This is a genomic window from Nakamurella deserti, assembly GCF_003260015.1.
Lineage (GTDB): Bacteria > Actinomycetota > Actinomycetes > Mycobacteriales > Nakamurellaceae > Nakamurella > Nakamurella deserti.
Window position 1 is genome coordinate 1,667,557 of record NZ_QCXS01000002.1, and the last position, 229,289, is coordinate 1,896,845.

General features: G+C 72.7%; 208 protein-coding genes, 3 tRNA genes and 3 pseudogenes (2 of these 214 only partly in view). 88 read left to right on the forward strand and 126 right to left on the reverse strand.

The features are described from left to right. Positions 1-168, reverse strand: partial view of a hypothetical protein gene (locus DB033_RS07605; protein WP_111766152.1) — the 5' portion only. 330 nt of this gene lie to the left of the window's left edge; the window shows 168 of its 498 coding nt (coding positions 1-168); it begins with the start codon at positions 166-168; the stop codon falls past the left edge of the window. Positions 169-298: 130 nt separating this feature from the next. Continuing rightward, complete coding sequence (locus tag DB033_RS21655) at positions 299-430, reverse strand: hypothetical protein (RefSeq protein WP_276309197.1); 132 nt, start codon at positions 428-430, stop codon at positions 299-301. A gap of 207 nt (positions 431-637) precedes the next feature. Here DB033_RS21655 and DB033_RS07610 point away from each other — a divergent pair, with 207 nt between their 5' ends. Together DB033_RS07610 and DB033_RS07615 are read left to right on the forward strand one after the other, a co-directional pair. After that, positions 638-1,555, forward strand: a complete 918-nt coding sequence (locus DB033_RS07610; protein WP_205843708.1) for a hypothetical protein — start codon at positions 638-640, stop codon at positions 1,553-1,555. Then, on the forward strand, positions 1,552-1,917 hold the full coding sequence (locus tag DB033_RS07615; RefSeq protein ID WP_111766153.1) for a hypothetical protein: 366 nt from the start codon (positions 1,552-1,554) through the stop codon (positions 1,915-1,917). The genes DB033_RS07610 and DB033_RS07615 overlap by 4 nt, the downstream gene beginning before the upstream one ends. Positions 1,918-2,271: 354 nt before the next feature. On the opposite strand, the gene mctP is transcribed toward DB033_RS07615, so the two are convergent. Both mctP and DB033_RS07625 read right to left on the reverse strand, forming a co-directional pair. After that, complete coding sequence (gene mctP, locus DB033_RS07620) at positions 2,272-3,915, reverse strand: monocarboxylate uptake permease MctP (RefSeq protein WP_111766154.1); 1,644 nt, start codon at positions 3,913-3,915, stop codon at positions 2,272-2,274. After that, entirely contained in the window at positions 3,912-4,247 is a 336-nt protein-coding gene (locus DB033_RS07625) for a DUF3311 domain-containing protein (RefSeq protein WP_111766155.1), read from the reverse strand. Before DB033_RS07625 ends, mctP begins: the two co-directional genes overlap by 4 nt. Before the next feature lie 249 nt (positions 4,248-4,496). Between DB033_RS07625 and DB033_RS07630 the strand changes: the two genes are divergently transcribed. The 6 genes from DB033_RS07630 (at position 4,497) to DB033_RS07655 (ending at position 11,507) form a co-directional block, all read left to right on the forward strand. Beyond that, positions 4,497-5,936, forward strand: a complete 1,440-nt coding sequence (locus tag DB033_RS07630) for an MFS transporter (RefSeq protein ID WP_157970567.1) — start codon at positions 4,497-4,499, stop codon at positions 5,934-5,936. Positions 5,937-6,008: 72 nt separating this feature from the next. After that, entirely contained in the window at positions 6,009-8,399 is a 2,391-nt protein-coding gene (locus DB033_RS07635; protein WP_111766157.1) for an FdhF/YdeP family oxidoreductase, read from the forward strand. 72 nt (positions 8,400-8,471) lie between these two features. Beyond that, complete coding sequence (trhA, locus tag DB033_RS07640; RefSeq protein WP_111766158.1) at positions 8,472-9,143, forward strand: PAQR family membrane homeostasis protein TrhA; 672 nt, start codon at positions 8,472-8,474, stop codon at positions 9,141-9,143. Positions 9,144-9,291: 148 nt separating this feature from the next. Next, positions 9,292-9,807, forward strand: a complete 516-nt coding sequence (locus tag DB033_RS07645; protein ID WP_111766159.1) for a hypothetical protein — start codon at positions 9,292-9,294, stop codon at positions 9,805-9,807. Between the two features lie 3 nt (positions 9,808-9,810). Continuing rightward, the gene (locus DB033_RS07650) at positions 9,811-10,161 is read left to right on the forward strand and encodes an ANTAR domain-containing protein (RefSeq protein WP_111766160.1); all 351 of its coding nucleotides are present in this window, start codon (positions 9,811-9,813) and stop codon (positions 10,159-10,161) included. Positions 10,162-10,451: 290 nt separating this feature from the next. After that, positions 10,452-11,507, forward strand: coding sequence for a GGDEF domain-containing protein (locus DB033_RS07655; protein ID WP_111766161.1), 1,056 nt, complete (start codon positions 10,452-10,454; stop codon positions 11,505-11,507). Positions 11,508-11,516: 9 nt separating this feature from the next. Here the strand turns inward: DB033_RS07655 and DB033_RS07660 are convergent, their stop codons facing one another. Then, on the reverse strand, positions 11,517-12,164 hold the full coding sequence (locus DB033_RS07660) for an ANTAR domain-containing protein (RefSeq protein ID WP_170315491.1): 648 nt from the start codon (positions 12,162-12,164) through the stop codon (positions 11,517-11,519). A gap of 425 nt (positions 12,165-12,589) precedes the next feature. Between DB033_RS07660 and DB033_RS07665 the strand changes: the two genes are divergently transcribed. From DB033_RS07665 to DB033_RS07680, 4 genes are all read left to right on the forward strand, one after another. After that, a complete protein-coding gene (locus tag DB033_RS07665) occupies positions 12,590-13,546 on the forward strand; it encodes a GAF and ANTAR domain-containing protein (RefSeq protein WP_111766163.1) in 957 nt (318 codons plus the stop codon). 195 nt (positions 13,547-13,741) lie between these two features. After that, positions 13,742-14,302, forward strand: a complete 561-nt coding sequence (locus tag DB033_RS07670; protein WP_157970568.1) for a hypothetical protein — start codon at positions 13,742-13,744, stop codon at positions 14,300-14,302. 778 nt (positions 14,303-15,080) lie between these two features. Next, on the forward strand, positions 15,081-16,184 hold the full coding sequence (locus DB033_RS07675) for a fatty acid desaturase family protein (protein WP_205843709.1): 1,104 nt from the start codon (positions 15,081-15,083) through the stop codon (positions 16,182-16,184). An 82-nt stretch (positions 16,185-16,266) separates the two neighbouring features. Further along, positions 16,267-17,208, forward strand: a complete 942-nt coding sequence (locus tag DB033_RS07680; protein ID WP_111766165.1) for an extracellular catalytic domain type 1 short-chain-length polyhydroxyalkanoate depolymerase — start codon at positions 16,267-16,269, stop codon at positions 17,206-17,208. A 103-nt stretch (positions 17,209-17,311) separates the two neighbouring features. Here the strand turns inward: DB033_RS07680 and DB033_RS07685 are convergent, their stop codons facing one another. Continuing rightward, a complete protein-coding gene (locus tag DB033_RS07685; protein ID WP_205843710.1) occupies positions 17,312-17,944 on the reverse strand; it encodes a TetR/AcrR family transcriptional regulator C-terminal domain-containing protein in 633 nt (210 codons plus the stop codon). A gap of 310 nt (positions 17,945-18,254) precedes the next feature. On the opposite strand from DB033_RS07685, the gene DB033_RS07690 reads away from it, so the two are divergent. Further along, positions 18,255-18,542, forward strand: coding sequence for a hypothetical protein (locus DB033_RS07690; RefSeq protein WP_111766167.1), 288 nt, complete (start codon positions 18,255-18,257; stop codon positions 18,540-18,542). A gap of 204 nt (positions 18,543-18,746) precedes the next feature. On the opposite strand, the gene DB033_RS07695 is transcribed toward DB033_RS07690, so the two are convergent. Further along, positions 18,747-19,517: a hypothetical protein gene (locus DB033_RS07695; RefSeq protein ID WP_111766168.1), complete on the reverse strand. Its 771-nt coding sequence runs from the start codon at positions 19,515-19,517 to the stop codon at positions 18,747-18,749. A 292-nt stretch (positions 19,518-19,809) separates the two neighbouring features. Beyond that, positions 19,810-20,703: an NAD(P)-dependent oxidoreductase gene (locus tag DB033_RS07700; RefSeq protein WP_111766169.1), complete on the reverse strand. Its 894-nt coding sequence runs from the start codon at positions 20,701-20,703 to the stop codon at positions 19,810-19,812. 394 nt (positions 20,704-21,097) lie between these two features. Between DB033_RS07700 and DB033_RS07705 the strand changes: the two genes are divergently transcribed. Both DB033_RS07705 and DB033_RS07710 read left to right on the forward strand, forming a co-directional pair. Then, positions 21,098-21,415 carry a hypothetical protein gene (locus DB033_RS07705; protein WP_111766170.1) on the forward strand — a complete coding sequence of 106 codons (318 nt, stop codon included), beginning with the start codon at positions 21,098-21,100 and terminating at the stop codon, positions 21,413-21,415. A 113-nt stretch (positions 21,416-21,528) separates the two neighbouring features. Beyond that, complete coding sequence (locus DB033_RS07710) at positions 21,529-22,245, forward strand: ANTAR domain-containing protein (protein WP_111766171.1); 717 nt, start codon at positions 21,529-21,531, stop codon at positions 22,243-22,245. Positions 22,246-22,368: 123 nt separating this feature from the next. On the opposite strand, the gene DB033_RS07715 is transcribed toward DB033_RS07710, so the two are convergent. The 4 genes from DB033_RS07715 to DB033_RS07730 form a co-directional block, all read right to left on the reverse strand. Further along, positions 22,369-22,935, reverse strand: coding sequence for a TIGR03086 family metal-binding protein (locus tag DB033_RS07715; RefSeq protein WP_111766172.1), 567 nt, complete (start codon positions 22,933-22,935; stop codon positions 22,369-22,371). Further along, complete coding sequence (locus tag DB033_RS07720) at positions 22,932-23,438, reverse strand: SRPBCC family protein (RefSeq protein ID WP_111766173.1); 507 nt, start codon at positions 23,436-23,438, stop codon at positions 22,932-22,934. The genes DB033_RS07715 and DB033_RS07720 overlap by 4 nt, the downstream gene beginning before the upstream one ends. Beyond that, positions 23,435-23,791 (reverse strand): ArsR/SmtB family transcription factor, encoded by a 357-nt coding sequence (locus DB033_RS07725; RefSeq protein WP_111766174.1) that lies wholly within the window; start codon positions 23,789-23,791, stop codon positions 23,435-23,437. The genes DB033_RS07720 and DB033_RS07725 overlap by 4 nt, the downstream gene beginning before the upstream one ends. Positions 23,792-23,926: 135 nt before the next feature. Further along, complete coding sequence (locus DB033_RS07730; protein WP_205843711.1) at positions 23,927-24,325, reverse strand: MerR family transcriptional regulator; 399 nt, start codon at positions 24,323-24,325, stop codon at positions 23,927-23,929. A gap of 290 nt (positions 24,326-24,615) precedes the next feature. Here DB033_RS07730 and DB033_RS07735 point away from each other — a divergent pair, with 290 nt between their 5' ends. From DB033_RS07735 to DB033_RS07745, 3 genes are all read left to right on the forward strand, one after another. Next, on the forward strand, positions 24,616-26,244 hold the full coding sequence (locus tag DB033_RS07735) for a peptide chain release factor 3 (RefSeq protein WP_111766176.1): 1,629 nt from the start codon (positions 24,616-24,618) through the stop codon (positions 26,242-26,244). 147 nt (positions 26,245-26,391) lie between these two features. Further along, positions 26,392-27,903 (forward strand): SulP family inorganic anion transporter, encoded by a 1,512-nt coding sequence (locus DB033_RS07740; protein WP_170315492.1) that lies wholly within the window; start codon positions 26,392-26,394, stop codon positions 27,901-27,903. A gap of 276 nt (positions 27,904-28,179) precedes the next feature. Beyond that, a complete protein-coding gene (locus tag DB033_RS07745) occupies positions 28,180-29,028 on the forward strand; it encodes an ANTAR domain-containing protein (RefSeq protein WP_111766178.1) in 849 nt (282 codons plus the stop codon). 119 nt (positions 29,029-29,147) lie between these two features. On the opposite strand, the gene DB033_RS07750 is transcribed toward DB033_RS07745, so the two are convergent. Further along, positions 29,148-29,900, reverse strand: coding sequence for a TetR/AcrR family transcriptional regulator (locus tag DB033_RS07750; protein WP_111766179.1), 753 nt, complete (start codon positions 29,898-29,900; stop codon positions 29,148-29,150). A 317-nt stretch (positions 29,901-30,217) separates the two neighbouring features. On the opposite strand from DB033_RS07750, the gene DB033_RS07755 reads away from it, so the two are divergent. The 6 genes from DB033_RS07755 (at position 30,218) to DB033_RS07780 (ending at position 34,263) form a co-directional block, all read left to right on the forward strand. Continuing rightward, on the forward strand, positions 30,218-30,991 hold the full coding sequence (locus DB033_RS07755) for a mechanosensitive ion channel family protein (protein WP_205843712.1): 774 nt from the start codon (positions 30,218-30,220) through the stop codon (positions 30,989-30,991). 118 nt (positions 30,992-31,109) lie between these two features. Then, positions 31,110-31,979: a DUF2382 domain-containing protein gene (locus DB033_RS07760; protein WP_111766181.1), complete on the forward strand. Its 870-nt coding sequence runs from the start codon at positions 31,110-31,112 to the stop codon at positions 31,977-31,979. Between the two features lie 183 nt (positions 31,980-32,162). Then, positions 32,163-32,864, forward strand: coding sequence for a hypothetical protein (locus DB033_RS07765; protein WP_111766182.1), 702 nt, complete (start codon positions 32,163-32,165; stop codon positions 32,862-32,864). Positions 32,865-33,011: 147 nt separating this feature from the next. Then, positions 33,012-33,572, forward strand: a complete 561-nt coding sequence (locus DB033_RS07770) for a hypothetical protein (protein WP_111766183.1) — start codon at positions 33,012-33,014, stop codon at positions 33,570-33,572. Further along, positions 33,569-34,039 (forward strand): DUF2382 domain-containing protein, encoded by a 471-nt coding sequence (locus DB033_RS07775; RefSeq protein WP_111766184.1) that lies wholly within the window; start codon positions 33,569-33,571, stop codon positions 34,037-34,039. The genes DB033_RS07770 and DB033_RS07775 overlap by 4 nt, the downstream gene beginning before the upstream one ends. Further along, positions 34,036-34,263: a hypothetical protein gene (locus tag DB033_RS07780; RefSeq protein ID WP_111766185.1), complete on the forward strand. Its 228-nt coding sequence runs from the start codon at positions 34,036-34,038 to the stop codon at positions 34,261-34,263. The genes DB033_RS07775 and DB033_RS07780 overlap by 4 nt, the downstream gene beginning before the upstream one ends. Before the next feature lie 154 nt (positions 34,264-34,417). Here the strand turns inward: DB033_RS07780 and DB033_RS07785 are convergent, their stop codons facing one another. The 11 genes from DB033_RS07785 to DB033_RS07835 all read right to left on the reverse strand — a co-directional run bounded on the left by DB033_RS07785 (position 34,418) and on the right by DB033_RS07835 (position 52,103). Further along, positions 34,418-35,353, reverse strand: coding sequence for a phosphatase PAP2 family protein (locus tag DB033_RS07785; protein WP_111766186.1), 936 nt, complete (start codon positions 35,351-35,353; stop codon positions 34,418-34,420). Between the two features lie 229 nt (positions 35,354-35,582). Then, a complete protein-coding gene (locus DB033_RS07790; RefSeq protein ID WP_111766187.1) occupies positions 35,583-37,247 on the reverse strand; it encodes a catalase in 1,665 nt (554 codons plus the stop codon). A gap of 62 nt (positions 37,248-37,309) precedes the next feature. After that, the gene (locus tag DB033_RS07795) at positions 37,310-37,807 is read right to left on the reverse strand and encodes a Fur family transcriptional regulator (protein ID WP_111766188.1); all 498 of its coding nucleotides are present in this window, start codon (positions 37,805-37,807) and stop codon (positions 37,310-37,312) included. A gap of 74 nt (positions 37,808-37,881) precedes the next feature. Next, the gene (locus tag DB033_RS07800; protein WP_111767320.1) at positions 37,882-43,467 is read right to left on the reverse strand and encodes an ATP-binding protein; all 5,586 of its coding nucleotides are present in this window, start codon (positions 43,465-43,467) and stop codon (positions 37,882-37,884) included. Between the two features lie 485 nt (positions 43,468-43,952). Then, positions 43,953-44,174, reverse strand: a complete 222-nt coding sequence (locus DB033_RS07805; RefSeq protein ID WP_111766189.1) for a hypothetical protein — start codon at positions 44,172-44,174, stop codon at positions 43,953-43,955. 283 nt (positions 44,175-44,457) lie between these two features. Next, positions 44,458-44,931 carry a ribonuclease E activity regulator RraA gene (rraA, locus tag DB033_RS07810; RefSeq protein ID WP_111766190.1) on the reverse strand — a complete coding sequence of 158 codons (474 nt, stop codon included), beginning with the start codon at positions 44,929-44,931 and terminating at the stop codon, positions 44,458-44,460. 42 nt (positions 44,932-44,973) lie between these two features. Then, positions 44,974-47,448 carry a Tex family protein gene (locus tag DB033_RS07815; protein ID WP_111767321.1) on the reverse strand — a complete coding sequence of 825 codons (2,475 nt, stop codon included), beginning with the start codon at positions 47,446-47,448 and terminating at the stop codon, positions 44,974-44,976. Between the two features lie 52 nt (positions 47,449-47,500). Continuing rightward, a complete protein-coding gene (locus DB033_RS07820) occupies positions 47,501-48,841 on the reverse strand; it encodes a class I SAM-dependent methyltransferase (protein WP_111766191.1) in 1,341 nt (446 codons plus the stop codon). Then, positions 48,838-50,232 (reverse strand): FAD-binding oxidoreductase, encoded by a 1,395-nt coding sequence (locus tag DB033_RS07825; protein WP_111766192.1) that lies wholly within the window; start codon positions 50,230-50,232, stop codon positions 48,838-48,840. The genes DB033_RS07820 and DB033_RS07825 overlap by 4 nt, the downstream gene beginning before the upstream one ends. A gap of 163 nt (positions 50,233-50,395) precedes the next feature. Continuing rightward, positions 50,396-50,875 (reverse strand): SsgA family sporulation/cell division regulator, encoded by a 480-nt coding sequence (locus tag DB033_RS07830; RefSeq protein WP_157970569.1) that lies wholly within the window; start codon positions 50,873-50,875, stop codon positions 50,396-50,398. A 268-nt stretch (positions 50,876-51,143) separates the two neighbouring features. Beyond that, positions 51,144-52,103 carry an acyl-ACP desaturase gene (locus DB033_RS07835; RefSeq protein WP_111766194.1) on the reverse strand — a complete coding sequence of 320 codons (960 nt, stop codon included), beginning with the start codon at positions 52,101-52,103 and terminating at the stop codon, positions 51,144-51,146. Positions 52,104-52,307: 204 nt separating this feature from the next. Between DB033_RS07835 and DB033_RS07840 the strand changes: the two genes are divergently transcribed. Then, positions 52,308-52,865 (forward strand): phosphate-starvation-inducible PsiE family protein, encoded by a 558-nt coding sequence (locus tag DB033_RS07840; protein ID WP_240615784.1) that lies wholly within the window; start codon positions 52,308-52,310, stop codon positions 52,863-52,865. Continuing rightward, positions 52,862-53,281 (forward strand): SRPBCC family protein, encoded by a 420-nt coding sequence (locus DB033_RS07845; protein ID WP_111766195.1) that lies wholly within the window; start codon positions 52,862-52,864, stop codon positions 53,279-53,281. The genes DB033_RS07840 and DB033_RS07845 overlap by 4 nt, the downstream gene beginning before the upstream one ends. On the opposite strand, the gene DB033_RS07850 is transcribed toward DB033_RS07845, so the two are convergent. After that, positions 53,262-54,245: a helix-turn-helix transcriptional regulator gene (locus DB033_RS07850; protein ID WP_111766196.1), complete on the reverse strand. Its 984-nt coding sequence runs from the start codon at positions 54,243-54,245 to the stop codon at positions 53,262-53,264. The genes DB033_RS07845 and DB033_RS07850 overlap by 20 nt on opposite strands. Before the next feature lie 101 nt (positions 54,246-54,346). On the opposite strand from DB033_RS07850, the gene DB033_RS07855 reads away from it, so the two are divergent. Together DB033_RS07855 and DB033_RS07860 are read left to right on the forward strand one after the other, a co-directional pair. Next, a complete protein-coding gene (locus tag DB033_RS07855) occupies positions 54,347-55,096 on the forward strand; it encodes a histidine phosphatase family protein (RefSeq protein ID WP_111766197.1) in 750 nt (249 codons plus the stop codon). Continuing rightward, positions 55,093-55,968, forward strand: a complete 876-nt coding sequence (locus DB033_RS07860; protein WP_111766198.1) for an NAD(P)H-hydrate dehydratase — start codon at positions 55,093-55,095, stop codon at positions 55,966-55,968. Before DB033_RS07855 ends, DB033_RS07860 begins: the two co-directional genes overlap by 4 nt. Positions 55,969-56,566: 598 nt before the next feature. On the opposite strand, the gene DB033_RS20910 is transcribed toward DB033_RS07860, so the two are convergent. The 3 genes from DB033_RS20910 to DB033_RS07870 form a co-directional block, all read right to left on the reverse strand. Beyond that, positions 56,567-56,731: a hypothetical protein gene (locus DB033_RS20910; RefSeq protein WP_170315493.1), complete on the reverse strand. Its 165-nt coding sequence runs from the start codon at positions 56,729-56,731 to the stop codon at positions 56,567-56,569. A 67-nt stretch (positions 56,732-56,798) separates the two neighbouring features. Then, positions 56,799-57,503, reverse strand: a complete 705-nt coding sequence (locus DB033_RS07865; RefSeq protein ID WP_111766199.1) for a class I SAM-dependent methyltransferase — start codon at positions 57,501-57,503, stop codon at positions 56,799-56,801. A 42-nt stretch (positions 57,504-57,545) separates the two neighbouring features. Next, a complete protein-coding gene (locus DB033_RS07870) occupies positions 57,546-58,583 on the reverse strand; it encodes an isopenicillin N synthase family dioxygenase (protein ID WP_111766200.1) in 1,038 nt (345 codons plus the stop codon). A gap of 190 nt (positions 58,584-58,773) precedes the next feature. Here DB033_RS07870 and DB033_RS07875 point away from each other — a divergent pair, with 190 nt between their 5' ends. Next, the gene (locus DB033_RS07875) at positions 58,774-59,202 is read left to right on the forward strand and encodes a hypothetical protein (protein WP_111766201.1); all 429 of its coding nucleotides are present in this window, start codon (positions 58,774-58,776) and stop codon (positions 59,200-59,202) included. An 11-nt stretch (positions 59,203-59,213) separates the two neighbouring features. Here the strand turns inward: DB033_RS07875 and DB033_RS07880 are convergent, their stop codons facing one another. After that, positions 59,214-59,489 (reverse strand): hypothetical protein, encoded by a 276-nt coding sequence (locus DB033_RS07880; RefSeq protein ID WP_157970570.1) that lies wholly within the window; start codon positions 59,487-59,489, stop codon positions 59,214-59,216. A 231-nt stretch (positions 59,490-59,720) separates the two neighbouring features. On the opposite strand from DB033_RS07880, the gene DB033_RS07885 reads away from it, so the two are divergent. The 6 genes from DB033_RS07885 (at position 59,721) to DB033_RS07910 (ending at position 64,769) form a co-directional block, all read left to right on the forward strand. After that, on the forward strand, positions 59,721-60,986 hold the full coding sequence (locus DB033_RS07885) for a sensor domain-containing phosphodiesterase (RefSeq protein ID WP_157970571.1): 1,266 nt from the start codon (positions 59,721-59,723) through the stop codon (positions 60,984-60,986). 709 nt (positions 60,987-61,695) lie between these two features. Then, positions 61,696-62,553, forward strand: a complete 858-nt coding sequence (locus DB033_RS07890) for a type II secretion system F family protein (protein WP_240615785.1) — start codon at positions 61,696-61,698, stop codon at positions 62,551-62,553. Beyond that, on the forward strand, positions 62,550-63,488 hold the full coding sequence (locus DB033_RS07895; RefSeq protein WP_111766204.1) for a type II secretion system F family protein: 939 nt from the start codon (positions 62,550-62,552) through the stop codon (positions 63,486-63,488). Before DB033_RS07890 ends, DB033_RS07895 begins: the two co-directional genes overlap by 4 nt. A 36-nt stretch (positions 63,489-63,524) precedes the next feature. Continuing rightward, positions 63,525-63,767, forward strand: coding sequence for a hypothetical protein (locus DB033_RS07900; RefSeq protein ID WP_111766205.1), 243 nt, complete (start codon positions 63,525-63,527; stop codon positions 63,765-63,767). A gap of 13 nt (positions 63,768-63,780) precedes the next feature. Continuing rightward, positions 63,781-64,188, forward strand: coding sequence for a TadE family protein (locus tag DB033_RS07905; RefSeq protein WP_111766206.1), 408 nt, complete (start codon positions 63,781-63,783; stop codon positions 64,186-64,188). Between the two features lie 176 nt (positions 64,189-64,364). Then, positions 64,365-64,769 carry a hypothetical protein gene (locus DB033_RS07910; RefSeq protein WP_111766207.1) on the forward strand — a complete coding sequence of 135 codons (405 nt, stop codon included), beginning with the start codon at positions 64,365-64,367 and terminating at the stop codon, positions 64,767-64,769. 151 nt (positions 64,770-64,920) lie between these two features. Here the strand turns inward: DB033_RS07910 and DB033_RS07915 are convergent, their stop codons facing one another. Further along, positions 64,921-65,313 carry a PGPGW domain-containing protein gene (locus DB033_RS07915; protein WP_111766208.1) on the reverse strand — a complete coding sequence of 131 codons (393 nt, stop codon included), beginning with the start codon at positions 65,311-65,313 and terminating at the stop codon, positions 64,921-64,923. 166 nt (positions 65,314-65,479) lie between these two features. On the opposite strand from DB033_RS07915, the gene prfB reads away from it, so the two are divergent. Both prfB and DB033_RS07925 read left to right on the forward strand, forming a co-directional pair. Further along, positions 65,480-66,589, forward strand: coding sequence for a peptide chain release factor 2 (gene prfB / locus DB033_RS07920; protein WP_205843713.1), 1,110 nt, complete (start codon positions 65,480-65,482; stop codon positions 66,587-66,589). A 126-nt stretch (positions 66,590-66,715) separates the two neighbouring features. Continuing rightward, the gene (locus DB033_RS07925; protein ID WP_157970572.1) at positions 66,716-67,108 is read left to right on the forward strand and encodes a hypothetical protein; all 393 of its coding nucleotides are present in this window, start codon (positions 66,716-66,718) and stop codon (positions 67,106-67,108) included. 60 nt (positions 67,109-67,168) lie between these two features. Here the strand turns inward: DB033_RS07925 and DB033_RS07930 are convergent, their stop codons facing one another. Further along, on the reverse strand, positions 67,169-68,038 hold the full coding sequence (locus DB033_RS07930) for an NmrA family NAD(P)-binding protein (RefSeq protein ID WP_111766211.1): 870 nt from the start codon (positions 68,036-68,038) through the stop codon (positions 67,169-67,171). Positions 68,039-68,122: 84 nt separating this feature from the next. Here DB033_RS07930 and DB033_RS07935 point away from each other — a divergent pair, with 84 nt between their 5' ends. Next, positions 68,123-68,812 carry a TetR/AcrR family transcriptional regulator gene (locus DB033_RS07935; protein ID WP_111766212.1) on the forward strand — a complete coding sequence of 230 codons (690 nt, stop codon included), beginning with the start codon at positions 68,123-68,125 and terminating at the stop codon, positions 68,810-68,812. Between the two features lie 6 nt (positions 68,813-68,818). On the opposite strand, the pseudogene DB033_RS07940 reads toward DB033_RS07935, so the two are convergent. The 4 genes and pseudogenes from DB033_RS07940 to DB033_RS07955 all read right to left on the reverse strand — a co-directional run bounded on the left by DB033_RS07940 (position 68,819) and on the right by DB033_RS07955 (position 73,747). After that, positions 68,819-70,047, reverse strand: a pseudogene (locus tag DB033_RS07940) (MFS transporter). A 39-nt stretch (positions 70,048-70,086) separates the two neighbouring features. After that, positions 70,087-72,165 carry a xanthine dehydrogenase family protein molybdopterin-binding subunit gene (locus tag DB033_RS07945; protein ID WP_111766213.1) on the reverse strand — a complete coding sequence of 693 codons (2,079 nt, stop codon included), beginning with the start codon at positions 72,163-72,165 and terminating at the stop codon, positions 70,087-70,089. Beyond that, positions 72,162-73,157 carry an FAD binding domain-containing protein gene (locus tag DB033_RS07950; protein ID WP_111766214.1) on the reverse strand — a complete coding sequence of 332 codons (996 nt, stop codon included), beginning with the start codon at positions 73,155-73,157 and terminating at the stop codon, positions 72,162-72,164. Before DB033_RS07950 ends, DB033_RS07945 begins: the two co-directional genes overlap by 4 nt. Continuing rightward, the gene (locus DB033_RS07955; protein WP_111766215.1) at positions 73,154-73,747 is read right to left on the reverse strand and encodes a 2Fe-2S iron-sulfur cluster-binding protein; all 594 of its coding nucleotides are present in this window, start codon (positions 73,745-73,747) and stop codon (positions 73,154-73,156) included. The genes DB033_RS07950 and DB033_RS07955 overlap by 4 nt, the downstream gene beginning before the upstream one ends. Before the next feature lie 356 nt (positions 73,748-74,103). Here DB033_RS07955 and DB033_RS07960 point away from each other — a divergent pair. The 12 genes and pseudogenes from DB033_RS07960 (at position 74,104) to DB033_RS08015 (ending at position 85,466) form a co-directional block, all read left to right on the forward strand. Next, a pseudogene (locus tag DB033_RS07960) lies at positions 74,104-74,570 on the forward strand (RpiB/LacA/LacB family sugar-phosphate isomerase). 279 nt (positions 74,571-74,849) lie between these two features. Further along, positions 74,850-77,708, forward strand: a complete 2,859-nt coding sequence (locus tag DB033_RS07965) for a Na+/H+ antiporter subunit A (RefSeq protein WP_111766216.1) — start codon at positions 74,850-74,852, stop codon at positions 77,706-77,708. Then, the gene (locus DB033_RS07970; RefSeq protein ID WP_111766217.1) at positions 77,705-78,076 is read left to right on the forward strand and encodes an NADH-quinone oxidoreductase subunit K; all 372 of its coding nucleotides are present in this window, start codon (positions 77,705-77,707) and stop codon (positions 78,074-78,076) included. Before DB033_RS07965 ends, DB033_RS07970 begins: the two co-directional genes overlap by 4 nt. Continuing rightward, complete coding sequence (locus tag DB033_RS07975; protein WP_111766218.1) at positions 78,076-79,680, forward strand: Na+/H+ antiporter subunit D; 1,605 nt, start codon at positions 78,076-78,078, stop codon at positions 79,678-79,680. Before DB033_RS07970 ends, DB033_RS07975 begins: the two co-directional genes overlap by 1 nt. After that, positions 79,677-80,219 (forward strand): Na+/H+ antiporter subunit E, encoded by a 543-nt coding sequence (locus DB033_RS07980; RefSeq protein WP_111766219.1) that lies wholly within the window; start codon positions 79,677-79,679, stop codon positions 80,217-80,219. The genes DB033_RS07975 and DB033_RS07980 overlap by 4 nt, the downstream gene beginning before the upstream one ends. Continuing rightward, positions 80,216-80,476, forward strand: coding sequence for an MrpF/PhaF family protein (locus DB033_RS07985; protein WP_111766220.1), 261 nt, complete (start codon positions 80,216-80,218; stop codon positions 80,474-80,476). Before DB033_RS07980 ends, DB033_RS07985 begins: the two co-directional genes overlap by 4 nt. Continuing rightward, entirely contained in the window at positions 80,473-80,808 is a 336-nt protein-coding gene (gene mnhG, locus DB033_RS07990) for a monovalent cation/H(+) antiporter subunit G (protein WP_111766221.1), read from the forward strand. The genes DB033_RS07985 and mnhG overlap by 4 nt, the downstream gene beginning before the upstream one ends. Positions 80,809-80,821: 13 nt before the next feature. After that, positions 80,822-81,277, forward strand: a complete 456-nt coding sequence (locus DB033_RS07995) for a hypothetical protein (protein WP_111766222.1) — start codon at positions 80,822-80,824, stop codon at positions 81,275-81,277. Between the two features lie 69 nt (positions 81,278-81,346). Then, entirely contained in the window at positions 81,347-82,408 is a 1,062-nt protein-coding gene (locus DB033_RS08000; RefSeq protein ID WP_240615786.1) for a FecCD family ABC transporter permease, read from the forward strand. Then, positions 82,405-83,463, forward strand: coding sequence for a FecCD family ABC transporter permease (locus DB033_RS08005; protein WP_111766223.1), 1,059 nt, complete (start codon positions 82,405-82,407; stop codon positions 83,461-83,463). The genes DB033_RS08000 and DB033_RS08005 overlap by 4 nt, the downstream gene beginning before the upstream one ends. Then, complete coding sequence (locus DB033_RS08010) at positions 83,460-84,302, forward strand: ABC transporter ATP-binding protein (RefSeq protein ID WP_111766224.1); 843 nt, start codon at positions 83,460-83,462, stop codon at positions 84,300-84,302. Before DB033_RS08005 ends, DB033_RS08010 begins: the two co-directional genes overlap by 4 nt. A 93-nt stretch (positions 84,303-84,395) precedes the next feature. Further along, complete coding sequence (locus tag DB033_RS08015; protein ID WP_205843716.1) at positions 84,396-85,466, forward strand: iron-siderophore ABC transporter substrate-binding protein; 1,071 nt, start codon at positions 84,396-84,398, stop codon at positions 85,464-85,466. Positions 85,467-85,519: 53 nt separating this feature from the next. On the opposite strand, the gene DB033_RS08020 is transcribed toward DB033_RS08015, so the two are convergent. After that, a complete protein-coding gene (locus DB033_RS08020) occupies positions 85,520-86,584 on the reverse strand; it encodes an ATP-dependent DNA ligase (RefSeq protein ID WP_111766225.1) in 1,065 nt (354 codons plus the stop codon). 50 nt (positions 86,585-86,634) lie between these two features. Further along, positions 86,635-86,901, reverse strand: coding sequence for a hypothetical protein (locus DB033_RS08025; protein WP_205843717.1), 267 nt, complete (start codon positions 86,899-86,901; stop codon positions 86,635-86,637). 112 nt (positions 86,902-87,013) lie between these two features. Here DB033_RS08025 and ligD point away from each other — a divergent pair, with 112 nt between their 5' ends. After that, positions 87,014-88,069 carry a non-homologous end-joining DNA ligase gene (gene ligD, locus DB033_RS08030; RefSeq protein WP_170315494.1) on the forward strand — a complete coding sequence of 352 codons (1,056 nt, stop codon included), beginning with the start codon at positions 87,014-87,016 and terminating at the stop codon, positions 88,067-88,069. Positions 88,070-88,128: 59 nt separating this feature from the next. Here ligD and DB033_RS08035 read toward each other — a convergent pair whose 3' ends face one another. The 3 genes from DB033_RS08035 to DB033_RS08045 form a co-directional block, all read right to left on the reverse strand. Beyond that, positions 88,129-88,767, reverse strand: coding sequence for a hypothetical protein (locus DB033_RS08035; protein ID WP_111766226.1), 639 nt, complete (start codon positions 88,765-88,767; stop codon positions 88,129-88,131). Between the two features lie 147 nt (positions 88,768-88,914). Further along, positions 88,915-89,271: a UBP-type zinc finger domain-containing protein gene (locus DB033_RS08040; protein ID WP_111766227.1), complete on the reverse strand. Its 357-nt coding sequence runs from the start codon at positions 89,269-89,271 to the stop codon at positions 88,915-88,917. A gap of 1 nt (position 89,272) precedes the next feature. Next, positions 89,273-90,805, reverse strand: coding sequence for an ATP-binding protein (locus DB033_RS08045; RefSeq protein WP_111766228.1), 1,533 nt, complete (start codon positions 90,803-90,805; stop codon positions 89,273-89,275). Positions 90,806-91,156: 351 nt separating this feature from the next. Between DB033_RS08045 and DB033_RS08050 the strand changes: the two genes are divergently transcribed. Both DB033_RS08050 and DB033_RS08055 read left to right on the forward strand, forming a co-directional pair. Beyond that, the gene (locus DB033_RS08050; RefSeq protein WP_111766229.1) at positions 91,157-91,522 is read left to right on the forward strand and encodes a DUF485 domain-containing protein; all 366 of its coding nucleotides are present in this window, start codon (positions 91,157-91,159) and stop codon (positions 91,520-91,522) included. Then, positions 91,519-93,207, forward strand: coding sequence for a solute symporter family protein (locus DB033_RS08055; RefSeq protein WP_111766230.1), 1,689 nt, complete (start codon positions 91,519-91,521; stop codon positions 93,205-93,207). Before DB033_RS08050 ends, DB033_RS08055 begins: the two co-directional genes overlap by 4 nt. A gap of 46 nt (positions 93,208-93,253) precedes the next feature. Here the strand turns inward: DB033_RS08055 and DB033_RS08060 are convergent, their stop codons facing one another. Both DB033_RS08060 and DB033_RS08065 read right to left on the reverse strand, forming a co-directional pair. Then, the gene (locus DB033_RS08060) at positions 93,254-94,939 is read right to left on the reverse strand and encodes an NAD(P)/FAD-dependent oxidoreductase (protein WP_111766231.1); all 1,686 of its coding nucleotides are present in this window, start codon (positions 94,937-94,939) and stop codon (positions 93,254-93,256) included. Between the two features lie 102 nt (positions 94,940-95,041). Beyond that, the gene (locus tag DB033_RS08065; RefSeq protein ID WP_111766232.1) at positions 95,042-96,442 is read right to left on the reverse strand and encodes an MFS transporter; all 1,401 of its coding nucleotides are present in this window, start codon (positions 96,440-96,442) and stop codon (positions 95,042-95,044) included. A gap of 170 nt (positions 96,443-96,612) precedes the next feature. Between DB033_RS08065 and DB033_RS08070 the strand changes: the two genes are divergently transcribed. The 3 genes from DB033_RS08070 to DB033_RS08080 all read left to right on the forward strand — a co-directional run bounded on the left by DB033_RS08070 (position 96,613) and on the right by DB033_RS08080 (position 100,315). After that, positions 96,613-98,022, forward strand: coding sequence for a dihydrolipoyl dehydrogenase family protein (locus DB033_RS08070; protein WP_111766233.1), 1,410 nt, complete (start codon positions 96,613-96,615; stop codon positions 98,020-98,022). Positions 98,023-98,045: 23 nt separating this feature from the next. Continuing rightward, positions 98,046-98,999, forward strand: coding sequence for an NAD(P)/FAD-dependent oxidoreductase (locus DB033_RS08075; RefSeq protein ID WP_111766234.1), 954 nt, complete (start codon positions 98,046-98,048; stop codon positions 98,997-98,999). 83 nt (positions 99,000-99,082) lie between these two features. Further along, on the forward strand, positions 99,083-100,315 hold the full coding sequence (locus DB033_RS08080; protein WP_111766235.1) for an NAD(P)/FAD-dependent oxidoreductase: 1,233 nt from the start codon (positions 99,083-99,085) through the stop codon (positions 100,313-100,315). Between the two features lie 189 nt (positions 100,316-100,504). On the opposite strand, the gene DB033_RS08085 is transcribed toward DB033_RS08080, so the two are convergent. Both DB033_RS08085 and DB033_RS08090 read right to left on the reverse strand, forming a co-directional pair. Further along, a tRNA-Met gene (locus tag DB033_RS08085) sits at positions 100,505-100,581 on the reverse strand. 149 nt (positions 100,582-100,730) lie between these two features. Further along, positions 100,731-103,724, reverse strand: a complete 2,994-nt coding sequence (locus DB033_RS08090; protein WP_276309198.1) for a UPF0182 family membrane protein — start codon at positions 103,722-103,724, stop codon at positions 100,731-100,733. Positions 103,725-103,960: 236 nt separating this feature from the next. Here DB033_RS08090 and DB033_RS08095 point away from each other — a divergent pair, with 236 nt between their 5' ends. After that, the gene (locus tag DB033_RS08095) at positions 103,961-104,503 is read left to right on the forward strand and encodes a PPA1309 family protein (protein ID WP_170315495.1); all 543 of its coding nucleotides are present in this window, start codon (positions 103,961-103,963) and stop codon (positions 104,501-104,503) included. Positions 104,504-104,512: 9 nt separating this feature from the next. Here the strand turns inward: DB033_RS08095 and DB033_RS08100 are convergent, their stop codons facing one another. After that, on the reverse strand, positions 104,513-105,595 hold the full coding sequence (locus DB033_RS08100; protein ID WP_111767329.1) for a YlbL family protein: 1,083 nt from the start codon (positions 105,593-105,595) through the stop codon (positions 104,513-104,515). A gap of 183 nt (positions 105,596-105,778) precedes the next feature. On the opposite strand from DB033_RS08100, the gene DB033_RS08105 reads away from it, so the two are divergent. Then, entirely contained in the window at positions 105,779-107,050 is a 1,272-nt protein-coding gene (locus tag DB033_RS08105; RefSeq protein ID WP_240615879.1) for a zinc-dependent metalloprotease, read from the forward strand. A gap of 69 nt (positions 107,051-107,119) precedes the next feature. Here the strand turns inward: DB033_RS08105 and mgrA are convergent, their stop codons facing one another. Further along, positions 107,120-108,145 carry an L-glyceraldehyde 3-phosphate reductase gene (mgrA, locus tag DB033_RS08110; RefSeq protein ID WP_111767330.1) on the reverse strand — a complete coding sequence of 342 codons (1,026 nt, stop codon included), beginning with the start codon at positions 108,143-108,145 and terminating at the stop codon, positions 107,120-107,122. A gap of 184 nt (positions 108,146-108,329) precedes the next feature. Between mgrA and DB033_RS20915 the strand changes: the two genes are divergently transcribed. The 3 genes from DB033_RS20915 (at position 108,330) to DB033_RS08120 (ending at position 111,072) form a co-directional block, all read left to right on the forward strand. After that, positions 108,330-108,479, forward strand: a complete 150-nt coding sequence (locus DB033_RS20915; RefSeq protein ID WP_170315496.1) for a DUF5679 domain-containing protein — start codon at positions 108,330-108,332, stop codon at positions 108,477-108,479. Positions 108,480-108,575: 96 nt separating this feature from the next. Next, positions 108,576-109,718, forward strand: coding sequence for a hypothetical protein (locus DB033_RS08115; protein ID WP_157970573.1), 1,143 nt, complete (start codon positions 108,576-108,578; stop codon positions 109,716-109,718). A gap of 40 nt (positions 109,719-109,758) precedes the next feature. Beyond that, positions 109,759-111,072 carry an ABC1 kinase family protein gene (locus tag DB033_RS08120; RefSeq protein WP_111766239.1) on the forward strand — a complete coding sequence of 438 codons (1,314 nt, stop codon included), beginning with the start codon at positions 109,759-109,761 and terminating at the stop codon, positions 111,070-111,072. 923 nt (positions 111,073-111,995) lie between these two features. Here DB033_RS08120 and DB033_RS08125 read toward each other — a convergent pair. The 17 genes from DB033_RS08125 to hrcA all read right to left on the reverse strand — a co-directional run bounded on the left by DB033_RS08125 (position 111,996) and on the right by hrcA (position 129,759). Beyond that, positions 111,996-112,184, reverse strand: a complete 189-nt coding sequence (locus tag DB033_RS08125; RefSeq protein WP_111766240.1) for a hypothetical protein — start codon at positions 112,182-112,184, stop codon at positions 111,996-111,998. A 92-nt stretch (positions 112,185-112,276) separates the two neighbouring features. Then, positions 112,277-112,429, reverse strand: a complete 153-nt coding sequence (locus tag DB033_RS20615; RefSeq protein ID WP_157970574.1) for a hypothetical protein — start codon at positions 112,427-112,429, stop codon at positions 112,277-112,279. Positions 112,430-112,597: 168 nt separating this feature from the next. Next, the gene (locus tag DB033_RS08130) at positions 112,598-112,882 is read right to left on the reverse strand and encodes a WhiB family transcriptional regulator (RefSeq protein ID WP_111766241.1); all 285 of its coding nucleotides are present in this window, start codon (positions 112,880-112,882) and stop codon (positions 112,598-112,600) included. Between the two features lie 420 nt (positions 112,883-113,302). Further along, positions 113,303-115,417 carry an ATP-dependent DNA helicase UvrD2 gene (locus tag DB033_RS08135; RefSeq protein WP_111766242.1) on the reverse strand — a complete coding sequence of 705 codons (2,115 nt, stop codon included), beginning with the start codon at positions 115,415-115,417 and terminating at the stop codon, positions 113,303-113,305. A gap of 79 nt (positions 115,418-115,496) precedes the next feature. Then, the gene (gene nudC, locus DB033_RS08140; RefSeq protein WP_205843719.1) at positions 115,497-116,510 is read right to left on the reverse strand and encodes an NAD(+) diphosphatase; all 1,014 of its coding nucleotides are present in this window, start codon (positions 116,508-116,510) and stop codon (positions 115,497-115,499) included. Further along, the gene (locus tag DB033_RS08145) at positions 116,507-117,946 is read right to left on the reverse strand and encodes a M16 family metallopeptidase (protein ID WP_111766243.1); all 1,440 of its coding nucleotides are present in this window, start codon (positions 117,944-117,946) and stop codon (positions 116,507-116,509) included. Before DB033_RS08145 ends, nudC begins: the two co-directional genes overlap by 4 nt. Next, entirely contained in the window at positions 117,946-119,235 is a 1,290-nt protein-coding gene (locus tag DB033_RS08150) for a M16 family metallopeptidase (RefSeq protein WP_111767332.1), read from the reverse strand. Before DB033_RS08150 ends, DB033_RS08145 begins: the two co-directional genes overlap by 1 nt. Positions 119,236-119,375: 140 nt before the next feature. Next, the gene (locus tag DB033_RS08155) at positions 119,376-120,815 is read right to left on the reverse strand and encodes a M20/M25/M40 family metallo-hydrolase (protein ID WP_111766244.1); all 1,440 of its coding nucleotides are present in this window, start codon (positions 120,813-120,815) and stop codon (positions 119,376-119,378) included. Between the two features lie 57 nt (positions 120,816-120,872). Continuing rightward, positions 120,873-121,790: a GTPase Era gene (gene era / locus DB033_RS08160; protein WP_111766245.1), complete on the reverse strand. Its 918-nt coding sequence runs from the start codon at positions 121,788-121,790 to the stop codon at positions 120,873-120,875. Further along, the gene (locus DB033_RS08165) at positions 121,787-123,202 is read right to left on the reverse strand and encodes a hemolysin family protein (protein ID WP_240615789.1); all 1,416 of its coding nucleotides are present in this window, start codon (positions 123,200-123,202) and stop codon (positions 121,787-121,789) included. Before DB033_RS08165 ends, era begins: the two co-directional genes overlap by 4 nt. Then, entirely contained in the window at positions 123,199-123,765 is a 567-nt protein-coding gene (gene ybeY, locus DB033_RS08170) for an rRNA maturation RNase YbeY (RefSeq protein WP_111766246.1), read from the reverse strand. Before ybeY ends, DB033_RS08165 begins: the two co-directional genes overlap by 4 nt. Beyond that, a complete protein-coding gene (locus tag DB033_RS08175; protein ID WP_111767333.1) occupies positions 123,765-124,832 on the reverse strand; it encodes a PhoH family protein in 1,068 nt (355 codons plus the stop codon). The genes ybeY and DB033_RS08175 overlap by 1 nt, the downstream gene beginning before the upstream one ends. Positions 124,833-125,172: 340 nt before the next feature. Continuing rightward, on the reverse strand, positions 125,173-125,511 hold the full coding sequence (locus tag DB033_RS08180) for an HIT domain-containing protein (protein ID WP_111766247.1): 339 nt from the start codon (positions 125,509-125,511) through the stop codon (positions 125,173-125,175). A 31-nt stretch (positions 125,512-125,542) separates the two neighbouring features. Then, positions 125,543-126,628, reverse strand: coding sequence for a 5'-3' exonuclease (locus tag DB033_RS08185; protein ID WP_170315497.1), 1,086 nt, complete (start codon positions 126,626-126,628; stop codon positions 125,543-125,545). A gap of 125 nt (positions 126,629-126,753) precedes the next feature. Continuing rightward, positions 126,754-127,509, reverse strand: a complete 756-nt coding sequence (locus DB033_RS08190; protein WP_240615791.1) for a 16S rRNA (uracil(1498)-N(3))-methyltransferase — start codon at positions 127,507-127,509, stop codon at positions 126,754-126,756. Positions 127,510-127,512: 3 nt separating this feature from the next. After that, positions 127,513-128,655, reverse strand: a complete 1,143-nt coding sequence (dnaJ, locus tag DB033_RS08195; RefSeq protein WP_111766249.1) for a molecular chaperone DnaJ — start codon at positions 128,653-128,655, stop codon at positions 127,513-127,515. Positions 128,656-128,739: 84 nt separating this feature from the next. Then, the gene (gene hrcA / locus DB033_RS08200; protein ID WP_111766250.1) at positions 128,740-129,759 is read right to left on the reverse strand and encodes a heat-inducible transcriptional repressor HrcA; all 1,020 of its coding nucleotides are present in this window, start codon (positions 129,757-129,759) and stop codon (positions 128,740-128,742) included. Between the two features lie 172 nt (positions 129,760-129,931). Between hrcA and DB033_RS08205 the strand changes: the two genes are divergently transcribed. After that, the gene (locus DB033_RS08205; protein WP_111766251.1) at positions 129,932-130,246 is read left to right on the forward strand and encodes a type II toxin-antitoxin system VapB family antitoxin; all 315 of its coding nucleotides are present in this window, start codon (positions 129,932-129,934) and stop codon (positions 130,244-130,246) included. Between the two features lie 6 nt (positions 130,247-130,252). Here the strand turns inward: DB033_RS08205 and DB033_RS08210 are convergent, their stop codons facing one another. Together DB033_RS08210 and hemW are read right to left on the reverse strand one after the other, a co-directional pair. After that, positions 130,253-132,226 carry an ABC1 kinase family protein gene (locus tag DB033_RS08210; protein WP_111766252.1) on the reverse strand — a complete coding sequence of 658 codons (1,974 nt, stop codon included), beginning with the start codon at positions 132,224-132,226 and terminating at the stop codon, positions 130,253-130,255. Between the two features lie 267 nt (positions 132,227-132,493). After that, entirely contained in the window at positions 132,494-133,717 is a 1,224-nt protein-coding gene (gene hemW / locus DB033_RS08215; protein ID WP_111766253.1) for a radical SAM family heme chaperone HemW, read from the reverse strand. A 77-nt stretch (positions 133,718-133,794) separates the two neighbouring features. Here hemW and DB033_RS08220 point away from each other — a divergent pair, with 77 nt between their 5' ends. Next, complete coding sequence (locus DB033_RS08220) at positions 133,795-134,805, forward strand: alpha/beta hydrolase (RefSeq protein WP_111766254.1); 1,011 nt, start codon at positions 133,795-133,797, stop codon at positions 134,803-134,805. Between the two features lie 104 nt (positions 134,806-134,909). Here DB033_RS08220 and DB033_RS08225 read toward each other — a convergent pair whose 3' ends face one another. Genes DB033_RS08225 through DB033_RS08235 form a run of 3 tightly spaced genes read right to left on the reverse strand, consistent with a single transcriptional unit; the run spans position 134,910 to position 137,455 of the window. After that, complete coding sequence (locus DB033_RS08225; protein ID WP_157970576.1) at positions 134,910-135,089, reverse strand: hypothetical protein; 180 nt, start codon at positions 135,087-135,089, stop codon at positions 134,910-134,912. A gap of 10 nt (positions 135,090-135,099) precedes the next feature. After that, entirely contained in the window at positions 135,100-137,052 is a 1,953-nt protein-coding gene (lepA, locus tag DB033_RS08230) for a translation elongation factor 4 (RefSeq protein WP_111766256.1), read from the reverse strand. 43 nt (positions 137,053-137,095) lie between these two features. Continuing rightward, positions 137,096-137,455 (reverse strand): DoxX family protein, encoded by a 360-nt coding sequence (locus DB033_RS08235; protein WP_205843721.1) that lies wholly within the window; start codon positions 137,453-137,455, stop codon positions 137,096-137,098. A 346-nt stretch (positions 137,456-137,801) separates the two neighbouring features. Here DB033_RS08235 and DB033_RS08240 point away from each other — a divergent pair, with 346 nt between their 5' ends. Then, positions 137,802-138,596, forward strand: coding sequence for an esterase/lipase family protein (locus DB033_RS08240; protein ID WP_157970577.1), 795 nt, complete (start codon positions 137,802-137,804; stop codon positions 138,594-138,596). A gap of 332 nt (positions 138,597-138,928) precedes the next feature. Beyond that, complete coding sequence (gene rpsT / locus DB033_RS08245; RefSeq protein WP_111766258.1) at positions 138,929-139,189, forward strand: 30S ribosomal protein S20; 261 nt, start codon at positions 138,929-138,931, stop codon at positions 139,187-139,189. A gap of 194 nt (positions 139,190-139,383) precedes the next feature. Here rpsT and holA read toward each other — a convergent pair whose 3' ends face one another. Both holA and DB033_RS08255 read right to left on the reverse strand, forming a co-directional pair. Further along, complete coding sequence (gene holA / locus DB033_RS08250; RefSeq protein ID WP_111766259.1) at positions 139,384-140,346, reverse strand: DNA polymerase III subunit delta; 963 nt, start codon at positions 140,344-140,346, stop codon at positions 139,384-139,386. Positions 140,347-140,389: 43 nt separating this feature from the next. Next, on the reverse strand, positions 140,390-141,670 hold the full coding sequence (locus DB033_RS08255; protein WP_240615880.1) for a glutamyl-tRNA reductase: 1,281 nt from the start codon (positions 141,668-141,670) through the stop codon (positions 140,390-140,392). A gap of 204 nt (positions 141,671-141,874) precedes the next feature. Here DB033_RS08255 and hemE point away from each other — a divergent pair, with 204 nt between their 5' ends. The 9 genes from hemE (at position 141,875) to DB033_RS08300 (ending at position 152,092) form a co-directional block, all read left to right on the forward strand. Continuing rightward, positions 141,875-142,945, forward strand: coding sequence for a uroporphyrinogen decarboxylase (hemE, locus tag DB033_RS08260; protein ID WP_205843722.1), 1,071 nt, complete (start codon positions 141,875-141,877; stop codon positions 142,943-142,945). Next, positions 142,942-144,312, forward strand: coding sequence for a protoporphyrinogen/coproporphyrinogen oxidase (locus tag DB033_RS08265; protein WP_205843723.1), 1,371 nt, complete (start codon positions 142,942-142,944; stop codon positions 144,310-144,312). Before hemE ends, DB033_RS08265 begins: the two co-directional genes overlap by 4 nt. Positions 144,313-144,326: 14 nt before the next feature. Beyond that, positions 144,327-145,082, forward strand: coding sequence for a hydrogen peroxide-dependent heme synthase (gene hemQ, locus DB033_RS08270; protein WP_111766262.1), 756 nt, complete (start codon positions 144,327-144,329; stop codon positions 145,080-145,082). Next, complete coding sequence (locus DB033_RS08275; RefSeq protein WP_111766263.1) at positions 145,079-146,263, forward strand: ferrochelatase; 1,185 nt, start codon at positions 145,079-145,081, stop codon at positions 146,261-146,263. The genes hemQ and DB033_RS08275 overlap by 4 nt, the downstream gene beginning before the upstream one ends. After that, entirely contained in the window at positions 146,260-147,174 is a 915-nt protein-coding gene (gene hemC, locus DB033_RS08280; protein WP_111766264.1) for a hydroxymethylbilane synthase, read from the forward strand. Before DB033_RS08275 ends, hemC begins: the two co-directional genes overlap by 4 nt. After that, positions 147,171-147,941 (forward strand): uroporphyrinogen-III synthase, encoded by a 771-nt coding sequence (locus DB033_RS08285; RefSeq protein WP_111766265.1) that lies wholly within the window; start codon positions 147,171-147,173, stop codon positions 147,939-147,941. The genes hemC and DB033_RS08285 overlap by 4 nt, the downstream gene beginning before the upstream one ends. A gap of 59 nt (positions 147,942-148,000) precedes the next feature. Further along, positions 148,001-148,996, forward strand: a complete 996-nt coding sequence (gene hemB, locus DB033_RS08290; RefSeq protein ID WP_111766266.1) for a porphobilinogen synthase — start codon at positions 148,001-148,003, stop codon at positions 148,994-148,996. 48 nt (positions 148,997-149,044) lie between these two features. Then, positions 149,045-150,370, forward strand: coding sequence for a glutamate-1-semialdehyde 2,1-aminomutase (hemL, locus tag DB033_RS08295; protein ID WP_111766267.1), 1,326 nt, complete (start codon positions 149,045-149,047; stop codon positions 150,368-150,370). 468 nt (positions 150,371-150,838) lie between these two features. Next, complete coding sequence (locus tag DB033_RS08300; RefSeq protein WP_111766268.1) at positions 150,839-152,092, forward strand: aminotransferase class V-fold PLP-dependent enzyme; 1,254 nt, start codon at positions 150,839-150,841, stop codon at positions 152,090-152,092. A 1,241-nt stretch (positions 152,093-153,333) separates the two neighbouring features. On the opposite strand, the gene DB033_RS08310 is transcribed toward DB033_RS08300, so the two are convergent. The 12 genes from DB033_RS08310 to DB033_RS08360 all read right to left on the reverse strand — a co-directional run bounded on the left by DB033_RS08310 (position 153,334) and on the right by DB033_RS08360 (position 168,492). Continuing rightward, positions 153,334-155,985: a ComEC/Rec2 family competence protein gene (locus tag DB033_RS08310; RefSeq protein ID WP_111766270.1), complete on the reverse strand. Its 2,652-nt coding sequence runs from the start codon at positions 155,983-155,985 to the stop codon at positions 153,334-153,336. Beyond that, a complete protein-coding gene (locus DB033_RS08315) occupies positions 155,982-157,367 on the reverse strand; it encodes a ComEA family DNA-binding protein (protein WP_111766271.1) in 1,386 nt (461 codons plus the stop codon). The genes DB033_RS08310 and DB033_RS08315 overlap by 4 nt, the downstream gene beginning before the upstream one ends. Positions 157,368-157,633: 266 nt before the next feature. Then, the gene (locus DB033_RS20620) at positions 157,634-157,804 is read right to left on the reverse strand and encodes a hypothetical protein (protein WP_157970578.1); all 171 of its coding nucleotides are present in this window, start codon (positions 157,802-157,804) and stop codon (positions 157,634-157,636) included. A gap of 21 nt (positions 157,805-157,825) precedes the next feature. Further along, positions 157,826-158,473 carry a histidine phosphatase family protein gene (locus tag DB033_RS08320; RefSeq protein ID WP_111766272.1) on the reverse strand — a complete coding sequence of 216 codons (648 nt, stop codon included), beginning with the start codon at positions 158,471-158,473 and terminating at the stop codon, positions 157,826-157,828. Then, positions 158,470-158,964: a ribosome silencing factor gene (gene rsfS / locus DB033_RS08325; protein ID WP_111766273.1), complete on the reverse strand. Its 495-nt coding sequence runs from the start codon at positions 158,962-158,964 to the stop codon at positions 158,470-158,472. The genes DB033_RS08320 and rsfS overlap by 4 nt, the downstream gene beginning before the upstream one ends. After that, positions 158,961-159,677 carry a nicotinate-nucleotide adenylyltransferase gene (gene nadD, locus DB033_RS08330; RefSeq protein WP_240615793.1) on the reverse strand — a complete coding sequence of 239 codons (717 nt, stop codon included), beginning with the start codon at positions 159,675-159,677 and terminating at the stop codon, positions 158,961-158,963. Before nadD ends, rsfS begins: the two co-directional genes overlap by 4 nt. Next, positions 159,674-160,975, reverse strand: coding sequence for a glutamate-5-semialdehyde dehydrogenase (locus DB033_RS08335; RefSeq protein WP_420814052.1), 1,302 nt, complete (start codon positions 160,973-160,975; stop codon positions 159,674-159,676). Before DB033_RS08335 ends, nadD begins: the two co-directional genes overlap by 4 nt. A 53-nt stretch (positions 160,976-161,028) precedes the next feature. Beyond that, a complete protein-coding gene (gene proB, locus DB033_RS08340; protein WP_111767338.1) occupies positions 161,029-162,147 on the reverse strand; it encodes a glutamate 5-kinase in 1,119 nt (372 codons plus the stop codon). A 61-nt stretch (positions 162,148-162,208) separates the two neighbouring features. Continuing rightward, a complete protein-coding gene (gene obgE, locus DB033_RS08345) occupies positions 162,209-163,705 on the reverse strand; it encodes a GTPase ObgE (RefSeq protein WP_111766275.1) in 1,497 nt (498 codons plus the stop codon). Positions 163,706-163,827: 122 nt separating this feature from the next. Beyond that, positions 163,828-164,118, reverse strand: a complete 291-nt coding sequence (gene rpmA, locus DB033_RS08350) for a 50S ribosomal protein L27 (RefSeq protein ID WP_111766276.1) — start codon at positions 164,116-164,118, stop codon at positions 163,828-163,830. 15 nt (positions 164,119-164,133) lie between these two features. Then, the gene (rplU, locus tag DB033_RS08355) at positions 164,134-164,445 is read right to left on the reverse strand and encodes a 50S ribosomal protein L21 (RefSeq protein ID WP_111766277.1); all 312 of its coding nucleotides are present in this window, start codon (positions 164,443-164,445) and stop codon (positions 164,134-164,136) included. Positions 164,446-164,643: 198 nt separating this feature from the next. Further along, positions 164,644-168,492 carry a translation initiation factor IF-2 N-terminal domain-containing protein gene (locus DB033_RS08360; protein WP_240615796.1) on the reverse strand — a complete coding sequence of 1,283 codons (3,849 nt, stop codon included), beginning with the start codon at positions 168,490-168,492 and terminating at the stop codon, positions 164,644-164,646. Positions 168,493-168,925: 433 nt separating this feature from the next. On the opposite strand from DB033_RS08360, the gene DB033_RS08365 reads away from it, so the two are divergent. Next, a complete protein-coding gene (locus DB033_RS08365; RefSeq protein WP_111766278.1) occupies positions 168,926-169,441 on the forward strand; it encodes a hypothetical protein in 516 nt (171 codons plus the stop codon). Here the strand turns inward: DB033_RS08365 and DB033_RS08370 are convergent. From DB033_RS08370 to DB033_RS08405, 8 genes are all read right to left on the reverse strand, one after another. Further along, entirely contained in the window at positions 169,417-170,052 is a 636-nt protein-coding gene (locus DB033_RS08370) for a GNAT family N-acetyltransferase (RefSeq protein WP_157970579.1), read from the reverse strand. The genes DB033_RS08365 and DB033_RS08370 overlap by 25 nt on opposite strands. Further along, a complete protein-coding gene (gene ndk / locus DB033_RS08375; protein WP_111767340.1) occupies positions 170,049-170,456 on the reverse strand; it encodes a nucleoside-diphosphate kinase in 408 nt (135 codons plus the stop codon). The genes DB033_RS08370 and ndk overlap by 4 nt, the downstream gene beginning before the upstream one ends. Positions 170,457-170,605: 149 nt before the next feature. After that, on the reverse strand, positions 170,606-171,031 hold the full coding sequence (locus DB033_RS08380; RefSeq protein WP_111766280.1) for a DUF4233 domain-containing protein: 426 nt from the start codon (positions 171,029-171,031) through the stop codon (positions 170,606-170,608). Beyond that, positions 171,028-172,632 (reverse strand): bifunctional folylpolyglutamate synthase/dihydrofolate synthase, encoded by a 1,605-nt coding sequence (locus DB033_RS08385; protein ID WP_276309199.1) that lies wholly within the window; start codon positions 172,630-172,632, stop codon positions 171,028-171,030. Before DB033_RS08385 ends, DB033_RS08380 begins: the two co-directional genes overlap by 4 nt. Next, positions 172,629-175,295, reverse strand: coding sequence for a valine--tRNA ligase (locus tag DB033_RS08390; RefSeq protein ID WP_111766281.1), 2,667 nt, complete (start codon positions 175,293-175,295; stop codon positions 172,629-172,631). Before DB033_RS08390 ends, DB033_RS08385 begins: the two co-directional genes overlap by 4 nt. A 94-nt stretch (positions 175,296-175,389) precedes the next feature. Further along, positions 175,390-176,229 carry an LLM class flavin-dependent oxidoreductase gene (locus DB033_RS08395; protein WP_111766282.1) on the reverse strand — a complete coding sequence of 280 codons (840 nt, stop codon included), beginning with the start codon at positions 176,227-176,229 and terminating at the stop codon, positions 175,390-175,392. Between the two features lie 117 nt (positions 176,230-176,346). After that, a complete protein-coding gene (locus DB033_RS08400) occupies positions 176,347-176,988 on the reverse strand; it encodes a maleylpyruvate isomerase N-terminal domain-containing protein (RefSeq protein WP_111766283.1) in 642 nt (213 codons plus the stop codon). A 45-nt stretch (positions 176,989-177,033) separates the two neighbouring features. After that, a complete protein-coding gene (locus DB033_RS08405) occupies positions 177,034-178,194 on the reverse strand; it encodes an acyl-CoA dehydrogenase family protein (protein ID WP_111767342.1) in 1,161 nt (386 codons plus the stop codon). A gap of 207 nt (positions 178,195-178,401) precedes the next feature. Here DB033_RS08405 and DB033_RS08410 point away from each other — a divergent pair, with 207 nt between their 5' ends. Then, on the forward strand, positions 178,402-179,448 hold the full coding sequence (locus DB033_RS08410) for a nicotinate-nucleotide--dimethylbenzimidazole phosphoribosyltransferase (protein WP_111766284.1): 1,047 nt from the start codon (positions 178,402-178,404) through the stop codon (positions 179,446-179,448). A gap of 28 nt (positions 179,449-179,476) precedes the next feature. Here the strand turns inward: DB033_RS08410 and DB033_RS08415 are convergent, their stop codons facing one another. Together DB033_RS08415 and DB033_RS21100 are read right to left on the reverse strand one after the other, a co-directional pair. Next, positions 179,477-180,154 (reverse strand): uracil-DNA glycosylase, encoded by a 678-nt coding sequence (locus DB033_RS08415; protein WP_205843724.1) that lies wholly within the window; start codon positions 180,152-180,154, stop codon positions 179,477-179,479. Further along, the gene (locus DB033_RS21100; RefSeq protein ID WP_111766285.1) at positions 180,151-181,290 is read right to left on the reverse strand and encodes a thiamine-phosphate kinase; all 1,140 of its coding nucleotides are present in this window, start codon (positions 181,288-181,290) and stop codon (positions 180,151-180,153) included. The genes DB033_RS08415 and DB033_RS21100 overlap by 4 nt, the downstream gene beginning before the upstream one ends. An 89-nt stretch (positions 181,291-181,379) precedes the next feature. Here DB033_RS21100 and DB033_RS08425 point away from each other — a divergent pair, with 89 nt between their 5' ends. Both DB033_RS08425 and DB033_RS08430 read left to right on the forward strand, forming a co-directional pair. Then, positions 181,380-181,613 carry an Lrp/AsnC family transcriptional regulator gene (locus DB033_RS08425; protein WP_111767344.1) on the forward strand — a complete coding sequence of 78 codons (234 nt, stop codon included), beginning with the start codon at positions 181,380-181,382 and terminating at the stop codon, positions 181,611-181,613. Between the two features lie 149 nt (positions 181,614-181,762). After that, positions 181,763-182,404: a DUF3515 domain-containing protein gene (locus DB033_RS08430; RefSeq protein WP_157970580.1), complete on the forward strand. Its 642-nt coding sequence runs from the start codon at positions 181,763-181,765 to the stop codon at positions 182,402-182,404. Between the two features lie 12 nt (positions 182,405-182,416). Here DB033_RS08430 and DB033_RS08435 read toward each other — a convergent pair whose 3' ends face one another. The 12 genes from DB033_RS08435 to DB033_RS08480 all read right to left on the reverse strand — a co-directional run bounded on the left by DB033_RS08435 (position 182,417) and on the right by DB033_RS08480 (position 192,467). Beyond that, entirely contained in the window at positions 182,417-183,511 is a 1,095-nt protein-coding gene (locus DB033_RS08435; protein WP_111766286.1) for a D-alanine--D-alanine ligase family protein, read from the reverse strand. 42 nt (positions 183,512-183,553) lie between these two features. Beyond that, positions 183,554-184,558 (reverse strand): NAD(P)H-dependent glycerol-3-phosphate dehydrogenase, encoded by a 1,005-nt coding sequence (locus DB033_RS08440; protein WP_111766287.1) that lies wholly within the window; start codon positions 184,556-184,558, stop codon positions 183,554-183,556. Beyond that, complete coding sequence (locus DB033_RS08445; RefSeq protein ID WP_205843725.1) at positions 184,558-185,424, reverse strand: lysophospholipid acyltransferase family protein; 867 nt, start codon at positions 185,422-185,424, stop codon at positions 184,558-184,560. Before DB033_RS08445 ends, DB033_RS08440 begins: the two co-directional genes overlap by 1 nt. A 118-nt stretch (positions 185,425-185,542) precedes the next feature. Then, entirely contained in the window at positions 185,543-185,713 is a 171-nt protein-coding gene (locus DB033_RS20625; RefSeq protein ID WP_157970581.1) for a glycine zipper 2TM domain-containing protein, read from the reverse strand. Between the two features lie 55 nt (positions 185,714-185,768). Further along, positions 185,769-187,820: an ABC transporter ATP-binding protein gene (locus DB033_RS08450; protein WP_111766288.1), complete on the reverse strand. Its 2,052-nt coding sequence runs from the start codon at positions 187,818-187,820 to the stop codon at positions 185,769-185,771. 37 nt (positions 187,821-187,857) lie between these two features. Then, positions 187,858-188,328 carry a thiol-disulfide oxidoreductase DCC family protein gene (locus tag DB033_RS08455; protein WP_111766289.1) on the reverse strand — a complete coding sequence of 157 codons (471 nt, stop codon included), beginning with the start codon at positions 188,326-188,328 and terminating at the stop codon, positions 187,858-187,860. Between the two features lie 65 nt (positions 188,329-188,393). Further along, positions 188,394-188,576: a hypothetical protein gene (locus DB033_RS08460; protein ID WP_111766290.1), complete on the reverse strand. Its 183-nt coding sequence runs from the start codon at positions 188,574-188,576 to the stop codon at positions 188,394-188,396. Positions 188,577-188,665: 89 nt separating this feature from the next. Beyond that, positions 188,666-188,857 carry a hypothetical protein gene (locus DB033_RS08465; RefSeq protein ID WP_111766291.1) on the reverse strand — a complete coding sequence of 64 codons (192 nt, stop codon included), beginning with the start codon at positions 188,855-188,857 and terminating at the stop codon, positions 188,666-188,668. Positions 188,858-188,970: 113 nt separating this feature from the next. After that, positions 188,971-189,156 (reverse strand): hypothetical protein, encoded by a 186-nt coding sequence (locus tag DB033_RS08470; protein WP_111766292.1) that lies wholly within the window; start codon positions 189,154-189,156, stop codon positions 188,971-188,973. 100 nt (positions 189,157-189,256) lie between these two features. Next, on the reverse strand, positions 189,257-190,066 hold the full coding sequence (locus DB033_RS20630; RefSeq protein ID WP_157970582.1) for a class I SAM-dependent methyltransferase: 810 nt from the start codon (positions 190,064-190,066) through the stop codon (positions 189,257-189,259). Then, positions 190,060-190,626 (reverse strand): hypothetical protein, encoded by a 567-nt coding sequence (locus tag DB033_RS20635; RefSeq protein ID WP_157970583.1) that lies wholly within the window; start codon positions 190,624-190,626, stop codon positions 190,060-190,062. The genes DB033_RS20630 and DB033_RS20635 overlap by 7 nt, the downstream gene beginning before the upstream one ends. Next, a complete protein-coding gene (locus DB033_RS08480) occupies positions 190,623-192,467 on the reverse strand; it encodes an alpha/beta fold hydrolase (RefSeq protein WP_111766294.1) in 1,845 nt (614 codons plus the stop codon). The genes DB033_RS20635 and DB033_RS08480 overlap by 4 nt, the downstream gene beginning before the upstream one ends. 2,216 nt (positions 192,468-194,683) lie before the next feature. Here DB033_RS08480 and DB033_RS21795 point away from each other — a divergent pair. Further along, the gene (locus tag DB033_RS21795) at positions 194,684-196,774 is read left to right on the forward strand and encodes an RNA degradosome polyphosphate kinase (RefSeq protein WP_111767347.1); all 2,091 of its coding nucleotides are present in this window, start codon (positions 194,684-194,686) and stop codon (positions 196,772-196,774) included. Next, a complete protein-coding gene (locus DB033_RS08490) occupies positions 196,764-197,660 on the forward strand; it encodes an NUDIX hydrolase (RefSeq protein ID WP_240615798.1) in 897 nt (298 codons plus the stop codon). The genes DB033_RS21795 and DB033_RS08490 overlap by 11 nt, the downstream gene beginning before the upstream one ends. A 76-nt stretch (positions 197,661-197,736) precedes the next feature. Here DB033_RS08490 and DB033_RS08495 read toward each other — a convergent pair whose 3' ends face one another. The 3 genes from DB033_RS08495 to leuC all read right to left on the reverse strand — a co-directional run bounded on the left by DB033_RS08495 (position 197,737) and on the right by leuC (position 200,855). Then, positions 197,737-198,489: an HU family DNA-binding protein gene (locus DB033_RS08495; protein WP_111766296.1), complete on the reverse strand. Its 753-nt coding sequence runs from the start codon at positions 198,487-198,489 to the stop codon at positions 197,737-197,739. A 271-nt stretch (positions 198,490-198,760) separates the two neighbouring features. Then, positions 198,761-199,348 carry a 3-isopropylmalate dehydratase small subunit gene (gene leuD, locus DB033_RS08500; protein WP_111766297.1) on the reverse strand — a complete coding sequence of 196 codons (588 nt, stop codon included), beginning with the start codon at positions 199,346-199,348 and terminating at the stop codon, positions 198,761-198,763. Between the two features lie 88 nt (positions 199,349-199,436). Beyond that, positions 199,437-200,855, reverse strand: coding sequence for a 3-isopropylmalate dehydratase large subunit (leuC, locus tag DB033_RS08505; RefSeq protein WP_111766298.1), 1,419 nt, complete (start codon positions 200,853-200,855; stop codon positions 199,437-199,439). 154 nt (positions 200,856-201,009) lie between these two features. Here leuC and DB033_RS08510 point away from each other — a divergent pair, with 154 nt between their 5' ends. Then, complete coding sequence (locus DB033_RS08510; protein ID WP_111766299.1) at positions 201,010-201,702, forward strand: IclR family transcriptional regulator; 693 nt, start codon at positions 201,010-201,012, stop codon at positions 201,700-201,702. A gap of 350 nt (positions 201,703-202,052) precedes the next feature. Here the strand turns inward: DB033_RS08510 and DB033_RS08515 are convergent. The 8 genes from DB033_RS08515 to serA all read right to left on the reverse strand — a co-directional run bounded on the left by DB033_RS08515 (position 202,053) and on the right by serA (position 210,038). Continuing rightward, positions 202,053-202,125, reverse strand: a tRNA-Glu gene (locus DB033_RS08515). A gap of 73 nt (positions 202,126-202,198) precedes the next feature. Further along, positions 202,199-202,270: transfer RNA gene (locus DB033_RS08520), tRNA-Gln, on the reverse strand. Between the two features lie 143 nt (positions 202,271-202,413). Continuing rightward, positions 202,414-203,160, reverse strand: coding sequence for an HAD family hydrolase (locus DB033_RS20640; RefSeq protein ID WP_157970584.1), 747 nt, complete (start codon positions 203,158-203,160; stop codon positions 202,414-202,416). After that, entirely contained in the window at positions 203,157-204,692 is a 1,536-nt protein-coding gene (gene gltX, locus DB033_RS08525) for a glutamate--tRNA ligase (protein WP_157970585.1), read from the reverse strand. The genes DB033_RS20640 and gltX overlap by 4 nt, the downstream gene beginning before the upstream one ends. 50 nt (positions 204,693-204,742) lie before the next feature. Then, positions 204,743-205,513, reverse strand: coding sequence for a fumarylacetoacetate hydrolase family protein (locus DB033_RS08530; RefSeq protein WP_111766300.1), 771 nt, complete (start codon positions 205,511-205,513; stop codon positions 204,743-204,745). A gap of 60 nt (positions 205,514-205,573) precedes the next feature. Then, a complete protein-coding gene (gene cimA, locus DB033_RS08535; RefSeq protein ID WP_240615799.1) occupies positions 205,574-207,253 on the reverse strand; it encodes a citramalate synthase in 1,680 nt (559 codons plus the stop codon). A gap of 105 nt (positions 207,254-207,358) precedes the next feature. Next, complete coding sequence (locus tag DB033_RS08540; protein ID WP_111766302.1) at positions 207,359-208,381, reverse strand: 3-isopropylmalate dehydrogenase; 1,023 nt, start codon at positions 208,379-208,381, stop codon at positions 207,359-207,361. 73 nt (positions 208,382-208,454) lie between these two features. Beyond that, the gene (gene serA, locus DB033_RS08545) at positions 208,455-210,038 is read right to left on the reverse strand and encodes a phosphoglycerate dehydrogenase (protein WP_111767349.1); all 1,584 of its coding nucleotides are present in this window, start codon (positions 210,036-210,038) and stop codon (positions 208,455-208,457) included. A 508-nt stretch (positions 210,039-210,546) separates the two neighbouring features. On the opposite strand from serA, the gene DB033_RS08550 reads away from it, so the two are divergent. Beyond that, positions 210,547-211,134, forward strand: a complete 588-nt coding sequence (locus tag DB033_RS08550) for a hypothetical protein (RefSeq protein ID WP_111766303.1) — start codon at positions 210,547-210,549, stop codon at positions 211,132-211,134. A gap of 184 nt (positions 211,135-211,318) precedes the next feature. Here DB033_RS08550 and ilvC read toward each other — a convergent pair whose 3' ends face one another. The 3 genes from ilvC to DB033_RS08565 all read right to left on the reverse strand — a co-directional run bounded on the left by ilvC (position 211,319) and on the right by DB033_RS08565 (position 214,975). Then, the gene (gene ilvC / locus DB033_RS08555; protein ID WP_111766304.1) at positions 211,319-212,344 is read right to left on the reverse strand and encodes a ketol-acid reductoisomerase; all 1,026 of its coding nucleotides are present in this window, start codon (positions 212,342-212,344) and stop codon (positions 211,319-211,321) included. Positions 212,345-212,443: 99 nt separating this feature from the next. Then, entirely contained in the window at positions 212,444-212,959 is a 516-nt protein-coding gene (gene ilvN / locus DB033_RS08560; RefSeq protein WP_111766305.1) for an acetolactate synthase small subunit, read from the reverse strand. Between the two features lie 171 nt (positions 212,960-213,130). Beyond that, the gene (locus tag DB033_RS08565; protein WP_111766306.1) at positions 213,131-214,975 is read right to left on the reverse strand and encodes an acetolactate synthase large subunit; all 1,845 of its coding nucleotides are present in this window, start codon (positions 214,973-214,975) and stop codon (positions 213,131-213,133) included. A gap of 339 nt (positions 214,976-215,314) precedes the next feature. On the opposite strand from DB033_RS08565, the gene DB033_RS08570 reads away from it, so the two are divergent. From DB033_RS08570 to DB033_RS08580, 3 genes are all read left to right on the forward strand, one after another. After that, positions 215,315-215,998: a PH domain-containing protein gene (locus DB033_RS08570; protein ID WP_111766307.1), complete on the forward strand. Its 684-nt coding sequence runs from the start codon at positions 215,315-215,317 to the stop codon at positions 215,996-215,998. 146 nt (positions 215,999-216,144) lie between these two features. Further along, positions 216,145-218,019, forward strand: coding sequence for a dihydroxy-acid dehydratase (gene ilvD / locus DB033_RS08575; protein ID WP_111766308.1), 1,875 nt, complete (start codon positions 216,145-216,147; stop codon positions 218,017-218,019). Between the two features lie 133 nt (positions 218,020-218,152). Then, on the forward strand, positions 218,153-219,235 hold the full coding sequence (locus DB033_RS08580) for a class I SAM-dependent methyltransferase (RefSeq protein WP_205843727.1): 1,083 nt from the start codon (positions 218,153-218,155) through the stop codon (positions 219,233-219,235). Positions 219,236-219,506: 271 nt separating this feature from the next. On the opposite strand, the gene DB033_RS08585 is transcribed toward DB033_RS08580, so the two are convergent. Then, positions 219,507-219,794, reverse strand: coding sequence for a GlsB/YeaQ/YmgE family stress response membrane protein (locus DB033_RS08585; RefSeq protein ID WP_111766309.1), 288 nt, complete (start codon positions 219,792-219,794; stop codon positions 219,507-219,509). Between the two features lie 421 nt (positions 219,795-220,215). Here DB033_RS08585 and DB033_RS21800 point away from each other — a divergent pair. Next, positions 220,216-220,591: pseudogene (locus DB033_RS21800) on the forward strand (VOC family protein). Here the strand turns inward: DB033_RS21800 and DB033_RS08595 are convergent. After that, the gene (locus tag DB033_RS08595; RefSeq protein WP_157970586.1) at positions 220,572-221,237 is read right to left on the reverse strand and encodes an alpha/beta hydrolase; all 666 of its coding nucleotides are present in this window, start codon (positions 221,235-221,237) and stop codon (positions 220,572-220,574) included. The pseudogene DB033_RS21800 and the gene DB033_RS08595 overlap by 20 nt on opposite strands. Before the next feature lie 24 nt (positions 221,238-221,261). Then, positions 221,262-222,176: a 2-hydroxyacid dehydrogenase gene (locus DB033_RS08600; RefSeq protein WP_205843728.1), complete on the reverse strand. Its 915-nt coding sequence runs from the start codon at positions 222,174-222,176 to the stop codon at positions 221,262-221,264. Between the two features lie 76 nt (positions 222,177-222,252). Between DB033_RS08600 and DB033_RS08605 the strand changes: the two genes are divergently transcribed. Beyond that, positions 222,253-223,539 carry a PQQ-dependent sugar dehydrogenase gene (locus tag DB033_RS08605; RefSeq protein ID WP_157970587.1) on the forward strand — a complete coding sequence of 429 codons (1,287 nt, stop codon included), beginning with the start codon at positions 222,253-222,255 and terminating at the stop codon, positions 223,537-223,539. Positions 223,540-223,715: 176 nt separating this feature from the next. On the opposite strand, the gene gatB is transcribed toward DB033_RS08605, so the two are convergent. The 3 genes from gatB to gatC all read right to left on the reverse strand — a co-directional run bounded on the left by gatB (position 223,716) and on the right by gatC (position 227,210). Next, a complete protein-coding gene (gene gatB, locus DB033_RS08610) occupies positions 223,716-225,209 on the reverse strand; it encodes an Asp-tRNA(Asn)/Glu-tRNA(Gln) amidotransferase subunit GatB (protein WP_111767352.1) in 1,494 nt (497 codons plus the stop codon). A 14-nt stretch (positions 225,210-225,223) separates the two neighbouring features. Further along, entirely contained in the window at positions 225,224-226,744 is a 1,521-nt protein-coding gene (gene gatA / locus DB033_RS08615; RefSeq protein WP_111766312.1) for an Asp-tRNA(Asn)/Glu-tRNA(Gln) amidotransferase subunit GatA, read from the reverse strand. A gap of 169 nt (positions 226,745-226,913) precedes the next feature. Next, a complete protein-coding gene (gene gatC / locus DB033_RS08620) occupies positions 226,914-227,210 on the reverse strand; it encodes an Asp-tRNA(Asn)/Glu-tRNA(Gln) amidotransferase subunit GatC (protein WP_111766313.1) in 297 nt (98 codons plus the stop codon). A gap of 329 nt (positions 227,211-227,539) precedes the next feature. On the opposite strand from gatC, the gene DB033_RS08625 reads away from it, so the two are divergent. After that, positions 227,540-228,199, forward strand: coding sequence for an ACT domain-containing protein (locus DB033_RS08625; protein WP_111766314.1), 660 nt, complete (start codon positions 227,540-227,542; stop codon positions 228,197-228,199). Here DB033_RS08625 and cobA read toward each other — a convergent pair. Both cobA and DB033_RS08635 read right to left on the reverse strand, forming a co-directional pair. Beyond that, a complete protein-coding gene (gene cobA, locus DB033_RS08630; RefSeq protein WP_111766315.1) occupies positions 228,196-229,287 on the reverse strand; it encodes a uroporphyrinogen-III C-methyltransferase in 1,092 nt (363 codons plus the stop codon). The genes DB033_RS08625 and cobA overlap by 4 nt on opposite strands. Beyond that, positions 229,284-229,289, reverse strand: the 3' portion of a protein-coding gene (locus DB033_RS08635; protein ID WP_111766316.1) for a cytochrome P450. Its footprint extends 1,260 nt past the window's final position; only the last 6 of its 1,266 coding nucleotides appear in the window; its start codon lies off the right edge, out of view — the gene reads right to left on this strand; the stop codon is at positions 229,284-229,286. The genes cobA and DB033_RS08635 overlap by 4 nt, the downstream gene beginning before the upstream one ends.

Here is a 229,289-nt window from a genome sequence, read left to right on the forward strand (position 1 = left end):
ACCCAGGAGGGTCAGCAGCGCCCGCGCCGGGACGTAGGAATCCGGCCGGTGGGTCACGGCCTGCTCGACCTTCTCCCCCGCCGTCATCGCGGCGACGCCGGCCAACCCGGCCAGGGCGCCGATCCCGGCGGCTCGGGCCAGTGCTGTCGGTCGTGTGCTCGGGGTCATCGGTTCTCCTCCTGGGTCACGACGCACCGCTGTCCGATGGGTCGCGTCCGTGTGGTCCTGGAACCTGTACCCGTTCGCGGGACCTCTGCGAGGACCGCCGGCGGGCCGACCGCGGCGGAAACGACCGGCGTCAGGCCCCGTCCGGGCCGCGCTCGTCCGCGTCACGTCTCAGGGCGGCGAAGCCGCTCTGCAGGGCGTCGCGCCACATGTCGGCCCACAGCACGTCGTCGCCGTTCCCCGCAGAGGGCGGGTCCGCATCCACCGCGTCGTCCTCCGTCGGCCGAGCGACGGCAGCATCCGGGTGATCCGGTTGAGCGGAGGAACCGGGGTCCGACCCCGGCGGCACACTCGTGGACACTCCCGAACTGTATCCGGATCCGCCCGCCACCCGGCGCGGGACCGACCGCAACGAGTGGTTCGGCTCCCCGAACGTACGAGTCGTCGCCCTCCCGATCAGCACGGATGCCGCTTGACCGAGCTCTACGATCAGGGCGTGGGCGACTTCTTCCAGCGCAACATCATCGAGCCCGGCAAACTGCCGCCGCTGCTCGCCCTGTTCGCGTTCATCGTCACCTTCCTCGTCACCCGCCTGATCACCCGCTCGATCCGGGCCGGCCGGGGCCCGTTCCGCGACAACGTCTCGGCCGACGGCACCCACGTGCACCACGCGGTGCCCGGCATCATCCTGCTCGTCACCGGGGCGTTCACCGCGATCAGCGCCCAGACCGAGCCGTGGGTGGCGGTCGCCGCCCTGGCGATCGGGATGGGCACCTCGCTGGTGCTGGACGAGTTCGCGCTGATCCTGCACCTCAAGGACGTCTACTGGAGCACCGAGGGCCGGGTCTCGGTCGAGCTCGTCGGCCTGGCCGCGGCCTGCCTGGCCTTCGTGACCATCGGCTTCGTGCCGCTGGGGGTCGAGCAGGTCAACATCGAGGAGTTCGGGCTGCGCATCACGCTCATCACGAACTACACCCTCAACGGCATCATGGTCTTCGTCTGCGTGCTGAAGGGGAAGTACCGGGCGGCGCTCATCGGTCTGTTCTTCCCGTTCTCGGCCTGGGTCTGCGCCCTGCGACTGGCCCGGCCCACGTCGTTCTGGGCCCGGCGCTGGTACCGCACGAAGCGCCTGGAGAAGGCCCGGCGGCGCGACGCCGCGTGGTCCCGACGCTGGGATCCGCGCTGGTACCGGCTGTCCAACTTCGTCGCGGGCCGGCCCACGGTCGCGACGGGTGTGATCGCCGGTCCGCCGGTGGTCGCGACGCCGGTACCGGTCACCGGGCCGCCCCTGCTCGCGACGCCGGTCCCGGTCACCGGGCCACCCACCGCCACGGCCACGGTGGACACACACGCCGAGTCGACGGCCGCCGGCGAGACGGGATCACGATGACCACTCCGACACCCGACGCGAACGCCGACGACGGCACCAGGCCGCCGAACCCGGCCGAGCTGATGCAGCAGCTGACGGCGATGGCCGCGCGCCTGTGGGGCGTGCCGACGGTCGGGGCGCCGCCGGTGCTGCCCGTCCTTCCCCAGGTCGGTGCGATGTCGGCGCAGCAGGTCGGTGCGATGGTGAGCACGGTCCGGGCCCAGCGCCAGAGCATCGCCGCGTTGCAGTCCCAGCTGCAGGCCTTCGACGAGCACCTGGCGTCGCTGGAGCAGCTGTTGGAGCCGCTCCGGGCGTGGACGGCGTCATGGGCCGCGGTCGAGCGGGGACTCGGCGGTCCGGCCCGACCCACCGATCAGACCTGACGTCCGCGGTCGTCCGGCGACCCACCGGACCCGGGACGGCAGTCGTCGTGGGGCGCGAGCCGTTCGGCGTCCCCCGCTGCGGGTGAGACTCCGACGACCGACCTCATCGGCCAGGGCGAGAAGTCGGGACGGGCCGCCACGCCGGCACGGACTCCGACAGCTGGAGCGGACCGTCGGCGGCGGGCCCCGGTCCGGGCCGTCGCGTCCACCGCGTCGGGGCGTGGGGCGGGTGGGTCACGAAAGGCTGCACCGACACCACGCCCCGGCCGTGGACAACGGCCGGGGTGTGGTGTCCGGATCGGGCGGGGCGTCCGGTGTCCGGGACGCCCCGCCGTCGTCGGTAGCGGGTTTTCCTCAGTGCGTGGCGATGGCCCGGAGATCGGTGTCGCCCTCGTCCGCGTGGTAGTCGCGACCCCGGGTCTCGTCGCGGCCGTCGGCCACCTTCGCCGCGCGCAGGATCAGCGTCACCACGACCGCAACGACCAGGTTGGCCACCAGCGCCACGATCCCGACGTAGATCTGCAGCGTCGACCCGGCGAACGGGTGCCAGCCGAACAGCGACAGCTTGTCCAGGGTGAGGGCCGACCCACCGAAGTGCGCCTTGCCGTTGGCCGGGTTGGGGATCGTGTACAGCAGGTACAGGCCCCAGCCCATCCCGACGAACCAGCCCGCGATGACCGCCTTGGAGTGCAGCCACCGGGTGTACAGCGCGATCGCCACCGCCGGCAGGGTCTGCAGGATCATCACTCCGCCGATCAGCTGCAGGTCGATGGAGAACTGCGGATCGATGAACAGGATGAAGGCCACCGCCCCGAACTTGACCACCAGCGAGGCCCACTTCGCCTGCGTCGCCTCCTGCTTCGGGGTGGCGTTCCTGGCGATGTACTCCTTGTAGATGTTGCGGGTCCACAGGTTGGCCGCGGCGATGCTCATGATCGCGGCCGGCACCAGCGCACCGATACCGATCGCGGCGTAGGCGACACCGGCGAACCAGCCCGAGAACTGCTGGTCGAACAGCAGCGGGATGAGCGTGTTGCTGTCCGGACGGCCGGTGGCGTTGTTGGTCAGCGGCGTGACGCCGGCGGCGATCGCGGCGAAGCCCAGCAGCGCCAGCAGACCCAGCAGGAACGAGTACGCCGGCAGCGCGATCATGTTCTTCTTGATCACGTCACGGCCCCGGGAGGCCAGGATGCCGGTCGCCGAGTGCGGATACAGGAACAGTGCCAGCGCCGAACCCAGCGCCAGGGTGGCGTACTGCAGCTGGTTGTTGCCGTTGAGCAGCACGCCGTCCCCGGGTGCTGGGGTGGCGTCGAACTTCGCCTCCGCCGCGTCGAAGATGGTGCCCCAGCCGCCGAGCTTCGCCGGCAGGTAGATCACCGCCACGATGATGACGATGTAGATCAGCGAGTCCTTGACGAACGCGATCAGCGCCGGCGCCCGCAGGCCGGACTTGTAGGTGTAGAGCGCCAGCACCAGGAACGCCAGGAACAGCGGCAGGTGACCGATGAACCCGGAACCGTTGATGCCCATCGTCCGCAGCACCGCCTCCAGGCCGACCAGCTGCAGCGCGATGTAGGGCATGGTGGCGACGATGCCGGTCAGCGCGATGAGCAGCGCCAGCGTCGACGATCCGGAGCGGCCGCGGACGAAGTCCGCCGGCGTCACGTAACCGTGGGTCCGCGACACCGACCAGAGCCGCAGCACCGGCAGGAAGACCAGCGGGTACAGCACCACCGTGTAGGGCAGCGCGAAGAACCCGATCGCACCGGCGCCGAACACCAGGGCGGGCACCGCGACGAAGGTGTAGGCGGTGTAGATGTCGCCGCCCACCAGGAACCAGGTGATCCAGCCGCCGAACTTGCGGCCACCGAGGCCCCACTCGTCGAGGTGGTCCATTGTGTCGCCGGACTTCCAGCGCGCGGCCATGAAGCCCATCACCGCGACGCCGAGGAACAGGATCAGGAAGACGATCAGCTCGGTGGTCTTGATGCCGCTCATGCGTCGTCACCGGTCCGTTCGGTGTTGCCCGGGCGACGGTTCCTGGTCGCGGCGAACACGATCGCGACGGTGGCGACACCGACGAAGACGAAGGCGAACTGGAACCAGTAGAACAGCGGCAGGCCGAGGAACCGCGGTTCGGTCTTGTTGAACACCGGCGTGACGAGCATCAGCAGCGGCAACGCCAGCAGCAAGTTCCACCAGCTCCACTGGATGGCGTTGCCGGCGTCACGACCGGTGCCCTCCTCGCGGTCGACGGCCCGGCCGCTCTGCCACCCGGTCGGATCACGACCCTTGTCCGGACTCGATCCGCTACCGCCGCCAGCTGCCATGATGACCGTCTCCCTACCCTGCTGTTCGTCGTCGAACCGTGCCGTGCCCGGCCGTGCAGGCAACACAGTAGGACCCTCCCGGTCCGATCGCGCGACCGCGATCCCCGACACGCCACGCGGTGCCGCGCCCGGATGCGCCCGGCGGGAGCAGACCGCCGCACGACCGGGCGGTCCTGTTGTCGTATCCTTCGCAGCGCGGTCGCGCCGGTGGTGCATCGCCCCACCTCGCCCCGCGCCGGAGGACCTCCCATGCCCAGCACCCGCCCGAGCCCCTGGGCCCGGCTGGTCGCGACCGCCGGCGGCCGGACGCAGCTGCGCGTCATCGCCCTGCTGGCCGGTGCGCTCGCGCTGGCGGCGGGTGACCAGACCATCGTCGGCGCGGTCGCGCCGGACATGAAGGTCGCGCTGGACATCGACAACACCGCGGTCGGCCTGCTGATCACCGCGGCCAGCCTGGTGGGTGCGGCGACCACGCTCCCCTTCGGCATCCTCGCCGACCGGACCCGCCGGGTGCGGCTGCTGGCGTGGTGCGTGCTGAGCTGGTCGGTGTCGGTCACGGTGGCCGGTTTCTCGCCGAACTACCTGACCATGCTGGCGGCGCAGGTCGCGCTGGGTGCCGGCATCGGGGCCGCGACCCCGATCGTCGCGTCGCTGACCGGCGACCTCTTCCCGTCCGCGAGCCGCGGCCGGGTCTACGCGTTGATCCTCGCCGGCGAGTTCACCGGGGCGGCGGCCGCGCTGCTGCTGGCCGGTGAGATGGCGGCGTGGTGGTCGTGGCGCGGCGCCTTCTGGGTGCTCGCGGTACCGGGTCCGCTGCTGGCCTACGCCCTGATCCGGACGCTGCCGGAGCCGGCGCGCGGCGGCCAGCAGGAGCTGCTCGACCACGACGCCACCGCGGAACGGTCGGGCAGTCTCACCACGCTGGTGCGCTCCAGAGGCGTCCAGCCGGACCCGCGGGCCGTGCTCACCACCGACCCCACCGGCCACTCGATGTGGTGGGCCGTGAAGTACGTGCTGACCATCCGCTCCAACGTCTACATCATCGTGGCGTCGGCGTTGGTGTACTTCTACGTCGCCGGCCTGCAGGCGTTCATCGTGGTGTTCCTGCGCGGCCGCTACGACTTCGACCAGAACACCGCCACCCTGCTGCTCGTCACCGTCGGCATCGCCACCGTCACCGGCACCCTGATCGCCGGCCCGCTCTCGGACCGCTGGATCGGCCGCGGCCGGATCGCCGCCCGTCCGGTCCTGGCCGGGATCGCCTGCCTGGTCGCCTTCGTGCTGGCGGTCCCCGGTGTGGCCATCCCGACGTTCCTGATCGGCTGGCCGCTGCTGCTCATCGCCTCGGCGCTGATCGGCGCGGCGAACCCGCCGCTGGACGCCGCCCGGCTCGACGTCGTCCACTCCCGGCTGTGGGGCCGGGCGGAGAGCGTGCGCACGTTCGTCCAGACGCTGCTGAAATCATCCGCGCCGCTGCTGTTCGGCTGGCTGTCCACCGTGCTCAGCCCGGCCGGGGTGGACCCCAACGAGGTGCAGGGCGACGGTGCCGTCGGTCTCACCCGGGCCTTCCTGCTGCTCCTGGGGGTGCTGGTCGTCGCCGGCGGGCTGCTGGTGGTCGCCGCGCGCCGCAGCTACCCCCGTGACGTCGCCACCGCGATCGCCTCCGAGGACGCCACCGCACGGCGCTGACGGACGACCCCCGGTTTGCCCTGCCGTCGGGAGCGGGCATCCTGGGCGAGAGGACAGAAACGGGGTCATGGCATGGTGCTCGACAGCAGCGACGACAAGGACTACGACGAGGCCGACCTGAAGGTCGAACACCGGAAGGACCACGCGGCCGGCCCGACCGCCGTCGCGGTGTCGATGAAGCGGGCGCTGGGGCACATGGGCGTCAAGCGGACGGCGCAGACGCTGCTCAAGCTCAACCAGCTCGAGGGCTTCGACTGCATGAGCTGCGCCTGGCCCGATCCCGATCCGGGGCATCGGCACACCGCCGAGTTCTGCGAGAACGGCGCCAAGGCCGTCGCCGAGGAGGCGACCACCGCCCGGGCCACCCCGGACTTCTTCGCCGCGCACAGCATCGCCGAGCTCGACAGCCACACCGAGCTCTGGCTCGGTCAGCAGGGTCGCATCACCCACCCGATGGTGAAGCGCCCCGGTGCCACCCACTACACCGAGATCGCCTGGGACGAGGCCTTCAGCCTCATCGGCGACCACCTGAAGTCGCTGGACCCCGACCAGGCGATCTTCTACACGTCGGGACGCGCCTCCAACGAGGCCGCGTTCGCCTACCAGCTCTTCGTCCGGGCCTACGGCACCAACAACCTCCCCGACTGCTCCAACATGTGCCACGAGTCGACCAGCATCGCGCTGCAGGAGTCCATCGGCATCGGCAAGGCCAGCGTCAGCATCGACGACGTGCACCACGCGAAGCTGCTGATCCTGGCCGGCCAGAACCCGGGCACCAACCACCCGCGGATGCTGTCGGCCCTGGAGATCGCCAAGGCCAACGGCGCGAAGATCATCTCGATCAACCCGCTCCGCGAGGCCGGGCTGGTCCGGTTCAAGAACCCGCAGACGCCGAAGGGCGTCGTGGGCCGCGGCACCGAGCTGTCCGACCTGCACCTGCCCATCCGGATCAACGGCGACCTCGCGCTGTTCCAGGCCGTCGGCGCGCTGCTGACCGGATGGGACGCCGTCGACCACGACTTCATCGAGCGCTACACCACCGGCTTCGACGCCTGGAAGACCCACGTCGGCGCCATCGACTGGGACTTCGTCACCACCACCACCGGCCTGTCCCGCGACCAGATCACCGAGATGGCCACGATGATCCGGGACTCCGACGCCACCGTCTGGTGCTGGGCGATGGGACTCACGCAGCACCACAATGCGGTCGCCACCATCAAGGAGGTCGTCAACCTGGCGCTGATCCGCGGCGACATCGGCAAGCCCGGCGCCGGGGTCTTCCCGGTGCGGGGCCACTCCAACGTCCAGGGCGACCGGACGATGGGCATCTGGGAGCGGCCGCCGGCGTCGTTCCTGGACTCGCTGCAGAAGGAGTTCGGCTTCGACCCGCCGCGGGAGAACGGCCTGGACACCGTGGACAGCATCCGGGCGCTGCGGGACGGCAAGGCGCACTTCTTCCTCGGACTGGGCGGCAACTTCGTGCAGGCCGTCCCGGACACCGACGTCATCGTCGAGGCGTTCCGGCACACCGCGATGACCGTGCACATCTCGACCAAGCTCAACCGTTCGCACCTCACCCCCGGGCACACCGCGCTGATCCTGCCGACCAAGGGCCGCACCGAGAAGGACGTCCAGGCGTCGGGTCCGCAGTGGATCTCGGTGGAGGACTCGACGTGCGTGGTGCACGCGTCGCGCGGACCGCTCAAGCCGGCGAGCGAGCACCTGAAGTCGGAGGTGGAGATCATCAGCCGGATCGCCGAGGCCACGATCGGCGACCGGTACGGCCTGCAGTGGAAGGCCATGCGGGACAACTACTCCGTCATCCGGACGCACATCTCCCGGGTGGTCCCCGGGTGCGAGGCGTACGAGGTCAACGTGCACACCCCCGGCGGCTACGTGATGCCGCACCCGCCGCGCGACTCCCGGACGTTCCCGACGGCGTCGGGCAAGGGCGAGATCGTCGTCTCCCCCGTCGACGTGTTGCAGGTGCCGCCGAAGCACCTGATCCTGCAGACCCTGCGCAGCCACGACCAGTTCAACACCACCATCTACGGACTGTCCGACCGGTACCGGGGTATCGAGGGCGGGCGGCGCGTGGTGTTCCTGCACCGCGACGACATCACCGACCTCGGCTTCCACGACGGCGACTACGTCGATCTCCAGACGCGTTGGGACGGCGACGACCACGAGCGGGTCGCCGAGCGGTTCCGCATCGTCGAGTACGACACGCCCCGCGGGAGTGCGGCGGCCTACTACCCGGAGACCAATCCGCTGGTGCCGCTGGACTCCACCGCCGTGGGCAGCAACTGTCCGACGTCGAAATCGATCGTCATCGAGCTGTTGCGTTCCGGGGCCCAGGACCCGTACGACAGCCGGTCGGGAGAGGGCCGGACCGACGGTCAGGACGCCGTGGGCTCGGACTGGACGCACAAGTCCGATCCGCAGCCGCTGCACCTGTCCTGAGGTCCGCGCTCGGGCGGTGCGGCTGGGATGTCGGCACGACGGGCGGCCGGTTGACACATGGGCCCCGGAAGGATGCGCTCCACCGTGATGGGTACGACGACGACACCGCGACCGCGGGCGAAGGGCTGGATCCACTTCTACTCCGCGCCGGTGGCGGCGGTCGTCGGGATCACGCTGACGACCGTGGCGGCGACCACCCTGGGGACCCGGGCGGCCCTGGCCTGCGCCGTCTACACGGTGACGATCATCGGGTTGTTCACCGTCAGCGCCACGTACCACCGGCGGATCTGGGCGACCGAACGCGCCCGCGTCCGGATGAAGCGGCTCGACCACGCGATGATCTTCCTGTTCATCGCCGGCACCTACACGCCGTTGACCGTGCTGGCCCTGCCGCCCGGCTCGGCCGGCTGGGTGCTGCCGGTGGTCTGGGCGGGAGCGCTCGGCGGAGCCACGCTGAAACTGAGCTGGAGCCGCTTCCCCCGCTGGCTCGGCGTGCCCATCTACCTGGCGCTGGGTTGGGTGGCCGTGTTCCTCGTGCCGGAGCTGCACAGCGCGGCCGGCGACGCCCCCGTCCTGCTGGTGTGCGCGGGCGGGCTGCTGTACACCGTCGGCACCGCCATCTTCGCCACCCGCCGCCCCGATCCGTGGCCGGCCGTCTTCGGCTTCCACGAGATGTTCCACGCCTGCGTCTCGCTCGCCGCGGCCTGTCACTGTGTGGCGATCTGGCTGGTCCTGTTCGACTGAGACCGCGCGGGCAGCGGCACCCGGGGGACGCCACCGCGGTTGTCGCACCCGCCGGGCACGCGGGCGGCGCGGTTACCATCGGGTGGACCGCGACGCCGTGAACCTCGGAGAGTCGCGGGGACGGTGAGAACATCGAGGAGTCTGGCTGGTGCGCGAGTCCGACGTCAGAGCGGCCCGGGCCGCCGACGCCCACGGCGGGGACGAGGCCTCGGTCGCCCGTGACGAGCTGCGGACCATGGACGGGTATCCGCACCACTGGTCCGGAGCGTTCCCCACGCCGGCGACCGAGTCCGGACCGGCGGCCCCGGTTCCGGCCGGCCCGTTCGCGGCCGCCCTGGCCGAGCTGGCCCTCACCGTCCGCCGGTACACCGCCGCCGAGGGCAGCGACGACGACGATGCGCTGACGGTCATCACCGAGAGCGCCGTGGCGCTGATCGAGGGCACCGAACACGCCGCGGTCGTCGTCCCGCGAGGTGACGGCACCCTGCAGGCCCTCGCCGCCCACGGCGGACTCCCGCCGCTGATCATGGCCGCACAGAACGAACTGGGGGTCGGGCCGTGCCTGGACGCCGTCGCCGGGACCGAGCAGCTGCTCGTCTGCGACCTGGGCACCGACACGCGGTGGAGCGCGTTCGGCGCCCGCACCCGCCGGTGGAACCTGTAGAGCATGCTGTGCACGCCGCTGGCGCTGCCCGGTGAAGTGCTCGGCTCGCTGACACTGGCGTCGACGCGCCGCAACGCCTTCGACCCGGAGGCCGTCGAACTGGCGTCCGTGTTCGCCGCCCACGCCACCCTCGCGGTCAGCAACCGGCGCATCGCGCGGAACCTCACCGCCATGGCGGGCAGCCGCGACGTGATCGGGCAGGCCAAGGGGATCCTGATGGAGCGCCACCGGATGACCGCGGCTCAGGCGTTCACCACGCTCGCCCGGGTGTCGCAGAACCACAACATCAAGCTGCGGGTGCTGTGCGAGCACCTCGCCGCCACCGGGGAGCTCCCCGGCGCACCTCTGCCGTAGGCCGTCGGCCACCGTCCTCTCGGTCTGTCGACGCCGCTGCACGGCCTGACCTCCGTCGGAGCGGGCCGGGACGACCCGGCACGACTCTCCTGGTGGTGCGGTCACGGCGGCGGGCGCCTGCCTTCCGGGCGTTCGCTCCCCCGAAGCGGAGCGCCCGCAGGCGGACGTCCGTGCGGCCGCTCTTCTCAGGCGGCGTCGGGCCGCGTACCATCCGTCCGAGTTGGTGTTGTCGGTAGTGCGCCCGGAACCGGCGTGATCCATCCAGGAACCGTCGCGCCCGAGGTGGGACCATGCCGCACAGAGAGGCCGCCCGGACCAGCCGACTCGTCGACGTGCTGGTCGAGTTCGCACTGCTGATGACGCAGGATCCTCCGCTGACCACCGTGCTGCAGTTCCTCGTCGACAACGCGACCGGCGTCCTGCCGGCCACCGCGGCGAGCGTGGTCATGTACCCACCCGAGGGCACACGGCCGATCGTGGCGGCGTCGGATTTCTGGGCGCTGGAACAGGAACGACGGCACGCCGCACGGGAGGACTCCAGCGACGGGAACGGCTCCGCGGACGACGTCGCCGGCCGGGCGGGAGTCCCGATCAGGGACGGCCGCTCGGCGGTCCCCTCGTGGATCGGGTTGGGCGACGGCCTGCTGACCACGTCGACCGTCCCGCTGCGGCACGCGGAGACGCGCCTGGGCGCACTGCATCTGTACCGGACCGAGTCCGGGGTGCCGGGTGCGTTCCCGGTGGCCGCCGCCCAGCAGCTGGCCGATGTCGGCGCGGCCTACCTGATGAGCACCTACCGGCGGCTCGAGCTGCAGCGGGTCTCCGAGCTCAGCCGCCAGGAAGCCCTGCACGACCCGTTGACCGGTCTGCCCAACCGCACCCTGATGGTGGAGCGGCTGCGCCACGCCTGCGAGCGCAGCCGCCGCAGCGGTCTCGCCGCCGCCGTCCTGTACATCGATCTCGACGGCTTCAAGGCGGTCAACGACACCCTCGGGCACACGGCGGGCGATCAGTTGCTGGTCGCCGTCTCGACCCGGCTCAGGAGCCTGCTGCGGCCGCCGGACACCCTGGCCCGGCTGCACGGTGACGAGTTCGTGCTGATGTGCGAGGACCTGGCGGAACCGGCACACGCGGCCGACATCGCCCGCCGCCTGCAGGCCGTGCTCGACGAGCCGCTGGCCGTCGGGGGGACCGACGTCGTCCTGCGGGCCAGCGTCGGGGTGGTGCTGACCGACGCCGGGACCGTGGACGCCCACCAGGTCCTGGTCGACGCCGACCGCGCCATGTACGAGGCGAAACGTCGTGGCGGGGCGCAGTTCTGGTTCGACGACCGACGGCGCGGCTGAGAGCCGGCGTCAGCCGGCCAGCGGCGCGCCGGTCGAGCCGGTCGCGAGATCGACCGCGCTGCAGGGAAACTGGCCGGTGCCGACCAGATGTGCGGCCAGCGCGCTCACTTTGCGGTTCTCCCGCTGCGACCGGTCCCTCAGGATGGTGAACGCTTCCTCGGCGCCGATCCGGTGGCGGTCCATCAGGATGCCCTGCGCCTGGCCGATCACCGTCCGGCCCTGCAGGGCCCGTTGCAGGTGCTCCTGCCGCACGGCGGATCCGAGCAGCTGCCCGGTGGCGTCGGCGAGACGCGTGGCGCGCTCGATCTCCTCGGCGCCGTAGGTTCGCGGGGCCGACGACCAGAAGTTCAGCGCACCGGCGGCGTCCCGCGACGCCAACGGCACCGAGACGACAGCGGCCACCCCGGCTCTCGCGGCATCGGTGGTCCATCGCGGCCATCGGCGCTCCCGGGCGACGTCCTCCATCACCGTGGCCGTGCCGTCCAGCGCGGCGCTGTGGCCGGGGCCCTGGGCATACCGGCACTGCAGGGCGTCGGCAGCGCCGCCGGCCGTCCGGGCGGCGCCATCGGCGCACACCAGGACCCCGCCGGCCACCAGGGTGACGGTCACGTCGTCAGCCAGGCCCAGCGCGGCGGACAGGCCGAGGATCCCGCTCACCGAAGCCGGTATCGGACGGACGAGGACCGGTGGCACGGCGGGCTCCGCGTGGCCGACGGGCGGAGCCTCCTCGGCGGTGTCGGAACGGAGGCAGCGTCGGAGGGAGTGCGGCATGTGCTGATCCTCGGGGGAACGGGGCGTCGACCCCGGACACGCGGCGGCGGTCGCGGGTGGGGTGACAGGAGCGGTGTCAGAGCCTGGCGGTGAGCTCGTGCTCACGGCTCCACGGCCGCAGGCGCGGGCGGTGGAACCGCCCCAGGGCGGCTGCTCGATCAGCAGGTCTAAGCTACCTCACGACTGACGTGCCCGGCAGGGGCGGGTCCGATCGCGGTGCTCCCCAGGGGTCTCACCACGGACGGATCTCGCCACGGGGCCACCGCATCCGCTCGACCCGTGATGTGAAACAAGCGCAGCGAGGGGATCTCATGGACGGCAACGCGCACATCGAAGGACCGGGACGAGACCCGGACGAGACGACACCGGACCTGGTCGGCGACCGCGCCGGCGACGGACCCGACGCTGTCGACCCTGCGGGTGACCGGTCCGACAGCGTCGACCCTGCAGGTGACCGGGCCGACAGCATCGACCCTGCGGGCGACGACGACGGCGTCGATTCCGCGGATGACGGAGCGGACGATGTCGACCCCGTGGGGGACGACGACGACCTCAATCTCGACGCGAGTCTGGCCGCGCTGTCCCGGTTGTCGACCGGCCGGCTCACGCTGGAGGACCTGCTGGTCCAGGTGGCCGAGTTCGCCGTGCGGGCGATCCCCGGGGCCGACGGGGCCGGCCTGACGCTGTTGGAGCCCAACCGCGAGGACATCATCGTCAAGTCCACCGAGTTCGTCCGGCAGATCGACGACATCCAATACCGGTTGGGTGAGGGCCCGTGCATCAGTGCGGCGGCGGAGGGGCTCACGATGCGCTCCGGGTCGTTGGGCGGCGACCCACGATGGCCACGCTTCGGTCCGCGGGCCGGCCGGCTGGGGGTGCACAGCGTGCTGTCGCTGCCCTTGCTGACACCGTCCGGCGTGGTCGGGGCCATGAACGTCTACGCCCATGCGCGCAACGCCTTCGACGTCCGCGCGGAACAACTGGGGCAGTTGTTCGCCGCGCCCGCCGCGATCACCGTGCACAACGCCCAGATCCTGGCTCAGACGGCACGGCTGGCCGAACAGCTGCAGGCGGCGTTGACGACCCGGCCGATGATCGACCAGGCGATCGGGATCCTGCGCGCCCGCGGCGGTATCGAGTCCCCGGAGGCGTTCGCCCGGTTGCGGCATCTGAGTCAGACCGAGCACGTCAAGCTCTCGGTCGTGGCGGAGCGGATCGTCGAGGAAGCGGTCCGGCGCGCCCGCGCACGCGCCACCCCGCCGCGCTGAGAAGGGCCGGATCTCACGTTCACCCGTCGGTACCGGAGTCCGGGGGCGGCGGCACGGTAGGGTCAGGGGGTTCGGCGGCGGTGTCCGGGTCCCGACCCGGCGTGTCCTGTCGCCTGCCATCGAGTCCCGCAACCGCGGTGATCTCGACACGGGCTTTGCAACCAGCGAGTCGGCGACTCCTGGAGTCACTCCCGCATGACGCACTCACGACAAGCCGAGCAGCTCGACCGTCTCAGCGCCGCATTGACCGACGGTTCCGACCTCACGGCCATTCTGGACGTCCTGGTGGACGATCTCACCGTCGCGGTGCCGTCGTTCGTGGGCCTGCGCATGACGCTCCCGGTGCCCGGCGGGCCCGCGGTGCTGTCCACGATGGATCACCCGGTCGTTCCCGTGGTCCGGGCGTCACTGCTGCTGCGGCTGGACGGCATCGGGGTGGCGGCGGCCGGAGCGACCGTCGTCTACTACGCGGCGGTCGCGCACGCGTTCGACGACTTCGCCGGTACGGTGCGAGATCACTTCCGACTCCCCGGAATCGTCGTGGTGGACGGGCATCTCGCGCCCGACGCCGGGACCGGTGTCGCGCTGGCGGATCTGTCACTCGTCGATCAGGCCGTCGGCATGCTGATCGAGTCGGGGCACACCCGGGAATCGGCCCGGGACGCCATCGCCGGTCGCGCGGCGGCGACCGGACGGACGCTCGCGGCCGCGGCGGCCGAGGTGACCGACGGGCACTTTCCCGGGGCTGCGCACTGACCGGTGGCGACGGGGCCGGGCACCGTTCTCCCGCGCGGCCCGAACGGTCCCGGAGCGCGGCCCCCGGCCGGTCGTCGCGTCGAGCCGCCCGGTGCGCGGGTCGAGACCTCCTGCGGCACCACGGATGTCGCGACGACGCCGCCACCGGAGCAGTGCAGTGTGTGACCCGGTGACAGGACCGGCCGCGAGCCGGTCCCGTCACTGGGGGTACGAGGGGGCGCCGTGACGGCGCCCCGTGCGTCAGCCGACGGCAGCTCCGGGCTGCGCGACCCGATGACGGCTCACGGCGCGGGGATCGGTCATCGCGGAGTCCGGCCTGACGGTCACTTCGGAGGTGGGCACTGGACAGCGGCGACGACGCGCGCGACGGATCCCACCCCCTGGGGGGCCGGTGATCTCGATCCCAGACCGGCTGTGAGCTCAGCGGACTGAACGTACCGCACCCACACCGGGCCGTCAGCAGCCGAACGGGTGCCTGCCGGCTTCGGTCCGCGCTGACGGCACCTGAGTGTTGCGGCGGCGCAGCGGTCCACCGGAGTCCGTATGCTGACAGTGCTGAGTTCACAGCCGGCCTGGATCCGAGCTCACCTGCCCTGCGGGGTTGGTGGTCCGCCGAGCGACGTTCGTCGCCACCGCCAGAACCTCCCGGGTACCGCTGTGCTGTCTGGACCACCGTGATCCCCCTTTCCCGTTCCCGCTGGGCCGCCCTCCCCGACCGGGTTCACCTCCCCCGCCCGAACGCTTTCCTTCGCGCCGCCCGGCCGTGGCCGTGGACGCCGTGACCGCGCCGGCGCGGACGGGCGATCCGGCGCGCAGGCCGGCGTCGTCGCGGACGGGCGGTCCGGCGTCCTCGCGACCGGCGAGCGACTACTCGGTGCTGCTGGACTCCATCCGGTCGATGGGATTGCTGGAACGCCGCTACGCCTATTACGCGACCCGCAGCCTGCTGCTGCTGTCGGCGTTGGGCACCGTCGCCGCCGGCTTCGTGCTCATCGGTGACAGCTGGCTGCAGATCGCGGTGGCCGCGGTCCTCGCCGTGGTGCTCACACAGGTCATCTTCCTGGGACACGACGCCGCCCACCGGCAGGTCTTCGTGTCCGCGCGCGCCAACGAGATCATGGCGATGATCCTGGCCAGCGGCCTCTCCGGGCTCAGCCTGGCCTGGTGGAACACCAAGCACGCCCGGCACCACCAGGCGCCCAACCAGGTCGGCAAGGACCCGGACATCGAACCGGGCGTCGTGCACTTCTATCCCGCCGAGAAGCCACCGACGGGCACCCTCGGGCGGTTCCTGCACGCTCATCAGGGGTGGTGGTTCTTCCCGCTGCTCGCCGTGGAGGCCATCAACCTCCACGTGCAGAGTGTGGCCGCGGTACTGGCCCGCCGGGACATGAAACACCGGCGCACCGAGATCACCCTCATCACCGGCCGTCTGGTGCTGTACCCGGCGGTGCTGTTCGTGGTGCTCTCCCCCGCCAGGGCCGTCACGTTCCTGCTCGTGCAGATGGTCGTCACCGGCGTCTACCTCGGCAGTGTGTTCGCGCCGGCGCACGTCGGCATGCCGATCCTGGGCGCCGACGCCAAGATGGACTTCTTCCGGCGTCAGGTCCTGATCTCGCGGAACATCACCGGCAACCGCTTCACCACCTGGTTCATGGGCGGGCTGAACCTCCAGGTGGAACACCACCTCTTCCCGAACATGCCGCGCCCCAACCTGCGCCGGGCGCAGGTCGTCGTGCAGGAGTTCTGTGTCGGCCGGCGGGTGACCTACACCGAGAAAACCCTGGGCCAGGCCTGGGTTCTCATCATCGGCCACATGAACCGGGTCGGTGCCGCCGGCCGGGATCCCTACGCGTGCCCGGTCGTGCGACAACTCCGTTGACCCCGGCGGCGCCCGGTTCCGGTGATGTCCGGACGCCCCCCTTCGCCCGCGCCCCTGCCACCCACCCCCGGAGGTCGACTCGATGCCCAGCCACCGCACGCCCACCGCCGTGTCCGTCCTCGCCGCCCGCGGTCCGGCCGTCGGCCCGGGTCGGTTGCTCACCATGACGCACACCGGACCGGCGGGCAGCCGGGACTACGACCTGTACATCCCGACGGGGTACCGGCCGGACGCCCGCCCGGTCCCGCTGGTCGTGATGCTGCACGGCAGCACCCAGTCCGCCGCGGATTTCGCCGTCGGCACGACCATGAACGACCAGGCGGAACGACACACCCTGCTGGTGGCCTATCCGGGACAGCCACGGCTGGCGAACCCCAGCCGATCGTGGAACTGGTTCGACCGGCACAACCAGCACGCCGGCGCCGGGGAACCGGCGATCATCGCCGGCATCACCGAGGACATCGTCCGCGCTCACGGCGTGGACCGCGACCGCGTGTACGTGGCCGGGTTGTCGGCGGGCGGTGCGATGGCCGCCGTGATGGCGGCGAGCTACCCGCAGGTGTACGCGGCTGTGGGAGTGCACTCCGGGCTGGCCCACCTCGCCGCCACCGGGATGATGTCGGCGCTGACCGCCATGCACCGCGGCGGCCCCGCGACCGGCGACCCACGGGGCACCGTGCCGCTGATCGTCTTCCACGGCGACGACGACACCACCGTCTCGCCGGTCAACGCCGTCCGGCTCGTCACCGGCCGGATCGGCACCGCCGCTCCCGACAGCACCCGCACGCATCCCGCGGTCGAGGACAGCGACCGTCCCGACCGGCACGGGTACACGATCACGACCTATCTCGACCCTGACCACTCGGTGGCCGCCGAGTCCTGGGACGTGCACGGGGCCGGCCACGCCTGGGCCGGTGGCGACGCGGCCGGGTCCTACACCGATCCGCAGGGACCCGACGCGTCCGCCGAGATGGTCCGGTTCTTCCTCGAACACCCCCGGCCGGCCGCGGGGACCCGCACCTGACGCCGTCGGACATCGCCGGGCCGCAACGGTTCTCCGTCCCGCCGAGGCGAGCTCCGTTCTCACGGAACCACGGCATCCGGCCGGCGGCTGTCGGCCTCGGCGCTCAGACGGGCCGTGCGGGCAGTCGCCCGGCGAGGCCGGCCAGCAGGTAGTCCAGTCCCAGCTGCAGTTCCGCGGCGCCGTCGTAGCGACCGAGCTCGCCGGCCAGGCTGCGCACGTGCGGGAACTCTCTCGGCGGCAACCGGTGCAGCCCGAGTCGCAGCAGATCGTCGGACTCCTCGGGGTCGACGACGTACTCCTGGAGTTCATTGAGCACGTGTCCGTACAGCAGCCCGAAGTACGCGCGGTAGGCGTGCAGGGCGGCGGCCGGCGGGAACCCGGCGTCCACGAGGATCGCGAGCACCCGTTCCAGCGGACGCAGCGTCCCGAGCGGGCGCAGCCCGAGCGGTGTGGACAACGGCCGGGTGGCCAGCAACGGCACCACGTGGGGATGGGCCAGGGCGAGGGCACGGAAGCCGACCGCGGCCGCGCGCAGTTGCTGCTGCCACCCACGGCCGTCGTCGTCCGGGATGACGAGGGCACCGAGCACCAGCTCCGCCACCCCGTCCAGGAGGTCGTCTCGGCCCGCGGTGTGGCGGTACAGCGTCATCGGGTCCCGGCCCACCCGTTGCCCCAGCCGACGCATCGTCAACGCTCCCAGTCCCTCCGCGTCGACCAGCTCGAGCGCGGCGTTCATCACCGCCGCCCTCGACAACGCCCGCCGGTCACCGTTTCTCGCCTGTCCCGGGGCGGGGGTCGACCGCCGCCGATCCGGTGGTCCGGCCTCGTCCGACGTTCCGGTCATGCTGTCCTCCCGCGGGTCGTGTCCCCGGTGTCGGCGGGCCCGCCGTTTGCTTTCACCGGTGTCGTCCGACTACGGTCTACATCGTAGGCCTACAGGTGAACAGACCCCCGTGGCCCATGTACGACAGCGGCGCTGCCATCAGAGGCGCCCGACGGCGCGGCCGCATCCGGCCCCAGCCACATCCGATTACTTGGAGTTCCGCATGTCGACCACCGCACACACCCGTTCCGACAGCATCGATGTCGCACCGGCGCACCACCACATGAGCACCGAGACCAAGGCGTCGAGCAAGACCAGCGAGCTGTACGTGTACGTGGCGCTCGTCGTCGCGATCATCGTCACCGCCATGGTCGTCGGCGACGAGAACAGCAACGGCGTCGACCCTTTCGGCGCGCTGGACGCGATCCGCTACATCACCTACGCGACGATCGGCTACCTGGTCGCACGCGGGCTGGCCAAGTCCGGGAGCCGCGACAACCACCACGGCTGAGCTGTCCGCGGGACGCCGTCGCGGCGTCCCGGCGGACGGCCGCGACGGTGATCGCCGCACATCCGACGCCGGCCCGGGGATTCCCCCGGGCCGGCGTTCGGCGTCTGCGCACCCCGGTCGCCGCGACACCGCGACGCCCCGCGGATCCGGCCCGCTGTGCGGCTCTGCCCGGCCGCCCCGCCCGATCCGTGGACCGGTGACCGGCTACCGGCAGCTGACGTCGTGCGTGACCTCACGGGAAGCGTGCTCGTCGGCCGCTGCCGGACGGCCGGCCCCGGCGAGGGTGAGGTCGTCCAGGCTCACCCGCCCGCTGACGACCGCGTCGGCGAAGGCGTCGACGGTGATCCGGGCCGCGGCCGCCCGGGTCTGGAGTCGACGCAGCGCGTCCTCCGTGGACGATTTCGTGGCGGCGGCGAGCATGCGCACGGCCGTCGCCGTGACGCTGCGGGACGCGCTCACCGGGTTGTCGGTCCAGCGGTCGCGGTACTCCATGGCGTCGGCGAGCCGCTCACCGATGATCGACACGACGGCGAGCGCGTCCGACAGCGGAAGCCGGCGCAGATCGTCGGCGGAGGTGAAGTACAGGTCCACCGCCGCGAACACGTCGGCACCGGCGATGACCGGGAAGGCGGCGACCGCCCGGAACGGCGTCTCGACGAAGAGCCTCTCGTGGAACAGGGGCCAGCAACTGGACACCACGGTCTCGTCGGCCAGGATGCCGTCCCCGTCGGCGCGCAGATCCAGCGCAGGTCCTTCACCGGTGGTGAACTGCAGCCGTTCGGCGTAGGCCGCGCGAGCGGAGCTGGCCCCGACGGGGAAGCGGAAGCCGTCCGTGCTGAAGACGCTGATCGACGCGGCGGCGACCGGAAGCACCTCGAAACAGCTGGTGGCCAGCAGGGAGGGCAACCGGTCCGGGGACGGCACCGCCCCTTCCAGGTAGGACAGCTGCGCGAGGAAGCTCTGTCGGATCTCCACGGGTCACGTCCTTCTCGTACCGGATGCCGGGTCGCCGACGGGGCGACAGGTGGTGTGACGCCCCGGGGCGTCGCGGTCCGCCCCCGGTGCAGGGCAGCGGGGTCGTCGTGTCCCGAGCGGTGAACGCGGTTCGTGATCCCCGGCGGAGACGGGGGATCGTTCTCGGGCGGCTGTGGTACCCAGCCCTGACTTCCTATCATGCGCGCTCTCGCATCGGCACGCGGTGTGGCCGATCCGCACGGCCGGCCGGTATCGCGACGGCCTCAGGTCGCCGGTGTCCGGCGGGGCGGCGTCAGAGTCGGCGACCTGCCAGCGCCTCGAGGTGCGCGACGATGGCGAGCTCACCGTCCACGGGCCCGAGGTCCCGCAGTGCGTGCCGGTAGGCCTCGGCCACCGCGTCGATCACCCGGGACGGCGACCCAGGCCCGCCGGCCTCCGCGGCGACGGACTCCAGCTCCTCGACGATGCGGGCCAGCCCGAACGTCGGCAGCAGGTCGCCGGTCAGCACCCGTGGGAAATCGCGCTGCAGGAACCGGGACGCGGCGGGCCCGGCGTCCAGCAACCGCAGCAGGTGCCCGGGCGCGATACCGGCGGCGGCCGCCAGCAGAGCCGCCTCCGCCGACAGCGCCGCCTGTCCGAACCACAGCAGGTTCACCAGATGTTTGACCAGGCAACCGGTCCCGGACGGGCCCACGTGGTGAACGGTGGACGCGACGCTCGCCAGGACCGGGTGCCACCGCTGCAGCACGGCGGCATCGCCTCCGACGTACAGGGTCAGGTCGCCGGTGGCCGCGTCGGCCGGGCCGCCGCCCATGGGCGCATCGAGCGTCGCCGTCCCTCGTCGGGTCGCCGCGGCGGCGAGCGTCCGCGCCGCCGAGGGTGCGGTACTGGTGAGGTCGATCCACGTGCTGCCCGGCCGCATCGCGGTCATCGCGTCGCCGTCCGGCGTCATCGCCTCCACCAGCTCGCGTGATCCGGGCAGCACGGTCAGGATCAGCCTCGACGCCGAGACCGCTTCGGCGACGGTGGCCGCGGCCCGCACGCCGGGCCGGACCGCGGCGTCACACCGCTGCGGGTCGACGTCGAAGACGATCACCCGGTGACCCGCGTCGGCCAGTCGTCCGCTGACCGGAAGACCCATCCGACCGACCCCGAGGACGGCGATGGATTCGGTCCCGGCGTCCATCAGCGCAGCGTACGGCGCCGGCGACGGCCCGGATCCGGCGCCGTCCGCCCGGGGCCCTCCCGGTCGCCGCCGGCACGGACCGGGCGACGCACCGTCGCCGGCGTCGGCGGCATGGTGATGAGCCCGTTCGGCCGCTGGTGGCGGGCCCGGCGGGCCGTTTATGCTGTACGCGCTGGGTTCACAGCCGGTCCGGGTCCGTGTCCACCCGCCCTCCGGGGTGGTGGCTCGCCGTGCGATGCGTCGCCGCCGCCCGGGATCACTCCCGCTGTCCGGCCGTCAGGACCGTCGTCATGACCCCTCGTCCCCGTGCATCCGTGTCGTCCCCTCGGGACCTTCGCGGGCGCAGCACCTTCCGCCCGCAGGTTCGTCGGATCCGGTCGGGCGGTGGTGGGTGATGCCCACCGGTCAGGCGGTCTGGCCCGCCGATCTGATCGAGCGTCGGCGTCGGGTACTGCAGCTGGAACGGCAGCTCCGCTGCGCCGTCGCCGCCCGATCGGTGACCGAACGCGCCGGGGTCGACGCACTCCGCGCAGCCCTGGCCCAGTGTCCGTGTGCGCACTGGGATGTCGAGATCACCGACGACCGGGACGGCTCCTGGTCCTGCGTCGTGTGTCTCGCGGTCATCACCCCGATGTGGGTGGCGACCAGCGAGCAGGAGCAGTCGCTGCGGCACGCCGCCCGTCAGTGCTCGGCGCGCCACCAGGACATCTGATCCGGGCAGGCACCCCGGCCGGACGACACCCGCGCCGCCGCCGCTCCACGGCGCCCGGTACGCCCGGCCCCGGTGCCGCCCGGACCCCACCACGACCTCCGGAAAGGCCTCCGATGACCGCGATCCCGCGTTTCCTGTCGTCCCTGCAACACCTGCGGTCGGTGGTCGACGACGGGCCGTGGTCGATGACGACCCGGGCGGCGATCGCCGTCGTCGAGGCCTTCGCCGGCGTGGACGGTGCGGTGATCTGCCTCGCCGACGACCTCGGGATGCGGACACCGGTCGGGGTCAGCGACGGTGAGGCTCTCCTGGCGGAACAACTGGAGTACACCGTGGGGGCCGGTCCGGGCCTGGATGCGTGCCGCCGCCGGCGGCAGGTGGTCGCCGGAGCGGACCTGGCCCGCCGCTGGCCGGTGTTCCACGACGCGTTGCGGTGCGGGACCGGGTACCGCGCGGTCCGGGCGCTGCCGCTGGGCGGCGGGATCGGCACGCCGCCCCGGGGGGTGCTGTTGCTGTGGTACCGGACCGCCGCCGCTGCCGACCGGGGTGCCCGGTCCCCGCACCAGGACCTGACCCGGCTCGCGTCGTTGATCGGGGAACTGCTGACGGTGACCGCTGCGCTCCCCCGCATCCCGGCCCGCGGAGCCGGTCCCGCCGAGCGGCGGTCCGCGGTGGCCCAGGCGGTGGGCATGGTGATGGCCGCCCACCACCTGGCGATGCCCGACGCACTGGCCGTCCTCCGCGGATACGCCTACGCCCGTTCCGCTCTCGTCGACGACACCGCCGTCGACGTGGTCCACCGGCGGGTGCCGCTGCAGCTGCTGGCCTGAACGGCCGTTGCGCCTGCCGCGCACCTCCACGCGCCGATCGGCGGTCGCCTCCGGGTGCGGTGACCGCGCCCGGCCGGCGGCCCCGCGGCCGCGGCCCGCCGGAACGGCGTCCGGCGGCGGGCGTCACCGCCCCGACAACGGATCCCTGCCGATGAAGGCCAGCAGCCGGGTCTGCACGTCGGCCGTGTCCGGCACCGGGACCCGCGGTCCGTACTGTCCCGATGACCGCAGCAACTCCTCGATCGGGGTCATGCCGGCGAGCAGCACGGCGCAGGTGTCCTCGTCGAGGCGCTCGTCCTGCCCGGTGGCCCGGGCCAGGTCCCAGGTGTGCAGGAAGACGTCGGTGGTGTAGAACCGGTCGACCGCCTCGGGAAGCGGCATCTCCCCCACCATCGGATGACGGAAGACCACCGCGGCCGCGTCGGTGTCGAGGATCCGCTGCACCGCGTCGGCGTGGACCTGCCAGGCCCGGACCGGATCCTGCGCCACCGACGGACCCCGGTCCAGTTCGAGGCCGGTCCCGGTGGACAGGAAGCCCGGGAACCAGCCCACCAGATGGCCGACGACGTCCCGGGCCCGCCATCCGGGCACCGGGGCCGGGGTGTCCCAGTCGACGGCTCCCCGCACGCGGTCGGTGAAACCGGCGGCGACCACCCGATGGCGCTCGGCCGGCTCGGCAGGGAGGCTCATGCCCCGACTCCCGCGGTGCCGGAAGCGGTCCCGTCGCCGGCGAGCAGCCGGTCGAGCGAGGCGTAACCCTGCTCGACGCCGGTCTCCATGCCGCTGCGGAGCCATCCGTCGCGCGCCTCGAAGCTGTCGCAGACTGACTGCACGTGCAGCCGCGTGCGGCCGTCGCCCAGGTCCTCGAAGGTCAACGTCTCCAGGGACACACCGTCGGGGTCGCCCTCCCAGGTGAAGGTCTGCACGATGCGGTCCGGTCGCACCTCGTGGAAGCAGCCGTGGAACCCGAACTCCCGGCCGTCCCGGACCGAGACGTAGCGCCAGCTGCCGCCGGTACGGGCGTCCCAGTGGTCCACGGTGGTGTCCATCCCGTCCGGTCCGATCCAGCGTGCGAAGAGCTCCGCGTCGGTGTGCGCGCGGAACAGCTGATCGGGTCGGGCCGCGAAGACCCGGGTGATACGGATCAGCGGAACCTGCGGATCGGCCTGGATCTGGGTGGTCGTCGTGCTCATGCTGTCTCCTCCCGGACCGGGCCGCGCCCGGTCTGTTCGTGGTCCATCTCGGCGAGGACGGTGTCCAGCCGGCGGAAGCGGCTCTCGGCCCGCCGGCGGTAGCGCTCGATCCAGGCGGTCATCAGGTCGAGGACCTCCGCCTCCAGATGCACCGGACTGCGGTGCCCGTCGGCCCGGCTGACCAGACCGGCCTGTGACAACACCTTCAGGTGTTTGGAGATGGCCTGGACGCTGATCCGGTGCGGTGCCGCCAGCTCTCCCACGGTGGCGTCACCGTCGGTCAACCGGGCCAGCAGCTCCCGCCGGGTCGGGTCGGCCAGCGCCGCGAACACCTGGGACAGCTCGTCCGTCACGACACCCTCTTTCTCAACCTTGTGGTTGACGAAGGTAGACCCCGGCGCATCGCTTTGTCAACGCATCGGTTGACATTGCGGCGCGGCGCTCCGGCCGGCGGGGCACGGTCGGGGCGGTCGTCCGAGTGCTGGCGCTCAGGTGATGGCGTGCCGCCGTCGCCGCAGGTCGCCGATGAACTCCTCGGCCGCGGCGAGCTGGGACACCAGCTTGTCGCGGCGCTGCTCGGCGGCTTCCTGGAACCGCGCCAGATCGGCGGTGAGCGCGTCGATCTCGGCCGCGGAGAGCGCGTCCCGACGGCCGAGCCGGTCGGTGACCTCCAACAGCTCGCGCATCTCCTCCAACGTGAAGCCCAGTGGCTTCATCCGGCGGATCGCCAGCAGCCGGTCGACGTCGGCACCGGTGTAGAGGCGGAACCCGCCCTGGCTCCGCGCGGACGGCACCACCAGACCCGTCTGGTCGTAGTGCCGCAGCGTGTTCAGCGACAGCTGGGTCCGCTCGGCGACCTCACCGATCTGCATCTGGGCCTCCGTCACGTCCCCGCCTTCCCCGACACGCCTGCAGACCGGCTGGGAGCACCGGACCGGCGGTCGACCCGCCGGCATCGGACGCCTGCCGGAGCGCTGTCCGACGGGCAACTCTACCCTCACCCCAGGGTAGGGTGTTCGGTGATGGTCACGAGCGAAGAAGTGCGCGGTACCGCGCTGCAGATCGACGGGGTGCCGCCGCTGCCGGTTCCCCGCGTCCCGGGGATCGACTCGGCACGGTCGGTCCCACCGGCGGGAACCGGTACCCGTCCCGCCGGGTTGCGGCACGGGGCGGGGCGATGACGGGCACCGACTCCGGGAGCGGCCCGACAGAGGTGCGGACCGAGGCCGCCCGCCGGCGGACGTTCGCGGTGATCTCGCATCCCGACGCCGGCAAGTCCACCCTCACGGAGGCGCTCGCACTGCACGCCAACGTCATCGGCGAAGCCGGCGCCGTTCACGGCAAGGCGGGACGCCGGGGCGTCGTGTCGGACTGGATGGAGATGGAACGGGCGCGCGGCATCTCCATCACCTCCGCCGCCCTGCAGTTCAGCTACCGGGACCGCGTGGTCAACCTGCTCGACACTCCCGGTCACGCCGACTTCTCCGAGGACACCTACCGCGTGCTCGCCGCGGTGGACAGTGCCGTGATGCTGGTCGACGCGGCGAAGGGGCTGGAACCGCAGACCCGCAAGCTCGCCGAGGTCTGCCGACTCCGCGGCGTGCCCACCATCACCCTGATCAACAAGTGGGACCGGCCGGGGCGGGAGCCGCTCGACCTGATCGACGAGCTGACCTCCGAACTGGGGCTGCACCCGATGCCGCTGAACTGGCCCGTCGGGGTGGCCGGCGATTTCCGCGGACTGCTGGACCGCTCGACCGGAGCGTTCGTCAAACTGACCCGTACCCCCGGCGGCGCCTCGGTGGCCGAACAGCGGACGCTGGACGGCGCGGCGGCCGCCGCCGACGCGGGCGACGCCTGGTCGGTGGCCACCGACGAACACGACCTGCTGACGGCCAGTGGCATGGACTTCGACGCCGCCGCCTACCGTGCCGGCACCGCCAGTCCGGTGCTCTTCGGGGCGGCGGTGATCAACTTCGGCGTCCGGCAGCTGCTGGACACCCTGATCGATCTCGCCCCGGCTCCGGCGCCCCGCCCGGACGCCGCCGGCACCGCCCGTGCGGTCACCGAGCCGTTCTCCGGTTTCGTGTTCAAGATCCAGGCCGGCATGGACGCCCACCATCGCGACCGCGTCGCGTTCGTGCGGGTGTGCTCGGGGCGCTTCGAGCGCGGCATGGTCGTGGTCAACTCCGCCACCGGACGCCCGTTCGCCACCAAGTACGCCCAGACCATGTTCGGCCGGGAGCGCACCACCGTGGACACCGCGTACCCGGGCGACGTCGTGGGGTTGGTCAACGCCACCGCGCTGGGTGTGGGTGACACCCTGTACGCCGACCACAAGGTCACGTTCCCGGCCATGCCGCTCTTCGCGCCCGAGCACTTCGCCGTCGCCCGGGCCACCGACAGCAGCCGTTCCAAGCAGTTCCGCCGCGGCATCGACCAGCTCGCGCAGGAAGGCGCCGTGCAGGTCCTGCGCTCCGACCTCCGGGGCGATCAGGCGCCGGTCCTGGCGGCCGTGGGGCCGATGCAGTTCGACGTCGCGGCGCACCGGATGGCCCACGAGTTCAGCTCCCCCGTCACGCTGGACCACCTGCCGTACACCGTGGTGCGGGGGATCGAGCGCAGCAGCGAGGGTTTCGTCACCAGCGCCCACGGGGCCGAGGTGCTGGAACGCTCCGACGGCGCACGGCTCGCCCTGTTCACCGACCGGTTCCGGATGAACGCCATCAGACAGAAGCACCCCCAGCTCGAGCTGCACCCGCTCCCGGGGGACCATCCGGACGCCACCCGGCCGCCGGGTCGCTGACCGACGCGCGGTCGCCCCGCGGTCGCGCTCCGCAGGGCGGCGTCGCGGCTACCCCCGGTAGGCCGCCGCATCTGCGCCGCCTCCGCATTCCCTTCCCTCGTCGGCCGTCCGCCGCGCCCGCGGGGTCATCATCAGAACGGATCCGCCGTGTCCCGTCCCGCTACCGTATCCACCGCCTCCACCCGGTCGGTGCGGCGCCCGACCCGGCCGTCCTGGCTGACGCCACGGGTGCTGCGGACCGAGGTGCTCGCCGGCCTCGTCGTGGCGTTGGCCCTGATCCCCGAGGCGATCTCGTTCTCGATCATCGCCGGCGTGGACCCCCGGGTGGGACTGTTCGCGTCGTTCACGATGGCCGTCTCGATCTCCGTCCTGGGTGGCCGGCCGGCCATGATCTCGGCGGCGACCGGGGCCGTCGCACTGGTCGTGGCACCGCTGGTCCACCAGTACGGACTCCCGTACCTCATCGCCGCGGTCATCCTCGCGGGCGTCCTGCAGATCGTGCTGGGGCTGCTCGGGGTGGCGCGGCTGATGCGGTTCATCCCGCGCAGCGTGATGGTGGGTTTCGTCAACGCGCTGGCCATCCTGATCTTCCTCGCCCAGCTCCCGCAGCTCACGCACGTCCCGTGGCCGGTGTACCCGATGGTCGCCGGCGGCCTGGCGATGATCTACGGTCTCCCCCGCATCGTGAAAGCCGTTCCGGCGCCGCTGATCTCGATCGTCGTGCTGACCGTGCTGGCCGTCACCGTCCGGATCGACGTGCCCACCGTCGCCGACCAGGGCGAGCTGCCCGACAGCCTGCCGTCGTTCCTGCTCCCCGACGTGCCGTTCACCCTCGAGACGCTGCGGATCATCGCCCCGTTCGCCGTCGGGGTGGCCCTCGTCGGGCTGCTCGAGTCACTCATGACGGCCAAGCTCGTCGACGACCTCACCGACACCCGCTCGGACAAGACCCGCGAGTCGTGGGGTCAGGGCGCGGCCAACATCATCACCGGGCTCTTCGGCGGGATGGGTGGCTGCGCGATGATCGGACAGACCATGATCAACGTGAGATCCGGGGCCCGCACCCGGCTCTCCACGTTCCTGGCCGGGTTCCTGCTGCTCATCCTCGTCGTCGTGCTCGGTGACACCGTCGGGAGGATCCCGATGGCCGCCCTGGTCGCCGTGATGATCATGGTGTCGATCTCCACCTTTGACTGGCACTCGGTGGCGCCCACGACGTTGCGCCGCATGCCCCGGAGCGAGACCGCGGTGATGATCGTGACCGTCGTCGTCACCGTGTCCACCGACAACCTGTCGTACGGCGTCATCGCCGGCGTGCTGGTCGCGCTCGCGCTGTTCGCCCGTCGCGTCGCCCACCTGGTCGACCTGTCCAGCGAGCTCAGCGCCGACGGCGGCACCCGCACCTACACGGTGACCGGCGAGCTGTTCTTCGCCTCCTCCAACGACCTGTACTCCCGGTTCGACTACGACGACCCGGCGCCCCGGGTCGTCATCGACCTCACGCGCGCGCACCTGTGGGACGCCTCCACCACCGCGACGCTCGACGCCGTCACCACCAAGTTCGGCCGCCACGGCCGGACCGTCGAGATCGTCGGCATGGACGCCCACAGCGCCACCCGGCACGAGCGGCTCTCCGGGCACCTCGGCGGCGGCCACTGAGCCGATGAACGGACCGTCCGGCCGCGTCCGCCGTCACCCGTGCACCCACGAACGGCGGTCCGGTCCCGCTGCGATCACCGGACCCGGTTCGAACCGGTCGTCCGGCCGATGAGTCGCATCCGGTGAACGTGGGCATTCACCAGTGCGGGTGAACACGATGCGCCGCAGTGACCGGTGGACCGTGTGATGTGGACGCCGTGACCTCGTAGCCGGGGTGGCCCCGCCGCTCCCGTGAGTGCGGACCTGCCGCCTCCCACGATCCGAGAGACGGCCCTGATGCCCCCTTCCGAAGCGACCTGGTTCGCGCCGTTCACCAGCGCGGTCGTCGAGGCCGATGACCACCACGACTCCGCTGCCGACGTGCTGCGGGCGGCGGTGGCCGCACTTCCCGGCGTGGACGGCGCCGCGCTGTGCACCGTCCGCGCCGGCAAGCCCGTCACGCTCGCGGTGTACGGGGACAACGCCGACAACTTCACCTCCGTGCAACGGCGCAGCGGCCAGGGCCCGACCGTGTCGGCCCTGCGGGAGCGGGTCGCCGTCGGGTCGACCGACCTCGCCACCGACGTCCGGTGGCCGAAGCTGCATCAGGTGACGGCGCTGCTCCACATCCGCTCGGTGCTCTGCCGACCACTGGGCCACGCCCATCCCCGGGCGACGACCCTCAGTCTCTTCGCCGCCGCGCCCGGCGCGCTCGACGATCTCGACGCCGACCTCCTAGGCGTGGTGGTGGCCACCACCGACCTCACCCTGGCGGGGTTGGCCCAGCATGCACGGGTGCGACACCTGGAACGGGCGCTGGAGTCCAACGAGCGGATCGGCGTCGCCGTGGGCATCCTGATGAAGCTCAACGGCTACACCGAGTCGGATGCCATGAGTGCTCTGTCCGCGGCCAGCCAGGCCGAGAACCGCAAGCTCAAGGACATCGCCGCCGATGTCGTCCTGACCGGAGCGGCTCCGCGCCCACCGTCGGCGCCCGCGCACCGCCCCGACGTCCCCGGCACCGGCGCCTTCGCGGCATCCCACCGCAGCGGCGGCGGACCGCGACTCCCGGCATCAGGACATGAGGCACACGCGATGCCCGCAGCGCACCATCTGTCGTCCGCACCGGGTGCGTCGGCCCGCTGAGCCGGCAACGCCTCGCCCTGATGCAGCGGCGTCGATCGCGACACGGGGTGTCCGCCCGACCCGATCCGGGGTTCGCCCGCCGTGTCCATCGCCGCACCGCCCGCTGACGACGGCCCGCGTCAGTTCTTCCCCAGCCGCTCCAGGTGGTCGGTCAGCACCTCGAGCGATTCGGCGAAGATGTCCGCCGACCGGTCGATCGACAGCAGCGGCTGGAGATGGTTCAGCCGCGGGTACTCCTCGACCGCCGCGGGCGACGTCGGCTGGTCGAGATCGGTGTCCTCGGTCGGGCTGATGTCGACCCCCTTGTTGGACACCTCCAGAAGGAGGTTGCCCAGCAGGAAGCTGGAGAAGATCTGGTACGCGGCGACGGAGGCGGTGTCGGAGAAGCCGCACCGGTGCAGCGTCTGCAGGAACGACTCCATCCAGCGCAGGCTCCGCAACGGCGGCCGCACCCACGGCGCGGCCGGCGGCCGGGTGCAGACCAGCGGGAAGACCTCCGGGTGGGCCAGCGCGATCCGACGCACCCCGTGGGCGAGGCGGTACAGGTACTCCTGCCACTCGGTGGCGTTCATGTGCACCTCGGGATCGGCGTACAGCTCGTCGATCACCGCCTCGACCACCGCGTCCAGCAGCGCTTCGCGGCCCGCGATGTGGTGGTAGATCGCCATCGCCTCGACGCCCAGGTAGTCGCCCAGCCGTCGCATGGTCAGCGCCTTGAGGCCCTCCTCGTCGATGAGGGACACGGCACCCCCGACGATCCGGCGGCGGTCCAGGCTCTGCCGACCGGTACCCGGCCCCGCGGTGGGTATCGACGGTGTGGCAGCGGGGTGCGGTGTCGACGGTGTCGACCGGCTCGACGATCCGGCGTCCATGTGCCCACCTTCCGCGCTGGTCGATGCCCGCTCCCGCAGCCGGTGGCGCAGGTGTCCTGCCACCGTGTCTACCACCTGACCGGGACGTGCCCCCGCCCGACCACCGGTTGCCGGTCACCGCGACGGCACGGTGGGCACCGTGCCCGGCGGCTCCACACGCCGGGCCGGGTGCACCGGACACCGGCCCCGGTGGCGCCCGCTGCCGCACGTCCGCCTTAGCGCGTAAAGCCGATGTTTACGGCGGCGACTTACGAGGTAAAGCCAGAGGTGCTCGTGTCCGTCGCCCCACATTTCCCGGATCTCGGAGAATTATCATCGTGAAAGATTCACTCCTGGCCGGTCTGACCGCCGTGGTCACCTTCGTCCCGAAACTGCTCGCCTTCCTCGCGATCCTGGTCGTCGGCCTGCTGATCGTGAAGGCGATCGCCAAGGGTGTCGAAAAGGTGCTCGAGCGCGTGGGTTTCGATCGCGCCGTCGAGCGCGGTGGTATCAAGAAGGCCCTGGAGAGCAGTAAGTTCGACGCCAGCGACATCGTCGCCAAGATCGTCTACTACGCTCTCGCCCTGTTCGTGCTGCAGCTGGCCTTCGGAGTTTTCGGACCGAATCCGATCAGCGATCTGATCACCCGGATCATCGCCTTCCTGCCCGCCCTCGTGGTGGCCATCATCATCGTCGTCGTGGCCGCCGCGATCGCCGCCGCCGTGAAGACCCTCATCCAGGGCACCCTCGGGGGCCTGTCCTACGGGAAGACCCTGGCCAACGTGGCCAGCGTCTTCATCCTCTTCCTCGGCGTCGTGGCCGCGCTGAACCAGATCGGCGTGGCCACCACCGTCACCACCCCGGTGCTCATCGCCATCCTGGCCACCGTCGCCGGTGTCATCGTCGTCGGTGCCGGCGGCGGACTCATCAAGCCGATGCAGGCCCGGTGGGAGTCCTACCTGTCCACGGCCGAGCAGGAGGCTCCCAAGATCCGCAAGCACGCGGCGTCCGCGCCGAGCGCCAAGGACATCGCCGCGCGTGCCGCCGCCACGGCGCGGACCCAGGTCCGCACCCCCTCGGCGGCCGCCGACGGTTCCCACCCGTCGCGCTGACAGCGGGCCGGTCGGGTGCCTCCGGGCGTCCGACCTCCCGCCTGCACCACCACCGACCATCTGGCTCCACCAGAGCGGGCCGCCCGGCCCGCCGCACCATCACCGGAAGGAACGCACCATGATCCCCGCAGACCAGGCAGCCACCATCATGTCGCAGGGCGAGGTCGCCAGCACCAGCGGCGACACCATCGGAAAGGTCGGTCAGGTCTACGTCGACAACGCCGACGGCCACCTCACCTGGGTCACCGTCAAGACCGGCTGGTTCGGCGCCAACGAGTCCTTCGTGCCGCTGGACAACGCCACCCTGAACGGCTCCACCGTCACCGTGCCCTACGACAAGGACAAGGTGAAGAACGCTCCCCACCACGCGGTCGACGCCGAACTCTCCGTCGACGAGGAGAACGAGCTCTACTCCTACTACGGCATCGGTACCGCCGGTCAGACCGCCACCACCACCACGACGGACACCACCGATCGCACGGCGGCCGACGTCACGCCGGAGCCGCGGACGACCCGCGACGACGACGGCTACATCACCCGCTCCGAGGAGCAGCTGCACGTCGGCACCCGCCGCGTCGAGGCCGGCCGCGCCCGCCTGAAGAAGTACGTCGTCACCGAGCAGCAGACCGTCACCGTCCCGGTGTCCCACGAAGAGGTCACCCTGGTGCGCGAGCCCGTCGCGGCCGGCGACATCCGGGACGCCGTCATCGGTGAGGACGCCATCGAGGTCACCCTCACCGAGGACCGGGTCGTCGTCGACAAGGAGGCCGTCGCGGTCGAGCGCGTCTCCCTGGGCACCGAGGTCGTCACCGAGCAGCAGCAGGTCACCGAGACCGTCCGCAAGGAGCAGGTGGAGCTCGACACCACCGGCGTCGACACCACCACCGGTCACATCACCACCGGCGCCAACGGCCGTAACGACGACGACGCGAGCCTCGGCGACAAGGCCAAGGGCCTCGTCGACAAGGCCAAGGACGCCCTGAAGTAGCGGCACCCGGGTGGGTGTCCGACCGCGATCACCGCGTCCGGTCGGACACCCGCCCCGCGGCCCGACGTGCGCCGGACGATTCCGGCGCACCACCCGGGGCCGCACACCTGCCGGTCCCCACCGCAGGCGCGCCATCCCCGAGACGCCGGCACCCCGCCGGCACCGACACCACGAAGGATCACCATGACCTCCCCCCACGACGCCGGGTCCACCCCGGCCGGTTCCGCCTCCGCTCCCGGCTCGCTCTCCGGTGACGCCGACCACGACTCCACCGGCGCGCGCCCCTATCAGCAGGTGGCCGCCGACCTGGGCGTGGACCGCCACACCGTGCAGGCGCGGGAGGAGGAGCGCTTCGGCGGGATGAAGTTCGGATCGGCGTTCTTCGGCTGGCTGGCCGCCGCCGGCGTCGCCGCGATCCTGATGTCCCTGCTCGCCGCCACCGGTGTGGCACTCAGCCTGGCCAGCGACACCACCACCGACGACATCACCCAGCAGGCCTCGCAGGCCACCGGCGCCGCCCGCACGGTCGGCCTCGTCGGCGGTATCGCGCTGCTCGTCGTGCTCTTCATCGCCTACTTCTGCGGCGGCTACGTCGCCGGCCGGATGGCCCGCTTCAACGGCACCAAGCAGGGGCTGGCCGTCTGGATCTGGGGCATCATCGTCGCCGTCGTCGTCGCCATCCTGGTCGCGGTGTTCGGGTCGCAGTACAACGTGTTGTCCACCCTGAACCTCCCCCGCATCCCCCTCGACGAGGGCAGCATCACCACCGCCGGCATCATCGCCATCGTCGCCATCATCGTCGTCACCCTGGTCGCGGCGCTGCTCGGCGGCAAGGCGGGCATGCGGTTCCACCGCAAGGTCGACAAGGCCGGCCTGGGCGACTGACCACGGGATCCCCGAGCCGACCGGTCACCGGATCCGGTGGGCAAAAGGGAACCGTGGGCCGCAGGTGCAGCCCTCCACCCGGAGGGCTGCACCGTTCCGGTTCCGCCACCGTCCGACCGCCGTCGTCCGATTTCCCGGAGGCTTCCCATGTCCGACCGCAACACCCTCATCCGCAGTCTGCACGACATCGGCCTGGCCGCCTGGTTCGGTGGTTCGCTGATGGGCGCCGTCGGCCTCAACGGCGCCACCGACACCATCAGGGACCCGGAGCGCCGTAACGCGCTCGGCGCCACCGGGTGGGCCCGTTGGGCACCCGTGAGCGCCGCGGCCATCGGCGTCCACGCCATCGGCGGCGTCGGACTGACCCTGGCCAACAAGGGACGCCTGGTCGGGCAACGCGGCGTGGCCACCACGGCGATCGTCAAGACGGCGCTGACCGGCGTCGCCGCCGCCAGCACCGCCTACAGCGCCTGGCAGGGCCGGGTGCAGGCCGAGGCCGGCCTCAACCCCACGGACGGCGCCGTCAACTCCGGACCCGACACCCCCGCCGCGGGCGCCACCGCCCGTCAGCATCTCCGGATCGCCCAGTGGATCACCCCGATCACCACCGCCGCACTGATCGTGCTCGCCGCGCAGCAGGGCGAGCAGCAGCGCGCCGGCCAGGTCGTCAGTGGGATCCTGGGCCGCGCCCGGACGGCGCTGTCATGACCGCCCCCCGGCCCCGCGAGGCCGACGCCGCACCGACGGCCCCGTCCAGAGCGATGACCCTGTCGGAGGAGCGACTCGCGATCTCCACCGTGCGGGTGCCGTCCCGGCGGGTCCGCCTGGAGAAGTACGTGGTCACCGAGACCAGGACGATCACCGTCCAGGTCTCCCGGGAGGAGGTCCGCCTCGTCGACGTGGACCTGCCCGACGCCGGCCCGGTGGACGAACACGCCCCGGCAGGATCGTCCGGCGACGCCGACCGCTGGCTCACGCTGAGCGAGGAACGCGTCGTGGTCACCACCGAGACGGTGCCGGTCGAACGCGTCCGGCTCGAGGTGTCGACCGTCGTCGAGGACCGTGTGGTCACCGACGAGATCCGGCGCGAGCAGATCGCTCTCGAACGCGGAACCGAATTCGCCCGTGGCACCGGTCCCGGTGCCATCCCCACCACCACGGAGGACACCGAATGAACATCGACAAGAACACCATCCTGGACATGCTGCGCGGGAACGGCCAGCACGACGACGCTGACCGGGCCGCCACCGAGCTTCCCGACCAGGTCGACACCGATGCCGACTCCGGGCTGCTCGGCAAGTTCGGCATCAACCCCGCCGATCTGATCGCGAAGTTCACCGGCGGCGGCGGCGCGGGTGGGCAGGGCGGTATCGGCGGGCTCCTCGGCAAGATCCTCTGAATTACCGGGTGAGGCCGGGCGGACCCTTCGGGGAACGCCCGGCCTTTCGCGCGTTCCGGCCCGGGGGCATGACGTTCGTCCGGGCGAACAGCGGCGACACCGTAGCGACCACGGGACCCGGAGGCACCGTCGACACAGTGGCCGTTCGAGCCGGTCAGGGTGCGAACGGAGCGCGTCCCGTGGCGGTGGCCGGAAGTCGTCGTCGTCGCGCATCGGTGGAGCGACCCGCCCGCCACCGGACCCAGAGCCGGCAGGCGAGGACCCCGAGTGCGGCGGCCACCCAGCCGGCGACGACGTCCACCACGTAGTGCTCACCGGTGTAGACGAGCACGAAGCCCATCGCCAGCGCGTAGCCCACCAGCAACGCCCGCCGCCAGACTCCCACGAGCGGCCAGAAGAACAGCAACACCAGGGCGGCTCCGGCCGCGTGCAGCGACGGCATCGCCGCCACCGGATTCGACGCCCCCTGGCTCTGCGTCAGCAACTCCCCGACCGGAGCGAGATGCAGCTGGTCCCAGCCGATGTCGGAGATCCGGGCGACGCCGTCGACGATCCCGAGCTCGTCGGCCATCCACGGCGGCGCCATCGGGTAGACCACGTAGGTCACCGTTCCGGCGACCGTCATCACCAGCACCGCGGTGATCCACGGGCGGAACCGGTCGCGAACCCGGAACCACAGGAGAGCCGTCACCAGGGGGATCACCACGAAATGACTGACGTACACCACGGCGAGAATCGCGTCGTACCAGTGCGAACCGCCGGCGGCGTAGAGGTGCTGCTGCAACCACGCGGTCGGTAGCACCCCGAAGACGGCACGGTCGAGGGTGGCCGGCTCGGCCACGTGCAGTCCGAAGCCCAGCGCGTTGTGCCGGCCGGGGACCAGGTCGTCGCCGATCGGCAGGTTGATCAGCTGCGCCGCGGCGTAGGCGAGCAGCAGGAACCCCAGCGGCAGCCAGGCCACCAGCAACTGCGCCACCTGGGTCCGGGCCCGGCCACGGCGTGAGACGCCTGCCGCCGCAACGGTCCCGGCGTCGAACTCCGTACCGGCCACCGTCGAGGGAGCTTCCGGCGCCCGCCGGGTCGCCGTCACCGGTGGTCCCGGTCGGACACGCCGAGATCATCGACGTGACAGCTCATCCGGGTCTCGCTTCCGTCGGCGGGGTTCGCACCGCAGGGAAAGGCCGGCGCCGCCGGGGGTTCTCTCCCCCGGACGGCATCCGGCCTCGGCGGGCACGCTGTTCGACCCGCGGCGACGGCCCGGGAGGGTCGTCGCGATCACTCCCGGACTGCCCGGCCCGCAGGCGCGGTAAACCTGCCCGCTACCGCTGGACCACCACGTGCTCGTTGGGCACCACGTGGGTCATCGTCAGACCGCTGACGTCCCGCGGTCCGTTCTTGCCCAGGTTCGACAGCCGCGCCAGCTCGTCGTCGGACAGCGTCTGGCTCTGCAACGGCTCGAGGTGCCGGACGTCGTCGGGCGACAGGCCCAGTCCCTCACCGACCCGCAGCCCGAGCTCGTCGTCGACCATCAGGAAGTGCCACACCATCCGCTCCTGAACGGCGCGGTCGGCCTGCCCGATGAGGGTCACGAAGTTGGCGACCAGGTCGTCCTTCTCCCACTGCTCCATCAGCTGGTAGCGCTGACCGGCCTGGGTGTAGTCGTTCGTCCGGGGGATCCGCTTGCGCGTCAGCCGGCCGGTGATCTCCGGACCCTGCTCGTCGTGCGTCGGGTACTGCGCCTCCCGCAGGCCGCCGGTGATCGACGGTTCGTAGTTGACGTGCGGGTTCTGCCCCTCGCCGAGATCCACGCCGTAGGACATCTGCCCGCCGCGCTGGTTCGTCGCCACCCGGGCGTTCTTCGGGCTGTTGACCGGCAGCTGTAGGTAGTTCGGGCCCACCCGGTAGCGCTGGGTGTCGGAGTAGGAGAACGTCCGGCCGACCAGCATCTTGTCGTCGGAGAAGTCCAGACCGTCGACGAGGACGCCGGTTCCGAACGAGAGCTGCTCGTTCTCGTTGTGGTGGTCGCTGACGTTGCGGTTCAGCGTCATGGTGCCGACGAGCTTGGGCTCGAACTCGTTCTCCGGCCACACCTTGGTGTCGTCCAGCGGATCGAAGTCCAGCTCCGGGTGCTCGTCGTCGCTCATCAGCTGCACGTAGAGATCCCACTGCGGGAACTCCCCACGGTCGATCGACTCGTACAGATCCTGCGAGGCGTGCCCGAGGTTCGTCGCCTGGATGTTGGCCGCGTCGGCCTCGGTCAGGCTCTTCACCCCGGCCCGCGGCTGGAAGTGGTACTTCACCAGGTGCGACTCACCGTCGGCGTTGACCCACTTGTAGGTGTTGACGCCGAAGCCCTGCATCGTCCGGTAGTTCGCCGGGATGCCGCGGGGGCTGAACAGGTTGACCAGCATGTGCATCGACTCCGGCGTCTGCGACATGAAGTCGAAGATGCGGGCCGGCTCCTGGCGGAAGGTGATGGGGTCGGGCTTGAGCGAGTGGATCACGTCGGGGAACTTGATGGCGTCGCGGATGAAGAACACGGCGAGGTTGTTGCCGACGAGATCCCAGTTGCCGTCCTCGGTGTAGAACTTCACCGCGAAACCGCGCGGGTCGCGGGCCGCCTCCGACGAATCGCGCCCGCCGATCACGGTGGAGAACCGGATGGCCACGTCGGTCTGCTTGCCGGCCTCGGCGAACAGCTTCGCCCGGGTGTAGCGCGCGATCGGCTCGTCGCCCCACTGCCCGGTCGCCTCGAAGGTGCCGAAGGCCACCGCACCGCGGGCGTGCACCACCCGCTCCGGGATGCGCTCCCGGTCGAAGTGGCTGATCTTCTCCAGGAACTGGTAGTTCTCCAGGGTGGCCGGACCGCGGGCCCCGACGGTGCGCTGGTTCTGGTTGTCGTAGACCGGATGGCCCTGGCGGTTGGTGAGGACCGGGCGGTCCTCCTCGCCGGCGGCGGGGCCCTGACTGGCGACGTCGGTCATGGGTGGATTCCTCTCGTGCGGGGACGGTGGTGCGGTGGGCGCGGGTGCGCCCGGGACAGGGATCAGGAGCCGGCGGCCCGGCATGCGGGACAACGGCCCCAGAACAGGACTTCGGCCTCGTCGACGGAGAAGCCCGCCGGGTCGGCGGGTGCCAGGCAGCCGCGGGAGCCGACGGCACACGCGACGTCGACCGTGAGTCCGCAGGAGCGGCACACGAGGTGGTGGTGGTTGTCGCCGGTCTCGGTCTCGTAGCGGGCGGGTGATCCGGCCGGCTCGATCCGGCGGAGCAGGCCCTCCGTGGTGAGCGCGGCGAGGACGTTGTACACCGATGCGCGTGAGACGTCGGCACCGGCGGCCCGGACGGCCGCGGCGATGTGCTCGGCGTCGGAGTGGGGCGCGGCGGCGACCGCGGTCAGCACCGCGACGCGCGGGGTGGTCACCCGCAGGCCGTGGTCGCGCAGGAGGCGGGCGGGACCGGTCGGGGGTGTCGAGGAACGCACGTGGGACTCCGGGACGCGCGCACGCAGGGTCAGCGACGGCGTCGATCTGGACCTGTCCATGATAACGACCCCCCGCTGACGACCGCGCCCGCCCCACTCGACAGCAGCGGGACGGGCGCGGTGGACGGCGGCGGTCAGGCCTGCGGTGCCGCGACGGTCCTGGCCATCCCCCGCTCCAGAGCGCTCACCAGGTACGGCCGCAGCTCCTCGGCCGGGATGATGGTGTGCACCGATCCGACCTCCTTGGCGCGGTCGATGTTGTGGATGGCCTCGAACTCGGCGGCCACCTCACCCAGCTTCTCGGCGCGGACGGCCGACCGCACGTCGGCCAGCCGGACCCGCAACTCGGCCTTCTCGACGTCGTCGCCGGACGCGGCCAGCGCCGACTCGAGCTCCTTGACGCGCTGGTCGGCGGCGGTGCGGTTGTTGACGTCCCGGGTGAACACCACGGCCGCGGCGGGGGCCCCACCGATGACCGAGGCGAACGACCCGGCGACCGCCACGACCTCCATGTTGTCGTTGAGCGCCCCGGAGAACACCACGAAGGCCCCGCCGTGGTAGCGCGACACCAGGCAGAACACGATCGGCCCGTCGAAGTTGACGATGGCCCGCCCGATCTCGGCGCCGTACTCCAGCTGGATCTTGCGCAGCGACTCCGGTGACCCGTCGAACCCGGACAGGTTCGCCAGCACCACCAGCGGCCGGTTGCCGCTGGCCGCGTTGATCGCCCGGGCGGTCTTCTTCGACGAACTCGGGAACAACGTGCCCGCGGTGAACTGGTCGGGCCCGTCGGCGGGCAGGTAGCCGCGCCGTGGGATCGGCCGCGACTCGATGCCGATCACCGTGGCCGGGTAGCCGCCCAGGTGGGCGTCGACCACGACGGAGGTGTCGGCGTCGGCCATCGCCGCCCACCGCTCCAGCACCGCGTGGTCGGCGTCGACCACCGCGTGGATGACCGCGCGGATGTCGAACGGCTTCTTGCGGTCGCGGTTGGTCTCCTCGGAGAAGATCTCGCCGACGGTGGTGAACGGGCTGTCGGGGTGCGTGTGCGGGGAGGTCCGCACGTCGCGCTCGACCGGGTCGACGGTGGTCGCCCGCCGCGGGAAGCGCTCACCCGGGGCGACGTAGGCGTGGTCGTAGTGGGCGAACAGCACGTCCACCGCGCCGGCGAGATTCGGCGCCCAGTACTGCGCCTCGCCGTTCGGGCCCATCACCCGGTCGTAGCCGCCGATGCCGAAGTTGTCCTCCGCCGACACCCCGCCCGAGTAGTCCAGGGAGTGCTTCCCGGTCAGCACCATGGCGCTGTCCGGGGTCATGATCAGCACACCCTTGGTGTGCTGCAGCATGGTCGCCTCGGCGTTCCAGTACGGCTGCGCGCCGACGTTGATGCCGGCCACCACGACGTTGACCTCACCGCCGGACTGGGTGAACGTGACGATCCGGCGCAGCGCGCGGGCCACACCGTCCATGTTCTCGGTGCCCGAGTCCATCGAGATCTTCGCGCCCGACGACAGCGCGAACCACTCGACCGGGATCCCCCGCTGCTCGGCGAGGTCGATCGCGGCCACCACCAGGGCGCACTCCGCCACCGCCACCGTGCCCAGTGCCTTCGTCGGGTCGCCGAAGATCGCCACCCGCTCCATGCCCTCCGGGTACCGCGTCGTCGGTGTCGACACCAGGCCCACGATGACGCCGGCCTTGTTCCGGCCCTTGGGCCGGTCCACCGGCCCGAACGCGACCTCGCCGGACGCGGACGGGGCGAAGTCGTACTCCGCCCAACTGCCCTCGGTACCGGTCAGCAGCGGCACGATCTCGTACGGGTACACCAGGCCGCGGGCCGCGGAGCGCTGCACCTTCTGCGTGTAGTCGTCCAGCGGGACGATCGGGTCGGTCGGCGGTGCGGTCACCTTGACCGTCATCCCGGTGCCGGCCGCGTCGGTGAAGCGCAACGCGATGGCCCGCGCGCGCTGACCGGGCTCCTGCAGCGTCGCCAGGACGGTGATCTCCTCCAGGCCGGCGCCGATCGACAGCGGCGCGTAGTTCCGCGCGAACTGGGTCAGGTCCCGCAGCGGCAGCTCGATCGGCGGCCAGACGTGCAGGAAGATCTGGTTCTTGTCCAGCCGGGCCCTGTTCCCGCGGGAGGCCTGCACCCGCCGGATGCTGTCCAGGCAGGCGCCCAGCACGCGCTCGGCCGCCGGGAAGCCGGTGACCACGCCGCTGGCGTCGCGGGCCGGCTGGGCGTCCCGGATCTCGGCCATCGCGACCAACCGCTCGTCGGCCGGGTTGTCCGGCGCGACGAGGTGCATCAGGTAGGTGTCCTCGGCCGACGGCAGGCGGGTGCCGACGAAGTTCTTCAGCCGCCACAGGTCCAGCCGCTGGCCCGTCAGCGGGTGCATGCCGCGGATGACCCGCTCCTCGACCGGTCCGCTACCGCTGGGGCGGAAGGTGAACTGCTCCACGGTGCGGGTGTCGATGCGCGCCGCGTCGGCGCAGACGACGACCGTCACCCGGCGCCCGGCGAACAGGCCGGGGAATCCGGCGAGGGTGGCCTGCAGCCGGCCGGCCACCTCGTCGGAGCCCGGCCGGTCGGGCCAGGACAGGTAGACGTCGGTGACGACGTTCCACGGCTGTGCGGCCGCCGCCGCCCGGCCCTCGGCCAGACGCAGCGCGGTGCTCAGGTCCGCCTCGCCGTCGGCGACGGTGGCGAACAGGTGCATCGACTGCCCGCCCAGGTCGAAACTGCCGGTGACGAACGGCCGGTCGTCGGTGCGGCCGGTGCGGACGTCGGTCAGTGTGCGCACCTTGTAGTACCGGCGGGTCATCGCCTCGAGCATCGGCTCCAGGTACGGGCCCCGGCCGACGAGCTGCTCGGCCAGCAGCCGGATCAGCGGCTGCGGACCGTTGACCAGTTCGGCCATCCGGTCGGCGTAGTCGGGTGCGTCCGCGTTCTCGCCGAGATACCGCAGCGTCTCCCGGCTGCCGGTGAACACGGTGGCCCGGGCGGCCTCGATGACCGGCCGGTCGAACGCCTGGAAGCGGACGTTGCGGGCGAGGTCACCGATCACCGGGTAGCGCAGCTGGGTGGCGACGATCAGCCGGGACAGCACGTCGCCGAGGTCCTCCTCGGTGGCTCCCGCCGGAACCCCGCCGTTCACCAGCCAGCGCTCCAGGAGCGCGGCGATCACCGGGGTCTGCGTGCCGGCCCGCTCCAGGGCGAGGAAGACCCGGAAGACGGCGTCCTCCAGCTCCGGGCACGGCTCGAGGTCGGTGACCCCGTAGTGCCGCAGCGCCCGGGTGAGCCGCTGCCGGAACGACACCGGCAGGCCCTCCCGCTCGGCGTCCAGCGAGTGCAGATAGGCGTGGAAGTACTCGCGCGGGCTGTGCACCCGTTCGTCGGCGGCCTGCTCGGAACCGGCGGGCCGGTTGCGCGACAGCTCGCACAGATCCGCGAAGGTGCTCAGCAGTTGGAACTCCGCCCGGCGCAGTTCGCCGTCCTCCGGGAGGTCGGCCAGCGCGTTGTCGTAGGTCGACAGGGCCTGCCGCGCCTGCGCGGCGGTGACGTCGAACCCGGTGATCATGGCGCGCAGCAGGCCCAGGCTCTGCTCGGCGACGGCCCGGTGGTCGCGCGTCGCGGCGGCTCCCCGCGCGGCGAAGCGGACCCGCGGCGAGGTGTCGGCCGCGGCGGCGGCGTCGTCGGTCTCGATGCGGTCCAGGCGCAGCAGTGCGCCGCCGGCGTCGATCTGGGAGCTGACCGTGGCCAGCACCTCCCGCACCCGGCCCGCGTAGGGCGCCCGGACGTGGGTCTCCATCTTCATGCTCTCGAGCACGATGAGGGTCTGACCGGCCTCGACCTCGTCGCCGGCGGCGGCGGGGATCGCCACCACCACGGCGGGCGCGGGCGAGCGGACCATGCCGCCCTCGTCGCGGGTGACCCGGTGGCTGACGCTGTCGACCTCGACGCGGTGGTCGGACGGGCCCTCGATGGTCACCACCCGGTGCCGGCCCGAACCGACGGTCACCCGGCTCTCGAACTCCGAGAGCCGTTCCACGGCGACGTCGACGGTGACGGGTCCGGTGACGGGCGAGCCGTCCGGGGCGCCGGCGGCGCCGGCGGCCGGGGCGTTGTCGACCGTGACGCGGTAGCGGTGCGGACTGATCTGCGCGACCTGCAGGCTGTACGACTGGCCCTGGTAGCCCAGCTCCACCGTGCGCCCGAGGACGTCGCGCGCCCGGGGCCGGCCACCCCGCGCCGAGCGCAGGAAGGCGTCCCGGTCCAGCCGTTCCTCGGCCTCGTAGACGTCCACCGCCACCGACAGCAGCGCCACGTCGGCGTGCGCCGGCAGACCCTCGGCCAGCGGCAGCCCGACCCGGTCCAGCCATCCGGTGTCGGCGGTGCCGTCGATCAGCTCCGGGCGGTCCAGCAGCTCCAGCAGGAACGACTTGGTGGTGGTGCCGCCGCGGAGCACGACGGTGGTCTCCCGCAGCGCGCAGCGCAGCCGGGCCAGCGCCTCGGAGCGGTCCCGTCCCCAGGCGATGATCTTGGCGACCATCGAGTCGTAGTCGGGCGGGATGACGTCACCGGTGGCGATGCCGGTGTCGACCCGGATCCCCGGGCCGCTGGGCAGCGTGAGCAGCTCGACCACCCCGGGCGCGGGGGTGAAACCGGCCTCGGCGTCCTCAGCGTTGAGCCGCGCCTCGATCGCGTGCCCGAACGCGGTCGGCGGCTCCCCCGTGAGCGGCTCGCCCGCGGCCACCAGGATCTGCAGCTTGACCAGGTCGATCCCGGTGGTGGCCTCGGTGATCGGATGCTCCACCTGCAGCCGGGTGTTGACCTCCAGGAACGCGAAGGTCTTCTTCTGCGGCTGGTAGAGGAATTCCACGGTGCCCGCGCCCCGGTACCCCGCCGCCTTCACCAGCGCGATCGCGCCCTGCCGGAGGTCGGAGTCCTGCTGGTCGGTCAGCGCCGGCGACCGGCTCTCCTCGATCAGCTTCTGGTTCTTGCGCTGGATGGAGCAGTCCCGCACGCCGGGCGCCCAGACGGTGCCGTGGTTGTCGGCGATGACCTGGACCTCGATGTGCCGGGCCCCCTCGACCAGGTGCTCCATGAAGATGACCGGATCACCGAAGCTGCGCAGTGCCTCGCCCTGGGTCCGTTCGATCGCCTCGTCGAGCTCCGACGGGTCGCGCACGATGCGGATGCCGCGACCGCCGCCGCCGCTGCGGGCCTTGAGGATCATCGGGTAGCCGATCACCTCGGCGTGCTTCCTGGCGTCCTCGGAGTTCTCCACCGGGCCGCCCGACCACGGGGCGACCGGGACGTTCGAGGCCTCCGCCATCAGCTTGGCCTCGACCTTGTCCCCGAGGCGGCGCATCGCGTCCGGTGACGGGCCGATGAACGTGATGCCCAGCCGGGCGCACAGCTCCGCGAAGGCGGCGTCCTCGGCGACGAAACCCCAGCCGACCCACACCGCGTCCGCACCGCTGACCCGCAACGCCCGCTCGAGTTCGGCGTGGTCGAGGTAGGGGATGCCGGCGGTGCCGACGTCCCGCAGCAGCACGCCCTCGTCGGCGGCCCGGACGAACAACGCCCCGCGCTCGGACTCGGTGTGCAGGGCGACGACCTTGATGTCGGTGCCGCGCTCGGCGTTGAGTTCACGCACCGCCTTGATCAGCCGGACCGCCGGCTCCCCCCGGTTCACCACCGCGATACGGCTGAACAGCTGCGGCCGCTCCGCCGTCTCGCTCGGTCGTTCGTCCAGGGTGGTCGTCGTCATCGTCGGGTTCTCCATCGCTCACTCATGGCACAGGGAAAGGGGATGCGGGCCGGCTCGGTCACGTCACGAGGCGCTTCAGGTCACTGCTCGACACTCCTCGAGGGGTCCGGGGCCGACGCGGGATCGGCGCCCGCCGGCCGCTGGATGTGGAGACATGGCGATCGCAATGTGACCTAGAGCATAGAGCAGGGCCTATTCACCTGCTGACCCCATCACGGCGTGCGCGGAGGGTGCGGCAGCACCGCGGGGCGCGTCTCGAGCGTCACCCGGTCGGCCCAGGGCGACCCGGAAGAAGCGCTGGTCGGACGCGGAGTGTGAGAGAGCCGACAGCACGGTCGGCGCGTCGCCCGGGCGCGGCGCGCGGCAACGCGCCCGGTGCGAGGGATTCGATGCGCGGCGACGACGGGGACGGGGTCGCCGCGAAGGGGGCGTCAGTGCCGGGTGGCGTGGACCGGGGTGCGCTCCAGCGTGGCCTTGATCTCGCGTCGCAGTGAGACGATGCGGTTGATCAGGCTCTGCTGTGCGGCGAGATCCACGGCCTGGCTGTGCAACTCGTCCAACCGGACCATCGCCATGCACTGCCGGCGACGGTTGTCGGTGTCGGCGAACGCTCGGATCCGGTGCAGCTCCGCTTCCACATCAGCGGTGTTCATGGCAGTCATTTCGGTGCCTCCCGCGCGTCAGCCTACGCCTGTCCGCGCCTCCGGAAGGGCGTCGTCGGTCACTCCCGAGACCGGTTCGCAACCGGTCCGCGGCCCGATCGACACCGCGACCGCAGCACCTGCGCCGATCCGTGCCGGCGGCGATCGGGCGACCGGGCGCCGACGCGAACGGGCGGTTCCGTCCGCCGCCGGGGTGGTGCGCCGGTGCGTCCGTCCGCGCCGGGCCGGCCCTGCCGACGGCCACCGCCGACGCCCGCCACCACCCGCCGCAGGGTCAGCTCCGGGGCAGCGTGACGACGCCGTCGGCGTCGCACCAGACGTGGTCGCCGGGACGGAACACCGCGCCGCCGAACTCCACGACGACGTCGCGTTCGCCCGCACCGGTCTTGCCGCTCTTGCGCGGGTTGGTGCCCAGGGCCTTGACCCCCAGCGGCATCCCGGCCAGGACGGCGGCGTCCCGCACGGCACCGTGGATGACCACGCCGGCCCAGCCGTTGTCCACGCCCAGCCGGGCGATGACGTCGCCCAGCAACGCGGTGTGCAGGCTGCCGGCGCCGTCGACCACCAGCACACCCCCGGCCCCGGGTCCCGACAGCACCGACCGGACCAGCGCGTTGTCCTGGAAACACCGGACCGTCGTCGCGGGACCGTCGAAGGCGACGCGTCCGCCGAGATCCCGGAACTGGACGTCGCAGGACTGCAGGCGGTCGCCGTACCGGTCGACGAGGTCGGCGGTGGCCGTGGTCATGGTGCCTCCGGGAGTCGGGCGGGTGCCGATCCTCGCACGGCGTCAGCGGCCCCGTGGCCGGCGCTCCGGCGGGCCACTGCCGAATCCGGCCCGTTTCAGGGCGTCGGCGAGCGACCCGGCGGGTGGGGGCGTCGCGGCCGGGCGGGGCGTCGCGGCCGGGCGGGGCGTCGCGGTCGGGCGGGGCGTTGCGGTCGGCGCGGCGGACCGCCCCCCGCTCCCCCGGTGCTGCGGCCGGGCGGCACCGCCGGTGCGTCCGCCGCCCGTGCCGGACCGGGGCGCGCCCGGTTCGTCGGTGAGCCGCAGCGACAGGCCGATCCGCTTGCGGGCCGGGTCGACCTCCAGGACCTTGACCCGCACCACCTGACCGGACCGGACGACCTCGCGTGGGTCCCTGACGAACGTGTCGGCCAGCGCGGAGACGTGCACGAGTCCGTCCTGGTGCACCCCGATGTCGACGAAGGCGCCGAAGGCCGCGACGTTGGTGACCACGCCCTCGAGGACCATCCCGGGCCGCAGGTCGCCGATCTTCTCCACGCCGTCGGCGAAGGTGGCGGTGGCGAACGCCGGGCGCGGGTCCCGCCCCGGTTTCTCCAGCTCGGCGATGATGTCGGTGACGGTGGGTACGCCGAAGGTGTCGTCGACGTACTGTTGCGGCCGCAGCCGGGACAGCAGCGCGACGTTGCCGATGACCCCCGCGAGCTCGGTGCCGGTGTCGGCCAGGATGCGCCGCACCACCGGGTAGGCCTCCGGATGCACCGCGGAGGCGTCCAGCGGATCGTCGCCGCCGGGGATGCGCAGGAAGCCCGCGCACTGCTCGTAGGCCTTGGGCCCGAGCCGGGGCACGTTCTTCAGGGCCCGCCGGGAGGTGAAGCGGCCGTTGCCGTCCCGGTGCGCGACGATGTTCTCGGCGAGGGTGGTGGTGATCCCCGAGACCCGGGCCAGCAGCGGGACCGACGCGGTGTTGACGTCGACCCCGACGCCGTTGACGCAGTCCTCCACCACGTGGTCCAGCGAGCGGGCCAGCAGGCCCTCGGCGATGTCGTGCTGGTACTGGCCGACACCGATCGACCGGGGGTCGATCTTCACCAGCTCGGCCAGCGGGTCCTGCAGCCGGCGGGCGATCGACACCGCGCCCCGCAGGGACACGTCCATTCCCGGCAGCTCGGCCGCGGCGTAGGCCGACGCCGAGTAGACCGACGCCCCCGCCTCGGAGACGACGACCTTGGTCACCCCGGGGTGGGCGGCCACCAGTTCCGCGGCCAGCCGGTCGGTCTCGCGGGACGCGGTGCCGTTGCCGATGGCGATCAGCCGGACGCCGTGCCGGGTGATCAACGCACCCAGGGTCGCCAGCGTCGGAGCCCACCGGTTGTGCGGCTGGTGCGGGTACACGGTGTCGGTGGCCACCACCTTGCCGGTGCCGTCGACGACGGCGACCTTGGTGCCGGTCCGCAGGCCCGGGTCCAGACCCATCGTGACCCGGTCGCCGGCCGGGGCGGCGAGGAGCAGGTCGCGAAGGTTGTCGGCGAACACCCGCACCGCGGTCTGCTCGGCCGCCTGCCGCAACCGGCCCCGGACGTCGGCGGTCAGCGACGGCAGCAGCTTGGTCCGCCAGGCCAGCCGCACCGTGTCACGCAGCCAGCCGTCGCCGGGCCGGCCACGGTCGCCGATGCCGAAGCGCGCGGCGATGCGGATCTCGGCGTCGGAGGGACTCGTGTCCAGTGGGTCCCGGTCGTCCGCCTCGGGCTGCACGGTGACGGTGAGCACGTCCTCCTTCTCGCCGCGGAACACCGCCAGCGCCCGGTGCGAGGGCACCCGCGCGAGCGGCTCGGCGAAGGCGAAGTAGTCGGCGAACCGCCCGGCGGTCTCCCCGGCGTGCTCGGCCCCGCCCTTGACCGTGCTGACCAGCCGGCCGCGCCGCCACAGCAGCTCGCGCAGCTCCCCCACGAGATCGGCGTCCTCGCCGAAGGTCTCGATGAGGATGAAGCGGGCGCCGGTGAGGGCCGCCGCCGGGTCGTCGATGCCGCGGTCGGGGGCCACGAACGGCGCGGCCTGGGCGGCCGGGTCGCGGTCCGGGTGGGCGAGCAGCGCTTCGGCGAGCGGCCCGAGACCGGCCTCGCGGGCGATCTGGGCTCGGGTGCGCCGCCTGGGCCGGTACGGCAGGTAGATGTCCTCCAGCCGGGACTTGGTCGTGGCGGCCGCGACCGCCGCGGCCAGCGCGTCGGTGAGGACGCCCTGCTGGGTCAGCGACTCGAGCACGGCGCGCCGCCGGTCGGCCAGTTCCCGGAGGTAGTCCAGCCGTTCCTCGAGAGTGCGCAGCTGGGTGTCGTCCAGGCTACCGGTGACCTCCTTGCGGTACCGGGCGATGAACGGCACGGTGGCGCCGCCGTCGAGCAGCTCGACGGCGGCGCGGACCTGCCACGGTTCGACGCCGAGCTCCTCGGCGATGAGCCGGACGATCCCGGCCGCGGAGTCGTGTGCCGGGGCGGCGGGGCTGGTGGCTGCGCTGTGCTGGGTCATGGCGCCGACCACTCTGACACAGCGCGGCGCCCGGCGGGTCCGGCCCGGCCGGTCACCACCACGGGCGCAGGGGCACCCCCGCCGACCCGTCCGGATGCGGCCGCACCGCGAGCACCTGGTGCAGCTGGATGTGGTTGCGCTCGAAGCCCAGGCGGGACGCGGCCATGTACAGGCCCCAGGCCCTTGCGGTGCCCTCGCCGACCTCGGCGACGCAGGCGTCCCAGTCCCGTTCGAGGTTGGCGCACCAGTCGCGCAACGTCAGACCGTAGTGCTCGCGCAGGTTCTCGCTGCCACGAACCTCGAAGCCGATGTCCTGCATCGCGGAGATGATCCGGCCCGAGCCGGTCAGCTCGCCGTCGGGGAACACGTACCGGTCGATGAAGGCCTCGGTCCGGTAGGCCGAGGTGTTCTCCGGTCGGGTGATGCAGTGGTTGAGCAGCCGCCCGCCGGGGCGCAGCCGCGTGTACAGCGAGCGGAAGTACGCCGGGTAGTGGGCCACCCCGATGTGCTCGGTCAGCCCGATCGAGCTGACGGCGTCGAAATCGGTGTCCGGCACGTCGCGGTAGTCGCTGAAGCGCACCTCGGCCAGCTCCTGCAGGCCCTCGTCGCGGATGGCCCGCTGTGCCCATTCGGCCTGTTCGGCCGACAGCGTCACGCCGACGGCGCGGACCCCGCGGCGGGCCGCGTGACGCACCATGGAGCCCCAGCCGCAGCCGACGTCGAGCAGTCGCTGTCCCGGCCGCAGACCGAGCTTGTCGAACACGAGCTGGAACTTCGCGGCCTGCGCATCCACCAGTGAGGTCTCCGGCGTGGCGTAGACGGCGCAGGTGTAGGCCATCGACGGGCCGAGTGTGTGCTCGTAGAACGCGTTGGAGATGTCGTAGTGCCGGCTGATCGAGTCGGCGTCGCGCTCGCGGGAGTGCCGGCGCACCGGGCGCAGCCCGTCCACGGCGCGGCGCCAGCGCGGCGGCGCCTCCTGCGGCGGCGGCGGTACCGGGCGCAGGGTCCGCCAGCCGACGGCCTGCAGCAGCGCCCGCAGCTCCCCGACGGCGGGCCGGGTGAGGTGCATGCCGTCGGCCATCGCGCGCAGCATCGGGTACGGGTCGCCGGGGGTGACGCCGCCGAACGTCAGGTCGCCGGCGACGTAGGCACGGGCCAACCCGAGATCGCCCGGTGCGGTGAGGACGTAGGTCAGTGCCCGTGGGGTCGCGACGTGCAGACCCAGCGGGGCGTCGGCCGGGCCGGCGCTGCTGCCGTCGTAGGCGGTGAACCGGAACGGCAGCGGCGGCGCCACCACCGCGGTCACCAGGTCCGCGACCGTCGCCGGCGTGCGGTCCCCGGTGCGGGGGCGGGTCCGGCCGCGGACCCCGGGGGAGGCTCGGAACGTGGTCATCGGCGTTGCACCGCCTTCGCGTAGAGGTCCAGCAGCCGGTGCTGCGGGTCGTACCGCCGTTTCAGCACGGCGTACCGGTCGCCGCCGTAGCGGGCGTCGAATTCCGCCCTCGGGTAGTAGCTGTCGGAGTACAGCGACTTGTGGCCGCCGAGCCGGCTCACCTCGTCCTCGATGCGGCGGTTGGTCGCGCCCGGCGACGCCGGGTCGCCGCTCACCACCGACCAGAAGCCGACGTTGACGTAGGTGCGGTCCGCCTCCAGCGGATACAACGGGTACCGCGGGCCTGCCGTCGCCGGCCCGGGTCGCTCCCGCAGCGGGCACCACCACAGCGGTTCGATGGGCACCGTGCCGAGGAACCAGTCGACGAAGTCCGCCGACCGCTCGAGCGGGATCTCCACGTCCTGCACCACGCGTTCCAGCGCGGGCCGCCGGTGCAGTCGCTCGATGCGGTCGGCGATCGCCCACCGGCGGTCCAGCGCGACCAGCTTCGCGTAGACCGAGCTGCGCCGGTACCGCCGCGGCCACAGCCGCCGGATCAGCGGCTGCTGCGCCCCGAAGGCCCGGGAACACCAGAACCAGTCGGTGTCCCAGCGCCACAGGTAGTCCGCGGTGGTGAGCCGGTCGGAGGTGCGGCGCCGGATCGAGCGGTAGTAGATCTGCTGCCCGGTGTAGTCGCTGACCGGACCCGCCTCGTCGGTCCGGGTACCGACGGTCAGGTAGCTCTCGTCCGGCCCGAACACCACGCCGTCGAGGTAGTCCACCGGCCGCCCGTCGAGCCGGCCCGCCGCCACGAGTGAACCGGTCAACTCCTGCAGCTCCCCGACCGACCGGCAGCGCAGGTGCCGCAGCGCCACGAACGCGGTCGCCGGTTCCAGCTCCAGGCGGACCCGCGTCGCGTATCCGAGGGTGCCGAACGAGTTCGGGAAACCGTGGAACAGGTCGGCGTGCGCGTTGGTCGGCGTCGCGGTGACGAGTTCGCCCGAGCCGCAGAGGATGTCGAGCTCCCGCACCGACTCGTGCACCAGCCCGGCCCGGAACGACGACGACTCGATCCCCAGCCCGGTGACCGCACCCCCGACCGTGATGGTCCTCAACTGCGGCACCACCGTCGGGACCAGCCCGTACGGCAGGGTCGCGGCGACCACCGTCTCGTAGGTGCACATGGCGCCGACGTCGACGGTGCCCGCATCCACGTCCACCGCGAGCACCCCGTCGAGCCCGCGGACGTCCAGTCCCGGCCGCACCGGCCGGCTGCGGGCGCGGAACAGGTTGGACGAGGTCTTGGCCAGCCGTACGGGTGCGCCGGGCGGGATCGCGCGGTAACCGGCCACCAACCGCTCGACCGAGGCCGCGTGGGCGGCACGGGGATCGGCGGCGGTCGCCGCGGTCATCGGGCCGCTCGGCGGTGCCAGGGGCGGCGACGGATGGTCACCATCGGCCGAAGACTAGACCGCCCGCGGACGCCGGCGGCGCGGGGGTCCGACGCGATCCGCCGGGGTGGGACGACGCCGCGACGGCGTCCGGGCGGCGGGTGCCCCGGCCGGCCCGGGCCGGTCAGGCGGAGTCGGTGTGGTGCCGGTCGGGATCGGCGCTGAGCTGCAGCAGCAGATCCAGCTCGGCGTCGAGGGAGTAGAAGCGGTCCTCGGTGTCCTCCGGGACCAGCGCGTACATCTGCCGGACGAAGTCCTGCGCCGGGTGCAGCTCGCCGTACAGGAACGCGCGACCCTGGTGGGACCGGAGCTCGACGAGCAGGCCGTCGTCGCCGGGGAAGAAGCGGATGTCCCCGATGCCGGATGCCATCACGACGCCCTCCCGGAGCAACTCGCGCGACAGCACCCAGTCGACGGTCCGGCCGCCGGTGAGCCGGAAGTTGGCCCGCACCAGGAACGGCTCGCTCGCGCTGTAGCGCAGTGTCGCGGTCACCGGCTCCTCCGCCGCGCCCGTCACCGAGACCATCGGGAACGCGACGGTGACGGGGGAGGTGAGTGCGACGCCGTGGCCGTCGTGGTCGCCGTCGATCCGCGGGAGGCTCATCGCGCACGTCCTTCTGAGAAAATGTGGCCGACGCGGTGCGGGTCGGTCTTCACTCAGAGTAATTGCATTATTGCGCTGCGTGTATATGGCGCGCATCACATCCGGTCGCCCGACGGGCCCGCGCGGACCGTGAGACCGGCCCGTCGAGGGCCACCCGATGGGACCCGCCGGCCCACCGGACGGCCCTGCGGGAACCGTCGCCGTCGCGCTGCGTGACCAGATGCCGGCCGGGGCCCGTCGTCCGCGGGCGGCTCGGGCCCGGGGGGCGTCAGCCGCCGTCGGCCGCCGCGCGGGCGCGGGCGCGGTCCCGCCGCTCGACGAACCGGGAGGCCTGCTGGTCGAGCTCGGCGAGGAACACCGAGAGCTCCTCGCGCGCCCGTTCACCCACCGGACCGAAGTCCGTCCGGTCGAACACCTTCCAGTACTTCAGCACCGGCATGATCACCGCGTCGTGGTGCAGCCGGAGGTCGTAGATGCCGGCCTTGGCCATGATCACCGAGTTGCGCATGAAGTCCGGCATGCCCTGCCCCGGCATCGCGAAGTCCACCACCTCGTCGCGGATGGCGACCATGGTGTCGTCCGGCGCATGGTCGAACGCGGCCTGCACCAGGTTCCGGTAGAAGATCATGTGCAGGTTCTCGTCGGCGGCGATCCGGGCGAGCAGCTGCTCGGCGACCGGGCAGCCGGCGGAACTGCCGGTGTTGCGGTGCGAGACCCGGGTGGCGAGCTCCTGGAACGACACGTACACCACGGTGTGCAGCATGCTCTGCTGCTCCCGGTCGTAGCCGGCCGTCATGTGGGCCATCCGCAGGTCCTCCAGCTGCACCGGATCGACCCCGCGGGTGACCACCAGGTAGTCGCGCAACGCGATCCCGTGCCGGCCCTCCTCCGCGGTCCAGCGGCCGACCCAGTTGCCCCAGGCGCCGTCCTGGCCGAACTGCTGGTGGATGATCCGGTGGTAAGACGGCAGGTTGTCCTCGGTCAGCAGGTTGACGATCATCGCCGTCTTCGCCACCGGGTCCAGCGCCGAGTCCTCCGGACGCCAGTCCTCGCCGCCGAGGAAGGCGAAGTCCTTCCCCTGGCTCCACGGGATGTAGTCGTGCGGCATCCAGTCCTTGGTCACCTTGAGGTGCCGGTTCAGGTTCTCCTCCACCACCGGCTCGAGGTCGAGCAGCAGACGGACCTGGACACCCTCGTCACCGGAGGGGAGCGGGCGGCTGAGGGTCATCGGGCACCGCCGGCCGAGGCGCGGAGACGGTCGACGCGGGGATGTTCCATGCGCTTCAGTGTGCCAGTCCACGGGGTCCCTCGCGCCGGGTGACCGCTGCGTGAGCAGCGGATACGGACGCCCCCGCACGGACGCCGGACCGCCGGAGCGGACGGACGACCCAACCCCGGGCGCCGCATGTCCCGGTACGGCACAATCCCTCGGATGGCCCACTCCGCCGGCGGACAGCGCCGCGACACGTCCGACGATCCGCGTCCGCACCCCCCGCTGATCGTCCGGATCGGCAACCGCACCCTGGAGATCGCCGAGATGGTGGTCTACGTCGGGATCGCGGTCTTCCTGGTCGTCACCGCCCTGTCGCTGCTGGTGCAGGCGGCCCGGCAGGTCCTGCCGCTGTTCGGTCCAGAAGGGGTCAGCGGGCAGCTGGCCATCGACATCCTGGACATCCTGCTGCTGGTCTTCATCGTCGTGGAACTGCTGTTCGCGGTCCGGATCACCATCACCCGACGCGAACTCATCGCCGAGCCCTTCCTGCTGGTGGGCATCATCGCCTCGATCAAGGAGATCGTCGTGCTGTCGGTGAAGGCCGCCGACGAGATCGGCAAGGGCCCGACCTTCTCCGATTCGATGTGGGAGATCGGGGTGCTCGGGGTACTGGTGGTCGTGCTCGGGACCACGGCGTTGCTGCTGCGCCGCAAGGAACGCGAACCGGTCGAGGGCAACGAGGACACCGAGGACGACCCCTACGAGGAGGGCCTGTGAAGCTGACGCTGCGCGCTCGCGGCACCGCGGCCCCCGATGAGGTCTGGGACCGCTACCTGCACCCGTCCCGCTGGTCGGAGTGGTCGCCGCAGATCCTCGGGGTGGACACCGACGGCGACGTGCTGGTGCCCGGGCTGGCCGGGACCGTCCGGGGCCCGCTCGGCGTCGCGGTGCCGTTCCGGATCGCTGACGTGGACCCTTCGGCGGCGGTCCGCAGCTGGTCCTGGCGGGTCTGGCTCGGTCCGGTGTCGTTGTGGCTCGAGCACACCGTGATCCCGCTGGACGCGCCCACCGGTCCCGTCGGCCCCGACACCCGGCGCACCGCCACCACCCTCGACCTCCAGGGGCCGGCCCCGATCGTGCTGGGCTACGCGCCGGCGGCGCAGCTGGCGCTGGTCAGGCTGGTGCGGCGCTGACGGCCGGGGCGCCGTGCCGCTGCAGGCGGGCGCCGATCGTGGCCGCGAGGGCCACCAGTTCGTCGTTGCCGTGGATCTCGTAGCCGACGTCGACCGGGATCCACACCAGGTACATCAGCAGGGACTCCAGCGCCTCGCCGTCGATGGGGAGGCGCGTGCGCCCGCCGTCGACCGCCACCGCGCCGCGGGCCCAACTGCCGAAGCGCTCGTGGACGGCGGCCACCGGGAGGTCGATGACCAGTTCCGCGGTGACCCTGCGGAACAGGTTGCGCAGCGACTGCTGGACGAAGACGACCGGATCGCCGGCCGGCGCGTCCCGCTGCCGGAAGCGCAGTCCGGTGCCCTGCAGCCGCGCGATGCGGTCGATGCGGAAGGTGCGCCAGTCCCGCCGGTCGACGTCCCAGCACACCAGGTACCACGCCCGGCCGGCCGCGACCACGGACAACGGCTCCGCCTGCCGGTCGGTCTCGGCGCCGTCGGCGGCGAGGTAGCGGAACCGGACCCGCTCGGTGTCCCGGCACGCCAGCGCCAGCTGACCCAGCAGCTCGGGTGACACGCCACCGCCCCGGGGGTGCGCCGGCCGCACGTGCTCGCCGAGCGCGTTCACCCGGCGCCGCAACGCCTTCGGCAGCAGCTGCTCGAACTTCGCCAGCGCCGACAGCGTCGTCTGCTCGCCGTCGACCAGGCCCTGGGTGGCCGCCAGCCGCAGCCCGACGGCGACCGCGACCGCCTCGTCGTCGTTGAGCAGCAGGGGCGGCAGCTGGGCACCGGCGGCGAGCCGGTACCCGCCGGCCAGGCCGCGGGTCGCGTCCACCCGGTAGCCCAGCTCGCGCAGCCGCTCCACGTCCCGGCGCAGGGTCCGCTCGGTCACACCGAGCCGTCGCGACAGCTCGGGTCCCGACCACTGCCGGTGGGTCTGCAGCAGGCCGAGCAGGTCGAGGACGCGACTGGTGGCTCCGGACATACCGCTGATCCTGCCGCCTGCAGCGGACGGGAACTGTCCTGAATGCGGGGTGACCGCCCGGGTGCGGCGGGTGATTCCCCCGATTGGGTAGGGCCCTGATCATGGGAGCCACCGAACTCGTCCTGGTCCGTCACGGCGAGAGCATGGGTAACGTCGCGGCCGCCGCGGCACACGCCGCCGGCGCCGAGGTCATCCAGGTCGGGGCCCGGGACGCCGACGTCCCGTTGTCGCCCACCGGGGTCACCCAGGCCGAGGCGTTCGGCCGCTGGCTGGCCGCGGTCCCGGCCGACGAGACGCCGCAGTCCGTGTGGTGTTCGCCGTACGTCCGCGCGGTGCAGACCGCACAGACCGCGCTGGCCACCGCCGGTCTCGAGCTGCCCTTCCGCATCGACGAACGCCTGCGTGACCGCGAACTGGGGGTGCTGGACCTGCTGACCACCCTCGGCGTCGAGCGGCGCTTCCCCGAGGAGGCGGTACGGCGGCGGTGGCTCGGCAAGTTCTACCACCGGCCCCCGGGTGGCGAGTCGTGGGCGGACATGGCCCTGCGCCTGCGGTCGCTGCTGCGCGACCTCGACGACGACGAGGACGGCCGGCGGGTGCTCGTGGTCGCCCACGACGCCCTCATCCTCACGGTGCGCTACGTCTGCGAGCGGATGGGCGAGGCCGACGTGCTGGGGATCGCGGCGACCACGTCGGTGGCCAACGCGTCGGTCACCCGGCTCGCCCGTCCGTCCGGAACCGGCGCCTGGACGTTGATGTCGTTCAACGAGGCCGACCATGTCCGCGCCTCCGGCGCCCCGGTGACCTCCCACCCGGGCGACAGCGACGTGCTGCCGGTGCACCCGGCATGAGCGCGCCCACGATCGTCACCCCGCACGTCCTGCGGGACTGGCCGCTCCCCTCGCCGGGCAGTTCCAAGGGTTCCCGCGGCCGGGTCCTGGTCGTCGGCGGGGCCCGCCGGACCCCGGGCGCGGCGCTGCTCGCGGGACGGGCCGCGCTCCGCGTCGGGGCGGGCGTGCTCACGTTCGCGGTCGCCTCGTCGGTCGCCGTCCAGGTGGCCGTGGCCGTGCCCGAGGCCGGCACCGTCGGCCTCGCGGAGAACGCCGCCGGCTCGGTCACCGGGGACGACCTGGCGCTGCTGGACAGCGACCTGTCCGGCGCGGACGCCGTCCTCGTCGGTCCGGGCCTGGACGACGCGGACCTGGCCGAGGTGTTGCTGCGGGGACTGCTGCCGCGGATCCCGGACGGTGTCCCGGTCGTGCTCGACGCCTTCGCGCTCGGGGTGCTGGACCGGCTCGGGGACGCCGCAGGCGCGGTGGCCGGCCGGCTCATCCTGACCCCCAACCAGGCCGAGGCGCACCGGCTGCTCGGCCAGGACCCGGAATCCGACGTCGAGCCCGATCTGGCCGAGGTCGCCCGACGCTACGGCGCGGTCGTGTACTGCCAGCAGTCGATGGTCAACCCCGCCGGTGAACGCTGGGAGGGCTCGTCGGGGCACGGCGGGCTCGGGACGTCGGGCAGCGGAGACGTCCTCGCCGGGGCGGTCTGCGGGCTGCTCGCGCGCGGTGCGTCCCTGGAGCAGGCGGCGTGCTGGGCGGGTCATCTGCACGCGACGGCTGGCGACCGGCTGGCCATCGAGGTCGGGCCGCTGGGTTTCCTGGCCGGCGAACTGGCCGACCGGCTCCCCCTGGTGATGGCGGAGCTGGCCGGCTCCCGCTCCTGAGCCATCGGCGGTCCGTGTCCGCTCGCGGTGGGGGTTCGTCGGGGACGGGCCGCGGGTCGGGTCCGGCTGGACGACGACGGATCACGGGTCGGCGCCCTGGGTCGCCTTCTGGTCGATGACGTCCTGGACGTGACGCGGGATCGGACCGCAGCCGCTCCCGGTGGGGGCCTGACGCGGGCCGCGGGCCGGGTAGACGGAGACCGGTCCGGCGTCGGCGCCCCCGGGGTCGCCGTTCGGTCGATGACGTCCGGACGTCACGCGGGATCGAACGGCAGCCGCTCCCGGTGGGGGCCTGACCCGGGCCCCGGACCGGGTCCGGGTGGACGACGACCGATCAGGCGTCGGCGCCCCCCGGGGTCGCCGTCCGGGCGATGACGTCCTGGACGTCACGCGGGATCGGACGGCAGCCGCTCCCGTCGGGGGCCTGACCCGGGCCGCGGCCGAGGTCCGGGTAGACGGCGACCGATCAAGCGTCGGCGTCCCCGGGGTCGCCTTCCAGGCGGTGACGTCGCGGACGTGACGCGGGATCGGACCACAACCGCGCCCGGTAAGAGCCCTGAACCGGGCCGCGGCCCAGGTCCGGGTAGACGGCGACCGATCAGGCGTCGGCGCCCTGGGTCGCCTTCTGGTCGATGACGTCCTGGACGTCACGCGGGATCGGACGGCAACCGCACTTGTCGGTGTGCTGCAGGTGCCAGCGCACCCGCTCCTCCATGGACGCCTTGGCGCCGAGGACGTGTTCGTCGTGCCAGTCGGTGTTCATGACTCCATTGAACGCCGCGGCTGTGACACCCGCCACCGGTGCGACGCGACGACCTCGGTGTACCGGTTCAGCTCGTCGGCACCCGGGCGATCACGACGAACTCGTTGTAGACGAACAGCTTTCCGGTCCACCGCGGGAACGGGAACGAGTACCGGCGCGCGACCTGGAGGCCGAGATCGGCACACAGCGCCGTCAGCTCGTCGAACCCGCTGAACACGACGTGCGTGGGGTCCGAGGCGTATCCACGCTCCTGCGGGGTGAACAGCACCAGCCTGCCCCCCGGCCGCAACGCCGGCAGGTAGCTGCCGAGCACGGTGCGGGCCTCTGCCGGGGTGAGGTGCTCGACGAGGTGGGCGGCCAGCAACGCGTCGAACCCGCCCGGCGCCGACATCGCGGGGTCGGCGAAGAACTCGACGTCGGTGTGGGCGTCGCCGCCCGCAGCGCGCGCGACGGCCACCGAATGCGGGTTGTGGTCCACCCCGACGCTGCCCGCGGGCAGGTTGCCCAGATTGCGTCCGGTACCGCAACCGACGTCGAGCGTGCGCCCCAGACGCAGCGCCCGCAGGTGCAGCTGCCAGGGCAGTTGCACGCGCAGCAGCTTCTTCCACCACTTGCCCTGCAGCCGCTCCAGCCGCTCGGCGTAGTCCCGGTCGGCGGTGGCGGGTGCGCCGGCGGGGGCGTCCGTCGCCGGTCCCGGCCCGGTGACGGGGGACGGCGGCGTCACCGCGGGACCCCGGGACCCGGTCGTCGTTGGATCCCGCGTGTCAGCCATGCCCTTGATGGTGCCAGCTGTCGGACCCTGTCCCGAACACGCTCACAGAAGGTCGGGGTGGTGCCGGGCCGCGACGTCCGGGTGCGCCCGCAACCGTGACTTCAACGCGTTCTCGCCGTAGGTGGAGAAGATGGGGTTGTCGGGGTCGGCGGTGACGCCGGTGGCGGCACCCGTCAGCGCCGGGTCCAGGGGCAGCACGGGGATGGTCGCGTCCAGCGCGGGGTTGAAGAAGAACGGGATCGAGATGCGGGTGCTCCCGGCCGGTGGCGAGATCACCCGATGCACGGTCGCTTTGAGGTAACCGTCGGTCGCGACCTCCAGCAGCTCACCGATGTTCACCACGAACGCCCCGGGAACCGGTGGGGCGTCGATCCATTCGCCGTCCTTCTCCACCTGTAGCCCGCCCTTGCCCGGTTCGACGAGCAGCAGGGTCAGCACACCGGCGTCCTTGTGCGCTCCGACTCCCTGCCTGGCCTGGTCGTCGTCCCGTCCGGGGTAGCGGACGATCTTGATCAACACCGACGGCTTCCCGGCGAACGCCGCGTCGAAGACGTCCGCCGGGGCGCCGAGGGACTCCGCCCACGCCCGCAGCAGTCGCATGCCGATGGCCGACAGCGTCTCGTCCCAGCGGGTGACCACCCGCTGGAGGGCGGGCAACGACGCCGGCCACTGGTTGGGGCCCTCCAGGCGCAGGTAGTCGGGCACACCGGGGCCGCGGGGGACGGCGGGTCGCTCGGCTCCGATGTCGATCTGTTCCCGCCAGTCGACCTCGCCCCTGGTCAGCTCACCGCCGACCCGGGTCCAGCCCCGGAAGTGCGGCGAGTTGACGTTCTCGATCGCCCGCTTGTCGGCCTCCGGAAGGGCGAAGAACGCCTCGGCGGTCGCGAGCAGCTCGGCGGTGAGCGCGGGATCGACGCCGTGGCCCACCAGGTAGAAGAAGCCGTACTCGTGGGTGGCGTCCCGCAACGCGGCCCGGAAGGCCGCGGCCTCGTCCTCGCCGGCGTCGAGTCGCGAGAGATCCAGCACCGGCAGGCTGGCGGCGGTCCCGGACGTCGGTGCGGTGGGTGTGGACGCCGTCATGGTTGCTCCCTCGTGCCTGTGGCCGGCCCCGATGTTACTGACCCGTGATCGGGTGCGGTGCCGGTCCGGGTGGGCGGGTGAATGGGTGCGGTGCCGGTCCGGGTGGGCGGGTGATCGGGTGCGGTGCCGGTCCGGGTGGGCGGGTGATCGGGTGCGGTGCCGGTCCGGGTGGGCGGGTACAACAGCCGGCATGGCTGCAACCACGTCCGCCGTCACGGCCGCCTCCCTGGGCGCCTGGGTGTTGACCTGCAACCCCCGGCTGACGGACCCGGCGCGGCTCCGCGACGAGGGCGTGGAGCGCTGGTGTGTGGCGTCGAACTACCGCAGCGACCTCTTCGCCCCCGGTCAGCCGGTGCTGCTCTGGCTGACCGGAACGGACCGGCGGTGGCCGCGTGGGCTGCGCGGCCGGGGCGTGGTGGCGGGACCGGCCACTCCGCCGGGACCGGACGGCCGGTACGTCCCGCTGCGGCTGGACGTCTGGGACACGTCGGTCGACGTCGTCACGCTCGCCGCGGCCGGACTGGGCGATCTGGAGGTGCTGCGGCAGCCCCGGATCGCCAACCCGTCCTTCGTCACCGTCGGGCAGTGGGCCCGGCTGGAGCCGCTGCTCCCCCGTTGACCGGGCCTGGATCAGGTACGGACACCGGGCAGGCCACCGGCTTCGCCGACGCCGTCAGGGACGTCGCCGGCGCCGCTGTTGATGTCGCTGAGCAGCTGCTTGGGGTCCACACCCAGCTCGGTGACGAGGGCGGGCGGGTTCTCGATGTCGAACGACTCCGGCAGCTCGGTGCGGGCGCGGGCCGCGTCCTCGGTGCGACCGGCCTGCTCGAGGTGTCCGACGATTTCGTCGCGGGTGATCTCCATGGTGTCCTCCGAAGTGCGCCGGCGGGCGTGGGCTGTCTCCATCGGCGTCCCGTCGCGCATCCGCCGGTCTACCCAGGGGCAAGGTCGGCCACACCTACGGCCGTTGCGCGGGTGACCGTGACGTCACCCCCGGGGTGACAACCCACTGCATGGTCACCCTCACGGGTCACGGACGAGCGTCTGCCGCCCAGATCACCGCGCTCCGAGGTCTTCGACACCGACGGATTGCCACTTTCGACCGAACAGCGCGTCCGGATGCCTCATGCTGTGCGCATGACCGAGACCTCCCGCCGGCAGACCCGGTCTGCCCGCCACTACCTCGACGCCAGCGCGCACGCGTCGAGCCTGGAGACCACGGTGATGATCGCCGCGCGCACCCTCCGGTTCCCCGTCGCGATGGTGACGATCGTCGACGAGCACGAACTGCACGTGATCAGCGCCGTCGGCGTTCCGGCGGGGAGCGTGCTGCCGCGCGCACAGACGATCTGCGACGCCATTGTCCGCAGCGGCGGACCGGTGGTCACCGCGGACGCCGTGCACGACGACCGCTTCGCCCACGTGCCGCACGTGGACAGCGGGGACGTGGGCACCTACATCGGGGTACCCCTCACCGGTCGGGAATCGATGATCATCGGCTCGCTGTGCGTGCTGGACCCGCGGTCGCACCCCGTCGCCCCCGACGACGTCAACCGGCTCGCGGACTTCGGCCGCATCGTCGAGGACCAGCTCGACCTCATGCGCCGGCTGCACGAGCAACGGCTGCAGCCCGGAGTGGTCGGCGCCGAGATCGCGGACGCCATCCGGGGCGGAGCCATCGTGCCCTGGTACCAGCCGGTCATCGAGCTGGGCAACGGGCGGCTGATCGGGTTCGAGGCGCTGGCGCGCTGGGACCATCCGACGCTTGGCTGGCTGGACCCGAACACCTTCGTGCCGTTCGCCGAGGACAGCGACCTCATCGTCGAGCTGGACCACAGCATCATGCGGCAGGCGCTGACCGACCTGGCGCGCTGGACCGGGCGGGTCCCGGACCTGCGGATGGGCGTCAACATGTCCAGCCGCCAGTTCGACCGCCCGGACTGGCGGGACACCGTCCGGGCCACCCTGGCCGGGACGGGCGCATCGGCGTCGTCGGTGGACCTGGAGCTCACCGAGACCGTCCGGCTGGCCGCCCACCACTCCGACGGCGCGTTCGTCCGGGAGCTGCAGGCGCTCGGGTTCACCGTGTGGATGGACGACTTCGGCACCGGGTGGTCGTCGCTGGAGTACCTGCTGCGACTGCCGGTCGACGGCATCAAGATCGATCGCGTGATGGCGGTGGCGCTGGGCACGCCGGTGGGCAACGCGGTGACCCGGGCGGTGACCGGGATGGCCGCCGACCTCGGCCTGGCCGTCACCATCGAAGGCGTGGCCACCGTCGAGCAGGCGGCGCTGGCCGAGCAGCTCGGCTGCCGCTCGGCCCAGGGCTACCTCTGGTCTCGGCCGGTGCCCGCGAGCGAGGTCGAGACCTCCTGGCTCGACCGGGGGCGCACCGGCGGCTGACCCGGTCACTGGCGGCGGACCCGGCACACGGTGCTGACCTGGCGCACCGGTGGCCGGCCCTGGCGACCTGTGGTCGACCCGGCGCGCAGGGTCGGCTGGATGGGCGCGCCGGCGGTCGACCCGGCGTACCGGCTGACCCGGCGCTCCAGGTGGCCCGGCGCACCGGCAGTTGAACTGGTGCGCTGCGCCCGGCGCGGCGGCTGACCCGGCTTCCAGGTGGTCGGTCCGGCGCACAGGTGGCCGGCCCGGCGCACCGGTAGTCCAACTGGCGCGCCTGCCCCGGCCCGGCGCTCGACCCGGCGCACCGGCGGTCCACCCGGCGCAGAGGTGGCCGGCCCGGCGAACCGGCAGTCGAGTTGGTGCGCCTGCGCCCGGCTCGGCGCTCGACCGGGAGCACCGTCGACGGGTCCTTACGCACGGTGACTGTCTGGCGCCGGCGGCCGACCCGGCGCACCGACGGTCGACCCGGCGTACCGGTGAGGGCGGATGCCCCGGGCAGACGGTGACCGACCATCGATTGCCGTCACGAAGCGTGACCTCCAGCGGGCCGCTCGACGTTGCTTCACCCGTTCGGCCTGCTCAGGTTGTCCACACCTTTCGGATTCCCCGTTCGGCTCGGGCCGAATGAGTGATACTGAGCTGCGGTGACCGGCGACGCCGATCCCGCCACAGCGCCGGCCGGCGCTGCGACGAAAGCGACCCGGGGGGCATGGTGGGAGCCGTCATCGGGCTGGTGGCCGGGCTGGGCCTGCTGCTGATCTGGAGTGCGTTCAGCCGCCCCCGCGCCACCGCATCGGCACCCCGCCGCGGTCACCGCACCCGCGAGAAACTGGCCCAGGCCGGCCTGACCGGAGTCAACCCCACCCAGCTCGTCCTGCTGCAGGTGCTCGGCGGCGTCGTCGGGCTGGCCGTGGTCTTCGTGGTCACCACGTCGCTGGCCGTGTCCACCGTGTTCGCCGTGTTCGGCGCGATGGTGCCGCGGCTGATGGTGTCGCGGTTGCGCAACCGGCGCCAGTCCGAGCTGCGGGAGGTCTGGCCGGAGGTCGTGGACAACCTGACCTCCGGCGTGCGGGCCGGGCTCTCGCTGCCGGAGGCCCTGGCGTCGGTCGGCACCCGCGGACCGGAGGCCATCCGGGAACCGTTCCGGCAGTTCGGGTCCGACTACCGCGCCACCGGTCGGTTCAACGACTCGATCGACCGGCTCAAGGCCGCCCTGTCCGACCCGACCGGCGACCGGGTCTGCGAGTCGCTGCGGGTCGCCCGGGAGGTCGGCGGCACCGACCTGGGGCGGCTGCTCAGCACCCTGTCCGGTTTCCTCCGCGACGACGCCCGTACCCGCAGCGAACTGATGGCCCGGCAGTCCTGGTCGGTGAACGCGGCCCGGGTCGCGGTCAGCGCACCATGGCTGATCCTGCTGCTGCTGGCGACCCAGCAGCAGACCCTCACCGCCTACGACTCCCCCACCGGCATCGTCATCCTGGCCGCGGGCGCCGCCGTCTCGGTGTTCGCCTACCGCCTCATGATGCGCATCGGCCGGCTCCCGGAAGAGCGGCGGGTGCTCCGGTGAACCTCGTCGTCACCGGCGCCGTCCTCGGTGGCCTGGCCGGTCTGGGCCTGCTGCTCGCGGTCGCCTCGTCGCCGCCGATGCGCCGGCTCACACTGTCCGACCGCATCGCCCCGTACCTGGCCGACGCCCCGCCACCGTCACGGCTGCTGGCCGCGCCCGTACCGACCGGGCCGGCGTCGGTGCTGCAACGGCTCTCGGTGCCGCTGCTGAAGGACCTGGTCAACCGACTGGACCGCATCGTCGGCGGTCAGGTGTCGGTCCGCCGCCGACTGGCCGCGCTGAACTCGCCACTGACCGTCGAGGACTTCCGCGCCGAGCAGGTGGTGTGGGGGGCGATCGGACTGCTCGGCGGGCTCGGTCTCGGCGTCCTGGCCCTGGTGGCCGGTGAGGCCAATCCGGTCGGCGTCGGTGTCCTGGTGCTGCTGTGCGCCGTCGTCGGGGTCCTCGCCCGCGACCAGTGGCTCACCCGCCAGGTCCGCACCCGCGACGCCGAGATCCTCGCCGAGTTCCCGGTGGTCGCCGAGATGCTCGCCCTCGCCGTCACCGCCGGTGAGGGACCCAGCGGCGCCATCGAACGCATCACCCACCTCGCGCACGGCCCACTGGTCGGGCAACTCGCGGGCATCCTGGCCGACACCCGCTCCGGCACACCGTTCCTCGAGGCCGTCACCACCGTCCGCGACCGCACCCGGCTCGAACCGTTCGCCCGCTTCCTGGACGGGATGGCCGTCGCCATCGAACGCGGCACCCCGCTCGCCGACGTGCTCCGCGCCCAGGCCGCCGACGTCCGCGCCCTCTCCAAGCGGCAGCTGATGGAGGCCGGCGGCCGCAAGGAGATCGGGATGATGGTGCCCGTCGTCTTCCTGGTGCTGCCCATCACGATCGTCTTCGCCCTCTACCCCGGCCTCGTCGCCATCACCACGGTGGCGGGCTGACCCGTCATGCACCCGCACCCACCCGGAAGGACCCCCATGTCGCACCGCGCCCAGATCGCCGTCACCCGCGTCACGCTCACCCTGCTCGCCGGCCTCACCGCTCTCGGCACCCGCACCGCCGACGACCGTGACGACCGCGACCGCGACGGCGACCGCGGCGACGTGCCGGGCTGGGTGATGATCACGTTGATGACCGCGATCGTCGTGGTCGGCCTGCTGGCGGTCTTCCGGGGTCAGGTCACCGACGCGGTGAAGACCGCGTTCGACTCGATCAAGTGAGCCGTCGCCGCCGATGAACGTCCGCCCCGACCGGGCCGCGGACCGGGCCGACCGGGGATCGGCGGTGGCCGAGTTCGCCATGGTCGGTGTCGTGCTGATCCTGCTGTTCTTCGCCGTCGTACAGGGTTGCCTGTGGATCTACACCCGGCACATCCTCGGGTCCGCCGCCGCCGAGGCCGCGAGATATGCCGGGCTGTCAGAGGTCTCGTCGTTCGACGTGACCCGACGGGTGGCGGACCACCTGGGTGACGGGGTCATCGGCGGGGTCCGCGGCTCGCTGGTGTGCACCCGGTCCGGCACCGCGGTGATGACCGAGGTCCGGTGCACCGTGCCCGCCCCCGGACTCGTCGGGCTGCTCGACGGTGTGCTGCCCGCGGTCACCGCGGTCGGACACTCGGCGCGCGAGGGGATCGTCGGGTGACCGGACGCCACCGGGTCGGACAGCGGCCGCCCGGACGATGCCGGGCCGGGCAGCGGCCACCCGGACAACATCGGGTCGGACAGCGGCCGTCCGGACGATGCGGGGACGGACTGCAGCCGTCCGGACGCCACCGCGCCGCGCCGGCCGACGGGGGTCGCGCGGTCCTGGAGTTCCTCGTGCTCGGCGTGCTGGTGATGATCCCGGTGCTCTACATCGCCATGTCCGCGCTCACCGTGCAGGCCACCACCTTCGCCGCCGCCCAGGCCGCCCGTGACGCCGCCCGGCTGCTCGACAACGCCCCCAGCGCCACCACGGGTGAGGCTCGTGCGCTCGCTGCCGCCCGGCAGACCCTGGCCGATCAGAACCTGGCGACCGGCGGGGTCCGGCTGCACTACGTCGCCACCGGCGCCGACTGCGCCACGGCCCCGGCCCGCCGACCCGACCTCAGTCCCGGTGCCGTCTACGACGTCTGCATCACCGTGCCGCTCGTGCTGCCCCTGCTGCCGGCCGACCTCACCGCGGCGAACACCATCACCGGCGTGTTCACCCTGCACGTCGGGGAGTTCCGGGAAACGCGCTGAGCGGCGCAGCATTCGTCCGCGAAGCGCGCTGAGCGGCGCAGCGTTCGTCCGAAAGCGCGCTGAGCGGCGCGGCGTTCGTCCGAGAGGGCGCCGATCAGCGAGCGGTCCGTCCGTACGGGCTCAGATCAGCGAGCGGTCCGTCCGTGAGGGCTCAGATCAGCGAGCGCGGAGCCTGGTTGCGCTGCATCCGCGCGTAGATCACGGTGCCGACCAGGAACAGACCACTCAGGATCAGCACGATCGCCGACAGCGTGTTGAGGAACGGCAGCTTCACGCCTGCCACGCCCAGGATGCCCAGCACCACCAGCGCGAGAGCGCAGGCCAACGCCAGGCCCGCCTTGACCTTGGAGTCCTTGACCTCGTCGATGCCCTGCTGCGCCTTGTCCTTGGCGTAGTCCAGCGGCTTCTTCGCCCAGTCGAAGCGGGTGGCCAGCAGCGCGAGCCCGGCGGCGATCAGCACGAACCCCGGGCCGGGCAGGACCAGCAGTGCTATACCGGCGACCAGCAGCAGTGCGCCCAACGTGACCGAGACGGCCGTCTTCATGGTGCTCCTCGACTCGAGCGGAAAGGTTCCTGCCGATCGGATACCCACCGCGGGTCGCGACCAGCGAGAGTCCACCGTGCCGGGTGAAAGGTCGACGGCGACCACCCGGCGGTGGCCGCGCTCGTCCGACCCGGGCCGCACAGCCGGACGCGTAGACTTCCTCGACGTGCATCCCGACGATTCCGCAGACCTCAAGGCCCTCGACACCACGCTGACCAGCATCGAGAACGCGCTGGACGTCGAGGCGATGAACGCGAAGATCGCCGAGCTGTCGGAGCAGGCCAGCGCCCCCGACCTGTGGAACGACGTGGACAGCGCCCAGAAGGTGACCTCCGCGCTGTCGCACACCCAGGCCGAGCTCAAGCGCATCCAGGACCTGCGCTCACGGCTGGACGACCTCGAAGTGATGTACGAGCTCGGCGACGAGGACCCCGACACGCTCGAGGAGGCCCGCACCGAGGCGAGGACGCTGCACGGCGACATCGAGGCCCTCGAGGTCCGCACCCTGCTGTCCGGTGAGTACGACGTCCGCGACGCGCTGGTCACCATCCGGTCCGAGGCCGGCGGGGTGGACGCCGCCGACTTCGCCGAGATGCTGCAGCGGATGTACCTGCGCTGGGCCGAGCGTCACCACTACGCCACCGAGATCTACGAGACCTCCTACGCCGAGGAGGCCGGCATCAAGTCGACCACGTTCGAGGTCAAGGCCCCCTACGCCTACGGCACCCTCTCCGTCGAGCAGGGCACCCACCGGCTGGTCCGCATCTCCCCCTTCGACAACCAGGGCCGCCGTCAGACGTCGTTCGCCGGCGTCGAGGTGCTGCCCGTCGTGGCCTCCACCGACGTGGTGGACATCGACGAGAAGGAGCTTCGGGTCGACGTCTACCGCTCGTCGGGCCCCGGAGGCCAGGGCGTCAACACCACCGACTCCGCGGTCCGGATCACCCACCTGCCCACCGGCATCGTGGTGAGCTGCCAGAACGAGCGGTCGCAGATCCAGAACCGCGCGTCGGCGATGACGGTGCTGCAGTCCAAGCTGCTCGAGCGCCGCCGCCAGGAGGAGAAGGCGACCATGGACGCCCTCAAGGACGGCGGCAGCTCCTGGGGAAACCAGATGCGCTCCTACGTGCTGCACCCGTACCAGATGGTCAAGGACCTCCGGACGAACTTCGAGGTCGGCAACCCGGGTGCGGTGTTCGACGGCGACATCGACGGATTCGTCGAGGCGGGCATCCGGTGGCGCCGCAGCAACGAGCAGGAGCAGCAGCAGAACTGACCGGCGCGGTCCCCTGACCGGTGGACCGCACGATCCCCCGGACGCTCCGCCGGTGACCGGACACCCGGCCACCGCCTCGCGGACGAGAGTCGAGCCCACCAGCCCGAACCTGTCCGAGGAGCCATGATGGAACACCGCATCCGCCGCATCGCCGGCGTCGTCGTCATCGGGATGGCGACCGTCGGGCTCGCCGTCCTCGGCACCGGCACCGCGTCGGCCACCGACCTGCCGCACTCCCCCGCCACTACCCTGCAGATCGACGCCGGCACCGGCGGCGTCACGGCCGACCGCGTCGCCGTCCGCGCCGGTCAGCTCGTCACCGTGACCACCGACGCCGACGGCACCCTCGCCCTGTCGGTCGCCGCATGCGCCCCCGGTCCGACCGGTACCGCCCGCGTGGCCGACCGCACCGATCGACCGATGCGGGTCACCGTGACGACCCGCCGGCCCGGCCTGCCGCCGCGCATCCTCGCCCACGACACCGTGCCGCCCGGATCGGTGCTGACCGTCCGCGTTTGAACCGGCGGCCCCGTCCTCCGAGGCGGCAGCGCCGCTGGGCTCGGATTCCGCACCCCGCGGTCAGGTCCGGACGTCCGCGGGCAGCTCCTCCGCGAGCAGCGCCCCGACCGTGGTCGTGGGGCGGCCGATCAACGCCGCCATCGCCGGGTCCACGATCCCGAGGTGGCGCTGCCGGGACGCGCGGAAGATGCCCAGCATCATGGTGACGCCCAGCTCGGGCACGCCGGCCGCGGTCAGCTCCGCGCGGTAGTCCTCGTCGTCGAGCACCACATGGCGGATCGGCCGATCCAGCACCGCCGCGGCGACGTCGGCGAGGCCTGCACAGTCCGTCGCCTCGCCCGCCGTCAGGTTCACGGTGGCGGTGTCGACGGCTGGGTCGGCGAGCAGCATGGCGATCGCCGGCGCGAGGTCGCGGTGCGCCGTCCACGAGATCGGAGCGTCCACCGGCACTCTCAGCTCGCCGGTCTGCACCGCCGTCCGCAGCAGCCGTAGCGGGGTGTCGGCGTAGAAGCCGTTGCGCAGTGCGGTGAACGGCACCCCGCTCTCGCGCAACAGCACCTCGGTGGTCGCGTGGGTCACGGCCGGCGGGAACGGCGACAGTGCGTCCGCGCCGACGTGGCTGGTGTAGAAGACGCGTCCCACACCGGCGTCCCGGGCCGCGTCGAGAGCCGCCCGGTGCGCGTCGATCGCGGCGGCGCCGTGCCGCGGGGCGGACACGATCAGCAGCCGGTCGGCGCCCGCGAAGGCCTCCCGCAGCGACGCCGGATCGTCGTAGCTGCCGTGCCGCACCCGGACACCACGCCCGCTCAGCGTGGCGAGCTCGTCCGGTCGCGTCGTACTGACACCGATGCTGTCGGCGGGCAGCCGTTCGAGCAGTGCGGTCACGACCGCTCCCCCGAGTCGGCCGACGGCTCCGGTCACCACGATCATCGTCAACCTCCTGATAGCGCTGCTACCCAATTGTCGGTAGCGCTGTAGTAGCTACGCTATCACCGATTTGGTAGCATCGGTGGCGTGACTGATCCCGACGTGCCCGCCCGCGAGCGGATCCTGCGCGCCGTGCTGGACCTGCTGCGGGAGGGCGGCGCCGACGCGGTGTCGACCCGGGCCGTGACCGCCCGGGCGGGTGTGCAGGCCCCGGCGATCTACCGGCAGTTCGGTGACAAGGACGGGCTGCTGGACGCCGCCGCCGAGCGCGCGTTGACCGACTGGGTGGCACACAAGAGCACCGGCGCCGCGCCCTCGGACCCGGTGGAGGCGCTCCGCAGCGGCTGGGACGACGCGGTGCAGTTCGGTCTCGACCAGCCCGACGCCTACCGCATCGCCTACGCCCGGACCGACCGCGGGCCGGCCGTGCGCTGGGGTCACGATCTGCTGCGGGAGAAGATCCTGGCGGTGGCCCGGGCCGGGCGGCTGGCGGTGCCCGCCGGGCGGGCCCAGTCGTTGATGCAGGCGACCAACCGCGGTGTCGTTCTCACGCTCCTGGACACCCCGGTCGCCGACCGCGATCCCGGGTTGAGCGCGCTGGCGCGCGAGTCGACACTCACCGCGATCACCACCGACGCGCCGTCCCGGGACGCCTCACCGGCCGCCGCCGCGACCGCGTTGCAGGCGCTGCTGCCCGAGAGCACCGCCCTGGTCCCCGCCGAGCGGCAGCTGCTGCACGTCTGGCTCGAGCGCATCGCCACCGACGCCGCACCCTGACGCTGGTCAGCCCGCTGCGACGATGCGCTCGGTGGGTGGCGGCCGGCGCGGCAGGACACCGGCCAGCAGCACCACGAGCAGGCCGGACAGCGGCACGATGAGCAGCCCCCAGCGCAGGCTGGTGGCGTCGGCGACCACCCCGACCAGTGGCGGCGACACCAGGAACCCGAGGCGCATCATCCAGTTCAGCAGGCCGATGGCGGTGCCCGGCCGGAACCCGGGCAGCTCGTCGGCGGTGTGGAGGCCGCCGGGATGAGGGTGGCGATCCCGAAGCCGGCCAGGCCGAACCCGACGATCGACCCGGGCACGCTCGGGAACATCAGCGCCGTCCCCATTCCGGTGCCGGTGATCAGCCCGCCGGCCCGCGCCATCGTCCGGCGGCCGAAGCGGTCGACCATCCGGTCACCGACGAGCCGGCCGACGAACTGCGCACCCGCCAGCGAGACGAAGCCGAATGCGGCGACCGCGGGCACCGCGCCCAGCGAATCGGACAGGTACACCGCCGCCCACGTGTTGCCGGCGTCCTCGACGATGGAGGCCGCGATGGCGATCACACCCAGCGCGAGCAGCGCCCGCCAGACGGCCGGCCGGACCGCGGCGCGGCGCGCCGACCCCGGTTCCGCCGGGTCGGCGCGCGGCGTCACCGGCTCCGGCCCGGGCAGCAGGAAGCGGAGACAGACGACGTTCACCCCGGCCAGCAGCACGCCGGAGATCGCCAGGTGCAGTGTCAGCGGCAGATCCAGCGCGGCGGCGGCGCCGCCCATCAGCCCACCGGTCAGCGCGCCGACGCTCCACACCGCGTGGAACGAGTTCAGGATCGACCGCCCGTACAGCCGCTGCACCCGCAGTCCGTGGGAGTTCTGGCCGACGTCCACCACCGCGTCCAGCGCACCGGCCGCGAACATGGCCACCGCCAGCACCCACCAGACCGGTGCCGCACCCGCGAGGACGACGAACGCGGCGGAGGCGATCATCCCGGCCACGGCCACCCGGGACGACCGGAAGCGACGGATCAGCACGCCGGCCAACAGCGCCGACACCAGGGCGCCGATCGGGCCGGCGGCGATCGCCACCCCGTAGGCGGCGTTGCTCAGGCCGAGCTCGGACTTCACCGCGGGCAACCGCGGGATGAGGTTCCCGGGGATGGCACCGTTGGTGAAGAACAGCAGCGACACCGCGATGCGGGCGCGGCGCAGCCGGGCGGGGCCGAGGCCGGCGGGATCGGCGGACGTCACCGGGGCACGGTAACCGACCGCCACCGCCGTCCGCCCGCGTCAGGTCAGCAGCTTGTCCAGCTTGACGGGCAGGTCGCGGACCCGCACCCCCGTCGCGTTGAACACCGCATTGGCCACCGCGGCCGCGGTGCCGACGATGCCGATCTCCCCGATGCCTTTGACGCCGGGGCCGTTGACGTCGGGATCGACCTCGTCGAGCCAGGAGACGTCGATCTCGCCGATGTCGGCGTTGGCGGCGACGTGGTAGGTCGCGAGGTCGTGGTTGGCGTGGTCACCGAACTGCGGATCCATCACCCCGTGTTCGTGCAGCGCCATCGAGACCCCCATCGTCATCCCGCCGAGGAACTGGGAGCGGGCGGTGACCGGGTTGACGATCCGCCCGGCGGCGAACACCCCGACCATCCGCGGCACCCGGACCTCACCGGTGTCGGAGTGCACCCGCACCTCGACGAACTGCGCGCCGAAGGCGTGCCGGGACTGCTTGGGCAACCGGACGACGTCGAGCGCGGTGTTGCCCTTCGCCGACAGCCCACCCTCGGGGATTCCGGTCCGGGCGATCTTCGCCCGCAGCTTGCGACAGGCCTTGCTGACCGCCCACCCCCACGACGCGGTGCCCATCGAGCCGCCGGCGATGGTGGCCATCGGCAGCCGGGTGTCACCGATCATCACGACGATGCGGTCGGCGGGGACGTCGAGCTCCTCGGCGGCGATGGTGCGCAGTGCGGTCCGGGCGCCGGTGCCGATGTCGGTGGCGTTGATCGCCACCACGTACCGCCCGGAGGTGTCGACCATCACCTTCGCCACCGACGGCACCGCCAGCACCGGGTAGGTGGACGCGGCCATGCCGTGGCCGATCACCCAGGCGCCGTCGCGGTGCGCCCCGACTTCCGGCACCCGCCGGTCCCAGCCGAACCGCTGCGCTCCGGAATCCATGCAGGCCAGCAGGTTCCGCGACGAGAACGGGATGTCCTTCTCCGGGTCGCGGGTGGGTTCGTTGATCCGCCGCAGCTCCACCGGGTCCATCCCGAGCTCCACCGCCAGCTCGTCCATCGCCGACTCGAGCGCGAACATCCCCGGCGCGTGACCGGGGGCGCGCAGCCACGACGGCATCGGCACGTCGAGCTCGACCACCTGGTGCGTGGTGCGGCGGTGGGGGGCGGCGTACATCACCCGGGTGCCGGCGGCCGACTGCTCCACGAACTCGGCACGGGTGCTGCACTGGGAGAGCGCCTCGTGGGTGATCGCCCGCAGGCGACCGTCGGTACCGGCACCGAGCCGCACCCGCTGCCGGGTGGGGGTGCGGTAGCCGACGAGGTCGAACAGCTGCTGCCGGGTCAGCACCACCCGGACCGGCCGCCCGAGTTCACGGGACGCCATCGCCGCGAGCACGGTGCCGGGGCGCGGCGTGCCCTTGGACCCGAACCCGCCGCCGACGTGGTGGTTGAGCACCCGGATCTTCCCGGGCTTGACGAGGAAGATCTTGGCCAGGAACGCCTGGACGGCGACCCCGCCCTGGTTGGAGTCGTGCACGGTGAGCCCGCCGTCGGACCACTGCGCGACGGTCGCGTGCGGTTCCATCGGATTGTTGTGCTCGGCCGGGGTCGTGTAGTGGGCGTCGATCACGACCGGCGCCGCAGCGAGCTCCGCCTCCGGTTCGCCGACGACGCTGTCACCGTCCTCGAAACCGTTGACCCGCTTCGGGGTGTACAGCCCGGGATGTCCGTCGGTGAGGACGACGTCGTGGGCCTCCGTGGCGTACTCGACGTGCAGGGTCGTCGCCACCTCGCGGGCGACCTCCGGGGTCTCGGCGACGACCAGGGCGACCACCTGACCGCGGAAGGCCACCTCGGCGGACTGGAGGACATCGGTCATCGCGTCGAAGGACTTCGACAGCCGTGGGGCGTTGCCGTGCCAGAACACCGCCAGCACACCGGGTGTGGCCATCGCGGCGTCGACATCGACGCCCAGCACGCGGCCCCGGGCGATCCGCGCCCCGTGGATCCAGCCGTGGCAGAGCCCGTCGACGTGGTGTTCGGCGGCGTACCGGGCCGCGCCGGTGACCTTGTCCGGACCTTCCACCCGCGGCGTGCCGAGTGCGCGTCCGACGGTCGCGGTCATCGGGTGCCGCCGATGAGTCCGAGCAGCGCCGAGACCGCGAGCCGGCGGCTGAGCGGGACCTTGAACGCGTTGTCGGGCAGCGGTGCGGCGTGGTCGAGCTCGCGGTCGAGTGCGGCCCCCAGAGCGGCCGCGTCGGTCGGTCCGCCGATGAGGGCGGCCTCGGCGAGGCGCGCCCGCCAGGGCCGGTGGGCGATGGCACCGAAGGAGATCCGGGCGTCGGTGACGGTGCCGCCGTCGACGGTGACCGCCGCGGCGACGGCACCGGCGGCGAAGGCGTAGGAGGCGCGGTCACGGGCCTTGCGGTAGGTCGACCGGCGGGTCAGCTCCGACGGCGGCGGCAGCTCGACACCGGTGATCAGCTCACCGTGCCGCAGCGTGGTGTCCCACTTCGGGGCGTCACCCGGGAGCCGGTAGAAGTCGTCCAGCCCCAGCACCCGCGGTCCCCCGACGCCCAGTACGTGGACGCGGGCGTCCAGCGCACTCAGCGCCACGGCCATGTCGGACGGATGGGTGGCGATGCACGCGTCGCTGTGGCCGATGACGGCGAGGTCGCGGTGCACCCCGGTCCGGGCCGGGCAGCCGGTGCCGGGCTCGCGCTTGTTGCACGGCTTGGTGATGTCGTTGAAGTAACCGCACCGGGTGCGCTGCAACAGGTTCCCGCCGACCGTGGCCATCGTGCGGATCTGACCGGACGCGCCGGCCAGCAGCGCCTGCGACAGCACGGGGTACGCACGGCGCAGGTCCGGGTCGGCGGCCAGCACGCTGTTGCGCACCGCCGCGCCGATGAGCGTCCCGCCGTCGGAGAGGGTGTCGACGGCGTCCAGCGGCAGACCGGAGACGTCGATGACCGCGGCGGGGCGGGCGACCCCGAGGCGCATCAGGTCGACGAGGTTGGTCCCGCCGCCGAGGAACACGGTGTCGGGACCGGCGGCGGTCACGGCGGCGACCGCGGCGCTCGGCGACGTGGCCCGGTCGTAGGCGAAGGGCCTCATGCGAGGTCGTCCCCGGTGACGCGACCGGCGGCCGCCTGCTGGACCGCGGCGACGATGTTGACGTAGGCCCCGCAGCGACACAGGTTGCCCGACATGCGTTCCCGGATCTCGTCGGCCGACAGCGCCGCGGCGGACGCCGGTCCCGGGTCGTCCGGCGGGGTGACGTGGCTGGGCCAGCCGCGGTCGGCCTCGGCGAGGGCGCCCACCGCCGAACAGATCTGGCCCGGTGTGCAGTAGCCGCACTGGTAGCCGTCGTGGTCCAGGAACGCCTGCTGCACCGGGTGCAGGGCATCGTCGCCGGCCAGCCCCTCGATGGTCGTCACCTCGCGGTCGCCGACGGCCACCGCGAGCTGCAGGCAGGAGTTGATGCGGTCACCGTCGAGCAGCACGGTGCAGGCGCCGCACTGGCCGTGGTCGCAGCCCTTCTTGGTCCCGGTCAACGCCAGGCCGTCGCGGAGCGCGTCGAGCAGCGAGGTGCGGTGGTCGACGGCGAGTTCGTGGTCGGCGCCGTTGACCCGGAGGCCGATCAGGCTCTCGGTGGGCGCGGGCTCCGCCGCGCGGGGATCGGACACCGGACTCAGGACGGTCATTGACGGCCTCGCTTTCGGCGGGAGGGGACGGCACGGCGGTGCGGGGCGAGCAGCGGTGCGGGGCGAGCGACGGTGCGGGGCGAGCGACGGTGCAGTACAGAGCGGCGGTGCGGCGGAGCGGCGGTTGGCGGCGGAGCGGCGGAGCGGCGGTTGGCGGCGGAGCGGCGGTTGGCGGCGGAGCGGCGGTTGGCGGCGGAGCGGCGGTTGGCGGCGGGGCGGCGCGGTGCGGTGGGGCGGAGCGTGCGGCGGCGTTGCGGTGCGAGCGGCGGTGCAGGGCGAGCGGCTGAGCTGCCCCCACGGTACGACCGGTGCCGCGCCCGGGTGCCGGTACCGTCCCGTCGGTCCATAGTGGGTCCATGCGCATCGCACTCGCCGGTGACCACGCCGGGTATCCGCTGAAGCGGGAGATCGCCGGGGTGCTGCACGCCTTCGGCCACGAGACGACCGACTTCGGGCCACCCGACGAGCAGGCCTGCGACCTGCCCGACTTCGTGTACCCGGCGGCACTGGCCGTCGGCCGCGGGGAGTTCGACCGCGGGATCTTCGTCGACGGGTCGGGTACGGCAGCGCGATGATCGCCAACAAGGTGCGCGGCGTGTACGCCGCGGTCTGCCAGGACCCGTTCTGCGCGACGCTGGCCCGTTCACACTCCAACACCAACGTGCTGTGCCTCGGCGGCAAGATCATCGGCTCGGCGCTGGCTCTGGAGATCGTCCGCGCCTGGATCACCACCGAGTGGCTGACCGACGAGAAGTACCGGCGGCGGGTGGCCAAGGTCGTGGAGATCGACGAGCGGCAGCTGTTGCCGCTCGACCCGGGCTGACCCCCCGCCACCCGGGGGCGACCTCCCCCGCGACGTGATCCCGGTTGCACGGGCGGTACCGCACAACCCGACGGGGCACTGACGGAACGGGGCACCGGTTCGTCCGGACACCCTCTCTTTCGGTAAAGTCGTCTTTACCGGTAACCGCGTCCGTCCCGGCTGTCCTGGACGGGCTCGTTGCGGCGTGTCCGGATCACTCCGGCCCGCGCGCACCGCCCCGACCCGCCCGCACGCCCCCACGCCGGAACTGTCACACGACACGGAATGAACGGGAGACCGATGACCCAGCCTGCGGCAACAGGCTTCTCGCTGCTGCTGTGGCTCGTCGTCGGGTTCCCCGTCGCCGCCGTCGCGGCCGTCCCGCTGGTCCGCCGCTTCGACCGGGCGGCGTTGCCGGCCCTGGCGCTGCTGCCCGCCGCGACGTGCGCCGCGGCGCTGACGCAGCTGCCCGCGGCCCTCGACGGCGGGTGGGCGTACCGGCTGGACTGGGTGCCCGCCCTGTCGCTGGCGCTGGACGTCCGCTGGGATGCGCTGTCGGCGATCATGACCGTCGTGGTGACCGCGATCGGCGCGGGCGTGCTCGTCTACTCCTCGCGGTACTTCCCCGCCGACGACGACGGTCTCCCCCGTTACACCGGTCTGCTGCTGGCCTTCGCCGGCGCGATGCTCGGTGTGGTGCTGGCCGACAACCTCGTCCTGCTGGTCATCGCCTGGGAGCTCACCGGCCTGCTGTCCTACCTGCTCATCGGGCTGCGCTACCGCACGCTGTCGACCCGCCGCTCGGCCGCGCAGGCCTTCGTCGTCACGTCCGCCGGCGGGCTGGTCATGCTCGTCGGGGCCATCCTGCTCGGGGTGCACGCCGGCACCTTCCGGCTCAGCGAGATCATCGCCGCCCCACCGGTGGGCACGGTCGTCGACGTCGCCGTCGCGCTGTTGCTGATCGGTGGCCTCAGCAAGTCGGCCATCATCCCGTTCTCGTTCTGGCTGCCGGGTGCCATGGCCGCACCCACCCCGGCGAGCGCCTACCTGCACGCCGCGACGATGGTCAAGGCGGGCGTGTACCTGTTCGCCCGGCTGGCCCCGGCCTTCGCGCTGAGCCCGGTGTGGGCGCCGGTGCTGGTCACCCTCGGTGTCGGGACGATGGTCTACGGCGCCGTGGTCGCGTTGCGGCAACGCGACCTCAAGCTGCTGCTGGCCTACGGCACCGTGTCCCAGCTCGGCCTGATCACCCTGCTGATCGGGGCCGGCACCGCCGATCTGCTGCTCGCCGCCCTGGCGATGCTCATCGCCCACGCCGCGTTCAAGGCGTCACTGTTCTTCGTCGTCGGACTCATCGACACCGGCGCCGGGACCCGCAAGCTCACCGAGCTCAGCGGCCTCGGCCGGGCGCACCCCGTGCTGTGCACGGTGGCCGTGGTGGCCGGTCTCTCGATGGCCGGACTGCCGCCGCTGGTGGGCTTCGTCGCCAAGGAGGCCGGCATCACCGGGCTGCTCGAGGCCGGCGGCTGGGGCGTCGTCGGGCTCGGCGGGATGATCCTGGGCTCGGTGCTCACCGTCGCCTACACGGCCCGCTTCATCTGGGGCGCGTTCGGCACGAAGCGCTGGCTGCCGACCACCGACCGGATGACGCTGCCGGCGTCGATGACGGTCCCGACCGGCGTGCTGGCCGCGGTCGGTCTGCTCTTCGGTGTGGTGCCCTCCCTGGTCGAACCGCTGGTCGCCACGTACGCGCAGACCGCCGGCGAGGTCCACGACGACGCGCTCGCACTGTGGCACGGCATCACCCCCGCCCTGTTGATCTCGATCGTGGTGTGGCTCCTCGGCGGCGCGGTGTTCGCGCTGCAGCGCCGCCGCGAGGGTACCGAGCTCGCGACCCCCGGTGGTGAGCCGGGCGCCGGTTACCGGGTGCTGACCGGCGGTGTCCTGCGCTTCGCCCGGCGGCTGACGTCGGCCACCCAGCGCGGGTCGCTGCCCGTCTCGCTCGGCGCGATCCTCGTCGTGCTGCTGGTCTTCCCGGGCTCGCTGCTCATCCGTTCGGGGGTCGGGCCCGGTCCGGTCCGCGGACCGCTCGAGTCCCCCGTCGAGCTGGCCCTGTGCGGGGCGATCGCGTTGCTCGCGGTCGTGGTGTTGCGCTGCCGCCGGGGGCTGACCGCCGTGCTGTTCGTCGGCGGCATCGGCTACCTGGTGGCCGTGGTGTTCGTCACCCGCGGCGCCCCCGACCTCGCCCTCACCCAGCTGCTGGTGGAGACGGTCACCCTGGTCGCTGCGGTGCTGCTGCTGCGGCGGCTGCCCGACACCGCCCTGCACCAGAACCGGCGGGGCAACGGTGTCCGGCTCGCGTTGGCGATCGCCGTCGGTGTGCTGATGACCGCCTTCGCGCTCATCCTGCCCGGCGTTCGGACCCAGGCCCCGGTGTCGGACCTGATGGCCGGACCCGCCCAGGACTTCGGCGGCGGCACGAACCTGGTCAACGTCGTCCTGGTCGACATCCGCGGCTGGGACACCTTCGGCGAGTTGCTGGTGCTGGTCGCCGCGGCCACCGGTGTCGCCTCCCTGGTGTTCGTGTCCCGCCGCACGGGCCGGGTGCCCCGTGCCCCGAAATCGACCGGGAAGAGCGGCGTCGACCGGCCGTCGCCGTGGCTGGTCACGAACTGGAGCCAGCGGCCCTCGCTGCTGCTGGAGGTCATCGGCCGGCTGCTGTTCCACACGCTCATCGTCTTCTCGGTGTACCTGCTCTTCGCCGGCCACGACGCCCCCGGCGGCGGTTTCGCCGGCGGCCTCGTCGCCGGGCTCGCCCTCACCCTGCGCTACATCGCCGGTGGCGCCTACGAACTCGGCGAAGCGGCCCCCTGGGACGTCGGCCGGGTCCTCGGGCTGGGGGTGCTCGTCTCGGTGGTCACCGCCGCGTTCGGCGTCGTCAGCGGCGGCGCCGCACTGCAGAGCGAGATCTGGAAGGCGAGCGTCCCCGTGCTCGGCGACCTCAAGCTGGTCACCTCCACCTTCTTCGACATCGGCGTCTACCTGGTGGTCATCGGCGTGGTCCTGGACCTGCTGCGCTCGCTCGGTGCGGGCCTCGACCAGCAACCCACCGTCGACCGCACCGGGTCGACCATCATCTCGAGCGGAGCCCGGCGATGAACGTCCTGACGTCCAACGCGGTCGTCGCCGTGACCATCGGCGTGCTGTTCGCGTGCGGTCTCTACCTGATGATGTCGCGCAACCTGATCCGGGTGCTGCTCGGCTTCCTGCTGGTCGGGCACGGCACGAACCTGCTGCTGCTGTCCAGCGGCCGAGCGGGGTCGGCGCCGATCGTCGGCGAGCCGGGCGGCGACAGCGCCGATCCGCTGCCGCAGGCGCTGATCCTCACGTCGATCGTGATCAGCCTGGCGGTGGCCACCTTCCTGATGGCGATGGCCTACCGCAACTACCAGCTGACCACCGCGGCCGACCTCACCGAGGGTCCCGAGGACGTCGAGGCCCTGCGCAACGCGGCGGAGGCCGACTGATGACCGCCCTGCTCCCCGTCTCGGTGATGCTGCCGATGTTCGGCGCCGCTCTGGCGCTGCTCTTCGGCCGGCAACCCCAGGCCCAGCGACTGATCAGCGTCGGTGCGCTCGTCGCACAGCTCGTCGTCGAGATCGTGATGCTGCTGCAGGTCGACGCGAACGGCACGCTGGTGATGCACATCGGCGGCTGGGGCGCACCGATCGGCATCACCCTGGTCGCCGACCGGCTGGCCGCGTCGATGCTCGTAGTGTCCACGCTGGTGACGCTGGCCGTGCTGGTCTACGCGATCGCGGCCGGCCAGTCCGACCGGGACGCCACCGAGACCCCGGTCAGCATCTTCTTCCCGGCGTTCCTGCTCCTGGCCACCGGCGTCTCCAACGCCTTCCTGGCCGGCGATCTGTTCAACCTGTTCGTGTCGTTCGAGATCCTGCTGACCGCCAGCTACGTGCTGCTGACCCTGGGCGGGACGAAGGAGCGGCTGCAGGCCGGCGGGCCGTACATCGTCGTCTCGCTGCTGTCGTCGATCATCTTCCTGAGCGCGATCGCGCTGGTCTACACGGTCGTCGGGACCATCAACCTGGCCGACCTCGCGGTCAAGCTCGGCGGCGTCCCCGACGGCATCGTGCTCGTCCTGCAGTCGATGCTGCTCGTCGCCTTCGGGGTGAAGGCAGCCATCTGGCCGATGTCGAGCTGGCTGCCCGACTCCTACCCGAACGCGCCGGCGCCGGTGACGGCCGTCTTCGCCGGCCTGCTCACCAAGGTCGGCATCTACGCGATCCTGCGGGTGCAGACCCTACTGTTCCCGGGCGACAGCCTGCAGCCGGTGCTGCTCAGCATCGCGGTGGTGACGATGCTCGTCGGCATCCTCGGTGCGCTCGCCCAGCCCGGTATCAAGCGGCTGCTGTCGTTCACGCTGGTCTCGCACATCGGCTACCTGCTGTACGGGGTCGGCCTGGCGTCCGCGGCCGGAGTGAGCGCGTCGGTGTTCTACGTGGCGCACCACATCCTCGTGCAGACCGCGCTGTTCCTGGCCGCGGGACTGATCGAACGCGTCTCCGGCACCACGATGCTGGCGCGCCTGGGTGGGCTCGCCGCGGTGTCGCCGCTGCTGGCCGTGCTGTTCTTCCTGCCGGCCATGAACCTCGCCGGGGTGCCGCCGTTCTCCGGCTTCCTGGGCAAGGTCGGCCTGTTCGAGGCCGGCGTGGAGAACGGGTCGACGCCGGCGATCGTCGGCGTGGTCGGTGGGGTGCTGACCAGCCTGCTCACCCTCTACACCATCGTCCGGGTGTGGGGGCAGGCGTTCTGGCGCGAGGCGGCGGACGCCCCCGACCGGGTCGACGCCGGTGGCGGCGGCCGCTCCAGCCGGGCCTCGGGCGAGTCCGGCCGGCGGCTCGCCGCGGCCCGATCGCTGCCCGCCGGGATGCTCGGCGCGACCGCGGCGACCGTCACGGTGGGGTTGCTGCTGACCGTGTTCGCCGGGCCGCTGTTCGGGCTCGCGAGCCGCGCCGGGGACGACCTGATGCACCCGGACCGCTACATCACGGCGGTGCTGAGCAACACCGACGTCGGGGTCGACCCGCTGGCGGGCGGGGGCACACCGTGACCGGGCGGGCCCTGAGCGCCCTGCGGTCTCGGCTGTTCGCGCTGGTCTGGCTGCTGCTGGTGTGGTTCGCGCTGTGGGGGTCGTTCAGCCCGGCGCTGCTGCTGGTCGGCGTCGGGGTGGCCGCGCTCACCCTGTGGGTGTTCCCGTTGCCGCCGGTCGAGCTCGTCGTCGGGGTGCACCCGCTGCGCCTACTGGCGCTGGTCGGCCGTTTCCTCGGCGACGTCACGGTGGGCAGCGCGCAGGTGGCCTGGCTGTCGGTGCGGCCGGGTCATCCCCGCAGCGCCATCACCGAGGTGCAGTTGACCACCCGCTCCGACCTGGTGCAGACCATCACCGCGATGATGGTGTCGCTGGTGCCGGGGAGCATCATCGTGCACGCCGACCCGGAGGCCCGGACACTGACCATCCACGTGCTCGACACCCGCACCCACGACGTCGACGACGTGCACCGGACGGTGCTCGACCAGGAACGACGCATCCTGCGGGCCATCGAACCGCGCGGCGGGCTGAAGGTGCCGTCGCAAAAGGAGAAGCGATGACCGCCGCGTTCATCGTCGCGGGCGTGCTGTTCGCCCTCGGCGCGCTGGGGGCCGGCTACCGGCTCCTCCGTGGACCGGGTGCCCTCGATCGCGCCATCGCCCTCGACGTGTTGCTGACCATCGTCGTCGGTGTCACCGTGCTGCTCGCCGCGGTCAACCGCTCGGCCACCACCCTCGTCATCGGCGTGGTCGTGGCGGTGCTCGGGTTCCTCGGGTCCGCCGCCGTCGCCAAACTGCTGCCCTCGGACCGCCTGTGAACGCCTACGACGTCATCGCCGCCGTGCTGCTGGTGCTGGGAGCGGCGATGTCGCTCTTCGCCGGTGTCGCCCTCCTGCGGTTCCCCGACCTGATGAGCCGGGCCCACGCGGCGGCCAAACCGCAGGTGCTGGGAACCCTGCTGCTGATGGCCGGTGCCGGCTTCGCCATCCGCACCCCCGGGGTGATCGGACTGCTGCTGCTGATCGCGGTGCTCCAGCTGGCGACGGCCCCGATCGCGGCGCACCTCGTGGTCCGCGCCGGTCACCGACGGGACGCCGCCGCCGAGCGTCCTGAGCTCGCGCACGACGGCAACCCCACCACCGGCGACTGAGGACGCGAACCCCATGACCCCCGGGCGGCGGGACGGACGGCCCGTTCTGCCGCTGGGTCTGTTCGCGCCACAGCTGGTCGGGGTCGTGGCCGCCGCAGGCCTGTGGTTCACCGCCGGGACCACCCACGAGCGGATCACGCTCGGGGTGCTGGTCGTCCTGGCGGTCGCGGTCACGGCGCCGCTCGCGTTCGTCGCGGCGATTCGCCGGGTGCCCGGCGTGTGGGCGAACACCCCGGTCGAGCGGACGGGTCCGGGCGTCGTCCGTGCCGTCCGGACCTCGATCGGCGCCACCGTGTGCGTCCTCGGTGGCCGGTACCTGGTCACCGGGTCCGACGACACAGGTGGGTGGCTACCGGGTCTCGGCGGCATGCTCGCCGGGACCAGCCTGTTCCTCGCCGCCTGCGCCTGGTGGTTCGTGCGGCCCGCTCGGGACGACCCCGGCACCGCCGACCGATCACACCGGCGCTGAGGTTAGCCAACCCTCAGTTACGCTCGGAGCTGACCGTCGGCGACCGCCGGCCCGAGCTCCGGAGGGTACGTGGCCACCGTCGTCGAAGCCGTGCCCGCGGTCGCCGGGGACGAGCTGGCCGTCCGCCCCCGGACCACCCGGCGCCGGGTCGTCGGGATCGCCGCCCTGCTCCTGGTCCTGCTCGCGGTCACCGCCGCCAGCCTGCTGCTCGGCGCCCGCAGCCTGTCCCCGGGGGTCGTCTGGGCGGCGCTGGTCGACCCGGTCACCGGCAACGCCGACCACGACGTCGTCCGCACGCTCCGCATCCCGCGCACCCTGGTCGGTCTCGTCGGCGGCATCGCCCTCGGGCTGGCCGGCGCGCTGATGCAGGGTGTGACACGTAATCCGATCGCCGATCCCGGGCTGCTCGGCGTCAACTCCGGCGCGTCGCTGTTCGTGGTCACCGCCATCAGCGTCTTCGGGGTGAGCACCGTCGAGGGGTACCTCTGGTTCGCCTTCGCCGGTGCGGGCATCGCGTCCCTGCTGGTGTACGGGGTGAGCTCCCTCGGCTGGGACGGGGTCACCCCGGTCAAGCTGGCGCTCGTCGGCGCCGCGTTCACCGCCGTCGCGACCTCGCTGATCACCCTGGTCCTGCTCACCGACCAGCACACCCTGGACGAGTACCGGTTCTGGCAGGTCGGCTCGCTGGTCAACCGGCCGCTGTCGGTGCTCACCTGGACCGCCCCCGCGGTCGCGGTCGGGGCGGTGCTCGCGCTGGCCTCGTCCCGCACCCTCAACGTGATGGCGCTCGGCGACGACGTCGCCCGCGGGCTCGGGCAGGACCTCCGTCGCGGACGGCTGGTGATCATCGGCTCGGTCATCCTGCTGTGCGGCGCGGCCACCTCGATGGTGGGGCCGATCGCCTTCGTCGGGCTGATGGTGCCGCACGTCGCCCGCTTCGTCGCCGGGCCCGACCACCGCTGGATCCTGCCGCTCTCGGGACTGCTCGGCCCGGTGCTGCTGCTCACCGCCGACATCATCGGCCGGCTCATCGCGCTGCCCGGCGAGATGGAGGCGGGCCTGGTCGTCGCGTTCATCGGCGCGCCCGTGCTGATCGTGCTGGTCCGGCGGAGCCGGAACGTCGCCGCATGAGCCTGGACGAGGCGGTCCGGCAGGCCGACACCGCACTGCTGCGCAGCCGGTCCGACCGGCGGCGCCGGCACTGGATCGTCGCGGTCGCGCTGACCGTCACGCTGGTGGCGGCCGGGCTGCTCGCGTTGATGCTGGGCTCGGTGAGTCTGTCGCCGGGGCAGGTGCTGGGTGCGCTGGTGGGGGACGGTGACCGCCGGTCGACGCTGGTCGTGCAGGGCCTGCGGCTGCCCCGCCTGATCCTGGCGCTGCTCGCCGGGGCGGCGTTCGGCCTGGCCGGGGCGCTGTTCCAGTCGGTGCTGCGCAACCCGCTGGCCAGCCCCGACATCATCGGTATCACGCAGGGGGCCAGCGTCGGCGCGGTGCTGGCGATCCTGGGCCTGGGACTCACCGGCCCCTGGGTCTTCGGGATGGCCCTGGCCGGTGGCTTCCTCGTCGGCGGCCTGCTGTGGGTGGTCGCCGCCCGCGGTGGCCTGGCCGGCTTCCGGTTCGTGTTGGCCGGCATCGGCGTCGCCTATCTGGCCGGCAGCGTCCTGGGCTACCTGCTCACCCGCACCCAGGTGCAGCAGGCCCAGACGGCGCTGCAGTGGCTGGCCGGCAGCGTCGCGCAGGCCGACCCCGCGATGAACCGGTTGCTGGCCGTGCTGCTCGCCGTGCTGCTGGTGGCGACCATCCCCTGCGCGCGGGCCCTGCAGGCGCTGCGGCTCGGTGACGACACCGCCACCGCGCTCGGGGTGCGGCCGGCCCGGTCCCGGCTGCTGGTCATCGCGGTCGGGGTGGGGCTCGCGTCGCTGGCCACCGCCGCGGCCGGCCCCATCGCCTTCGTCGCCTTCACCGCGGCTCCCATCGCCCGCCGGTTGCTCCGCGACGGCTCGCTGGCCCTGCTGCCGGCGACGCTGGTCGGGGCGCTGATGGTGGTCGCCGCCGATCTCGTCGCCCAGCACCTGCTGCCCGCCGACATGGCGGTGCCGGCCGGGGTAATCACCGGCGTGGTCGGTGGGCCCTACCTGATTTGGCTGCTCGCCACCGCCCGCCGTACCCGGGAGACCCCACGATGACCAGCGCGACATCGGCGACCGCCGAGGCCACGACCGGCACCCCGCCGGGGCTCTCGGCCCGCGGCCTGAGCCTGGCCTACGACGGGCGCACGGTGGTGCACGACGTCGACCTCGACATCCCGACCGGACGGGTGACGGTCGTCGTCGGGGCCAACGGCTGCGGCAAGTCCACCCTGCTGCGCGGGCTCGGCCGGCTGTTGCCGGCGACGACCGGCGAGGTGCGTCTGGGCGGCCGCAGTATCACCGCGATGCCCACCCGGGAGGTCGCCGAGGTGCTCGGGCTGCTCCCCCAGCAGCCGATCGCCCCCGAGGGCATCACCGTGGGCGACCTGGTGGCGCGGGGACGGCATCCGCACCAGCGGGTGTTCCGGCGGTGGTCGGCCGCCGACCAGAGGGTGGTCGCGGCGGCACTGACCGCCACCGAGACCGCCGACCTCATCGGCCGCCGGGTCGAGGAACTGTCCGGCGGGCAGCGGCAGCGGGTCTGGATCGCCATGCTGCTGGCGCAGGACCCGCGGGTGATGCTGCTCGACGAACCGACCACGTTCCTCGACATCGCGCACCAGATCGACGTCCTGGAACTGCTCAGCGAGCTGAACCGGGACAGTGGCACCACGGTGGTGATGGTGCTGCACGACCTCAACCTGGCCGCCCGATACGCCGACCACCTGGTCGTGATGAGCGCCGGCCGAATCGTCGACGAGGGCGCGCCGGCGGCGGTGCTGACGGCCGACTCCGTGCGGTCCGCGTTCGGGCTGGACTGCCGAATCATCAGCGACCCGGTGACCGGCACTCCGATGGTGGTCCCGGAGGGACGGCGCGGCCACGGTCGGACGTGACCTGATCGACGCATCCGGGTACCGGGAGCACCGCAGAACTTAGGTTAGGCTCGCCTGGCTCAATCGTCCTGTCTGTCATCCCGAGGAGTCGCTGTGTCCTTCATCCGGAGTCACCGATCGGTCATCGCGGCCGGCCTGGCCGTCGTCCTGCTCGCGGCCGCCGGCTGCGGCAGCGACAGCGGATCGGCTGCGTCGACCACGACCACCCCGGCGCCCGCCGCCTCGTCGGACGCGCCGTCCGCCGGCACGTCCGGCAGCACCGCCGCCACCTTCCCGGTGACCATCGAGCACGCCTTCGGCTCCACCGAGATCCCCGCCGCCCCCGAGCGTGTGGTGGCGTTGGGCTGGGGCTCCGCCGACGCGGCGCTGGCGCTCGGCGTGGTCCCGGTGGGGGTGGACAAGCAGTCCTACGGCGCCGACGCCGACGGGTTCATGCCGTGGTTCGCCGAGGCGCTGACCGCGGCCGGCGGCGACAAGCCCGCTGCCCTGACCACCGGTGACTCCCCGGCGTTCGAGGAGATCATCGCGACCGACCCCGACCTCATCCTGGCGACGTACTCCGGTATCACCGAGGCCGACTACGCCAAGTTGTCGGCGATCGCACCGACGGTGGCCTACCCGGAGACCGCCTGGAGCACGCCGTGGCGGGACGTCATCACCACCGCCGGGACCGCCCTCGGCAAGTCCGCCGAGGCCGAGACGCTGCTGTCCGACATCGACGGCCGGATCGCCGACGCGGCGGCCGCGCACCCCGAGTTCGCCGGCAAGACCATCGCCGCCGTCGCCGTCGACCCGGCCGCCTTCTACGTCTACACCCCGGCCGATCCGCGGGTGGAGTACCTGGAGGACCTCGGCTTCACAGTGGCCCCGAGCGTCACCGAGCTCGACACCAAGGAGTCGACCTTCTTCTACACGTTGAGCCTGGAGAACGTGGACAAGCTCACCTCGGACGTGCTGCTCAGCTACGCCGCGACCGAGGAGCGCACCGCGGAGATCCTGGCCGACCCGACGCTGGCCACGATGTCGCAGATCAAGGCGGGCACCGTCGCCACCATCAGCGGTGAATCGCTGGTGTCCTCGGTGTCGCCGCCCACCGCACTGTCGCTGCCGTGGGGACTGGACGATTTCGTCTCCGCGCTGAGCGCGGCGGCCGCCAAGGCCTGAGCACGGACGGACGAACGGCGGTCGACGGGTCCCGTCGGCCGCCGTTCGTCGTCTCAGGTCGACAGCACGTCGGCCAGGTTGAACCGGACCACCTGCTCGAGCTGGGCGTAGGTGCACGACTCCGGGTCGCGGTCGGGACGCCAACGGACGAACTGGCCGGTGTGCCGGAACCGCTCACCCTCCATGTAGTCGTACCGCACCTCGACCACCCGCTCCGGACGCAGCGGCGTGAACGACAGGTCCTTGCCGGAGTTCCAGCGACTGCCGGCGTTCTTCTGCGGGGTCCGCTCCCCCTCCTGCAGCGCGGCCCAGTTCCACGGGTGGCCGTCGAAGGTGGTGACCAGCGGTTGGAGTTCGGCGAAGAGCTTCCGGCGGGTGGCCATCGGGAACGCGCCGATCACCCCGACCGAGGCGAGCACCCCACGGTCGTCGTACAGGCCCAGCAGCACCGAGCCGATGGCCTCGTCGTCGGTCTTGTGGGTGCGGTATCCCGCAACCACACAGTCGGCGGTGCGTTCGTGCTTGATCTTGGTCATCACCCGCTTGTCGGGCTGGTACCGCAGGTCCAGCCGCTTGGCGATCAGCCCGTCCAGCCCCGCTCCCTCGAACTCGTCGAACCAGCGCTGCGCCTCGGCGCCGTCGGTGGTGGCGGGCGTGATGTGGACGGGCGGCCGGGCGTCGGCCAGTGCGGCGACCAACCGCTCGCGGCGGACGGCGAAGGGCTCGTCCATCAGGTTCTCGTCACCGACGGCCAGCAGGTCGAACGCGACGAAGCTGGCCGGGGTGGCCTTGCTGAGCATGGTCACCCGGCTGGCCGCCGGATGCACCCGTTGCTGCAGGGCTTCGAAGTCCAGGGTGTTGCCATCCAGGTCGGCCACGATGATCTCGCCGTCGATGACGGCCCGCTCCGGGAAGTTGGCCAGCACCGCCTCGACGACCTCCGGGAAGTACCGGGTCATGGGCTTCTCGTTGCGGCTGCCGATCTCGACCTCGTTCCCGTCGCGGAAGATGATCGAGCGGAAGCCGTCCCATTTCGGCTCGTAGAGCTGACCGGCCGGGATGGCGGCGGCGGGCTTGGCGAGCATCGGGGAGACCGGGGGCATCACGGGTAGGCGCACCGGGCCAGTCTCCCTGGTACGTGCCCCCGGTGCGCGAGGGACCCTCCCGGTCAGCGCTCGCGTTCGACCGTCTGCCCGACGCGGGTCGGCGGCGTGTCCCCGTCGTCGGTGGTGATGGTCTGGGTGTGGCCGTGGCGGCCGAACGCCGACCACAGGTTGAACGCGATGATGGCGACACCGAACGCCGCCCACAGCCAGACGAAACCACCGGCGTCGCTCCCCGCCATCTGCACCAGGCCCACGATGACGATCACGGCGCCGAACACGGCGCCGAAGACGGCCATCTGCTTGCTCGGACGGACACGGTAGGTGGGCATGGCGGCACTCCTCGGCGGTGGTTCACGGGTGGTGCCGCGGAGATTACCCGAACGGAGCAATTCCGGACGCGGCCGTTCGGGCAGCATCGGTGGTGCGGTCTAGGGTCGGCGGATGGTCGACGCCGAAGTCCTCGAGATCGCCGCACCCGACGGATCGGTCCGTCCGGTGCGGATCAGCAGCCCCGGCCGGGTGCTGTGGCCGGAGGTCGGCGTGACCAAGCTCGAGCTCGCGCGGTACCTGGTGTCGGTGGGCGACGCGTTCGTCCGCAACGCGGGCGACCGGCCGGTGAGCCTGGAGCGGTTCCCCGGCGGCGTCGACGGAGAACGGTTCTTCTCCAAGAACCCGCCGAAGGGCGCACCGGCGTGGTCCCGGTCGGTGATGTGCACCTATCCGTCCGGTCGCCGGCATCCCCAGCTGGTGATCGACGAGATCGCCACCGCGGTGTGGGCGGCCCAGATGAACACGGTGACCTTTCACCCGTGGCCGTCGCGGGCGGCCGACATCGACCTGCCCGACGAGATGCGGATCGACCTCGACCCCCAGCCGGGCGTGGGGGTGGCCGAGGCGGTCGAGGCGGCGCACGCACTGCGGGAGCTGCTGGCCGGCATCGGGCTGACGGCGTGGCCGAAGACGTCGGGCAACCGCGGGATCCACGTCTTCGTGCCGATCGTGCCGGAGCTGGAGTTCCTCGACGTGCGGCATGCGGTCATCGGGGTCGCCCGGGAGCTCGAGCGGCGGCTGCCCGACCTGGTGACCACGGCGTGGTGGAAGGAGGAACGTGGGCGGCGCATCTTCGTCGACTTCAACCAGGCCAACCGGGATCGCACCATCGCCGCGGCGTACAGCCCGAGACCCCTCCCGGCGGCGACGGTCTCGATGCCGCTGCGGTGGGATCAGCTCGACGGGGTGGACCCGGCGGCGTTCACGGTGCGCTCCGTGCCCGGGATCGTCGACTCCGACGGTGACGCCTGGGAGACCATGCACGACTCCCCCGGCGACGTCCGGGCCGCCCTGGCCCTGTGGGACGCCGACGTGACCGAACGCGGTCTGGGCGAGCTCCCGTTCCCACCCGACTTCCCGAAAATGCCCGGCGAGCCGCCCCGCGTGCAGCCGAGCAAGAAGAACGCCGCCAACTGGGACGACCAGGGCAGGCCGGTCACGTCCTGAGCGGGTCGGGCCGCCGGCCGCCGCCCGGGATCCGGACGGCGACCGGCGCAGGGATCAGCTCAGGAGGCGGCCGGGGTCGGCGTCGGCACGGCGCCGACCCACTGGGCGCGGGCGGGCGCCTTGTAGGTGGCGGCGGGCAGCCCGTCGACGTAGAAGTCCAGCTCCAGTTCGATCTTCTTGGCCACGATCTTGTAGGTCGTCGCGGTGGTACCGGCCGGGCAGTTTCCGGGCTGCCGGTCGTCGAAGAAGGCGTAGGTGGTCGCGGTCAGCGTGTCACCGGTGCGAGGCACCGTGAAACCGGTGCCGCGGCGGGTGTTGAGTCCCACGGTCTCGGTGACCGTCGTGTCGTAGCGGTGCAACCGCTTTCCGGTCTCGGCGGCGCAGCCGTAGGTCCGGCGGATCTCGGCGGACCCGGAGAGGCCTCCTTCCGGCGGCCCGACCTCTCCGGCCGGCCGCGGGAACCGGTCCAGGCCGGAGAAGGTCGCCTCGACCGTCAGGTAGCCGCACTGGAGGAAGTTGTAGTCGCACAGCTCCGCAGGGGCCTCCGGCGCGGCAACCGAGGCGGTGTACGACGCGAGCGTCAGCTTCGCCGGCGCCGGCGCCGGCGCCGGCGCCGGCGCGGCTTCGGCTGCGGCCGGGGCCACGACACCCAACAGCAGGGCGGCGATCGACGCGGCCAGAACACTTCGCTTCGACATGGGGCTCCTTCGGGGTGATCGTCAAGACCACCCAACCGTAACGAGAGCCCTCCTCCGTGTCTGGCGTTCCGCACAATAGATTCGCGAATCGAGGACTACATCACCTGAGCGTGACGGAATCGCCGTCATCGGCGCTCAGCGTGACGATCAGCGGTGCAGGTGCTCCTGCCAGTCCCGCGGCACGGCACCGCGGGGTCCGGGCGCGGGCTGGTCGGCCGGGTGCGACTGCGGATCGGCCAACCGCGGTCCGTCGTAGAAGTTCTCGTCGGCGTAGTTCCAGAACCAGTCCTCGCCCGGCTCGAAGCTGGTGACGAACGGATGCCCGCTGGTCGTGGCGTGCTCCGTGGCGTGCTGGGCGGGCGAGGAGTCGCAGCAGCCGATGTGCCCGCACCGGGCGCAGCGGCGCAGGTGGAACCACCAGCCGCCGGCGGCCAAGCACTCCACGCATCCGCTGCCGCTGGGCGGCACGGCGACGTCGATGCCGTCGATGGTCGGGTCGCTCATGTCAGCTCTCCTCGGGTTGCGGGATGGCGCCGTCCAGCGACGGCAGGTCGTGTCCGGCCGGGTGCAACGGCAGCCGGATGAGGAACCGGGTGTCCCCCGGGGACGAGGTGACCGACAGGTCCCCGTGGTGGCGCTTGACGATGATCCGCCACGAGATGTCCAGTCCCAGACCCGTTCCCTCGCCGACGGGCTTGGTGGTGAAGAACGGTTCGAAGATGCGCCCGCGCACCTCGGCCGGGATCCCCGGTCCGGTGTCGCCGATCTCGATGTGGACGTGGTCGCCGACCAGCGCGGTGCGCAGCGTCAGCGTGCCCGTCCCGCCCATCGCCGACACCGCGTTGTCGATGATGTTGGTCCACACCTGATTGAGTTCCGCGGCGTACGCGGGCACCTTCGGCAGCCCTGGCGCGAGGTCCTTGACCACGGTGATGCCGCCACCGAACTTGCCGTACAGCATCACCAGGGTGCTCTTGAGCAGCTCGTTGACGTCGGCCGGCTGGAACGGCGCGCGATCCATCTGGGAGTACTGCTTGGCCGCACCGACCAACGTCGAGATCCGGGTGGTGGAGTCGAAGATCTCCGACATCAGCAGCTCGGTCTCCAACGTGTACATCAGCCACCGGGTGGCCCCCTCGAGCACGTCGGGCGGCAGCTGGCCGGCCATCTGGTCGAGCCAGTCGGTGTCCAGCCCGGCCTGGACGAACGTCGGGGCCAGCTCCCAGGCGTCGGCGATGCCGTGGCCGTCGAGCCAGTCGCCGAGCTCGTCCTCGGCGTCGTTGACCTGCAGCGGCGTCAGGTCGGGGGCGAAGCGCACCCGGTCGGTGGCGTCCTCCTGGAGCTTGATGAGCACGACCAGCACCTCGCGGTCGTAGGTGCCCTCGGCGATCATCCGCAGCTTGTGCCGCATGTGACCGACCCGGTCGCGCAGGGCCGAGGTGGCCCGGACCGCCGCCGCCGCCGGGTTGTTCAGCTCGTGGGTCAGCCCGGCCGACAGCGAGCCGAGGGCCAGCAGGCGCTCCCGCTGCTCGGTGGCCTCGTTCATGTTGCGGATGCCGAAGAACAGCCCCTCCAGCAGGTGCAGGGCCATCGGGAACCACTGCCGCATGAACTCCGCGAACAGGGCGGCGTCGAGGACGAAGAACCGCGACGGCTCCGTCGCGGTGAGACTGCTGGTGTAGACCTGCGGCACCTGGTTCTCCAGGTAGGCCTGCATGGCGCCGGAGTAGACCCCGCGGTGGGTCGTGCGGTTCACCTCGATGTCGTCGGCACCGACCCGGCGGGACAGCGCGACGCCGCCGTCGAGCAGCACGTAGAAGCACGTCGCCTCGTCGCCCTCGACGTACACCGGGCCGGCCGGGAACGCCGCCACGTGTCCGCGCTCCTGCAGCCAGCCGAGCTGTTCGTCGGACAGCTCGCGGAACAGGAACAGCGACCGCAGCTCGTCCCGGTCGATGCGTTCCACCGCTTCACCGCCGGCAGGTGCCGGGCCGGCGGTCGGTGCGCTGGCCGAGGTGGTGCTGGTGTCGGCGGTCATCGGGGCTCCTGGATCGGGTCCCTCCAGCTTGCCACCCGGTCCGCGGCGTGCCGCAGGGTGTCCGCAGCCGGCTGAATCGGCCGCGCGGGCCGGGTGCGTCACCGACCGGCAGGGCACGGGCCGAGCGCGGCATCACCGGCAGGGCGACGCCGGCTCAATCGCCCGCGCGGGCCGGGCGCGGCACCGACCGGCACGGCGCCGTCACCGTCCTCCCGGCTCGTCGGGGATCGCGTGCCGTCCGGTGCGGCGTTCCTCCACTCCTCCGCGTGAATGGTGAGGTTCACTGTGCACACCCGGGTCTCACCACGACGGCAACGACGCCGCCCGGACCCGGACCCACGAGGAGGTCGGATGGCTGACACATCGACGCCGGCGGGGAGTTCGCCCACGGGCGGCTCCGGCACCGGCGAACCGGACTGGGTGGCCTTCCAGGCCAGCCCGGAGTTCGATCGGCTGCGACGGGCGGTGCGCCGCTTCGTCTTCCCGACCACGGTGGCGTTCCTGGCCTGGTACGTGCTCTACGTGCTGCTCGTCGCCTACGCGCGCCCGTTCATGAACACGCAGGTGTTCGGCAACATCAACATCGGGCTGATCTTCGGCCTGCTGCAGTTCGTCTCGACGTTCGCGATCGCCATCGTCTACGCCCGCTACGCGGACCGGAAGATGGACCCGCTGGCCGCGGAGCTCCGACCGGAGATCGAGGGATCGCTGCGATGAACGCCCCCGTCCTGCTGTCCGCCGCCGCGGCGGAGGCCGACACCTCACACCGCACCCTGACCATCTTGCTGTTCGCGGTGTTCGTCGCCATCACCCTCGGCATCACCATCCGGGCCAGCCGGCAGACCCGGACGGCCGCCGACTTCTACGCCGGTGGCCGCTCGTTCACCGGGTTCCAGAACGGCCTGGCCATCGGTGGCGACTACATGTCGGCGGCGTCGTTCCTCGGCATCGCCGGCATCATTGCGCTCTACGGCTACGACGGCTTCCTGTACTCGATCGGCTTCCTGGTGGCCTGGCTGGTGGCGTTGCTGCTGGTCGCGGAGCTGATGCGCAACACCGGCAAGTACACGATGGCCGACGTCCTGTCGTTCCGGATGCGGCAGCGGCCGGTCCGCACGGCTGCGTCGATCTCCACCGTGGTGGTGTCGATCTTCTACCTGCTGGCGCAGATGGTCGGCGCCGGGACGCTGGTCTCGCTGCTGCTGGGCATCACCTCACCGGCGGCGAAGAACCTGACCATCGCCGGTGTCGGCGTCCTGATGATCATCTACGTCGTCTTCGGCGGGATGAAGGGCACCACCTGGGTGCAGATCGTCAAGGCGGTGCTGCTGATCACGGGTGCGGCGATCATGACGTTCTGGGTCCTCGGCAAGTACGGCTTCAACGTGTCGTCGCTGCTCGGGGCGGCCGCCGAGAACTCCGGGAAGTCCGGCTTCCTGGAGCCCGGTCTGTACTACGGCAAGGAGACCGCGGACGCCGCGGCGACGCTGTTCTCCAAGCTGGACTTCATCTCCCTGGGCATCGCCCTGGTGCTCGGCACCGCCGGCCTGCCGCACATCCTGATCCGCTTCTACACGGTGCCGGACTCCAAGACCGCGCGGAAGTCGGTCAACTGGGCGATCGGCATCATCGGGGTGTTCTACCTGATGACGCTGATCATCGGCTTCGGGGCGGCGGCGCTGCTCGGTCAGAAGGAGATCACCGACCGCAATCCCGCCGGCAACACCGCGGCACCGCAACTCGCCGAGGCGCTCGGCGGGCAGGGCACCACGCTCGGCGCGGTGATGCTGTCGGTCATCGCCGCGGTCGCGTTCGCCACGATTCTCGCGGTCGTCGCGGGCCTCACGCTGGCATCCTCGTCGTCGCTGGCGCACGACCTGTACGCCAACGTCATCCGCAAGGGCGAGGCCACCGGCGACGAGGAGGTCAAGGTCGGCCGGATCGCCGCGGTGGTGATCGGTGCGGTCGCGATCGCGCTGGCCATCCCGGCGCAGGGCCTCAACGTCGCCTTCCTGGTGGCGATCGCCTTCGCCATCGCCGCGTCGGCGAACCTGCCGTCGATCCTGCTGTCGCTGTTCTGGAAGCGGTTCAACACCCGCGGCGCGACCTGGGGCATCTACGGCGGGCTCGGGTCGGCGTTGCTGCTGCTGATCTTCTCCCCGAACGTCAGCGGCAAGCCCGCGAACCCGACCACGGGCAAGTCCCCCAGCCTGATCAGCAACCCGGACATCGACTTCTCCTGGTTCCCGCTGGACAACCCGGGTCTGGTGTCGATCCCGCTGGGCTTCCTGTTCGCCGTGCTGGGCACCGTCACCAGCAAGGAGTGGAACAAGGCGAAGTGGGCCGAGATGGAGGTGCGCTCGCTCACCGGGGCGCACGCCGAGAAGGCCGCCGAGCACTGACCCCGTCGCGGTGCGGACGGTGGCTCCCACCGTCCGCACCGCCCGGTCAGAGCTTGGCCAGGTAGCGGTGCACCAGCGTGACGGCCATCGCGCCCTCGCCCACGGCCGACGCCACCCGTTTCACCGATTCGCTGCGGACGTCGCCGGCGACGAACACCCCCGGGACGCTCGTCTCCAGGTGGTACGGCGGCCGGTCCAGCGGCCAGGCGGGCGGTCGGCCCCCCTCCACCGCGAGATCCGGTCCGGTCAGGATGAAGCCGTGCGCGTCCCGCAGGATCGCGGTGTCGAGCCAGTCGGTGCGCGGCTGGGCGCCGATGAAGACGAAGAGCCACTGCGCCGGGACGGTGTCGACCCCGCCGGTGGCGTTGTTGCGCAGCGTCAGCGTCTCGAGATGGTCGTCCCCGCTGCCGTCGACGACCTCGGTGCAGGTCCGCACCTCGATGTTCGGGATGTTCTCGATCTGCTGGATCAGGTAGTACGACATCGACGCCTCCAGCGACGCGCCGCGCACCAGCATCACCACCCGGCGGGCGTGCCGGGCGAAGTAGACCGCGGCCTGGCCGGCGGAGTTGGCGCCGCCGACGATGAACACCTCCTGGCCGGCGCAGTTGCTCGCCTCGGTGAGCGCGGAGCCGTAGTACACCCCGCGACCGGTGAGGGCGTCCAGCTGCGCCGAGGCGAGCTGCCGGTAGGACACCCCGGTCGCGAGGATGACGCTGTGGGCGTTGATCTCGACGCCGTCGGAGAAGGTGACGGTCCGCGCGGAACCGTTGACGGTGACGCCCACCGCATCCCGGGTGGTCAGCAGCTCCGAGCCGAACTTCAGCGCCTGCCGCCGGGCCCGCTCGGTGAGCTGGGCCCCCGAGACCCCGTCCGGGAAACCGAGGTAGTTCTCGATCCGGGAGCTCTGACCGGCCTGACCACCGGTGGCGATGCGTTCGACCAGCACGGTCCGCAGCCCTTCCGACGCCGCGTACACCGCCGCCCCGAGTCCGGCCGGCCCCCCGCCGACGACCACCACGTCGTAGAAGTCCGACGCCGCCGACGTCGACAGACCCACCTGGGCGGCCAGTTCCGCGTCGGTCGGCTCGATCAGCACCTCACCGCCGGTGGCGATGACCACCGGCAGCCGGTCGGCGGCCGCGCCGGCGGCGGTGAGCAGCCGCTCCCCCTCCGGGGAGTCCGAGAGGTACCAGCGGTACGGGATCTGGTTGCGGGCCAGGAAGTCGCGCACCGCGCTGGACCGGGCCGACCAGCGGTGTCCGACGACCTTGGTCTCCGGCACCGGATGGTGGTCGGCGGCCCGCCACGAGTCCAGCATCGCGTCGATGACCGGGTACAGCTTCTCCTCCGGCGGGTCCCACGGCTTGAGCAGGTAGTAGTCCAGGTCGACCACGTTGATCGCGTCGATGGCGGCGTCGGTGTCGGCGTAGGCGGTGAGCAGCACCCGCTTGGCCCCCGGGAACAGGTCCATGGCGTGCTCGAGGAACTCCAGCCCGCTCATCTGCGGCATCCGGTGGTCGGCGAGCAGGATCGCGACCTGGTCGCCGCGGAGCTTCATCTCCTTGAGAGCGGTCAGCGCGTCCGCGCCCGAGTCGGCGCGGACGATCCGGTGGTCGGCGCCGTAGCGGCGTCGCAGGTCGCGGGCCACCGCCCGGGACACGCTCGGATCGTCGTCGACGGTCAGGATCGCCGGTCGGGCCTCGGGCCGGCCGGCAGACGGCTGGGTCATGCGTGTCCTCGCGGTCGTGGGATCGCGCGTGCGGGCGCAGTCCGAGATTAGCGGGCGGCCCGACCCGGACGGCGGCTCCGGTGTTGCGCTGTCAGCGCAGCCTCACACCGTCCGGTCGACGTCCGCCGGCAGTGTCACCGCCGCGCCGGAGGTGCCCGGGGCCGCCGTTTCCGGCGGGGCCTCCCGGTACTGGCGCGACAGCAGCCGATAGAAGCGGGACCGCAGCGCCCACGCCGTGACCACGATCCCGATCACCGCGACGAGGATGAACACCAGCGCGATCCCGCGGGCCGGCCCGGTGCCGAACCAGCCGCCGATCCAGGCCGCGCCCGCGCCGTCGGTCATGAACGGGATGAACAGGAACTGCGCGACCGGGCCGATGAGGAACGCCGTCAACGGTGACGCGGACTGCTCGACGCTCTGCGCGAAGCCGAAGACCCGCCCCTGACGCTCCAGCGGCACCACCCGCTGCAGCACCGTCTGTTCGGCCGCCTCCACGAACGGCACCAGCAGCATGTAGACGTACATCCCCACCGACAGCATCAGCACCGACGGCTGCAACGGGAACGCCACCGTCACCACCCACAGCACCAGGTTCGCGGCCAGCAGTGTCCGCACCGGGTTGCCGCCGAGGCCGATCCGGGCGATCAGCAGACCGCCGATGATCAGGCCGGTGCTGAGCACACCCCAGAGGAATCCCCAGGCGCGGACCGACACCATGGACAGCCCGTAGGCGTCCATCAGGGCCATGAACGCACCGCCGAGGAAGTTGTTGAAGGTGGAGAACAGGATCAACGCGAGCAGGCCGGGGGTCCGGCGGACCATCCGGTAGGTCCCGCGGAGGTCGGTCCTGCCCGCGGCCCCCTCGACCCGGACGATCTGTCTCTCCGGCACCCGCACCCACGACAGGTGCACCATCGCCAGCAGGTTGACCGCCAGCGCCACCACGAGGACGGCGAACATCCCGCCCCAGGCCACCAGCACGCCGCTGATCACCGACGTGACCAGGAACGACACCCCCTGGGCCGAGCCGACCAGCCCGTTGGCCCGGTCGCGGCTGTTCTCGTCGATGAGGATGGTGACGAGGGTGGGCATCGCGATCCCGCGGATGTTGCCGGCGATCACACCGAACATCAGCACCACCACGAAGACCCACAGCCGCACACTCGCCGGATCACCGAACGCCCCCGGCGCGGCGGTGCGCTCGAGAACCAGGGCGACGACGTAGAGCACGGCCGACGCCGCCGTGGACAGCATCATCACCGACTTCTTGCGGTGGTGGTCGACCAGGCTGCCGAACCAGATGCCGGTGCTCGCGGTCGTCACCAGGTACAGACCGGCGATGATCGCGGTCGCAAACACCGACCGTGTCTCCAGGTAGACGAAGAAGGTGATGGCGAAGAACACGGTGAAGTCGATGACCGACACGAACAACGTGTTGACCAGCACGTTGAGGAACGGCGCCGGGAACCGCGTCCGGGTGGAGGCGGACGGCTCGCTCATGCCCGGCAATGTAGTCGCCGGGTCCGACGGTGTGCTCCCCGTTTTCCGGGCGTGCGGAGCGGCCGGGATCACCTCGGCGCGGGCATCCGCGGGTGCCGCGCGCCGGGTACCACCATCAGCAGAGCGACACAGCGGCGGACCGCCGCACCCGCCCGACAGTCTGGACACCCATGGACACCCTCAGCCACTTCGACGTCGCGGTGATCGGGGCCGGCCCCGCCGGCACCGCCGCCGCCCTGCGGGCCGCCGAGCTGGGTGCGACGGTGGTGGTGCTGGAGGCCGGTCGCCTCGGCGGGACCTGCGTCAACACCGGGTGCGTGCCCACCCGCGTGCTCGCCAAGACGGCCCGGCTGGTGCGGGACGCGCGGCACGCCCACGAGTACGGCATCGAGCTCGGGAACCCGTCCGTGGACTGGCCGGCCACCGCCGCCCGGGTCCGCGAGCGGGTCGACAACGTCCGCGGCATCAAGAGCGAGGCGCGGCGGTTCGCCGAGGCCGGGATCACGCTCATCCAGGAAGGCCGCGCCCGGTTCGCCGACGACACGACGCTGGTGCTCGACAGCGGGCGCCGGGTCACCGCCACCTCGATCCTGATCTGCGTCGGGGGCCACTCGCGGCGGCTGCCGATCCCGGGTGCGGAGCTCGCCACCGTCCCCGAGCACGTCCTGGACCTCCCGACGCTCCCCCGTCGCGTCGCGGTGATCGGGGCCGGCAACACCGGCGCGCAACTCGTCACCGTCTTCAACGCCTTCGGCTCCGAGGTCACCCTGCTCGACGTGGCGCCACGCATCCTGGTCGCGTCGGACGCGTCCATCTCGGCGGTCGTGGCGGCCGCGTTCGTCGACCAGGGCGTCGACGTCCGGACCGGGATCCAGGGCGTGGACCGCCTGACCCGCGCCGACGACGGCCGCATCACCCTGGACTGGCGCGCCGCCGACACCGCCGAAACCGCCGACTTCGACGCCGTCATCGTGGCCACCGGCTGGCCCGCCGACGTCGAAGACCTCGGGCTGGCCGACGCCGGCATCGAGGTGGTGCGCTCGGCCATCCCCGCCGACCAGTACTTCCGCACCGTGGTGCCGCACGTGTTCGCCGTCGGTGACGCCAACGGGCGCGACATGCTCGTCCAGGCGGCCCAGTTCGAGGGCGAGGCGGCCGCGGAGAACGCGGTGCTGGGCGCCAACCGACGGACCCCGCACCATCTGCTGCCCGCGGGCGGGTTCACCGATCCCGACTACGCCGGGGTCGGTCTGACCGAGGCCCAGGCCCGGGAGCGCGACCCCGCGTGCGTCGTGGCGACCGTCCCGTTCGCCAAGGTGGACCGCGCGGTCATCGACGACCGGGAGACCGGATTCCTCAAGCTCATCTCCGACCGTCGCCGTGAGCTCATCCTCGGCGCGCACGCGGTGGGCGAGAACGCGATCGAGGTCGTCCAGTCGGTCACCACCGCGATGGCCGCCGGCATCGACGTGTCCACGCTGGCGAACGTGCGCTTCGCATACCCCACCTACAGCGTCGTCATCGGGATGGCCGCCCGGGCCCTGCTCGCCGAGCCGGACCGGCCCGCGGCCCTGGAGTAGTCGCGACTGGCAGTATCGGCGGCATGGGTGTCGTCGTGGTGGGAGCCGGGATCTCCGGGGTCATGTGTGCGCGGGAACTGCGATCGGCCGGTGTGGCGGTCACGGTCCTCGACCGGGGCCGGGTGGTCGGCGGCCGGATGGCGTCCAAGCGCCACGACGGCCGCCCGGTCGACACCGGCGCCTCCTACTTCACCGTCTCCGACGCCGCCTTCGACGCGGTGGTCCGGGACTGGGAGCGCCGCGGGCTGGCCCGGCCGTGGACGGACACCTTCGACGCGTACTCCGCCGACGGTCACGAGCGCAAGACCGGCTCGATGCGGTGGGCCGCGCCCGCGGGGCTGCGCAGCCTGGTCACCGATCTGGCCGCGGAACTGCAGGTCCGCGGCCAGCACCACGTCGGATCGGTGGACCGGGCCGACGGGACTCTGACCGTGGACGGCGCGCCCGCCGACGCGGTGGTTCTGGCGATGCCCGATCCGCAGGCCGCCCGCGTGCTGTCGCCGGCGCTCACGGCCGTGTCCACCGCGCTGACCGACCCTTTCCAGCCGGTGCTCGCCCTCACCACGATCTTCGCCGAGCGCAGCTGGACGCCGTTGGACGGCGCCTTCGTCAACGATCACCCGACGATCAACTGGATCGCCGACGACGGCCGCCGTCGCGGCGACGACGCCCCGGTGCTGGTCGCCCACTCCACGCCCGATTTCGCCCGCCACCACCTGGAGGATCCGGCAGAAGCCGCGGACCCGATGACCGCCGCGCTGCGCACGGTCCTGGACCTCGACGCCGAACCGGTGCTCGCGCAGGTGCACCGGTGGACGTTCGGCAAGCCCGCCGGGCAGCGCGAGGAGCCGTACTTCCTGGGCGACGACCTCGTCGGGGTGTGCGGCGACGCGTGGTCGGCGAAACCGCGGGTGGAGTCGGCGTTCCTGTCCGGCCGGGCGCTCGGGCGCGCACTGGTCCACCGACTCGGCGCCTGAGACCGGTTTCCGCCCGGTCCGCCCAACCCGCCTCCCCCGGCCGCGGTGCCGTGCCCGCCACCGGCTGATGGCAGGCTGGCCCCATGCGACAGGGGCCGGATGTGGTGGTGGTCGGGGCCGGAATGGCCGGCCTGGCCTGTGCGGTCGAGCTGGAGTCCCGTGGCCTGCAGGTGCAGGTGCTGGAGCGGGCGGAGCGGGTGGGTGGCCGCATCCGGACCGAGATCGTCGACGGCTTCCGGTGCGACGTCGGCTTCCAGCTGCTCAATCCCGCCTACCCGCAGGCCCGGCGGCAGCTCGACCTGACCGCGCTGGGTCTGCAGCCGTTCGCCGCCGGGGTCCGGGTGCACCGCGCCGACCGGACCGTGCGGCTCGGCGACCCGCGGCGGGCGCCGTGGTTGCTGCCGGCGACGCTGTCCAGCGGGCTGCTCGACGTCCGTGAGATCGCCGGGCTGGTGTGGTGGGCCGTGCCGACCGTGGTCACCCCGCAGCGCAGCCTGCGTCGGCCGGACCGCACGCTCGGCGAAGCGCTGGACGCCGTGGGGGTGCGCGGCCCGCTGCGCCGCCGGGTCCTCGCCCCGTTCCTGAGCGGCGTGCTCGCCGACGACCCGGAGGCCGCGTCGGACCGCTATGTCCGGCTGCTCGTCCGCTCGTTCCTGCTGGGCACCCCGGGGCTGCCCCGCGAAGGCATGCAGGCGATCCCCGACCAGCTCGCGACGCGGCTGCGGACGGCTGTGCGGACCGGGACAGCGGTGCGCGGCATCGGGCCGGGGACCGCCGTGCGCACCGACGACGGCACCGTCCACGCGCGCGCGGTCGTCGTGGCCACCGATCTGCCGGCCGCCACGGCGCTCGACGTCGCCGCCCCGCGACCGGTGGGCGGCCTGACGACCTGGTGGTTCGCCGCCCCACCGGGCCTGCCGACCGACCGCTTGTTGTGCGTCGACGGCGACGGCGGGCCGGTCGCCAACACCGCCGTGGTGTCCGCCGCCGCCCCCAGCTACGCGCCGCCCGGGCGGGACCTGGTGCAGCTCACCGCGGTGACGGCGGCCGGCCTGGACGACACCCGGGCCCGGTCGGAGGCCGGCCGGTTGTGGGACACCGGGAGCTCCGGTTGGGACCTGCTGGTCCGGCACGACGTCACCGAGGCGCTGCCGGTCACCCGGCCGCCGCTGACCGTGCGTCGTGCCGTCGACCGCGGCGACGGGCTGTTCGTGTGCGGCGACCACCGGGACACCCCGTCGACGCAGGGCGCGCTGGTGTCGGGTCGCCGGACCGCGCTGGCGGTGGCACGGCAGCTGGGTGTGGCGGCGGACTGAGCCGGCACGGGTGCCAGAGCTGCGCGTGTCCGGGGCCGGCCGGGGCGGCACGTGCCCGGGCCGCCCGGGGTGAGGCGCGTGGGCTGCACATGCCCGGGTGAGGTGCAGCACACCCCACCGTGGCGCCGCGGCACACGGCCCGGTAACGCAGAAGACCCCCGACCAGTTGCCTGGCCGGGGGTCTTGCGGTGGTAGCGGGGATAGGATTTGAACCTATGACCTCTGGGTTATGAGCCCAGCGAGCTACCGAGCTGCTCCACCCCGCGTTGCTCCTCAACTATATGTCAGCCCGCGACGGAAACACAAATCGTTCCGCCGCACCGGCTTTCGGCTCCTGGCGAACTCCGGTCCCCCGGGAACGGCGAACGGCGCGGCCGGGTGGGTACCCGGCCGCGCCGTTTGTGATGTGTGGTCGTCAGCCCGTCGTCGTCGGGGCCGCCGTGGTCGCCTCGGTCGTCTCGGTGGCCTCGGTCGTCGGCGCGGACCCGTCCGGCGTGGTGCCCGCGCCCACCAGGTTGAGGTAGTTGCTCAGCGCGGTGTTCAACCGGTCCTGGGCGGCACCGACCTCGGCGAAGGACCCGCCGGTCTGCGCGGACTTCACCTCCTCGAGGGCCGACTGGACCTCGACCAGTGCCTGCTCGGCGTTGGCCGGCACCTGCGGCGTGGTCGAAGGCGCACCCGTCCCGTCGTCGGTGGTCGGCGGGACGGAGGTGCCGCCGCCGTCACCACCGTCGCCGGGCACCGGCTCGACGGCGCTACCGGCCGCGTTCTCCAGCGCCGTCTCGATGCTGTTGCCCAGTCCCACCCGGGAGCCGTACCAGACCAGCACCAGGTTGAGCTGGGGGTAGGACTGACCGCCGGCCGCCTGCGCCTGTGCGTACACGGGCTCGATGTACAGCAGCCCGTTGTCCAGCGGCAGGGTCAGCAGGTTGCCGAACCTGACGTTCTGCAGGCCGATCAGCGTGAGGTTCCGGGAGACGTCCTGGTTGTTGCGCAGCACCTGCTGCACCTGCACGGGACCCGGCGTGGTGGTCGCGCCCGGGAAGCGCAGCACGGTGATCTTGCCGTAGTTGCCCGGGTCCGACGAGGCCGAGATGTAGCCACCCATGAACTGCCGCTGGAACCCGGTGAGTGCGCTGGTCAACTGGAAGCTGGGCGTCTCCTCGCCGGGCAGGCTCAGCTGCAGGTAGTACGGCGGCTGCGCGGCGCTGGCCGCGGTGCCGTCCACCGTCGGGTCGTTGGGCACCTGCCAGAAGCCGGAGCTCTGGTAGAACTCGGTGCCGTCGCTGACCTGGTACTTCGCCAGCAGCGAGCGCTGCACCTCGAACAGGTCCTGCGGGTAGCGGAAGTGCGCCTTGAGGTCGTCGCTGGCCTGGTCGCCGGGGATGATGAGATCCGGGAACACGCCCTCCCACGCCTTGAGGATCGGATCGGTGTCGTCGACGCCGTAGAGCTTCACCGTGCCGTCGTAGGCGTCCACGGTGGCCTTGACCGAGTTGCGGATGTAGCTGACCCGCTCGTCGACCTGGGCCGTCGCGCCCTGCGCGACCTGCGAGCTGTTCGTCGCGGTGTTGAGGCTGACGTTCTGCGCGTACGGGTAGTTCGCCGCGGTGGTGTAGCCGTCGACGATCCACACGATGCGCCCGTCGACCACCGCCGGGTAGGGCTTGGTGTCGGTGGTCAGGAAGGGCGCCGCCTTCTCCACGCGCTCGACCGGGTCACGGTTGTACATGATCTTCGACGCGCCGTTGAGCTCGGTGGAGAACAGGAAGTTGGGCTCGCCGTACTGGGTGGCGAAGACCAGGCGCTTGAACAGGTTGCCGACGTCGACGCCGCCGGAGCCGGTGTAGGTGTAGCCGGGGCTGTCGGTGTCGTACTCCCGGCCGTCCTGACCGGGCTCGGCCCCGACGATCGAGTAGTCCGCGCCGAGCTGGCCGTAGTACACCCGGGTGAAGGGCTCCTGGACCGGGATCGGCCCCTGCCCCTTGTTGGCCAGGTCGGACACGGCGTACGTCGGGAAGCCGGTGCCCTGGGCACCGCCCTCGACCTGGGTGGAGGCACCGGACACCTGACTGGCGGGGGCGGCGACGAAACCGTCACCGTGGGTGTACACCAGGTGCTCGTTGATCCAGTTCTGCTGGTTCTCGGCGAGCTTGCTGATGTCGACCTCACGCACCGCCACGATGTAGTCCTCGGTCTCACCGTTGACGGTGTACCGGTCGACCGCGAGCTGGCTGGTGAAGCTGTAGAAGTTCTTGTTCTGCTGCTGCTGGATCCAGGTCGGCGAGAGCAGCGTCGGGTCCAGCAACCGGGCGTTGGGGACGCTGGCGTTGCTGGCCACCAGCGACGCCGGCGAACCGGTGTTCGGCGGGTTGTAGGGCACGTAGGTGACCTTGTCGTCGCCGATGCCGTACGCCGAGCGGGTGGCGGCGATGTTGCGCTCGATGTACTCCTTCTCCAGCGTGATGGCGTTCGGGGTGACCCGGACGCTCTGCAGGATGAGCGGCCAGGCGCCGCCGATGAGCACCCCGGACAGCACCAGCAGGGCCAGCGCGACGGCGGGCAGCTTGACCGAGCGCAGGAACGCACCGACGAAGAAGCCGACGGCACAGATGGCCGCGATGCACATCAGGATCAGCTTGGCGGGCAGCACCGCGTTCACGTCGGTGTAGGAGGCTCCGGTGAACACCGTGCTGCGGTTGCTGAACAGCAGCGCGTACCGGTCGAACCAGTACTGCACCGCCTTGACCAGCACGAACGCCCCGATCAGCAGGGACAGCTGCAGGCTCGCCGCAGAGGTGATCTTGCGGCCGGGGCCGGTCGTGCGGATGCCGCCGTAGAGGTACTGGACGATGAGGACGACGAAGAACGCCACGGCGATGATGACGAACAGCCACCCCAGGACCAGCTCGTAGAGCGGCAGGTCGAAGACGTAGAAGCCGACGTCGTTGCCGAACTGGGCGTCCGTGGTACCGAAGCTGGTGCCGTTGAGCCACAGCTGGACGGTGTCCCAGTTGGCCTGCGCGGACAGCCCGCAGACGACACCGACGATCGCGGAGATCCCGATGGTGATCAGCTTGGGCCGCCCGGAGATGGCGATCCGGTACGGCGCCAGCGGGTCGATCTCGTCGGTGGGCACGAAGACCGGCCGTGAGCGGTAGGCCAGCACGATCGCCCCGAACACGATCAGCCCCGCCAGCACCCCGGTGATGAGGAAGAGCACGATCCGGCTCAGCAGCTGGGTGGTGAAGACGGCCTGGAACCCGACCTCGGAGAACCACAGGTAGTCGACGTAGATACCGACGAAGTTGAACCAGAGCACGAACAGGACGGCGATGCTGACCAGCGCGATGATCACGCGCCGCGACCGGCGGGACATCGACGGCAGGTTTATCGGGGGCCGCTGCACAGGTGGCGCTCCAAATCTGGTTGGCGGACACGGGTGTCCATTGCTGACGGCCTGGGCCGGACGTCACCGGTACGGGTACTGCGGACGGACGCGCGCTCACGGTCCGTCCATTTCTGCTGACGCTGACCTAACTGTAGAGAAGGTGGGGGTAGTTCCTGAGTCGGCGGTGAACGGCCGGACCGACACCGAAGCGTTACCGAGACCGGAGCGCAGCCGGATCGTGACACCATCCGGGGATGACTTCCGTTCCGCCTCCCGGCCCCCCCGCCGCCCCCGCCTTCCTCGAGGACCCGTTCCTGGCCGTCGCCGTGTCCGAGGCGGAGGAGTTCGTGGGCACCGCGGGATGGGACCAGCAGCCGCAGCTGTTCGCGCTGGTGCGCACCGCCGAGCTCATCGCCACCCAGCCCGAGGTCGCCGGGCACCTGGACCCGGGGGTCGTCTACACCCCGATCGCACAGGACCCGCTGCCGTCGGCGGGGCTGCCGGAGAAGTTGCAGCAGATCGCCTGGCCGCCGGCGGTGGCCGGCTGCGTGCTCGTCCAGGAGATTGTCGTGCTGCCGCCGTCCGCCCAGGACGCGCTGCCCGACGATCCCGCCGCGGCCGCCGCGGTGGCGGCGGTGCACCCGGAACGCACCGAGGCGCGGCTGGCCGTCGGGGTGCTGCGCGACGGTGGCGCCGCCTGCCTGATGCGGCTCCGCGGCGACGACGCGGACACGCCGCTGCGCGGCGCGGACCTCGCTCCCAACCTGGTGGAGGCCCTGCGGCTCACCTTCCAGTGAGCCACCCGGTCAGCAACCGGTGGTGGGCCGGCCCCCGTTGATCGCGTCCAGGGCCGACATCGCGTCGGCGAGGGTCGTCACCTTGACCAGCGTCAGGCCGTCGGGCACCCGGGTCAGCGCTTCCGGGCAGTTCTGCTCCGGCACCAGGAACACCGTGGCGCCGGCGTCGCGCGCGGCGATCAGCTTGAGCACGATGCCACCGATCGGGCCGACGGCGCCGTTCTCGTCGATGGTCCCGGTGCCGGCGATGAACCGGCCGCCGGCGAGGTCGCCGGGGGTGAGGCGGTCGATCAGTCCCAGGGTGAACATCAGGCCCGCCGACGGACCGCCGATGCCGGAGTCGGCCAGTGCGTTGGCGATGGTGAACGTCGCGACCGGACGCTGCACCGCGCCGATGCCGAGGAAGCCCTGCGGTCCGCTCTCCGCGTTGGCGGCCAGCGTGACCTGGGCGTCCACCCGGGTCACGGCGCCGTCCCCGGCGGCCCGGTCGACGGTGACCGTCACCACCTGTCCGGGGACCGTCGACTGCAGCAGGGCGCGCAGGCTGTCGAAGTCGGTGACCGGGGCGCCGTCGAGGGCCACGACCCGGTCCTGCGGGTCGAGCACCTCGGCGCTCGGCGAGCCCTCCGGGATGGTCCCGACGTAGACCACCTCGGGGTAGTCCAGGTAGCGCAGGGCCGCCACCTCCGAGGCCGACTGCGACTCCTGGAAGTCCTTGGCGTTCTTGGCCTGCACCTGCTCGACCGTCTGGTTCGGCGGGAACTGCTCCTCACGGGGCACCAGGGTGAAGTTGCCCGTGGCCCACAGGCCGAGCGCGCCGAACAGCGTCATGCCGTCGGTGACCGACACGGTCGTCATGTTCAGATGGCTGGCGGGCGGCTCGGGCTCGTCGGCGGCCGCCGGGATCCCGGTTCCGCTGAAGGTGAAAATCGGCGTGCCGTCGTAGGTCCCGAGGGTGTTGATGGTGCTGCCCGGGCCCAGCGCGACATAGGGGATCTTCACCGTCGCACCCAGCGTGACCAGCACCGTTGTCAGCAGCAGGCCCACCAGCAGAGCTTTTCCGCGCACCGTGAGCGCCTTGAACCACGACATGACGACCCACACTAGGCGGCTGGGCGGTCCGTCCCGCACCCGATTGCCCGGGCGGAGGCGCGTCGCGGCGGTGTCCCGGTCGGTACCGTTGTCGGCATGACTCAACCGCCGTTCGGATTCGGATTCGGCTTGCCGAGCGAAGACCCCTCTGACAGGTCCGGGCGAGGTGAGGGTGTGCCCGGGATGCCGGGTGGCTTCGACATGAACCAGCTGGGCGCGATGCTCTCCCAGCTCGGGGCCATGATGTCGTCGGCCACCCCGTCCACCGGGCCGGTGAACTACGACCTCGCCCGCAAGCTCGCCGTCCAGCAGCTGGGGTCCAGCCACCCGGTGGCCGGCGTCGACATCACCAAGGTGCGTGACGCCGTGGCGCTGGCCGAGGTCTGGACCGAGGGCGCCACCGCGTTCCCGGCCGCCTCCCGGACGGTCACCGCGTGGACCCCGCGGGAGTGGGTCGAGCAGACCATGCCCGCGTGGGAGAAGCTGGTCGCCCCCATCGCCGACCGGATGGGCGGCGCGCTCGTCGAGACCCTGCCCGAGGAGATGCGCGCGCAGGCGGGTCCGATGCTGGGCATGCTCAGCCAGATGGGCGGAATGGCCTTCGGGTCCCAGCTCGGTGCCGCGCTGTCCCAGCTCGCCGGCGAGGTGCTCACCTCGACCGACATCGGACTGCCCCTGGCGCCGACCGGCACCGCCGCGCTGATGCCCCGCGCGGTCGCCGAGTTCGGCACCAGCCTGGGCCTCGAGGAGGACCAGGTCCGGCTGTTCCTGGCCGCCCGTGAGGTCGCCCACCTGCGGCTCTACCACGGGGTGCCGTGGCTGGCCGACAAGGTCGTCGCGCTGGTGGCCGACTACGCCGCGCACATCACCGTCGACATGTCCGCCGCCGAGGAGCTGGCGTCCTCGTTCGATCCGAGCGACATGGCCGCCCTGCAGCAGCAGCTCGCGCAGGGCATGGTGGCGCCCGAGCCCACCCCCGCCCAGCAGGCGATCGCCCAGCGGCTGGAGACGCTGCTGGCGCTGGTGGAGGGCTGGGTGGACACCGTCGTCGGCGCCGCCATCGGCGACCGGCTGCCGGGCGGCAGCGCCCTGAGTGAGACGCTGCGTCGCCGCCGCGCCACCGGCGGACCTGCGGAGCAGACCTTCGCCGCCCTGATCGGGATCGAACTGCGCCCGCGCAAGCTGCGGGCCGCCGCCGGGCTCTGGCGTGACCTCGGCGAGTCCCGTGGCGTCGACGGCCGGGACTCGCTGTGGTCGGACTACGACCTGCTGCCCACCTCGACCGACCTCGACCGCCCGGACGAGTTCGTCGCCCGGGACAAGCAGTTCAACGAGCTGCTGGCCGGCCTCGGTGTCGACGACCTGTCGGCCGCCGACTTCGAGGACCTGCCGACGACCCCCGACTCCGACACCGACAGCGGCATCGACGGTCCGGACGGGCCCGCCAGGTCCTGACCCCGCACGCCACCGGCCACCCTCCCCTCACGGGGACGGTGGCCGGTGGTGTGTCGCGCCCGCGATCGTTCAGGCGGAGCTGGACTGCTCCCACAGGTTGATGCCGACGTCGGAGGCGTGCTCGTCGATGGCGGTCAGCTCGTCCGCGGTGAAGTCCAGCCGCCGGACCGCGGCGAGGTTGTCCTCCAGCTGCTGCACCGACGAGGCGCCGATCAGGGCCGAGGTGATCCGCTCGTCGCGCAGCACCCAGGACAACGCAAGCTGGGCCAGCGACTGCCCGCGGCCGTCCGCGATCTCGTGGAGCGCCCGGATCCGGGCGAGCACGTCGTCGGTGATCAGGTCGGTGGACAGCGATCCCGGCCGACTCGCGCGGGATCCCTCCGGGACGCCGTCGAGGTAGCGGGTGGTGAGCAGCCCCTGGCCGAGCGGGGAGAACGCGATGCACCCGACTCCCAGCTCGCCGAGGGTGTCGACCAGATCGGGCTCGATCCACCGGTTGAACATCGAGTAGGACGGCTGGTGGATCAGCAGCGGCGTGCCGAGGTCGGCCAGGATGGCGGCGGCCTGCCGGGTGCGCTCCGGGGAGTAGGACGAGATGCCGGCGTAGAGCGCCCGGCCGGACACCACCGCGGTGTGCAGTGCGCCCATCGTCTCCTCGAGCGGCGTCTCCGGGTCGAAGCGGTGCGAGTAGAAGATGTCGACGTAGTCCAGGCCCATCCGGTCCAACGACTGGTCGAGGCTGGCGAGCAGGTACTTGCGCGAACCCCAGTTGCCGTACGGACCCGGCCACATGTCGTAGCCGGCCTTGCTGGAGATCACCAGCTCGTCGCGGTAGGGCCGGAAGTCGTCGGCGAAGTGCCGGCCGAAGTTGGTCTCGGCGCTGCCGTACGGCGGGCCGTAGTTGTTGGCCAGGTCGAAGTGGGTCACACCCAGGTCGAAGGCGCGGCGCAGGATCTGCTTCTGGGTCTCGAAGGGGTTGACGTCCCCGAAGTTCTGCCAGAGTCCGAGGGAGACGGCCGGCAGGTGCAGGCCGCTCCTCCCCGTGCGGCGGTAGGGCATCGGTGTGTAGCGGTCGTCCGCGGCGATGTAGGTCACCGACACAGTGTGGTGCACGGCACCGACGGCATCCGTCCGGGAGGTCGACCGGCGCCATCCCACCGTCCGACGGCGATCGGTTGCAGCGCCCCACCCGACGCGGCCGACCGGCGGGTTCAGCGCGATCACGCACGCAGGGCGGTAGCGTGACCTCGATCCCGACCCGGAACGAGAGGTGGACACCATGGCTGAGACCTACAACGGCTACTGCGTGAAGTGCAAGGAGAAGCGCGACTTCGACGGCGAGGTGGCCGAGACCAACGGTCGCCGGATGGCCAAGGGCACCTGCCCGGTGTGCGGTACCAAGATGAACCGGATCCTCGGCAAGGCCTGATCCGCCGGTCGATCCGGTCGGGGTGTCCCTGGGGGTTTGTGGACAACCCGGCCTCTGGTCCGGTCCCCTCTGCGATGGTTCGCCCGGGGGGATCGGATGACCATCATCGACAACAGTGCACGACAGCCCGGGACGACCGGAGCGGGCGTGGCGCACACCGCCCGTCGCCCGCCGCCGCAGAGCACGAGGCCGCGGCCCGGAACGGTGGGCGAGCGGATCGTCCTGGCGCCGGGGCTGCGGGTCGTCGAACGTGACGACCGCACCCTGCAGATCGGTGTGGAACCGCCCCGCCGGGTCCTGGTGCGGCACCCGCCACCGGGGGCGGCCGAGGTCTTCGGCCTGATGGCGCAGGGGGTGCCGTTGGCGGCGGCCGTCCGGCGGACGTCGATCGGCCGCAACTCCGCCGCCGACACCTGGGACCGCTTGACCGACGCGCTGCTCGCCGACGGCTTCCTGGTGCGGACCGGCGAGGCGCGGCCCGTCACGGCGGCGCCCGCCACCGCTCCGGCCGACGCGGTCGCCGTGGTCGTGGGTGCCGGGCGCGTCGCCACCTCGGTCGCCGCCCTGCTGGCCGCTGCCGGCACCGGGCACGTCCACCTCGATCCGGACCGCGCCCTGCGCGCCGGCGATGCGACGCCTGCCGGTGCGGCCCGCACCGATCTCGAGGCCGCCACCTCGGTCCTGGCCTTCGATCCCCTCCGCCGGCGCGACGAGCGGTACTCCGGCCGGCCGCGACCGGCCGGACCGGCCGACCGGACCGCGCTCGCCGGGATGCTGCGGCGGGTCGCCCCCGGGGTGGCCGTCCACCGACCCTCCGGTTTCGTCCGGCCGGACATCGTCGTCCTGGCCACCGACGGCCCACCGCCCCCGGATCTCACGCGACGTTTGATGACCGACGGACAACCGCACCTCGTGATCGGCGCCGGCGAGGAACACGCCGTCGTGGGACCGCTGGTGCTGCCCGGACGGTCGTCGTGCCTGCACTGCCACGACCTGCACCGGCGCGACGCCGACGCCGGCTGGCCCCAGGTGCAGCTGGCGTTGCGCCGCTCCTGGCCGGTGCCGCCCGCGGTGCTGGCGACCACGGCCGCCGCGATCGCGACCGAGCAGGTGCTCCACCACCTCACCGGCGGTCGGCCGGCCACGGTCGACGGCACCCTGGAATCCCGCCTCGGCGACTGGCGGGTCCGGCGGCGCAGCTGGCGGGCGCATCCGTCGTGTTTCTGCCGTCCGGGGTGACGGCTACCCCGCCGGCGGCCGCGACTGGGACAATGGTGGGGTGACCGACATTCCGCAGGGCGCGATCAACCGCAGTGCGAAGCTGGCCGGCCTGCCGATCTCCGCCGCAGGCCGGGTCGGGTTGGGCCTGGGGCAGCGACTCATGGGCCGCACCAAGGACGAGGTCAGCGCCGAGATGTCCCGGCGCACCGCCGAGCAGGTCTTCGAGGTGCTGGGGACGCTCAAGGGCGGGGCGATGAAGTTCGGGCAGGCGCTGTCGGTGTTCGAGGCGGCCATGCCCGACGACGCGGTCGCGCCCTACCGGGAGGCTCTCACCAAGCTGCAGAACGCGGCCCCACCGATGGATCCCGCGGTGGTCCGGCGGCTGATGAGCGAGCAGCTCGGCACCGCCTGGCCGACCTACTTCCGGGAGTTCGACGACCGGGCCGCGGCCGCGGCGAGCATCGGCCAGGTGCACAAGGCGATCTGGCGGGACGGGCGCGAGGTGGCCGTCAAGCTGCAGTACCCCGGGGCCGCGCAGGCGTTGACCGCGGATCTGAACCAGCTCAGCCGGCTGGGCCGGCTGATGCAGCCGCTGATGCCGGGACTGCAGTACAAGCCGCTGCTGGCCGAGCTGCGCGAGCGGGTGCTGGACGAGATCGACTACGCCGCCGAGGCAGCCAACCAACGCGTGTTCGCCGCCGCGTACGCCGACGATCCGGAGATCGCCATCGGCAAGGTGGTCGCCAGTGCCCCGCAGCTGATCATCACCGAATGGGTCGACGGGGTCGGGATGGCGAAGATCATCGCCGGCGGCACCCGGGAGCAGCGCGACACCTGCGGCCGCATCATGGCGGAGTTCCACTTCTCCGCACCCGAACGGGCACGGGCCCTGCACACCGATCCGCACCCCGGGAACTTCCTGCTCCGGTCCGACGGCCGGCTCGGCATCGTCGACTTCGGGTCGGTGTCGAAGATGCCGGACGGGCCGCTGCCCATCGTCGGGCGGCTGGCGCGGCTGTCCATCGCCGGTGACGCCGACGCCGTCGTCGCCGGGTTGCGCGCCGAGGGCTTCATCCCGCCGACCCTGGATCCCGATCCGGACGTGCTGATGAACTATTTGATCCCGTACCTGGAACCGTTGCGGCACGAGGTCTTCCACTTCACCCGTGAGTGGATGCAGCAGCTGTGGGCCACGATGTCGGACTTCTCCAGCCCGGAGCTCAAGCTCGCGCGGCGGCTGAACCTGCCCCCGAACTACCTGATGATCCAGCGGGTCACTTTGGGATCGATCGGGGTGCTGTCGCAACTGGACGCCAAGGCGCCGTTCCGGTCGATCGTCGAGCGCTGGCAGCCCGGCTTCGCCGGCGACTGACCGGCCGGCCGGGGCTGTTGCCGCCGGCGCGGACACGGCACCTGCGGTCGCCGCTCCGCTCTCGCGCCGCAGGTCGCGGTGACCCGACGCCGCCGTGCAGGGATTGACCCGTGCGTCGCGGTCGACGTGCGGGACGTGGCTGAAGCGGGCGGCGCGGACGGCGTGTGGGCGGTCGCCCCGGGCATCCCGGTCGAGGCCGTCCGAGCCGTGGCCGACGCGGACGGCGTGTGGGCGGTCGCCCGTGCATCGCGGCCGAGGCCGTCCGAGCCGTGGCCGACGCGGACGGCGTGCGGGCGGTCGCCCCGCGCATCCCGGCCGAAGCCGTCCTGGCCGTGGCCGACGCGGACGGCGCAGACGGCGTGCGCGCGGTCGCCCGTGCATCGCAGCCGACGCGGCGGAGCCGTGGCCGACGCGGGCGGCGCAGACAACGAAGGGGCCGTAGAGCCGTGTGACCGGCCAGGTGTCTGTGCCATGGCACACGTGAGCGGCGCGGACGGCGCGCGGTCGGCCTGTGCATCCCGGCCGAGGCGACCGGCAGTGGCCGAAGCGGGGGGCACCGGGGCTTGTGCGGGTGCACCCGGCACGCGGGTGCCGACGTCAACGGACCGCCGGGCGGCGGGATCAGCCGGTCCGCGTGGTCGCCACCGTCGCCGCATGGGCGTGACCGTCAGTGGCGGCCGTTCGGACCCCCGGGAACAGCCGGCCCCCACGGCCACGCCCATCAACGGCGACCGACCGGACCGCGGAAAACAGCCGGCCCGCACGGCCACGCCCATCAACGGCGACCGACCGGACCGCGGAAAACAGCCGGCCCGCACGGCCACGCCCATCAACGGCGACCGACCGGACCGCGGAAACCAGCCGGCCGGCGGAGCCGGACCGTCAGCGGTGACCGGCCGACCCGCGGGCGCTCCGGCCGGGTGTCACCACCACTCCTGGTCGAGCTTGGCTTCGATGGACCGCAGGTGGGTGCGGGCGCACCGGTCGCACACCCACACCTTCCCGCGCCGCGCGTCGACCTCGAGAAGCCAGGTGAGCGGCGGGGTTCCGGCCGTCGTCCCACACTGCGAGCAGGTGACCGGGGCGGCGGGGGGTTCGGGGGTGGCGGCCATACCGCACAGGGTAGGCCGCCGCCGGCGGCCCACCCTGAGAGTCGTCGTCCGGCGCGGCACCGGTGACGCAGCGGCCACCGGTGCCGGTGCCGTCAGCTCCGACGCCAGCGGGAGCGACCCCGTGAGGCGGTCGACCGCGGATCGGCGAGCAACGCCTGCCGACGGCGGTGGATCTGCGTCTCCCGCTGCTGCTGCTCCCAGCGGTGACATCGGAGGTGCATCTCGGGATCGAGGGGGAAGTTCATCAGGGTACCTTGTCTGTGTGCCGGGAAGTATTGAGAAGTGCTGCGGGCCAACGGGCATGGATCACCCGCCGGCCGGGCTCCGCCGCCCGCCCCCGCCGCGGGCGGTGGCGGGCCACCGGGGCCACGGGTGTGACGGGCGGTCCCGTCACGTGCGGTGTCGTGCGTGGGTCAGGCTGCGACCTTGCGGGGCCGGCCGCGCGGACGCTTCCGCGCGATGACGACGCCCTGGTCGAAGATCTCGCCACCCCAGACGCCCCACGGCTCCTGCCGCTCCAGCGCGCCGGCCAGGCAGACCGCCCGCAGGGGGCAGGGCTGGCAGAGCACCTTGGCGCGCTCGAGATCGGCCGGGGACTCTGCGAAGAACAGGTCCGGTTCGGCCGAGTGGCAGGGCAGGTCGGCAGCGAGTGCCGTCAGGTCGTCCGCGCCGAACGCGACGCTGAGGAGTTTCACCATTGCCGATCACCTCCAGAAAGGGTTGTTGTGTGTGCCCGAGCGGGAGCCGGACACCAGGAGTGGTGTGGAGCCGGGTTTCTCGGGGAGGAAACACAACAGCCGCGGCGCTCAGCAGAGCGAGCCGCGGCCGGAGATGAGAACTACTGCCAGGTGTGACCTAGCAGGGACGCTCTCCCCGGTACCGACGGGTGGAAGTGGGCGCGATCCAGCGCGTGCGCACGGTGACGTGCGCCGGGGCCCCGTGGAGGGCCATTCCCGCGAAAGACGGGACCCCGGCGACGAACTGCTGCGAGAATGCGTTCATCTTCGGGCCCCCTCTCGGTCGCTGCTCCCCGTCGGAGGGAGGCTGTCTGGTGAACCAGGCGTTCGCCGTGGTTCGGGAAGGAGCCTAAAACTCCGTCCGCGAAACGGTCAACCGAATTAACCAGAAGTTCGTACGGATATTTTTTCCGCGGTCGGTACGGAGGCCGTCGCCCGTTGCACGCTGGCCACGACCAGCCGTTGCACGTCGGCCCCGTAGAGGTCCAGCTTGCTCCGGCCGATCCCCGGGATCGCCAGCAGCGCAGCGTCATCCGTCGGGCAGCGCTCGGCGATGGCGTACAGCGTCGCGTCGGTGAAGACGACGTACGGCGGCACCGACTTCTCGCCCGCCAAATTCTTGCGCCACGCCTTGAGCTCGTCCACCAGCTCCGGGTCGGCGGTGGAGGGGCAGTTCTCGCACCGGCCCGATTTGATCTCCAGCGGGGTCCGCACCGGACCGCCGCAGAACCGGCACCGCCCGGGCGCCGTCCGGCCGCCGGCCCGGTTCATCGGCAGGGCGTCCGGTGCGAGACCGTTGAGGAAGCGGCTGCGGCGCCGGGTCTTGCGGCCACCCGCGGCGCGGGCCAGCGCCCAGGACAGGTGCAGGGTCCGGCGGGCCCGGGTGACGCCGACGTACAGCAGTCGGCGTTCCTCCTCGACCTCCTCGGGGGACTCCGCGTGCTGGATCGGCATCGTGCCGTCGACCAGACCGACCAGGAAGACCACGTCCCACTCCAGGCCTTTGGCGGCGTGCAGTGACGCGAGGGTGACGCCCTCGACGGTCGGGGCGTGCTGGGACTCGGCGCGCTGTTCCAACTCGGTGACGAGCTCCCCGAGACCGGCCGTCCGGTCCGCCTCGGCCAGATCCTCGGCCACCGACACCAGCGCCACCAGCGCGTCCCATCGGTCGCGGAGCGAGCCGGCCGCGGGCGCGGCATCGGTGAGGCCGACGTCGCGCAGCACCCGCCGGGTGGCCGGGACCAACGCGACGGCGCGGCCGTCGGCCGGCGTGTCCAGGCCCGCCCGGGCCGCCACCCGCAGCGCCTGCATGGCCTGCCTGACCTCCGCACGGGCGAAGAAGCGTTCGCCTCCACGGACCACGTAGGGGATCTTCGCCGCGGCCAGCGCCTGCTCGAACGCCTCCGACTGGGCGTTGATCCGGTACAGCACGGCGATCTCGGCCGGCGACGTGCCGGCCGCGATCAGCGCCTGGCACCGCTCGGCCAGTGCGGCGGCCTCGGCTGCCTCGTCGGGGTACTCGGTGTACACCGGCTCCGGGCCGTCGGGCAGCACCGGTCGCAGCCGCAGCCGGAACCGTGAGGTCGGGCCGACGGTGCCGGCGATGACCCGGTTGGCGAGCGACACGACCTGCGGCGTGGAGCGGTAGTCACGCTCGAGCTTCACCACCGGGGCGTGCGGGTACCGCCGGTCGAAGTTCAGCAGGTAGTTCGGGGACGCACCGGCGAAGGAGTAGATGGTCTGGTTGGCGTCACCGACGACGGTGATCTGGTCACGGCCACCCAGCCAGGAGTCCAGCACCCGCTGCTGCAGCGGGGTGACGTCCTGGTACTCGTCGACGAGGAAGCTGCGGTACCGCGCCCGGAACTCCCTGGCCACCTGCTCGTCGTCGTCGAGGGCGGCGCAGGTGTTGAGCAGGATGTCGTCGAAGTCGAGCTGCTCGGCGTCGTTCTTGACCGACTCGTAGGCCTCGAACGCCTTGGCCACGACCTCGGCGTCCAGGGGGGTGTCGCGCTGCGCCTTGGCCACCGCGGCGGCATACCCGGACGGGGTGACCAGGCTCGCCTTGGCCCACTCGATCTCGCTGGCCAGGTCGCGCAGGGTGGCCACGTCGGTGGCCGCGCCGACCCGGCGGGCGGCGCTGCCCACCAACCGCAGTTTCTGCTCCACGATCGGCCGCACCTGCTCGCCGCCGGTGACCTTCGGCCAGAAGTAGCGCAGCTGCCGCAGGGCGGCCGCGTGGAACGTCCGGGCCTGCACCCCGCCGACGCCGAGATCCCGCAGCCGCACCCGCATCTCACCGGCGGCCCGGTTGGTGAAGGTGACCGCGAGGATCTCCGACGGACGGTGCAGGTCGGCGGCCACGAGCTGGGCGATCCGGTGGGTGATGGTGCGGGTCTTGCCGGTGCCGGCCCCCGCCAGCACGCACAGCGGGCCGGACGGCGCCGTCACCGCTGCGCGTTGCTCGTCGTCCAGACCGGCCAGTGGATCCCTCACCCGACCATGGTCGCACACACGTACGACCGTTCCGGGCGCCTGTGCACAGCCCCGGACGTCGTGTCCGGCACGTCGAGGGTCAGCCCCGGGCCCAGGCCTCGATCAGCTGGCGGGCGATGGAGATGCCCGACGGCAGGCCCAGCTCGGGGTGTGCGTCCTCGTCGGCCAGCACGGCCCGGACCTGCTCCCGGGTGACCCACTGCGCCGACTCGATCTCGCCGGCGCGCGGGGACAGCGCCGCACCGCGCTCGGCGCGCGCGGCGAAGCCCATCATCAGCGACCGCGGGAACGGCCACGGCTGCGAGCCCAGGTAGCGCACCTCGGTGACGTCCAGCCCGACCTCCTCGCGCACCTCGCGGATGACGGTCGCCTCCAGCGACTCCCCCGCCTCGGTGAACCCGGCCAGGATCGAGTACCGGTTGGCCGGCCAGATCGGCTGCCGCGCCAGCACACAGGCGTCGGCGCCGTCGTGGACCAGCATGATCACGGCCGGGTCGGTCCGCGGGAACTCGAGGTGGTCGTTGGGACAGGTCCGCGACCAGCCCACCGTGGTGGGCCGGTTGGGTTCACCACAGCGCGGGCAGAACGGCGCGAGCCGGTGCCAGGTGAGCACGGCGACCGCGCTGGTCAGCAGGCCGGCCTCGGTGTCGTCGAGCACCTCGCCCCACTGACGCAGGCCGCCACCGGTGCGGCCCCAGCCGTCGGAACGCTCCGCGGGCTGCTCCTCGACGGCGCCGGGGACCGCCCACACGTCGCCGCCGTCGACGACACCCAGGTGCACGGCGTCGGCGGGCGGGGTTCCGCCGAACTCGGTCGCCGGCCGGTACCGCAACCGCACCCGGTTCCCGTCGGTGTCGGCCGCCACCCGGCCGTCGGGGTCGACCACCAGCACCCGGGCGCGCGGCCAGGCCGTCGTCGTGTGCTCGACCGAGCGGAAGTCCTCCCCGCGGTCGGCGGTGCCGCGGGACAACGTCGGCGTCAGACCGCCGGTCAGCCAGCCGGCGATCGACGCCCCGGCGGCCAGCGGCGGGCTGTCCACCTCACCGAGTCCCTGCGTTCCGAGAGCGCCGTCGTGTCCGGCCATCTCGGTCACGGGAGCTCCACCGGGAGGACGGCGGACAACGGCGCCGCGACGGTCGTCAGATCGCCGACGACGACGCCCATGAAGGCGGACGGGGCGAAGATGGTGCGGGCGAGCTCGTGCACCTCGGCGGCCGTCACCGCCGCGACCCCCGCGCGGTAGTCGTCCAGCCAGGCACCGTCCAGGCCCGAGCCGGCGAGCTGGGAGATCATCGACGCGTACCCGGCCTGGGTGGCCAGCGACGCGGCCAGCGTGCCGAGCGCGTAGTTGCGGGCCGACTCGACCTCGGCGTCGCTGGGCGGGGTGAGCGCCATCCGGCCGAGCTCGTACTGCGCCTCCCAGACCGCGGCCGCGGTGGACTCGGTGGTGGTGTCGAAGCCGACGGTGACCGCGGCGCGGCCCGGCCAGAACGACACCGACGACGACGCGCTGTAGGTGAAACCCTTGTCCTCGCGGATGTTCTCGACCAGCCGTGAGGAGAAATAGCCGCCGTAGACGAGGTTCGCGAGCTGCTGGGCCGGATAGCCCTCGTGCTCACGACCGACGGCCGGCGCGGACAGCCGCACCTGCGACTGCACCGCACCCGGGTTGTCGAAGGCGGCCAGCGGTGCCGGCTCGACCGGCGGTGGCGGCGTCATCCGGACGGCGGCACGATCGGAACGCCAGTCCCCCAGCGCCTCGGCCACCTGGCTCACCGCACGCGCCGGCGACAGATCACCGACCAGCACCAGTACCGCACCGTCCGGCACGGCCTGCCGCCGGAACAGCGACCGCACCACCGCCGGGGTCACGGCGTCGACGTCCTCGGCCAGCGGGGTGTCCCAGGCCGCGGCGTGGTCACCGAAGCGGCGCTCCTGCAGGTGTTTGCGAGCCACCGCCGACGGTTGCGACAGCGAGATCATCAGGTGCTCGTGCAGCCGCGCCCGCTCGACCCGGATCTCGTCGGAGCGGAACGCGGGATCGGTGAGCGAGTCGGCGAGCACCGCGAGCAGCGTCGGCAGACCGGTCGACAGCACCGATCCGGCGACCATCAGCCGCTGCGCGTCCACCGAGGCGTCCAGATGCCCACCGACCACGGCGAGGTCGGCGTCGACCTGCTGACGGTCGCGGGTCCCGGTCCCGAGCATCAGCGTGGCGGCGAGCATCTCGGCGCGGGCGCTGTGCACCTGCGCCGGCACCCGGGTGGCACTGAACGGGATCCGCAGCCGCGCCTCGATCAGCGGGGTGCCGGCCTTGCGGACGGCGATGACCCGTAATCCGTTGTCCAGCACCGTGTCCACCGTGCGCGGGTTCTTCGCACCGACCGCCGCGGTGAGGGCCGGGACCGGCCGGGCGCCGAGCGGCGTGCGGCCGATCTGGGCGGCGGTCCGGCGGCGCGGCGCTCGCGCGGCCCGGGCTGGCGCGCCCGGCTCGGTGGCGGCAGCGGGGGTCTTCGGGCGGCCGGCCATCAGCGGGCTCCGGCCGGGTTGATGCGCAGCACGGCGCGCCTTCCGGGGTCCAGGGAGGCCGCCGCGGCGGCGATCTCGTCGGTGGTGAGATCGGCGACGAGCGCAGGGATCTCGTTGAGCAGTTCGGCCCGGCCGTGCAGCAGCTCCATCGAGCCGAGGCTGCGGGTGCGGGCACCGATGCTGTCGTTCTCGCGGTACAGCCCGACGACGAAACGGGCCGCGGCACGGATCATCTCGTCGTCGGTGGGGCCCCGGGCGGCGAGCTCGGCGATCTGCGCGTCGGCCGCGCCGACCACGTCCTCCCACGGCACGTGCGGCGGGTGGATGGCACCGAGGACGAAGACGTCGGGATCGCGGGCGTCCAGCGGACCGCCGACGAGTCCGGGGCCGGCCCACATCTCGGTGGCGACCTCGCCGCGGGCGACGACCCGGGACTGCAGCCGGGACGACTCGCCCTCCGAGAGCACCGATCCCAGCAGCACGGTGGCCAGGTACTCGCGCAGCTGGGCCACCGGATCGGGCAGCCGCCAGCCGACGGCCAGCGCGGGCACCGGTGCGAGCGGATCCTCCCGGTCGGCTTCGCGTACCCCGTCGGGCCAGGGTTCGGCGAACGACGGCCGTTCGGGCGCCGGACGCCCCGGCACGTCGTCGAAGTGCCGGTGGATCAGGTCCGCGGCCTCGTCGGGATCGATGTCGCCGGCCACCGTGAGCACCGCGTTGGCCGGGGTGTAGTAGCGCTCGAAGAAGTCGGCGCAGTCGGCGACGGTGGCCGCCTGCAGGTCCTCGAAGGCCCCGTAGCCGTCGTGGGCGTTGGCGAAGGAGTCGAACAGCACGGGAGGCAGGTGGATCCAGGGGAAGCCGCCGTAGGGCCGGCTGAGCACGTTGAGCCGGATCTCCTCGCTGACCACGTCCACCTGGTTGGCCAGGTTCTCCGCCGTGATGGTGGGGGCGCGCATCCGGTCGGCCTCGAGGAACAGGCCGCGCTCCAGGGCGGCCGCCGGCAGCACCTCGAAGTAGTCGGTGTAGTCGGTGTGGGTGGAGCCGTTGAAGATGCCGCCCGACGACTGGACCAGCCGGAAGTGCTCCAGCTTCGGCAGCGACTCGCTGCCCTGGAACATCAGGTGCTCGAAGAGGTGGGCGAAGCCGGTGCGGCCCTGCGGTTCCGAGCGGAAGCCGACGTCGTAGTGCACCGAGACCCCGATCACCCCGGCGGTCCGGTCGGGCGCGAGCACCACGCGCAGCCCGTTGTCCAGCGTCAGCCGGGAGACCGGGTAGTCGGCCGTGGGCAGCTTCGGCCCGGAGCGGGACCGGCGTGACCGGGCGGGGGCGGCGGATCGGGCGGTACCGGCGGACCGGCGGGTGGCGGGAGGCACCCTGCCACCCTAGTCACCGGCGGCACACAGACCGTGGCGACCGCCGGCCCCCGGGTTCAGCGCTGCGCGAAGTCCCGGTCCAGACCCGCCAGCTCCTCCCACAGGTGCCCCAGTGCCGCGCAGCCCCGGCGGAGCAGGTCGACGCGCGCGTTCTCGTTGGGGGCGTGGATCTGGTCGTTGTTGGTCATCACTCCGATGAACACCAGCGGCGCCTCCAGCGCCTCGGCCAGCTCCGCCTCCGGTCCGGACCCGCCCTCCCTGGTGAACAGCACCGGCTTGCCGTCGAAGGCCCGGCCGAGGGCGGCAGCGGTCGCCACCGTCGCGGGATGCGTCGGGTCCACGTAGAGCGGGCGCACTCCGCCGCCTTCCCAGTGCATCTCGACCCGGGCGCCGGGAGCGGCGCGGTCGGCGAAGAACGCGCCGACGGCCGCCATCACGGCCGCCGGATCCTGATGACCCACGAGACGGAAGGTGAGTTTGGCGATGGCGTCGGTGGGCACGATCGTCTTGCCGCCGGGGCCTGTGTAGCCGCCCCACATCCCGTTGACCTCCGCGGTCGGCCGGCTGCCGATGCGCTCCAATGTGGACCACCCGGCCTCGCCGTAGGCGGCCCGGGACTGCGCCGGCCCGGACAGCCAGCCGGACTCGTCGAAGGGCAGCGCGGCGGTCGCGGCCCGCTCGGCGGTGGTCGGCTCGACCACCCCGTCGTAGAAGCCGGGCACGGTGATGTGCCGGTCGTCGTCGTGCAGGGCGGCGACGAGCCGGCAGAGCTCGGCGAGCGGGTTGAGCACCGCGCCACCGAAGCCGCCGGAGTGCAGGTCGATGTCCGGTCCGTGGACGTGCAGTTCACCGCTCACCACGCCACGCATCCCCACACACACGCTGGGGGTGTCGGCGTCGAAGATGCCGGTGTCGGTGACCACGATCAGATCGGCCGAGGTCTGTGCTGCGTGCCGGGACAGCAGTTGGCCGATGTGCGGGGAGCCGGACTCCTCCTCACCCTCGACCAGCAGGGTGAGGTCGACGGCGGGGGCGGTGCGTCCGGTGGCGGCCAGGTGGGCCCGCACGCCGAGGAGGTGCATGAAGATGTTGCCCTTGTCGTCGCTGGCGCCGCGGCCGTGCAGCACCCCGTCGATCACCCGGGGCTCGAAAGGCGGGTGATGCCAACGCTCCTCCCCGTCGGCGGGCTGGACGTCGTGGTGGCCGTAGACGACGACCCGCAGCGCGTCCGGGTCGCCGGACGGCCAGTGCGCGTAGACCGCGGGCAGCGCCGGGGTGTCGGTCCACACCTCGACCGTGGGGAACCCGGTGCGGCGCAACGCCTCGGCGAGGTACTCGGCGCTGGTCAACACATCGCCGTGGTGGGCCGGGTCGGCGCTGACCGACGGGATCCGCAGCCAGCCCATGAGGTCGGCGAGCCAGTCGTCGAAGCCGGCGGTGACGGTCTCCGGGACGGGGACGGGAACGGTGTCGGGGGCGGCGTTGTCGACGGTCATGCGTTCGACCCTAGTCCGGGCCGCAGCTTGGCCGGCCGGCCCCCGGGAGCGATCCGGTCAGCTGTCGAAGCCCAGCTTGCGTAGCTGCTTGGCGTCCCGCTGCCACTCCTTGGCCACGGTGACGTGCAGATCCAGGTAGACCTTCTTGCCCAGCAGCACCTCGATCTGACCGCGGGCGCGGCGCCCGACCGCGGCGATCTTGGACCCGCCGGCACCCACCACGATCGCCTTCTGCGAGTCCCGCTCGACGTAGATGGTCACGTAGACGTCCATCATGTCGTCGCGGCCGGGGTGCGGCAGGATCTCCTGCACGAGGGCGGCCAGCGAGTGCGGGAGCTCCTCGCGGGCCCCGTCGAGGGTGGCCTCGCGGACGATCTCGGCGATGCGGGTCTCGATCGGCTCGTCGGTGATCTCGGCGTCCGGGTAGAGCCGCTCACCGGCCGGCAGCTGGGCGATCATCAGCCCGATGAGCTTGTCCACCTGGAAGTTGCTCTGCGCCGACACCGGGATGATGTCGGCGAACTCGCGGACCTTCTCCAGTGCGATGAGCTGCTCGAAGACCTGGTTGGGTTTGACCCGGTCGGTCTTGGTGACGATGCCGATGACCGGCTTGCCCTTCGACTGCTCGGTGATCTCGGCGGCGATCCGGCGGTCACCGGGGCCGATCTTCTCGTCCGCGGGGACGCAGAAGCCGATCACGTCCACGTCGCTCCACACCTCGCGCACGATGTCGTCGAGCCGCTCGCCGAGCAGGGTGCGCGGCTTGTGCATGCCGGGGGTGTCGACGATGACCAGCTGCGCCTCGGGACGGGTGACGATCCCGCGGATGGCCCGCCGGGTGGTCTGCGGCTTGTCGGAGGTGATGGCGATCTTCTGCCCCACCAGCGCGTTGAGCAGCGTCGACTTGCCCACGTTGGGCCGGCCGACGAAGCAGCCGAACCCGGAGCGGTGCGGGGTGGTGGGGGTGCCTGTCATGACCGTCCTCGTCGTGCCGGCTCGGCCGGGATGCCCTCGTCGGTGACGGCGTCATCGGTGTCGGAGGGTGCAGCGGGGTGGTCGCGGTCGGCGGCGTCGTCGCTCCGGTCGTCGTCGGCGGTGACACGGTGCACCAGCACCGTCTGCACCCGGGGCCGGCCCCGGCGGTCGGTGCCGCCCTCGGCGCGCAGCAGCAGCCCCTCGATCTCGGCCTCGGCGCCGGCCAGTGGCACCCGCCCCAGCAACTGGGCGAGCAGTCCACCGACGGTCTCCACGTCCTCACTGGGCAACTCGACGTCGAACACCTCACCGAGGTCCTCGACCGGCAGCCGGGCGGACACCCGGACCATGTCGTCCCCGAGGTGCACGATGGGGTCGGGGGTGTCGGCGTCGTACTCGTCGGTGATCTCGCCGACGATCTCCTCGAGGATGTCCTCGATGGTGACGATGCCGGCGGCGCCGCCGTACTCGTCGATGACCACCGCGAAGTGGTTGTGGTCGCGCTGCATCTCACGCAACAGTGCGTCCACGTTCTTGGACTCGGGGACGAACACCGGCGGCCGCATCAGCTCGGTCACCAGCGGCCCGGAACCGGGCGTGTCGACGGCGCCGCCCGGCCGCAGCGCCCGCTTGACCATGTCCTTGAGGTAGAGCACGCCGAGGACGTCGTCGATGTTCTCGCCGATGACCGGGATGCGCGACAGGCCCGACAGGTCGCAGAGGTTCAGCGCGTGCCGCATCGTCTTGGTCGACTCGATCCAGATCACCTCGGTGCGCGGCACCATCACCTCCCGGACGATGGTGTCGCCGAGGGCGAAGACCGACTGCAGCATCTCCCGCTCGGTCTCCTCCACCACCCCGCGGTCACCGGCCATGTCGACCAGCTCACGCAGCTCGAGCTCGGAGGAGAACGGTCCCTCCCGGAAGCCGCGGCCGGGGGTGATGGCGTTGCCGATCAGGATCAGCAGGTTCGCGACCGGCGACAGCACGCGGGCGGCGGCCCGCGTGGTGCCGGCGGCCAGCAGGCCCACCCGGTACGGGTGCTGCCGCCCCAGGGTGCGGGGCAGCACACCGATCACCGCGTAGCTGATCACCACCATGGCGATGACCACCGGGATCAGCACCCAGAGGTTGAACCCCCAGGTGGAGAGGGCCACCGTGGTCACCAGCACGGTGGCCGTGAGCTCGGCCGTCACCCGGAGCAACAGCAGCAGGTTGGTGTAGCGGGGTTTGTCGTCTGCGATGGTCAGCAGCGCCTCGGCGCCGCGGGTGCCGTTGCGCCGGAGTTCCTCGAGCCGGGCGTGCGACACCATCGTGATGGCGGCGTCCCCGGCGGCGCACAGCCCACCGATCGGGATCAGCGCGGCGGCGAGGAACAGCAGGAAGACGTCCGTGCCGTCCAGCGGGATCACGAGCGGTTCTGCTCCCCGACGGGATGCGGTTCGCCGGCCTGCAGGCCGACGGCACCGAGGACGGCCCGGTCGACCGCCTCCAGGCGGGCTCGGGCGGCGGTGGTGGCCCGGTGTTCCCGCCACTGGTCGAGCAGGTCGTTCTGCAGCCGGAACATCGCCTTCTCCTCGGCCGGCTCGACGTGGTCGTAGCCCAGCAGGTGCAGGATGCCGTGCACCGTGAGCAGGTGGAGTTCGTCGTCCAGCGAGTGCCCCGCCTCGCGGGCCTGCTCCCGGGCGACGGCGGGACACAGCACCACGTCACCCAGCAGTGCGGGACCGGGCCCGGCGTCGTCGGGTCGGCGGGCGGTGTCGAGCTCGTCCATCGGGAAGCTCATCACGTCGGTCGGCCCGGGCTCGTCCATCCACTTCACGTGCAGCTCGGTCATCGCGTCGACGTCCATCAGCAGCACCGACAGCTCGGCCAGCGGGTTGATGCCGAGCTCGCCGAGGGCGAACCGGGACACCGACACCAGCGCCAGCTCGTCGACGGCCACGCCGGACTCGTTGGCGATCTCGATGCTCATCAGGCGGGATCACCGGTCTGCGGGCCGGCGTCCGGACGCGGGGTGTCCGGACGCGAACGGTGCTCGGCGCGCGGACCGCCGGGCCGCCGGTTCTCCGGGGTGCCGTACCGGGCCGGGCGTCCCGGCTGCCGGTCCTGGACCAGCGGGCTGGGCTCCGGGTTGGCGGCCGACCAGCTCTCGTAGGCGTCGACGATCTTTCCGACGAGCTGGTGGCGGACGACGTCGGTGGACGTCAGCATCGAGAAGTGCACGTCCTTGACCGACGCCAGGATCTCGCGGACGACCTGCAGACCGGACTTCTGCCCACCGGGGAGGTCGATCTGGGTGACGTCGCCGGTGACGACGATCTTGGACCCGAAACCCAGCCGGGTCAGGAACATCTTCATCTGCTCGGGCGTGGTGTTCTGCGCCTCGTCCAGGATGATGAACGCGTCGTTGAGGGTGCGGCCGCGCATGTAGGCCAGCGGCGCCACCTCGATCGTCCCGGCGGCGACCAGCCGGGGCACCGACTCCGGGTCGATCATGTCGTGCAGCGCGTCGTAGAGCGGGCGCAGGTACGGATCGATCTTGTCGTTGAGGGTCCCGGGCAGGTACCCCAGCCGCTCCCCCGCCTCGACGGCCGGCCGGGTCAGGATGATCCGGTTGACCTGCTTGGCCTGCAGCGCCTGGACGGCCTTGGCCATCGCCAGGTAGGTCTTGCCGGTACCGGCCGGGCCGATGCCGAAGGTGATGGTGTTGGCGTCGATCGCGTCCACGTAGCGCTTCTGGTTGAGCGTCTTGGGCCGGATGGTGCGGCCGCGCCGCGACACGATGTTCAGACCCAGCACCTCGGTCGGCGACGCCGAACCCTGCGCGAGCATCCCGATCGAGTGCCGGATGGCGTCGGCGGTGATCGGCGAACCGGCCGCCTGCAGGTTCAGCAGCTCGCGCAGCACCTTCTCGGCGAACGCGACGTCGGACGCCGGACCGCGGAGGGTGATGCGGTTGCCACGGACGTGGATGTCGGCGGCGAGGGACTCCTCGAGCTGGCGCAGCATCGCGTCACGGAAGCCGAGCAGGCCCAGCATGGCCGATTCGTCGGGGACGACGACGGTCGCCTCGGTCTGCTCACTGAGCACCGCCGCCGCCCGGGAGGCGGCCTGCGAGGCGGAGAGCTGGGCGGAGGACAGCGGCCGATCGGTCGGGTCGCCGCTGCCGCCGGGGGTCGCGGCGGGGTTCGAAGCCGAGTTCAGTTCCGGCACCTGGTGTATGGCCTGCCTTCATGACGGGGATCCCGCGGACGGGAGTGGTCGCTGCCGTTCATACCCACGCGCACGCCGGTATCTGCACAGCACCTCGATTCTACCGGCGGGCCCCGTCGGGCCCGACAGCTTTTCCGCCGCGGGCGGACACCCGCGGAGGACCAGGTCAGAAACCGGGCAGTCGGGATCCCGCCAGCAGGTGCAGGTGGGCGTGGAACACCGTCTGGCCGCCGCCGGCGCCGGTGTTGGCGATCAGCCGGTAGCCGGAGTCGGCGACCCCCTCGGCGGCCGCCACCCCGGCGGCGGTGGTGATCATCGCCGCGGCGGTGGCGGGGTCCGCCGCGGCCACCGCACCGAGGTTGTCGAAGTGCGCCCGCGGGATCACCAGGACGTGCACGTCCGCCTTCGGGTCGAGGTCGCGGAAGGCCAGCGTGGTGTCGGTCTCGGCGACGAGGTCGGCCGGGATGGCGCCGGAGGCGATGGCACAGAAGACGCAGTCGGGCATGGCGCGACCCTAACGCGTGCCGGTGCGCGCGTCAGATGCCGAACAGGGACAGCTGCGCCGACTCCGTCACCGGCGGGCGCCCCTTCAGTGCCGGGAACCGCATCCGCCCGCCGTCCGACCACCGGGTGACCTCCGCGGCCGGCGCGGACCAGGCCACCGGGTCGGTGCCGACCGGGGCGTCGTGGTGGGCCAGCACCCGCAGCGCCCGGCCGGTCGTCGCCGGCATCTGCAGCACCCGGCAGGCGTGCCGCACCGACTCCACCGCCAGCGGCCAACCGCCGGGCGCGGGCAGCTCCACCCCCGGTTGCGGGGCCATCACCAGGCAGTTCAGCTCCCAGGCGGCGCGGGACTCCGGCTCGGCCAGCCGCCGGGCGATCGTGGACCCGACCGCGTCGGCAACCAGGGTGCCGCCGCCGTCGAGGTCGTCGAAGGCGGCTGCCGCGGTCCCGACGGCCGCCAGCAACCGGGCGGCGGTCTTGGGACCGACCCCGCGGACCCCGGGCAGGTTGTCCGATGCGTCACCCCGGAGGGCGGCGTAGTCGAGGTACTGGCCGGGGTGGATGCCCGTCATCAGGTGCAGTCGTTCCGGGGTGAGCAACGGCGAGCCCTCGACCCCGCCGCTGAGCATCCGCAACACCGAGGTGTGCGGGCTGATCAACGCGAAGGCGTCCCGGTCCGACGTCATCAGCACGGCCCGCCCGCCGGTGTCGGCGGCCCGGGCGGCCACCGCGGCGAGGACGTCGTCGGCCTCCAGCCCGGTCGGGACGACGACCGGGACGCCGAGGTCGCGCACCATCTCCACCGCGAGTGCGAGCTGGCTGACCAGGGTCTCCGGTTTCGGTGCGCGCTGGGCCTTGTACGTGGTCCAGCGCTGCCGGCGCAGGCTGCTCGCCGCGTCGTCGAAGCCGACCACGACCTGGTCCGGCGCGACCCGGTCGACCGCTTCGACGAGCTGCCCGATCAACCCGCGGATCGCCCACATCGGGCTGCCGTCGGCGGCGCGCAGACCGGTCCCGGCCTGCGAGTGGAAGGCGCGGTGCAGGATCGAGTTGCCGTCGACGGCCAGCACCACACCGCTGCCGGTGTCGGCGGTCGGTGCGGCGGAGTGGGCGGTCACGGATCCACTCTGCCTGATGTCGGCGGGCGGCCACCGGATCGCCGCACCCCGCCGGGCCACGGGACGTCGCGAAGCGGTCGACCGCCTCGCAGGCCCTACCGGCGGTGCGCGGTGAACGGATGCACTCAGCGCCAGCGGCCGGTGGAGACGCCGATCGCCCCGAGTGCCACGGCCGCCGCGGTGGACGTCCGCAGCACCTCCGGGCCCAGCCGGACGGCGACGGCCCCCGCCGTGGTGAACGTGGCGATCTCCTCGGGGCTCAGACCGCCCTCGGGACCGACGACGATCATCAGCTCGCCGACCGTGGTCAGGTCGAGCTCCGACAGTGGGTTCGACTCCGCCTCGTGCAGCAGCAGCGCCGTGCCGCCGGCGACGGTGAGCGCGGTGATCCGGGCGGCCAGCGCCCGGCTGTCGTGCAGGTCGTCGACGGTCGGGAACCGGGTCCGCCGGGACTGTTTCGCCGCCTCGCGGGCGACCTGACGCCACCGCTGGACGCCGCGACCGGCCTTGTCCCCCACCCACCGGGCCACGCACCGCGACGCCGACCACGGGACGATCACGTCCGCGCCGGCCTCGGTGGCGAGGTCGACGGCGAGCTCGGAGCGCTCACCCTTGGGCAGCGCCTGCACGACCGTCACCCGCGGGCGCGGCGGCGGATCGGTCACCGGGTCGCCGAGGTCCAGGGTCACCGCGTCCCTGGCGGTCACGACGACCGGGCCGGCGGCCCAGCTGCCGGCACCGTCGGTGACGGCCAGCACCTCACCGACCCGGCTGCGCCGCACGGTCGCGGCGTGCCGGCCCTCCGGCCCGTCCAGGACGAATCGGCCGGCGGCCGGCGGCCCGTCGACGGCGAACAACGCGATCCCGGCGGGTACCCCCAACGGTCAGTGCCCGCCGGCGAAGGAGTCGCGGATGCGGGAGAACAACCCGCCGTGGTTGCGCTCCATCAGTTCGGGGTGCTCCTCACCGCGGAGGGTGGCCAGCTCGCGCAGCAGCTCGGCCTGCCGCCCCTCCACCTTGGTCGGGGTCATCACCTCGACGTGCACGAACAGGTTGCCGTTGCCGGTCCCGCGCAGCCGCGGCATCCCCTGGTTGCGCAGCGTCAGCACCGTGCCGGACTGGGTGCCTGGTCTGATGTCGAGGTCCTCGGTGTCCAGCAGGGTGGCCAGCGTCATCGAGGTGCCCAGGGCGGCGGCGGTCATCGGGACGTGCACGGTGCAGTGCAGGTCCACGCCGTCGCGGGTGAACATCTCGTGCGCCTTCTCGCGCACCTCGACGTACAGGTCGCCCGGGGCGCCGCCACCGGGACCGACCTCGCCCTGGCCGGGCAGCCGGACGCGGATACCGTCGCCGACGCCGGCCGGGATGTTGGCGCGGACGGTGCGCCGGGCCCGGATGCGCCCGTCGCCGTTGCACTGGCGGCAGGGGTCGGGGATGACCTCGCCGTAGCCGCGGCAGACCGGGCAGGGACGCGAGGTGACGACCTGGCCGAGCAGGGAGCGCTGCACCTGCTGGATCTCACCGGCCCCCTTGCAGGTGTCGCAGGTCTGCCGGCTGGTGCCCTCGGCGGTTCCCTCGCCCTGGCACAGGGTGCAGACCTGGGCGGTGTCGACGGTGAGGTCCTTGGCGACCCCGGTCGCGCACTCCTCGAGCGTCAGCTCGATCGGCAGCAGCGAGTCCTCGCCCTGGCGGACCCGGGACCGCGGACCGCGGGAGCGGGCGCCGCCGCCGAAGAAGGCGTCCATGATGTCGCCGAAACCCATGTTGTTGAACGGGTCCTGCCCGCCGCCGGCACCACCGCCGCCACCCGACGACAGGGGGTCACCACCGAGATCGACGATCTGGCGCTTGGCCGGATCCGACAGCACTTCGTAGGCGGTGGAGACGTCCTTGAACCGGGACTGGGATTCCGGGTCCGGGTTGACGTCGGGATGGAGTTCCCGCGCGAGCTTGCGGTACGCGCGTTTGATCTCATCCTGCGAGGCGCCCTTCTGGACACCCAACAACCCGTAATAGTCGCGAGCCACTCTCTGCACACTGACCTTTCCCGCGGGGAAGTTCCCGCATCACTTCATGTCCCTGCTGCTGCACCGGCCGTGTCGGCCGGTCCGTCAACGCTCGCCGAGCAGTTCGCCGACGTACCGGGCGACGGCGCGGACGGCCGCCATCGTGCCGGGATAGTCCATCCGGGTGGGCCCCACGACGGCCAGGCCCCCCATCACCATCGATCCGGCGCCGTACCCCGCGGTGACCAGAGCGGACGCGGCGAGGTTCGCATCGTCATTCTCCTCCCCGATCCGCACGGTGACCGAATCCGCGGTCGCCAGGGCCAACAGTTTGAGCAAGGTCACCTGCTCGTCCAGCGCCTCGAGGACACCGCGCAGGGTCGACGGCTGGTCGACCCACGCCCCGGAGAGGTTGGACGTGCCCGAGAGCACCAGCCGCTCCTCCGGGGATTCCACGAACGTCCGGGTGAGCACCGCGGCCACCGCCGAGAACAGCGCCGCCGACCGTGACGACACCTGCCCGGGCAGCTGCTCGACCGCGGCGGCCGCCTCGGCCATCCGGCGGCCGGTGACCGACTCGGCCAGTTTGATCCGCAGCAGCGCGACCGACTCCTCGGTCACGTCGGTGGGCAGCTCGACGACCCGCTGCTCGACGCGCCCGCTGTCGGTGATGACCACGATGAGCAGCCGGCTCGGCGCGAGCGGCACCACCTCGACGTGCCGGACGATCGCCCGGGTCAGCGTCGGGTACTGCACGACCGCGACCTGGCGGGTCAGTTGCGACAGCAACCGGACGCTGCGCCGCAGCACGTCGTCGAGGTCCACCGACTCGGCCAGGAAGCGCTGGATGGCGTGCCGCTCGGCCGGCGACAGCGGCTTGACCGCCGCCAGCCGGTCCACGAACAGCCGGTACCCCTTGTCGGTGGGCACGCGACCGGCCGAGGTGTGCGGCTGGGCGATCAGACCGTCCTCCTCGAGGACGGCCATGTCGTTGCGGATGGTGGCGGCGGAGACGTTGAGCTGGTGCCGCTCCACGAGGGCCTTCGAGCCGACCGGCTCGTGGGTCGCCACGTAGTCGGCCACGATCGCGCGGAGGACCTCGAAACGGCGGTCGTCGGCGCTCATCGCGGCCCTCCCGGCTCGGCTCTCATCAGGTCCTCCTCACCAGGTCCGGCCCCTCACGTACACGTGGAACTGGCGCTCGCGCACGCCGAGTGCCAAGTGTAGTCAGCCTGCCGACCGGCCCCGGGGGGCCCGACTAGGGTGAGCGGGAACCGAACGGGAGGGCCGGCGCCGGATGATCTTCAAGGACGTGCGGGACGGCCGGCCGTATCCGGACCACGGGTTCTCCAACCGCGACTGGGCGCGGATCCCGCCCCGTCAGGTCCGCCTGGTGGATCTGACGGCCACCAAGCGCGAGCTCCGGCTGGACACCCTGCTCGACGACGACTCGACCTTCTACGGCGACCTCTTCCCGCACGCGGTCCAGTGGCAGGACGAGCTCTACCTCGAGGACGGTCTGCACCGGGCCCTGCGCGCGGCGCTGCAGCAGCGCACCGTCATCCACGTGCGGGTGCTGGACCTGGACGAGCTGCGCGGTACCGCCGGCTGAACCGGCTCAGTCCAGCCGGCCGAAGTCGCGGCGCAACGCGCGCGCCGCGCTGCGCAGCAGCAGCACCGACGCGGCGGTCAGACCGCCGAAACCCAGGATGTAGATGATCGCCTGCAGCCGGTCGTCCCCGGCCGACGCCCCCGCGATCAGCAGCAACGCCGACGCGACCACCCCGAAACCGCCCAGCACGGTCAGCACGAGCTGATCCACCCAGCCGTTGACCTTCGCACCGTCGGGCCCGGAGTACCGGTCGGTCCGCACCGTCAGCCGGCCCGCGCGGGCCAGCCCGGCCAGCGCCTCGACGTGCTCGGGCAGCGTCCGCAACGCCGGCAGCGACCGCAGCGCCTCCCGCTGGAGCATCTCCTTGGGCGTACCGAACGCCGAACTCCCGGACTGCTCGATGAGGGTGCGGCTCTCCTCGGCCAGGCTGAACGTCGGCTCCAGGATCGTCAGGGTGCCCTCCAGGGTGAGCAGCGCCCGGGCGAGCAGCGTGATCGACGACGGCACCCGCATGTCGTGCTTCTGCATGACACGCAGCACCTGCATGAGCATCTGCGGGTCCACGCCGCCGCCCGCGTCGAGCTGGGCCAGCGAGCCGGCCAGGTCACTCTCCAGGCTGCGCAGGTCGACCGACAGGTCGTTGCCGGCGAGCTCGCGGGTGGCCCGGGCCAGCACGGCGGCGTCGTGGGTGGCGATGCCGATGGCGACGGACCGCAGACCGCCGAGCGCCACCGAGTCCAGCTGTCCGACGGAGCCGAAATCGAGCATCCAGATGGTGCCCTCGGCGTCCATCAGCAGGTTGCCCGGGTGCGGGTCGGCATGAAACAACCCGTCCTGCAGGATCTGGCCGATGAAGCTGGCCAGCAGGCGGCGGGCGAGTTCGTGCCGCGCCACCGGTGCGGTCGCCGACAGCGCCGCCGACACCGGCCGGCCCTTGACCTCCTCCATGACCAGCAGCCGGTCGGTGGACAACGCCGGGTACACCCGGGGCACCGCGATCCCGACGTCGGAGGCCCGCTGGGCGCGCAGTCGCGACCCCACGCTGGCCTCGACCTGGTAGTCCAGCTCCGCCTGGATGCCGGTGATGAGTTCCTCGCACAGCCCCCGCAGCCCCAGTGACCGGGCGGCGCTGACCCGCCGCTCCACCTGGCGCGCGGCCAACCGCAGCACCGCGGCGTCGCGGGCGACGATGTCGCCGATCCCGGGCCGCTGCACCTTGACCACGACCGGCGTGCCGTCCCGGAGCACGGCGCGGTGGGTCTGCCCGATGGACGCCGCCGCGAGGGGTTCCCACTCGAAGCTCGCGAACGCGCTCTCCACCGCCTCGCCGAGCTCGGACTCGAGCACCTGACGTACGCCCTCGGGCGGCACCGGACGGACGTCACCGCGCAGTGACGACAGCTCGTCGGTCAGGGTGCCGGGCAGGATGTCGGTCCGGGTGGAGGCGATCTGGCCGAACTTGACGAGCATCCCGCCGGAGTTCTCCAGCACCGCCTTCAACCGCTGGGACAGCTCCGGGGACTCCAGCGCCGCCCGGGAGGCGAACCGCAGGTGCAGCAGGTTGGCCCGGCGGGCGTGCCCCACCACCTCGCGGAGCCGGCCGTACGGGGTGAAGGCGGCCCGGAGCGTCCGGATCGGACGGAGCCAGCGGCGCCGACGCCGGCCCGCCGGCTTCTCCCGCCGGGTGAGCAGCTCCAGGACGATCGCGATCGGCATCGCCGCGAGCACCCCGAAGAAGATGATGATCGCGATCAGCGCGACGATCTCCGGGGTCGTCTCGACGTTCAGGTCGTACCCGGTGCCGTCGATGCCGCGTTCACCGAGGACGGCCACCGCGGCGAGCACGCCGACGAACCAGCCGAGGATGCCGGCGACCACGCCGCGGATCTTGCCGAGCCGCACACCGAGGAGGCGGCCGCTCAACTTCCCCACCGTGACCGCGAACAGCAGCAGGATCAGTACCGCGATGATCAGCTCCACAGCGCACCCGTCTCGTTGCAGGACCCCGCGCCGGTCCGGAGGCGAGCCGACGGTTCGTCACAGAGTGTGACAGCTCCCTGGCTTGCTGTGTCGCCCGGGAACCCACCGGGTCCGGTCTGTGCCGCGCGGCGTCGCACGGGTCTGTACTACGCGGCGTCGCACGGGTCTGTACTACGCGGCGTCGCACGGGTCTGTACTACGCGGCGTCGCACGGGTCTGTACTACGCGGCGTCGCTGCGGGACTGTGCCGCGCTGCGACGCCGCGGGTCAGCCCAGCAGCCGCAGGGCCAGCCCGTCGGCGAGCAGCCGGCCGCGAAGGGTCAGCACGGCCCGTCCCGCCCCGTGGGCGGACGGGTCGAGCAGCCCCTCGGCGACAGCGGCCCCGGCCTCGGCGCGGCCGGCGTCGGGCAGCGCGTCCAGGGCCAGTCCCTCGACCAGCCGCAACCGCAGCAGGACGTCCTCCAGCTCCCGCGAGTCCACCGACAGCACCTCGCGGGCGTGCCCGGGTGAGCGGCCGTCGGCCAGCGCGGCGGCGTACCGGGCGGGGTGTTTGACGTTCCACCAGCGGACGCCGCCGACGTGACTGTGGGCGCCGGGGCCGACGCCCCACCAGTCGCCGCCGGTCCAGTAGGCCAGGTTGTGCCGGCAGCGCGCGGAGTCCGTCCGGGCCCAGTTGCTGACCTCGTACCAGTCGAAGCCGGCGGCGCCCAGTGCCTCCTCGGCCTGCAGGTAACGGTCGGCGAGGACGTCGTCGTCGGGCATCGGCAGCAGCCCGGTCCGCACCTGGCGCGCCAGCCGGGTCCCGGGCTCGACGATCAGCGAGTAGGCGCTCACGTGGTCCACGCCGGACGCGGTGACCGCCGCGAGCGAGGCGGCGAAGTCGTCGGCGGTCTCCCCCGGGGTGCCGTAGATGAGATCGAGGTTGAGGTGCTCGAACCCGGCGGCCCGGGCCTGGGCGATCACGTCGAAGGCCAGTCCCGGGGTGTGCCGGCGTTCGAGCACCTGCAGCACCCGGGTCGAGGTGGACTGCAGGCCCAGGCTGATCCGGTTGTAACCGGCCTCGCGCAGGCCGTCCAGCAGCGCGCGGTCGGTCGACTCGGGGTTGGCCTCGGTGGTGACCTCGACGTCGGCGGTCAGACCGAAGCGGTCCTCGATCCGGGCCAGCACCGCACCCAGCGGACCGGCCCCCATCAGCGACGGGGTGCCGCCGCCGACGAACACCGTCGACACCGGCCTCGGGTCGTCGAGGACCTTCGCGGCGAGGTCGATCTCGGCGAGGGCGGCGTCGAGCCAGGTGTCGGCGGCCGACGCCCCCGAGGTGCCGAGCTCGCCGGCCGTGTAGGTGTTGAAGTCGCAGTAGCCGCACCGGGTGGCGCAGAACGGCACGTGGACGTAGAAGCTCAGCGTGCGGGCGTCGCGGCCGGCCGCGGCCTGGTCCGGGAGAGACCCGTCGGCCGGGACCGGGTCGCCGTCGGGCAAGGTGGAGGGCACCTGTCCAGTGTGCGGCACCGTCGCGGACGGTCCGGCCGCCCGGCACGGCGACAGGATCTCGCGGAGGAGGTACGGCGGTGGGCACAGGTGCGCGGACGGCGTGGTGGGCGGTCGGCGGGCTCGCGGCGCTGACGGGGTCGACGCTGGTGGCGGTGAACACGTCACCGAGGTGGGCCACGGCGCTGATCCGGGTCGCCTTCGAGCGGGCCGGCGCCGCGATGGCGACGAGGATGCGCCGCCACGTGCCCGCCGGGGTGGTCAGCCGGACCGGCATCCCCTACCGCCCGGGCGACCCGGACGCGACCCTCACGGTGCACCGCCGGGCCGAGGTGCCCGCGGCGTCGCCGGTGCTGGTGTGGGTGCACGGCGGTGGGTGGGTCAGCGGGCACGGATCCCACGTCGACCCGTACCTCGAGATCATCGCCGCCCGCGCCGATGTCGTGACCGTGTCGGTCGAGTACACCCGGGGCCCGAAGGCCGTCCACCCGACGGCGTTGCGCCAGATCGACGCCGCCTTGGCCCATCTCGTCGAGCACGCCGACGAACTGGGCCTGGATCCGCGACGGATCGTGCTGGCCGGCGACTCGGCCGGCGCCCAGCTGGCCACCGAGAGCGCCGCGCTGGTCACCAATCCCGCGTTCGCCGCCCTGGCCGGCGTGCGCCCGGCGCTGGAGCCGGCGCAGCTGCGAGGCATGCTGCTGCACTGCGGGGTGTACGACCTGGCCGGCCTGGTGCACGCCCCCGGAGCGATCGGCTGGGCGGTCGGCCAGGTCATCTGGGCCTACACCGGGGTCCGGTCACCCGTCGACAACGCCGCCCTGACCTCGATGACCGCCGCCGACGCGGTGACGGCGCAGTTCCCGCCGACCCTGATCGCCGGCGGTAACGGGGACCCGCTCACGCGGTACCAGTCCCGGCCGTTCGCCGACCGTCTGGCCGCTCTGGGCGTCCCCGTGGAGGCCCACTTCTACCCCGACGACCACGTACCGAAGCTGCCGCACGAATTCCAGTTCGACCTCGACGGCGCCGACGGACAGGCCCTGCTCGAGCGCACGCTGGAGTGGCTGGACGACCGCTTCCGTCCCTGACCGGGGGCTGGTTCAGGACAGCGCGGCCACGACCAGCACCAGCACCAGCATCGCGACCAGCACGACGCTCATCAGGATCCGCGTCTGCTGGGGCAGCGGCCGGCTCACCGGTCGACGTCCTCACGCCGCCGGCTGCGGGCGGTGTGCGGCCGCAGCACCCACTCGACGACCGGATCCACGGCCCGCGCCGCCAGCCAGCACAGCGGCAGGAACACCGCGAGCAGCAGCAGGATCTGGATCGGCAACGGCAGCAGCACGATCCAGGACTCGACGGCGTCGATCACGGCCGGCACGCTACTTCTTCGCTTCCTTGCCGGTGGGCGCATCGGTGGACAGCGCGGCGATGAAGGCTTCCTGCGGGACCTCGACCCGACCCACCATCTTCATCCGCTTCTTGCCCTCCTTCTGCTTCTCCAGCAGCTTGCGCTTGCGGGTGATGTCACCGCCGTAGCACTTGGCGAGGACGTCCTTGCGCATCGCGCGGATGCTCTCGCGGGCGATCACCCGGGCGCCGATGGCGGCCTGGATGGGCACCTCGAACTGCTGACGCGGGATCAGCTTCTGCAGCTTCTCCGTCATCGAGACGCCGTAGCCGTACGCCGACTCCTTGTGCACGATGGCCGAGAAGGCGTCCACCGGCTCACCCTGCAGCAGGATGTCGACCTTGACGAGATCACCTGCGGCCGTACCGATCTCCTCGTAGTCCAGCGACGCGTAGCCGCGGGTCCGGGATTTCAGGGCGTCGAAGAAATCGAAGATGATCTCGCCCAGGGGCATCGTGTAGCGCAGCTCGACCCGCGTCTCGGACAGGTAGTCCATCCCCAGCAGGCTGCCGCGGCGTCCCTGGCAGAGCTCCATGATCGGGCCGATGTACTCACTCGGAGAGATGATCGTGCAGCGCACGATCGGCTCCTGCACCTCGGCGATCTTGCCCGTGGGCCAATCGCTGGGGTTGGTGACGACGTGCTCGGCGCCGGTGTCCATGGTGACCTTGTAGACCACGCTGGGTGCGGTCGAGATGAGGTCCAGGCCGAATTCCCGCTCCAGGCGGTCCCGGGTGATCTCCAGGTGCAGCAGGCCGAGATAGCCGCACCGGTAACCGAAACCGAGCGCGGTGGACGACTCGGGCTCATAGGTCAGGGCGGCGTCGTTGAGCCGGAGCTTGTCCAGCGCGTCGCGCAGCAACGGGAAGTCCGAGCCGTCCAGCGGGAACAGGCCGGAGAACACCATCGGCTGCGGGTCGCGGTAGCCACCGAGCGATTCGGTGGCGCCCCTGGCCGCCGAGGTGATGGTGTCACCGACCCGGGACTGCCGCACGTCCTTGACGCCGGTGATGATGTAGCCGACCTCACCGACCCCGAGTCCCTTGGTGGGCACCGGTTCCGGGGAGATGACCCCCACCTCGAGCAGATCGTGGGTGGCCTTGCTGCTCATCATCTGGATGCGCTCGCGCGGCGAGATCCGGCCGTCGACGACGCGGACGTAGGTGATGACGCCGCGGTAGATGTCGTACACCGAGTCGAAGATCATCGCCCGCGCCGGACCGTCGGCGACCCCGGTAGGGGCCGGGATCTCGGCGACGACCTTGTCCAGCAGCTCCTTGACACCCATCCCGGTCTTGCCGGACACGCGCAGCACGTCACCGGGCTCACAGCCGATGATGTGGGCGATCTCCTCGGCGTAGCGCTCGGGCTGGGCGGCGGGCAGGTCGATCTTGTTCAGCACCGGGATGACGGTGAGGTTGTTCTCCATCGCCAGGTACAGGTTGGCCAGCGTCTGCGCCTCGATGCCCTGGGCGGCGTCGACCAGCAGCACCGCACCCTCGCAGGCCGCCAGCGAGCGGCTGACCTCGTAGGTGAAGTCGACGTGGCCGGGAGTGTCGATCAGGTGGAGGATGAACTCCTCGCTGACGCCGGCGTCGTTGGTGACCGCCCACGGCAGCCGGACGTTCTGGGACTTGATGGTGATGCCGCGCTCCCGCTCGATGTCCATCCGGTCCAGGTACTGGGGCCGGGCGGCACGGGCGTCGACGACGCCGGTCAACTGCAGCATGCGGTCGGCCAGCGTGGACTTGCCGTGGTCGATGTGCGCGATGATGCAGAAGTTCCGGATGCGCTCAGGCGCGGTGAAGGTGCTGTGCGCACGCGATGCTTGAGTCACTTCCGTCTTTCTGCTCCAGGGATGGCGGTCCGCCCGGTCCGGCGGGTCACGCGGTGCGGCACCGTTCGGGTGCGCCGCAGCGTCCATCGTCCCACGGACGGCGGTGGGAGTCGGGCACCGTGCGCCGGACTCAGAGCTTCGCGACCCGCAGGGCCCACGCGACGAGGGGCACCTGCAGCGGCAGCCGCACCCAGGCGACGGTGCGGCGCCACCCCGGCGAGCGGCGGGACCGCAGGGCCATCGACACGTTCGCGGGGAACACCGCGACGAACAGGGCGGCGGCGGCAGGCCCGCCGACGTGGCGGGTCCGGGGATGGGCGACCAGCGCCGCACAGGCCAGCTCGGCGACGCCACTGAGGGCGACCAGCAGCTCCGGCCGGGGCAGCGGACGCGGGACGATGGCGACGAACGGCGCCGGGTGCACGAAGTGCAGCACCCCCGGGACGGCCAACGTCGCGGTCAGGCCGGCGACCGGCACCATGGGATGCATGTTCCTCCTCGGACGGGATCGTCCTCGCTCCCGGGCCACGCACGGCACCGCGGCCGGCGTCGACCGCTCCGGTCGCCGCCGCACCACGAGGCTACGACCCGGAGTCGCCGTCGTGCTGGCGGTGCTGATCGCCGGATGCACCGCGGCCCCGGACACGGCGCCCGTGCCGACGGAGTCGCAGCTGTCGGCGGCGCCGTCGGGGTCGGCCGCGGCGACCGGGCCGGGGACGTCCGTGACGTCGACGGGATCGTCCGGGGCCGGATCGTCCGTCCGCGACTCCGTCCCCGCGGAGCCGCCGACACCCGGCACGACGCCGCGCCCGACCTCCACCCGCTCCACGCCGGCAGTGACCCCGACCACCGCGTCGTCCATCCCGACCGTCGCCACCCCGGCGTCCACGACGGCGTCCCGGGAGCCCGCGGCGGTGGACCTCGGGCCGGTGGGCGTCGCCGGGGTCAACGATGCGACGTGCACGTCATCCGCGCCGCCGGTGGTGCTGCTGCACGGCACCCTCTCGACCATCGCCGTCGACTTCCCGGTGCTGGTCCCCGCGTTGCGCACCGCGGGCCGGTGCGTCTGGGGAGTCGACTACGGGCGCGGCGGGACCGCCCCGGTGCGCGACTCCGCCGCGTTGGCGGGGGCGGTCATCCGCCGGGTCGTCGAGACCTCCGGTGCCGCCGCGGTCGACGTCGTCGGCTTCAGCCAGGGTGGGCTCGTGCTGCGGACGGCGCTGCGCCTCGAAGGCGTCGCCGGTCTGGTGCGCACCGCGGTGCTCGTCGCGCCGAGTTTCCACGGGACGACCTCGCCACTGGTCGCGGCCGTGCCGGCGGCGGTGTGCCCGGCGTGCGCCGACCAGGCTGCGGGTTCGGCGCTGCTGACCGACCTCGCCGCGGGCGGCGACCTCGACGGCACCGTCCGCTACGCGGTGGTCGTGACGTCCACCGACGCCGTGGTCACACCGTGGGAGAGTCAACTGCCGATCGGACCGCCCGACCGGGTGCGGTCGGTGGTCGTGGATCAGCGGTGTCCGGGGCTGGTGGTCCGGCACGAGGACATGGCGCGCCGGCCGTCCGTGGTCGCGTGGGTGGTGGCGGCCCTCGCGGCCGCCGGGGACGTCACCGCGGAGGACCTGCCCTGCTGAGCACGGCCGGCACCCCGGGCGATCCACCGTCCGGTCCGGTGCCCCCCGGTCACGGCTCACCGCGCACGACCTGCCCTGCTGAGCACGGCCGGCGCCCCGGGCGATCCACCGTCCGGGGCCGTGACCCGCCGGCGCCGCGGGCGAGGGCCGCCACCAGGCCCTCGACACGGTGCGCAGCCGGCCGGGCGCGACGATTTGAGGCGGCGACTGCACGGCTGGTAGTCTGGTCACTTGTGCGTTGAGCTGGCTGCCGCCTGCACCTCGCGCACCGACACAGACCTGAACAGCAGTCCTCATATCCCGCTCCACCTGACACAAAGGCTGACATCCGCGTGGCGAACATCAAGTCCCAGATCAAGCGCATCAAGACCAACGAGAAGGCGCGTCTGCGCAACAAGTCGGTCAAGTCGGCGCTGAAGACGGCCGTGCGCCGCTTCCGCTCCGCCGCTGACGCCGGCGACAAGGTGACCGCCGAGCGCGAGCTCGTCATCGCCTCGCGCAACCTCGACAAGGCCGCCTCGAAGGGCGTCATCCACGCCAATCAGGCCGCCAACCGCAAGTCGGCCATGGCGCAGCGGGTCAAGTCCCTGTAACACCGGCGGCGACGCCCGGGTCGTCGAGCGCTTCCGCTCCGATCCACTCCACCGTCGAGGGCGGTACCGGACACCACCGGTACCGCCCTCGACGTGTGTCCGGGGCCGTCCCGCCTTCGGGTGCGGCCCGCTCACCCCGATGGCGCGCCCGCTGCGCTGCCCCACACCATGACCGGCGCGGGCCGACCGCGGGGTCAGCGCATCCGGCGGGCGCGGCCGATGTCCAGAATGGCTTTTTCGATGGCGTAGTCCGGGTCGGCGGCCAATCCCTTGACCTCGCCGTTCAGCCGGGCGGTGACCGCGACCGCCCACGCCAGGCCGGCCGGGGCCCAGTGCCGGGCGGCTGACTGGGCGCGCTCGATCTTCCACGGCGGCATGCCCAACTGGGACGCCAGCTGGTAGGAACTGCCGACCCGCCCGGAGCCCGCCACCCGGGCGACCGTACGGACGCCGTCGGCGAGCGCGTCGGCCACGAGCACCTGCGCCACTCCCACCTGGGTGGCCCACCGCGCGGCCTCGAGCGCCCCGGCGACGTCGCCGGCGATGGCCTTGTCGGCCACGGTGAACCCGGTGACCTCGGCCCGCCCACGGTGGTAGCGACGCACCGACGCCTCGTCGACCAGCCCGCCGGTGTCGGACACCAGCTGATGGGCCGCGCCGGCCAACTCCCGCAGGTCGTTGCCGACCGCGTCGATCAACGCCGCGATCGCGTCCGGGCTGGTGGTGCCGCCGGCCGACCGGATCTCGGACCTCACGAAGTCCGACCGCTCGGCGGGCTTGGTGATCCTGCTGCACGCGACGACCGTCGCGCCGGCCTTGACCAGCGCGTCGGTGAGCGCCTTGTTGCGGGCACCACCGGCGTGCTGGACGACCAGCGTCACCCCGTCGACCGGCTCGGTGAGGTACCCCACGATGGCACCGGCCATCTCCTTACCGGCCTCGTGCGCGTTGCGCAGCACGACCACCCGCGGCTCGGCGAACAGACTGGGCGCCACCATGTCCGAGAACGACATCGGCGTCAGGTCGGTGACCGTGGACTCCCGGCGCTCGGCCTCCGGTTCGACCTTCAGGACCCAGTGGACGGCGGCGGTGACGGCGCGGTCCACCAGCAGCGACTCCTCGCCGGAGACGAGCACGAGGGACGGGTTCGGGGCCATGCGACGATCCTGCCAGCCACCACCGACACCGCCCGACCGGCGGTCAGTCCGTACCGGGGGTGAGCTCGATGCCGAACAGGGTGTGCAGCGCGGCGACGTAACCGGCGCCGTTCCCCGAGCGCGCCAGCTCCTGCGCGCGCAGCGTCGGGGTGTGCAACATCGACCGGGTCACCCGGTGCAGCGCCTGCTCGAGCTCGGCGGCCACGTCGTCGTCGAACCGGACGCGGAGGCGTTCCATTTCCTTGGCGACGACCCCGGTCACGTGCGATCGCAGCGCGACCACGGCCGGATCGAGCGCACGCACGGCCTGGCTGTCCTCGAACTCGGCGACGGCGGCGATGACCAGGTCCTGCGCCTCGGTGAGGGCGTCGAGCTGCTCCCCCGGTGCGTTGGCGGCCACCGTGTGCAGGTCCACGACCTGCACCGACGGCAGCGCCCGGACGTCCTCGCCGAGGTCGGAGCGCAACGCCAGGTCGACGACGGTGAGGGGTCGGTCGCGGCCGCTGTCGTGCATCATCCCGGCGGTCAGCGCGCCGCCCGTCGTCCCACTGCAGGCGACCAGCAGGTCGATCTCCTTCAGCGCCGTCGGCAGCTCGTCGACGGTGACGGGGTGCGCGCCGTGGGTCGCCGCGAAGGCCTCGGCACGGCCACTGGGCGAGTAGACCTGCAGGTCCGTGCAGCCCCGGGCACGCAGGGCACTGGCCACCACGCGCGCGTAGGAACCGGTGCCGACGATCAGGACGGTCCGGCCCGCCAATGCGCCTTCGGCGGCCTCGACCACGTCGAGGGCCACCGAGGCCACCGAACGACCGGCGGCGCCGAGCCGGGTGCGCGACTGCACGAGCTTGGCCGTCCGCGACGCGCGCTGGAACAGCTGGTTCAACACCGGCGAGACGGTGGCCTGCTGTTGGGCGCGGCGCAGCGACCGCGAGACCTGACCGGAGATCTCGGCCTCACCGACGACCATCGAGTCCAGACCGGCGGCGACGGCGAACAGGTGCGCCGCCACCGGCGCACCGACGCGCACCTTGAGCTGGGCGGCCACGGCGTCGACCGACATCCCGGCGGCGTCGGCCAGTGCCGCCGCGACGGTGTCGACGGCGTCGTGGAACCGGCGGGCGTCGACGTAGATCTCGACGCGGTTGCAGGTCGCCAACGCGATCGCGCCGCGGATCGGGCCGTCGGGAGCACCGTCGGTCCCGTCGGTCGGGCCACCCGTGACGGGGCCCGCGGCGATCAGGGTCTCGGCGATGCTCTCCGCACCGGCGGAGAGGCGTTGCAGATCGGTCAGCTCCAGATCGTGGTGGGAAACACCGAGGAGCATGAGCACATCAGCGATCGTAGCGACGCAACCGGACGTCCTCCACTAAGGCGACCCTAACCTGACAGGCGTCCGACCTGCGGATTCGTCCCGGCGGACCGCAGTGTGACGGGGTAGACGCGATCCATGACGGCGCATCCGACCGGCGGCCCGGGGTGCGGTCACCGGGCGTCGCCGGAACGGCACACCTGGAACAATGGGACGGCCATGACACTCACCTCGCTGCTGCCCGCGGACCATCCGATCAACGTCTCCGACACCGGCGACTCCCGTCTCGCGCTGGCGTGTCGCGGCGAGCGGTCGGGCCCGCGGCCCGTCTGGTTCATGCGGCAGGCCGGCCGGTCCCTGCCGGAGTACCGGGAGGTCCGCCGCGGCGTGGCGATGCTGGACTCCTGTCTGATGCCGGAACTGGCCGCCGAGATCACCCTGCAGCCGATCCGCCGGCACGGGGTGGACGCCGCGGTGCTCTTCAGCGACATCGTGGTGCCGCTCAAGCTCGCCGGGATCGACGTCGAGATCGTGCCCGGTGTCGGACCCGTCGTGGCACGTCCGATCCGGACGGTCGGCGACATCCGCGCACTGCCCGAACTCGACCCGGCCGCTCTCGCCCCCGTCGAGGACGCGATCCGGATCTGCACCGCCGAACTGGGAGCGACGCCGCTGCTCGGTTTCGCCGGGGCTCCGTTCACACTGGCGTCCTACCTGGTGGAGGGCGGACCGTCGCGGGAGCACCTGGTCACCAAGGCGATGATGTACGCCGAGCCGGCAGCCTGGTCCGAACTCGCCGGCTGGGTGGCACGCACCACTGCGGCCTTCCTCCGGGCCCAGGTGCTCGCCGGCGCATCGGCGGTGCAGCTGTTCGACTCCTGGGCCGGGGGCCTGTCACTAGCCAACTACACCGAGCACGTCGCGTCCCATTCCGCGACCGTGCTCAGCGCGGTCGCCGACCTGCCGGTCCCGCGGATCCACTTCGGGGTCGGCACCGGCGAGCTGCTGCCGGCGATGCGCGACGCCGGCGCCACCGTCATCGGCGTCGACCACCGGATCCCGTTGAGCGTGGCCAACGCCCGGCTCGGCGGGACCACTCCGCTGCAGGGCAACATCGATCCGGCCGCCCTGTTCGCCGGCCGCGAGGCCCTGCACCGGCACACCCTCGACGTGCTCCGCGAGGGCGACAGCGCGCCCGGCCACATCGTCAACCTGGGGCACGGGGTGCCGCCGGACACCGACCCGGACGTGCTGACCGAACTGGTGGCCTTCGTGCACGACCAGCCGTGAGCACCCCGCCGGCAGCGGTGGTGGTGGTCGGCGGCGGTATGGGCGGCCTGACCGCCGCGTGGGAGCTGGCCCGCGCCGGTCACCGCGTCACGGTGCTGGAAGCCGGCCCGGCACCGGGCGGCACGGTGTCCCGCGCCCGGGTCGGTGGCCTGGTCGTCGACGTCGGCGCGGAGTCGTACGCGCTGGCCGGGGGCACCGTGGCGACGTTGATCGACGACCTCGGCCTGACCGGAGCGACGGTCACGCCGCGGCCGACGCCGGCCTGGGTGCGGCACCGCTCGGGCGCCGCCCCCCTGCCCGGCGGCGGGTGGCTCGGCATCCCGTCCCGGCTCGGCGCACCCGACCTGCGCCGGGTGATCGGCTGGCCGGGGGTGCTCCGCGCCGCCGCCGACCGGGTGCTGCCCCGGCGCGTCGGAGCCGGCGGATCCGTCGGAACGGCCGTCCGCCGTCGCCTGGGCCGCCGGGTGCTCGATCGTCTGGTCGAGCCCGTGATCGGCGGCGTCTACTCGACTCCCCCCACTGAACTCCCCCTGGAACGGCTCGCCCCGCGGGCCCGGGACGCGCTCGCCCGGCATCGCACGCTGACCGCTGCCGCGGCCGAGATCCGCGGCGGTGCCGCCGCTCCCGGCGCCCAGGTGGCCGGACTGGCCGGCGGGATGTACACCCTCGTCGAGGCACTGGTGGCCGGCGTGCGGACCGCGGGCGGCACGGTGCGCACCGACAGCCCGGTGACGTCGCTGCAGCCGAACGGCGACAAATGGGTCCTGCACACCCGGGACGGCGCCACACCCGCCGACGCCGTCGTGCTCGCCGTCCCCGCGACGGTCGGCGGTCGGCTGCTCGACCGGCCGGTCGAGGCGCCGGCGACCGGGGAGGTGCTGCTGTGCACCCTCGTCGTCGACTGCCCCGCCCTGGACGCCGCTCCGATCGGTACCGGGGTGCTCGTCGCCTCCGACGTCCGGGAGGTCGGCGCGAAGGCGATGACCCATGCGACGGCCAAGTGGGAGTGGCTCGCCGCCGCGGCCGGCCCGGGCCGCCACGTGCTGCGGCTGTCCTACGGCCGCGTCGGCGACGGCGAGCTTCCCGGCGTGGCGGCGTTCCCCCGGCTGGCGCTGCACGACGCCGCGGATCTGCTGGGCGTCGCGCTGGACCTCGACGCCCTGGTCGACTGGCGGCTCGACCGCTGGCCGGTCGGCGGGGCCGCCGCGTCCGGTCCGCCCGCACTGCCCGCCGGGGTGGCGGTCACCGGCGGCTGGGTCGCCGGCACCGGACTCGCCGCGGTCGTGGGCCACGCCCGCACCACCGCGCGCCGGTTGGACGGCGTCCTCGGTGTGCGATCGGCCACCCACGGGCAGGGCCTCCGGTGAGAGAGGATGGACCCATGACCAGCACTCCCCAGGCCCCGGCCGCCCCCACGGGCGGCGACGCCCCCGCGGCGGGCCACGCGCCGACCCGCGTCACCGCCCGCCAGATCAACGAGCAGATCCGCTACACCGGTTGGCACGTCCTCACCCGCGTCGCCGACCTCGACGTCAGCGGCGAGGAGGCCACCGCCGAACTGGACGCCCTGGTGGCCGAACTGGCCGCCGAGGACATCGTCGTCCGCGGCTTCTACGACGTCTCCGCGTTGCGGTCCGACGCCGACCTGATGATCTGGTGGCACGCAGGGACCGCCGAGGCCCTCCAGCTCGCCACCCGCAAACTCCGCCGGACCGCGGTCGGGCGCGCCACCACCCCGGCGTGGTCGGCGGTCGGGCTGCACCGACCCGCCGAGTTCAACAAGGGGCACGTGCCCGCCTTCCTCGCCGGAATGGAGGCGCGCGGCTGGGTCGCGGTCTATCCGTTCGTGCGGTCCTACGACTGGTACCTGCTGCCCGACCAGGAGCGCCGTTCCATGCTCGTCGAGCACGGCGTGATGGGACGCGAGTACGACCAGGTCCTCTCCAACACCGTGGCCGCCTTCGCGCTGGGCGACTACGAGTGGATCCTGGCGCTGGAGGCCGTCGAACTCCACGACATCGTCGACCTGATGCGCCATCTGCGCGCGTCCCAGGCGAGAATGCACGTGCGCGAGGAGGTCCCGTTCTTCACCGGCCGGTTCGTCGACAGCAACGGCGCGGTCGAGGTGCTCCGATGAGCGACGTCACCACCCCCGGTTGGGACGCGGTGCTGCTGGCCGGTTTCGGTGGGCCCGAGGGCCCGGACGACGTGATGCCGTTCCTGCGCAACGTGACCCGCGGCCGCGGCATCCCCGAGGAGCGCCTCGTCGAGGTGTCACACCACTACCTCGCCCTCGGCGGCGTCTCCCCGATCAACGACCAGAACCGCGCCCTGCGCGACGCACTGTCGGCCGAGCTGGCCCGCCGCGGCATCGACCTGCCGGTCCTCTGGGGCAACCGCAACTGGCAGCCCTTCGTCGCCGAGGTCCTCACCGAGGCGCACGCCGCCGGACAGGACCGGCTGCTGGGCCTGGCGACGTCAGCCTACTCGTCCTACTCCGGATGCCGGCAGTACCGGGAGGACTTCGGAAAGGCACTGCTGGCCACCGATCTCGTCGGCGCGATGCGCATCGACAAGATCCGGCACTACTACAACCACCCCGGCTTCCTGGCACCGTTCGCCGACGGCACCGCGGCCGCGGTGAGCGCGGCACTGGACGCCGGCCTGGCGCCGTCCGACGTGGAGATCGTCTTCACCACGCACTCGATCCCCGACGTGATGGCGCTGTCGTCGGGCCCGGAGGGCACCCCCGCCCCCGGCAACTACGTCAGCCAGCACCTCGCCGCCTGCGGTGTGGTGATCGACGACCTGACGGCGCGTGGGTTGCCCCCGGTGAACTGGCAGCTCGCCTACCAGTCGCGCTCCGGGCCGCCGCAGATGCCGTGGCTGGAGCCCGACATCAACGACGTCATCGACACCCTCGCCGGCGCCGGCCGCCGTGGCGTGATCGTGGTGCCGATCGGTTTCATCTCCGATCACGTCGAGGTCGTCTGGGACCTGGACAACGAGGCCAGGGAGACCGCCGGCCGGCACGACCTGTTCTTCGCCCGCGTGGCCACCCCGGGAGTCGACCCGCGGTTCGTCGCCGCTCTGGTGGACCTGATCGCCGAGCGGCTCGATCCCTCGCTGCCCAAGGTCGCGGTGACCGCGGCCGGCCCGTCGCCGGACCTGTGCGGCCGCAACTGCTGTCGCAACCTCCGCGGTCCGCAGCCGACCACCAGCGCGGTCGACTCGGCCGCCGACTGGGACGGTCTGGCGGTCAGCCCCGACCGGCTCGTCGCGTCCGGGATCGCGGGCTCGGTCGACGTCGTCGCATGAGCCGGGTGCTGCGGCTCGGGACGCGCGGCAGCGCGCTGGCCACCACCCAGTCCGGTCACGTCGCCGAGCGGCTGGCCGCCGCCGGCGTGGAATGCGAGCTGGTGCTGATCAAGACCGAGGGTGATGTCAACAGCGCTCCGCTGGCGACCATCGGTGGCACCGGGGTGTTCGTCACCGCGGTGCGGACCGCGCTGCTCGACGGCCGCGTCGACGTCATCGTGCACTCCTACAAGGATCTGCCGACGGCGCCGGCGGACGGCATCCGGCTGGTGGCCGTACCGCCGCGGGCCAACCCGTTCGACGCGCTGTGCGCACGGGACGGCATGCGGCTGGTCGACCTGCCCGACGGCGCGACCGTCGGCACCGGGTCGCCGCGCCGGGTCGCGCAGCTGCGCCGGTTGCGCCCCGACCTCGCGGTGACGCCGATCCGCGGGAACGTCGACACCCGGCTCGGTCTCGTGGCGTCGGGGGCGTTGGACGCCGTGGTGCTGGCGCGGGCCGGCCTGGAACGGCTGGACCGGCACCACCAGATCACCGAGCTGTTCGACGGCGGCGACTTCCTGCCCGCGCCGGCGCAGGGCGCGCTGGCCGTGGAGTGCCGCGACGACGACGAGTGGTTCACCGATGCCCTCGCCTCGGTCGACGACCGCGACACCCGCGCCGCCGCACTGGCCGAACGTGCCCTGCTGGCGGCCCTCGAGGCCGGCTGCAGTGCGCCGGTGGCCGCCCTGGGCCGCGTCCGCGACGACGAGGTGACCCTCGACGGAGCGGTCATCGGCGTCGACGGCCGCCGCGAGATCCGGGCGCAACGCACCGGTCCCGTGGACGACGCGGCTGCGGTCGGCGCCGCCCTGGCGGCCGACCTGATCAGCCGCGGCGCCGCCGAGCTCCTCGGAGCGGCCCGGTCGTGAACGTGCCGTCCGCCGTGCGTCGGGTCCTCGTCCCCCGGGCCGAGGGTGCGGGCGGGGCCCTGGCCACGCTCCTCGCCGACGCCGGGCTGGCCCCCGAGCCGGTGGCCCTGCTGACCATCGGACCACCCACCGACGAAGCCGGTTTCGATGCCGCCGTCCTCGCGCTGGCGGCCGGCGAGTACGACTGGGTCGGGTTCGCCTCCGCGCACGGCGCCGCGGCCGTGGCCCGCCGGATGGCGGAGCTGGCCGTGGCCGTGCCCGCCGACACCCGGGTGGCCGCGGTCGGCGCGGCCACCGCCGCGGCGCTGCGGTCGGCCGGAATCCCCGTCGACCTCCGCCCCGCCCACGGCGGGACCGCCGCCGTCCTCGTCGACCTGTGGCCGCACGCGACCGGCAACCGGCGGGTGCTGCTGCCGTCGTCGGAGATCGGCCTGACCGTGCTGTCCGACGGATTGACCGCCAAGGGATACCGCGTCGACCGGGTCGCCGCGTACGCCCCACGACCGCTGCCGGCGTCCGCGGCGGTGACCACGGACCTGCGCGACGGTGCCTACGACGCGGTGCTGCTGACCTCCCCCTCACTCGCCCGGGCGGTCGCCGAGCTGCGCCCGGCGGATCGGATCCGGATGGTCGCGATCGGGGCCACCACCGCCGCCGGCGCCGTGGCCGTCGGTCTCCGGGTGGACGCCGTGGCCGACGACCCCACCCCGACGGGCCTGTTGACCGCTCTGCGGCGGGCGCTCGCCGTCGATCCCGCACCACCGTGACCCGGCCGTCCGCCGTCGCTGTCCGCCCCCACCACCATCTGCCGAGGAACGAGCCCCCGATGACCGACCCGCTGCCCTACCTCCCGAACGCCCGTCCGCGGCGGCTGCGTCGCACCCCGGCGATGCGCCGCCTGGTCCGCGAGAACCGTCTGCACGCCGCCGATCTCGTACTCCCCGTGTTCATCAGGGAGGGACTCACCGAACCCGCGGCGATTTCGTCGATGCCCGGCGTGCGGCAGCACACCCGGGACTCGCTGAAGCAGGTGGCGGCCGACGCGGCGACCGCCGGCATCGGTGGTGTGATGCTCTTCGGGGTGCCGGCCGTCCGGGACGCCGAAGGATCCGGCGCCACCGACCCGGACGGCATCCTCAACGTCGCCCTGCGTGACGTGAAGTCCGAGGTCGGCTCCGACCTGGTGGTGATGTCGGATCTGTGCCTGGACGAGTTCACCGACCACGGGCACTGCGGTGTCCTCGCCGCCGACGGGACCATCGACAACGACCGGACCCTGGTGCGCTACCAGGACATGGGCGTGTGCCAGGCCGACGCGGGCGCGGACATCGTGGGTACGTCCGGGATGATGGACGGCCAGGTCGGGGCGGTGCGGGAAGCGCTGGACCGCAACGGTTCCAGCGACACCGCGATCCTCGGCTACGCCGCCAAGTACGCCTCCGCCTTCTACGGGCCGTTCCGCGAGGCGGTCGACTCCGCCCTCACCGGTGACCGGCTCAGCTACCAGCAGGACGTCGCCAACCGCCGCGAGGGTTCCCGCGAGATCGCGCTGGACCTCGCCGAGGGGGCGGACCTGGTCATGGTGAAGCCGGCGATGGCGTTCCTGGACGTGCTCGCCGACGCCGCCCGGATGTCGCCGGTCCCGGTCGCCGCGTACCAGGTCTCGGGTGAGTACGCGATGATCGAGGCGGCCGCGGCCAACGGCTGGATCGACCGCCGCCGCGCCGTGCTCGAGTCGCTCACCGGCATCAAGCGAGCCGGCGCCGACATCACGCTGACCTACTGGGCTCTCGAGGTCGCGGAGTGGATCCGTGACGCCTGAGACCACCGCCCTGCCGCACCCGTTCCCCACTCCTGGAAAGCTCCCGCGATGACCGCACCGACCGGCACCACCCGCCCCACCACCGAGAGCGAGGCGCTGTTCGCCCGCGCGCTCGCGGTCACCCCCGGCGGCGTGAACTCCCCGGTCCGGGCGTTCCGCTCGGTCGGCGGCACCCCCCGCTTCATGCGCAGTGGACAGGGCGCCTGGATCACCGACGCGGACGGCAACTCCTACGTCGACCTCGTGGGGTCGTGGGGGCCCATGATCCTCGGCCACCGGCACCCCGCCGTCATCGACGCGGTGAACAGCGCCGTGGGGCGTGGACTCTCGTTCGGCACCCCCGGCGCGGGCGAGGTCGAGCTGGGCGAGGAGATCGTGGCGCGGATGCCCGTCGACGAGGTGCGGCTGGTGTCGTCGGGCACCGAGGCCACCATGTCGGCCATCCGGCTGGCCCGTGGATTCACCGGCCGCACCGTCGTGGTGAAGTTCGCCGGTTGCTACCACGGTCACGTCGACGCGCTGCTCGCCTCCGCCGGGTCGGGGGTGGCCACCCTGGCGCTGCCGGACTCCGCGGGCGTGCCGGCCAGCACCACCGCGGACGTCCTCGTGCTGCCCTACAACGACGTCCCCGCGCTGGAGGCGGCGTTCGCCGAGCACGGTGACCGGATCGCGTGCGTGATCACCGAGGCGGCCGCGGCCAACATGGGCGTGGTGCCGCCGCTCCCGGGGTTCAACGCGACGCTGTCGCGGCTCACCCGCGCGCACGGGGCGCTGCTGATCAGCGACGAGGTGATGACCGGTTTCCGGCTGTCGCGCAGCGGAATGTACGGACTGGACGGTGCCGTCGAGGGGTGGGCGCCGGACCTGATGACGTTCGGCAAGGTCATCGGCGGTGGACTCCCGGTGGGGGCGTTCGGCGGCCGCTCCGACGTGATGGAGCTGCTGGCGCCGGTCGGGCCGGTCTACCAGGCGGGGACGCTGTCGGGGAACCCGGTGGCGACGGCGGCCGGGGTGGCGACGTTGCGGCAACTGGACGCCGACGTCTACGCCCACCTGGACGCCACCGCCGCCGAGGTCGCGCGGCTGTCGTCGGCGGCGCTGACCGGAGCCGGCGTCGGTCACCGGGTGCAGCACGCGGGCAACCTGTTCTCGATCTTCTTCACCACCGACGAGGTCCGCAACTACGACGAGGCCCGCACCCAGCACACCGCCCCCTTCGCCGCGTTCTTCCACTCGATGCTCGACAGCGGGGTCTATCTGCCGCCGTCGGCGTTCGAGGCCTGGTTCGTCTCCGCCGCGCACGACGACCGGGCGATGGAGCACATCGCGGCCGCGCTGCCCGCGGCGGCCGAGGCGGCGGCCCGGGTGCAGTGAGCCGAGGTCCGTCCCGTACTCGGACCGACCTACGGCGGTGGCGGGGACGGCGGTCCGAGGTGCAGTGAGCCCGGGTCCGTCCCGTACCCGGACCGACCTACGGCGGCGGCGGGGACGCGGTCCGAGGTGCAGTGAGCCCGAGTCCGTCCCGAGCTCAGACCCACCCACGGCGGCGGCGGGGCGGCGGTCCAGGTGCGGTGAGCCGGGTTCGTGCCGGGCACGGACCGGCCTGCGGCGGGGGCGGGAACTCCGTCCGAGGTGCAGTGAGCCCGAGTCCGTCCCGAGCTCAGACCCACCCACGGCGGCGGCGGGGCGGCGGTCCAGATGCGGTGAGCCGGGAGCGTGCCGAGCTCGGACCCACCCACGGCGACAGCCGGGGGGCGACGGCAGTCCGGGTGCGATGAGCCCCGGATGAACGGCCCCGGGCCACCTGCGTCCGTGGGCCCGGCCGCTGGCTAGGGTGGCCGCATGGTCACCGCCGGCACCGGCCCGTCGTCCGCCCCGCCCGTGAACGGGCAGGACACCACCCTCGGCGGGACAGGAATCGATGTGGCCGCCGCCCGCGCCGACACCCGCGGCTGCGCGGGGGTGGCGCACTTCAACAACGCCGGTGCGTCACTGCCGCCACGGCAGGTGACCGACGCCGTCATCGCGCACCTGCAGTCGGAGGAGCAGATCGGTGGCTACGAGGCGGCGATGGCGGCCGGCGAGCGCAGCGAGGCGGTCCACGCGAGCGCCGCAGCGCTGATCGGGGCGCACGCCGACGAGATCGCCGTCGTCGGGAGCGCCACCCAGGCGTGGGACATCGCGTTCCACGGCTTCCGGTTGGCAGCCGGCGACCGGGTCCTGGTGGACCGGGCACGCTACCCCGGTCACGCGGTCGCGATGGTGCAGGCCGCCCACCGTTCCGGGGTCGTCGTCGAGCTGGTGGACGACGACACGACCGGCCAACTGGACCTCGCGGACCTGGAGCGCCGGTTGGCGTCCGACGTGAGACTGGTGGCACTGACGTACATCCCGACCGATTCGGGTCTGGTCAACCCGATCGCGGCGGCGGGCGCGCTGTGCCGAGCCGCCGGGGTGCCGCTGCTGGTCGACGGCTGCCAGGCCGTCGGACAGTTGGCTATCGACGTCGATGCGCTCGGCTGCGACATGCTGACCGCGACCGGGCGCAAGTTCCTCCGGGGCCCGCGCGGGACCGGGTTCCTGTACGTCCGCCGGGACCGGCTGGACGACCTCGAACCGCCGTCGTTGGACATGTACAGCGCCAGTTGGGACCGTCCGGACTCCGTCCGGATGCGCGACGACGCCCGCCGTTTCGAGTCGTTCGAGCGCAGCATCGCGACCGTACTGGGCCTGGGCGCCGCGATCGACTACGCGCTCGGATGGGGCTCGACGGCGATCGAGCAGCGGATCCGGTCGGTGGCCGACGAGCTGCGGGACCGCCTCGCCGGCATCGACGGTGTGCGCCTGGACCGGGTGGGCGTCGACCAGTGCGGCATCATCACCTTCACCGTGGCAGACCTCGACTCCGCGTCGGTGCAGCGCGATCTGGCCGCCCGGGGCGTCAACACCAGCGTCACCCGGCCGTTGCCGGGGGCGGTCGCGCCCGGCGCGACGCTGCCGCGGGCCCGGGTGCGGGCCTCCGTGCACTACTACAACGACGCGCAGGACCTCGACACCCTGATCCAGAGGATCGAACAGGTGTCCGTATCGCGGTAAGGTGCGGTCACTGACGAAGGAGGCCACCATGGCCGGCGCTGCGCCCACCTACCCGCCGCTTGATCTGGACACCCTGCGGACGGCGGTCCAGGCCGGGCGGACCGTGCGGGTCGGCGTCCTGCCGACCGGACAGTTCCCCGAAGGCACCGCCGGGCGGGTCCGGAGCATCGGCGTCCCGGAGACCGACGGTCCCGAGTTCATCCAGGTCGAACTCGTCGTCGGTGGTGCGAAGGACGTGGTGCCGTTCGCGCCGGGGGACCTCAGCCCGCTGCGGCGGGGACAGTCCGCCCCGGAACCGTTGGCACGACCGGTGTCCCGGCGGGCACCCCGGGCCGCTGCACGACCGGCGCGCGCCGCGACCGCGTTGACCCTGGTTCCGGCGACATCCGCACCCCCCGGGGTGGACCGGTCGACGGCTGCGGCGGGGTCGCCACCCGGGGCGGTATCGCCACCCGGGGCGGAGTCACCAGCGAGGGCGGGGTCACCGGCGAGGGCGGGGTCACCGGCGAGGGCGGGGTCCCCGGCGAGGGCGGGTTCACGGGCGCGGTCGGGCGTGTCGGCCTCTCCGGCCGGGTCGGCCGGGTCGGCCGCGGCCGCGGCCGCCGAGACGGGTACGCCGGCCTGGTCCCCGTCCGCAAGGACATCGGCGTCTGCCCCGACCGCCCGGCCTAGCCCGTCGCTCGGGTCCACGTCCGCGGCGACACCGGCGTCCACCCCGGCCGGCCGGCCGGGTACGTCGGCCGGTTCCCTGTCCGCCGCCACAGCGGCGTCCACCGCGACCCCCGAATCGGGCCCGGTGGCCCCTTCCACGGCGATGTCGGCGTCCGTCGGCAACACACGGCCGGCCACGCCGGTGAGTGCTGCAGAAGAAGCGCCGGCTCCCCGTGCGGTGTCCGCCGTAGTGGCACCGGTCCCGGATGCCATGGAACCGGCGTCACACCTGCCGGCGGCCGCCACCGCGTCCACCGCCCCGTCCCGTCGCCGCGGCAGCGCGGGCACACCACGACCGACGGAGGCAGCGACCGTGTCGACCCCGGCCGCGTCCGCCGCATCACCGACGGCCGGCGCCGCGACGCCGCGCACGGCCCCCCGACGCGGCGATCGCACGAAGCGGCAGCCGATCGCCGTCGTCCTGTCCACCACCGAACCCGACCACACCGGTTGGAGCGTGCAGGTCACCGTCGGCAGCCGCACCGTGGTGAAGCCGACTCCGGTGCACCCGGCGCAGGCCTGGACGCTGGTCACCGGGCTGGGTCAGCCCGAGGTGGAGCAGTTCGTCGCCGGCGCTCTGGCCGAGCACCGCCGGCAGGCGCAGGAACGCGCCGATCGGCTCGCCCGTGAACTGGCCGAAGCGAGGGCGGAGCTCGCCGCCTACCCGGAACTCTAATCCCAGCCGGTTCCGTCCGGCGCGGCTCCGTCCGTCCGAAGCGTGAGAGCAGCCCCGGCCTCGTCCGGATTCTGCGGCGTCCTGCGGCGTGCGCCCGGATCACCGACGCACCTCGGCTGTGCCCGGCCAGCACGCCATCGACCTGGGTGACCGCGACGTCCCCACCGGTGTCGGTGCGAAGCACCAGAACGGCTCCGGACCGCTCGGCGAGCTGCAGCGCGAAGGCCGTCGGATGACCGAAGTCGTTGTCCGCCCCCACCCCGACGAGCACGATGCGGGCCCGTACCGCGGCCATGAAGTCGGGTCGCAGGTTCGCGGATCCGTGGTGCGGGATCTTGAGGACATCGGCTCGCAGGTCCTGCCCGGACCGGACGAGTGCCCGTTGGCCGTCGTCCTCGATGTCGCCGGTGAACAGCATCCGCGCCGTCCCGGTCTCGATCATCACCACCAGCGACTGGTCGTTGGGGCCGAGGAACGACGACACCCGGGAACGGTCCGGCCCCAGCACGGTGAGCCCGAGCCCACCGATCGACAGGTGGGTGCCCAGGGTGAGCTCCGCGACGGGGACCCCCGCGTCGGCCGCCTGCGCCAGCACCGGCGTCCAGGCGGTGGCCGGCTCGCGCCCCGGGCCCACCCCGACCCGGTCGACCGTCCGCCCGTCCAGGACGCCCTCGAACCCGTCGATGTGATCGGCGTGCAGGTGGGTCAGGATGACCAGCGGCACCCGGTCGATGTCCAGGCGGTCCAGGCAACGGTCCATCACGCTGGCCTCCGGTCCGGTGTCGATGACCACCGCTTCGCCGGGCACCCCGGTGGCGACGACGAAACCGTCGCCCTGGCCCACCTCGCACCCGACGGCGGCCCACCCCGGCGGCGGCCATCCGCCCGAGATCACCGTCACCGGAACGAGGGTCGCGACCGCCAGGAGCACCACTGCCGTCGCGGCGGCCCGCAGCCGCGGCGCCGTCAACGCCAGTGGAACCCCCACCACCAGCACTCCGAGCGCCAGGACGCCCACCGGCTCGGACGTCCACGGCAGCACCGCGTAGGGCCAGCCCGCCACCCAGTGCGCGCAGAAGGCGATCCAGTCGGCCGCCGGTGCCGCGAGCTGGACGACCAGGGATGCCGCGCCGTCCCACCAACCGGTGAGCAGCGCCGCGACCGCTCCGAGGATCAGGGCCACCGGCACCGCGAAGGAGGCGAGCATGTTCGCGGGGAGCGCCCACACCGAGACGCTCCCGCTGAGGCCGGCGATCACCGGCATCGTGCCGAGCTGGGCGACCGCGGGCACGGTGAGCAGGTTGGCCCAGCCGGGAGGCCAGCCACGGCGCTCGAGCCCGGCGGTCCAGCGGGGTGCCACCACCACGATCGCCGCCGTCGCCTGCACGGACAACGCGAAGCCGGCGTCTTCGGCGAGCGCCGGATCGGCCAGGAGCAGGACGACGACGGCAGCGGCCAGAGCCGGCACGGTCGACCGGTTCCGGCCGGCCAGGAGCGCCAGCAGGGTCAGTCCGCCCATCAATGCGGCCCGGAGCACGGACGGGCTCGGCCGCACGACGACGATCAACGCCACGGCGAAGAGCAGCCCGCCCACGGCGGCAGCGCGCGGCCCGAACCGGCGCAGCGCGAGAAGCACGACACCGCACAGGATCACGAAGTGTGAACCCGATACGGCGAGCAGGTGGGTGAGCCCGGTGATCTTGGCGTCCTGGGTCAGGGCCGGGGGAATGCCGGTCCGATCACCGAGCACGATGCCGGGCAGCAGGCCCGCGGCCGCCCCGCCGGTCGTCGAGGCGACAGCGGAGAACCGGGAACGGAAGTCGGCGCCGGCCTGCTGCCACCACGGCGGCGCCGCACGCACCGCCGGCTCCTCGGTGGCCTGTAACGAGACCGTCGGCCAGCTGGTGAACACGTCGGGGCCGAGCCGTCCGGCGACGGACAGCGTCTGGCCCGGAACCGGGGAGCCGACGGAACCGTCCACGAACACCGTGACCGGTACCGGACCGGTGAGCGTCGCCGGACCGGTGGCGATCTCGGTCAGCACACCGCGGATCAGGTACCGCTCCGTACCGCCGGGGCCGGCGTCCAGGCGGACCGGGTCCGACGTGACCTCCACGACCGCGACACCGCGCGTCCCCGTCTCCGACGCGGCGAACGCCGCCGTCGACCGGATCTCAGTGGTACGTAGAACCGTGCCCCCTGCTGCGGCGGCCAGGCAGATGAGTGCCGCCAGTGTCCCCGCGCACCATCGACGCCGCCGGAGGTCCCGGCGCGCCGCCAGGCCGGTGAGCATCAACAGCGCGGCAGCGGCCCCCACGATCGCGACGACGGTGCCGGTGTGCGGGCCCGCCCACAGCGCGACCAGGCACCCCGCCCACACCGTCGCGGCCGCGGGCACCAACCGCAGGTCCAGCGGTGCCGCCGTCTCGTCGTCGGGCAGCCACCGACGGCCCCGTGCACGCCCGCGACCCCGGTCGCGGCTCGCGCCGGGGTCTGCGGGGTTCACCCGACCCTGACCAGCGGCGCCAAGGTGGCGTACCGGGCCGGTCCGATCCCGGTGATCTCGCGGAGGTCGTCGACCCTGGTGAACCCGCCGTTCGCGGTGCGCCAGGCGATGATGTTGCCGGCCATCACCGGTCCGACGCCGGGCAGTGTCTCGAGGGTGGCCTGATCGGCCGTGTTGAGATCGACTGTCGTCGAACCGGTCTCACCCGACGCCTGCACTGCACCGCTGCTGCCGCCTGGAGCGGCGCCGGCGGGCGCCGCGGACCCCGAGCCGGAACGCACACCCTGCCCTGCGCCACCCACCACGATCGAGTCGCCGTCGGCCAGCTTGGCGGCGAGATTGAGGCCGGTGTAGTCGGTCCCGTCGACGACGCCGCCCGCGGCGGCGATGGCATCGGCCACCCTGGCTCCCGGGACGAGGGTGACCACCCCCGGCTGCCGGACACCACCGGTGACCGCGACGACGATCTCGGTCGGGACGGCGGTCGGACCCGAGGCGGCCGGCGTCGACGACCCAGGCGTCGACGTCCCGACCGACGGTGTTCCGTCGCCCTGCGGCGATCCTCCGTCCGACGGCACCTCCGGCTGCGCAGGGGTCGTTCCGTCGGCGGTGACGGCCCGGGGCGTCCCGGCCACCGAATCGGCGCTCCCGACGACCGCGACCGTGGACGGCCCGACCACGGTGCCCCGGCCGGGCACCAGACCGAGGGCCGCTGCGAGCACCGCGGCGACGGCCACGACGGAGATGACGGCACTCCCCCGCCGACCGGGGTCGAGGCGCGGACCGGTGCCGTCGGGTACCCAGCGCTCGCGCCACCGTGCCCACGGCCGGCGGCCGGCGGCCACCAGCCCCGCCCACGGCGGCCCGTCCCGGCGCACGTCGTCCAGTTCGTCGGAATCGCCGTCGTCGGCCTCGACGTCGTAGGCCCCGGCATCGGCATCGGCATCGGCATCGGCACCGGCGCGGAAGCCGGTGGGCGCATCGCCGTCGCGTCGGTGTCCCCGCCGGTGACCCGCCGCCGCCGTCCGGCTGCCGGTACCGCGCGTCGCCGCGCTCCCCGGTGACCGACGGTGCCGGCGCCCCGGGCGCGGCCCGTCGTCACCGGCTCCGTCGTCCGGACCCGGCCAGGGCGCCCGTTCCGCCGGCCCGTCGACCGCCACGGAGTGGGCCACACCGACATCGGAGTCGTCCGCGAAGGAGGGCACCCACCCGCCGGCGTGCAGCGACGGCAGCTCCGGTGGCGACATGACGGCCGGCGCCGCACCGGTGGTCCCGACACCGGACCGGGAGGGCTCCCAGTCCGAACCCGGAAGGGCACGCCGCCGCGCCCGCGACTCCTGCAGCGGGCGCAACCGACGGGTGGGATCCGGATGGTCAGCCATGCGGCGACCCTAGGACGGGGTCCCGAGCCGGGGTCGACGATGACGTCGGGGTGAGGACACGTCGTGCGGTGTGGACACCTCATCGTCGCGTCGAGGGCTCGACCGGCGTGTCGCCGCACACGCCGTCGGTCGTGTCGACGGCGCGGCCGGACCCCACGACCGGATCGTCGACCACCGATCCGGCACCTGAGCCCGGCGAGGACGCACCCGGACCCGCAGCCGCACCGCCCGTCCCGAGGCGGTACCGGGTCCGCGCCACTCCACCGTCAGGCGGGCCGGAACTCCGGACAGCGGCGCACCGGGAGGTCGGGGTACTTCGGCAGCCCGGGGGCCGTGCAGCGCAGGTAGACGGTGCCTCGCGTGGTCGGCCTGACCACCGCCAGCAGGCAGGAGCCGCAGAGCCCCGGTGACACCGGCAGCACAGGTGGATCCGTCATGCCCTCGCCCCGTCACGCCCCTCAGGCGCCGGGGACCTCGTCCTCGTTGCCGGGGATGACCACGCCGCCGAGCCCGGCGTTGTAGGAGTGCAACGACCAGTGGCCGAGGCGCCGGTGCAGGACCACCCAGTGGCAGTTGTTCAGGCCGATCAGCCGGTTCCACATCGAATCCGGTAGTTCCAGCAGGTACCCGGTGAGGCCGACGATGAGCCCACCGTGCGCGACCAGCAACGCGGTCCGGTGCGGGCCCGCGTCGAGCTCCGTCACCACCTCGCTGCCGCGCCGGGCGACCTCCCACCGTGACTCACCGCCCGGCGGCCGGGTGTGGGCCGCGGTCGAGCGCCACTGCTGCCAGAGCTGCGGCCACCCGGACTCGAGCTCGGTACGGGTCAGACTCTCCCATTTCCCGAGGTTCGTCTCCCGCAGGCGCTTGTCGACGGCCACCGGCAGCCCGGTGTGCTGAGCCACCTGCCCCGCCGTCTCGCGGGCGCGGGACAGGTCGGAGGAGACGATGACCTCGGGCCGCAGCGCGGCCACCGACGGTGCCGCGGCCGCCGCCTGCGCCCGCCCGACCGCGTTCAGCGGGATGTCGGTGTGACCCTGCATCCGCAGCTGGACGTTCCAGTCGGTCTGGCCGTGGCGGAGCAGGATCAGCGACTCCAGGGTCACGAATGCCCCAGCGGCACCTCGTCGGTCGACGGCGTCTCACCGGCTTCACCGGCCTCACCGACGGCGGGCACGGTGACGGCCGCGGCACCGGCCGGCGCGAGCAGGTCCTCGGCGGTCATCGCCGGCTGGTCGGGATCGTCGGTGAAGGTGAAGGTGGGGCAGTCCCGCCACAGCCGTTCCAGCGCGTAGAACACCCGCTCCTCGGTGTGCTGGACGTGGACGACGACGTCGACGTAGTCCAACAGGACCCAGCGGCCGTCACGCTGACCCTCCCGCCGGGCCGGCTTGTGACCGGCGGCGCGGAGCTTCTCCTCGACGGCGTCGACGATGGCGCCGACCTGCCGGTCGTTCGCGCCGGAGGCGATCACGAAGCAGTCGGTGATGGCGAGCCGGTCGGACACGTCGATGACGACGATGTTCTGGCCCTGCTTGTCGGCCGCCCCCTGCGCGGCCAGGATGGCCATCTGCCGGGCGGTTTCGGTGGCACTCATGTTGCTCCTCCAGGGACCACGACGGCCGCGCGGTGAACCTGGTGGGTCACCGTCGGGCTGCCGTGGTCGTGTTGCGGTTGTGCGGAAACGGGTTGGTACAGGCGGTGTTTGACGATGTACTGGACGACCCCGTCGGGAACCAGGTACCAGACGGGCATGCCGCGCTCGACACGCGAGCGGCAGTCGGTGGACGAGATGGCCAGCGCGGGCACCTCGATGAGCGTCACCCGTCCCTCGGGCAGCTTGAGCAGATCGAGTTCGGGGAGGGTGTATCCGGGGCGGGTGACCCCGATGAAGTGCGCCAGCGCGAACAGGTCGTCGACGTTCTTCCACGACACGATGGCGGCCAACGCGTCGGCACCGGTGATGAAGAACCACTCGGCGTCGGGCTCGGCCGCCTGCAGGTCGGTGAGGGTGTCGACCGTGTACGTCGGCCCCGGCCGGTCGATGTCCACCCGGGACACCGTGAACTGCGGGTTGGCGGCGGTGGCGATCACCGTCATCAGGTAGCGGTGCTCGGCCGGGCTGACGCCCTTCTTCTGCCAGGGCTGGCCGGTCGGGACGAACACGACCTCGTCGAGGTGGAAGCGGTCGGCGACCTCGCTGGCCGCCACCAGGTGACCGTGGTGGATGGGGTCGAAGGTGCCACCCATGACGCCGATCCGGCGGCGGACGCCGTCGGTACCGGACCGCCGCGGCGCGGCCCCGGTCACGAACTCTCCCGGATCTGGCCGCTGCCGGTGACCACGTACTTGGTGCTGGTCAACTCGGCGAGCCCCATGGGTCCCCGGGCGTGCAGCTTCTGCGTCGAGATGCCGATCTCGGCGCCGAAGCCGAACTGACCGCCGTCGGTGAACGCCGTCGAGGCGTTCACCATCACGGCGGCGGCGTCGACCTCGCGGGTGAATCGCTGGGCGGCGACGAGATCGCCGGTGACGATGGCCTCGGTGTGACCGGTGGAGTGCGCTGCGATGTGGGACAGCGCGCCGTCCAGCGAGTCGACCACGGCGGCGGCGATGTCCATCGAGAGGAATTCGGTGTCCCAGTCGTCCGCGGTGGCCGGGACGGTTCCGTCGGCGAGTGCGGCGACCGCGTCGTCGGCGTGCACGGTGACCCCGGCGCGCTGGAGGGCCCCGATCAGCCGCGGCACCGCGACGGCGGCGACATCGGCGTGGACGAGCAGGGTCTCGGCCGCGTTGCAGACGCTGGTGCGACGGGTCTTGGAGTTCAGCAGGATGGTCTCGGCCATGTCGAGGTCGGCCGCCGCGTCGACGTAGACGTGGACGTTGCCCACCCCGGTCTCGATCACCGGCACCGTCGAGCCCTCGACCACGGCACGGATCAGGCCGGCGCCGCCCCGCGGGATGATGACGTCGACGAGTCCGCGGGCGGTCATCAGGTGCCGCACCGAGGCGCGGTCGACCCCGGGAACCAGCTGCACCGCGTCGTCGGGCAGTCCGGCCGCGGCACCGGCCGCCGACAGGACCGTCACCAGCGCGGCGTTGGAGTGGTACGCCGAACCGGAACCCCGCAACAGCACCGCGTTCCCGGACTTCAGCGCGATCCCCGCGGCGTCGGCGGTGACGTTGGGGCGGGCTTCGTAGATGATGGCGACGACCCCGAGAGGGACGCGTACCTGCTGCAGCGACAACCCGTTGGGCAGCACCGAACCGCGGACCGTGCCGCCGACCGGGTCGGGCAGCGCGACGAGCTCCTCCAGGCCCACGGCCATCGCCTCGACGCGGGCCTTCGTGAGACGGAGCCGGTCGATGAGATTGTCCGGGGTGCCCGCGTTCTCGGCGGCGCGGATGTCGGCGGCGTTGGCCTGCAGGATCTCCGGGGTGTGGGTCCGCAGTGCGGCGGCCATCGCCTGCAGCACGGCGTTCTTCGTCGCGGTCGACAGCAGCGCGACCCGGTGCGAGGCGGCCCGGGCCCGGCGCGCCGCGGCGAGGACGTCCTCGGCCGTCACCGCTTCAGGAGCGGACCTGTCGACCGGTGGCGGGTTCTCCAGGGAGACGGTCACGACGGCTTCCTCCTGAGGGACGGCTCCTGCGGTGGGGCGGCTCATGTGGCGACCAGATCGTCGGCGTGCACGACCTCGCGGCGGTGTTCGGGCGGGAGGTCGCCCAGCGACCGGCCGATGATGCCCGGGAGTTCGGCGGCGTCGTGACCGACGAAACCCCGGGCGACGATCCGGTCGTCCGGACCCAGCAGGTCCACGACGTCACCGGACTCGAAATCGCCGCTGTAGCCGGTGATGCCGGCGGGCAGCAGCGACTTGCGGCGCTGGGTGACCGCGGCGACGGCACCCGCGTCGAGTGAGATGGAGCCGGCCGAGGTGGCGGCGTGGCGCAGCCAGAACAGCCGGGAGGTGGTGCGGCGCGGCGACGCGGCGAACGCGGTGCCGACGACCGGGCCGGTCACCGCCAGGGCGGCGGCCGCGTCGACCGCGGACGCGAGCAGCACCGGGATCCCGGCGCCCGTCGCGGTCAGCGCGGCCGTCAGCTTCGACGCCATCCCGCCGGTACCCACATCGCTGGAAGAATCGGCGATGCGGACGCCGGTCAGGGTCGTGAGGTCGTCGACCTCGGTGATCCGCTCCGACTCCGGGAGCCGCGGATCGCCGGTGTAGAGGGCGTCGACGTCGGACAGCAGCACCAGCGCGTCGGCCCCGACGAGATGGGCGACCAGCGCGGCCAGCCGGTCGTTGTCACCGAAGCGGATCTCGTGGGTCGCGACGGTGTCGTTCTCGTTGACGACGGGCACGACACCGAAGTGCAGCAGCTTGGCCAGGGTGCGCTGGGCGTTGCGGTAGTGCGCGCGGCGGACCACGTCGTCGGAGGTGAGCAGGACCTGTCCGACGGTCGATCCGTACCGGGCGAACGAACCGGCGTACTGCTCGGCGAGCAACTGCTGGCCGACGGCGGCCGCGGCCTGCTGGGTGGCGAGGTCGCGGGGCCGGCGGGAGAGCCCCAGGGGCGCGAGGCCGGCGGCGATGGCACCCGAGGACACCAGGACGACGTGCGACCCGGTCAGCCGACGGGCGGCCAGGGCGTCCACGAGGTGGTCGAGGCGGTCGCGGTCGAGGCCGCCGGCCGAGGTGGTGATGGACGACGAGCCGACCTTGACCACGATGGTCCGGGCGGCGGCGATCGCCGTGCGGGCGGCCGGAACCGGCGCCACCCGCGATGCCGAGGCACCGTCCGTGGCCACCGTCAGATCAGCCGTGCCGCCCACCGTCGACTCACTCCCCCAGCTCTGCCGCGAGCTGCGCGCGCAGGCGGTCGATGTCGGCGTCGTCCAGATCGTCGTCCGCGACCTCCAGGCCGCGGCGCAGCCGGTGCATGGCCTTGCGCTCGGCGGCGCCGACGCGTTCGTTGGTCTCCAGCCGCAGATCGGTGCCGCGCCCGGTGCGGGTCAGCTCCACACCCGCGAGGGTCGTCGGCTCCCAGTCGAAGGTGACCGCACCGATGGTGACCGGCGCGCCGGGCTGCGCACCGAGCTTGGCGAGCTTCTCCTCCACGCCGAGCCGGGCGAGCCGGTCGGCCAGATACCCCACCGCCTCGTCGTTGCTGAAGTCGGTCTGCCGGATCCAGCGCTCGGGGCGGGTGCCGCGGATGATGTAGCCGCCCACCTCCTCGGGGTCGGGCTCGACGCTGAAATGCGTCTCGTCCACGGCCTTGGGCCGCAGCACGATCCGTTCACCTACCTGGGTGGGCCGGTCGGCGCGGTCGGCCTGCACGACCTCGGCCAGGGCGTAGGTCAGCTCGCGGAGCCCCTCGTGGGTGGCCGTGGAGACCTCGTAGACCCGGTAGCCGGCCGCCCGCAGGTCGGGAGCGACCAGCTCGGCGAGCTCGCGGGCCTGGGGGACGTCCATCTTGTTCAGCACGACCAGCCGCGGCTTGGCCTCGAAGTCGGTGGCCAGCGACGGGATGTACTCGGCCAGCTCCTTCTCCAGCGCGGCGATGTCGGACTCCGGATCGCGGCCCGATTCGAACGTCGCGCAGTCCACCACGTGCACCAGCACGGCGCAGCGTTCGATGTGGCGCAGGAACTCCAGGCCGAGACCGCGGCCCTGACTGGCCCCCGGGATCAGGCCCGGGACGTCGGCGATGGTGAAGACCTCGGCACCGGCGGTCACGACACCCAGGTTCGGCTGCAGGGTGGTGAACGGGTAGTCGGCGATCTTGGGCTTCGCCGCGGACAGCACTGAGACCAGCGACGACTTACCGGCCGACGGGAACCCGAGCAGACCCACGTCGGCGACGGACTTCAACTCCAGGACGACGTCGGCGCTTTCACCGGGCTCGCCGAGTAGGGCGAACCCGGGGGCCTTGCGGCTGCGCGACGCCAGCGCGGCGTTGCCGAGCCCACCCCGGCCGCCGTGGGCGGCGACGAACTGCGCCCCGGCACCGACCAGGTCGGCCAGGATCTCGCCGTCCTCGCTGAGCACCACCGTGCCGTCGGGGACCCGCAGCACCAGCGACTCGCCCTGGGCGCCGTTGCGCAGATCGCCCGCGCCGGGCTTGCCACTGCCGGCCTTGGCATGGGGGTGGAAGTGGAAGTCGAGCAGGGTGTGCACGCTCGGGTCGACGACGAGGGTCACGTCACCGCCGTTGCCGCCGTTGCCGCCGTCGGGTCCACCGAGGGGCTTGAACTTCTCGCGGTGCACGGACGCACAACCGTTACCGCCGTCACCGGCCTGCAGGTGCAGAACGGTCCGGTCGACGAATCTGGCCACAGCTGTACTCCTTCACCACGCCCGGCACATCCGGGCGGTACGACCGCACAAACCGAACGAGGGGCGGGATCCGGAGATTCCCGGACCCGCCCCTCGCTAGGGAGTGTGCACGTGGCGGCTGGTCAGGCCTGCGCCGCCACCGGCTCGACGACGTCCGCCGCAGCCGGAATCACGATGTTGACGGTCTTGCGACCGCGCTTGATGCCGAACTCGACCGCGCCCGCGCTGAGCGCGAACAGGGTGTCGTCCTTGCCGATGCCGACACCGACGCCGGGGTGGAACTTGGTGCCGCGCTGACGGACGAGGATCTCGCCCGCGCTCACGACCTGGCCGCCGAAGCGCTTGACGCCCAGCCGCTGAGCATTGGAATCGCGCCCGTTCTTGGAACTGGACGCACCCTTCTTGTGTGCCATGTTTCTCGCCTACCCTCAGCCGACGGTGATGCTGGTAACCCGGACCTTCACCAGCGGCTGGCGGTGGCCCTGCCGCTTGTGGTACCCGGTCTTGTTCTTGAACTTGTGGATGATGATCTTCGGGCCCTTGGTGGCGGCGACGATCTCGCCGGCGACGGAGACCTTGCCGAGCGCGGCGACATCCGCCGTCACGTCGGCGCCGTCCACCACGAGCAGCGCGGGGAGGTCCACCGCGGTGCCGGGCCTGCCGTCGAGCTTCTCGACCTCGATGACATCACCTTCGGCAACCTTGTACTGCTTGCCGCCGGTCTTAACGATCGCGTACATCGCGGCCGCGCCTTCCTAGGAGTCTTACCTTCAGTGCTGAGCGCCGTGGGCGATCAGCTTGATCACGTGTGCTGCCGACCGGTCCGGCCCCGACGACCGCCGAGGGCAACTGGTCACAGTAAAGGCCGCCGAAGTTCCGACGGCCGACAATTCAGAGTACTCGGCCGGACCGGGTCGGAGCAAACCAGCTCGCCCGCATCACACCGCGGGCGGGCCGGCCGGACGGCTGGCCGCCCGCCGACGTCGCGGACGCGCCGCCGGCGCGGGCGCCGGTTCCGGCTGGACCGCAGCGGGCGCCGGAGTCGGGTCGACCGCCGGGTCGGCGTCGGCGGTACCGGCGACGGTGGCCCCGCCCTCACCCGTCGCGGCGGCGGCACCGGTGTCGGCCTCGACGACGGACACAGCGTCGAGGTCGACGTCGGCGTCCGCGTCCGCGTCCGCGTCGACGTCAGGGTCGGCACCGTCGGTCTCGATCCCGTCGGGAACCGGAACCTCCGACATCGCGTCCGCCGGGTCCAGTACCTCGTCGGCGGCGTCCGTCGCCGGGGCGATGTCCAGGGCGGGCAACAGGTCGAGCTGGTCCGCCTCCACCTCGTCGGCACCGGCGTCGACGGTGCTCGGCTCGTCGAGGTCGGTGACGACGGCGTCGTCCGGGCTCACACCCTCGTCGTCGGCGTCGTCCGAGCCGTCGGCGTCGCGCGTCCCGTCGGCACCGCCGGCGTCCTGCTCGGCGCGCTCGCGACGACTCCGTCCGCGGCCGCCGCGGCGGCGGCGGCGCGGAGCGCCACCCTCACGGGTGTCGTCGCCGGCGTCGGCCTGACCGTCCCCGGCGTCGGCCCCTCCGTCGGCGTCCACGGCCGGCAGGAGGGCGGTCAACAGGTCGGGGTCGACCGGGGTCGCGTCGTGTTCGGGAGCGAAGTCGGCCGCCCCCTCCGCCGGCTCGCCGGCGCGACCGTTGAGCTCGGCCAGCAGCGACGACGACAGCTCGTTGACGGGGTCCTCGGCGGTGCGCGCGACGGCGGCGCCGAGCTCCGGCGGCTTCGGGCCGCGGGGATCGCGGCGCGGGGTGGCGACCACCGGCGTGACCGGCTCGACCTCGGCGACGACCTCACGGGCCGGCCGGGCGTTGCCACGGTTGCGGCGACCCGACGAGCGGTCGGCGGGCGCTTCGACGACCTCGGCGGCCGTGGGATCGACCGGCACGTCACGCAGCACGATGCCGCGTCCGTGGCAGTGTGCGCACGGCTCCGAGAAGGCCTCGACCAGACCGGTGCCCATCTTCTTGCGGGTCATCTGGACCAGGCCCAGCGACGTCACCTCGGCGACCTGGTGGCGCGTGCGATCGCGCCCCAGGCACTCGGTGAGCCGACGCAGCACCAGCTCGCGGTTGGACTCCAGGACCATGTCGATGAAGTCCACGACGATGATGCCGCCGATGTCGCGCAGCCGCAGCTGCCGCACGACCTCCTCGGCCGCCTCGAGGTTGTTCTTCGTGACGGTCTCCTCGAGGTTGCCCCCGGACCCGGTGTACTTGCCGGTGTTGACGTCGACGACGGTCATCGCCTCGGTGCGGTCGATGACCAGCGACCCGCCGGACGGCAGGAACACCTTGCGCTCCAGCGCCTTGGCGATCTGCTCGTCGATGCGGTGCGCGGCGAAGACGTCGGTGGCGCCGTCGTAGCGGTGCAACCGCGGCGCGAGTTCCGGGGCGACCGCGTTGACGTAGGACGACAGCGAGTCCCAGATGCCGTGGTCGCTGTCGTCGCCGTCGATGATCAGCTCGCTGATGTCGGAGTTGAACAGGTCACGGATGACCTTGATCAGGGTGTCCGGCTCGCTGTAGAGCTGCTTGGCCTGGGCGCCCTGCGTCTGCTGCGACGCCGCGGCCTGGATCTGCTCCCACTGCGCCTTCAACCGCTCGACGTCGCGGGCCAGCTCCTCCTCGGAGACGCCCTCGGCGGCGGTGCGGATGATGACGCCCGCGTCGTCGGGGACGATGCGGTCGAGGATGCCCTTGAGTCGCTTGCGCTCGGTGTCGGGCAGCTTGCGCGAGATGCCGGTCGCCCCGCCCGCCGGCACGTAGACCAGGAAGCGGCCCGGCAGCGAGATCTGGGTGGTCAGCCGGGCACCCTTGTGTCCGACCGGGTCCTTGGAGACCTGCACCAGCACGGTGTCGCCGCTGCTCAGCGCGGACTCGATGCGGCGGGACTTGCCGGCCAGGCCGGCGGCCTCCCAGTTCACCTCACCGGCGTACAGCACGGCGTTGCGGCCCTTGCCGATGTCGACGAAGGCGGCCTCCATCGACGGCAGCACGTTCTGCACGCGGCCCAGGTAGACGTTGCCGATCATCGACGCCGACCCGGCGCGGGAGACGAAGTGCTCGACGAGCACGTTGTCCTCCAGCACCGCGACCTGGGTGAGGTCGTTGCGCTGCCGGACGGCCATCACCCGGTGCACGGACTCACGGCGCGCCAGGAACTCGGCCTCGGTGAGGATCTGCGGCCGGCGGCGCGTCTGCAGGGAGTCCCGGCGGCGCTGCCGCTTGGCCTCGAGACGGGTCGAGCCGCGGACGCCCTGCACCTCGGACTCGGCGCTGCGGGCCTCCCGCGTGTCGCGGACGTGGACCACGGTGTCGGCGGGGTCGTCGGGCCGGCCGGCGTCGTCGGAGCCGCCGCGACGGCGACGCCGGCGGCGGCGCGAGGAACCGGAACCGGCGGTGTCGCCGTCCTGGTCGCCCTCGCTGTCGTCCTCGTTCTCCTCGTCGTCGGTGCGGGCACCGTCGGCCCCGTCGGTCCCACGGGCACCGTCGGCGTCGTCGACGCCCTCGCCACCGTCGGACGCGGCACGGTCCCCACCGCGACCGCCACGACGACGACGGCGACGGCCACTCCGCGTACCGCCGGCGTCGCCGCCGTCGGCGTCGCCGGTCTCGCTCTGGTCGGCGTCGTCCTCGTCCTCGTCGGTGTCCGCACCGTCGGAATCGGCACTGTCGGAGTCGGTGGTGGAGTCACCGGCCGGCACGACGTCGGCAGGGGTCACAGCACCGTCGAGATCGGACTCGGCGGTGTCGTCGGCGTCATCGGTCTCGGCGGTGTCCTGGGCGCGGTCGCCGGTGCGGCTGCGACCACGGCGACCGCGACGGCGGCGGCCCCGGCCACCTTCCTCGCGCGCGTCGTCGTCGGCGGGCTCACCGGCGTCGGAGGCATCCGCTGTCTCCGACACCGTCACCGGAGCCGGCTCGGTGGTGTCGTCGGCCGGAGCGGACATCGCGCGCAGAGCCTGGACGGCGACGTCGCGGGCGAGCACGGAATTCGGGGACTTGGCCACCACCCCCTGCTCGGTGAGCAGCGCGATCAGCGTCTTGGCGCTGACGCCGGCCCGCTTGGCCAGCTCGTGGACGCGCATCCGGGTGGGCAGGTCGGCGTACAGGGCGTCATCGGACGCGGCGGTCTCGGCGTCGGGAGCCGCGGGTGTCGCGGGGACGGTCGCGGCGGCCCGCGGAGCCTCGGCAACCGGAGCGGCCTCGGCCACCGGAGCGGGGTCGACCGCAGCGGGCGCGGCGACCGACGGGGGCGCCGCAGGCCGGGAAGCCCGACGCCGCGCGGGACGGGCGGGTGCGGCGGCCACGTCCGGCTCGGCGAACAGCGGCGCCCAGGGGGCGGGTTCCACGGCCACAGGTGCGGCCACGGCCTCGGCGGCGGGCGGAGCCTCGGCGTCGGCGACCGCGATCGCGTCGGCGACGACGGCTTCCACCGCGTCGACGCTGTCGACGGGTCCGGCGGCGGGGGTCGCCGGGGCGGGGTCGATCGTGACGACCAGCCGGCCGCTGGCGTGCAGCGCGGTCAACGCCGCCCGGGCGGCTGCCGCGTCGACCGACGCGGACGACGAGGTGAGGGTGGCGCCGTTCTCGGTGAGCGCCTGGAGCAGCAGCCGGGAGGCGACACCGAAGCGCTTGGCGACCTCGTGCACCCGCGACCTCGCGGGAAGCGCGTCGAGTTGAGCGGCCAGCGCGGCGTCGGCACTACCGGTGGCGGAAAAATCGGTCATTGAAGTTGTCCCTCCCGGGTCACCGGGCGCGATCCCCGCAGGGTGCGCCGCTCGGTGACCTCGGATCAGCTATGTCCGCAGTGCACGCACTGCGGGAAGTCTCGTGGTGTGGGTGCGGCCGATCAGCTCCAGGCACCGAGCACCCGAGGAGTCTCACTCGCCTCGTGCATCGTCGTGCCTCGCACCGACCTGGCCTGGCGGCCGTCCGGAGATCCGGGATCAGCTGCCGAGGCCAGTATCCCACAGACCGGCGTCGGCCCCGGCCGGGACACGGCTGCGGGCGTCCGTCACCGGCACCGGCGTCGTCGCGGACCTCAGGTCCGCCGCCGGTGGTGACGCGTCAGGTCGACAGGCCCGCGGCTCGGTCAGACCCCGCGGCACCCTGCGGACCCTCGGCATCAGGCGGACCCGCGACATCCCGGAGACCGGCGGCATGAGGCCGACCCGCGGCAGCAGGCAGACCCGCGGCACCCCGGAGACCGGCGGCACCCTGCGGACCCGCGGCATCAGGCACGCCCGCGGCACCCCGAAGACCGGCGGCACCATGCGGACCCGCGGCATCAGGCAGAGCCACGGCACCCCGAAGACCGGCGGCACCCTGCCAACCCGCGGCATCAAGCACGCCCGCGGCACCCCGAAGACCGGCGGCACCCTGCCGACCCGCGGCATCAAGCACGCCCGCGGCACCCCGAAGACCGGCGGCACCATGCCGACCCGAGCCGTCAGGCAGACCCGCGGCACCCTGCGGACCCGCGGCACCCTTGAGAGGCGCGGCACGATGCGGTTCGGGGCGCCGCGCAGACACGCGAGCCGGGTTGCGGATCCGGCGCGCCCCTCCCGCGACGCACGACCGGCCCGCCGTCCGGCGCCGCGTGCGCCACCCCGGCACCGGAGGCCCGACGACCGCCGGGACGGCACACCGACTCAGCCGGCCAGCACCCGCCGGTAGCGGACCTCGTCGAAGGAGCTGCCGTCGGCCAACCGCACCGCGTCGGGCAACCGGCCGTACTCCACGAACCCGGTCGCCCGGTAGAAGGCGTGCAGCTCCTCGCGGTCGCGCGCCCCCAGCAGCAGCGTGTCGACCCCGATCTCGGAGGCCAACCGGGCGATCTCCAACACCAACCGGCGCCCGAGACCGGAGCCCTGCCGGTCCGGGTCCACCATCAACGAGACGACCTCGCCGAGATGCCGCTGGATCTTCGACGGCCGGCGCACCAGGAAGGCGACGCCGACCAGGTCGTTGCCCGCGGTGAGCACGACCGCGTGCCGGGTACCGGCCCGCAGTCCGTTGATCGCCTCGGTCACCGCGGGGGCGATCTCACTCCGCGGCGTCCCGGGTTCGAACCCGACGGCGCCGTCGGCGTCGGACACCCGCTGCCAGAGCGTGAGCAGGGCGGCCGCGAGGTGGTTGTCGGCGGCGAGTGTGGTGGTGCGCTCCCCGACCGGGGCCGGGCGCGCGCCCGGCCCCACCCGGCGGGCGACGATCTCGCCGTCCGGGCGGGGCGCGGTGTCGGCGTCGACGACGGCGCCGTTGACGAAGGAGTCGTCGGGGGCGCTCACAGGTTCGGGAACCAGAGGCCGATCTCGCGCGCTGCGGACTCGGGCGAGTCGGAGCCGTGCACGATGTTGAACTGGACCTCCAGCGCGAAGTCACCGCGGATGGTCCCCGGGGTGGCCTTCTCGACGGGGTCGGTGCCGCCGGCGAGCTGGCGGAAGGCGCTGATGGCGCGCGGCCCCTCGACGACGGCGGCGACCAGCGGGCCGCCGGTGATGAAGTCGACCAGCCCGGCGTAGAAGGGCTTGCCCTCGTGCTCGGCGTAGTGCGCCTGGGCGACCTCGGCGGGAGCGACGCGGTACTCCAGGGCGGCCAGTGACAGGCCCTTGCGCTCGATGCGGCCGAGGACCTCGCCGACCAGGCCGCGGGCGACGCCGTCGGGCTTCACCAGGACGAGCGTGCGCTCGATGTCAGGCACGGTGGACTTCCCCTCTGTCGTGACCGCGCCGGTGCAGCGCTGACGCGGTCGGTGGCGGTGCGGTGGTGGTGCCGGGACCCGGCCGTGCGGCGGGGCTCCGGCGAGTGAACATACCAACCGGGCCGGAAGGGGCCCTCCCGTCAGACGGCGGCGGGCCCCGGAGGCGGCGGCTGCTGCTGCTGGCTGGGGAGCACCCCGGCCGCGGCGCGCCGCCGGTATTCGTTGCGGAAGTGCAGCAGCGTCCACCACGCGATCGCGAAGATGACGCCCATGATGCCGAGGGCACCGGTGATGAACCAGCACAGCACGGCGACGACCTGCAGCCCGATGATCACCGGGACGATCCACGGCTTCGTGACGAACGCGCACGACGCGATCAGCGCGAACGCCAGACCGAGGATGACGATGAGTTCCCAGGGTGCGAGGTCACGGCCGCTGGAGGCGACCGGCAGCCCCAGCAGCACGGTGATGCTCTGCAGCAGCAGCGCCCCCGACATCACCCCGCGGAAGCCGCGCTCGGGGTCGGCGCGGCGCGGCGGCTTGTCGGCGGCGTCCGGATCGATCACTGCGGCACCCGCCCGACGAGTTCACGGACATCGCCGGCGGTCACCACCGAGCCGGTGACGAGCACCCCGGCTCCCGGCCCGACCTGGTCGTCGTCGGATCCCGAGCGGGCCGCGGCGAGTTCCCGGGCCAGGTTCAGTGCCGCCGGCAGCGTCGCCGCGACGTGCACCTTCTCCTCGCCGAAGACGCCGGTGGCGAGCTCGGTGAGGTCGGCGACGGGCATCGTCCGGGGCGAGGAGTTCTCGGTCACGACGACCTCGTCGAAGGTGTCGGCCAGGGCGGTGAGGATGCCGGCGGCGTCCTTGTCGGCCATCACGGCGACCACGCCGACGAGGTGCGAGAACGCGAACTCGTCGGCCAGCGCGGTGGCCAGCGCCGTGGCACCGTGCGGGTTGTGCGCGGCGTCGACCAGGATCGTCGGCGTGGTGCCGATCCGCTCCAACCGGCCCGGGGAGGCGACGGCGGCGAAGGCGTCCTGTACGGCGGTGACGTCGAGCTGCTTGTCCCGGCCGGCGCCGAAGAACGCCTCGACGGCGGCGAGCGCGAGCGCGGCGTTCTCGGCCTGGTGCGGGCCGTGCAGCGGCAGGAAGATGTCGTCGTACACCCCGCCCAGACCCTGCAGCGACAGCCGCTGCCCGCCGACGGCGACGCGGCGGCCGAGCACCGCGAACTCGCTGCCGTAGCGGGCGATGGTGGCGTCGACCTCCAGCGCGCGGGCCAGGATCACCTTCATCGCCTCGGGCGGCTGGGCACCGATGACGACGGTCGCCCCGTCCTTGATGATGCCGGCCTTCTCGGCGGCGATCGCGGCGATGGTGTCGCCGAGGTACTCGGTGTGGTCCAGCCCGATCGGGGTGATGGCGGCAACCTGGGCGGTGGCGACGTTGGTGGAGTCCCACCGGCCACCCAGGCCGACCTCGATGACCCCGACGTCGACCGGGGCGTCGGCGAAGGCCGCGTAGGCCATCGCGGTCAGCACCTCGAACTTGCTCAGCGCGACGCCGCCCGCCGCCTGCTGCGCGGCGTCCACCAGGTCGACGAACGGCGCCACGTCGCCGTACGCCCGGACGTAGGCGTCCGGGCTCACCGGGGCGCCGTCGATGCTGATGCGTTCGGTGACCGACTGCAGGTGCGGCGAGGTGAACCGGCCGGTGCGCATCCCGATGCGGGTGAGCAGGGCGTCGATCATCCGGGCGGTCGAGGTCTTGCCGTTGGTGCCGGCGACCTGGATCACCGGGTACGCCGCCTCGGGGTGGCCGAGGGCGTCGACGAGGGCCGCGATGCGGTCCAGCGTCGGGTCGATCGTCTTCTCCGGCCAGCGCCGGTTCAGCAGGTCCTCGACCCCGTCCAGGGTCAGGCCGCCGTCGGCGTCGGTCAGTTGATCGGTCTGATCGTCGAGATCGGCGGTGGCACCGGCGATCTCACCGGTGGGGTCGGGTTCGGTGATGGCCTCGCGGGCGGCCGCGGCCAGCTCGGACCGGCTGGGTCCGGTCGCGTCGAAGTCCTCCCACATGGCGTCGTCGGCGGCGGCCGGCTCCTGGCCGTCGTCGCCCTCGCGCCAGGCGTCGTCCCGGTCGTCGTCGTGCGGCCCGCGGTCGCTCATCGGGCACCGTCCAGCGTCTGCAGCCGGGCGGTGATGCGTTCGATGTCGGCCTCGGCGCGGGCCAGCCGGTCGCGGATCTTGTCCACCACCGCCACCGGCGCCTTGCCGACGAACGCCTCGTTGCCGAGCTTCGTCGACGCCTCACCTACCTCCTTCTCGGCGGCGGCGAGGTCCTTGGCGAGCCGGGCCTTCTCGGCGGCCACGTCGACCGTCCCCGAGGTGTCCAGTTCCACACCCGCCGAGCGGATCCCCAGACCCACCTGCACGCTCACCGAGGCGGTGAAGTCGTCGCCGGGGGCGGCGAGCCGCGCCACCGACCGGATGACCTGCTCCAGCGGGGCGAGATCGGCGGCCTCCAGTCCGGTGATGACCGCGGGGACCTTGGCGGACGGCTTCAGCCCCTGGTCGGCCCGGAAGCGGCGGACCTCGGTGACGAACTGCTGGGCGTCGGCGACGCGGCGGGCCGTGCGCGCGACCGTCTCCGGGTCGGCGACCGGGGCCACGGTCGGCCAGTCGGCGATGACCAGCGACTCACCTCCGGTCAGCGAGGTCCAGAGCGTCTCGGTGACGAACGGGACGAACGGGTGCAGCAACCGCAGCACCGTGTCCAGCGCGTGGCCCAGCACCTCGCGGGTCTTCTCCGCCCGCTCCGGGGCGCCGTAGATGGCGTCCTTGGCGAACTCCAGGTACCAGTCACAGAGCTCGTCCCACACGAAGTGGTAGAGGCCCTCGGCAGCCTTGGCGATCTGGAAGTCGGCGAGCAGGTCGGTGGTGGCGGACACCGTCTCGCCGAGCCGGTCCAGGATCCACGCGTCGACGTCCTCGAGGGACTCCCGGTCGATCGGGGCGGTCGGCACGCGGGCGCCGGTCATCAGCGCGAACCGGGTCGCGTTGAACAGCTTGGAGCAGAAGTTCCGCGATCCGGCGACCCAGTCCGCCGAAGTGGCCAGGTCCGCGCCCGGGTTGGCGCCGCGGGCCAGCGTCAGCCGCACCGCGTCGGCGCCGTACTCCTCGATCCAGGCCATCGGGTCGATGACGTTGCCGCGTGACTTGCTCATCTTGCGACCGCGCTCGTCACGGACCATGCCGTGCAGCGCCACGACGTCGAAGGGAGCCGCGGGATTGCCCTCGGCGTCCTTCATCGCGTAGAGGCCCAGCATCATCATCCGGGCGACCCAGAAGAACAGGATGTCGTAACCGGTGACCAGCACCGACGTCGGGTAGAACGCCTTGAGGGTCTCCGTCTCGTCCGGCCAGCCCATGGTGGAGAACGGCCACAGACCCGAGGAGAACCAGGTGTCCAGCACGTCCGGGTCCTGGGTCCAGCCCGCGCCCGGCGGCGTCTCGTCCGGCCCGACGCAACGGACCTCACCGTCGGGGCCGTACCAGACCGGGATGCGGTGACCCCACCAGAGCTGGCGCGAGATCGTCCAGTCGTGCATGTTGTCGACCCACTCGAAGTACCGGGCGGCGAGCTCCGGCGGGTGGATCCTCGTGCGGCCGTCCCGGACGGCGTCGCCGGCGGCGGTCGCGAGCGGGCCGACCTTGACGAACCACTGCACCGACAGCCGCGGCTCGACGACGTCGTCGGAGCGGGAGCAGTGCCCGACCGCGTGCAGGTACGGGATCTTCTCGGCCACCACCCGGCCTTGACGGCGCAGCTCCTCCTTCACCGCGGCGCGGGCCTCGAAGCGGTCCATGCCGTCGAAGGCGGTACCGGTGCCGGTGATGTGCGCGGTCAGGTCCAGGATCGTGACGGCCGGCAGATCGTGGCGGCGGCCGATCTCGAAGTCGTTGGGATCGTGCGCCGGGGTGACCTTGACGGCGCCGGTGCCGAACGACGGGTCGACGTGGTCGTCGGCGACGACGGGGATCTCCCGGCCGACGATGGGCAGGGTGACGGTGGTGCCGACGAGGTGGCGGTAGCGCTCGTCGTCCGGGTGCACGGCGATGGCCGTGTCGCCGAGCATGGTCTCGACGCGGGTGGTCGCGACGACGACACTGCGGTCGCCGTCCCCGTACCGCAGCGACACCAGTTCGCCGGCGTCCTCGGAGTGCTCCACCTCGATGTCGCTCAGTGCGGTCTGACAGCCGGGGCACCAGTGGGTGATGCGGTTGGCCCGGTAGATCAGGCCGTCGTCGTAGAGCCGCTTGAAGATGGTGGTGACGGCCCGTGACAGCCCGTCGTCCAGGGTGAACCGCTCGCGGGACCAGTCGACGGAGTCACCCAGCCGCCGCATCTGGCCCAGGATCATCCCGCCGGACTCGGCCTTCCAGTCCCACACCTTCTGCACGAACTGCTCGCGCCCGATGTCGTGCCGGGTCTTGCCGTCGACGGCCAGCTTCTTCTCGACGACGTTCTGGGTGGCGATGCCGGCGTGGTCCATGCCGGGCAGCCACAGCGTCTCGTCGCCGCTCATCCGGTGCCATCGGCTGAGGATGTCCATGATGGTGTGGTCGAGGGCGTGGCCGATGTGCAGGCTGCCGGTGACGTTCGGCGGCGGCAGCACGATCGAGAACGGCTTCTTCTCCCCCGACAGCACCCGCGCGGGGTCGGCGGTGAAGTAGCCGGCCGCCTCCCAACGCTGGTAGGTGGCCACCTCGACGGCCGCCGGGTCGTACTGGCTGGGCAGATCAGGGGTTGCAGCGGCGGAGGCAGTCACCCGGCCAGTTTAGGTGGCCGCCGCGCGCCCCCCGCCCGGCGGCGGCTCCGCGCGCTGCGCCGAGAGCGGACGGACCCGGCGCGACGCGGACCCCTCACCGGGGCGGGCCGGCCAGCACCCGCTCCCGCAGTGCGGCGACCGGGTCGTCGGTGGGAGCGGCCGCCCAGTCGGCGTCGAGCCACCACGTCGCCCCCACCTCGGCGTACCGGGCCGCCTCCTCGACGGTCCGGTCGCGGTCGCGGAGGTCGGCGGTGCCTTCGGCCACGATGTCGTAGGGGCCGGTCAGCCCCAGCTCCGCGCGGAGCGACAGCACCTCGTCGGTCACCGCCGCCCACCGGGCGTAGTCCTGCCGGGCCTCGCCCGGACCGCCGTCGCCCGGGAAGTTCGGCAGCAGCCCGTCGCACCGGGCGGCGCGCCGCATCGACTTGCGGGCGCCGGCCAGACCCACGCACCAGGTGGGGATGCGCGGTCGGGAGACGATCGGAGGCGGCACCATCGCCTCCGGCGGGCGGACGGTGTAGTGCTTCCCCTCGTAGCTGAACGGCTGACCGCCCCACAGGCCGAACAGCACGTCGAGGCCCTCGTCCATCAGCTCGGCCCGCACGGCCCGTCCCTGGTCGGGTTCGAAGGCAGTCCAGTGCTGCATCACCGCCCCGAGCCCGACGCCCAGGATGACCCGGCCGCCGGACAGCCGGTCGAGGGTGCCGGTGACCGATGCCAGGTCCCACGGTTTCCAGCGGGGCAACGGCGTGAGCATGGTGCCGAGCCGGAGGGTGGACGTCCGCATGGCGGCGGCGGTCAGCGCGATCCAGGCGTGGACGCCGAACACCGGCTCCCAGCCGAACACCGCGTCCCAGCCGGCGTCCTCGGCGGCCTCGGCGAGTTCGGCCACGTCGGCGGCGTCGCCGCAGGTCAGGATGATGCCGTAGTGCACGGGACCTCCCAGGGGCGGTCCGGTGGTCCGTTCCACCGGTGTCGCGACGAACCTACGACGGCCCACCGACAGTGACGTCGGGACGGATCCGACGGCGGGGACCGGCCCGGACCGCGGTCAGAACGCGGCGACGGTGTCCGGTGCCCGCTCGGCCCGGCTGAGCGCCCGGACCAGCGGCAGCGCCCCGTGCCGGCGGACGGCCAGCCGGGTCAGCAGCCCGATCACCGGCTCGGTGACCTCGGCCGGCGACGCCGGGGTCGGCACCCCGACGCTGACCGCGAGGTCGTCGACGTGGACGACGATCTCCATCATCCGGGTCAGCAGGAAGTCGTCCAGCGTGAGCACCCGGTCCGCCCAGGGCAGCCGCACCGTCCGGTCGGCGGGCGCCGCGGCGAACGCCGCTCCGAGGCCACCGGCCAGGGCCGCCACGTCGGCCGCCAGCGTGGCCGGCCCCTGCTGGGCGTGGCGCTCACCGCTCTCGCGGGCGAACACGTTCGGCTCGTCGTCGACGGCGGCACCGATCCAGGCCGCGGCGGCGTAGTGGTCGTCCAGCGTCTCGACCGGACCCGCCGGTGCCGGCGCCTCCAGCAACTGCGACACGTAGCGCACCTGCAGCCCCAGGTGCCCGGCCAGCCCGGAGACCCGGTAGGCGGGCAGCGCACTGGGCTCGGCCCAGTGCCGGGCGACCGCGGGTTCGGCGAGCAATCGCGCGGCCGTGCCGGCGGCGAGGAGGAACGCGTCACGGAGGGTGTCGGGCACGGGAGGGCTCCTGTCGGGTCCGGCGCGCCCGTCACGGAGTCCTGCTCAGTAGGAGCGCGGCAACTTCAGGCTGTGCTGGGCCACGTAGTTGAGCAGCATCTCCGCGTTGACCGGGGCGATCCGCAGCAACCGGGCCATACCGTACAGCGGCATCAGGCCGTACTCGACGGTGAGGCCGTTGCCGCCGTGGGTCTGGATCGCGGCGTCGACAGCGGCCGCGGCGGCCTCGGCGGCGGCGTACTTGGCCTCGTTGGACTCGATCGCGGCGGGCCGCCCGTCGTCGTGCAACCAGGCGGCCTTGGTCATCATCAGCTGGGCGAGGTCCAGACCGATGCGGGCGCGGGCCAGCGGGTGCGACACCCCCTGGTGGGCGCCGATCGGCGCGCCGTCCCACACCGTGCGGGTCCGGGCGTAGTCGGCGGCCCGCTCGAGGGCGTACCGTCCGAGCCCCACGCACAGCGCCGCCGCGGCGATCCGCTCGGGGTTGAGGCCGTCGAACAGCGGCCGGGTCCCCGACTCCGGGGTGCCGATCATCGCGGTCGCCGGAACCCGTACGTCGTCGTAGAACACGGTGAACTGCCGGTCCGGGATCTGGGCGGCCATGTCGATGCGCTGCCAGCTCAACCCGGCCGCGTCGGTGGGTACCAGGAACATCGCCAGCCGCGCCTTGCCGGTCTGCTCGTCGACCCCGGTGCGGGCCACCGTGATCACCGCAGCCGCGCCGTCGATGCCGGAGATGTAGTACTTCGAGCCATTGATCACCCAGTCGTCACCGTCCCGGCGCGCGACCGTGGCGACCCGGTGGGAGTTGGAGCCGGCGTCCGGTTCGGTGATGGCGAAGGCGACCACCGTGTGCCCGTCGGCGAGCCGGGTCAGCCAGGTCCGGCGCTGCTCGGCGGATCCGTGCCGCTTCAGCACCTCGACGGCGATCGCGCCGGAGACCAGCAACAGCAGCAACGGCGACCCGGCGGCCGCGGCCTCCTCTGCCACGATGGCCAGTTCGGTCATCCCCGCCCCGCCACCGCCGTACTCGGTCGGCACGTTGATGCCGATGAAGCCGTTGTCGGCCAGCTCCTTCCACAGCGCCTCCTGCGGATCACCGCGGCGGCCGTGGTCGGCGTAGTCCGCTCCGCCGTAACGGGCGGCGATCTGGTGCACGACCGCCCTCAGCTCGGCGTGCTCGGCGGTCTCGGTGAAGTCGGTCATCGGCACCCCTGCCTCGTCGGTGCCCGGGGATCGCCCGGACCCTGCGGATCGGAACGGGCGGTGCGCCGACGCCGGTTGAGCGGGCCGCGCCGCCCACCGTCCAGCATGCCCCCGTTCCGGGCCGCACGGCAGGGCGATCGCCGGAACGCCTCCAGGACCAGGGCGCCACCACCGTCCCGGTAGCGTGGCCGCGGAAGAGGAGGCCGAGTGAGCACCGAACTGACGCCGTTCGCCGAGATCGACGCGCCCCGGGTCGGTCCCGACGCGGCGACGCCGCTGGCGGATCCCGCGCTGGGCCGACTGGTGATGGTGGCCGCGTGGTGCGGCGCGCGCCAGGACGCCACCGGACCCTTCCGCCGCCCCCGGGTGGTGCTGGTCGGCCCGGAGGACACCACGACGGCCGACGTCCTGGCGACGACGTCCCTCGCCGCGCTGTACGGGATCGGGGTGACCCGGCTGGACCCGCACCGCACCGCCGACGTCGACCCCTCCGACGCCGGCGACGACGAGCCGGCCGCGAACGGCAGGGCCGGCGGGGCCGGCGCCGCGGCCGATCCCCGGGACGCGCTGCCGCCGGCCGCCGCCGTCGCCGCGGTGGACCGCGGTCGCCGCCTCGCCGACGCCGAGATCGACGCCGGTGCCGATCTCGTCGTACCCGGTCTGGCCGGCGGCGACCACGGGACCGCCCTCGGCGTGCTCACCGCGGTGCTGACCGGGCTGGAGCCCGTGGCCGCGGTGACGGTGCCGGACACCGATCCGGTGACCTGGGGGGCGGCGGTCACGGACCTCCGGGACACCCTGTTCCGGCTACGGGACCGCGACCGCGACGTGGTGTCGCTGATCGCCGCGGTCGGCGGGGCCGAGCTCGGTGCGTTGGCCGGACTCGTCGCCCAGGCCGCGGTCCGCCGGACCCCGGTCCTGCTGGACGGGCTGCCGGCGACGATCGCCGCGGTGCTCGCGCACCGGCTCGCGCCCGGCGCCGACGCCTGGCTCATCGCCGCGGGTCAGGCCCCCGACCGTCCCGGCCGGCGTCTGCAGGACATGCTCGGGCTGCCGGTCGTCGCGGCTCTGGAGACCTCTTCGGCGGCCGCCGCCGGCGCGGTCCTGGTGCTCCCGCTGATCCAGGCGGCCCTCACGGTCGGGGAGGACCGCGCCGCCGCCGTCGAGGACGACGTCGTCGCCGCAGCGGACCTCGGCGACGCGGCGTCCGACGCCGGCTCCCCCGCCGCGCCGGACGTCGTCGCCGTCGACTGACGCCTCGGTGCACGACCGGGCCACGGTGTCAGTGCAGGCGCCAGTCCACCGGGTCGGCGCCCATCCCGACGAGCAGCTCGTTGGCCCGCGAGAACGGCCGGGAGCCGAAGAAGCCGCGCGCGGCGGACAACGGCGACGGATGCACGCTCTTCAGGTGCGGCACCGACCGGAGCATCGGGATCAGGCTCTGGGCGTCCTTGCCCCAGAGGATCGCCACCAGTGGGCCGCCGCGGTCGACCAGCGCCCGGATCGCCGCCTCGGTGAACGCCTCCCACCCCTTGCCGCGGTGCGACGCCGGTTCGCCGGGTCGCACGGTCAGCACCCGGTTCAGCAGCAGCACCCCCTGGTCCGACCACGCACCGAGGTCGCCGTGCGGCGCCGGCGGGATGTCCAGGTCGGACGCCAGCTCGGTGTAGATGTTGGCCAGCGACCGCGGAACAGGCCGGACGGAGCGCTCGACGGAGAACGACAGTCCGACCGGATGACCGGGTGTCGGGTACGGGTCCTGTCCGACGACGAGCACACGGACCCCGGCCAGCGGGCGCTCGAACGCCCGCAGGATCTGCGGCGCCGCGGGCAGGTAGGTGCGTCCCGCCGCCACCTCGGCGCGGAGGAACTCGCCCATCCCGTGCAGCCGGTCGGCCACCGGGGCGAGTGCGGCGGCCCAGCCGGCGTCCATGGTGTCGGGCAGCGCGGCCGCGGTCACCGGAAGTGGTCCCAGCCGCCGGCACCCTCGTAGGCCGAGCCGTCCACGGTGACCCCGGAGCCCTCCCCGACACGGCCGATGGGCTCCCAGGGGGCGGGCAGCGCGGTGTCCGCCGGGAAGGTCGCCACCAGCGCGTGATCGTCCCCGCCGGTGAGCACCCAGGTCAGCGGGTCCTTGCCCAACGCGGCCGCGACCTCGACCAACCGGGGGTTGAGATCCAGCGCGGTGGAACGGATGTCGATGGCCACCCCGGAGGCTTCGGCGATGTGACCGACGTCGGCGACGAGCCCGTCGGAGACGTCGATCATCGCGGTGGCGCCGAGGGCCGCCGCGACCGGACCGGCGGCCAGCGGCGGCTGCGGCTCGCGGTAGGCGTTGACCATCGACGCCGGCGACCGGAAGCCCCGGGACAGCACCGCCAGGCCCGCCGCCGCCCAGCCCACGCGGCCGGCCAGCGCGAGCAGGTCACCCGGACGGGCCCCGGACCGCACCACCGGACGGGCTCCGCGGAGGTCACCGAGCACGGTGACGGAGACGGTCAGCACCTCCGATCGGGTCAGGTCTCCCCCGACGACCCCGGCGCCGATCTCGGCGGCGACGGCGTGCAGCCCCCGCCCGATGCCGAGGACGACGTCCCCGGAGGTGTCGGCGGGGACGCACAGCCCGACCACGAACGCCGTCGGGACCGCGCCCATCGCGGCGATGTCGGCCACCGAGGCCAGCGCCGCCCGCCGGCCGATCTGTTCCGGGGTGGCCCAGTCGCTGCGGAAGTGCACCCCGTCGACCAGCACGTCGGTGCTCACGACCACCCGGCCGTCGGGTGCGGCGACCAGGGCGGCGTCGTCGCCGGGGCCGAGCAGGGTGCCGGGGGGCTGCTGCTGACCCGCGGTGATCGCCGCGATGAGACCGAATTCGCCGGCTCCGGGCGTGCCGGCGCCGGCAGCCGGGGTGGCGGGACGACTGGTCGGGGTGGTGATGGCGGCCTCCGGGGCACAGGGGGAACGGCCCGGTGGTGCACTCCCGGGCCGCCGCGAGCAGGCTCCATGGTGCCCGACGCCAACCCGATAAGGTGTGTGCCGGGTGCTGACGGTGCCGCGAGTCGTCGCTTCCACGACCCTCGCCGGCACCGCCGTCATCCGTGGATCCGACGACCATCCCGATGACGCCGCTCGGCGTCCACACAGGCAGGGCCGCACCGCGGGTGCGGCGGAAACAGGGGCTCACCGTGGTGCAGGCATTCATCCTGATCCAGACCGAGGTCGGGCAGGCCGCCTCGGTCGCTCAGGCCATCGCCGAACTCCCCGGGGTGACCAGCGCCGAGGACGTCACCGGCCCCTACGACGTCATCGTCCGCGCCGAGTCCGAGACCGTCGACGACCTGGGCAAGCTGGTCGTCGCGCGGGTGCAGGGCGTGCCCGGGATCACCCGCACGCTGACCTGCCCGGTGGTCCACCTCTGAGCACCGGCGCCCCCGGGCCCGCCGACCGCACCGCAGGCACCGACGCCGTGCCGGACGCGCCCACGCCCCGCACGACGGACGCGTCCACGCCCGACGCCGTGTCGGACGCGTCCACGCCCCACGCGACGGATACCGGCACGCCGGACCCCGTGCCGGACGCGTCCACGCCCCGCACGACGGACGCGTCCACGCCCGACGCCGTGCCGGACGCGTCCACGCCCCACGCGACGGATACCGGCACGCCCGACCCCGCAGCGCGGTTCCGACCGTCCGGCTGGCGACTGGTCCTGGCCATCGCACTGCCCATCGTGGCCGTCGCGGTGATCGTGGTGCTCGCCGACCGGGTGCGCGCCGCGTCCGCCCCGGACCCGGACGCCGCCCTCGCCGTGCCCGTGGTCCTGCAGACCGGGTCGACCTCGGCCGGGTGCAGCGCCCTGGACGCCCGCCTGCCCGACAGCCTGGACGACCGCGCGCGACGCACCCTGGTGGTGTCCGAGCCCGGCGTCGCCGCCTGGGGCAGCCCGCCCGCGGTGTTGCGCTGCGGGATCACCGACCCGGCCGAACTGACCTGCTCGGCGCAGCTGACGGTTCTCAACGGGGTGGCCTGGCTGCCGCTGACCGGGGACGACGCGACCACCTACGTGGCCGTCGACCGTGCCCAGCGGATCGCGCTCACCGTGCCCGACGACGTGGGAATCGGTGTGGTGCAGGCGTTGTCGAACGTCGTCCGGGAGGCGATGCCGGAGCGGCCGGTGTGCGTCGACGGCGTCGTCAACCCGACCGCGGCCTGAGCGGTACCGGACTCAGCGCAGGCCGGTACCGCGCGCCACGGCGGTGTGCACGAGCACGCTGAGCAGCTCGGGGTAGCTGACACCGTCGGCGGCGAACATCCGGGGGTACATCGAGATGGGCGTGAACCCCGGCATCGTGTTCACCTCGTTGATCGACACCTCGCCCTCGGCGGTGACGAAGAAGTCGACGCGGGCCAGTCCCTGCGCGTCCAGCGCGGTGAACGCCCGGATCGCGTAGTCCCGGATGGTCGCGGTGACCTCGTCGGACAGCACGGCGGGGATGTCGAAGGTGGCCGCGTCGTCGAGGTACTTGGCGGTGAAGTCGTAGAAGGAGAAGTCCGCGCCGAGGTGGATCTCGGCGGTGGCCGACGCCTGCAGACGGCCGTCGGGGTGCTCGAGCACACCGCACTCGATCTCCCGGCCGATGACCGCCGACTCGACGAGCACCTTGGGGTCGGCCAACCGGGCCGCCGCGATCGCCTCGTCCAGGTCGGCCCAGTCGTCGACCCGGCTGACCCCCAGGCTCGAGCCGGCGCGGGCGGGCTTGACGAAGACGGGCAGCCCCAGCCGCTCCTTCTCCTCGACGGTCAGCGTCGAGCGGCCACTGCGCAGCACCACCCAGGTCCCGACCGGCAGACCCTCGGCGGCGAGCAGCTTCTTGGTGAACTCCTTGTCCATCCCGGCCGCACTGGCCAGCACACCCGCTCCGACGTAGGGCACCGCGGCCAGTTCCAGCAGACCCTGGATGGTGCCGTCCTCACCGTAGGGGCCGTGCAGGACCGGGAACACGACGTCGACGTCCAGGGCCGCCGTCCCGTCGTCGGCGCCCCGGTCACGCACCGGCAGCAGCGCGTGCCGCGCCGGATCGACCGACAGCACCAGGTGCGCACCGTCGGGCACCGCGGGCAGCGCGCTGTCGGTGATGGCCAGCGGCGTCCCCGCGGGCACCTGCACCCAGCTGCCGGCCGGGGTGATGCCGATCGGGACGGCCTCGAACCGCTCCGGATCCAGGTGCGCCAGCACGCTTCCCGCGCTCACGCAGGAGATGGCGTGTTCGCCGCTGCGACCTCCGAAGACGACGGCCACCCGGATGCGGTCTGCAGACATGCGGGCAACCTTACGGGCCGACCGGCACCCCGTCGGGGACGGTCATTCCGGCGTGTAATCGGGCCGCATCAGCGTGCTGACGAGCTCCGCCGGTGGCAGCGCGTGGTAGCAGACCTCGAAGACGGCCTGGGTGATCGGCAGCGACACCCCGTGCCGGAGCGCGAGATTGCGCAACGACCGGCAGCTGATCACGCCCTCGGCCACCTGTCCGCTGCCGGCGGCCTGGGCCTGCTCGACGGTCATCCCCTGCGCGAGCCGGAGGCCGAAGCTGCGGTTGCGTGACAGCGGCGACGAGCAGGTGGCGATCAGGTCGCCGAGGCCGGCGAGGCCGGCGAAGGTCGCCGCGCGCCCGCCGAGAGCCTCGCCGAGGCGGCTGATCTCGTGCAGCCCGCGGGTCATCAGCGAGGCCTGGGTGTTACGGGCCAGACCCAGCCCCTCCGCCATCCCGCAGGCCAGGGCGATGACGTTCTTCCCGGTACCGGCGATCTCGGCGCCGATGACGTCGGTGATGGTGAACGGGCGGAAGTAGGAGTTGGCGCTGGCCAACTGCACCGCGACCGCGGCGTCGTGGTCGGTGCAGGCCATCACGGTGGCCGTCGCCTGGCCCTGGGCGATCTCCAGCGCGAGGTTGGGCCCGCTGAGGACGACCACGCGCCGTGGGTCGAGATGCCCCACCGAGGCGATGACCTCGCTCATCCGCAGGCCGGTGCCGATCTCGACGCCCTTGGCCAGCGACACGACGGGCACGTCCGGCGGCAGGTACTCCCGCCAGACCGCCATGTTCTCCCGCAGCGTCTGGCTGGGGACGGCGCACACCACGGCGTCGACGCCCGCCAGCGCGATCTCGACGTCGCTGGTGGCCGAGAGCCCGTCCGGCAGCCTGATACCCGGGAGGTAGTCGAGGTTCTCGCGGCCCTCGTTGATCTGGCGGGCGAGGCCGGCGCGCCGGGTCCACAGCCGCACCGAGCGGCCCGCGTCGGTCAGCACCTTGGCGAACGTGGTCCCCCAGGAGCCCGCGCCGAGCACGGCCACCCTGTCGATGGGCATCACGCGCCGGTGCCGGTCCCCTCGTCCGGGGCCTCGCCCGCGACGGGGCCACCGATCGGATCGGCGGTGGGGTCGTCCGACGGCCGCCCGGGCTTCGGTTCCCGGGGCGGTACGAAGAACCGTTGCGGCGCCGGCTCCTGACGCACCTCGGCCAGCAGGTCGCGCACCGCGCCCATGATGTGCAGCGAGACGTCACGGACGAGCCGCGCGTCGACCTCGCGGCCGCGGAAGGCGGACAGGTCGATCGGCGGGCCGGCGGCGACGACGACGTCCTTGCGGGGCCATGGCCGGAAGCGGCCCTTCTTCACGTACGGCACGAAGACGTGCTGGGTGCCCCAGTTGACGACCGGGATCACCGGGAAGTCGCCGGCCAGGGCCAGCACGGCGACGCCCGCCTTGGGCCGCATCGGCCAGGTGTCGGGATCGCGGGTGATGGTGCCGTCGGGGTAGATGACGACGATGCGGCCCGCGTTCAGGGCGACGATCGCCGGTTGCAGGCTCTGCTGGCCGGCGCCACCGGAGCGTTCCACGGGGATCTGCCGGGCTCCGCGCATCAGGGTGCCGACGCCGGGGACCTTCCAGATCGACGCCTTGGCCATGAAGTGCGGCCAGCGGCCGGCCTTGCGGACGTAGACCGCGTCGTAGACGGGATCGAGGTGGGACACGTGGTTGGCGACCAGCAGGGCGCCCGCCGGTACCTGCAGGTGCTCCATGCCGCGGAAGCGGCGGCGACCCAGCAGGGCGGTCAGGGGGTAGAACACGATGCGGCACACCACGATCCAGCCGTTGTCCCGCTCCAGGTTCCGGGACCGCCGCGTCCGCGTCGCCGGCGCGTCGTCCGGTGCCCCGTCTGTGCTGTGCGCCACGCTGCCGGCCACCCGCTTCCCTGTCGTCCGCCGTCCGTGTGCCCCCGCGGGCGGGTCGTGGATCGAGCTTAGAGGGCCGCGCCCGGCCGTGGGCGCGTCCGCGCCGCGCCGGCCGGGCTCACAGGGCACCGCCGAGCAGGTACCCGACCGCGGCGGCCGAGACGGTGAACACGGCGGGCGCGATCAGCGCGGTCGCCCGGTTGCGGCCGTTCCCCCGGAAGAAGCGCAGGCCGATCAGCGCTCCCACGGCGGCACCGACGAGCAGACCGATCAGTTGTCCGGACGACACGGGAACTCCCAGCGGGACGGGCCGTCGGGGCGACGGCGGGTACGGGACGGATGTCTCAGGCTTGTGCGAGGGTGCCGCGTTGCTGGTCGACGAGGGTGCGGTACAGGCCGCCGGCGGCCATCAGCTCGTCGTGGGTGCCGACCGCTTCGACCCGGCCGTCGGCCATCACCACGATCTGGTCCGCGTCCACGACCGTGGCGAGCCGGTGGGCGACGAGCACCACCGCCCGGGCGGCGGCGACCTCCCCGACGGTGCGCCGGATGAGCGCCTCGTTGGTCGCGTCCAGCTGCGAGGTGGATTCGTCCAGCAGCAGCACCCGGGGGTCGCGCAGCAGCGCCCGGGCGATGGCGATCCGTTGGCGCTCACCGCCCGACAGGCCGCTGCCCCGGTGGCCGACCTGCTCGTCGAGGTCGGCGTCGGCCAGGTGGGCCAGGCCGGTCGAACGCAGTACCGCCTCGAGCGTCGACCGGTCCACGTCGTCCGCGCCGTAGGTGAGGTTGTCCCGCAGCGTGCCCGCGAGCAGCGGCGTCTCCTGCTCGACGTAGGCCACCTGCGCGCGGAGGGCGGCGAGGTCCCACTCGGCGAGCGGCCGGCCGCCCACCAGGAACTCACCCGAGGTGAACGGGTAGAAGCCGTCGATCAGCCGCAGCACGCTGGACTTGCCGGATCCCGAGGGGCCCACGATCGCGGTGAGACCCCGCTCCGGCACGGTGAAGGAGGCGTTCCGGATGGCGGGCGTCCGCTCTCCCGGGTACGTGAACGACACCCCCCGCAGCTCCACCGCCGGCGACCAGGACACGGCACCGAGGTCGGCCACCGCGCCGGGTACCCGCGCGACGTCGTCCACGGACGCGGCGACCGCGGGGTCGGCCTCGCGCTCGGCCGCGTCGAGCTCGGCGATGCGTTCCAGGGCGGCCCGGCCGGACTGGAACGCGCTGATCGCCTGGGTCATCTGCAGGACGGGCGCGGACAGCTGCATCGCGTACAGCAGGAAGGCGATCAGGGTGGTCACCGACATCGCGCCGCTCTGCACCCGCCAGCCGCCCACGCCGAGCACCACCAGGAACGCCGCCTGCACCGCCAGCACCGAGGTCATCGCGGCCAGGGAGTTCCACCAGGCGGTGCGGACTCCGGAGTCGTGGGCCTTCTGGACCCGGCGGCCGAGTCGCTCGCTCTCCATCCGTTCGGCGCCGGCCGCCTTCACCGTCGTGTAGGCGCCGAGCACCCGCTCGAGTTCGTTGCCCATCTCGCCGACCGCCCGCTGCGTCTGCCGTGACGACCGGCGGATCCGCGGCATCAGCACACCCAGGACGATGCCGACGGTGCCGACGACGGCCGCGGTCACGGTGAACAGCAGCGGATCCAGGACGAGCATCACCACGATCGCCCCGACGACCACGACGGCTCCGGAGACCGCCTGCGCCAGCGACTGCAGGGCGATCTGGCGGATCAGCGCGGTGTCGGAGGTGACCCTGGCCATCAGGTCGCCGGGATCGCGCCGCCGCATCCCGGTCACCGACAGACCCAGCAGCTGGTCGACGAGCCGGCGCCGGCTGGACAGCACGACGGCCTCGGCCGACCGCAGCATCAGGAACTGGCCGAGGCCCTGGGTGACGGCGGCGGCGAGGACGAACGCGACGAGCAGGACCACGGCGCCGCCGAGCGCCGAGCCGGCCCCGATCGAGTCGAGCACGTACCGGGTGGCCAGCGGTTGTCCCAGACCGACGAGCGAACCCAGCACCAGCAGCAGCAGCCCGATGGACATCGACAGTCGCAGCGGCCGGATGTGGCGACCCAGCAGCCGCAGGGACGCCCGCAGGTCGTCGATGCGGGTCTCGTCGGCGGCTCCGGCCGGCGCGGCCGGATCCCCGGTCTCCTCCGACTCCCCCGAGGCCGTGCGGGCGTCCGGTGCGGTCGGGTCACCGGCCGGCCCGACCGTGCCCGGCCGGGCACCGGGGCCGGTGTGGCGACCGGCCGGGTCGGCGCCGGCAGGCACGGTGGCGTGGGCGGTGTCGGCGGTGTGGGGGGTGTCGTCGGCGGTGTCGTCGGGAGCGGTGTCGTCGGCGGGGTCATCAGTGGTCTCCGGAGCCCGGTGGGCGCCGCCCATCAGTGACGTCCGGCCGCGGCGGCCGGTCGCAGCGGCGTCACGCGGCCGGCCCCGTCGGTCCGGCCGGCGGGACGTCGACGCGGCGCGCGGCCACGACGACCCGCGCCCGGGCCTTGGCCCGTTCGGGCACGAGCGTGGCGAGCCGGCCCCGGTGGTCGGCGATCCAGCGGTAGGCCCACCCGGTGAGCCGCGGCACCCGGCCGGAGAGCGCGCCGGCCCAGCGCAGCGCGGGCAGCGCCCGCAACGTCACGGTGAGGGCCGCGCCGGCCGACGCCAGCCCGCCGGAACGGGAGACGGTGTGGAAGGACTCCATGACGCGGTCGCGCGGGACCCGGGCCAGTGGGCCGTCCACGGCGCCCTGGATGGTGGCGACGTCCAGCCGCCGGCCGCGATCGAAGCGCAACAGCAGCGCGACCGCCCAGATGCAGAAGCCGCAGTCGGCGTCGTAGTACACGGTGACGTCGGAGGTGGCGGGAATGGCCGGGGTGGTGGGGGGCGCGGGGCTCATCGGGTCCGTCCTGGGAGTGTCGGGCGGTACGGCCCGGCGTGGTCGCCCACGCCGGGCCGGCGGTGTCAGTCTGCGTTCTTCCCGATCTCCGAGCCCGCCACCGCGGCCGCGGCCATCCCGCCGACGACGGCGAGGCCCATGGGCGTGCCCAGCACCGGGTTCAGGTCGCTGAACTTGTGGATGCGCTCGGCGTCCATCGGGACGTCGGCCATCATCGGGTTGTCGTTGACGCGGTCCTGCAGGGTCATGGTGTCCTCCGGGTGATCGGTCGTGCGGGCGGTGGGGTGGGACGGGTCGTGCGCTACCGGTGCGTGCCGTCAGGGACGGCGGCCACCGGTCACTTGTCGCCGGCCTCCTCGACGGCGTAACCGGCGACGAAGGCGGCCGCGGTGGCCACACCGGCCGCGACTCCCGCGGGGGTGGCGAGGACCGGCATCGCCGATCCGAGGCGGGCGGCCGGGGTCTCCGGGGTCAGCGGGCCGAACAGGTCGGCGCTGGCGGCGTTGATGCGGGCGGACAGATCGGACATGGACGTGCCTTTCCAATAGCGGTTCTCGTGAGCGGTTCCGGGGGGACCGCCGTCGCGGGAGCGGCGGCGGGTGGGGTCACCGGACGGACGCCGGGTGCGCGTCCGCCGGTGGGTCACTGCTTCTGGCGGGCCGTGTAGCGGACCATGAGGTAGCCGACCACCGCGGTGGAGATCGCGAGAATGGCGGTGGGCACGACGGTTCCGAGGAGGACGTCGTCGGCGTCGTTGAAGAACAGGTAGCCGAGGACGGCCCCGATGACGAAGCCGACGACGGCACCGGTGCTGCTTTTCGCGATCATGGACGCTTCCTTCGCTGGGGATCGGACAGGACGTGGGAGTCGCCGCGCGCCGGTGGACCGGCCCCACCGGGGGCCGGATCACGGGCCGCCGGCCGGTCGCTCAGCACGACCGGTCCGGCGGCGCCCGGTACACCGCGATGTAGGAGGGGCCCGCATCGGCGGCGGCGGTCGCGTCCCACGATCCGTGACGTGCCTCGGGGACGAGACCGTGCGCGGCGGCGACGGAGTCGAGGTCGTCGGGTTCGATCAGCAGACTCTCCTCCGAGGCCTCCCGGTCGGCGCCGGCCGCCGTCCAACGGTGGCGCACCGACCAGCGTCCGGTCGGCGCGTCGAGGGTCGCGGTCATCCGCAGTCCGCCGTCGAGCCCGGCGACGGGGACGACGAACACCGCCTCGGCCCGCCCGGCGTGCAGCGCGCGGACGTGGCCGGGGAGGTGCGTCTCGACGACCAGCGCACCACCCGGCCGCAACGTCCGGGCCGCGGCGGCGACGGCGGCGGCCTGGTCCGCGCGGGTGGGCAGCATCGACACCGTCGCGCACACGCAATACACGACGTCGGCCAGGCCCGGCTCGGTCCAGCGGCGGATGTCGGCCTCGATGTAGCGCACCGCGACCCCGGCGGCCGCCGCGGCGGCCCGTCCCGCGCGCAGCAGGTCCGGCGAGGTGTCCAGCCCGGTGACCACGCCGCCCCGGGCGGCCAACGGCACCGCGATCCGCCCCGATCCGACGCCCTGCTCGACGAACACCGCACCCGGTCGCGGGGCGAGCGCCCGGAGGAAGCCGGCGGTGACGGCGGCCCGGTCGTCGTGCGGGAAGACCCGGTCGTAGATCTCGCCGAACAGACGGCCGTAGCCCGGTCCCTGGTCACCGTCCGCGCCGGCGTCCCGGCGAGCGGGCGACGCGGTCAGCACGCCGGATCCGTCCACGCCTCGAAACGCGATGCGAAAAGGTAGTCCGGCTCCGGCTCCTCGTCGTGGCCGGTGTGCCGGAGTACCAGGAACTGGAAGCCCCGCGGCGGCCCCGCGGGGTCGTCGGCCACCGCGGTCGCGACGGCACGCCGGGTGAACGAGCGCAGCAGCCGGTACGCCGGCGTGGTGGTCAGGTCCAGCCCGGGGATCTGCAGGTAGGTCACGAGCTCCCCGCAGACGTCGATGAGCGCCTTGTCCGCGCGCCGGTCGGGGAACCAGAAAGCCTGTCGCCAGGTGCGTCCGGGGATGATCGACGGCTCCCGCCAGGCGGTCTGCGTCCCGTCCGCGCGCAGCCAGCGGTGCATCACCCGGAAGTCGTGGATCGCCGGGTCGGGGGCGAAGAACCGCCAGTTCGGGATGACCACCCCGAGCGGGTCCCGCCGGCGGAACCGGTCGAAGGTGCGGTTCGGGTGCTGGCTCAGGGCGGTGACCGCGACCCACGAGCCGAGGACGGCGGTGATCCCCAGTTCGACCGCCCGGCCGGCGACCGGTGCGGCCTTCACACCGCCACCTCGTGGACAGCGGCGAGGCAGTCGTCCACGAACGCCCCTATCGCGGCCGACACGGTTGCCGCGCAGCGGGAGTCGGTGAGGATGCTGTCGTGGTCGGCGCCGGTCACGACCTGCGTGCGACCCCAGGGCGCCGCGTCGACCATCGCCTGGTACAGCCCCGCCTGGGCGGCGTCGTCGGCCACCGTGTGTTCGGCGCTGAGGACGAGGACCGGCACCCGGATCGCGGGAAGCCCCGGCCAGCTGTCGAAGTCGGCGCGCACGGCCGCCCACTCCCGGCGGCCGGCGTGCCAGAGTCGGCTCGTCCGGTACTGGGCGAGCACGCCCGGTCGGACCGCCGCCGGCATGCGGCCGAGGAAGTCCGGGACCTTGAGCAACATGCCCAGCCCGAGGTCCAGCGACCGGGCGACGACGGGAAAGGTCTCGGTGAGCCGCTTCTGGCCCTGGGCCTGCCGTTCGGACAGCCGCAGCTCGTCGGGGTGGCTGCTGTCCACCAGCACCACTGCGCGTACCCGGACGTCGGTCACCGCGGCGACCCGCAGCGACAGGTAGCCGCCGAGCGAATGGCCCACCAGCACGACATCCCTCCCGCGGCCCACGGTCTCGAGCACCTGGCGGGCGTCACGCTGCAGGTCGGCCATGGTGGTGGCGGTACCCGGCCGATGACCGCTGGCGGCGTAGCCCGCCCGGTTGTAGGTCACGACGGTGGCGGACAGCGCGAGGGCGTCCGCGATCCACTGCCAGTGCTCCGAGGTGGACACCATGCCGTTCTCGAAGAAGTACAGCGGCGCGGCCGGGTCGGTGCTGCCGAAGACGCGGTAGGCCAGCCGGTTGCCCTCCGGTGTCAGGACGAACTGCTCGTCCCCCCAGCCCCGCGCGACGATCCGGCTGTCGGCCCGCGTGGTGACCGCGGCCAGAACGGCGACCACGCCACCGATGGCGCCGAGCACCGCGGGCAGCGTGTCGTCACGCGCGGCGGTGGCTCCGCCGGCTGTGGCCGACCGCGCCCGCGCCGTGTACAGCACGGCAGGGTGCATGGAGGCGAACGCCGGCAGGAACCGGCCCAGGCCCATGATCCGGGCGTTGGCGAGGTGGAACAGCAGCGCACTGCCGACGTAGGTGCGGGCCGGCCGGCCGCCGGCCGCGTACACCAACGGGAACGTGCACTCCAGGGCCAGCACGGAGGTTCCCAGGATCCGCGCCGCTCGCGGGAACCGCCGGACCGCCCGCCACACATCGGCGTCGCCGTAGGTCAGGGTGCGGGTGATGCCCTCCAGCGCCGTGCCCTCGCGCCACGAGGAGCCGGCGATCTTGACCCAGCCCGAGGCGGCGTAGGACAACGTGGCCTGCGCGGCGACCGCCCACAGCGCCGCATCCACGATCCGGGTCCGCACACCGGCGGCACGGGCGATCGCGGCGGCGGCCTGCACCAGGAAGTTCACCTGGTCCGATCCGTCCGTGCCGTAGTGGTGCCGCGGGTACATCAGCAGACCCGAGACGGCCACCGTGGCATCGGCTGTCGCCCGCAGCCGGCGTGACCGGACCGGTGACAGCAGCAACGCGGACGCGGCGACCTTGGCGATGTGCAACGCGGTCGTCGCGGGCCCGGTCGCCACCAGGTCCAGCAACCGCCGGGTCGGCGCGGAGGTGCCCCGCAGATTGTCCCGCGTGATCGACCAGTCGTTGAGCCCACCGGGCCGTCGGGCGTCGGGACGGCACAGGTGTTCCGCGCTGATGATGAGACTGGTGACGGCCGACGTGCGTTCCATGAGTCCGAGCGCCTGTGCCCGGCCCAGGTCGGGCGGCGCGAGGACCGTTCGGAGCAGTCTCCTCATCCGGCGGACACCGCGGATGTCGCGACCGCGGTCCGATCGCCCGCCGCCGTGCGTTCGTCCCACAGGAACACGTTCCCACTCCTCGACACACGGTCCGGACGATTTCCGGAAAACGAACAGAGAATGACAACCGGGCAGAGCGGAATTGCGACCTCACCATTCCCGGCCTGCGCGCGACGCGTGCCCGTGCACCACATCAATGCGCGTAAGGCCGGGGTAAAAGAACGTAGCACCGGCATACGCGCCCCACAAGATCGACCCGGTGCCGATTTGCACCTCGACAACGGATCACCCGTCCGTGACGTACCGTTCGCGGCCGCCACCCGCCCGGGCGACCAGGCCCACACGGACAATCACTGACGAAACACAACCGAGACAGTTCAACCGGAGCCCTTTCCGGCGGTCCGTCGGGCGCGACTCCGATCGCTGCACCCCGGACGCCGACCACCAGCGAGCACCTCGTCACCCATTCGCCGTCGCCGCGCCGACCGGCAGCGCCCCGTCGGGCGGCCGGGACCGGTGGCACCCACCGCCCGGAAGTGGTTGCCGGGAAACACCGGGAATGTGTCGGCGGCAGCGAATGGGCCGTACCGGCCGGCCACACACGGAAATGGTTCGCCTGCTGTTCACCGGTCCACCGCCGGCCATTCATCGACGACACCGCTCGTTGCCCGGCCGCCGGATCCGCACCACACGGTCGGCGGTGTTCCGGGGCGCCCGTCGCGGGCCGTCCGGTGCGTCCGTCGTCGTCCGACGCGGGGCCGGCGGCGCGCGCCGGTCGGCGCGACCACGGCCCGCGGAACGGTCCCGCCGGGTCGTCGCTGCGGCACGGTGGCGGCGCCTCCCGCCACCGGGGCGGGAGGTGAGCCGGGCGCACGGAGGATCACCGGGCACCCGAGGCGCCCGACCGGCGCCTCCCGGGGGAGAATGAGCGGGTGACGACCACCGAGAACACCACGGCCGACGCCGCTCCCCGACCGCGACGGGCACCGGCGCGACGGCGCGCCGCCACGGTGGCGCAGACACCGCCGGCCCCCGACGCGACGAACGGAGCGACCGCCCCCGCGCCGCGCGCCCGCCGGACCCGCACCGCCGCCATGCCCACCGCCGACGGTGCGCCCACCCCCGGCGGAACACGGCGCACGCCGACCGCCCCGACCCCGGCGGGGGCCCGGACCGACACCGCCGCGGCCGGAAAGACCCCCCGGCGGACCCGGACAGCCGTCACGCCACCGGCGGACGACGTCGCCGCGGCGCCCCGCCGGGCCCGGAAGGTCGCCGCACCGTCGACCACCGTTCCCGCGGACGGGGTGTCGGCGCCCCGCGCCCGCCGCGCGACCCGTGGTGACGCCTCGACCGACACCGACACCGACACCGCCGCCGCGCCGACCGGGACGCCTGCCGTCACCGACGACGACACGACCCCCGCACCCCGTCGCCGCCGCACCGCCGCGACGCCATCGGTCGCGCCGCCGGCCGCCACCCGGCGGCGGGCACGCGCCGCCGCCAACGCCGCCGCCGCGGCGGCGGACGACACGGCGGCCACGCCCACCACGGCTCGCACCACCCCGAAGTCCCGTGTCGCCGCACTGGCCCGGGCCCGCACCGCCCCGACCGCCGACGCGGCACCGGCAACCCGGCGCACGGCCCGTCGCCGCGCCACCACCGCGTCAGGCCCGGACACCGACGCCACGGCGACCGACAGCACCGCCACCGACGGGACGCCGACCGGTCCCGGAGCGACCACCACCGGCGCCGCGGCGATCGCCGCAGGACACGACATCACCGACACCACCGACACCACCGGGCCCACCGGGTCCGGGGTGGGCGGACCGGACGGCGCCGCCGCCGGGTCGGAGGTGTCGCCCGCCGCGACGCCGACGGACGGGTCCGCGCCGACGGACGGGTCCCTCCCCACGGACCTCTCGGCCGCCGGGCCTGCGACCGCGCCGGCGGCGGAGGAGGTCTCGGCACTGGCCGACGCCGGCGGTCTCGTCCCGACACCCGACCCGACCGCGGGCGGTTCGCCGGAGACCGGCGAGGAGGACGCCGCCGCGGAGGCCGTCGAGGAGCTGCTCGACACCACCGGGCCCAACGGTCCCGACGGCGCCGGGACGCCGTCCGCGGCGGCCGATCCCGCCGACACCCGCCCGGTCGTGCCCCCGACAGCCGTCTCGGCTCCGCTGGAAGTGGTGCCGCCGGAACACTTCCCGCGGATGGCCGACGCCATCGACCGGGCGGCGGCGAAGGATCCGCTGACCACGGTCGAGCTGCCCGAGGACCGGTTCTACAACCGCGAGATGAGCTGGCTGGACTTCAACGCCCGGGTGCTCGCGCTCGCCGAGGACCCCGCCGAGCCGCTGCTCGAGCGGGCGAAGTTCCTGGCCATCTTCGCGTCCAACCTCGACGAGTTCTACATGGTCCGGGTGGCGGGTCTGAAGCGCCGCCGCGAGATGGGCCTGACGGTGAACAGCGCCGACGGACTCAACCCCGGCGAGCAGCTGGCGCTGATCTCGGCCCGGACGCAGGAGCTGGTCGAGCGGCACGGACGGTGTTTCACCGACCAGATCCTGCCCGCCCTCGGCGAGGCCGGCATCAAGATCGTGCACTGGGGCCAGGTCACCGGCGACGACCGGCAGCGGCTGCAGCAGTACTTCGTGGACCACATCTTCCCGGTGCTGACCCCACTGGCCGTGGACCCGGCCCATCCGTTCCCCTACATCTCCAGCCTGAGCCTGAACATGGCGATCATCGTCCGCGACCCGGAGACCGGCGCGGAACGGTTCGCCCGGCTCAAGGTGCCCAACAACGTGGACCGGCTCGTCCGGGTCCGCCGCGGCGAGTTCGACTACCTACCGCTCGAGGACCTGATCGCCGCCCATCTCGGGATCCTGTTCCCGGGCATGCAGGTCGTGGAGTACCAGGTCTTCCGGGTCACCCGCAACGCCGACCTCGAGGTCGCCGAGGACCGGGACGAGGACCTCCTGCAGGCCCTGGAGCGTGAACTGGCGCGCCGCCGCTTCGGCCCTCCGGTGCGTCTGGAGATCGCCGACACCACCAGCGAACGCATCCTGGACCTGCTCATCAACGAGCTGGACGTCGATCCCGCCGATGCGGTGGAAGTGCCCGGTCTGCTGGACCTCTCGTGCATGTTCCAGCTCTACGCCCTGGACCGCCCGACGCTGAAGGACCCGCCGTTCGTGCCGGCCACCAACCCGGCGTTCGCCGAGGGCGAGAACCCGAAGAGCGTCTTCGCCACCCTGCGCGACGGTGACGTGCTGCTGCACCATCCGTACGAGTCGTTCGCGACCACGGTGCAGCGGTTCATCGAGCAGGCCGCGGCCGACCGGCACGTGCTGGCGATCAAGCAGACGCTGTACCGCACCTCGGGTGACTCCCCCATCGTCCAGGCGCTCATCGAGGCGGCGGCCGCCGGCAAGCAGGTGGTCGCGCTGGTCGAGGTCAAGGCGCGCTTCGACGAGCAGGCCAACATCTCGTGGGCGAAGGCCCTGGAGAAGGCCGGCGTGCACGTGGTCTACGGGCTCGTCGGCCTGAAGACGCACTGCAAGACGGCTCTCGTGGTCCGTCAGGAGGGCAACGTCATCCGCCGGTACTGCCACATCGGCACCGGCAACTACAACCCCAAGACCGCCCGCATCTACGAGGATCTCGGTCTGCTGACCGCGGACCCGGACATCGGCGCCGACCTGACCGACCTGTTCAACGTGCTCACCGGGTACTCCCGGCAGACGGAGTACCGCAACCTCCTCGTCGCGCCGCAGGGCATCCGCGACGGCATCGTGTCCCGTATCCACCGCGAGATCGAGCACGTCAAGGCGGGCCGCCCCGGCCTGGTGCGGCTGAAGATGAACTCCATCGTCGACGAGCCGGTGATCGACGCGCTCTACCGGGCGTCGATGGCCGGGGTCGAGGTCGACATCACCGTCCGCGGCATCTGCGCGCTGCGTGCCGGGGTGCCGGGGCTGAGCGAGAACATGGTCGTGCGCTCGATCGTCGGACGGTTCCTGGAACACTCCCGGGTGTTCCACTTCGGCAACGCCGGGGACGACGAGTACTGGATCGGCAGCGCCGACATGATGCACCGCAACCTCGACCGCCGGGTCGAGGCGCTGGTGCAGATCAAGGCGCCGGCCGCGGTCGACCGGATGGCCCGGCTGCTCGCTCTGATCACCCGGCCCGACACCCGCTGCTGGCGCCTGGGTCCCGACGGCTGGTACCGCTCGCCGGAGGCGGGTGGCCGCGATCTCCAGGCGGTGCTGCTGCGCGGAGGCGCCGGTGCCGAATGACCCGGCGCCGATCGCCGCGGCCGGCGGCCTGCTGTGGCGTCCCGGTCCGCAGGGTCGGCCCGAGATCGCCGTCGTGCACCGGCCGCGGTACAAGGACTGGTCGCTGCCCAAGGGCAAGGCGGCGCGGGGTGAGACCGCACCGGTGACCGCGCACCGGGAGGTGCTGGAGGAGACGGGTTTCCGGGCTCTCGTCGGCCGCCGGCTGACCACCGTCCGGTACGCGGTGGCCGCCGGACCCAAGCAGGTCGAGTACTTCGCGGCCCGGGCGACGGCGGGGGAGTTCGCGCCCAACCGTGAGGTCGACAAGCTGCGCTGGGCGTCGCCGGAGCAGGCCCGCGAGCTGATGACGTACGACTTCGACCGGGCGGTGCTGGACACCTTCGAACGGCAGCCGGTCACGGTGACGAGCCTGGTGCTCGTGCGGCATGCCCGGGCGGGCGTGCGGGAGTCGTGGGACGGATCCGACGCGAGCCGTCCGCTGGATGCCAAGGGTCGCCGGCAGGCGGCCGCCCTGCGGCGGGAACTGGCACCGTTCGGCGCCTGCGCGGTGTGGAGCGCCCCGGTGGAGCGCTGTCGGGAGACGGTGTCCGGGGTGGCCAAGGACTTCGGTCTGACGGTCCAGCTGGACGCCTCCCTCGGGGAGGACGCCTACCGGGAGAACCCGTCCGGCGCGCGACGCATGCTCGCCCAGCTGGGGGCCGCCGGGCGGCCGGTGGTGGTCTGCTCGCAGGGCGGCGTCATTCCCGGGGTCATCAAGAGCCTGGCCAGTCGGGCCGACCTCAAGATCGGCCCCACGAGCACACCCAAGAGCGCCTACTGGGTGCTCACCTTCGACGGCACGACGCTGGTCCAGGCCGACCCGTACCCGGCACCCACCGTCTCCTGACCGACCGCTGACGCCGACTCCGGGCGTCAGGCCTGCGGGCGGGCGGCCGGGGACGCGGACGTCCCCGGCCGGCCGGCTACTTCTTCGCGGCGGTCTTGCGGGTGGTGGCCTTGGCGGCCGGCGTCTTCGCCGCGGCGGTCTTCGGCGCGGCCTTGGCGGCCGGAGCGGCCTTGGCTGCGGCCGTCTTCGGAGCGGCAGCCGTCTTCGTCGCGGCGGGCGCCTTCGCCGCCGCCGTCTTCGGTGCGGCCTTCGCCGCCGGAGCGGCCTTCGCCGCCGCCGTCTTCGGAGCGGCAGCCGTCTTCGTCGCGGCGGGCGCCTTCGCCGCCGCCGTCTTCGTCGCGGCCTTCGCCGCCGGAGCGGCCTTCGCCGCCGCCGTCTTCGGCGTCGCGGTCGTCCTGGTGGCCGCGGCCCGGGTGGCGGGCGCCTTCGCGGCGGTAGCGGCGGTGCTGGCGGTGGAACGCGCGGCCCCGCGCGCCGGGGCGCTCTTCGCGGCGGCGGCGGCGGCCCGGGCGGTCAGCGGGGCCGCACCGGGGACCGCCTTGGGCAGCTTGACGGTGCCGGCGACGACGTCCTTGAAGTACTTGCCCGGGCGGAACGCGGGGATGGTGGTCTTCTTGACCTTCACCGCCTGGCCGGTGCGCGGGTTGCGGGCGGTACGCGCCGCCCGGGCACGCTTCTCGAACACCCCGAAGCCGGAGATGGAGACCGTCTCGCCGGCGTGCACGGTGCGCTGGATGAGGTCGATGACGCCTTCGACGGCGGCCTGCGCCGTCTTGCGGTCGCCCTCCAGTCGTTCGGTCAGACTGGTGATGAGGTCGGTCTTGTTCACGGGTCCCTCCCAGGACGTCCCGGCCCGGCGGAGTAACAGAGGGCCGACTGGTCGCCCACGGTAGGCCGATCGGGTGGAAAAATCCAGGGTGGCACGCGACAAAGCCGTTGCGGTCACCGGGATCTCGGACCACTTCCCCGGTCTCGGAGCGACCCGGTGCACCTCCCCGGAGCTCCGCCCCCGGTCCGCCCGCCTATGAGATCATTTGTCTCACAGAGGTTCTCGTGGCGGCCGGGCACTCCCCACAGTGCCCGGCCCGCCGCGGGCCGGTTCAGGCGGTCGTCGGCAGGAAGGCCGGCCGGCGCGCTTCGAAGACGTCGATCTCGTCGGCGTGGCGCAGGGTCAGGGCGATGTCGTCCAGCCCGTTGAGCAGCCGCCACTTGATGTACGGATCGATCTGGAAACCGATCGTGAGTGATCCGGCCACGATGGTCTGGGTCTCCAGGTCGACGTCCACCGCGGTGCCGGGCTGGTTCTCCAGCAGCTTCCACAGCAGCTCGACCTGGTCCTGCTCGACCTGCGCGGCGACCAGGCCGCCCTTGCCCGAGTTCCCCCGGAAGATGTCGGCGAACTTGGACGACACGACCACGCGGATGCCGTAGTCGAGCAGGGCCCAGACCGCGTGCTCCCGTGAGGATCCGGTGCCGAAGTCGGGACCGGCGACGAGGACGGATCCGGCGCTGTAGGCCGGCTGGTTGAGCACGAAGGTGGGGTCGTTGCGCCAGGCGCTGAAGAGGCCGTCCTCGAACCCGGTGCGGGTGATCCGCTTGAGGTAGACGGCCGGGATGATCTGGTCGGTGTCGACGTTGCTGCGGCGCAGCGGGATGCCGACGCCGGTGTGGGAGGTGAAGGCCTGCATGGGGTGTCCTTTGCGTGAACGGAGGGACGCGGGGGCGGCGCGGACGCCGGACGTGGCGGGGTGGCCCGCCGTCGGGGCCGGAACCGGCTCAGACGAGCGCGGGCACCGGCGGCAGATCGGCGGGCGAGGCGAGGGTGCCCAGCACCGCGGTCGCCGCCGCCACGTGCGGCGAGACCAGGTGGGTGCGGCCACCTTTGCCCTGACGCCCCTCGAAGTTCCGGTTGGACGTCGAGGCGCACCGCTCCCCCGGGGCCAGCTGGTCGGGGTTCATCCCCAGGCACATCGAGCAGCCGGCGTTGCGCCACTCCGCCCCGAAGTCGGTGAAGACCTTGTCCAGCCCCTCGGCCTCGGCCTCGAGCTTGACCCGCATCGACCCCGGCACGACCAGCATCCGCACCGACTCCGCGATCCGCCGCCCCCGCAGGATGTCCGCGGCGATCCGCAGGTCCGCCATCCGGCTGTTGGTGCAGGATCCGAGGAAGACGGTGTCCACCGCGATCTCGCGCAGCGGCGTCCCCGGGGTGAGGTCCATGTACTCCAGGGCCTTCTCGACCGTGAGCCGTTCGCCGTCGTCGGCGACATCGGCCGGGTCGGGCACCCGGTCGCCCAACGGCAGCCCCTGGCCCGGGTTGGTGCCCCAGGTGACGAACGGGGTGAGGGTGTCGGCGTCCAGCACGACCTCGGCGTCGAAGACCGCGTCCTCGTCGGATCGCAGCGACGACCAGTACTCCACGGCGGCATCCCAGTCCGCGCCGGTGGGCGCGTGCTCGCGCCCCTGCATGTAGGCGTAGGTGGTCTCGTCCGGCGCGATCATCCCCGCCCGCGCGCCCGCCTCGATGCTCATGTTGCAGATGGTCATCCGGGCCTCCATGGACAGCGCCCGGATGGCCGACCCGCGGTACTCGAGCACGTACCCCTGCCCACCGCCGGTGCCGATCCTGGCGATGACGGCCAGGATGATGTCCTTGGCGCTGACGCCCTCGGCGAGCTCACCGTCGACGGTGATGGCCATCGTCCTGAACGGGTTCAGCGGCAGCGTCTGGGTGGCCATCACGTGCTCCACCTCGCTCGTCCCGATGCCGAACGCCAGCGCGCCGAACGCCCCGTGGGTGGACGTGTGCGAGTCGCCGCACACGATGGTCATGCCCGGCTGGGTCAGACCGCGCTGCGGGCCCACCACGTGGACGATGCCCTGCTCGGCGTCACCCATCGGGTACAGGGTCACGCCGAACTCCGCGCAGTTGGCGCGCAGCGTGTCGACCTGGAGCCGGGAGACCTGATCGGCGATGGGGGCCAGGATGTCCACCGTCGGCACGTTGTGGTCCTCGGTGGCCACGGTCAGGTCGGGGCGGCGGACCGGGCGGCCGGCGAGCCGCAGACCCTCGAAGGCCTGCGGGCTGGTCACCTCGTGGATGAGGTGCAGGTCGATGTACAGCAGATCGGGTTCGCCCTCCGCCCGATGGACGACATGTGCGTTCCAGACCTTCTCGGCCATCGTCAGACCCATGACTGATTCACCCTCTTCGTAACGCGGTGGGACACGGCGGACTGCGGCGAGGCGCACCCGGATCGCCCGAGCGTCGCCGGCGGGCCCGGTCGGCGGTCCGGAGGTCGTTCTCCCGCATTGGACTTCTCAGGATGTGGGATCCTAGTATCGCATCATGGAACACTCTAGCGGCATCGGCGTGCTCGACAAAGCCGTGGCGGTCCTCCGGGCGGTGGCCGGCGCACCGCTGGGCCTGGCCGGGCTCTGCGAGGCCACGGGGATGCCCCGCGCGACGGCGCACCGGCTGGCCGTGGGCCTGGAGGGCCACGGGCTGCTGGCCCGGGACGGGGAGGGACGGTGGCGTACCGGCCCACTGGTGGCGACGCTGGCGGCCACCGCGCCGGACCCGTTGCTGGCGGCGGCGGCGCGGGTGCTGCCGGAGCTGCGCGACCTGACCGGCGAGAGCGTGCAGCTGTACCGGGCGGACGGACCCAGCCGCATCTGCGTCGCGGTGGCCGAGCCGCGTTCCGGCCTGCGCGACACCGTGCCGCTCGGCTCGGTGCTGCCGATGCACGCGGGATCGGCCGCGAAGGTGCTGTCCGCGTGGGCGCCGGCCCGGCCCGGGAACGGCGAGGGGCCGTTCTCCGAGCGGGCACTGGCCGACGTCCGCCGGCTCGGGTGGGCGGAGTCCGTCGCGGAGCGTGAACCCGGCGTGGCCAGCGTGTCGGCGCCGGTGTGGGACGCCCGGGGCGGCGTGATCGCGGCCGTGTCGGTCTCCGGGCCCGTGGACCGGATCAGTCGCCGGCCCGGCGACCGGTGGGCGGCGGACCTGACCGCCGCCGCCGCCGAACTCACCGCGGCGCTCTGAACCGGACGTACCCGGGCCCGAGACCCGCGGTGGGCGGCCGACCCGACCGCCGCCGCCGCCGAACTCACCGCGGCGCTCTGAACCGGACGTACCCGGGCCCGAGACCACCGGTGGGCGGCGGACCTGACCGCCGCCGAACGCACCGACCACGACGCTCCCCACCGGAACCACCGCGCCGGCGACCGGTGCGCCGATCAGGAGCACCCCGCCCGGCCCACGGCGGCCGCGCCGCTCGCCGCCGATGCCACTGCGGCCACGGACGAGCGCGGCGGGGCGGGGGGCGGGGCGGACGTCGTGAGGCGAAACCGCAGCAGACCCCCGGACCGGAGTCCGGGGGTCTGCTGTCGGTGTAGCCCCGAAGGGATTCGAACCCTCGTTACCGCCGTGAGAGGGCAGCGTCCTAGGCCGCTAGACGACGGGGCCATGCAGGTGGAGCGTGGTACGTCCGGACGTCTTCGTCCCGGCCGGAGCCAGGAACGAACACTACCGGATACCGCTGGGGTACTAGGACTCGAACCTAGAATGAGGGAATCAGAATCCCTAGTGTTGCCAATTACACCATACCCCACCGAACTGCTCCGGACGTCCTCCGGGAGCTCCACCGCACTGCTCCCGAACCACTTCCACAGCCACTTCAGCGTACTTCTGTGTGCCCTACAGGCACGGGTGAATACTCTACCCGCTCCTCCCCGGAACGACCGAATCCGCAGGTCAGGCCGGTGCCAGCAATCCGGGCAGCTCGTCCAGACCGGTGATCACCGTCACCGGCGGCGCGTCCGGACCGACCGCCGCCGGCGGGCGGGCCCCGGCGTCCGCGCGGGTACCGCGATCGAGCCAGACGCCGTGCAGCCCGGCCGCCGCGGCACCGTGGGCGTCCACGTCGAGGCGGTCCCCGACGTAGGCCACGGCGGCCGGGGGGAGGGCGAGGCGCCGGCAGGCCTCCCGGAAGATCCGCGCGTCGGGTTTGGGGTGACCGACCTCACCGGAGATGACCACCACCTCGAACGCGTCGGCGAGCCCCACCGACGCCAGCTTGGCCCGCTGGTGCGGGCCGTCGCTGTTGGACACCACGCCCCTCCGGTGGTCCCCGAGCGCCTCCAGGCACGGACGGACGTCGTCGAAGAGCCGGTAGTGGCGGGTCATCTCCTGCTGACGGCGTTCCTCCAGGGCGAGCAACCCGTCCCGGTCCGGGACGGGGAGCCCGGCCCAGGTCAGCAGCTCCACCATCCGGTCGATCTGCATCTGCGTGAACGGCACCTCGCCGGCCAGAAAGCGCGGGTAGTGCCGCTCGGTGAGCGTGTGCCAGGTGTCGGACAGCCCGTCGCGGGCGGCGGCGTCCGGACCGAGCAGCTGCACCAGCCCCGCGGCGGCCGACGCCGCGAAGTCGACCAGGGTGTCGTCGATGTCGAACAGCACCGCCCGGACGCCGCCGAGGCCGGCGGGAGCCGGCCCGCTCACGCCGCCTGGGCCAGGGCCAGCCCGGCGCCGAGCCGCTCCAGGGTCCTGTCCCGGCCCAGCAGCGCCAGCGACTCGTACAGGGGCGGCGACACCGTGCTGCCGGTGGCGGCCACCCGGACCGCGGTGAAGGCCACCCGGGGCTTGAGCTGCAGGGTGTCGATCAGGGCGTGCCGCAGGGCGGCTTCGATGGCTCCCGGCTCGAACTCCGTCAGCCCGCTCAAGGCGGTGATGGTCGCCTCCAGCACCGGCACCGACGCCGCGGTGAGCGCCTTCGCGGCCGCCGCCGGGACGACGGTGAACTCCGGGGTGAAGAGGAAGTCCAGCATGGTGGCCGCGTCCACCATCAGGTTGGACCGCTCCTGCACCAGCGGCGCCGCCTCGGCGACCAGGGCCAGATCGGCGGCCGACGGCTCCACCGGCAGGGAGCCGCGGGCCTGCAGGTAGGGCACCAACCGCCCGGCGAAGTCGTCGGGGGCCAACAGCCGGATGTGCGCGGCGTTGATCGCCTCGGCCTTCTTCTGGTCGAACCGGGCCGGGTTGGGCTGCACCCGCGCGATGTCGAAGGCGGCGACCAGGTCCTCCGGCGAGAAGATGTCGCGGTCGTCGCCGAGTGAGAAGCCCAGTAGCGCCAGGTAGTTCACCATGCCCTCGCGGACGAAGCCGGCGTCTCGGTGGTGGAAGAGGCTGGACTCCGGGTCGCGCTTGGAGAGCTTCTTGTTGCCCGCACCCATGACGAACGGCAGGTGACCGAACTCGGGGGTGCCGGTACCGACCCCGATGTCGGCCAACGCGGCGTACAGCGCGATCTGGCGCGGGGTGGACGGCAGCAGGTCCTCGCCGCGCAGCACGTGGGTGATGCCCATCAGGGCGTCGTCGACCGGGTTCACCAGCGTGTAGAGCGGCTCGCCGTTGCCGCGCACCATCACCGGATCGGGGACCGAGCCCGCCGGGAAGGTGATCGGGCCGCGGACCAGGTCGGTCCAGGAGTGGTCGCCGTCGGGCATCCGCAGCCGCAGCACGGCCGGGCGGCCCGCATCGATCGCGGCCTTGACGAACTCCAGAGGGGCGTCGCGGTCGTAGTTGTCGTAGCCGAGCTTGGGGTCGCGGCCGGCCGCGACGTGCCGGGCGGTGACCTCGTCGGCCGTGGAGTAGGACTCGTACAGGTGACCCGCGGCGAGCAGCCGGGCGGCCACGTCGCGGTGGATCTCCGCGCGCTCGCTCTGCCGGTACGGCCCGTGCGGACCACCGACGAGTGGGCCCTCGTCCCAGTCCAGGCCCAGCCACTGCATCGAGTCCAGCAGCGCCGCGTAGGACTCCTCGGTGTTGCGCGCGGCGTCGGTGTCCTCGATGCGGAAGACCAGGGTGCCGCCGTGGTGACGCGCGAACGCCCAGTTGAACAGGGCGGTGCGGGCCATCCCGACGTGCGGGGTGCCGGTGGGCGACGGGCAGAACCGCGCGACCACCGGTCGGGACGGCCGGGCGGTCAGCGGGTGGGCGGCGGCGGGGGCGGGAGGCGTGGGTGTGGAATCCATGGCCCACCCAGCCTAATCCGCCGCCCCGCCGTCCACGCCCGGCCGCGGGATCAGCGGTAGGCCACCGGGTTGGTCAACGTGCCGATGCCCTCGACGGTGACCGAGACGGTCTGGCCGGCCTCCATCGGGCCGACGCCGGCCGGGGTCCCGGTGAGGATGACGTCGCCGGGCAGCAGATCCATGATCTCGGAGACGAACTCGATGATGGCGCCGACGGTGTGCACCATGTCGCCGGTGTGGCCGTCCTGCCTGACCTCGCCGTCGAGCTCGGTCCGGACGGCGAGATCGGAGGGATCGAGGTCGGTCTCGATCCACGGGCCGATGGGGCAGAAGGTGTTGAAACCCTTGCCGCGGGTGAACTGCACGTCGAGCTTCTGCAGGTCGCGGGCGGTCACGTCGTTGGCGACGGTGTACCCGAGGATCACCGACGCGGCGTTCTCGGCACGCACCTCGCGGGCGGGCCGGCCGATCACCACGGCCAGCTCCCCCTCGTAATCCACCCGCGCCGACGACGGCGGCAGCAGGATCCGGGCGTTCGGCCCGATCACCGAGGTCGACGGCTTGAGGAAGATGACCGGCTCGTCGGGCACGGTGTTGCCCATCTCGGCGGCGTGATCGGCGTAGTTGCGGCCGACCGCGACGATCTTGGACGGCAGGATCGGGGCGAGCAGCCGGACGTCGGCCAACGGCCAACTGCGGCCGGAGAACTCGGGATCGCCGAAGGGGTGGTCCTTGATCTCGCGGACGATCGGGCCGGTGGCGGAGTCCTCGATGGCCACGAAGGCCAGGCCCTCGGGATGGGCGATGCGACCCAGGCGCATGGGGTTACCTCTCAGGTGATCGTGTGCAGACGGAGCGGTCGTTCCGGGCGCTGACCCTACTCAGGATGCGCCGATGGCGTACCGAAGCGAGTCGACGAGCGCCAGCCACGACGCCTCGATGACGTTGGGGTGCACCCCGACGGTGGTCCACTGGGCGGCGCCCCGCTGCGAGGTGACCAGAACCCGGGTCACGGCCTCGGTACCGGCGTTGCCGCCCAGGATGCGCACCTTGTAGTCCACGAGTCCGACGTCGTCCAACACCGGGAACTGGCTCGACAACGCCTGCCGCAGCGCCGAATCCAGTGCGTTCACCGGTCCGTTGCCCTCGGCGGTGGCGATCACCCGGCGACCGGCGGTCCGGACCCGGACGGTGGCCTCGGCGCGGGTGTCGGTCCGCAGCACCACCCCGTCGTCGGCGGCCACCGCGACCGGCTGCTCGCCGTCGACGATGACCCGGTACGACTCGATCTCGAACGGCGAGGGCACCGGTACCCCGTCACCGGCCGCGGCCGCCGCGAGCTCGCGCTGCACGAGCACCGCGAACGACGCGTCGGCGGCCTCGTACGACCACCCCTGGCTCTCCCGCTCCTTCACCGTCTGCACCACCGCGGTGACGACCCCGGGATGGGTGGCGAGGTCGATACCCAGCTCGGCGGCCTTGAGTTCGATCGACGCGCGGCCGGCCATCTCGGTGACCAGGATGTGCATGTCGTTGCCGACGAGTCCGGGGTCGAGGTGGTTGTACAGCTCCGGACCCACCTTGATGGCACTGGCGTGCAGTCCCGCCTTGTGCGCGAACACCGAGGACCCGACGTAGGCCTGGTGGTCGTCCGGAGCGATGTTGGCCAGCTCCGCCAGCGCGTGCGAGATGCGCATCATCTCCACCAACGCACCCTCCGGCAGCACCGGCAGGTCGAGCTTGGTGACCAGGGACCCGGTGACCGCGAAGAGGTCGGCGTTGCCGGCGCGCTCCCCGTAGCCGTTGGCGGTGCACTGGGCGTGCGTCGCACCGGCGTGCACCGCGGCGAGCGTGTTGGCGACGGCGCAGCCGGTGTCGTCCTGGCAGTGGATGCCGATCCGGAAGCCGGTGCGGGCGAGCACCTCCCGCACGACGGTCTCGATCTGGAACGGCAGCATCCCGCCGTTGGTGTCGCACAGGACTCCGACGTCGGCGCCCGCGCGCACCGCCGCATCCAGCACCCGCACCCCGTAGTCGGCATCGAAGGCGTAGCCGTCGAAGAAGTGCTCGCAGTCGAGGAACACCCGTCGGCCGTGGGCGACCAGGTGGGCGACGGTGTCGGCCACCATCGCGAGGTTCTCCTCCGGCGTGGTGCGCAACGCCCGCTCGACGTGCCGCAGGTCCGACTTCGCCACCAGGGTCACGACCGGCGCCCGGGAGTCCAGCAACGCCCGGACCTGCGGGTCGTCCGCGACGGCCACCCCCGCCTTGCGGGTGGCCCCGAAGGCGACGAGGGCGGCACTGCGCAGCTCGAGTTCGCCCTCGGCGGCGCGGGCGAAGAATTCGGTGTCCTTGGGCATCGCGCCCGGCCAGCCACCCTCGATGAAGCCCACCCCGAGCTGGTCCAGCAGGCCGGCGGCGGCGAGCTTGTCGGCCACCGAGTAGCTGATCCCCTGCCGTTGGGCACCGTCACGGAGGGTGGTGTCGTACAGGTGGAAGGTGTCGCCCAGCGGCGACGGGCGGACCGGCCGGCCGGCGGACACGTCGGGTGGCGACGTCACCGCGGGCCCGACCGTTCGTGGGTTGGACATTCCGACACGCCGTTCTGCACAGACGGACTCGGGGAGGTGCGGGCGGGACCGCCGGGGGTGCCGGCGGTCCCGGTGTCAGCTGGAGGCCAGCGCGGCGAGCCGGTCGCCGATCGCGGAGGTGCGGCCGGTGGACCCGGGCTGGCGGGTGGCGAGGTCGAACGCGACGGCGGCCTCGACCCGGCGGGCCGAGTCGGGCATCCCGAGGTGGTCCAGCAGCAGGGCCACCGACAGCACCGTCGCGGTGGGATCGGCGGAGCCACTGCCGGCGATGTCGGGTGCGGAGCCGTGCACCGGCTCGAACATCGACGGGTTGGCCCGGGAGACGTCGAGGTTGCCCGACGCCGCGAGCCCGATGCCACCCGACACCGCGGCCGCCAGGTCGGTCAGGATGTCGCCGAACAGGTTGTCGGTGACGATGACGTCGAAGCGGCCCGGATCGGTGACCAGGTAGATCATCGCGGCGTCGATGTGGCAGTAGGCGACCGTGATGTCCTGGAACTCCATGGACACCTCCTCGACCACCCGCGACCACAGCTGTCCCGAGTAGGTCAGCACGTTGGTCTTGTGGACCAGCGTGAGGTGCTTGCGGGCGCGGCGGGAGGCGCGGGCGAAGGCGTCGCGGACCACCCGCTCCACACCGAAGTAGGAGTTGATCGACACCTCGGTGGCGATCTCGTGCGGGGTGTCCTTGCGCAGCAACCCGCCGTTGCCGACGTACGGGCCCTCGGTGCCCTCCCGGACGACCACCAGGTCGATGGCCTGGTCGCCGGCCAGCGGGCCGGAGACCCCCGGGTAGAGCCGGGCCGGCCGCAGGTTGACGTGGTGGTCGAGCTCGAAACGCAGGCGCAGCAGCAGTCCACGCTCGAGGATGCCGGCCGGCACCGTCGGATCGCCGACCGCGCCGAGCAGGATGGCGTCGACCTGCTTCAGCTCGCGCAGCACCGAGTCTGGCAGCAGCTCGCCGGTGCGGTGCCACCGCGACGCACCGAGGTCGTAGCTGGTGATCTCGACGTCGGGCACGACCCCGGTGAGGACCTTGAGTCCCTCGGCGACGACCTCGGGCCCGATCCCGTCTCCGGGGATGACCGCCAGCTTCATGCACTTCTCCTGTCGCGAGAGTTCTTACCGACCATCTGACACTTCATGCTGCGACACGTCGTCGCATGGGCGGTCACCGGGGGATTCCCCGGATGGCGCTGGCCGAGACCGCACCGGACAGGTCCGCCAGCAGGTCGGCGCCCGGCAGGGCGTCCAGCCGCAGCACCATGATCGACGCGTGACCGGCCATCTCCTGGGAGATCTGGGCGGCCTCGATGTTGATGCCGGCGTCGCCGAGCAGCGAGCCGACGCTGCCCATGACGCCCGGGCGGTCGGGGTAGGCGACCACCAGCAGATTGCCGGCGGCGCGGAGATCGAAGTGCCGGCCGTTGATCTCGACCAGCTTCTCGACCTGCTGCGCACCCGACAGGGTGCCCGACACGGTCCGCTGCTCGCCGCCCGGCATGGCCGCGCGCAGGGTGACGGTCGACCGGTAGTCGCCGATCTCCTCCGTCTTGGTGCTGCTGAGGGCGAGCCCGTTCTCCTGGGCCAGGGTCGGTGCGTTCACGAAGGTGACCGCCTCGTCGATGATGTCGCCGAACACCCCGCGGACCGCGGCCAGCTCCAGGATCGAGATGTCCTGTGTTGCCAGGTCTCCGCGGACCTCGACGGTCACCTCCGACGGCAGCGCGCCCGCCACTCCGGTGAGAATCCGGCCGAGGCGGGAGACCAGGCCGATCCACGGGCGGACCTCGTCGGAGACGGGACCGGCGGCGGCGACGTTGACGGCGTCGGGCACGAAGTCACCGCGCAGCGCCAGCCGCACCGAGCGGGCCACGGCCGTCCCCGCCTTGTCCTGCGCCTCCTGCGTCGACGCACCGAGATGCGGGGTCACCACGACGTTGCGGATGCCCAGCAGGGGGTTGTCGGCGGTCGCCGGTTCCGTGACGAAGACGTCGATGCCCGCGCCGCCGATGCGCCCCTCACGGGCGGCGTCGGCCAGGGCCTGCTCGTCGATCAGTCCGCCGCGGGCGGCGTTGACGATGATCACCCCGGGCTTGACCGTCCGGAGCTCCTCGGCGCCGATGAGGCCCAGCGTCTCCTTGGTGCGCGGCAGGTGGATGGAGATGATGTCGGACTGTGCGAGCAGCGTCGGCAGATCGACCAGCTGGACCCCCAGGGCGGCGGCGCGGGCCGGCTGCAGGTAGGGGTCGTAGGCGATGATCGTCGTGTCGAAAGCGGCCATCCGGGCGGCGAAGAGCTGTCCGATGCGACCGAAACCGACGACGCCGACGGTCTTCTCGGCGATCTCGACGCCGGTGTAGGCGGAGCGCTTCCAGAGGCCCTGCTGGAGGGAGGCGTTGGCGTCGGCGGTGCGGCGGGCGACCGCGAACAGCAGCGCCACCGCCTGCTCGGCGGCCGAGACGATGTTGGACTGTGGAGCGTTGACGACCAGCACGCCGCGGGACGTCGACGCCGGGACGTCGACGTTGTCCAACCCGACACCCGCGCGGGCGATGACCTTGAGCTTCGGCGCGGCGGCGAGGGCCTCGGCGTCCATCCGGGTGGACGAGCGGATCAGGACGGCGTCGGCGTCGGCGAGCGCCGGGAGCAACGCGGCCCGGTCGGCGCCGTCGACGTGGCGGACCTCGACCTGGTCCCCGAGTTCCTCGATGGCGGACGGTGCCAGCTCTTCGGCGATCAGTACGACAGGCAACGACAAGGCACTCTCCGGCTCACGGTCACACACGAACACAGGGACGGCGGATCCCCGGTGGCGGGCTCCGGAGGCCGGAACCGTCCCGGAGGACCCGGGGACCCGGTCACGCACCGGAACTCGCGACGCGACGGGCGCGAGCCGATACCGCGACCGGCGATCAGCTTCCCCATGCTAGCCCGCGGCGTGCCTCCGAACTGCAGCGGCATACGGCCATCCGGGTGACACAACAGCAGATCGTGACGCCCCGGTCACTGGTTCTCGGCGGAACCGGAGCTCCGACGCGCCCGACCGTGCACCGGGCGGGCGGCCGATCCCGCCCCCGGACGCACGATCGCGGTGAGCGACGGCCACCCGGTCACCGGCGCGCGGCCGGGGTCCGCCGTCGACGGCGGGCCGGATCCGCGGGCCGATCCCGCGAAGCCCGCCCGCGGCCCGGGCCGCCCGAATACCCTGGCCACCGAGTGGACGACCGCTCCTGATCGACAGCCGCACCGAGGAGTTCCGCATGTCACAGTCGCCGTACGACGGGCCGAACGGCCAGTACCCGCAACACGAACCGACCTATCCGGCGGCGCCCGCCGGCCCGGCGCCCTACGCGGGAGCCGACCGGTCCCCCACCGGCCCGTGGGTTCCCCACGGTCAACCCGCCCCCTACGGCGGGCCCGGCGGACCTGCCCAGCAGGGCCACGCACCCGGCGGCTTCGGCACCGACCCGCACCGGCGGCCCGGGATGGTCACCGCGGCGGCCGTGCTGGCCTTCGTCGGGGGCGGCATCTACATCCTCGGCGGGCTCGCCGCCCTCGTCGGCGGCTCGCTGGTGGCGGTGGGCGGGTTGTTCACCGTCATCGCCGTCGTGCTGCTGGTCATCGGCGGGATCCTGATCTGGGGCGGCGTCGCCGCGCTCAGCGGCCGGGACGCCCGCATCCTGACCATCGCGGTCGGCGCCGGCATCGTGCTCAACCTGATCTCGCTCATCGGTGACTTCGAGGCCCGGTCGCTGACCGGGTTCGTCATCCCGGGCCTGGTGCTGTACTTCCTGCTCAACGCCCAGTCGCGGGCCTGGTTCGACCGGGTCGGCGCCAAGCACCTGTAGCGCCCCGTACCGCTGCCCGGTCCCCGGGACCACGGACGCCGAACGAGTGGCACGAAGCCCACCCTGCGGGGTCGGCTCTCTCGCCTGCGTTGGGCTTCTGTGCACCCGGGCAGGCCCGGCCCGGACGGACGACGAGGCCCCGTCGGCGGACCGGCGGGGCCTCGTGACGTCCGTTCTCGCCAGATCAGCGTGCCGCGGTGCCCTGGTAGTCGTCCTTGGCCTTGACCCAGCTCATCAGCTTGCGCAGCTCACGCCCGGTGGCCTCGATCGGGTGGGCCTCCTCCTCGGCACGACGCGCCTTGAACTCCGGCGCGCCGGCGTCCTGGTCGGCGATGAAACGCTCGGCGAACACGCCGGTCTGGATGTCCTTGAGGACCGCCTGCATGTTCTCCTTCACGTGCGCGTCGATGACCCGCGGGCCGGAGACGTAGTCGCCGTACTCGGCGGTGTCCGACACCGACCAGCGCTGCTTGGCGATGCCGCCCTCGTACATCAGGTCCACGATCAGCTTCAGCTCGTGCAGGCACTCGAAGTAGGCGATCTCCGGCTGGTAGCCGGCCTCGGTCAGCGTCTCGAAGCCGATCTGCACGAGCCGGGACACGCCACCGCAGAGGACGGCCTGCTCACCGAACAGGTCGGTCTCGGTCTCCTCGGTGAAGGTCGTCTTGATCACGCCCGCGCGTGCCCCGCCGATGGCGGCGGCGTAGGACAGCGCCAGCGCCTGCGCGTCGCCCGAGGCGTCCTGCTCGATCGCGATCAGGTCCGGCACGCCCTTGCCGTCGACGAACTCGCGACGGACCAGGTGACCGGGGCCCTTGGGGGCGATCATGATGACGTCGACGTCGGCCGGGGGCTTGATGTAGCCGAAGCGGATGTTGAAGCCGTGGCCGAAGGCCAGGGTCTTGCCGGCGGACAGGTGCGGCTCGATCGACTCGGCGTACACGTGGCGCTGCACGTGGTCCGGGGTCAGGATCATGATGACGTCGGCCTCGGCGGCGGCCTCCGCGGGGGTGACGACACGCAGGCCCTCGTCGGCGGCCTTCGCCCGCGACGACGAGCCCTCCTTGAGGCCGACGCGGACGTCGACGCCGGAGTCACGCAGGCTCAGCGCGTGCGCGTGGCCCTGCGAGCCGTAACCGATGACGGCGACCTTCTTGGCCTGGATCAGGCTCAGGTCGGCATCGTCCTCGTAGAAAATTTCGGCAGCCATGAAGTGGCAGTCCTTCTTCCGTGTGCTGACCTCCCCCGGGTCGGGGAGGTCGATGGGGATGCCCGGCAGCGCGCGCTCCCGGGGAACAGCCTGGTCGCGCTAGTTGGTGTCCGCCCGGCCGGCCGACGTGATCGACCGGGGTCCCCGGCCGAGCGCCACCATGCCGGACTGGACGGTCTCGCGGACGCCGAAGGGCTCGAGCAGTTTGGTGAACGCGTCGAGTTTCGGTGCGGTGCCCGTGACCTCGATGGTCATCGAGTCCGGGCTGACGTCCACGATGTGCGCGCGGAACATCTCCACGATGGTGACCACCTGCGCGCGGGTGACGGCGTCGACCCGCAGCTTGATGAGCACCAGCTCGCGTTGGACCGACGAGTCGGCGTTGAGCTCGACGATCTTCAGCACGTTGATCAGCTTGTTCAGCTGCTTGGTGACCTGCTCGAGCGGCAGGCCACTCACCTCCACCGAGATCGTCATCCGGGAGACCAGGGGGTTCTCGGTGGGACCCACGGCCAGCGAGTGGATGTTGAACCCACGGCGGGAGAACAGCGCCGAGACCCGGGCCAGCACACCGGGTTTGTTCTCGACCAGGACGGACAGGGTGTGGGTGCTCATGCGTGGAACCGACGATCGGAGGAGGACCCGAGCGAGCGCCCGGACATGACGACCGATCGAGGACCCGAGGGAGCCCCGGCGACCGGGGTCCGCAGGAGGCGAGGGATCGGGGAACCGGCAGAGCGAGCGAGGCCCGGACGGAGGGAGGAGTGACGCGATCCGGTCATGCCGTCACACGCCCGTCTCGAACAGGGGCCTGATGCCGCGGGCGGCTTCGATCTCGGAGTTGCCGAGACCGGCGGCGACCATCGGCCAGACCTGGGCGTCCTTGCCGACGGTGAAGTCGATGACCACCGGGCGGTCGTTGATCGCCATCGCCTGGTGGATCACCTTGTCCACGTCCTCCTTGGACTCGCAGCGCAGCCCGACACAGCCGTAGGCCTCGGCGAGCATCTTGAAGTCCGGGATGCGCAACTTGTGGGTGTTGAGATCGGTGTTGGAGTAGCGCTCGCCGTAGAACAGCGTCTGCCACTGGCGCACCATGCCGAGGTTGCCGTTGTTGATGACGGCGATCTTGACCGGGATGCCCTCGATCGCGCAGGTGGCGAGTTCCTGGTTGGTCATCTGGAAGCAGCCGTCGCCGTCGACGGCCCACACCACGGCGTCCGGGCGGGCGACCTTGGCCCCCATGGCGGCGGGCACCGCGTAGCCCATCGTGCCCAGACCGCCGGAGTTGAGCCAGGTGCGCGGGTTCTCGTACTTGATGAAGTGGGCCGACCACATCTGGTGCTGGCCCACGCCGGAGCAGTACACGGCGTCCGGCCCGGCGATCTCGCCGAGCCGCTCGATGACGTACTGCGGGGCCAGGGTGCCGTCCTCGGGCTCGTCGAATCCGAGCGGGAAGGTCGCGCGCAGGTCGTCGAGCTCGGCCCACCAGGCGGTCAGATCGGCGACCACACCGGATTTCTGCTCGGCCTGCACGGCGGCGATGAGCTCCACGATGACGTCGCGGGCGTCACCGACGATCGGCACGTCGGCGATGCGGTTCTTGGAGATCTCCGCCGGGTCGATGTCGGCGTGGATCACCTTGGCCAGCGGTGCGAACGAGGCGAGCGCCCCGGTGACCCGGTCGTCGAACCTGGCCCCCAGCGCGATGATCAGGTCCGCCCGCTGCAGGCCGGCGACCGCGGCCACCGTGCCGTGCATGCCGGGCATCCCGAGGTGCTGCTCGTGTGAATCGGGGAACGCCCCCAGCGCCATCAGGGTGGTGACGACGGGGATCCCGGTGACCTCGGCCAGTTCACGCAGTTCCGCGCAGGCCGAGGCCTTGATGACCCCGCCTCCCACGTAGAGCACCGGGCGGCGGGCGCTGGCGATCAGCTTGGCCGCGGCGGCGATCTGACCACCGTGCGGTCGGACCGCGGGCCGGTAGCCGGGGAGGGCGATGTCCTGCGGCCAGCTGAAGGTGGTGCTGGCCTGCAGGACATCCTTGGGGATGTCCACGAGCACCGGGCCGGGACGACCGGTCGATGCGATGTGGAACGCCTGGGCCAGGATCCGCGGGATCTCCGCCGGATCGGTGACCAGGAAGTTGTGCTTGGTGACCGGCATCGTGATGCCGCAGATGTCGGCCTCCTGGAAGGCGTCGGTGCCGATCGAGCCGCGCGGCACCTGACCGGTGATGGCGACGATCGGGACCGAGTCCATGTTGGCGTCGGCCAGCGGGGTGACCAGGTTGGTGGCCCCCGGGCCGGAGGTGGCGATGCAGACGCCGACGCGGCCGTTGGCCTGGGCGTAGCCCGTCGCGGCGTGGCCGGCACCCTGCTCGTGGCGGACGAGGATGTGGCGGACCTTCACCGAGTCGAGCAGCGGGTCGTAGAGCGGCAGCACCGCACCACCCGGGATGCCGAACGCGACCTCGACACCGAGTTCCTCGAGGGATCGCACCACGGACTGCGCCCCGGTGACCTGCTCGACGACGGGGGCTGCGGGCGCGCTGGGAGCGGGTGCCGGGCGGGGTGCGACCGCGGTGTTCCCCGTCGCGGGGACGACCGGCCCTGGTCGGCTGTGCGTCATGATGCCTTCTTCGAGACTTCGCGTGCCCGGGCGGAACCGCTGGACCGCGGTCCGGGCACTTGGTGGAACTACTGACTTCTCGTGGTCCCGGTGCTCCAGGGGTCACCTGGCGACCGGAATCCGGGCAATAAAAAACCCCCTGCCACCGATGAGGTGGACGAGAGGGTGGCGCGCCGTCGCGGAGTGGTTCGCGGGGGCGCGCTAGATGATTACGAGGAGCAGGTTGTGCACGGAAACCACTGTAGGGGTCGGCGCCGTCAGGTGTCAAAAGGCCACGCGGTGGCGCCCGCGGCCCGTCCTACCGCCCGGCGGCCGTCTCCTGCCAGGCAAGATGGAGCCATGCCCGCACCCGACAAGGCCGTCTTCCGACTCCCGACGAGTGCACTGTTCATCCCGCTCGGCCTGTTCGTCTTCGCCACGCCGCTCGCCGCGGCCAGCGTGTGGACGCTCCCGCTCTATCTGTTGCCCCTGTACGGGCTGCTGTGGGTGCTGATCACCCGTACCGTCGCCGACGACCGGACGATCGAGGCGCACCTGCCGCTGCGGACCCGGCGGATCCCGTGGGCGGACCTGGACGGCTTCGAGTTCCAGGGGCCGCGGTGGGCCATCGCGGTGACCCAGGAGGGCAGGCGTATCCGGCTGCCGATGGTGCGACCGCGTGACCTGCGCCGACTGGCCGAGGTCAGCGGCGGCCGGCTGTACCTCGGGGAGGACGCCGCCGCCCGGGCCGAGGAGGCCGCGGACGCCTCGTCGGCGAGCACGTCGCTGAAGGCGGGCGCGGCTGCGGCGGCCGACACCGGCAGCTCACCGGCCACGCCCCCGGTGGACGCCGTGGATCCGCAGGACCCGCAGACGGTGCCCGGTGGTCCCGTCGACGCCCGGCCCGAGTCCGCCGACGCGGCGACGGACGGCTCGTCCGGCTCTTCCGGCACGGTCGCCGACGCGGGTCCGGCCGGGCCCACGGCGGCCGCGCACGCCGCGAGCAGCGACGACGCCGGTCGGCGGGCCCCGCGGGCGGAGTAACCTGCTGGGCAGACATCGTGCGTGCGCCCCAACGGGCGCCGTGCCGTGTCCGGACCCTGACGAGCACCGCACCCCGTGTCCCGCCCGGCCCCGGACCGTCGCCGTCCGCTCCACCCGCTCGTCGCTCGTTCTGTTCAGGAGTCCCCATGCCAGCCCTTCGTTCCCGGACCTCCACCCACGGCCGCAACATGGCCGGTGCCCGCGCCCTCTGGCGTGCGACCGGCATGGGCGACAACGACTTCGGCAAACCCATCGTCGCGATCGCGAACTCCTACACGCAGTTCGTGCCGGGCCACGTGCACCTCAAGGACATGGGCGACCTGGTCGCCGGCGCGATCCGGGAGGCCGGCGCGGTCTCCAAGGAGTTCAACACCATCGCCGTCGACGACGGCATCGCGATGGGCCACGGCGGCATGCTCTACTCGCTGCCGTCCCGCGAGCTGATCGCCGACTCCGTCGAGTACATGGTCAACGCGCACTGCGCCGACGCCCTGGTCTGCATCTCCAACTGCGACAAGATCACCCCCGGCATGCTGATGGCCGCGCTGCGGCTCAACATCCCGGTCGTGTTCGTGTCCGGTGGCCCGATGGAAGCCGGCAAGGCGGTCATCGCCGACGGCGTCGCCTACACCCCGACCAACCTCATCACCGCGATCAACGCCTCCGCCGCCGAGGCCGTCTCCGACGAGTCTCTGGCCGCCGTCGAGCGGTCCGCCTGCCCGACCTGCGGCTCGTGCTCGGGCATGTTCACCGCCAATTCGATGAACTGCCTCACCGAGGCGCTCGGGCTGTCGCTGCCCGGCAACGGCTCCACGCTGGCTACCCACGTCGCCCGCAAGGACCTGTTCCTGCGGGCCGGCACCACCGTCGTGGAGCTCGCGAAGCGGTACTACGACGACGACGACGAGTCGGTGCTGCCGCGCAACATCGCCAACCGGGCCGCCTTCGCCAACGCGATGACGCTGGACGTCGCGATGGGCGGCTCGACCAACACGGTGCTGCACATCCTGGCCGCCGCGATCGAGGGCGACACCCACTTCACGCTGCCCGACATCGACGCCATCTCCAAGCAGGTCCCCTGCCTGTCGAAGGTGGCTCCCAACCACCCCGACTACCACATGGAGGACGTGCACCGGGCGGGCGGCATCCCCGCGCTGCTGGGTGAGCTCAACCGCGCCGGGCTGCTCGACACCTCCGTCCACTCCGTGCACTCGCCCGACCTGCAGTCGTGGCTGGACGAGTGGGACGTCCGCGGTGGCAAGGCGTCCGAGCGGGCGTTGGAGCTGTTCCATGCCGCCCCCGGCGGCGTCCGGACCGTGGAGGCGTTCTCCACCGCCAACCGCTGGGACACCCTCGACGTCGACGCCGAGGGCGGCTGCATCCGCGACCACGCCCACGCCTACACCGTCGACGGCGGGCTCGCGGTGCTGCACGGCAACATCGCCGAGGACGGCTGCGTGGTGAAGACGGCCGGCTTCGACGAGTCGCTCTTCCACTTCGCCGGCACCGCCATCGTCTTCGAGTCCCAGGAGGACGCCGTCGACGGCATCCTCGGCAAAAAGGTCAAGCCGGGCCACGTGGTGGTCATCCGCTACGAGGGCCCTACCGGTGGGCCGGGCATGCAGGAGATGCTCTACCCGACCTCGTTCATCAAGGGCATGGGGCTGGGCAAGGTCTGCGCACTGATCACCGACGGCCGGTTCTCCGGCGGCTCGAGTGGGGTGTCGGTGGGCCACATCTCGCCGGAGGCCGCACGCGGCGGTTCGATCGGCCTGATCGAGGACGGCGACGAGATCGTCATCGACATCCACTCGCGCGCCCTGCACCTGAACGTCCCGGACGACGTGCTGGCCGAGCGCCGCGCGAAGATGGACGCCTCGGAGAACCCGTGGCAGCCCAAGAACCGGGAGCGCTTCGTGTCCCAGGCGTTGCGTGCGTACGCACACATGGCGACCTCGGCCTCGACCGGCGCGGTCCGGGTGGTCCCGACCTCGTGGGCGCCGGAGAACCCGGCCGGCTGAGCTCCCGCCGGCGGGCCGGTCCCCGTGGCCGGCCCGCCGGCACCGGTGCACATCCTGCCCAGGCGGGACGGTCGGTGGTGTCGTAGCGTCCGGACCGGACCTTCCCGGGTCCGACCCACCGCCGGAGGCACCCGTGACGACCGTCGACAACCCCGCACCCGCTGCCCGCACCGCCGAGGACGTCGCCGGGCAGGTCCTGACGGCGACGCTCGGTGCGTTCACGACGCTGAGCATCTACGTCGGAGAACGGATGGGGCTCTACCGGGCACTGCGGGACGGGCCGGCCACGCCCGAGGAGCTCGCCGACCGGGCCGGCATCGATGCCCGCTACGCCCGCGAGTGGCTGGAGATGCAGGCCGTCGACGGATATCTCGACGTGATCGACGGTCCGCCCCGGCGCTTCTCGATGTCCGACGCGGTCGCCGAGGTGATGACGGACGGCGACAGCCTGAACCACCTCGGCCCGCTCCCCCGGCTCGTCGCGGCCGCGGCCTCGCATCTGCCGGAGCTGCAGCAGGCCTACCGGACCGGCGGCGGCGTGAGCTGGGACGACTTCGGCGACGACGCCCGCCAGTCGCAGGAGGCCCTGAACCGCCCGTGGCTGGACGCCGCGATGCCGGCGGCACTCGCCGGGATCCCGGAGCTGGACGCGGTGCTGTCCCGCCCGGGCGCCAGGGTCGCCGACGTCGGCTCGGGCGCGGGCTGGTCGTCGATCGGGCTGGCGCGGACCCACCCCGGCCTGACCGTGCGCGGGTACGACGTGGACGGGCCCTCGGTCGAGTCCGCCCGGGCCAACGCCGCGGCGGCCGGTGTGGGCGACCGGGTCGCGTTCGTCGTGGCCGACGCCGACCGGCTCGCCGCCGACGGCCCCTTCGACGTCATCCTGGCGTGCGAGTGCCTGCACGACATGTCCCGTCCTGTCGACGTGCTGCGGGCGGCCCGGGCCGGTCTGGCGCCCGACGGCGTCATGATCGTGATGGACGAGGCGGTCGCCGACAGCTTCGCCGCACCCGCCGGTGACATCGAGCGCCTGATGTACGGATTCAGCATGTTCATCTGCCTGCCCGACGGGCGGTCGAGCGTGCCCTCGGCCGCCACGGGTGCGGTGATCCGCCGACCGATCCTGGAGAAGTACGCGCTCGCAGCGGGTTTCAGCGCGGTCGAGGTGCTGCCGATCGAGCCGTTCAACACCTGGCGGTTCTACCGGTTGAGCTGACCGGACGCGGAGGCACGACCACGGCGTACGTTCCCGCGACGCGCGTTCCCGCGACGCACGTGCCCGAGACGTGGTGTCGCAGCGCGCGTTACCGCGGCGCGCTCTCCCGCCGCACGGCCCCGCGACGTGGTGTCTCGGCGCACGTTCCCGGCGCGCGATCCCGCGCAGCACGGTCCCGCGACGTGGTGTCGCGGCGCACGTTCCCGGCGCGCGTTCCCGCGCCGCACGGTCCCGCGGGGACCAGCCACCGGCGGCCGACCGCGCGCCGGCGTCAGACCTTCGTCGAGCGCCCGTAGCGCTCGGACAGCAGCAGCACGAGGACCGCGCCGACGACCGCTCCGACGAGGCCCCACGGCTGGATCACGCGGTCGTACTCGGCGGGGGTGAACACGAACCACATCAGGAACCCGCCCAGGACGGACCCGGCGACACCCAGCAGTGCGGTGCGCCCCAGGCTCATCCGGCGCCGGCCGGGAAGCACCGACCGCGCGATCGCGCCCACGATCAGTCCGATGACGAGCATCATCACCAGCAGTACGACGAAGTGCAGCGGTTGCACGGAACCTCCCGGGAGTGGGCGCGTCGGTCGACGGCGTGGACCATCGTCCCCGTCCGGGTGCACCCGGCGTCAGGGCCGGATGGCGGAGGACCCAGGTCGGGGTGGCGGAATCCCGCCACCCTTCCGGGGGGCCGGAGCGCCCCGTCGGCGACCCGGCGCCCCGCGGCGCTGCACCGGCGGGTCTTGCCGGCCGCTCTCGCCGGTGCTGTTTTCCGGTCGAGCCCTGTACGGGCGATCACGCCGGAGGTGCGGCGAACCACCGGCCCGCCCGGCACTCGTGCCGCAGATGTCGTCGACCTCCGAGACCTTCGCGCTGTCATCGCATCTCGGCGGCGCACTCTGCTCCGGATCGTCTCGACGTCCACCCGCCGCTGCGCGTCCGCGGATCTCCGCGCCTCCTCCACGCCGAGGAGCAACAGCCGTGCCTGCCCGCTTCAACCACACGATCATCGTCTCCGCCGACCGCGACGGGTCCGCCCGGTTCAACCAGGAGTTGGTGGAGATCCCCGGGGCGCCGTCCTGGGGACCGTTCGTCAACCTCCGGCTCGCCGACGGTGTCCTGCTGCAGTTCGCCGAGCCGCCGGTCGAGATCCAGTTCCAGCACGACGCCTTCCTGGTCGACGACGACCTGTTCGACCGGGCCCTCGCCAGGCTCCGGGACCGCGGGATCGCGCACTGGGCGGATCCACAGCTGCAGCGCGCGGGCGAGATCAACACCGAGCACGGCGGCCGCGGCGTCTATTTCTTCAGACCCGTCCGGGCACGGGCTGGAGATGATCACCCGGCCCTACCTGTAGGCGCGGCGATCGACGCGGCCAGTGCCGCGGTCGCCGACCGGGACCAGGTGCCCATCCGGAACATCATGGCGTGGCCGCCGCCCCGGACCGTGTCGGCCCGGACGGCGACGCCGGCCGCGCGTGCCCCGGACAGGAAGACGGCGGTGGTGGTGGCCGGCAGCTCGCGGTCGCGGCTGCCCTGGACGACGCGGAGTGCACGTCCGGTCAACGGTCCGACCGGATCCCCGGCCGGCAGCCACGGCGCGAGACCCACGACCGCGGCGACGTCACCGGAGCCCGCCACGCGGACCGCGACGCGCGCCCCCATCGAGTGTCCGAGCAGGGCCACCGGCACCCCGGGGTGCCGGGAGCCGATGAGCCGCAGAGCCCACTCCGCGTCCGCGACGGCGTCCCGGCCGTCCCCGTCCCACCCCGTCCAGGCGTTGCGCAGCAGGTACACCGCCACCGGCCCACGGTCGGCGGGCCAGCGACGGGCGACCGCCCGCGCGAGCAGCCGGCACCGCAGCACCTGCGGCAGCCAGCCGCGACACCGTGCGGTGCCGCGCTCCGGGCCGCCGTGCAGGACGAGGACGACGCACGCCGGCGGCCCGACGGTCCGGGCCCGGACGACGCTCAGGGCCGCCCCGGCGACCGACCGCACGGTCACCGGCCGCCCACGACCCGGCAGTCGTCAGTAACCGGCACCGCTGACCACGTTCTGCAGTTCCTCGCCGGACACGTAGCGCTGCAACTGGGCACGGACCACCGCGGCCGCGCGGTCGGCGGCACCCGACGTCGAGCCACCGATGTGCGGGGTGATGAAGACCCCGGGTGCCTCCCACAGCGGATGGCCCGCGGGGAGCGGTTCCGGCTCGGTGACGTCCAGAGCGGCCCGCAGCCGCCCGGAACGGAGCTCGGACACCAACGCGTCGGTGTCCACCACCTTGCCGCGGGCGGCGTTGACCAGCACGGCACCGTCGGGCATCGCCGCGAGGAACGCGGCGTCCACCAGCCCGGTGGTCGCCTCGGTGAGCGGCACCATGACGACGACGACGTCGTGGTGGGGCAGCAGCTCGGGCAACGTGTCGATCGCGCGGACGCCGTCCCGGGCGGTGCGCGCGACCGTCGTCACGCTCACCCCGAACGCCTCGAGCCGGGTACGCACCTCGCTTCCCAGATCGCCCGCACCGAGCACGAGAGCCGAACGACCGGCGAGCATGTCGGTGGAATGCTGGGTCCAGCGCCGCTCGGCCTGCGCGAGCACGAAGCCCGGGAACTCACGCAGTACCGCGATCAGGGCGCCCACGGCCCACTCGGCGGTCGCCTTGCCGTGCGCCCCCCGGGCGGTGGCCATCGTGACACCGGCCGGTACCGACCCGGTCCACGCCTCGGCACCGGCGGTGGCCAGCTGCAGCAGCTTGAGGTTCGTCAGGTTCGCGAGCACGTCGGTCGCCGGACCGTCGGCCAGGAACCGGGGCACGTAGACCTCCACCCGGGCCAGCACGTCGGCGGGCTGCGCGCCGCTGAGGATGGTCAGGCCGGGCACCTCCCCGACCAGGCGGGCGACGGTGGGGTCCTCGAGCAGGGCGACGGGGGTGTCGGGCACCGGTCCAGGTTAGTGGCGGCGACGGTGCGGGACGGAGCCGGGCGGCCGGGGACGCCGGACACGTAGCGTGGAGCAGGTGACCGACGGACCCCTCCGCCGCCCGGTGCTGCGCCGGGCCGCAGCACTTCTCAGCGCCGCCGCCGTGACCCTGGTGGGGTGCGCCGACTTCTCGACCGAGCCACCCGAGGCCACCATCCAGCCGTCGCTGTCCGCGGCGGCGATGTACCCGCAGGACGAGACCGCCTTCCCGATCCCCACCACCCCGGCGTCCCCGTCGTCCGGCGCGTCGACGGTGCCCTCCCCGTCGGCCGCCGAGGATCCGTGCCGGCCCTCCGACCCGACGATCATCGCCGCCTGCCTCGACGCGCCCTGGGGGCTGGCCGTGCTGCCGGGCGGTGTCTCGGCGCTGGTCGGCGAACGGACCACCGGGCGGATCCTCGAGGTGGCGCCGCAGACGGAGCCGGTGGAGGTGGCGCGGGTGGACGGTCTGGACGCCACCGGTGACGGCGGTCTGCTCGGTCTGGCCCTGTCCCCGCACTACGCCGAGGACGGACTCGTCTACGCCTACGTCACGACGCCGACGGACAACCGGATCGTCCGGATCGCCCGCGGCGACGTCCCCAAGGACATCTTCACCGGCATCCCGCGGGGCACCGGCACCGACGGTCACAACGGCGGTCGGATCGAGTTCGGCGCCGACGGTCACCTCTACGTCGCCACCGGGGACGCCGGGATCCCGGGCGCCGGCGACGATCCGGCGTCGTTGGCGGGCAAGGTGTTACGGCTGGACGAGTTCGGCATGCCCGCGCCCGCCGGCGGGACACCCGACGGCACCGGGGGTTCCGTACCGCCGGCCACGGGAACCCCGACCGCGGCGCCGGTCCCGGGGGCCGCCACCGATCCGCTGACCGCCGTCTACGCCCACGGCCTCACCGACCCGACGGGGCTGTGCGCACTCGGCGACACCGGCGTCGGGGTCGTCGACCGGCTCGGCACCGCCGACGTACTCGCCCCGGTCACGGCCGGCGCCGACCTCAGCGCCACCCCCGCGATCTGGTCGTTCCCGGTGACGGACGGCGGCGCGGTCGACTGCGCGCGCAACGACGTCGTGCTCGCCGCGACCTCCCTGGACCAGGAACTGGTCACCGCGCTCGGTCTCGGTCCGGACGGCGGCTTCACCGGCCGACCGGAGCAGTTGGCCAAGGGCACCTACGGACGGCTGCTGTCGCTGGAGGCCGGTACCGAGGGTGTGCTGTGGGCGACCACCGCCAACCGTGACGGCAACGGCGAGCCGCAACCCCGCGACGACATGGTCGTGGTCATCCCCAGCGGCGGGGGCGGCGGCGGGGACGGCCGGGACTGACCGGTGGAACCACCGGCCCGGACCTGACCGGGGCCGGCTCGACCGCACCGAGCACGGACCGCCGAACGGCGCTCCCCCAGGGCACCCAAATGCCGGCGGACTCTTCTCGCGACGGGCGAGAAGGATCCGCCGGCATCCGGCGGGGGTGTGGGAGCGGTGTGGGGAGGGAAGCCGGTTCAGCCCTCGACGCCCAGGGTCTTCAGGACCAGGGCGCGGACCCGGGCGGCGTCCGCCTGGCCCTTGGTCGCCTTCATGACCGCCCCGATGATCGCGCCGACGGCCTGCAGATTGCCGCCGCGGATCCGGTCGGCCACGGCCGGCTGGGCGGCCAGCGCCGCGTCGATCGCCACCTGCAGGGCGGAGTCGTCCGACACCACGGCGAGACCGCGGGCGGCCACCACCGCGTCCGGCTCGCCCTCGCCGGCGAGCACACCGTCGACGACCTGGCGGGCCAGCTTGGTGTTGAGCGTGCCGGCGCCGACCATGGCGCAGATCGCCGCGACCTGCAGCGGCGTGATCGCGAGCTCGGTCAGCGCCACCCCGGCCTCGTTGGCCTTGGCCCCCAGGTACGACGACCACCAGCCCTTCGCCTCCGCCGGGGACGCACCCGCGGCCACCGTCCGCTCGACGAGCTCCACCGCGTCCGCCGCGACCAGGTCCCGCATCTCGGCGTCGGTGAAACCCCATCCGGTCTGCAACGTGGCGCGACGCAGCCACGGCATCTCGGGCAGCCCGGCGCGGAGCTCCTCGACCCAGTCGCGGTCGGGCGCGATCGGCACCAGATCCGGCTCCGGGAAGTAGCGGTAGTCCTCCGCGGTCTCCTTGCTGCGGCCCGGGCGGGTGGTGCCGCTGGCCTCCTCGAAGTGTCGGGTCTCCTGCTTGATCCGCCCGCCGTCGGCGAGAATCGAGGCCTGACGGGAGATCTCGTGCCGCACCGCGCGATCCACCGAGCGCAGCGAGTTCACGTTCTTGGTCTCGGTGCGGGTACCCAGCCCACCTTCCCCGGCCGGCGCCAGCGACAGGTTCACGTCGCAGCGCAGCGAGCCCTGGTCCATCCGGACGTCGGAGACGTCCAAGGCGCGTAACAGGTCCCGCAGCGCGGCGACGTAGGCCCTGGCCACCGCGGGAGCGTTCTCCCGGGTGCCCATGATCGGCCGGGTGACGATCTCCACCAGCGGCACGCCGGCGCGGTTGTAGTCCAGCAGCGAGTACTCGGCCCCGTGGATCCGACCCGCGGAACCACCGACGTGCAGCGACTTCCCGGTGTCCTCCTCCATGTGCGCGCGCTCGATCTCGATGCGGACCGGCGCGTCGTACCCCTCGACCTCGACGTCGATCCACCCGTCGAAGGCGATCGGCTCGTCGTACTGCGAGGTCTGGAAGTTCTTCGGCATGTCCGGGTAGAAGTAGTTCTTCCGGGCGAACCGGCACCACTCGGCGATCCGGCAGTTCAGCGCCAGCCCGATCTTGATGGCCGACTCCACCGCGGTGCGGTTCACCACCGGCATCGCGCCCGGCAGCGCCAGGCACACCGGGCAGACGTGGGTGTTGGGGTCGCCACCGAACACCGTCGGGCAACCGCAGAACATCTTGGTCTGCGTCGAGAGCTCGACGTGGACCTCGAGACCCAGGGCCGGGTCGAACTTCTCGATGGCCGCGTCGTAGTCCATCAGGTCCGCGAGCTTCACCGGACACCTCCCAGTTCCGGCACGGCACCGGCGACGGAGCCACCGGTGCGTGCGATGTAGTCGGCCTCGAACGTCGCCGCGACCCGGTACATGACCTCTTCGCCCAGGGCGGGCGCCATGATCTGCAGACCGACCGGCAGGCCGGTGTCGGACGCCAACCCACTCGGGACGGACATCGCCGGGATGCCGGCCAGCGAACCGGGGATGGTGGCCAGGTCGTTGAGGTACATGGCCATCGGGTCGTCGACCTTCTCGCCGATCCCGAACGCCGTCACCGGCGAGGCCGGCGACACGAGTACGTCCGCCGCCCCGAACGCTGTCGAGAAGTCCTGCGAAATCAGCGTCCTCACCTTCTGCGCCGAGCCGTAGTAGGCGTCGTAGTAGCCCGCCGACAGGGCGTAGGTGCCCAGGATGATGCGACGCTTGACCTCGGCGCCGAAACCCCGGCCGCGGGTGGTCGTCATGACCTGCTCGGCGGACGCGACACCGTCGTCACCCAGCCGCAGGCCGTACCGCATGGCGTCGAACCGGGCCAGGTTGGAGCTGACCTCGCTCGGCATGATCAGGTAGTACGCGGCCAGACCGTAGGCGAAGTGCGGGCAGTCGACCTCGACCACCTCGGCCCCCAGCGCGGTCATCGCGGCCACCGCGGCGTCGAAGGACTCGACCACGCCGGGCTGATAGCCCTCGCCGCGCAGCTGCTTGACGACACCGACCCGCAGGCCGGTGAGGTCCTCGGTCTGACCGCGACGGACCGCGTCGACGACCTTCGGCGCCGGCTGCGCGATGGACGTCGAGTCGCGCGGGTCGTGCCCGGCGATGACCTCGTGCAGCAGCGCGGTGTCCAGCACGGTGCGGGCGCAAGGCCCGACCTGGTCGAGCGAGGACGCCATCGCGATGACGCCGTACCGGGAGACCCCGCCGTAGGTCGGCTTCGCCCCGACCGTCCCGGTCAGCGCGGCCGGCTGCCGGATCGAGCCGCCGGTGTCGGTGCCGATGGCCAGCGGCGCCTCGAAGGCGGCGAGCGCCGCGGCGCTGCCGCCGCCGGATCCGCCCGGGATCCGGTCCAGGTCCCAGGGGTTGCGGGTCGGCCCGTACGCGGAGTTCTCCGTCGAGCTGCCCATGGCGAACTCGTCGAGGTTGGTCTTGCCCAGGACGACCACGCCGGCGTCGAGGAGCTTCGTCGTCACCGTCGCGTCGTACGGCGGCAGCCAGCCCTCGAGGATCTTCGAACCCGCGGTGGTCGGCACCCCCTTCTGCACGACGATGTCCTTCAGGGCCAGCGGCACACCGGCGATCGGCGAGGCCGGGCGCTCGCCCGCGGCGATCGACGCGTCGACCGCACGGGCCTGCTGCAGGGCGCGCTCACCGGAGACGTGCAGGAAGGCGTGCACCGCCGGATCGACCTCGCCGATCCGGTCCAGGTGCGCCCGGGCCACGTCCACCGCGCTGGTCTCGCCGCTGTGGATGGCCGACGCCAGGTCGGCCGCGGTCATGCGGGTCAGGTCGGTGTCCATCGAGCTCACTGCTCTTCTCCCATTCCGTTGGTCGAAGCAGCAGCGACCTGCGCGCCTCGCTCGCCCGAGGGGCGCACTCGATGCTCGATCACCGCTCTTCCGAATCCGTTGGTCGAAGCAGCAGCGACCTGCGCTCCTCGCTCGCCCGAGGGGCTCACTCGATGCTCGATCACTGCTCTTCTCCCAGGATCTGCGGCACGCGGAAGCGGCCTTCCGCCTGCGCGGGCGCCTGGTCCAGCGCCTCGTCGTGGGTCAGGCCGGGGACGATGACGTCGTCGCGGTAGACGTTCGACAGCGGGACGGCGTGCGTGGTCGGCACGATGTCGGGGGTCGCGACGCGCGACACCTCGGCGACCGAGTCGAGGATGCCGGACAGCTGCCCGACGTAGACCTCGACCTCGGCGTCGGTGAGCTCCAGCCGGGCCAGGTGGGCCAGGTGGGTCACGTCGGCGCTGGTCAACGACACGTGTGCGGCCCCGTCCGGGACTTGAGGATCCGACGACGGACCGGGGGTGTTCACGATCGCAATGCTCCCTACCGACAACGTGGGACGGACGTACGGCAGCCTCGGGCGAGGCCGCGTCCCGCCACGATCCTAGGCGGTGGGCCGGGGCGCCCCTGCGTCGTCGCTCCGCGGTCGCCACCCGCCCTTCCGGCGGTACCGACGGCCCGGTGTGGTGAATCTCCCCGTCGCCGCCGCATCCACCGGCGTGGCCGTGTGATGTGCCGGTAACGACCGCGGGGGACAATCAGCCCGGTTCCGTGGAGGATGTCTCGCGGGGAAAGGGGTGAGGGATGTCGTACGTCTTGAGGCTGGTCCTGCCGGATCGGCCGGGGTCGCTGGGGGCCGTCGCCACGGCCCTGGGCACGTTGGGCGCCGACATCCTGGCGATGGACATCGTGGAGCGGTCGGTCGGGCACGCGGTCGACGATCTGGTCGTCGATCTGCCCGCCGGCAAGCAACCCGACTCGCTGATCACCGCGGCCGAGTCCGTCCCGGGCGTGCGGGTCGAGTCCGTCCGCCCCGATCCGGGCGTCGCCGACTCCCACCGCGAGTGGGAACTGGTCGAGGCGCTGGCCTCCAACCCGTCGAAGGCGCTGCACACGCTGGCCTCCCGGCTGCCGAAGGTGCTGCGCGCCGGCTGGGCCGTGGTCGTGCGCGTCACCGACGCCGACATCGAGCTGGTCGCCGGTGGTGGCGGCGTCCCCCAACTGCGCGGCATCGTGCCCGGCTGGGCCCCGGTCGACAAGCCCGCGGTGCTCGATCCCGAAGCGTCCTGGGTGCCCGAGGACTGGAAGACCCTGGGGACCGAGATGGCCGTCGCCCCCATCGGCGGGCCGGATCTGGCCGTCCTCGTCGGACGCCCGGGCGGCCCCGCCATCCGGGATTCCGAGCTCGCCCGGCTGACCCACCTCGCCGGGCTGACCGCCGTGGTGTCCGGAGCGACGCCCTAACCCGTCGGAGGTGCGTCGGCGCGGAAGCCGGCGACCGCCCCGATCACCGTGACGGCCGGTGAGGTGATCCCCGCCGCGGCGATCAGCCCGGCGATGGTGGCCACCGTGCCCCGGACCGTGCGCTGCCCGGTCAACCCGGCGTCGGCGACCGTGGCCGCCGGGGTGTCGGCCGGCATACCGGCTGCCGTCAGCGCCACGGTGATCGCCGGCAGCGTGGCCACCGCCATGAGCAACACCAGGTCGGTGCCGCTGCGGGCCAGCGCCGGCCAGTCGAGCATCGACCGCGGGTCACCGGGCGGCACGTGTCCCGACACGACCGTGAAGCCCTGGTTCAACCGTTTGTGGGTCACCGGGATGCCGGCCAGCGCGGGACCGGCGATCGACGAGGTCACCCCCGGGATCACCCGGACCGGGACACCGGCCGTCGCGCACGCCTCCAGCTCCTCGCCGCCGCGGCCGAAGACGAAGTTGTCGCCACCCTTGAACCGCACCACCGTGCGCCCCGCCAGCGCGTGCTCGACGAGCAGCCGGTTGATCTCGTCCTGCGGTGTGGTGGCCCCGCGCGGGATCTTGGACACGTCGATCACCTGGGTGCCCGGTCGGGCCTCCGCCAGGGCAGCCAGCGGCGCGAGCCGGTCGGTGACGATGACGTCCGCCTCGCGGAGCGCGGCGAGGCCGGCCACGGTCAGCAGCCCCGGATCACCCGGTCCACCGCCCACCAGGACGACGCGCCCGCCCGGTGCGGCGCCCGACGGCGCCGCCGCCTCGACGAGCTCGCTGCCGGGCAGGCAGAACAGTCGGGCGTCCTCGGCCGATGCCGCGACCGCCAGGTCGGCTGCGGGATCACCGGTGGCGGCGACCACCAGCCAGGCGCCGGCCAGGTCGGCCGGTCCCGGCGTCCCCGCCCGCCACCGGATCAGCCCGCGCTCGGCGAGATCACCCACCGCCGCGGACACCTCGGGAGCGATCACCGTCACCGCGGCCCCGGCCGCCCGCAGCGCCAGGATCGACGGCCACGCCGCCGGTCCCCCACCGGCCACCACCACGGCCCGGCCGGCGACCGGCAGGGTGGCCGGGAAACCGGTCACCG

Excerpts from the sequence above, each read along its gene's own strand:
- DB033_RS07615 (WP_111766153.1), top strand. The coding sequence starts at position 1,552 with ATGACCACTCCGACACCCGACGCGAACGCCGACGACGGCACCAGGCCG.
- mctP (WP_111766154.1), bottom strand. The coding sequence starts at position 3,915 with ATGAGCGGCATCAAGACCACCGAGCTGATCGTCTTCCTGATCCTGTTC.
- DB033_RS07625 (WP_111766155.1), bottom strand. The coding sequence starts at position 4,247 with ATGGCAGCTGGCGGCGGTAGCGGATCGAGTCCGGACAAGGGTCGTGAT.
- DB033_RS07630 (WP_157970567.1), top strand. The coding sequence starts at position 4,497 with ATGCCCAGCACCCGCCCGAGCCCCTGGGCCCGGCTGGTCGCGACCGCC.
- DB033_RS07635 (WP_111766157.1), top strand. The coding sequence starts at position 6,009 with ATGGTGCTCGACAGCAGCGACGACAAGGACTACGACGAGGCCGACCTG.
- trhA (WP_111766158.1), top strand. The coding sequence starts at position 8,472 with ATGCGCTCCACCGTGATGGGTACGACGACGACACCGCGACCGCGGGCG.
- DB033_RS07650 (WP_111766160.1), top strand. The coding sequence starts at position 9,811 with ATGCTGTGCACGCCGCTGGCGCTGCCCGGTGAAGTGCTCGGCTCGCTG.
- DB033_RS07655 (WP_111766161.1), top strand. The coding sequence starts at position 10,452 with ATGCCGCACAGAGAGGCCGCCCGGACCAGCCGACTCGTCGACGTGCTG.
- DB033_RS07665 (WP_111766163.1), top strand. The coding sequence starts at position 12,590 with ATGGACGGCAACGCGCACATCGAAGGACCGGGACGAGACCCGGACGAG.
- DB033_RS07670 (WP_157970568.1), top strand. The coding sequence starts at position 13,742 with ATGACGCACTCACGACAAGCCGAGCAGCTCGACCGTCTCAGCGCCGCA.
- DB033_RS07680 (WP_111766165.1), top strand. The coding sequence starts at position 16,267 with ATGCCCAGCCACCGCACGCCCACCGCCGTGTCCGTCCTCGCCGCCCGC.
- DB033_RS07685 (WP_205843710.1), bottom strand. The coding sequence starts at position 17,944 with ATGAACGCCGCGCTCGAGCTGGTCGACGCGGAGGGACTGGGAGCGTTG.
- DB033_RS07690 (WP_111766167.1), top strand. The coding sequence starts at position 18,255 with ATGTCGACCACCGCACACACCCGTTCCGACAGCATCGATGTCGCACCG.
- DB033_RS07700 (WP_111766169.1), bottom strand. The coding sequence starts at position 20,703 with ATGGACGCCGGGACCGAATCCATCGCCGTCCTCGGGGTCGGTCGGATG.
- DB033_RS07705 (WP_111766170.1), top strand. The coding sequence starts at position 21,098 with ATGCCCACCGGTCAGGCGGTCTGGCCCGCCGATCTGATCGAGCGTCGG.
- DB033_RS07710 (WP_111766171.1), top strand. The coding sequence starts at position 21,529 with ATGACCGCGATCCCGCGTTTCCTGTCGTCCCTGCAACACCTGCGGTCG.
- DB033_RS07715 (WP_111766172.1), bottom strand. The coding sequence starts at position 22,935 with ATGAGCCTCCCTGCCGAGCCGGCCGAGCGCCATCGGGTGGTCGCCGCC.
- DB033_RS07720 (WP_111766173.1), bottom strand. The coding sequence starts at position 23,438 with ATGAGCACGACGACCACCCAGATCCAGGCCGATCCGCAGGTTCCGCTG.
- DB033_RS07735 (WP_111766176.1), top strand. The coding sequence starts at position 24,616 with ATGACGGGCACCGACTCCGGGAGCGGCCCGACAGAGGTGCGGACCGAG.
- DB033_RS07745 (WP_111766178.1), top strand. The coding sequence starts at position 28,180 with ATGCCCCCTTCCGAAGCGACCTGGTTCGCGCCGTTCACCAGCGCGGTC.
- DB033_RS07750 (WP_111766179.1), bottom strand. The coding sequence starts at position 29,900 with ATGGACGCCGGATCGTCGAGCCGGTCGACACCGTCGACACCGCACCCC.
- DB033_RS07760 (WP_111766181.1), top strand. The coding sequence starts at position 31,110 with ATGATCCCCGCAGACCAGGCAGCCACCATCATGTCGCAGGGCGAGGTC.
- DB033_RS07765 (WP_111766182.1), top strand. The coding sequence starts at position 32,163 with ATGACCTCCCCCCACGACGCCGGGTCCACCCCGGCCGGTTCCGCCTCC.
- DB033_RS07770 (WP_111766183.1), top strand. The coding sequence starts at position 33,012 with ATGTCCGACCGCAACACCCTCATCCGCAGTCTGCACGACATCGGCCTG.
- DB033_RS07775 (WP_111766184.1), top strand. The coding sequence starts at position 33,569 with ATGACCGCCCCCCGGCCCCGCGAGGCCGACGCCGCACCGACGGCCCCG.
- DB033_RS07780 (WP_111766185.1), top strand. The coding sequence starts at position 34,036 with ATGAACATCGACAAGAACACCATCCTGGACATGCTGCGCGGGAACGGC.
- DB033_RS07790 (WP_111766187.1), bottom strand. The coding sequence starts at position 37,247 with ATGACCGACGTCGCCAGTCAGGGCCCCGCCGCCGGCGAGGAGGACCGC.
- DB033_RS07795 (WP_111766188.1), bottom strand. The coding sequence starts at position 37,807 with ATGGACAGGTCCAGATCGACGCCGTCGCTGACCCTGCGTGCGCGCGTC.
- DB033_RS07805 (WP_111766189.1), bottom strand. The coding sequence starts at position 44,174 with ATGAACACCGCTGATGTGGAAGCGGAGCTGCACCGGATCCGAGCGTTC.
- rraA (WP_111766190.1), bottom strand. The coding sequence starts at position 44,931 with ATGACCACGGCCACCGCCGACCTCGTCGACCGGTACGGCGACCGCCTG.
- DB033_RS07815 (WP_111767321.1), bottom strand. The coding sequence starts at position 47,448 with ATGACCCAGCACAGCGCAGCCACCAGCCCCGCCGCCCCGGCACACGAC.
- DB033_RS07820 (WP_111766191.1), bottom strand. The coding sequence starts at position 48,841 with ATGACCACGTTCCGAGCCTCCCCCGGGGTCCGCGGCCGGACCCGCCCC.
- DB033_RS07825 (WP_111766192.1), bottom strand. The coding sequence starts at position 50,232 with ATGACCGCGGCGACCGCCGCCGATCCCCGTGCCGCCCACGCGGCCTCG.
- DB033_RS07830 (WP_157970569.1), bottom strand. The coding sequence starts at position 50,875 with ATGAGCCTCCCGCGGATCGACGGCGACCACGACGGCCACGGCGTCGCA.
- DB033_RS07835 (WP_111766194.1), bottom strand. The coding sequence starts at position 52,103 with ATGACCCTCAGCCGCCCGCTCCCCTCCGGTGACGAGGGTGTCCAGGTC.
- DB033_RS07840 (WP_240615784.1), top strand. The coding sequence starts at position 52,308 with ATGGCCCACTCCGCCGGCGGACAGCGCCGCGACACGTCCGACGATCCG.
- DB033_RS07850 (WP_111766196.1), bottom strand. The coding sequence starts at position 54,245 with ATGTCCGGAGCCACCAGTCGCGTCCTCGACCTGCTCGGCCTGCTGCAG.
- DB033_RS07855 (WP_111766197.1), top strand. The coding sequence starts at position 54,347 with ATGGGAGCCACCGAACTCGTCCTGGTCCGTCACGGCGAGAGCATGGGT.
- DB033_RS07860 (WP_111766198.1), top strand. The coding sequence starts at position 55,093 with ATGAGCGCGCCCACGATCGTCACCCCGCACGTCCTGCGGGACTGGCCG.
- DB033_RS20910 (WP_170315493.1), bottom strand. The coding sequence starts at position 56,731 with ATGAACACCGACTGGCACGACGAACACGTCCTCGGCGCCAAGGCGTCC.
- DB033_RS07865 (WP_111766199.1), bottom strand. The coding sequence starts at position 57,503 with ATGGCTGACACGCGGGATCCAACGACGACCGGGTCCCGGGGTCCCGCG.
- DB033_RS07870 (WP_111766200.1), bottom strand. The coding sequence starts at position 58,583 with ATGACGGCGTCCACACCCACCGCACCGACGTCCGGGACCGCCGCCAGC.
- DB033_RS07875 (WP_111766201.1), top strand. The coding sequence starts at position 58,774 with ATGGCTGCAACCACGTCCGCCGTCACGGCCGCCTCCCTGGGCGCCTGG.
- DB033_RS07880 (WP_157970570.1), bottom strand. The coding sequence starts at position 59,489 with ATGGAGACAGCCCACGCCCGCCGGCGCACTTCGGAGGACACCATGGAG.
- DB033_RS07885 (WP_157970571.1), top strand. The coding sequence starts at position 59,721 with ATGACCGAGACCTCCCGCCGGCAGACCCGGTCTGCCCGCCACTACCTC.
- DB033_RS07890 (WP_240615785.1), top strand. The coding sequence starts at position 61,696 with ATGGTGGGAGCCGTCATCGGGCTGGTGGCCGGGCTGGGCCTGCTGCTG.
- DB033_RS07900 (WP_111766205.1), top strand. The coding sequence starts at position 63,525 with ATGTCGCACCGCGCCCAGATCGCCGTCACCCGCGTCACGCTCACCCTG.
- DB033_RS07905 (WP_111766206.1), top strand. The coding sequence starts at position 63,781 with ATGAACGTCCGCCCCGACCGGGCCGCGGACCGGGCCGACCGGGGATCG.
- DB033_RS07915 (WP_111766208.1), bottom strand. The coding sequence starts at position 65,313 with ATGAAGACGGCCGTCTCGGTCACGTTGGGCGCACTGCTGCTGGTCGCC.
- DB033_RS07925 (WP_157970572.1), top strand. The coding sequence starts at position 66,716 with ATGGAACACCGCATCCGCCGCATCGCCGGCGTCGTCGTCATCGGGATG.
- DB033_RS07930 (WP_111766211.1), bottom strand. The coding sequence starts at position 68,038 with ATGATCGTGGTGACCGGAGCCGTCGGCCGACTCGGGGGAGCGGTCGTG.
- DB033_RS07945 (WP_111766213.1), bottom strand. The coding sequence starts at position 72,165 with ATGACCGCGACCGTCGGACGCGCACTCGGCACGCCGCGGGTGGAAGGT.
- DB033_RS07950 (WP_111766214.1), bottom strand. The coding sequence starts at position 73,157 with ATGAGGCCCTTCGCCTACGACCGGGCCACGTCGCCGAGCGCCGCGGTC.
- DB033_RS07955 (WP_111766215.1), bottom strand. The coding sequence starts at position 73,747 with ATGACCGTCCTGAGTCCGGTGTCCGATCCCCGCGCGGCGGAGCCCGCG.
- DB033_RS07965 (WP_111766216.1), top strand. The coding sequence starts at position 74,850 with ATGACCCAGCCTGCGGCAACAGGCTTCTCGCTGCTGCTGTGGCTCGTC.
- DB033_RS07970 (WP_111766217.1), top strand. The coding sequence starts at position 77,705 with ATGAACGTCCTGACGTCCAACGCGGTCGTCGCCGTGACCATCGGCGTG.
- DB033_RS07975 (WP_111766218.1), top strand. The coding sequence starts at position 78,076 with ATGACCGCCCTGCTCCCCGTCTCGGTGATGCTGCCGATGTTCGGCGCC.
- DB033_RS07985 (WP_111766220.1), top strand. The coding sequence starts at position 80,216 with ATGACCGCCGCGTTCATCGTCGCGGGCGTGCTGTTCGCCCTCGGCGCG.
- DB033_RS07995 (WP_111766222.1), top strand. The coding sequence starts at position 80,822 with ATGACCCCCGGGCGGCGGGACGGACGGCCCGTTCTGCCGCTGGGTCTG.
- DB033_RS08005 (WP_111766223.1), top strand. The coding sequence starts at position 82,405 with ATGAGCCTGGACGAGGCGGTCCGGCAGGCCGACACCGCACTGCTGCGC.
- DB033_RS08010 (WP_111766224.1), top strand. The coding sequence starts at position 83,460 with ATGACCAGCGCGACATCGGCGACCGCCGAGGCCACGACCGGCACCCCG.
- DB033_RS08025 (WP_205843717.1), bottom strand. The coding sequence starts at position 86,901 with ATGCCCACCTACCGTGTCCGTCCGAGCAAGCAGATGGCCGTCTTCGGC.
- ligD (WP_170315494.1), top strand. The coding sequence starts at position 87,014 with ATGGTCGACGCCGAAGTCCTCGAGATCGCCGCACCCGACGGATCGGTC.
- DB033_RS08035 (WP_111766226.1), bottom strand. The coding sequence starts at position 88,767 with ATGTCGAAGCGAAGTGTTCTGGCCGCGTCGATCGCCGCCCTGCTGTTG.
- DB033_RS08040 (WP_111766227.1), bottom strand. The coding sequence starts at position 89,271 with ATGAGCGACCCGACCATCGACGGCATCGACGTCGCCGTGCCGCCCAGC.
- DB033_RS08045 (WP_111766228.1), bottom strand. The coding sequence starts at position 90,805 with ATGACCGCCGACACCAGCACCACCTCGGCCAGCGCACCGACCGCCGGC.
- DB033_RS08050 (WP_111766229.1), top strand. The coding sequence starts at position 91,157 with ATGGCTGACACATCGACGCCGGCGGGGAGTTCGCCCACGGGCGGCTCC.
- DB033_RS08055 (WP_111766230.1), top strand. The coding sequence starts at position 91,519 with ATGAACGCCCCCGTCCTGCTGTCCGCCGCCGCGGCGGAGGCCGACACC.
- DB033_RS08060 (WP_111766231.1), bottom strand. The coding sequence starts at position 94,939 with ATGACCCAGCCGTCTGCCGGCCGGCCCGAGGCCCGACCGGCGATCCTG.
- DB033_RS08065 (WP_111766232.1), bottom strand. The coding sequence starts at position 96,442 with ATGAGCGAGCCGTCCGCCTCCACCCGGACGCGGTTCCCGGCGCCGTTC.
- DB033_RS08070 (WP_111766233.1), top strand. The coding sequence starts at position 96,613 with ATGGACACCCTCAGCCACTTCGACGTCGCGGTGATCGGGGCCGGCCCC.
- DB033_RS08075 (WP_111766234.1), top strand. The coding sequence starts at position 98,046 with ATGGGTGTCGTCGTGGTGGGAGCCGGGATCTCCGGGGTCATGTGTGCG.
- DB033_RS08080 (WP_111766235.1), top strand. The coding sequence starts at position 99,083 with ATGCGACAGGGGCCGGATGTGGTGGTGGTCGGGGCCGGAATGGCCGGC.
- DB033_RS08095 (WP_170315495.1), top strand. The coding sequence starts at position 103,961 with ATGACTTCCGTTCCGCCTCCCGGCCCCCCCGCCGCCCCCGCCTTCCTC.
- DB033_RS08100 (WP_111767329.1), bottom strand. The coding sequence starts at position 105,595 with ATGTCGTGGTTCAAGGCGCTCACGGTGCGCGGAAAAGCTCTGCTGGTG.
- DB033_RS08105 (WP_240615879.1), top strand. The coding sequence starts at position 105,779 with ATGCCGGGTGGCTTCGACATGAACCAGCTGGGCGCGATGCTCTCCCAG.
- DB033_RS20915 (WP_170315496.1), top strand. The coding sequence starts at position 108,330 with ATGGCTGAGACCTACAACGGCTACTGCGTGAAGTGCAAGGAGAAGCGC.
- DB033_RS08115 (WP_157970573.1), top strand. The coding sequence starts at position 108,576 with ATGACCATCATCGACAACAGTGCACGACAGCCCGGGACGACCGGAGCG.
- DB033_RS08125 (WP_111766240.1), bottom strand. The coding sequence starts at position 112,184 with ATGGCCGCCACCCCCGAACCCCCCGCCGCCCCGGTCACCTGCTCGCAG.
- DB033_RS20615 (WP_157970574.1), bottom strand. The coding sequence starts at position 112,429 with ATGAACTTCCCCCTCGATCCCGAGATGCACCTCCGATGTCACCGCTGG.
- DB033_RS08130 (WP_111766241.1), bottom strand. The coding sequence starts at position 112,882 with ATGGTGAAACTCCTCAGCGTCGCGTTCGGCGCGGACGACCTGACGGCA.
- DB033_RS08145 (WP_111766243.1), bottom strand. The coding sequence starts at position 117,946 with ATGGCCGGCCGCCCGAAGACCCCCGCTGCCGCCACCGAGCCGGGCGCG.
- DB033_RS08155 (WP_111766244.1), bottom strand. The coding sequence starts at position 120,815 with ATGACCGTCGACAACGCCGCCCCCGACACCGTTCCCGTCCCCGTCCCG.
- era (WP_111766245.1), bottom strand. The coding sequence starts at position 121,790 with ATGACAGGCACCCCCACCACCCCGCACCGCTCCGGGTTCGGCTGCTTC.
- ybeY (WP_111766246.1), bottom strand. The coding sequence starts at position 123,765 with ATGAGCATCGAGATCGCCAACGAGTCCGGCGTGGCCGTCGACGAGCTG.
- DB033_RS08175 (WP_111767333.1), bottom strand. The coding sequence starts at position 124,832 with ATGCTGGGCCTGCTCGGCTTCCGTGACGCGATGCTGCGCCAGCTCGAG.
- DB033_RS08180 (WP_111766247.1), bottom strand. The coding sequence starts at position 125,511 with ATGCCCGACTGCGTCTTCTGTGCCATCGCCTCCGGCGCCATCCCGGCC.
- hrcA (WP_111766250.1), bottom strand. The coding sequence starts at position 129,759 with ATGAGCGCCGACGACCGCCGTTTCGAGGTCCTCCGCGCGATCGTGGCC.
- DB033_RS08205 (WP_111766251.1), top strand. The coding sequence starts at position 129,932 with ATGATCTTCAAGGACGTGCGGGACGGCCGGCCGTATCCGGACCACGGG.
- lepA (WP_111766256.1), bottom strand. The coding sequence starts at position 137,052 with ATGGACGCTGCGGCGCACCCGAACGGTGCCGCACCGCGTGACCCGCCG.
- DB033_RS08235 (WP_205843721.1), bottom strand. The coding sequence starts at position 137,455 with ATGCATCCCATGGTGCCGGTCGCCGGCCTGACCGCGACGTTGGCCGTC.
- holA (WP_111766259.1), bottom strand. The coding sequence starts at position 140,346 with ATGGCCCCGAACCCGTCCCTCGTGCTCGTCTCCGGCGAGGAGTCGCTG.
- DB033_RS08255 (WP_240615880.1), bottom strand. The coding sequence starts at position 141,670 with ATGCTCCTCGGTGTTTCCCACCACGATCTGGAGCTGACCGATCTGCAA.
- hemE (WP_205843722.1), top strand. The coding sequence starts at position 141,875 with ATGACACTCACCTCGCTGCTGCCCGCGGACCATCCGATCAACGTCTCC.
- hemQ (WP_111766262.1), top strand. The coding sequence starts at position 144,327 with ATGACCAGCACTCCCCAGGCCCCGGCCGCCCCCACGGGCGGCGACGCC.
- DB033_RS08275 (WP_111766263.1), top strand. The coding sequence starts at position 145,079 with ATGAGCGACGTCACCACCCCCGGTTGGGACGCGGTGCTGCTGGCCGGT.
- hemC (WP_111766264.1), top strand. The coding sequence starts at position 146,260 with ATGAGCCGGGTGCTGCGGCTCGGGACGCGCGGCAGCGCGCTGGCCACC.
- hemB (WP_111766266.1), top strand. The coding sequence starts at position 148,001 with ATGACCGACCCGCTGCCCTACCTCCCGAACGCCCGTCCGCGGCGGCTG.
- hemL (WP_111766267.1), top strand. The coding sequence starts at position 149,045 with ATGACCGCACCGACCGGCACCACCCGCCCCACCACCGAGAGCGAGGCG.
- DB033_RS08300 (WP_111766268.1), top strand. The coding sequence starts at position 150,839 with ATGGTCACCGCCGGCACCGGCCCGTCGTCCGCCCCGCCCGTGAACGGG.
- DB033_RS08315 (WP_111766271.1), bottom strand. The coding sequence starts at position 157,367 with ATGGCTGACCATCCGGATCCCACCCGTCGGTTGCGCCCGCTGCAGGAG.
- DB033_RS20620 (WP_157970578.1), bottom strand. The coding sequence starts at position 157,804 with ATGACGGATCCACCTGTGCTGCCGGTGTCACCGGGGCTCTGCGGCTCC.
- rsfS (WP_111766273.1), bottom strand. The coding sequence starts at position 158,964 with ATGAGTGCCACCGAAACCGCCCGGCAGATGGCCATCCTGGCCGCGCAG.
- rpmA (WP_111766276.1), bottom strand. The coding sequence starts at position 164,118 with ATGGCACACAAGAAGGGTGCGTCCAGTTCCAAGAACGGGCGCGATTCC.
- rplU (WP_111766277.1), bottom strand. The coding sequence starts at position 164,445 with ATGTACGCGATCGTTAAGACCGGCGGCAAGCAGTACAAGGTTGCCGAA.
- DB033_RS08360 (WP_240615796.1), bottom strand. The coding sequence starts at position 168,492 with ATGACCGATTTTTCCGCCACCGGTAGTGCCGACGCCGCGCTGGCCGCT.
- DB033_RS08365 (WP_111766278.1), top strand. The coding sequence starts at position 168,926 with ATGAGGCCGACCCGCGGCAGCAGGCAGACCCGCGGCACCCCGGAGACC.
- DB033_RS08385 (WP_276309199.1), bottom strand. The coding sequence starts at position 172,632 with ATGAGCGACCGCGGGCCGCACGACGACGACCGGGACGACGCCTGGCGC.
- DB033_RS08405 (WP_111767342.1), bottom strand. The coding sequence starts at position 178,194 with ATGACCGACTTCACCGAGACCGCCGAGCACGCCGAGCTGAGGGCGGTC.
- DB033_RS21100 (WP_111766285.1), bottom strand. The coding sequence starts at position 181,290 with ATGACGGCGGTGCCGGCGAGGGTCGTGGAAGCGACGACTCGCGGCACC.
- DB033_RS08435 (WP_111766286.1), bottom strand. The coding sequence starts at position 183,511 with ATGTCTGCAGACCGCATCCGGGTGGCCGTCGTCTTCGGAGGTCGCAGC.
- DB033_RS08440 (WP_111766287.1), bottom strand. The coding sequence starts at position 184,558 with ATGCCCATCGACAGGGTGGCCGTGCTCGGCGCGGGCTCCTGGGGGACC.
- DB033_RS08450 (WP_111766288.1), bottom strand. The coding sequence starts at position 187,820 with ATGGGCGGCGCCCACCGGGCTCCGGAGACCACTGATGACCCCGCCGAC.
- DB033_RS08455 (WP_111766289.1), bottom strand. The coding sequence starts at position 188,328 with ATGAGCCCCGCGCCCCCCACCACCCCGGCCATTCCCGCCACCTCCGAC.
- DB033_RS08460 (WP_111766290.1), bottom strand. The coding sequence starts at position 188,576 with ATGACCCTGCAGGACCGCGTCAACGACAACCCGATGATGGCCGACGTC.
- DB033_RS08465 (WP_111766291.1), bottom strand. The coding sequence starts at position 188,857 with ATGTCCGATCTGTCCGCCCGCATCAACGCCGCCAGCGCCGACCTGTTC.
- DB033_RS08470 (WP_111766292.1), bottom strand. The coding sequence starts at position 189,156 with ATGATCGCGAAAAGCAGCACCGGTGCCGTCGTCGGCTTCGTCATCGGG.
- DB033_RS08480 (WP_111766294.1), bottom strand. The coding sequence starts at position 192,467 with ATGAGGAGACTGCTCCGAACGGTCCTCGCGCCGCCCGACCTGGGCCGG.
- DB033_RS21795 (WP_111767347.1), top strand. The coding sequence starts at position 194,684 with ATGGCCGACGCCATCGACCGGGCGGCGGCGAAGGATCCGCTGACCACG.
- leuD (WP_111766297.1), bottom strand. The coding sequence starts at position 199,348 with ATGCAGGCCTTCACCTCCCACACCGGCGTCGGCATCCCGCTGCGCCGC.
- leuC (WP_111766298.1), bottom strand. The coding sequence starts at position 200,855 with ATGGGTCTGACGATGGCCGAGAAGGTCTGGAACGCACATGTCGTCCAT.
- DB033_RS08510 (WP_111766299.1), top strand. The coding sequence starts at position 201,010 with ATGGAACACTCTAGCGGCATCGGCGTGCTCGACAAAGCCGTGGCGGTC.
- gltX (WP_157970585.1), bottom strand. The coding sequence starts at position 204,692 with ATGGATTCCACACCCACGCCTCCCGCCCCCGCCGCCGCCCACCCGCTG.
- DB033_RS08530 (WP_111766300.1), bottom strand. The coding sequence starts at position 205,513 with ATGCGCCTGGGTCGCATCGCCCATCCCGAGGGCCTGGCCTTCGTGGCC.
- DB033_RS08540 (WP_111766302.1), bottom strand. The coding sequence starts at position 208,381 with ATGAAGCTGGCGGTCATCCCCGGAGACGGGATCGGGCCCGAGGTCGTC.
- DB033_RS08550 (WP_111766303.1), top strand. The coding sequence starts at position 210,547 with ATGTCACAGTCGCCGTACGACGGGCCGAACGGCCAGTACCCGCAACAC.
- ilvC (WP_111766304.1), bottom strand. The coding sequence starts at position 212,344 with ATGGCTGCCGAAATTTTCTACGAGGACGATGCCGACCTGAGCCTGATC.
- ilvN (WP_111766305.1), bottom strand. The coding sequence starts at position 212,959 with ATGAGCACCCACACCCTGTCCGTCCTGGTCGAGAACAAACCCGGTGTG.
- DB033_RS08565 (WP_111766306.1), bottom strand. The coding sequence starts at position 214,975 with ATGACGCACAGCCGACCAGGGCCGGTCGTCCCCGCGACGGGGAACACC.
- DB033_RS08570 (WP_111766307.1), top strand. The coding sequence starts at position 215,315 with ATGCCCGCACCCGACAAGGCCGTCTTCCGACTCCCGACGAGTGCACTG.
- ilvD (WP_111766308.1), top strand. The coding sequence starts at position 216,145 with ATGCCAGCCCTTCGTTCCCGGACCTCCACCCACGGCCGCAACATGGCC.
- gatB (WP_111767352.1), bottom strand. The coding sequence starts at position 225,209 with ATGGACTACGACGCGGCCATCGAGAAGTTCGACCCGGCCCTGGGTCTC.
- gatA (WP_111766312.1), bottom strand. The coding sequence starts at position 226,744 with ATGGACACCGACCTGACCCGCATGACCGCGGCCGACCTGGCGTCGGCC.
- DB033_RS08625 (WP_111766314.1), top strand. The coding sequence starts at position 227,540 with ATGTCGTACGTCTTGAGGCTGGTCCTGCCGGATCGGCCGGGGTCGCTG.